Raw genomic sequence first — 230686 nt, forward strand, 5'->3', positions numbered from 1 at the left:
TACAACCCTGTCAACCCGAAGGTCTTTGCACTTACCTGCAAGCCGCTATCACCAGCAGCCCGCTCTTTTCAGCGCAGCCTTGAATTATATACCGGGTTTTACCCCGTCACATCCAAAACCGAAGCTTTTTGCAAATCTTCTTGCCTCACCAGCCAGGGCATCCACAAGGGACGCCTCTGAGTAGCGAAGTCTACTACTATAGCATGGAAACCAGGAGAAAGTCTGGCCCTGTCGGCGCAATCTTCGCTCAAACCTTCCACTTCTCCAGCAACTTGTCCGGTCCCAGACTGTCGTAACCCTCAAACGGCTGGTGAATCCACGGATTTGTAGGCAAAAACTCCACCGAGTAGTCCGGCGTGAACGTTGACAACCCCTTGGTCCAGATTACGGCGCTGCGCAATTCCGTGATGGGAGCGTAGCTCGTCTTCAACATGTCGATTACCGCATGCAAAGTGTGGCCGGAGTCCGCCAGGTCATCCACCAACAAGACACGCCCAGCAATTTCACCTTTGGGCGTTGTGATGAAGCGCGCGATATCCAAGTGCCCCTGCACCGTTCCGGCTTCTGCCCGATAGGAACTCGTCGACATGATTGCCAAAGGCTTGTCAAAGATGCGGCTCAGGATATCCCCTGGACGCAATCCACCGCGGGCCAGACAGAGAATGGTGTCGAACGCCCATCCCGACTGATACACCTTCAGCGCCAGCTTCTCGATAAGACTGTGGTATTCGTCATAACTCACATAAAGGTGTTTGCCGTCTTCGGTCAACATGTTCGCTCCTGATTTGATAGCTGCTAGCGCTTTGAAATTGAGGGCCCAGAGGGTTTATGCCACGTAAGGATGGCGCATCAGGATGGTGTGATCACGATCCGGGCTTGTCGAAATCATGGCGATCGGCACGCCCGTGACTTCAGCAATGCGTTCCAAGTATTGCCGTGCGGCAAGAGGCAGCTTGGCATAGTCCGTGACGCCGACGGTGGAATCGCTCCAGCCGGGCAGCGTTTCATAGATGGGTTGGCAACGGGCAATGTCGTCAGCCCCCATTGGCAGCAGATCAATCAACTCTCCGTCGAGCTTGTAACCGGTGCACAGCTTCAACTCCTCCAGGCCATCGAGGACATCCAGCTTCGTAATGCACAACCCTGACAGGCCATTGACCTGTGCGCTGCGCTTGAGCAAAGCCGCATCAAACCATCCACAGCGTCGACTGCGACCCGTCGTCACGCCCTTTTCAGCCCCCACCGTGCTCATGTGATAGCCGGGCGTGCCCGGTTTTTCCCAATCCAGCTCGGTAGGAAAGGGGCCACCGCCCACGCGCGTGCAGTAGGCCTTGGTAATGCCAAGGATGTAATGCAGCATACCGGGGCCGACGCCCGAACCCGCCGCAGCATTGCCTGCGACGCAATTGCTGGACGTGACATAAGGGTAGGTGCCATGGTCCACATCCAGCAGGGTGCCTTGCGCACCTTCGAACAGCAGGTTGTCACCCGCCTGGTGTGCTTCGTTGAGCTCCCGCGAGACATCCGCCATCATGGGCTTGAGCAACTCTGCGTGGCGCATGGCCTCTGTGTAGACCGCATCGAACTGCACTTCACCATCACGGATATAAGGCGTAAGAGCGTCACCAAAAATGAACTTGGCAGATCCCAGAAAGGTTGTCAGCACGTGATTGTGCAAAGCAAGGAGTTCGCGCAATTTCGCGGCAAAACGCTCCGGATACTTGAGGTCTTGGACCCGCAGGGCACGGCGCGCAATTTTGTCTTCATAGGCGGGGCCAATCCCCCGACCAGTGGTGCCAATCTTTTCCGTACCACCTTGTTCACGTGCCGCTTCCCGGGCCACGTCCAGCGCCGCATGAAATGGAAGGATCAACGGGCACGCCTCGCTGATGCGCAGGCGTGAACGCACTTCCACACCGGCCTTCTCAAGTCCTTCAATTTCCTCGAAAAGCTTGGCCGCAGACAACACTACCCCGTTGCCGATGTAACACTTCACACCCGGTCGCATGATGCCACTCGGGATCAGATGCAGCGCGGTCTTCACGCCATTGATCACCAGAGTGTGACCTGCGTTGTGGCCGCCCTGAAAACGGACAACGCCTTGCGCGCTTTCCGTTAACCAATCCACCAGTTTGCCTTTGCCCTCGTCACCCCACTGGGTGCCGACCACGACCACATTGCGACCTTTGGTAACTTTCATCACAGACCCAATTCAATTGTCAGTTGCTTCAATAGCTTGCACGACCCACTGACCGGAGACGGAAACCAGCTCTCGGTCACAATGGAACTCATCAACTTCACTTTCATGACCCGGCAGTACGCAGACCACTGTTTCGCCGCGGCTGCGCAAAGCTGCAATCGCAGCGTGTACATCACCCGAGTCGCCCCAGGGCGCACGGATGGCGGCCTTGAGCGCACGCGGCGACACGACGCTGACAACCTGCTTGATGTCAAGACTGAAACCAGCTGCAGGCCGGTTGCGGCCAAACACAGCGCCCACCTCGTCATAGCGACCGCCACGCACCAAAGCGTCACTGGCTCCGGGCGCATAGATGGCAAAGCGTGCTCCGCTGTAATAAGCGTAGCCCCGCAGATCAGCCAGATCGAAACTGACGCGGACACCCTCGAGTCGGGACGCCAACCACTTCAAATTCAATAGCACCTCGCGCACGCCGTCCGTGCGCTTGAGGGCTTTTTCGGCCTCAACCAGAACGCCGTCATCGCCATAGAGCTGTAACAGTGCGAGCAACCCCTCGCGCGATGCCACGGGAAAATCACGGGCCAAAAACGACAGTTCGCCGGAATCCTTGGTTGCCAAGGCTGCATGGATGGCCTGAAGCAACGGGGCATCCACGGCAACACCAGCGAGCAAGCTGCGAACAATGCGCACATCGGCAAGGTCCACGCTGGCATCTTGCACATTCGCCACGCGCAAGCAATCGAGGGCCAGCAGTGTCGCCTCAAGGTCTGCCTCCAGCCCCGCATGGCCATAAATTTCTGCACCAAACTGCAAAGGTTCACGCGTCGCATGGGGACGATCGGGGCGTGTATGCACCACCGGGCCGCAGTAGCACAGGCGGGTAACGCCCTTGCGGTTGAGAAGGTGTGCATCAATGCGGGCCACCTGGGGTGTGGTGTCGGCACGCAGCCCCAAGGATCGGCCAGAGAGCTGGTCCACCAACTTGAACGTCTGCAGGCCAAGCGCCTCTCCGGTTCCCGTCAGCAGCGACTCGAGGTGCTCCAGCAACGGCGGCATGACAAGCTCATAGCCATAGCAGCGGGCCGTATCAAGCAGCCCGCGACGCAATTCTTCGATGTGCCGCGCTTCGGACGGCAAGACATCGGCAATGTGATCCGGCAGGACCCAAGCAGACATGGAAAAATGGGAAGGCTGTTAAAAACGTGATTCTACCGGCAGGGACGAAGCCCCCTGAAACTCCGCTCGAAGTTGGGGGGAGACGCCAGGCAGAATCAGACAAGCAGCATCGCGATGCCAGAAACAATGCACAGCAGTGCAAAAAAACGGATCTGACCGTCGCGCAACTGCACCATCTGCGTAAAGACACGGCGCCAGCCGGAAGGTGACACGAATGGCAGCAGCCCCTCGATCACCAACACCAAAGCCAGCGCCGTCCAGAGGCTATCGTTCAATTCCACGTGGCACGGCCGGGTCGTTATTTGCGCGCCGGCTGAGCGGCAGGGGCAGCCGAGCCACCCCGGAAAACCTTGAAGAAATCCGACGACGAAGGATCCAGCACCATGACATCGCTCTTCTTGCTGAAACTTGCCTTGTACGCCTCCAGGCTGCGATAGAACTGCGCAAATTGAGGGTCGCGACCAAAAGATTCGGCATAAATGCGCGCGGCCTCCGCATCCCCTTCACCCTTGACTTTTTGTGCATCGCGGTAGGCATTGGCAACGGTGATCTCGCGCTGACGATCGGCGTCGGCGCGGATCTTCTCCCCTTCCGCGCCCCCCGTAGAACGCAGCTCATTGGCCACGCGCTTACGCTCTGCCTCCATCCGGCGATAAACGGACTCCGTAATCGCCTCAACATAGTCAACCCGGGTGATACGCACATCCACCACATCCACTCCCCAAGGCTTGGCGCCGCGGACGGTTTCCAGCACCTCACGTTTCACGTCGGCCATCAAGTCCTCGCGCTTCAGTGACAACAGTTCCTTGACGGTTCGCTTGTTGACCTCTTCCTGGAACGCATTACGGACCACGCGATTGAGCTGCATTGCACCCGCATTCTCATCCAGACCGACATTGCGGATGTATTCAGTGGGCTCGGAGATGCGCCAGCGCACATACCAGTCAATGACAACACGCTGCTTTTCAGCGGTCAGCATGGGTTCGGTGTCGGTGCTGTCGAGCGTCAACAATCGCTTGTCGATATAAGACACATTCTGAAAAGGCGGTGGCAGCTTGAAGTTCAGCCCCGGTTCCGTGATGACTTCCTTGATCTGCCCCAAGGCATACAAGACGCCAAACTGGCGCTGGTCCACGACGAAGAGCATCGAGCTCATCAATGCGAGCACTACCAAAACGGTAGAAGCAATAAATCCAACTCTATTCACAAAATGCTCCTAGCGGGTTTCGCGGTCACGTGTACGACTGCTGTCACGCGCACGGGAATCGTTCGACAAACTACCTGTCGGCGCCGATGGCGGCACGACCACCGCGCTGCCACTGGCGGGCGACTCGACGGTTCCAGCCGACTGCGCGACACCCTGCATGATCTTGTCCAGCGGCAGATAGAGCAGGTTTGAACCCTGCCGAGACTCCACCAGTACCTTGGTTACGTTGCCGTAAATCTGCTGCATGGATTCGAGATACATGCGGTCACGCGTAACCTGGGGGGCTTTCTGGTATTCCGCCAGAACAGACGAAAACCGCTGCGCATCGCCCTGGGCCTGGGCCACGATTCGCGCCTTGTAAGCGGCCGCCTCCTCCTTCAGCCGGGACGCGGAACCGACTGCACGGGGAATGACATCATTGGCGTAAGCCTCGGCTTCATTTTTTGCCCGCTCCCTCTCCTGCCCGGCCTTTAATACATCGTCAAACGACGCTTGCACCTGCTCCGGTGGACGCACACCCCCTTGTTGCAGATTGATGCCGACCACCTCCACCCCCACCTTGTAACGGTCGAGAATAGTCTGCATCAATGCGCGTACCCGCGGGGCAATCTGGTCACGTTCCTCGGCCAGGGCGGTGTCCATGCGCATCTTGCCAACCACTTCGCGCACGGCGGTTTCTGCCGCCTGCACCACCGCATCTGCCGGATTCTTGCTTTCGAAAAGCCACGCCCGAGCGTCGCTCAGGCGGTACTGAACGGCAAACTTGATTTCGACAATGTTTTCATCTTCGGTCAACATGGCTGACTCGCGCAGCCCCGTGCTCTTGATCACATTGTCCCGCCCTACGTCGGCCGATCGGATCTGGGTCACAAAGACGAGTTCATGGCGTTCGATCGGATAAGGAAGACGCCAATTGAAACCAGCCCCTTTGGTGCTTTGGTACTTGCCAAACCGCGTAATGACGGCCTGCTGGCCTTCCTGAACGATGAAAATACCGGTTCCCATCCAGATCACAAACACAATCCCGGCGATGAGTCCAATGCCCATGCCCGCGCTCTTCATGTCTGGCTGAAAGCCACCGCCATTGCCGCCACCGGGGCCACGCGACCCACCGCTCTTGTTGCCGAACAGCCCTCCCAGCTTGCGATTGAGGTCGCGCCACAATTCGTCCAGATCAGGCGGCTGCCCTGCAGACCCTTTATCACGCCCACGACCGCCCGGAGACTGCGCAGGCGGGCGTTCCGGCTCGGGGCGGTTGCCATCCTCGGGCTTATCCTCGCCGCGCCCCCATCGTGGATCGTTCAAGTTGAACATCCCCCGGATGCGTTCTGGCAGCATGGCCCAGCGGGGGTTACGGTCTTGGAAATTCATGCGCAAAGTCTCTGGTTCTCTGGTGACATTGATTCAACCAGCATTGTGCCCAATCAAGGCGCCTGGATCGGCAATTCAGTGAGATCGCCTGGGGTCATGTCGGCTTGGGCCACAAGCACGGTCTGCGCCAATTTTTGGCGCAGCGCATCCAGACCCTCCCCTGTCCGCGCACTGACAAACAAACGGTCCACCGGTCGCCCATCCAGTTCGTACATGTCCTGCAACGTAGCGGGTCGCTGCTCCGGTGAAACCGCATCGAGCTTGTTGAAGACCAACAACTGCGCGATATCGGCAGCACCGATTTCATGCAGCACGCGTTGAACTTGATCGATCTGCTCGGGAAAGTTGGGGTTGGACGCATCCACGACATGCAGCAGCAAATCGGCATCCACCGCCTCTTGCAGCGTGGCCTGGAAAGCGTCCACCAATCCGTGCGGCAAGTCGCGAATAAAACCGACCGTGTCTGACAGCGACACGGATCGGCCAGCTTCGCCCAGGTACAACTGACGCGTCGTAGTGTCCAGGGTGGCAAACAGTTGGTCGGCAGCATACGCCCTGGCCTTCACCAAGGCGTTGAACAAGGTAGATTTGCCGGCGTTGGTGTAGCCCACCAAAGAGATATTGAAAGTATCCCGCCGCTCACGCTGGCGCCGTTGTGTTGAGCGTTGGCGCTTGACCTTCACCAAGCGCTCCTTGGTCCGCTTGACAGCGTCATTGATCATGCGCCGATCCAACTCAATCTGGGTTTCCCCCGGCCCCCCGCGCGCACCAATGCCACCGCGCTGACGCTCCAGGTGCGACCATCGGCGGACGAGGCGTGTGCTCAGGTATTGCAGACGCGCCAATTCCACCTGCAGCTTGCCTTCGTGGCTTCGGGCTCGCTGGGCAAAAATTTCCAGAATCAGCAGCGTGCGGTCGTTGACCGGCAACTCCAGATGGCGCTCAAGATTACGTTGCTGTGCCGGGCTCAAGGACTGATCAAAAAGCACCTCTACCGCACCGTGCATCTGCGCAAGCGTGCGGATTTCATCCGCTTTGCCCGAACCAACAAACAGTGCAGCGTCTGGCGCCTTGCGCTTGCACGTCAGGCGTGCAACGGGCTCCAGACCCGCGGTCTGCGCCAGCAGCCCCAATTCTTCGAGATCGGAATCGAAATGAGGAAGGCCGAAATCGACTCCCACCAGAAGAACTGGAGCGCGGGGAGCATTGATCGAATCAGAGGAACTCAAATGAACCGGCCCATCTTCGTGGCCAGCCGTTGCTGGCCAGCCGTGCAGTGCCGCCGCAATTTAGGCGCCGCTATTGTCAGCATCCGGGGTGTCAGCGGTTGAGAAATTGACCGCACGCCCCGGCACAATGGTGGAAATTGCGTGTTTGTAGACCATCTGGGTCACCGTATTGCGAAGCAGCACGACATACTGGTCAAATGATTCAATTTGTCCCTGCAGCTTGATGCCATTTACCAGGTAAATGGAGACCGGCACATGCTCTTTGCGCAGGGCGTTAAGGAAGGGGTCTTGCAGAAGTTGGCCTTTATTGCTCACGATATTCTCCGTGTTCAAGTGTTGTTGTAAACCAGCACCTTACCACAGCGTGCGGCGCTGTTAGGCGCCCCCCGCCAAATCCCTCCGGATCTCACGCTCTTGATTCAACTGTCGTCTTTGTCGGCGAAGGGGTTGTGAGATGTCTTCATTTCGATGCGCAGCGGCGTTCCTACCAGATCGAATTCTTTGCGGAAACGCCCTTCCAAAAACCGCTTGTAGGCATCCGTCACGTGCTCCAGAGAATTGCCATGGATCACGATGACAGGGGGATTCATCCCTCCCTGGTGGGCGTATCGCATCTTGGGACGGAACATGCCTGCGCGCTTCGGCGCCTGAAACTGCACCGCCTCCAGCAATACGCGCGTGAGGACCGGCGTAGACATCTTGCAGGTTGCAGCCTTGTGCGCCTGGGCGATCGAGGCCCAAAGTGGTCCCAGTCCTTGCCTCTTTTTTGCGGAAATGAAATGCATTGCGGCAAACTTCAAGAATGCCAGCCGTGTTTCAATAGACCGCTCAAGCAATTGGCGCTGGTAATCATCAACAGCATCCCACTTGTTGACTGCAAGCACCACCGCGCGCCCACTCTCAAGGATGTATCCGGCAATGTGCGCGTCCTGGTCTGTAACACCCTGGGTGGCATCCAGCAACAGCAAGACAACATTGGCCGACTCGATGGCCTGCAGGGTCTTGACCACGGAGAACTTCTCGATGGCCTCAAACACCTTCCCCTTGCGACGCAAGCCGGCCGTGTCGACCAACTCAAATCGCTGCCCATTGCGCTCAAAGGGCACGGTAATGGCATCACGGGTCGTTCCCGGCATGTCGAATGCCACCAGACGCTCTTCACCCAGCCAGGTGTTGATCAGCGTTGATTTGCCCACATTGGGACGACCGGCCACTGCCAGCTTGATCACGCCCTTGTCGACGTCCTGCTCGGTATCCTCGGGCTCTGGCAGATGAAGCGGCTCCAGGGCAAGATCGACCAGCCCGCGGATTCCCTGCCCGTGGGCTGCTGAAACGGGGTAGACGTCACCCAGGCCCAGTTCGTAGAACTCAGCCAGCTGGATGCCTTGAAGCATGCCCTCTGCCTTGTTCGCGACCAGGACACAGGGCTTGCCAAGCCGGCGCAGATAGTTCGCAATATCGTGATCCTGCGCCGAAACACCCGCACGGGCGTCCACCACAAAAATCACCACATCGGCTTCCGCAACAGCTTGTTGGGTTTGCTTGGCCATCTCACGGTAGATGCCGCTGGACGCATCCGGCTCGAACCCCCCTGTGTCGATCACGATGTACTCGTGCTTGCCTTGCTTGCCGTTGCCGTAATGCCTGTCGCGCGTCAACCCGGCAAAGTCGGCCACGATGGCATCTCTTGACTTTGTGAGACGGTTGAACAACGTGGATTTCCCGACGTTCGGACGCCCCACGAGAGCGATAACTGGCTTCATTGAAAACAACCCATCAATCAGGACGGAAGCCGTATATCCCGCCATTGCGGGTGACAGCCACCAAAGTATCTGCAGCGACAACCGGCGCGGCGGCGATGCCGGAGGCATCTGTGGTCAAACGATTCAGAGGGCTGCCATCGTCGCGAGACAGCAGATGCACGAGCCCGGTCTCATCCCCCACGACAACAGAGCGCCCCAAGACCAAAGGTGCCGTCAGCTTTCGAAATTTGAGCCGATCCGATGTCCATGCACGCGTGCCATCAGCCCGGCGCCAGGCAAGCAGCGCACCATTGCTCTCCGTGCCGAAGATGAGCTCACCATCTCCGTGTATGCCCTCAGTTCCCGCAGCAAGCTGTGTCCACGCCACCGTGCCACGCGCCGTATTCACGCATCCCACTGCAGCCTGAAACGAGCGCGCACAGACACTGTCACCCACACGCGAAACACGGCCCACCAGCTCCACCAGCCGCTCCACATCATTCGTACCCCGGGCGCTGGCCAGAGGGGCTTCCCACCGAACACTGCCATTGTCAGGATTGAAACCCACCAATCGGCCGGCCAACCCGACCACCAGCGTATCGCCAACCGCCAAGAGCACACCGGACTGACGCAACACCAAAGGCTCACCTGGGCGGGACTGAATCCACAAACGCCGCCCCGTCGCCGCATCGTAGGCAGAAACCGACCGGTCAGCTGACAACACAAAAATGCGGTTTCCTGCAACCAGCGGGGCGGTGAAGGTTTGCGTCTGCAACGGCTTGCGCCACAGCTCACGCCCGGCCTCCAGAGCCACCAGAAAATTGCTGCGTGAAACCACAGCGGTCCACTTGCCGTCGCTGCCAACACCTGCCGACAAAGGCTCACCCAGCGCTGTGCGCCAGAGATCCGCCCCCGAGCGTGCATCCAGAGCGGCCACCACGCCGTCAGCCGAGGCGAGTGTCACGACGTGGCCCGAGGCGTGAATATCCAGCGGCAGCCCAGCAACGCTTCCGATACGCGCCGCCCAAACCTGGCGGACGCCGAGAACGGCGACATTGGGCCCAAGATCCGCAGGCACTGGCTTGGAACTCCCGCCCCAGAGAGAGCAGCCACTCAGAACAGTCCCAACCAAAAGTGCGGACGCCAAACACTTGGCACGCGATACCCACGGCAGGGAAAACGGGGTTAGGACGAATCTCATTTCTTGACCTCATCGGATGCAGCGACAGCCATGGCAGCACCTTGTGGATGCACTCCCAGAGCGTTGAGCTTGACTTCCACCAACCGGCGATACTCCACACGCTCATCGAACGCATTGAATGCGCGCTTGTACTCAGCGACGGCTTGGTCCTGCTTCCCCTGCAGCATCAAGATGTCGCCCTTGCGATCAGCGACCACCGCCTCAAACTCTGTGGGAAATGATCCCGAGACCAGCTTGAGCGCTTCATCAAGCTCTTTCAAATCCATCAGCACACTGGACAGCCGCAAGCTGGCAAGCGCCTTGTAGCCATCGTCATTGGCCTTTTCAGCAACCCAGGCCAATGCTTCCCTGGCACCCTTGATATTGCCGGCGTCGAGCATGGTTTTGGCAAGAATCAGCCCAGCTTGGGCTGTCTGGGTCGTTCCCGAATATTTGGACCGAAGGTCACCAAATGCCTGTTCCATGCGCGCCTGATCACCACTGTTGGAAGCCACATCCACGGCATCAAAAAGTGCCGCAGCCTGCGTTGCCTGGCGATTCTGCCAATACTGGTAGCCATTCCACGCGGCGACTGAACCAAACACCAGCAGCGCCAAGCTACTGATCAACGTGCCCCAGGTATTCCAGAAATGCTTGAGTTGATCAAGCTGCTCTTGTTCTTCGAGATCGAGATGATTGGCCATGAATATGCGTCGGATTAACGGGAAATTTGGAGGGCGCTGGCCCACTTGGAAACATTATCAAGGCGGTGCTCGGTCTGCGAGCCACTGCCATCTCGCAACGATTTGCACAAGACCATGCCACGCGCTAGCTCATCCGCCCCAAAAATAAGCGCATGCCGGGCACCACTGGCGTCCGCTTTTTTGAACTGGGATTTCATGCTGCCCATGCCTTCACCCGAAGCGGGGGCCCCATGCATCTGGGCACTGACACCATGCGCCCGCAACCTCTCCAGTGTTGCAATAGCCACAGGCAACGTGGTCACATCGGGGATGACGGCATAAACATCTGGGGATATCGGGGGAATGGCGCTGCCCTGCTCTTTCAAAAGCTCCAGCACTCGTTCCACCCCGAGCGCCCAGCCAACGGCAGGCGCTGCCTTGCCACCAATCTGCTCGATAAGGTAGTCATACCGCCCACCGCCGCAAATGGTGCCCTGGGAGCCCAACTGGTCGGTGACAAACTCAAACACTGTGAGATTGTAGTAATCCATACCACGCACTAACCGTGGATTGACCTGCCAGGAAACTCCGTTGGCATCCAGAATGGCCTTCACCACATTGAAGTGGCTCAAGGACGCTTCCCCAAGAAAATCGATCAATCGCGGCGCCGCTTCGACAATCGACTGCATCGCCGGATTCTTGGTGTCCAAAATCCGCAGGGGATTGGTGTGCAAGCGCCGACGCGCCTCCTCGTCAAGGGCATCCACATGGCGCTCCAGATAGTCAATCAAGGCGGCGCGGTGCGCCTTGCGTTCATCTGGTTGCCCCAGACTGTTGAGTTCGAGACGCACGTTATGAAGGCCCAGTTCTTTCCACAACGCATTGGCCAACAAAATCAATTCCGCATCCAGTTCCGCACCTGGAAACCCGAGTGCCTCCGCACCGATCTGGTGGAACTGACGGTACCGCCCACGCTGCGGACGCTCATGGCGAAACATGGGTCCCATGTAATACAAACGTTTGCCACCGTCGTACAGCATGGAGTGTTCAGCAACCGCGCGAACCACGCCCGCCGTCGCCTCCGGCCGCAAGGTCAGTTGCTCGCCATTCAGGCGGTCTTCAAAGGAATACATCTCCTTCTCGACAATGTCCGTAACCTCCCCCAGACCACGCACAAACAGCGGCGTCGGCTCGACGATCGGAGTGCGAATATTGCGATAGGCATACCGCTCCATGAGCGTGCGCACCTTGCCCTCCAGCCACTCCCACCGGGCGGAGTCGGGCGGCAGGATGTCGTTCATGCCTTTCACAGCGGTCAGCTTTTCAAGCTTCGACACAGGGGATCCTTTTTCAGTACTCACTGCGATATTTTTCTTTGTGGAGAGGGAGATAAGTTACCGGACACGCACATGACCGGCAGGTCAGCCCTGCCGAGATCGTGACGCCAGCTATGCAGCCGAAGGCACAGCCCCAAACCGCTTTTCGATGTAGTTTTCGACGATCTGGTGGAATTCATTGGCAATGTTGTCACCCCGCAGGGTCAGGACTTTTTCACCATCAATGAACACCGGGGCAGCGGGCGCTTCGCCGGTTCCGGGAAGACTGATTCCGACATCAGCGTGCTTGCTTTCACCAGGGCCATTCACGATGCAACCCATGACCGCAATCTTGAGGTTTTCCACACCGGGATAGCGAACGCGCCACACGGGCATCTGTGCGCGAAGAAAGTCGTCAATCTGTTTGGCGAGATCCTGAAAGGTGTTGCTGGTAGTGCGGCCACAACCTGGGCAAGCCGTCACGCTGGGCACAAAAATACGCAACCCCAGCGACTGCAGGATCTCCGACGCCACCACCACCTCCTGCGTCCGCGCTTCACCCGGCTGGGGCGTGAGCGACACGCGAATGGTGTCGCCGATACCCTCTTGCAGCAAGATCGACAACGCGGTGGCAGATGCAACGGTTCCCTTGGTTCCCATGCCCGCTTCCGTGAGGCCCAGATGCAGCGCGTAATCGCATCGGCGCGCCAACTCACGGTAAACCGAAATCAGGTCCTGAACACCACTGACCTTGCACGACAGGATGATCTGATTGCCGTCCAGACCCATGTCTTCGGCACGACGCGCGGACTCCACCGCTGAAGTGATCAGCGCCTCATACATCACCTGGCGCGCGTCCCAGGGAAGCGAACGTCGGCTATTGGCGTCCATGAGGCTTGCCAGCAGCTCTTGATCAAGGCTTCCCCAATTGACACCGATGCGAACCGGCTTGCTCCACCGCATTGCAGCTTCAATCATTTGGCCAAACTGGCGATCACGCTTGTCGCCCTTACCGACGTTGCCCGGATTGATGCGGTATTTCGACAATGCCTGCGCACAATCCGGAAAATCCGTCAGGAGTCGATGTCCGTTGTAATGAAAATCGCCGACCAGGGGGACACTTTCCCCCATCCGATCCAGTTGCTCCCGTATATACGGAACCGCCGCCGCCGCCTCTGGTGTGTTGACGGTGATGCGGACAAACTCCGACCCCGCCTGGGCAAGTTCCTTCACCTGGATGGCCGTACCGATCGCGTCCACGGTGTCCGTATTGGTCATGGACTGGACGCGCACCGGCGCATCTCCACCCACAGTGACAATGCGAGACCCCCACACTACCTGTGCCTGCCTGGAGCGGCGAGGTGCCGGCGTTGCCACGTTGATCGGAGCAGTATCGCTGACCTTGTTTTCCACTATTTCACCTCGAAGCGAGCGACGTTTTCACGGGACACGGGGCCGAGCTCATAGGGCTTGCCGCGCACAAAAACCTCGGTAGCATCCGCCCGGCCAATCACCACTGCCAGCGGCAGAGCGCCGGAAACAGAAACCGACTCATCGGGGGCCAGATTGCGCTGCAATACCACTGCACCTGTCGCATCACGAACCTGTATCCAGGATTCGCTGCGTGCCTTGAAAGCGAGAACACCGGCAAGCATATCGGCAGTCGGCAGGCCGGCGGCCGATGCTGCGGCGGACGGTGAAGCGCTAGCGGGTGCAGCGCCTCCCACCGGCTCAGTCGACTCACTGGCAAAAACCGCGACCTCCGCACCTGAGGCAGAAGCGGCGCTCGCCGGCGCTGGAGCCACTGCTGCAGGACGATCCTGCGCCCCATCTGCAACGGGTGTTGAAATCGTTGTGCTTGTCCATGCTTGCTTGAACCAGGCTGACAAATCGTCATCCAGGCTGCGAGGTAGGAAAATCAGCAGCGCAGCACCGATCAGGAGCAGGCCAACCGCCCACAGCAAGGGGCGCGGCCCTGGCGCGGCAAACGGCGTAGAGGACGACTTACCCGTGAATCCCTTGACGGGCGCACTCAGGCTCGTATCACCAACGGAAAGCCTCGGACCTTCTCCCTGGGGAAGAAGCGTCAAAACGGGCTGAGGGTCCATCTTCAGGGTGCGGCAGACACTGGAAGCCAGCGCGCGGACAAAGACGATGTCCGGCAGTGCAGAAAACTCGTCCGCCTCCAAGGCTTCGAGCTTGCCCACAGGAACCTTCAGGGCAGCAGCCAGTGCGGCAATGTGCAACCCTGCAGCCTCACGGGCATCTCGCAACAAAGCGCCCGCTGTCACCCCTTTCACAAATTGGTCGGGCGATTCAGCCACCAACTGCGCAGCCATCGCCTCATTCATTGAATGCCCCGCGTTCAAAAGCACCCCATTCCCGCGAATCCGGGAACCGCTTGCGCAACTGATCGGCAAGCTGCCTTGAAGCCACGATGTCGCCCAAGGCACGCTCCACCTTGATCCCCAGCCACAGGGATTCTGAGTTGGCATATTCGCTGTTATTGATGCGCCGAATGTAAAACTGCGCACGACTCAATTCATTGCGGCGCAACAGCAGCGCCGACAGGTGATAACCCACCACGGGATTTGCGGCGTCGAGTTCATAGGCCTTGATCAGGGACTGCTCTGCTTCTGCATACTGTCCAGCGCCTACTTGACAAAGCCCCCTCGCCATCAAGGTCTTACTGCGGGCAACGTAACCGGGATTGGTCAGCGCACGGAGAAACTGCTGATCAGCTTCTACGTACTTTTTCTGCTGACATAAAAGCCAGCCAAAGTTGTGCAGCAAACTGGAGTCGCCAGGGCGCAATGCCTGTGCCCGGCGAAAGCTCTCTTCCGCCTGTGCAAAGTCATTGAGGCGCAAATAAATAAGGCCACGCAGGTTGTAGGCGTCGGCGTAGCTCGAATCAGCGGCAAGCGACTGCTTGACCTCGTCCAGGGCCACGGCAGTTTGCCCCATCTCGAAATAGTTGGAGGCCAACTCCAGGCGGATTCGCGCACGGCGCCGTGCATCGGGCTCATCGGACGGGGTCACCAGATCGGCAGTGGACTCCGAAGCGGACGCCCCCCCGTTTGCCGCACAGCCTCCAAGACCAAGAAAAAAAGCCAGGGCACCACAGGCCATGAGCGTCCAGCGGCAATATTGCTGCCAGCGTCCAATCGATCCCACCATGTAGCGCTTCCTCGTTAAGTGGCGACCTAAGTCACCTGTTTGAGCACGATTGTGCGTTGCTTTGCCATCCGCTCAAGCGCACGTGTGCGGTCTTTCACGTCGCCCGCCAACTGACCGCAGGCGGCATCGATATCATCTCCGCGCGTCTTGCGCACGGTCGTGACAATTCCCGCCTCACTCAGCACTTTTGCAAATGCTGCCACCTGTGCCTGGGAAGAGCGCGTAAGACCCGACGCGGGAAATGGATTGAACGGAATCAGATTAAATTTGCAGCGGATCTGGCTACCGCGTGCTGGCTTGACCAGTTCAATCAGCTGATGGGCGTGCTCGATCTGGTCGTTCACGCCGTCCAACATGCAGTATTCGAATGTGATGAAATCCCGCGGTGCATGCTCCAGATAGCGGTGGCAGGCATCCAGCAACTCCCGGATCGGATATTTGCGGTTCAGCGGAACCAGATAATCGCGCAATGCGTCATTGGGCGCATGCAAGGAAACAGCCAACGCCACCGGACAGTCCTGTGCCAGCCGGTCCATCATGGGGACAACACCTGAAGTGGACACAGTGACGCGCCTGCGCGACAGGCCGTACCCATGGTCATCCAGCATGACCTTGAGCGCCGGCACAAGGGCGGAATAGTTTTGCAGCGGCTCGCCCATCCCCATCATCACCACATTGGAGATGATGCGGGACGCCCCGCCAAGACGCTTGCGCAATGCGTGCTCGGCAAACCACAACTGCGCCACAATTTCACCCGTGGTGAGGTTGCGGCTGAAGCCCTGGTGACCCGTTGAGCAAAAACGGCATCCTACCGCGCAGCCCGCCTGAGACGATACACAGAGGGTTCCCCGGTCATCTTCGGGGATAAAAACCGACTCGACGGCGTTGCCGCCACCCACATCAAACAACCATTTGACGGTGCCATCGGCCGATACATGCTCACTGATGACGGGCAGGGCCTGCACATGCGCACAGCCCGCCAGCTTACTTCGCAACGCGACGGCCAAATCGCTCATGTCGTCAAAATCGCTGGCTCCCCGTTGGTGAATCCAGCGAAAAAGCTGCGTGGCACGAAACCGTTTTTCTCCGAGCTGCCCACAAAATTCGGCCAGCCCGTCGAGATCAAAATCAAGAAGATTGGTTTTCATGATTGCCGCGTCCAGAGTCGGTCGCGGCTGTCCCCAGCACTTGCTTTCTCCAAGGAAATTGGAACGAGCGTGGGGACGGTCATGTCAGCGCGAGAAAACGTTCATGCCCGCGAAGAAGAAGGCGATTTCCACTGCAGCGGTTTCAGGTGCGTCGGAGCCGTGCACGGCATTGGCATCAATGCTGTCTGCAAAATCAGCGCGGATGGTGCCGGCCTCGGCCTTCTTTGGATCCGTTGCGCCCATCAGTTCGCGATTCTTCAAGATTGCGTTTTCGCCTTCCAATGCCTGAATCATGACGGGGCCGGAGATCATGAAATCCACCAGATCCTTGAAGAATGGGCGCGCCTTGTGCACAGCATAGAACTGCTCTGCTTCCAGACGGGAAAGGTGCGCCATACGGGCAGCGACAACCTTGAGGCCAGCAGCTTCAAAGCGGGCATAAATCTGGCCAATGACATTCTTGGCCACTGCGTCGGGCTTGATGATGGAGAGAGTACGTTCGATTGCCATGTTGATTTCCTGGTGTGATGTTGCTGTAATTTTTTGCCCGTCGGGCAAAGCTATTGATTCTAACCGGGCACGCAATTCACGGCGGCCTCAGCGACTTCCCCCGCGCCGCGACCCGCCACCCCCGCGCGCCCACCACCCCCTGTGCGGCGCTGATCCTGGCGGTGGCGCGACAAACTGTCGACGCCAATGTAGCCCACCGATGTCTTCATCGGATCAGGCTGTGCACTCCCGCGCGGGCGGTCCGGATTGCCACTTCGCGCACCCAAATCGTCGGATCGGCGCGATGCCTGCCCACGCGGCCCACCCAAACCACTATTGGCGCCGGGCGGACGCTTGCGGCCATCCCCCATGCGCTGACCACCGCGCCCGCGATTTCGATTGCCCCGATCTCCGCTGACAGAACCGTCCTCGCCGCGTGTTTCTGCGGCTTCCGGGCGTCCGGCCCCTGCGGCTTGCACCAGCGCGCGGATATCGCCCTCATCGAGCTCCAGCCAAGCCCCGCGCTTCAGCCCGCGGGGCAAAACCATTGCCCCGTACCGGATCCGGATCAGACGACTGACGGCGTGACCCACCGCCTCCAGCATGCGCCGGACCTCGCGATTGCGCCCCTCAGAGATGGTGACGCGGTACCAGCAGTTGGAGCCTTCCCCACCGCCATCCTCGATCGAGCCAAACGCAGCCATACCGTCGTCCAGCCGGACACCGTCCAGCAACTGCTGTTTTTCTTCGTTGCTCAATGCGCCCAAGACTCGAACCGCATATTCCCGCTCCAGCCCAAAACGGGGATGCATCAGCTTGTTGGCCAGTTCGCCCGAACTGGTGAACAGCAGCAAGCCCTCGGTGTTCAGATCCAGTCGCCCGACCGATTGCCATTTGCCCTGCTGCAGACGAGGCAGTTTGCGAAACACCGTTGGACGGTTTTGCGGGTCATCATGGGAAACCACCTCACCGACCGGCTTGTGGTAAGCGATGACCCGTGCCGGGGGGGGATCAATACGGTAACGAATCGGCTTGCCGTTCACTTTCACCTGATCGCCAAACTGCACGCGCTGACCGATATGTGCAGGTTCGTTGTTCACCGAGATTCGGCCTTCGAGAATCAACTGCTCCATCTCCAGACGAGAGCCCAGCCCTGCCTGCGCAAGCACCTTGTGAAGCTTGGGAGTTTCCACCTGAGGCAAGAGTACGCGCTTGGGTGTCACTGGTTCGCGGCTGACCTCATCGGCATCGAAACGGCCTGAGATCACGTCTTCGAATCGGTAGCCACCTGCTGCAGCGGGCGTGGATCGCTTGCCACGCCCGCCACCCCCGGCAGACTGTGACTTTGACTGCGGCCTGGCACCCATCTCGCCCGAGCCATCCACCGGTTGCGGCTGAGCATCGACCGCCTCCGCCGCGGGTTCGGCGCCATTCAACGGGGCCGAAGACGCCACGACAGGCTTGGAAACCACTGGCGTATCAGCTAGAGGAACCACGGCATCGACCACTCCGGAAACTGCAGCCAGATCGTCACTCACGACTTTCCCGGCTGTGCCAGCCATTGGCTCGGCTTTCTTGCGCGGGGTTTTGCGTGCCGCGGTTTTTTTCAGAGGTACTGCGGCCCCGGAAGTCTCCGTCTCGTGCGGCATGTTCTCAGGTTCGGATGTGGAATCGTTCATAAATTATTTCCCGGAACACCCCCTGGGGCATCCTCTTGTTCATCACGGAGATCCGTCTCCGCACTTTGCTGGACCTGCATGTCCTGCTGCGTTTCCTGGAGCGCCAGCCCCGGCAATTCAACGTTCAACGACGAAAGCAGCTTCGGAATTTCGCCATCCATCTCCAACGTGCCCTGCACGCTCACAGCCGAGGCCATGGCGTCCAGCACCGTCGCACTGCCTGAGGGGTCCTCCAGCACCGGGAGCTGGTCCAGAGACTGCAACCCCAGATCGTCCAGAAACTGGCGGGTAGTGGCAAACAGCGCAGGCCGGCCCACTGTTTCACGGTGCCCAATGACTTCCACCCAACCCCGGTCCTCCAACTGCTTGACGATCAGGCTATTGACCGTGACACCCCGGATGTCTTCAATATCACCACGCGTCACCGGTTGACGATAGGCAATGATGGCCAATGTTTCCAGCGTGGCACGGGAATAGCGTGGGGGCTTCTCCGGGTGAAGCCTGTCAAGGAACTCCCGCATTTCGGGGCGGCTTTGAAATCGCCACCCGGAAGCCACCTGGACCAGTTCGACGCCCCGCAAGGCCCAGTCTTGCTGGAGTTCCTGCAAAAGGACTTTCAGCGTGTCCGTCCCCAGCGCATCATCAAAAAGTACACGCAGCTCCCGCACAGCCATGGGCTGCGCAGCGCAGATCAGGGCGGTTTCGAGGACCCGTTTGGCATCCACCGTATTCATGGTTCAGCGATTCCGGGAAAAATTGGGCCACGCGTCGATTGCGGGCACTACACCAACTGCAGGAGTCAATCCAAGGCGCACCAGGAAGACACTCCGGAGCGACGCACCATTTGGCGGGAGACCACCTTCGGGCGAACACGGTCTGGCAGACCGTCAGAGCGGATTGTAGCCCAGGCCCCACTCCGACAGCGCTTGCCTCATATCGTCTGGCACTGGCGCATGAAACTCAAGTGCCTGCCCCGAGACCGGGTGCGCAAAAGACAGCCGGTAGGCGTGAAGCGCCTGACGCTCCATTCCAGCGGCGGCAGCCCCCCGTAAAGGACATCGGCCACCAGCGGATGTCCCAGGGAGGCCATGTGCACGCGAATCTGATGGGTGCGTCCCGTGTGCAATGTGCACTCCACCCAGCAACCGAGATCGTTGCCCGCGAGCCATTGCACATCCGTGCGCGCGGGCTTGCCGGCATGGCTATCCAGATTGACCACGGCCATGCGCAAGCGGTTGCGCGGATCGCGCCCGATGGGCGCCTGAACCGTGCGATTGCGAGGCCCGTCCAAGGCCGATGCGCCAGCGCCAGGTATTGCCGGTGCACGGATCGCTCGGCGATCATGCGTACGAGTGTGTCCATCGTGGCCCGGTCCCGGGCGACCACCATCAGGCCACTGGTGTCCTTGTCCAAGCGGTGCACAATGCCAGCGCGGGGCACCAAATGCGCCTTCGCGTCGCGGGCCAGCAGCCCGTTCAACAGCGTTCCGCCCCAGTTGCCGGGGGCGGGATGAACCACCAGGCCCGCCGGCTTGTTGATCACCAGCAGATGTTCGTCCTCATACACCACGTTGATGGGCAAAGACTCCGGGCGAAATGCCTGGCTTTGTAGCGTCGGGCGCATCTCGACCACCAACACATCGCCGGCCTTCACACGAACAGATGCCTTGGTTGCTGGGCGACCGTTCAGACAGACAAGCCCCTGCAACAAAAGCTGCTGCAGATAGCTGCGGGAAAATTCGGGCACGAGTTCGACCAGTGCGCGGTCCAGCCGGGCGCCATGCTGGGCTACACCCACCTCCACTTGCCGCAGTTCGGATTCCGCCTCGGCCAGGCCACTAAATTCGTCCGGCAGACCCAAGTCGTCAATAACATCCGCTGAACCTGCCCCCTGCCCTGCATCGCGTGCTGGTTCTTCGTCGGGATGGCCTTTATGGGAAGCATCAGGCACGGTGGGCAGTACGGCAGCGGGCACACTCAACGCGCTGGCAGGTAGCGGACAGGATCAACGGGTTTGCCTTGGCGGCGAATCTCAAAATGAAGCTTTACGCGATCCGCGTCCGTGCTGCCCATTTCCGCGATCTTCTGCCCGCGCCGCACAGTCTGGTCTTCCTTGACCAGCAACGCCTGGTTGTGTGCGTAGGCGGTCAAGAAGGTGTTGTTGTGCTTCAGGATGACCAGATTGCCGTAGCCCCGCAAACCTGCGCCTGCATAAACCACCCGCCCATCGGCGGCCGCAAGAACCGGGTCACCAGCCTTGCCTGCAATGTCGTAACCCTTGTTGCGGGCCTCGTCAAACCCCGCCAGCAAGGTGCCGGAAGCAGGCCAGATGAAGGGAACATCATCTTCCGACGAAGCAGCTGCTGGAGCGGGCGTAGGGGCTGGAATTGGCGCCGGCACAGGCGCCGCAGCCGCCGCGCTGGCGGCCGGTTTGGGCGCACTGGCGGCCGACGAAGGGCTGACAGCCGAAGAAGCGACAGGACGCGTGACCACGCCCGTTTCGGCGGCGGGCGCTGCGGCACTGGCCGCGGGTGGAACAACGCGCAGCACCTGCCCGACTTCGATCAGGTTGGCATTGTCGAGATTGTTCCAGCGCGCAATGTCCTTCCAGGCCTGGCCATTTTCCAGGCCGATGCGAATTAGCGTATCTCCGGCCTTGACCGTGTAGTAACCCGGCTTTCCGGCATTCTCGGCGCCCGGCAGCGGCTTGATGGGTGTAACAACCACCCCTGGAGCAGATGAAGACGCCGACGAGGTTCCACGGTCCTCCACAGGAGCCTTCGTCATCCGGGTTCCGCAGCCGGCCAGCACCAGCGCCGTCAACGCTACGGAAATCCCAACAACAAGACTACGCGATACCAACATAAGCATTCCCTTCAGGCAATCCCCGATTTTAGAGGGACAAAATGAACCGGCTCGAGAACGCTTTGTTTCAATCCGTGCGCGGTTTTGTCGATTACAAGCAACACTTGTTGTCCACCCGCGAGCGCCATGGGCGCCACGAGTCGCCCCCCGGGAGCCAGCTGATCGCACCAGGCCTGCGGCACGGCTTCGCCACCGGCGGCTGCAATGATGGCGGCATACGGAGCGCCCTTGGCGTAGCCTTGCATGCCATCGCCGAACAGCAAGTGCACATTGGCCAGCCGCAGATGGCGCAGGTTGTCGCGGGCCTTTTCGTGCAGGCCGCGCAGACGCTCGACCGAATACACCTCGCGTGCAATATGACTGAGCACCGCGGCCTGGTAGCCGCAACCGGTGCCGATTTCGAGCACCCGGCCCAGTCCCGCAGCGCGCGAGCCTTCGGCACCCAGCAGCAACTCGCACATGCGCGCCACCACGCTCGGCTTGGAAATGGTCTGCGCCAGTCCAATGGGCAAGCTCGTGTCTTCGTACGCCTGGTTTACCAGCGCGCTGTCAACAAAGCGGTGCCGCTCCACCGCCGCCATGGCGTGCAGCACCGCCGGCGAGGAAATCCCCCCCGCAGCCAGCTTTTGCACCATGCGGGCGCGCACCGCCGCCGAATCCAGCCCGACCCCCTGCGGGGCTGCAGGCACAACCACCGGGCGAACGGACAGTTGAGCCACCCTGGAGGTGGCGCCTGCCGGGCCATCCAGACGGGCAGGAAAACCGGGTCTGCGCTGCATCACCGCTGCGCGGACACAGAACCTGTGACCACCAGGCGGGACGCGGTCTGTGCCCAATAGCCGAGGTTGTCGTGGTCCGTCAGGTCCACCTTCAAGGGGGTGACAGACACATGCCCCTGGGCCGTGGCGTGAAAATCGGTGCCTTCTGCATCGTCCTTGGCTGCACCGGCTCCGCCAATCCAGTACATCACCTCACCACGCGGGCTTTCCTGCACGATCACACGTTCGGCAGCATGGCGTCGTCCCAGGCGGCACAGCTTCAGCGGGCGCAACGCGTCCAGCGGCATGTTCGGGATGTTGATGTTAAGCAGCCAGGGCGCTTCGCTCACCAGGTTCTGCGCCATCATCTGCGCAACGATTTCGCGGGTCTTGAGCGCTGCGGCCTCGATTTCGCCCCAGCCTTTGTCCACCTGGGATACCGCCATGGCCGGAATACCGAAAAGATACCCCTCCATGGCGGCACCCACCGTGCCCGAATAGATGGTGTCGTCACCCATGTTGGCGCCGTTGTTGATGCCCGACACCACCAGATCGGGGCGGTATCCGAGCAGCCCCGTGAGGGCGATGTGCACGCAGTCGGCCGGCGTGCCATTGACGTAGCGAAAGCCGTTGGCGGCCTGGTGCACATAAAGCGGCGAATGCAGGGTCAGGGCGTTCGACTTGGCACTGTTGTTGTGCTCGGGCGCAACCACCTCCACATCGGCGATGGTCTTGAGCGCTTCGTATACGGCCACGATGCCCGGGGCCTGGTAGCCGTCGTCGTTGGATAGAAGGATCTTCATGGTCACTGTGCGGATTGCAACGGATTGTAGGGGCCCGCCGGCCGCAACAGGTCCGTCGCTCGTGGGACATCGGGCGCCCCGTGGCCACCCCTATCATGCAGGCCACTATTGACAGGAGACACCCCATGCACGCTTGGCTTTGCACCAACCCCACCGGCGTTGACGCACTCACCTGGACCGAACTGCCCACGCCCACGCCCAAAGCGGGCGAAGTGCTCATCGAGATCAAGGCCGCAAGTCTGAATTTTCCTGATCTGCTGATCGTGCAGAACAAGTACCAGATGAAGCCCCCGCTACCGTTTGTGCCCGGCTCGGAATACGCGGGCGTGGTGCAGGCGGTGGGCGAAGGCGTCACGCACCTCCAGGTGGGCCAGCGCGTGGCCTGCCTCTCCGGCACCGGCGGCTTTGCCACCCACACCATTGCCCCGGCGGCCTTGTGCATGCCGCTGCCCGAGGGATTCTCGTTCGTGGATGCGGCGGCATTCATCATGATCTACGCCACATCCCACCACGCGCTGGTAGACCGCGCCCAGCTCAAGGCCGGCGAGACCGTGCTGGTGCTCGGCGCCGCCGGCGGTGTGGGCACGGCAGCCATCCAGATCGCCAAGGCCATGGGGGCGCGGGTGATTGCAGCCGCCTCCAGCGACGAGAAATGCGCGCTGTGCACCTCCATTGGCGCCGACGCCACCATCAACTACAGCAAGGAAAACCTGCGCGAGGCCATCAAGGCCCTGACCAATGGCAAAGGACCGGACGTGATCTACGACCCCGTGGGCGGGGATTTTGCCGAGCCGGCCTTCCGCTCCATCGCCTGGCGCGGCCGCTATCTGGTGGTGGGTTTTGCCTCGGGGCCCATCCCGGCGCTGCCGTTCAACCTGGCGCTGCTCAAGGGCGCCTCCATCGTGGGCGTGTTCTGGGGCGACTTCGCCAAGCGTGAGCCCAAGGCCAATGCCGCCATGATGACCGAGCTGGCCCACTGGTATGGCCAGGGCAAGGTCAAGCCCGTGATCGACCGCACCATGCCCATGGCGCAACTGCACGCAGCCTACGCCCACATGGGCTCGCGCGGCGTGATGGGCAAGCTGGTCATGGTCAACTGAAATCGCACCACCAAGGCGGGCGGCTTGGCCGCGAAGCCGCGGCCCTGTGTCAAACTCGCGCACCCCAGACCCCTGACACGGATGCTCGCACATGGCGGACCGACAACCCTCTGAAATTGCCCGTGAAACGCTCAAGCAATTGGCCGTCCGCCGACTTGCTCCCACGCCCGACAACTATCTGGCACTGTATGACGAAATCGCCGGCGTCCGCACCCCGCCGGTTTTCCCGGATGGGCCGCTGCAGCACATTCTGCGAGTGCTGCCGGGCCAGACTCCGGCACAAAAACGGCTTTTGGGCCAGCTGGGGCGGGCCGTGGAAAACAAGGACTGGTCCGCCCTGCAAAGCGTGATGGTGGGCTACGCCAATCTGGGGCTGAACCCGGCCACCGCCGAACCCGTGGTGGCCCAAGCCACTGCGTTGACCATCCTGCCCGAAGACCTGGCAGAGCTGCTGGCCCGCCTGATCGACAACACCCTGCCGGCGCTGGGCGAAGACGATGCCCGCGTGCATGAAATGGCCCAGCAGCTGACAACGTTGCTGCGCGAACCCGCCCCGCCCGTGTCCACCGTGCAGCTGATGCTGGGCAACTTCACCTACCGCCTGTCGTTTGCCACCGAAGACCAGGCCGCCATCCGCGCCAGCCTGCTCGAGCTGCTGCACATGGTGTTCGAGAACATCGCCGCGCTGAGCGTGGAAGACCGCTGGCTCAACGGCCAGGCCGAGGCACTGATGGCCGCCTCCACGCCGCCGCTCACACTGCGCCGGCTGGACGATGTGCAGCGGCGCCTGAAGGACGTGATCTTCAAGCAGACCGAAGCCCACACCCGCACCGTGGAGGCCCAGGAGCAGATGAAGGACATGCTGTCCACCTTCATCGAGCGCCTGGCAAAGATCACCGACTCCAGCTCCACCTACCAGGGCACGATGGAGCGCTGCGCCGATCTCATTGGCAAGGCCACCACCCTGGAGGAAATTGCCCCTGTTTTGCAGGAAGTGATGCATGCCACCCGCTCCATGGCCCTGGACAGCCGGACGGCCCACGACGAGCTTCGGGAACTGCGCGAGCGCACCGAGCTCAAGCGCGCCCAAGTGGCACAGCTGCAGCAAGAACTCGACCGCGCCAGCGCCCAGGCACGCCACGACCCGCTCACCGGCTCGCTTAACCGCAAGGGGCTCGACGAGGCCATGGAGCGCGAACTGGCCCGTGCAGGCCGCACGGGTGCGCCGCTGTGCGTGGCTTTGCTCGATATCGACAACTTCAAGACCATCAACGACCGGCTTGGCCACAATGCCGGCGATGCGGCGCTGCTGCACCTGACCCAGGTCACCCGCGAAGTCATGCGCCCCCAGGACCTGCTGGCCCGCTATGGCGGCGAAGAGTTCGTGCTGATCTTGCCCGACACCACCGTTGCCAACGGCGTCGCCGCCATGACGCGCCTGCAGCGCGAGCTGACCACCCGCTTCTTTTTGCAAGGCACCGAAAAAGTGCTGATCACCTTCAGCGCCGGCGTGGCCCAGCTGGGCGAGGGCGAGACCAGCACCGAGGCCATTCGCCGGGCCGACAAGGGCATGTACCTGGCCAAGCGTTCGGGCAAGAACCGCGTCATGGCGGCATGACAATAGGCCCCCCTGTGTCGCCTGCGGCGCCTTCCCCCGCAGGGGACGCCGCCAGCGCGGCGGGCGGCCCTTGCGCGGCGGCCGCTGGCCTGGGCCGCTTCAGTTTTCAGCGCAGCGCACTGAAGAGCACCCTGTAATGCCCCCAGAGCAAAGACGGTCCTTTCTGCGGCACGCGGCTTGGGCTGCCGCTGCCGCCACACTGCCCCGCTGGGCGTGGAGCAACCCGCTATCGCTGCAATCCAACCCTTTCGCACTCGGCGTGGCCAGTGGAGACCCCGCACCGGACGGCGTGGTGCTGTGGACGCGACTGGTGCTGGCCAACCCGGCGCAGATGCAGACCGCCCACACCGTGCGCTGGGAGGTGGCGCACGATGCACGTTTTGCGCAGATCGTGCAAAAAGGCGAAGCCGCCGCGCTGCCGAACCTGGGCCACAGCGTACATGTGGAGCTGACCGGGCTGGCCCCGGCCCGCTGGTACCACTACCGCTTCATGCTGGGCGATGCCGTCAGCGCCACGGGCCGCACCCGCACCGCGCCCGAGGCCGATGCCATGGACGCCCATCTGCGCATCGCCTTTGCCTCTTGCCAGCGCTGGGAGCACGGCCACTATGCCGCGTGGCGCCACCTGCGCGCCGACCAGCCCGACCTGGTGCTGTTTCTGGGCGACTACATCTACGAATACGCATCGCCGCAAAGCACCACGGGCCTGGCGCGCGTGCACGCGCTGCGGCACGCCAGCACCCTGGCCGACTTCCGCGACCGCTATGCGCTGCACAAGAGCGACCCCGCCCTGCAGGCCGCCCATGCCGCCTGCCCCTGGGCCGTCACCTGGGACGACCATGAGGTGCAAAACGACTATGCCGGCGCACAGGGCAAAGGCAGCCAGGGCGATCCGGGGGCTTTCCTGGCCCTGCGCAGCGCGGCCTGGCAGGCGTTTTACGAAAACATGCCCCTGCGCGCCGCCAGCCTGTTGGCGCCCGACTTTGGCGCCTTGCAGGTGTACCGGCGCCTGCGCTGGGGCCGCCTGGCCCAAATGCACCTGCTCGACAGCCGCCAGCACCGCCAATGGCAGGCCTGCCGCCCGGCCGACGCGGGCGGTGCATCGGCCGTGCGCCCGCAAGACTGCGCCGCCCTGGCCGACCCACAACGCACCTTGCTGGGCGCTGCCCAGGAGCACTGGCTCGATGCGGGCCTGGCCGCCGATGCGCAGCATGACCGCACCCGCTGGAGCGTGATCGCGCAGCAAACCCTGTTCTCGCCCCGCCGCTACCCCTCGGGCGTGGTTTCTACCGACAGCTGGGACGGCTACCCTGGCGCCCGCGCGCGCCTGCTGCAGTCACTGGCCCGCCACTCACCGCGCAACAGCGTGCTGCTCGGCGGCGACATCCACCAGAACTATGTTTGCAAGGTGCTCGCCGATGCCGGGGCAGACGGCCAGCAGCCTGCCGGGCCGGTGATCGCCAGCGAGTTCTGCGGCACCTCGATCAGTTCGCGCGCGGGCACCACGCAGGACAAGGTCGATGCCATCGCCCGCCACAACCCGCATGTGCTGCTGGCGCGCTGCGATTTGCGCGGCTACGGCCTGGCCGACATCACGCCACAGCGCTGGACCACCACCTTGCGGGGGGTAGACGACCCCTTGCTGGCAAACAGTGGCGCATCCACCCTGGCGCGCTTCGTGGTGGAAGACGGGCAAGCGGCCCCGTGCCGGCGTGAGATGATTTGCTCTCTAATTGATAGCAACTAGCGCTTACCTGTAAAGCGCCAGAGGCAAAAAACAGCACAAAGCCAAGGCGCTGTTCCGCAATGTAACAACTGCCAGCGCCCAGCCGCCCGCCCGCTACCATGGGTTCCCGCCCACCCCATGGAGAACGCAGGATGCCCAAGACCACCCCCCTTCGCATTGCGCTGATCGCTGCCGCCGCGCTGCTGGCCGGTTGCAACAGCGCTCCGCCGCTGGCCTACACCGTGCCCAGCCAGCCCGAGGGCTCTTCGGGCTATACGGAAAAACCGGGCTGGGCTGCCGAGAAATTTGCCGTGGCCGCGGCCAACCCGCTGGCCACCGATGCCGGCTACCAGGTGCTCAAGGCCGGCGGCTCGGCCATCGATGCGGCCATCGCCGTGCAGATGGTGCTGACGCTGGTGGAACCGCAATCCAGCGGCATTGGCGGCGGCGCCTTTTTGCTGCATGCCGCGGGCGGCCGGGTCGAGGCCTATGACGGGCGCGAGACCGCGCCCGCAGCCGCTACCGACAAGCTTTTCATCGGCGCAGACGGCAAGCCCCTGCCTTTCAACGATGCCGTGGTGGGTGGCCGCTCGGTGGGCGTACCGGGCACGGTGCGCATGCTGGAGCTGGCCCACAAAGAGCACGGCAAGCTGGCCTGGGCGCAGCTGTTCCAGCCCGCCATCCAACTGGCCGAGGGCGGGTTCAAGGTCAGCGCCCGGCTCAACACCCTGCTGGCCAATGACAAGTTTCTGGCGCAAGACCCCGTGGCTGCCGCCTACTTCTTTGACGCCGCTGGCAAGCCCTGGCCCGTGGGCCATGTGCTGAAGAACCCCGAACTGGCCGCCGTGCTGCGGGCCATCGCCCGGCAAGGCTCGAAGGCGCTGCTGGAGGGCGACGTGGCCCAGGCCATCGTGGCCAAGGTGCGCACCCACCCCACCAACCCGGGCCAGCTCAGCCTGGCCGATCTGGCGGGCTACCAGCCCAAAAAGCGCGACGCCCTGTGCACCAACTACCAAGTCGCGCCCCACGCCTTTCGCGTGTGCGGCTTTCCGCCACCCAGCTCGGGCGCCATCGCCATCGGCCAGATCCTGGGCATCCTCCAAAACACCAACGCGGCCACCATGCCGCTACAGGACGGCCTGCGCGGCCCTGCGCCCGGCGCCGACTGGCTGCACCTATACACCGAAGCCGCGCGCCTGGCCTTTGCCGACCGCGCGCTCTACGTGGCCGACCCCGATTTCGTGCAGCCCCCCGCCGGCAGCTGGATGAGCCTGCTGGAGCCCGCCTATCTGGCCAGCCGCGCCCAGCTGATCGGTGCGCAAAGCATGAAGGTGGCGCAACCGGGCACGCCGGGCGCCATGCGCACCAGCTTGGCCCCCATGCCCGACCAGCCCGAGTACGGCACCAGCCACATCAGCATCGTGGACGCCTTCGGCAACGCGGTGGCCATGACCACCACCATCGAAGACCAGTTCGGTTCGCGCCAGATGGTGACCACCAACGCCGCGCGCAGCGGTGGCTTTCTGCTCAACAACGAGCTCACCGACTTCAGCTTTGCCCCCACCGACGCGCAGGGCCAGCCCATTGCCAACCGCGTGCAGCCGGGCAAGCGCCCGCGCTCGTCGATGGCGCCCACGCTGGTGTTCAACCAGGCCAGCGGCGAGCTGCTGATGAGCGGCGGCAGCCCCGGCGGCGCCGCCATCATCCACTACACGGCCAAGACGCTGTATGGCGTGCTCAACTGGGGCCTGATGCCCCAGCAGGCCATCAACCTGCCCAACTTCGGCTCCATGAACGGCCCCACGCTGCTGGAAGAAAACCGCTTTCCGCCCGCCACGGTGGAAGCCCTGCGCGCACGCGGCGCCGAGGTGCGCGAAATGAACATGACCAGCGGCCTGCAGGCCATCACCCGTGGCCAGGCCCATGGCAAGAAGATCTGGCTGGGCGGGGCCGACCCGCGGCGCGAAGGCGTGGTGATGGGCGACTGAGCCGAACCTTCAAGGCAAATAGGGCGCCAGCGCTTTCAGAACCAGCGCTAGCAGCTATTAACAAAATAGCAAAAAAATCCGCAACCACACCCAACAAAATCACCGGAGCGCGCTGGGGGCGACAACCCCCGTACCCCTATGTGGCTTGCAGCAACGCCAGCGCCTGCGGCAGATGGGCGGCAATGGCCGCAGGATGGGGTTCTGGCAGGCGGGGCACATGGCCCAGGCAAGGGGCTTGCAGGCCGGCTTCCAGCGCAGCCAGGTTGTCGGCCACATGGGGCATGGCAGCGTCCACGGTGTTGGCCACCCAGCCCGCCAGCCGCAGGCCGCGCGCACGCACGGCTTCGGCCGTGAGCAGCGCATGGTTGATGCAGCCCAGGCGCAGGCCCACCACCAGCACCACCGGCAAACCCAGGTCCACAGCCAGGTCGGCGGTGTCCCAGCCCGGAATGAGCGGCACACGAAAGCCACCCACGCCTTCGACAAAGGCGATGTCGGCCCGCGCCGCCACGCCGCGCACGGCGGTCAGCAATGCCTCGCGCGAAATGGCGCGCCCCTCCAGCCGTGCGGCAATGTGCGGTGCGCACGGCGTGCGCAGCTGCAGCGGGCCCACCTCGTCATCACGCAGGCCCATGTTGCTGGCCGCGCGAAGGCGCAGTACGTCTTCGTTGACCCAGCAGCCGTCCACGCAGTCCTGCCCCGCCGCCAGCGGCTTGATGGCCGCGGCGCGCAGGCCCGACTGCGCCGCCAGGTGCGTGAACGCGGCGGTGATGGCGGTCTTGCCGATCTCGGTGTCGGTGCCGGTGATGAAAAATGCCCCCACGCTCCGCCGCTTCGCGGGTCGCTGCCCCCCGAGGGGGCTGCTTTTCATCTTGGGGCGGCCCGGCGCTGAAAAATCCGCGCGTCATGCCAGCTCCTGCGCCGCATCGGCCAGCGCCGCCAGCAGGCGGTCGATATCGGCCGCGGTATGCGTGCCGCACAGCGTGATGCGCAGGCGCGCCGTGCCTGGTGCCACGGTGGGCGGGCGGATGGCGGGCACGCGCAGGCCGGCGCGGTCGAGGATGGCGGCCACCCGCAGCGCGGCGGCGTTCTCACCGATGACCAGCGGCTGGATGGGCGTGTCCGACGCCACCAACCGCCAGCCCAGGCCCGGACGGCGCGCCAGAATGGCGCCCACGCCGGTCCGCAGCTGCGCCTGCAGGCGCACGAGGTTGGCGCGGCGCTGTTCGCCCTCGTCGCCCGCCATCAGCGCCAGGCTTTGCAGCAGCGCGTGGGCCACGGCGGGCGGCGCGGCGGTGGTGAAGATGTAGGCCCGCGCAGCCTGAATCAGGTACTGGATGACGGTGGGGTGCGCCGCCACAAAGGCACCGGCCACGCCGGCCGCCTTGCCCAGCGTGCCCACCATGATCAACCGCTCGCTGCGCAGGCCAAAGTGCGCCAGCGTGCCGCGCCCCTGCGGCCCCAGCACGCCAAAGCCATGGGCATCGTCCACCACCAGCCAGGCGTCGTGCCGTTCGGCCTGCGCCAGCAGGGCATCGAGCGGGGCCACATCGCCATCCATGCTGAACACCGCATCGGTGACGATCAGCTTGATGCGGGCCGTGCAGGCGCCCAGCAGCGCGTCGAGCTGCGCCACGTCGCAGTGGGCATAGCGCTGCACCGGCGCCTTGGCCAGGCGCGCGCCGTCGATCAGCGAGGCATGGTTGAGCTCTTCCGAGAAGATCACCGCATCGGCATCGCCCAGGGCCGTCAGCACCGCCAGGTTGGCCATGAAGCCGGTGCAGAAAAACAGCGCCTCGGCGTTGGGAATGGCGGGCGCCACCGTGGCCGCCAGGGCGCGCTCCAGCGCAGCGTGCGCGCTCGAATGCCCGCTGATGAGGTGCGACGAGCCCGAGCCAGCACCGTACAGGCGCGCGCCCTCGGCCAGCGCGTCAGCCAGCGCGGGATGGGCGGCCAGGCCCAGGTAGTCGTTGCTGCAGAACATCAGCAGCTCGCGCGATTGCCCGTCGGCACCGCGCACACGCTGCAGCGGCGCGGTGGCGCTTTCGGCCTCGCGCAGCACGCGCGTCAGATCCCTGGCCGCGATGGCCTGCAGTTTCTGGTTCAGGTGGTCAAGCAGCATCCAGCACCTCCGTGAGCGTGGCCATCACCGCCTGAAAAAGGAACTGCGCCGTGGGCGCATCGATGAGGTAGGGCGGCATCAGGTACACCGTGGCGCCGATGGGGCGGATCAGCAGCTCGTGCGCACGGGCCGCCAGGTGAAAGCGCTCGGCAAAACGCTCGCCAGGCTCGCGCACATCGAACGCCAGGATCATGCCGCGCTGGCGCAGGTGGTGCACGCGCGGGTCAGTGGCCAGCGGCGCAAAGGCCTCGGCCAGCATCCGGGCCTGCACACGGTTTTTCTCCAGCACCCGGTCGGCAGCAAAGCGGTCGAGCACGGCATTGGCCGCCGCGCAGGCCAGGGCATTGCCGGTGTAGGAATGCGAATGCAGAAAGCCGCGCCCCACCTGCTCGCTCCAGAAGCTCTGGTACACAGTTTCGGTGGTCAGCACCAGCGACAGTGGCAACGTGCCACCGCTGATGCCCTTGGAAAGCGTGATGAAGTCGGGCCAGCCGCACTCGCCCTGCTCAAAGGCAAAAAAAGTGCCGGTGCGCCCGCAGCCCACCGCGATCTCGTCGGCGATGAGGTGGATGCCGAACTCGTCACACAGGGCCCGCACGGAGCGCAGGTACGAGGGCTCGTGCATCGCCATGCCGGCGGCGCACTGCACCAGTGGCTCGATGATGAGGGCGGCCACATGGCCGCGCCGCTCGGCCAGCACGCGGCGCAGGTCGGCCAGTGCGCGGGCCTCGCTGCCGAGGCCCTGGCGCGCATCGGGCGAATCGACGATGTGGGCGCGCATCAGCAGCGGGTCGTAGGCATCGCGGAACACCGCCACGTCGGTCACGGCCAGCGCGCCAATGGTTTCGCCGTGGTAGCCGTTGCGCAGGCAGACGAATTCGCGCTTGTCCGCCTGGCCCCGGTTGCACCACGAATGAAAGCTCATCTTCAGCGCGATCTCGACGGCCGAGGCGCCGTCGCTGGCAAAGAAGGCGTGGCCCAGGGCGCCACCGGTCAGGGCCGAGAGCTTTTCTGCCAGCTCGACCGCGGGCGCATGGGTGCAGCCGGCCAGCATGACGTGGGGTAGGGTTTCAAGCTGCTGCGTGATGGCGGCGCGGATACCGGCATCCGAGTGCCCGAACAGGTTGACCCACCAGGAACTGTTGGCGTCGAAATAGCGCCGGCCTTCCAGATCGAAAAGCCAGGGCCCTCGCCCCGGGCGATGGCCAGCGGTGGGGTAACGGCGGCGCGCGCCATCTGGGTGCAAGGGTGCCAGACCGCAGCCAGGCTGCGGGCGGCCAGATCGGGGGAGTTCAGGGACTTCAATCAGCAACTCACTTGCCCGGGAAACCAGGCACGAACGAAGGACCGGAGCAAGGCACAGACACGACCTCGCGCGGGTGGAGACGAAAAACCGCGGCAAGTATCGCACCCGGTCTTCACGGTCATTTCCCAGCATGACCTGGGCAAACAGGCAGTCTGGGCGAAACTTGAACGAAATATGGTCCTAGCCCTTATGAATAAAGCGCTAACAGCTATATAAAAGAGAGCTTTCGGCGGTGGTGTTTGCGTCTCTGGCCGCGCTGACTTGGTCAGACGTTGATCGCCGTGGCCGAGCCCGCCTGCTTGCGCAGCTCGAACTTCTGGATCTTGCCCGTGGCGGTTTTGGGGATTTCGCCAAACACCACGGCGCGCGGCACCTTGAAGCCGGCCAGGTGCTTCTTGCAGTGCTGCACGATGTCATCGGCCGTGGTCTGCGCGCCGGCTTTCAGCTCCACGAAGGCGCAAGGGGTTTCGCCCCACTTCGCGTCGGGCTTGGCCACCACGGCGGCGGCCAGCACGTCGGGATGGCGGTAGAGCACGTCTTCGACCTCGATGGACGAGATGTTCTCGCCGCCCGAGATGATGATGTCCTTGCTGCGGTCCTTGATCTTGATGTAGCCGTCGGGGTATTGCACGGCCAGATCACCGCTGTGGAACCAGCCGCCGGCAAAGGCCTCCTCCGTCGCCTTCGGGTTCTTGAGGTACCCCTTCATGGCGATGTTGCCCTTGAACATGATCTCGCCCATGGTTTCGCCGTCCCAGGGCACGGGTTGCAGGGTTTCGGGGTCGAGCACCTGCACATCGCGCTGCAGGTGGTAGCGCACGCCCTGGCGGGCGTTGAGGCGGGCGCGCTCGCCGATGTCCAGCGCGTCCCACGCCTCGTGCTTGGCGCACACCGTGGCCGGGCCGTACACCTCGGTGAGGCCATAGACATGGGTCAGATCGAACCCCATCTTCTCCATGCCCTCGATCATCGACGCGGGCGGCGCGGCGCCGGCTACCATGGCTTTCACGCCCGAGGGCAGGCCCACTTTCAGGGCGTCGGGCGCGTTGACCAGCAGGCCGTGCACGATGGGCGCGCCGCAATAGTGGGTAACGCCGTGGTTGCGGATGGCATCAAAGATCGCCTGCGCCTCCACCCGGCGCAGGCACACGTTGACACCCGCGCGCGCCGCCACCGTCCACGGAAAGCACCAGCCGTTGCAGTGGAACATGGGCAGCGTCCACAGATAGACCGCGTGCTTGGGCATGTCCCACTCGAGTACGTTGCTGATGGCGTTGGTGGCCGCGCCCCGGTGGTGGTAGACCACGCCCTTGGGGTTGCCGGTGGTGCCCGACGTGTAGTTGAGGGCAATGGCGTCCCATTCGTCGGCGGGCAGCTTCCAGTCAAATTGCGGGTCGCCGCCTGCCAGAAATTCTTCATACGTGCGCTGGCCCAAGCGCTGGCTGGCGGGGCCATACAGCGCGTCTTCCACATCAATCAGCAGCAGCGGCTCCTGGCTCTGGCGCAGCGCCAGGGCCTTGGCCATGGTGCCCGCGAACTCGGGGTCCACGATCACGGCCTTGGCCTCGCCGTGGTCGAGCATGAAGGCGATGGCCTCAGGGTCGAGTCGGGTGTTCAACGCGTTGAGCACGGCCCCGCCATGGGCACGCCAAAGTGCGCCTCCACCATGGGCGGGGTGTTGGGCAGCATCACGGCCACGGTGTCGTTCTTGCCAATGCCCGAGCGTGCCAGCGCGCTGGCCAGCTGGCGGCAGCGCGCGTAGGTCTGGGCCCAGGTCTGGCGCAGATCGCCATGCACGATGGCCAGGCGGTCGGGGTAGACCTCGGCGGTGCGCTCGATGAAGCCCAGGGGCGACAGGGCCGCGAAATTGGCCTCCGTGCGGGGCAGGTGCTGGTCGTAGATGCTGGTCATGATGGGCTCTCCGATTCGGAACCCTCGAACTGTATCCGCCCTCTGATCGGCCGGCGCTGGGGAAGACCTCGAGACCAAGGATATGGACGCTATCGTGCGCGTGCGCCGCCGCAGACCTTGCGACTGAGGCGCGCGGGCCGGATCGTTCAAAATACACGGGTGTCCATCCCCCAATCTTTCATCCAGGAACTGCTCGCGCGCGTCGACGTGGTGGACATCGTGGGCCGCTATGTGCAGCTCAAGAAGGGTGGCGCCAATTTCATGGGGCTGTGCCCCTTTCATGGCGAAAAATCGCCTTCATTCAGCGTCAGCCCCGCCAAGCAGTTCTATCACTGCTTTGGCTGTGGCAAGAACGGCAACGCCATCAGCTTTCTGATGGAGCATGCCGGCATGGGCTTCGTCGAGGCCGTGCAGGATCTGGCCCAGCAGGTGGGCCTGCAGGTGCCCGACGATGACATTTCCCCCAGGAAAAAGAGCGCGCCGCCGCCGCCCGGCAAAAGCAGGCCACGCTGACCGATGTGCTCGAAAAGGCCGCCGAGGCCTATCGCCAGCAACTGCGCATATCACCCCGCGCCGTAGCGTATTTCAAGGGCCGGGGCGTGTCGGGTGCGGTGGCCAAGCGCTATGGGTTGGGCTATGCCCCCGAGGGCTGGCGCAGCCTGGCCAGCGTTTTTCCGCACTACGACGACCCGCTGCTGGAAGAAAGCGGGCTGGTCATCGTCAATGACGAGGACGGCGGCAAACGCTACGACCGTTTCCGCGACCGGGTGATGTTTCCCATACGCAACGTCAAGGGCGAGTGCATCGGCTTTGGCGGCCGGGTGCTGGGCGATGACAAACCCAAATACCTCAACTCGCCCGAAACCCCGGTGTTCCACAAGGGCCGCGAGCTCTATGGCCTGTTCGAGGCCCGCACCGCCATCCGCGAGCAGGGCTTTGCGCTGGTCACCGAGGGCTACATGGACGTGGTGGCGTTGGCCCAACTGGGTTTCCCGAACGCGGTGGCCACGCTGGGCACGGCCTGCACACCCGAACATGTGCAAAAGCTGCTGCGCTTCACCGAATCGGTAGTGTTCAGCTTTGATGGCGATGCCGCGGGCCGCCGGGCAGCGCGCAAGGCGCTCGATGGCGCCCTGCCCCATGCCAGCGACACGCGCAGCATCAAATTTCTGTTTTTGCCGCCCGAGCACGACCCTGACAGCTTTGTGCGCGCCCATGGCTCCGATGCCTTTGCACGCCACATTGGCGATGCCGTTCCCCTGAGCCGCTTCCTGATCGAAGCCGCCAGCGAAGGATGCGACCTGGGCACGGCGGAAGGCCGCGCCCACATGGCGAGCAATGCCCGGCCCTGTGGAGCGCCCTGCCCGACGGGGTGCTGCGGCGCCAGGTGCTCGCCGAACTGGCCCAGCAGGCCCAACTGGACGCCCACGAGCTGTCCGACCTCTGGAGCAAGACCGCCGCCCAGGAGGCAGCGCGCCACCCCGGCGCGAGCGCCTCGCACCGTCCTGCTGCCACACCCGCCGATGAGCCCCCGTGGGGCATGCCTGCCGATCCCGGCTGGCAAACACCCGGCGGCGGTAGCGCATACGGTTCATCCCAGAAACCGCCTTATCGCAAGGGCGGCGACTGGAAAGGGGGCAGCTGGAAAAAGAAGGACGCCGCCCCCTGGCCACCCCAGCCACGCCTGCCGCGCACGCCCACCGCCAGCCGCGCAGACCATGCCGCACGGCTGCTGTTGTCGCACATGGCGTTTCTGGAAGACCTGACGCACGACGACCACGCCGCGCTGTGCGCCCAGCCCGCCCCGCATGGCCCGCTGTTCAGCTGGCTGGAGGAGCAACTCCACGAGCATGGCCCGCTGGCCTGGGCCCTGCTGCGGGAAAGCCTGCGGGGCCACCCCTGTGAAGCACTGGCGGTGAAGGTGATGACCGGCTCGCACGCGCAGACCGAGGGTGATCTGCACGAGTTGCGGCTGGAGCTGCGCGATCTTCTGAACCGCATGCTGATCGAGGACATCAACGCCCAGCAAAAAGCCCTGATCCTGCAGGCAGCGCAAGACCCCACGGCGCTGGAACGCTACCGCGCCCTCGAACAGCGGCGCAATGCACTGCAAGGCATATTGCCGCGCACCGCTTGAAATTTCGTGCAGTCGGTATAATGTAGGGTTTTTCGGCAAGAGCGACAGCAGCACCTCCGAGCCGGGCCACCGTGACAAACGCGCACATATGCGCTGATGGGCCCACTTATCGCAAGGACTGCACACCAAATGTTCGCCCAGACATCTTGCCCCTGAGGATCACTCCTCCAACTGCATCAGCTGTGCTTTTGCAGTGCCACCCGCGCCGGGATCTGAGGCGCTTGCGTTTTCTTTGTGTCCGTTTTTGACTCTGAGGTTGTTCCATGCCTGCTCAAAAGTCCGCGAAGCCACTCAAGTCTGCCCCAGGCACTGCCGCAAAGGCTGTCTCCAAAACCGCTGCCAAAGCACCGGCCAAAGCCGCGCCTGCGAAGGCCGTTGCTGCCGCCCCTGCTCCGGCTGCCAAGAAAGTGAATACTGTGCCTGTGAAAAGTTCTGCCGAGCTGACCAAAGCTGCCGATGAATTGCTGAAAAAGAAACCTGCCCGCGCTGCGGCGGCCCCGTCTGACGGCGACGAAGCCCCCAAAAAACGCCCTGGCCGCCCGCCAAGGCCGCTGGCGCCGCCGAGGCCAAGGCAGCCCCTGCCAAGCGTGGCCGCAAGCCCAAGGCCGCGGCCGGCGAAGTGGGTGGCGATGACGCAGACCTGTCCGATATCGAAGCCGACCTCGAAGGCGAAGTCGAGCCAGAAGCGGAAGCCGCCCCCACGGCCGAGAAGGTCAAGCCCCTGCGCATGAAGATCAGCAAGGCGAAAGAACGCGCCTTGATGAAGGAATTCGGCCTGGACGAAACCGTCCTGTCGGAAGAAGACATGGCCAAGCGCCGTGCACGCCTGAAGACCCTGATCAAGCTGGGCAAGACGCGCGGCTACCTCACGCACGTTGAAATCTCCGACCACTTGCCCGACAAGCTGGTCGATGCCGAAACCCTCGAAGCCGTCATCACCACGCTGAACGACCTGGGCGTGGCCGTGTACGAGCAGACGCCCGATGCCGAAGCGCTGATCATCACCGACAACGCCCCCGCGGGCGCCACCGAGGAAGAAGCCGAAGAAGCCGCCGAAGCCGCCCTGTCCACCGTGGACAGCGAGTTCGGCCGCACCACCGACCCCGTGCGCATGTACATGCGCGAAATGGGCACGGTGGAGCTGCTCACGCGCGAAGGCGAAATCGAAATCGCCAAGCGCATCGAAGGCGGCCTGATGGCCATGATGGAGGCGATCAGCGCATCGCCCGCCACCATTGCCGAAATCCTGAACATGGGCGAGGACATCCGCGAAGGCAAGGTCGTCATCTCGACCATCGTGGACGGATTTTCCAACCCCAACGAGGCCGACGACTATGTGGCCGAAGAAGACTTCGACGAATTCGACGAAGCCGACGATGACGACGGCAAGGGCGGCAGCAAGGCCCTGACCAAAAAGCTTGAAGAGCTCAAGAAGCAGGCGCTGGAGCGCTTTGACAAGCTGCGCGAGCTGTTCGAGAAGGTCCACAAGATCTACGACAAGGAAGGCTATGGCACGCCCGCCTACGTGAAGGCCCAGGCAGCCCTGTCGGAAGAGCTGATGACCATCCGCTTCACGGCGAAGACCATCGAAAAGCTGTGCGACATGGTGCGCGGTCAGGTCGATGATGTGCGCAAGAAAGAGCGCGAGCTGCGCCGCATCATCGTGGACAAGTGCGGCATGCCCCAGGAAACCTTCATCAAGGAATTTCCGCCCAACCTGCTCAACCTCAAGTGGGTGGAAAAGCAGGCCACGGCCGGCAAGCCCTGGTCGGCCATCATGGCGCGCAACATTCCGCCCATCCAGGATCTGCAGCAAAAGCTGACCGACCTGCAGTCGCGCGTGGTTGTGCCGCTGGCCGAACTCAAGGGCATCAACAAGCGCATGAACGAGGGTGAGTCGACCTCGCGCGATGCCAAGAAGGAAATGATCGAGGCCAACCTGCGCCTCGTGATCTCGATTGCCAAGAAGTACACGAACCGCGGCCTGCAATTCCTCGACCTGATCCAGGAAGGCAACATCGGCCTGATGAAGGCGGTGGACAAGTTCGAATACCGCCGCGGTTACAAGTTCTCGACCTATGCAACGTGGTGGATCCGCCAGGCCATCACAAGGAGCATTGCCGACCAGGCGCGCACCATCCGCATCCCGGTGCACATGATCGAAACGATCAACAAGATGAACCGCATCAGCCGCCAGCACCTGCAGGAGTTTGGCTTTGAGCCCGATGCGTCCATCCTCGCGGCCAAGATGGAGATCCCCGAGGACAAGATCCGTAAAATCATGAAGATCGCCAAAGAGCCGATCTCCATGGAAACGCCGATCGGCGACGACGACGACAGCCACCTGGGCGATTTCATCGAGGACGGTGCCAACACCGCGCCTATCGAAGCCGCCATGCAGGCCGGCCTGCGCGATGTGGTCAAGGACATTCTCGATGGCCTGACCCCCGCGAAGCCAAGGTGCTGCGCATGCGCTTCGGTATCGAAATGACCAGCGACCACACGTTGGAAGAAGTGGGCAAGCAGTTTGACGTGACGCGCGAACGCATCCGCCAGATCGAAGCCAAGGCCTTGCGCAAGCTCAAGCACCCAGCCGCTCGGACAAGCTGCGCAGCTTTATCGATTCGCTGTAAACCGTATCGCTTGCGCCCCTGTTAACAGGGTCTGCCTCACGCGCCCCAGACACCACCGTGGTGCTGGGGCGTCGTGCTTTGGGGGCGACGCAACGGTGCGCTGGCCCCGTCAAAAAACTTGAACGAAAAATGCCTGAAGCGCTTTATTGATAAGCGCTTGCAGCTACATAAATAATAGCATTCAGTCCAGCTTGAGCCCTGACTGCTTCACCAGCCTGGCCATGCGGTTGACCTCGCTGCGAAAGAATGCAGCGGTGGCATCGGGCGGCGGGCTTTGCAACTGATAGCCCTGCGCCAGCAAGGCGTCGCGCACCTCCGGCGCTGCCACCGCGCTGCGCACGCCCTGGTAGGCACGCTCCACCTCGGCCTTGGGCAAGCCGGCAGGCCCGACCACCGCCACCCAGCCATCGAGTGCGTACTGGGGCAGACCCTGTTCGGCAATGGTTGGCAGGTCGGGCAGCAGGGGCGAGCGGGTGGTGGACGACAAGCCAATGGCCCGCAGCGCGCCCGCCTTCACATGGGGCGCGGCCACCGCAATGGCAATGAACGCCAGCTGGATCTGCCCGCCCAGCACATCGGCCGTCAGCGGCCCCATGCCCCGGTAGGGGATGTGCTTGATGTCCACCTGGGCTTCGTGCACGAACATCTCGGCGGCCAGGTGCAGGATGGTGCCGTTGCCCGACGAACCATAGTTCAGCACGCCCGGCTGGGCCTTGGCCAGGGCGACGAGTTCACGCACGTTTTTTGCGGCCACCGAAGGGTGGGCCACCAGCACGAACGGCGTGGCGCCGATCAGGGTGATGGGCGTGATGTCGTCCACGGCGTCGTAGGGAATGTTCTTGAACACGCTGGGGTTGACCACATGGTTGTTGGACACCATGCCCAGCACCGAGCCATCCTTGGGCGCCTTGACGATCACCGAGGTGCCCGTGATGCCGCCCGCGCCGGGAAAGTTTTCCACCACTACGGGGCGCGCCAGCGCCTTGCCCAGGCTGGGGCCCAACACGCGGGCGACGCCATCCACGCCCGAGCCCGCACTGACGGGCAGCACCAGGCGCAGCGGCTTGTCAGGCCCCTGGGCCCAGGTCAGCGCGGGAGCCAAAGCAGCGGCCCCAGCAGCCGCCAGCAGGGCGCGCCGCGCCATGCCGAGCAGAGGCGGTGGAGGAAGGTGGTTGCGAGCCGGGTTGTATGTCATGGGTTGTCTCCATCGTTGTCATTGATCATTGTTCTAGGGGCGCCGTGCGAAGCCCCAAGACCCGAGCGCTCAGGCTACCGCCCCCTGCGCCTGCAGGGCCTGCACCTGTGCGCTGGTGTAGCCCAGCTGCTCCATCAGTTCCGCAGTGTGCTGCCCCAGCACCGGGGGCTGCAGGCGCACGCCCAGCCGCTGGCCGTCCATGCGCAAGGGGAACAGCGTGGTGCGTGCGGTCTGCCCGGCCCGCTCACCGTCGGGCAAGGTGATGTCGGCCAGGCCACCGGTGGCGTTGAGGTGCGGATCGTCGAACAGCTGCTCGGGCCGCAGGATGGGCGCAAAGGGCAGGCCGTTGTGCTCGAAGACGGCCGTCAGCTCGGCAGCGCTGTGACTGGCCAGGCGCTGGCGCAGTTCGGGCAGCAGCGTGGAGCGCGCGCGCACGCGGTCGTTGTTGGTGGCAAGTTGCGGGTCGGCCTTGAGGTCGGTGTAGCCCATGGCATCGCAAAAGGTGATCCATTGCGCATCGCTCACGGCCGCCAGGAAAATCTGTTCGCCATCCTTCACGCTGAACACGTCGTACAGGGCCCAGGACGAGATGCGATCCGGCATGGGCGCGGCGGGCTGGCCGGTGACGGCGTACTGCATCATGTGCTGGCCCACGAGGAACACGTTGTTCTCGAACAGGGCCGAGTCCACCTCTTGCCCGCGCCCGGTGATGCCGCGCTGCATTAGCGCCGCCATGGCGCCGATGGCGCCAAACATGCCGCCCATGATGTCGTTGACGCTGGTGCCGGCGCGCAGCGGGTCCCCGGGGCGGCCGGTCATATAGGCCAGGCCACCCATCATCTGCACCACTTCATCGAGTGCGGTACGGTGCTCGTAAGGGCCGGGCAGAAAGCCGGTGTGGTTCACATAGATCAGGCGCGGGTTGAGCTGGCTGAGCGCGGCGTAGTCGAGGCCGTATTTGCCCATCACGCCGGGCTTGAAGTTCTGCGCCACCACGTCGGCCGAGGCCGCCAGCTTGCGCGCCACCTCCAGACCCTCGGGGCTGCGCAGGTCGAGCGCAATGCTCTTCTTGTTGCGGTTGAACATGGGGAAAAAGCCCGCGCCCGCGCCCAGCAGGTGGCGCGTGCGGTCGCCATCCACGGGCTCGACCTTGATGACTTCGGCACCCAGATCGGCCAGCACCATGCCGCAGGTGGGGCCCATGACCATGTGGGTGAACTCCACCACGCGCAGGCCCGCCAGGGGCAAGGGGCGCGATGCGGGATCGGAAGATGGAGCAGCAGCAGCAGACGGTGAAGAGGCAGAAGTCATGGGGCTCACGATAAAGGATTCAGAGGGGCTGCCCAGCCAGGGCAGCCGGCGCGCTGGCAGCAGCGGCCGCCTGCACCTTGGGCAAGCCGGCTTGCCACAGCGTGCCGTGCAGGGTTTCGCCGGCCAGCCAGCCGGCCACGCGCTGGCGCAGGGCCAGCAGCGCGGGCAGATCCAGGCCCGTGCTTACGCCCATGCTCTCCAGCATGAAGGCCAGGTCTTCGGTGGCCACGTTGCCGCTGGCGCCGGGGGCATGCGGGCAGCCCCCGATGCCGGCCAGACAGGCATCGAAGCGCTCAATGCCGGTCTGCCACGCCGCATAGGCATTGGCCAGCCCCATGCCACGGGTGTCGTGAAAATGCGCGCACCACAGGCGGTCGCCCACCAGGGCGCGGGCCTTTTCAAACAGGCGCTGCACGCTGGCCGGGTCGGCATAGCCCACGGTGTCGGCCAGGCTGACGCGGTCGGCGCCGGCATCGAGCAGGGCCTGCATCAGGCGCAATACCTCGCCCTCGGCCACTTCGCCCTGCAGCGTGCAGCCAAAGGCGGTGCCCACGCCGCCCTCGATCAGGGTCTTGCGGCCCGTGGAGTCGCGCAGGGCGCGGATGCGCGCCACCTCGGTCACCACCTCATCGGGCGTCTTGCGCAGGTTGGCCAGGCTGTGGGCATGGCTGGCGGACAGCGGCACGATCATCCGATCGGCCCCGCACTCCAGCGCGCGCTCGGCCCCCTTGAAATTGGGCACCAGCACCGAGGCGAACAGCCCCGGCAGGGTTCTGGCATGGGCCAGCACCTCGGCCGTGTCGGCCAGTTGCGGCAGCAGGCGCGCGGGCACGAACGAGCCCACCTCGATCTCGCGCTGGCCGGCGGCATAGGCGGCGTCGATCCATTCGAGCTTGCGCGCCGTGGGCAGCACGGTGGCAATGCTCTGCAGGCCGTCGCGCAGGCCGACCTCGCGGACAACCGCCCGGGCGGGTCCACGGGCATGGGGCGATGGCGATAGCGGGGAGTGGTTCACGGGACGGCTCCAAGGGTGCAATCAGTCCATTCTAGAAATTCCTACCGGTATCAGAAAATACATTTTGGAATCTGTAAGATTCCCGAACGGAATATCACACGACACATCTCCATGCGCGACCTCGACCTTCTGACCCTGCGGCTGTTTGCCGCTGTCTGCGAGCAGCGCAGCATTGCCCGAGTGGCCGAGCAGGAGTCCATCGTCGGCTCGGCCATCAGCAAGCGCCTGGCGCAACTGGAACATGCCGTGGGCACGCCGCTGCTGGTGCGCCGGCGCCGCGGCGTGGCGCCCACCCCGGCGGGCGAGACGCTGCTGGAACATGCCCGCACCATGCTGGCCAGCGTCGGCCAGATCGAGCGCGACATGGCGGCGTATGCCACCGGCATCCGGGGGCATGTGCGCATGCTGGTCACGGCCTCGGTGATGGCCGAGTCCCTGGCCGACGACGTGGCGGCCTTTTTGCAGATCCCGGCACACCGCGACATCCAGGTCAGCATGGAGGAGCGCGTCAGCCCGGATGTGGTGCAAGGCATCCGCGAGGGCAGCGCGTCCATCGGCATCTGCTGGGATGCGGCCGACCTCACCGGCCTGGAAACCTGCGCCTACCGCAGCGACCACCTGGCCATCGTGGCCCACGCCGCGCACCCCGTGGCCCGCTTGGCATCGGTGCGCTTTGCCGATGTGCTCGGGCACGAATTCGTCAGCATGCCAGCGCTCAGCGCCGTCCAGGTGCTGCTGGCCCGCGCCGCAGCCGTGGAAGGCAAGACCCTGGCGCACCGGGTGCTGGTGTCAAACTTTGATGCCGCACTGCGCGTGGTGGGCGCCAATCTGGCGATCAGCGTGGTGCCGCGCGAAGTGGCCGAGCCCTTTGCCCGCACGGCTCCGGTGCGCATCATTCCCCTGAGCGATTCCTGGGCCCAGCGGCGTTTTGCCGTGTGTTACCGCAGCAGCCAGGCGCTGCCTGCCTGCGCCCGGTTGCTGGTGGAGCACCTGGCGCGCGTCGGCCTGCCTGCTGCCGCCTGAGCAGCGACAGCCTCCGCAGGAGCAGCCCTGGAAAACCCGGACAAACATCTCTTGCAGGCACTGCAGGAGGCGTTGAAAGTGCCCGTGCCGACCCCCTTCGCGTTCGTGGCCCGCATGCAACACTTTGAATTGATTTGGGGCTTTTTAAGAGGCAGGCGCATGTGCACCGTGCCTTAAGAGCTACCAAACTTGTAGCAAAACAGGTTCCGCGCTATAGTCGCAGCGCCCCTCGGACTTGGTGCCTGTGGCGCCACCCCGAACTTTGACCCAACACTCGCGCGAGGAGAAGCATCCATGAGCTCCAAAGAAAATGCCGCCATCAACCAGCTGTTTGAACGGCTCGAATGCCGTTACGCACTGCGCGTGCTCTGGGCCCTGCGCGATGGCCACCCCCAGACCTTCCGGCTGCTGCAAGACAGCGTCGGCGGCATCACGCCCAACACGCTGAACACCCGCATCAAGGAATTGCGCGAGGCGGGCTTTGTGGACCATGGCAGCGACGGCTACACGGTCACCCCCTCGGGTTCCGACCTGCTCAAGCGCCTGAGTGACGTGCAAGCCTTCGCCACACGCTGGGTAGCGGGCCGCGCCAAGAAATAAGAAAAGAAGCAAGACGCGGCACGCCGCGCCTGCACGGCTCCGCCCTGGATGCCGGATAAAATCGTTATCTAGATAGCTTCTAGCGCGCTACTACAAAGCCACAGAAGCTATATTTTTAATAGCAATCAAGGAATCCCCATGGCATTGACCACCACCGCATCCGGCCTGCAATACGAAGACTCCACCGTGGGCGATGGCGCGGAAGCCACCAAGGGCAGCCAGGTAACGGTGCATTACACCGGCTGGCTTTACAACGGCGGCGAACAGGGCGCCAAGTTCGACTCCAGCCGCGACCGCAACGACCCCTTCGCCTTCTCGCTGGGCGCTGGCATGGTCATCAAGGGCTGGGACGAGGGCGTGCAGGGCATGAAGATCGGCGGCCAGCGCACCCTGATCATCCCGGCCGCATTGGGCTATGGCGCACGCGGCGCCGGTGGCGTGATTCCCCCGAACGCCACGCTGAAGTTCGATGTGGAACTGCTGGGCGTGCGCTAAAAGGCGCCCCACCCTTTCCTTTCAGCAAGCGGCCCGCAAGGCAAGCCCCTCGCTTAACCTGTTGAAAAGTAGGGCCTGATTCGGCATACTGCCCCGTAAGTTCAACGACTTACGGGGCAGTTTTCTTGGTATCTCCAATCACGCCTCCAGCACCCCCGAAGGCACGGATTCCGGAGGACTCGGAATATGCGTTCTTTGGCGGTGCCAAGCGGCCGCTGCAAGTCAACTTCTGCAAGAACCCGCGCTGCGCCAATTACGGCGTGCCTCCGGCGGTTGCGGTGAAGTACGCGCGGCGGGCCAAGGCAGGCGCTGCTCCTGGCGTCGACTACCGGCTCGGCGCGTTCGGGGCGGGGCTGCCGAACTTGCATTGCCTCCTGTGCAAGGAGTCCATCCCTCTCAAGAGCAACCTTGGCGTAGTCGAGGAACTGACCCGCCTCTTGGCGCCTTTCGTCGACCGGGCGCCCTTGTGCTGCCCGCGGCCTGGCTGTTCGAATGGCGCCGTGTCGGCGCCGAACCCAGCAGCGTACTACCGGTTCGGCAAGACTGAGGGTGGGTCGGCACGCTATCGGTGCCGAACCTGCAAGAAGACGTTTTCTGAGCCCCTTCGGGCCACGCTGCGCCAGCGTGAGCCGCGCAAGAACGTCCCGGTGCTCACCTCGTTGATGAACAAGATGCCCCTGACGCGCATCACGGAGGCACACGGCATCAGCCCCCAGACGGTCTACGACAAGCTGGACTTCTTCGCCAAGCAGGCGGAGGCCTTCGCGGCCAAGCACGAGCGCAGGTTGCCCGAGGTGGTCCGAGGGACCAAGCGATACCTAGCCATAGACCGCCAGGAGTACGCGGTCAACTGGACGCACCGCAAGGACAGGCGCAACGTGGTTATCCGCGCCCTGGGCACCGCGGACCTGGAGACCGGCTTCGTCTACGGCATGCACATCAACTTCGATGGCAGTTTGAGCGCCGATACCGTCGAGGCGGACGCCGCGAGCTGCGGCGACTACACGGCTGCCGCACCTTTCCGCCGGTACGCCAGGCTGTGGCTCAGGCCGGACTACACGAAGGCTGTGGCCGATTCCGCCACCCGGGTTGCGAAGCGGATACGCAGCGGGCTGACCCTCGAAGAAGACATTCTCAAGACCTATCAAGAGGCCGAGATTCGCGGCGACGTGGAATCGCCCGAGATGGTCGGAGCGCACCAGCGCTTCCCAGCGACGGGCATGCAGGTGCACGCGGAGTACACCATGTACGCGCACTTCTATTACCTGCACGGGCTGCTGTCGTCCGCAGAGAAGCTGCGCTTCTACATGGACCAGGAGTCGGGCATCCGGGCGGCCTGCCTGGCCGCGTTCGAGGACGAAATCCGTGACCGCCGAGCCGACGCGTTCTTCGTCCGACTGGGCAAGGAGCTGTCGGTTGACGCCAAGCGCAAGGTCATCCGCCGCTCGAAAGACGCGTTCGCGGCCGAGTGCGATGCGAACCCGGAGCTCGATGAGCACCAGGTCAAGGTGCTCATGATGAAGCGGGAGCTCGCCGCGGCGGCCACGATTGGCAAGTGGTCGGACCGCTGGGCGGCGCACCCGTTTCCGAATCAGGCCGAACCCGAGAAGGCAGTCTGCTACCTCACCGACTTCGGGGACCTGGACGAGGACCACAAGGCCCGGTTGCACCTGAAGGCCAGCCTGCACGCAATCGACCGATTCTTCATGTCTGTGCGCCGGCGCCTGAACATGCTGGAGCGGCCAGTCGCGACCTCCAGCAAGGCTGGGCGGACTTGGTACGGCTACAGCGCCTACCAGCCGGAGAACATCGGCAAGCTGCTGACCGTCTTCAGGGCCTACTACAACTACTGCCTCGCTGGCCGCGACGGCATGACACCAGCCATGCGCCTGGGTCTGACCAGCGCGCCAATCAGCCCGTCTGAACTCCTCGGCCAATGAAAAAGGCCCCATCCGATGGAGGGGGCCCTTGGAAGGGACGTTTCCGGCCCCCTCGTTTCAACAAGTTAAGCGAGGGGCTTGCCCGCAAGGCCGCTTTTTTGTTTCTTGATTCCGCCTGATGGAAACGGGACCCGCGGACCAGCCAAGGAATGCAGCGTCAGCTGAACAAGGCCTTTTCCAGCCGGGCAAATTTGGCATCGCCCACAGCCTCGCGAATCTTCGGGGCCAACGCCGCAAGGTCGTCAAAACTGCCCGCACCCTCCAGGGCCAGATTCAGGCGAAAGCCGCGCAGCCCCAAGCCGGAGGTCAGTTCGGTGGCAACGAGATAGGCCGCCTGATAACGCTCCATATCCGAGCGGCCACTGACCTCGTCCGACAACTCGAATGACGGCGTGGCGCCACCCGCGCTCGCGGACCACGAAGCCGCCGCCGCCTGCCCTGCGGCAGGCTCCAACAGGCCCTGTGTCAACATCGCCTGCACGTCGTCCTGGGTGATCCCCATTGCAGCAGTGGCTGCAAGCACATCGGCGGTTGTGCGTTTGCCATCAAACAGAATGAATGCCGTGCGCTGGCGAGACGTCAACCCGCCTTGCCGGTCTTTCATCGCCTCCTGCCCGGCTTGCGTTTTGATCAGTAACATGTTCCTCCTTCGACGTGGAAACTGCGCGGCACCGGCGATGCGTGCAAATTCTTGAAACAGCTTCGCAGGTTTACCGTGCTTTGGGTATCCGGGGTTTCCATAAATCAGGGCGCCCCGCCCCGCAGTAGTGGCCGCCAGCCGTACATTCGCCTGCACAAGGTCCCGGCACTTACATCTCGGAGCGCACGAGGGGCAGCGCTGGTGCCGGTCGCGTGACACGGCTCACCACAAAAGCGACGATCAGCCCCAGCGGCACCCCAAACACCCCTGCAGAAATCGGCTGAATGCCGAACCACAGACCATCCGCCAGCAGCCAACCCGCCCAAGTGCGCAACATGGGCACATGGGAAAGCATGTAATACACGGCAATTCCCAGCCCCGCCAGCATGCCCGCCACCGCGCCCTGGCGCGTGGTTCCGCGCCAGAAGATTCCCAACACCATCACCGGCACAAAAGCCGACGCCGCCAGGGAAAAAGACGCCGAAACGAGCGGCAGAATCTCGGACGGTTTGAGCGCTGCCACGAATGCCGCAGCCAACGCGACGGCCAGCAAGGTGAACTTGGTCAGAATAACGCGTTGCTCCGGAGACGCGTCCCGCGGGCCCCCGCGGTAATAGAGATCGCGCACCAGTGCATTGCTGATGGTCAGCAGGAGCCCGTCGGCAGTAGACAAGGCCGCCGCCAGCCCACCCGCGGCCACCAGGCCCGATACCACATAGGGCAGCCCCCCCAGCTCCGGCGTGGCCAGCATGATGAGATCGGCACCCAGCCGGATCTCCCCAAACTGCACCAGACCGTCGCCATTCACATCCTCCACTGACAACAGCGATGCATCCACCCGCGCCCACTGCGCCATCCAGCTGGGCAAGGTGTCGAAACTGCTACCCACCAGGTTCTGCATGACCTCGAACTTCACCAGCACCGCAAGCGCCGGCGCGCTAAGGTACAGCAGGGCAATAAAAAACAGCGACCACGCCACCGAAGACCTTGCCGCAGCCACGGAGGGCGCGGTGTAGTAGCGGGTCAGCAGATGCGGCAGCCCCGCAGTGCCCACCATCAGGCAAAACATGAGCGCCAGAAAGTTGCGCCGCGCCAGCTCGTACTCCTGCCGCTCGTGCGGCGAACCTTCGGGGTTGCCGGCAAAGGCCTGGCTGTGCAGCGGCAGGCCTCCCAGGGGCTTGGCTCGCTCGTAGTTTTCGCGCATCTCGCGTGTCCAGCGTTCCCGTGCCGATGCTGCATCCCGCGGCAGCGCGACCAGTTCGCGGCTGGCCGAGACAATCAGGCCCACTTCGGCATTCTGGTCGCGCAGGGCCCGGATGCGTTCACGCCCCTTTTCGCGCTCGCGTTCCAGCGCCCCTTCCACATCCTGCAGGCGCGCCTCGTAGTCCTGGGCGCGCCGCAGGTAGGCCACCACCACTTCGTGCTCTGCCGGGGAATCGATCAAGTGCTCTTCCAGATCGGCAATCTTGCCCAGCTGTGCGCCGTAGACCAGGGGCGCCAGTGGATTGCCCAATTGCTTGTAGGCCAGCCACGACACCGGAATCAGGAACGCCAGCAGCAGCACCACATACTGTGCCACCTGCGTCCAGGTGATCGCGCGCATGCCGCCCAGGAACGAGCACAGCAGCACACCACCCAGCCCCAGCATGATGCCGATCTCGAACTGCACGCCCGTCAGGCGCGATGCAATGAGGCCCACACCGTAGATCTGGGCCACCACATACGTGAAGGAGCACAGCACCGCCGCCAATGCGGCAATGATGCGCGGCCAGCGTCCGCCAAAACGCACATGAAAGAAGTCCGGCACCGTGTAAAGGCCCATGGCACGCAGATGGGGCGCGATCAACATGGCCACCAGGCAAAAACCACCGGTCCAGCCGAGCAGGTAGGCCAGCCCCCCCGCTTGGTCGCGTGTGCCAGAGAACCCCTGCAGATACAGGGCCCCCGACAGGCTGATGAACGAAGCCGCGCTCATCCAGTCGGCCGCTGCCGCCATGCCGTTGTACACAGGCGGAATGCGGCGCCCCGCCACGTAATACTCTTCCGGATCGGAGGTGCGGCCATACACGCCGATACCGGCATAGACCATCACCGTGAGAAACAGGAAGATCGGGCCGATCCAATGCCTGGAAAGCCCCTGCTGCTCCGCCCAGGCCATCAGGGCCAGAAACGCCACCACCCCCACCACATAAAGGGCAAAGATGCGGTGCAAACGCCAAAGGTAGGCCTTGTCCTCCCCCCCCTGCCCGGCCCCCACCGGCTCAGCCATGGGGTTTGCCCTGTTCGACGGTCAGGGCAGCCACCCGCGCGGCGTCCTGGCGCTCAAACCGGTTCATGGCCCAGCAGTAGGCCACCACGATGGCAATGAACATCAACACCGCCCCCTGGGCGGCGATCCAGTAGCCCAGTGGCCAGCCTCCCGCGGCGAGGGACTGCAAGTCGCGGGCAAAGTACGCTGCCCCGAAAGACACCAGCCCCCAGACGAAAATCAGTCCCCCCTTGAGCCGGAGGTGGCGCACGTCGTGCAGGTCTGGCGGGAAGGGGCCCGCCAGTTCAGGTTCGTGGATTTTTTTCAAGGGCTGCATCCAGGGTGTGCTCACTACCGTGGGTTGGACAAGGGCAGCCCCTGCGCACTCAGCGTGCCAGTTGCTGCCAGGTGGCGATCACGCTGTCAGGGTTCAGCGAGATAGACGAGATGCCTTCCTTAGCCAGCCACTGCGCAAAATCAGGGTGATCGCTAGGGCCCTGGCCGCAGATGCCGATGTACTTGCCCTGTGCCAGGCAGGCCTTGATGGCCTGGTGAATCAGTGCTTCCACAGCCGGATCGCGCTCGTCAAAGTCCTGCGCCAGCAGTTCCAGGCCCGAGTCGCGGTCCAGGCCCAGGGTGAGCTGTGTCAGGTCGTTGGAGCCAATGGAGAAACCATCGAAGAACTCCAGGAAGCGCTCGGCCAGGATGGCGTTGCTGGGCACCTCGCACATCATGATGACCTTGAGGTCGTCCTTGCCACGCGAGAGGCCGTGCTGGGCCAGCAGCTTGGTCACGCGCTCGGCCTGGCCCAGCGTGCGCACAAAAGGCACCATCACCTGCACGTTCGTCAGGCCCATCTCGTTGCGCACGCGCTTCAAAGCCTCGCACTCCATGGCAAAGGCCTCGCCGAACTCGGCGCTGATGTAGCGCGCCGCACCGCGAAAGCCCAGCATCGGGTTTTCTTCCTCGGGCTCGTAGCGGCTGCCGCCAATCAGCTTGCGGTATTCATTGCTCTTGAAGTCCGACAGGCGCACGATGACGGGCTTGGGCCAGAAGGCGGCCGCAATGGTGGCCACACCTTCGGCCACCTTGTCCACATAGAAGGCACGGGGGCTGGCGTGGCCTCGGGCCACCGATTCCACGGCCTTTTTCAGGTCGTTGTCGATATTCGGATAATCGAGGATGGCCTTGGGGTGCACACCAATGTTGTTGTTGATGATGAACTCCAGCCGCGCCAACCCGACGCCCTCGTTGGGCAGCTGGGCAAAGTCAAACGCCAGTTGCGGGTTGCCCACGTTCATCATGATCTTGGTCTGGATGGCCGGCATCTCGCCGCGCTGCACTTCGGTGATCTCGGTCTCAAGCAGGCCGTCATAGATGCGGCCGGTGTCACCTTCCGAGCAGCTCACCGTGACCAGCGTGCCGTCTTTCAGGCGCTCGGTCGCGTCACCGCAACCCACGACGGCAGGAATGCCCAGCTCGCGCGCAATGATGGCGGCGTGGCAGGTGCGGCCACCGCGGTTGGTGACGATGGCGCTGGCGCGCTTCATCACGGGTTCCCAGTTGGGGTCGGTCATGTCGGTCACCAGCACGTCGCCGGGCTGCACCTTGTCCATTTCGCTGATGTTGTGCACGATGCGGACCGGGCCGGTGCCGATCTTCTGGCCAATGGCACGGCCTTCGGCCAGCACGGCGCCATGGCCCTTGAGCTTGTAGCGCAACTCGGCTTGGCCCTTGGCCTGGCTCTTCACCGTTTCAGGACGCGCCTGCAGGATGTAAAGCTGGCCGTCGGTGCCGTCCTTGCCCCACTCGATGTCCATGGGGCGGCCATAGTGCTGCTCGATGACCACGGCATAGTGCGCCAGCAGCTCCACATCGGCATCGGTGAGCGAGTATCGGTTGCGCTGCTCGGTAGGCACGTCGATGGTCTTGATGAGCTTGCCGGTCTGGGCCTTTTCCTCGGGCGTGGCAAACACCATCTGGATCAGCTTGGAGCCCAGGTTGCGGCGGATCACCGCCTTCTTGCCCGCCTTGAGCATGGGCTTGTGCACATAGAACTCGTCAGGGTTGACGGCGCCCTGCACCACCGTCTCGCCCAGGCCGTAGCTGCTGGTGATGAACACCACGTCTTCAAAACCCGATTCGGTGTCGATGGTGAACATCACGCCCGCCGCGCCCAGGTCGGAGCGCACCATGCGCTGCACGCCGGCCGACAGGGCCACCACATCGTGCGCAAAACCCTTGTGCACGCGGTAGCTGATGGCGCGGTCGTTGTAGAGACTGGCGAACACCTCCTTCATCTTGTGCAGCACCTCGTCGATGCCATGCACGTTCAAAAAGGTTTCCTGCTGGCCGGCAAAGGATGCGTCGGGCAAGTCCTCGGCCGTGGCGGACGAACGCACGGCAAAGCTGGCTTCGGGGTTGCCCTCGGACAGGGTGGCAAATGCCTCGGCAATGGCCTTTTGCAGGTCGGCCGGGAAAGGCTGGGCCTCGACCATGGCGCGGATTTCGGCGCCCACGGCGGCCAGGGCACGCACGTCTTCGGTGTCGAGCGCGGCCAGCTTGGCGCTGATCCGGTCGGCCAGGCCCTCAAAGGCCAAAAACTCGCGGAACGCGTGGGCCGTGGTGGCAAAGCCCGTGGGCACCCGCACGCCGTGCGGCAGCTGCGAGATCATCTCGCCGAGGGAGGCGTTTTTGCCGCCGACCGCCTCGACGTCGGTCATTCTCAGGTTTTCAAACGGAACGACCAGGGCGGTCGGGCTGAAAAGTGCAGACATGGGAAAGCTCCAGAAGTTAAAACCGGGTCTGCGCGCCCGCCCATAAGGAGCAAGGGGCGAGCGGCCATGCACGGGCTGCAGCTTTGTGGTTGTGGTTGTCGGCCGACCGGGTGCATGGTGAGAATTGGATAATTGACACAATTGTAGGCTTGCCGCTGTGGCGACAGGCACACGCTCTTGAAAAGGCCCCCATGCACTCGCGCACCGTATTCTTTGTGTCAGACGGCACCGGCATCACCGCCGAAACATTCGGCAACGCCATCCTGGCCCAGTTCGAACTGGCACCGCGCCGCGTGCGCCTGCCGTTCGTGGACACCGAGGACAAGGCCCACCAGGCCGTGCGCCAGATCAACCACACCGCCGAGCTGGAGGGTAAAAAACCCATCGTTTTCACCACGCTGGTGAACATGGAAGTGCTCAAGGTCATCCAGGAAGGCTGCAAAGGCATGCTGCTGGACATGTTCGGCACCTTCGTGCACCCGCTCGAAGAAGAGCTTGGCGTCAAGTCGCACCACCGGGTGGGTCGTTTCAGCGACGTGAGCCGCAGCAAGGAATACACCGACCGCATCGAGGCCATCAACTTCAGCCTGGCGCACGACGATGGCCAGAGCCACCGCGACCTGGCCGGTGCCGACGTGATCTTGGTGGGCGTAAGCCGCAGCGGCAAAACCCCCACCAGCCTGTACCTGGCCATGCAGCATGGCCTGAAAGCCGCCAACTACCCGCTGATCCCCGAAGACTTTGACCGCCGCCAGTTGCCGCCGGCACTGATGGAGTTTCGCAAAAAGATCTTTGGCCTGACGATCAGCCCCGAGCGGCTGTCCGAGATCCGCACCGAGCGCCGACCCGACTCGCGCTACGCCAGCCTGCAGAACTGCCGCCACGAAGTGGCCGAAGCCGAGGCCATGATGCGCCGCGCGGGAATCCGCTGGCTGTCCACCACCACCAAATCCATCGAAGAGATCGCCACCACCATCCTGCAGGAGCTGCAGCCGGACCGGCTGGTGTATTGAGGTGGCCGCGCCCGCGAGGGGCGCTGGTTGACCAAGGGCGATGTTCGCGAGAGCACGAGAGCGCGTGCTGCGCGTGTGCGGCATCCCCCGTGCACATTGGGGAAATTTGAGAACAAATTCGGTCGTAGGCCACACCCATCAAGCGCTAAAAGCTATCAATAGAGGAGCGTTTTTACAACTTCCGTGCCCGCTCATGAAGGGGCCAATTCAATCCGGTTGCGCCCAGCGGCTTTGCCACGGTAAAGGGCGGCGTCGGCTTCTCGCATGGCGTCCTCCAAGACATGTGCATTGGCAAAGTGGCGTGAAACCCCAACCGTGATCGTGCAGTGCAGTGGATGGTCGGAGCCTGTGACCTGGATTGCCTGATTCTCGATGGCTGCACGCAAGCGCTCAGCCAAGTGCATGACTCCCAGAACGTCGGTGTCCAGGCAGATGACAACAAACTCTTCGCCACCAAAACGGCCCGCCAAGTCGCCACCGCGCACAGTGGTACGAAGCACCTCCGCCACATGGCACAGGACGGCGTCTCCAATTGGGTGGCCATAGGTATCGTTGATGCGTTTGAAGTGGTCGATGTCAACCATCAGCAAGTGCGCAGGCACTGCCTTGCGGGAGTTGAAATACCGTTGCAGCGCTTCTGTGAGCCCGCGGCGGTTGAGCAACTGCGTCAGGGGGTCGCGCGCAGCCAGATTGCGCAGGTCATCGGTCAAGCGGCGCAGTACCAGCCAAACGATCGATGGCGGCAATACCGTGGCCAGCGATGACATGTAGATGTAGAACACCAGCTGGAAATTGCGGTCCATCTGCAGCGCATCCAGGCCGCCATCCAGAAGCTTCATGAACTTGAGTGCATTGAGCACGCAAATGCCGCTGATCAGGGCGGCAAAAAATAACATCTCCCCATACAAATCTTTGGCAAATGTGCGCACACCATAGATCACGGTAATGACCATGACCAGGAACAGCAGGGCAGACATGCCCGACAGCATGGCGTAGCGGGCCACCGGGCCCAGGCTCCACTGCACCAGCACCTGCGCGGCGCTGTAGGTCACGGCGACTGCAAGCAGTGGACGCCACAAAGGGACGGAGTGCCCAAAAAAACGCATGGCACCCAGCCAGTAAGCCACGGGGAAGCGAGTGTGAACGTGTGGTTGACAACACTCATCAGGCTCCAAGCGGGGCCTCCTTCAGCCAATTGCAGCACATAGGCACAACCCAGCAGGAGGTTGCCCATCGCAAAAAAGTCCATCCCCATCTTTTGGCCGTGCAGGCGTTTGCTGATGAGCAAAAACATCACCGAAAAGCACAGCAGGTGTGCGCACAGCATGCCGACGAGAATGTTTGCAACCATGTTGATGTTGGGAGGTGGGAGCAGACGGTGCGGGCAAAAACCTGCGCCACAACACTTCGTAAAGACGGCTCAAGAACGATGCGTTTTGCAGGCAGTGTAACTATCGGTAATAACGAAGGGCGGTGCGAGTTGAAGGATCTGCATGCGGCTTCTTCGTCTTTTGGCTACGAAATCGGCTCACAGGCACACAGAGAGGGTGAATTTCGGCCAGATGCCGCAAGGCGCTTGCACCGGTCACCCCAAAATCACGGATCGGCGGCTCCGGGCCGAAACCTGGTCTTTTCTGAATACAAAACAAAAGCGGCGGAACTGCACCCCACAGCCCCGCCGCTTTTAATTTGATAGCTGCTAGCGCTTAACCCATAAGCGCTAGAGCCCTATTTGGCTTAAAAAATCAAGCCGTTACGCCGCTGCGGATCAAATGGTCGAACGCGCTCAGCGCGGCCGTGGCACCGGCGCCGGCGGCAATCACGATCTGCTTGTAGGGCACGGTGGTGCAGTCGCCGGCAGCAAACACGCCGGGCACGTTGGTGTGGCCCTTGGCGTCGATCTCGATCTCGCCAAACCTGCTCAACTCGACCGTGCCCTTGAGCCAGTCGGTGTTGGGCACCAGGCCGATCTGCACGAACACGCCTTCCAGGGGCACCAGGTGCTCTTCGTTCGTGGCGCGGTCCTTGAACTTCATGCCGTTCACCTTGCCGTCGGCACCGGTGATTTCGGTGGTCTGCGCGTTGGTATGGATGGTGACATTGGGCAGGCTCTTGAGCTTGCTCACCAGCACGGCGTCGGCCTTGAGCTGGTCGGCAAACTCCACCAGCGTGACATGCTGCACCACACCGGCCAGGTCAATAGCGGCCTCGACACCCGAGTTGCCGCCGCCGATGACCGACACGCGCTTGCCCTTGAACAGCGGGCCGTCGCAGTGCGGGCAGTAGGCCACGCCTTTGTTCTTGTACTCGGCTTCGCCGGGCACATTCACATTGCGCCAGCGCGCGCCGGTGGAGAGGATCACGGTCTTGGACCTGAGCGAGCCGCCGTTGCCCAGCTTCACCTCGATCAGGCCGCCGGGTTCGGTGGCGGGAATCAGCGCTTCAGCGCGCTGCAGGTTCATGATGTCTACGTCGTAGGCGCGGGTGTGGGCTTCGAGGGCGGCGGCAAACTTGGGGCCGTCGGTCTCCAGCACCGAGATGTAGTTTTCGATGCCCAGTGTGTCATTCACCTGGCCACCAAAGCGTTCGGCGGCCACGCCGGTGCGGATGCCTTTGCGGGCGGCGTACACGGCGGCTGCAGCGCCTGCGGGGCCACCGCCGATGATGAGTACGTCAAAGGCTTCTTTGGCGCTGAGCTTGGCGGCCTCTTTCGCGGCCGCGCCGGTGTCGAGCTTGGCGACGATTTCTTCGAGCAGCATGCGGCCCGAGCCGAACACTTCGCCGTTCAGGAACACCATGGGCACGGCCATGACTTCGCGGCGGTTGACTTCTTCCTGGAAGGCGCCGCCTTCGATCACCGTGGTCTTGATGCGCGGGTTGCGGATGGCCATGAGGCTCAGCGCCTGCACCACGTCGGGGCAGTTGTGGCAGCTCAGGCTCATGTAGACCTCGAAGTTGAAATCGCCTTCGAGCGCGTCGATCTGGTCCAGAACGTCCTGTTCGGCCTTGGGCGGATGGCCGCCCGTCCAGAGCAGTGCCAGCACCAGCGATGTGAACTCATGGCCCAGCGGCAGGCCGGCAAAGCGCAGCTGGCTGGTACTGCCCACGCGCTGCAGCGTGAACGAGGGCTTGCGCGCGTCGTTGCCATCGGTGCGCAGGGTGATCTTGTCGCTGCGCAGCGACTGGATGGTTTGCAACAGGTCCAGCATTTCGCGGGCGGTGTCGCTGTCGTCCAGGGATGCCACCAGCTCGAACGGCTGCTGCACGCGTTCCAGGTATGCCGAAAGTTGGGTCTTGAGTTGTTCGTCGAGCATGGTGGTGTCCTTGTAGATTCGAGTTGTGTGGGATGCGTGCTGTGGGCGCTTTTGGCGCCGTCAACACAAATAAAGCAGGCGTAAAAAAGCCGGACGGCATGGCGCGGGCGCCACAGCGTGGTCCGGCTTGGGAGCGCCTGGAGGGCGCTCCGCCGTATGACGGCTTTGCGGCTTAGATCTTGCCGACCAGGTCCAGCGATGGAGCGATGGTCTTGGCGCCTTCGTTCCACTTGGCAGGGCACACTTCGCCAGGATGCGCTGCGGTGTACTGGGCAGCCTTGAGCTTGCGCAGGGTTTCCTTCACGTCACGGGCGATTTCGTTGGAATGCACTTCCATGGTCTTGATCACGCCATCGGGGTTGATGATGAAGGTGCCGCGCAGTGCAAGGCCTTCTTCGTCGATGTGCACGTCAAAAGCGCGGGTCAGCTGGTGCGTTGGGTCGCCCACCAGGGGGAACTTGGCCTTGCCCACGGCAGGAGACGTTTCGTGCCAGACCTTGTGCGAGAAATGCGTGTCGGTGGTAACGATGTACACCTCGGTGCCGGCCTTCTGGAACTCGGCGTAGTGTTCAGCGGCGTCTTCCACTTCGGTGGGACAGTTGAAGGTGAAGGCGGCGGGCATGAAGATCACGACCGACCACTTGCCTTTGAGTGACTGTTCTGTCACTTCGATGAACTTGCCGTTGTGGAAAGCCTGGGTCTTGAAAGGCTGAACTTGCGTGTTGATCAGGGACATTGCTGTTTCCTTAGTGGTTGGTTGACTGAACAGGACTGAAGTTTAGGCTTTCCAAACCAATCAATCCAATTAATTGAATTCATTGAATCAATTGAGTATTGCTATTTTATGACAAGACCACAGACTGCATCCCGGCTGGCGCCCCCCGCAGGGGCTTGTGTTGCGCGAGCGGTGTGGGGCCACGACAATCACAGCCGAACCAACGCAACAAGGAAACACCATGAAGGGTGACGCACAAGTCATTGGCCATCTGCAGGCCCAGCTCAAGAACGAACTCACGGCCATCAACCAGTATTTTCTGCACTACCGCATGCTCAAGCACTGGGGCTTCGACAAGCTGGCCAAGAAGGAATATTCCGAATCCATCGGCGAAATGAAGCACGCCGACTGGTTGATGGACCGCATCTTCATGCTCGACGGCCTGCCCAACCTGCAGGACCTGGCCAAGATCCAGGTGGGTGAAGACGTGCCCGAGATCCTGGCCTGCGACCTGCGCGCCGAACAAGGCGCCCAGGCCACCATCAAGGACGGCATTGCCCATTGCGAAACCGTGCGCGACTATGTCTCGCGCGATCTGCTGCAGAAAATTCTGGACGACACCGAGGAGCACATCGACTTCCTCGAAACCCAGATCGACCTGATCGACAAAGTGGGCCTGCCCAACTACCTGCAATCGCAGATGGGCGAAGTGGAGTGACGCGCCGGCGCCGGCATTGCTGATGCGGCGCGCCATTTTTCAAGGGTTTTAGGCCTGCAGCGCTTGCGCATCCAGCGCAAGCAGCTATTAAAACAAGAGCATTCCAAAGGTAGGGCGCCGGCCGCGTGGCGCCGGATCTGCGCGCCCTGTGCCCCCGCGCCCGCCCGCAAGCCAGTCACCCACGCTCGCGCAGTGCCCGCTCGATGCGGTTGCGTTGCACGGTGGTCTTGGGCACCTTGAAGGGGAACCAGCTGCGCACGTCTTCTTCGAGCCCGATGCCGTGCATGTAGTTGTAGATGGCTTTCTTGAGCGCGCCGCCCAATGCGTCGTGGTCCACGCCCGTGGGGTCGTGAAAGCCGATGTCGTTCTTGGCAAAGCTCACCGGCGGCAGGGGCTGCAGGGTGACACCGTATTCCTCGGGATGCTGGCCCACGGGCGAATGCACCGTGCAGGCAAAGCGGTGAAAAAAACCGCTCTGGATGCAGCCATTGGCGAACAGCTGGCGCACGTATTCGAGCGCATCCACGGTGTCCTGCACCGTCTGGGTGGGAAAGCCATACATCAGGTAGGCGTGCACCAAAATGCCCGCGTCGGTGAAGGCCCGCGTCACGCGCGCCACCTGGTCCACCGATACACCCTTTTTCATGAGCTGAAGCAGCCGGTCCGAAGCGACTTCGAGCCCGCCCGAAATGGCAATGCAGCCGCTGTCAGCCAGCAGATTGCACAGCTCGGGGTTGAAGGTTTTCTCAAAGCGGATGTTGCCCCACCACGATATGCCGGCGTTGCGCGCGATCAGCTCGGTGGCCAACGCCTTCAGGGCCTTGGGTGGCGCGGCTTCATCGACAAAGTGAAACCCGGTCTGCCCGGTTTCACGCACGATGGATTCGATGCGGTCGGCCAGCACGGTGGCCGACGCGCCTTCGTAGCGGCCGATGTAATCCAGGCTCACATCGCAAAAACTGCACTTCTTCCAGTAGCAGCCATGGGCCACCGTGAGCTTGTTCCAGCGCCCGTCGCTCCACAGCCGGTGCATGGGGTTGAGCATGTCGAGCAGCGACAAGTATTGGTCGAGCGGCAGGCCATCCCAGGTGGGCGTGCCCACCTCGGCAAAGGCGATGTCGGCCTCCATCATGTTGATGTACTGCACGGTGCCCGCGCCACCACCACCTTCAGCGCCACCTTCAGCGCCACCTTCAGCGCGCACAAAGGTGCGCACCAGCCGCTGGCGGCCGCGTTGGCCCTGCAGGTGCTCCAGCAGCGCCAGTAAAGGGCGCTCGCCCGCATCCAGCGTCACGTAGTCGAAATAGTCAAACACGCGCGGCTCGGTCAGTTCGCGCAGCTCGGTGTTGACAAAGCCACCGCCCAGCACCGTGGCGATGTGCGGGTGGTGCGCCTTGATGGTTTGCGCAATGCGAAACGCCGCATAGGCAGAGCCGGGGAACGGCACCGACAGCAGCACCACCGTGGGCGCATGGCGCTCGACAGCAGCCAGGGTCAGATCGCGCAGCGTGTCGTCCACCAGATTCGGCGCCGCAGCCAGCGCCTGGGCCAGCGGCTCGAACGTGGGCTGGCTGCCCGCCAGCGATTCGGCGTAGCGCACAAATTCAAAGCGCGGGTCCACCGCATCGCGCAGCACATCGGCCAGGTCGTTCAGGTACAGCGTGGCCAGGTGCTTGGCGCGGTCGTGCAGGCCCAGGGCGCCAAAGGCCCAGCCCAGCGGGTCGCCGCCTTCGTCATCCACATAGACATCGAGCGAGGCAAAACGCGGACCCTCGGGCAAGAAATTGCGGCCGACGATGCGATGCGCCAGGGTGGAATCGCGCCCCTGCAAAAAGGCAATGGCGGGCGCAATGGTGGCCAGGTAGCGATCCTGCTGCGCCGCAAAGCTTTGCACTGCAGGGCTGTGCTTTTTGGCGGGCAATGCATGCACCTGGGCCGCCACCGCGCGCAGGCCTTCGGGCGACAGCAGTTGCAGCACCAGCGCCAGCGCCAGGTCTTCCTGCACCGCCGCCACCCCGCGCGAACGCAGAAACCCCGTGAGGTACGCGGTGGACGGATACGGGGTGTTGAGCTGCGTCATCGGCGGGATGACGGACAGGACGCGAAGTGGAGGCTGGGCGGGCATGGGAAATGGACAGGATGACCGCCAGTGCAGGGCGGGTGCTGACGGGTAGTGATTATGGGCGCCCTCACCCGACGCCGCTGCAGGGGCCCGCAATCGCCTTATGCTTGCGGCCATGAACGCCCAAGAGCCCCGCCCCATCCCGGACCCCGACAAGCCTGCAGCCCAGGACGACAAGGCGCCCCCCGCTGCCCGCCCCGCGCAACCCCACAACCCCTTGCATGGCGTGACGCTGGAAGCCATGGTGGTGGCCTTGGCCGACTATTTTGGCTGGCAGGGGCTGGGCGAGCGCATTCCGGTGCGCTGCTTTCAAAGCGACCCCAGCGTGTCTTCCAGCCTGAAGTTCCTGCGCAAGACGCCCTGGGCACGCGAAAAGGTCGAGAGCCTCTATCTTTTCATGCTGCGCGACCAGCGGCGCAACGCACAGGATTCCCACTGAGGCCCACTGACGCGAGCGCCCGCACCCGGGTGCGGAAAACCGGATGCGTCAGTCGCCCGCAGCCACCAGGAAGTCGCGGCTGATGCCCCCGCCCAGGTCGTTCACCCGGTCCAGAAACTGCGTCAGATACGCGTGCAGCCCCGTGGCCAGGATTTCGTCGATGCGGCCATATTGCAGATCCGCAAGCAGCCGCCCGGCGCAGCGTTGCGTTTCGGCCGACTGCTCGTTGGCCACCACGGCCAGGTTATCCACCACCTCCCGCAGGCTGGCGTGCAGCGAGCGCGGCATGTCTCGGCGCAGGATCAGCAGGTCGGCAACCCGCCCCGGCGTGATGACGTCGCGGTAGACCTTGCGGTACACCTCGAACGCTGAAACGCTGCGCAAGATGGCGCTCCAGTGGTAGAAGTCGTTCTCCTGGTTGCGCTCGCTGGCACGGCCGAAGAAGTCGTTGTTCACGGCGTGGAACTTCACATCCAGCAGGCGGGCCGTGTTGTCACTGCGCTCCAGAAAAGTGCCCAGCCGCAGGAAATGAAAGGCCTCGTCCTGCAGCATGGTGCCCAGCGTGACACCGCGCGACAGGTGCGAGCGGTATTTGACCCATTCAAAAAACTGGCCAGGATCGCGCTCGAAGATGCCACCATGGAGTTGCCGCGCCAGTTCCAGCCAGGTCTGGTTCTGGGTTTCCCAGACTTCGGTGGTGAGCGCACCGCGCACCGCCCGCGCGTTCTCCCGCGCAGCGCGCAGGCAAGACAGGATGGAGGACGGATTGTCGCCATCGCGCACCATGAATTCGAGCACCTTGGCAGGGGTGACCTCCCCGTGCTTTTCGGTGTAGGCCGGAATCAGCTCGCTGATCGACAACAGCCCCAGCCAGCCTTCCTGAGCCACGGCGGCCGACTGCGGCAGCAGCGATGTCTCGTAACTCACGTTGAGCATGCGGGCGGTGTTCTCTGCCCTTTCGGTGTATCTCGACATCCAGAACAGATGATCGGCAGTGCGGCTCAGCATGTTTCCTCCCCGGGCAGAGAACCCCGCACGCGCTGCGCGCGCAGGCCGTGTTGTGGTGAAAGACTGCCTGCGGCAGCCTTTTGGTGGACGCATAACAAGTGCTTCGCACAGTTGTTAGCGCCCCCCCTGTTTACTGGCGTAAACAGAGCGGCCCGCTCGGTATAGCGTGACATCCAGAACAGATGATCGGCAGTGCGGCTCAGCATGGTTCACCCCCTTCTTGTCCCAGCACCCAGGTGTCCTTGGTGCCACCGCCCTGCGACGAATTGACGACCAGGGAGCCGTCCTGCAAGGCCACGCGCGTGAGGCCACCCGCCACCATCTGCACCTCCCGGCCGCTGAGCACGAAGGGGCGCAGGTCAATATGGCGGGGGGCGATGCCGCTGTCTACAAAGGTCGGGCAGGTGGACAGGCTGAGCGTGGGCTGGGCGATGTAGCCGGCCGGATTGGCCAGCAGGGCGCGGCGGAAGTCTTCGATTTCTGATTGCGTGGCGGCCGGGCCGATGAGCATGCCGTAGCCGCCGGCACCGTGCACTTCCTTCACCACCAGTTCAGACAGATGCGCCAGCACATACTGCAGGTCGCCCTGCTTGCGGCACATCCAGGTGGGCACGTTTTTCAGGATGGGTTCTTCGCCGAGGTAGAAGCGGATCATCTCGGGCACATAGGGGTACACCGATTTGTCATCGGCCACGCCGGTCCCCACGGCGTTGCAGATGCCCACGTTGCCCGCGCGGTAGGCATCCATCAGGCCCGCGCAGCCCAGCGTGGACGTGCGGCGAAACACCTGCGGATCCAGATAATCATCGTCCACCCGCCGGTAGATCACATGCACCCGCTGCAGGCCGCGCGTGGTGCGCATGTACACAAACCGGTCCTTGACCACCAGGTCCTGCCCCTCCACCAGCTCCACCCCCATCTGCTGCGCGAGAAAAGCATGCTCGAAATAGGCGCTGTTGTGCATGCCAGGGGTTAGCACCACCACCGTGGGCTCGGCCACCGTGGCCGGGGCACTGGCGCGCAGGGTTTCGAGCAGCAGGTCGGGGTAATGGGCCACGGGGGCCACCGCATGCGCGCTGAAAAGCTCGGGGAAAAGCCGCATCATCATCTTGCGGTTTTCGAGCATGTAGGAAACTCCCGAGGGCACGCGCAGGTTGTCTTCGAGCACGTAGTACACGCCCTCCCCCTGGGCGTTTGCGGCCCGCACGATGTCGATGCCGGCAATGTGCGCATAGATGTCCCGGGGCACCTGCACGCCGGCCATCTCGGGGCGGTATTGCGCGTTGTTCAGCACCAGGTCGGACGGAACAATGCCCGCACGCAAAATGTCCTGCCCGTGATAGACATCCCGGATGAAGCGGTTGAGCGCCGTGACCCGCTGCACCAGGCCGCGCTGCATCTGCGCCCACTCATGGCCAGGGATGATGCGGGGAATCAGGTCGAACGGAATGAGCCGCTCGCTGCCCGCGCCGTCTTCGTCCTTGGCCCCATAGACCGCAAACGTGATGCCCACGCGCCGGAAGATCAGCTCGGCCTGGGCCCGCCGGGCCTGCATCGCATCGGCGGGCTGGCGTGAAAGCCAATGGCCGTAGCGCTTGTAGTGCTCGCGCACATCGCTGCCATCAAAGGGCAGCATGGCGTACATCTCGTCGAATTTTTGCATGGGCGGGCCTCCTGTAATCAGGATAGCAAGTTGCGCGCCCACCGCCGGTGTTCCATGACAGGCATGGCATCCGGCCACCCACGCCAGCAACTGCTATGGCGCCATGTGGTGCTGCCAGTAACGCTGCCCGGCGTCCCGCTCGCAACGCACCTGCAGGGGCTGCACCGAGCGCCAGGTGGCCGCGCCGCAGCGCGCGGACTCCACCACCCGGATCTGCCGCTGCTGGTAACGCCCCAGCACCTCGGGCGCAGGATGACCAAAACGGTTGCGGTACCCGGCCTGCACCAATGCAGTGCGCGGCTGGACGGCATCCAGAAACGGCGCGCTCGATGAGGTCTTGCTACCATGGTGCGGCACCAGCAGCAGATCGGCCGCAAGCCGCGCGGCGCCCGCCACCAGGGCCTGCTCCTGAGCCTGCTCGATATCCCCCACCAGCAAGGCCACCGCGGGCTCGGGCCCCTGCGTTGCGATGCGCAAGACGCAGCTGGAGGCATTGGTGTCTCCGGCCCGTGCGCCCTCGCTCGCCGCCGGGTGCAGCACCTCGAAGGTGACGCCATCCCAATCCCAGCGCTGCCCCGCCACACAGGGCGTTGCCGGACGCAGCGCCTGCAATCCGTGCTCGGCTTCGATCGATCCCGTCAAGGCCGCCAGGGGTTGCTGTGCCAGCACGGCAGCCGCGCCGCCCGTGTGGTCGGAATCCCGGTGGCTCAGCATGAGCAGGTCCACCCGCTCGCCCAATGCGCGCAACAGGGGCACCAGCACCCGGTGGCCCGCATCGCTTTCGCGGCTGAACCGTGGGCCGGCGTCGTACAGCAGTGCATGCGTGGCCGTGCGCACCAGCACGGCATTGCCCTGGCCGATGTCGGCCGCCAGCAACTCGAACTGGCCCGCCGCAGGCCGCGCCGGTTGCCACCACAGCGCGGGCAGCAGCAAGGGCAACGCCAGCGCACGCACCGCCCAGGGCACGCGCATGGCCAGCAGGGAGCCCCCTGCCACCGCCGCCACACCGGCCCACAGCGGCGCTATCGGAACAAACGCCACCGCCAGGGGCCAGGCCGCAAGCCATTGCAGAAAAACGGCCAGGGGCTGCACGGCCCATGCGGCCAGGCTCCACAGCGGCGCCCACAGAACACCCGCCAGCGCCAGCGGAGTCACCACCAGCGTGACCCACGGAATCGCCAACAGATTGGCCGCAAAACCCACCAGCGAAACCTGCCCAAACAGCAGCAAGGTGAGCGGCGTCAGCGCCAGGGTGACCACCCACTGCTCTCTCAAAAGCGCATAAAAACGGGCTCTAGCGCTTATTCCATAAGCGCTATTAGCTATGTTATTAGTAGCAAACAACACCGCCACAGCCACAAAACTCAACCAGAACCCCGCCTGCCACAGCGCCCACGGGTCCACCGCAACCACCACCGCGCAGGCCAGCAGCCACACTTGCGGCCAGGGCCAGCGGCGCCCGCTGAGCTGCAGTGCGGCGATGGTTGCCAGCATCAGCACGGTGCGCTGCGCGGGCACGCCCCAGCCACTGAAAAGCGCATACACGCCCGCCAGCAAGACGCCTGCCACCAGCGCCGCATTGGGCGCCGGAATCACAAGGCACAACCGCGGCGAACGGCACCACAGCCGCCGAACCACCAGCGCGGCCAGCCAGGCAAACAGGGTGATGTGCAGGCCCGAGATGCTCATGAGGTGTGCCACGCCGGTGGCGCGGAACACGTCCCAGTCGGCACGGTCAATCGCACGTTGGTCGCCTGTGACCAGGGCTGCCACCACGCCGGCAACACGCGCCGGGCCCGCATCCCCGGCCGCGGTATTGCCGGCGAGGCGGGCCACGATGGCGTCCCGCACCGCCTGGCGCGCACGCTCGACAGGGTGGCGCCAGGTGCTGCCAAGCCGCAGCGGGGGTGCGTCGTTGGCGCCGGTGCGCACATAGCCCGTGGCCTGCACGCCCTGCTCCCACATCCAGAGTTCGAAATCGAAGCCATGGGGGTTGCGCGCACCATGGGGGGCCTTGAGGCGCACCGTCATTTCCCAGCGCTCGCCGGCCCGCAGCGTGGGTGGTTGCCGCGATGCGTCGGCCGGCTGGGCCAGGTCGAGCGCCGCATCGCCGTACCACGACACATCCACCAAGGGGGGCAACGTCACCGCAGTGCCTTGCCACAACGCAGACTCGATCTCCATTCGCAGGCGCACGCCCGCTTCGTTCACCTGCGGCATGGAGGCGACCACGCCGGTCACGCGCAGGTCGCGCCCCTCCAGCCCCGGCGCCAGCGCATGGGACGCATAGGCACCGGCACGCAGCCCGCACAAGGCAAACAAGGCCAATGCCCCGGCGCAGACGGCAAGGCCCAGTGCCGCCACATGGCGCCAGCGTGGCCCGGCGGCCAGGGAGCGATGTCCCGCCCAGGCCCGGCACCAGCCGCTGGCCAGCCAGGCCACGCCCCCCAAGGCCAGCAGCACTCCATAAACGGGCCAAGACCACAGCACGGGCTGCTGCAACTGCAGCGCCGCACCCACCAGGGTTCCCGACAACCACGCCGGCATGCGCCATGCGCCCCGCACGGCCCGCTCCTCCTGCGGGTAAGACGCGACAGAGTGGAATGCGCTGGAGGCTATGGGCGGCATGGGCACATGCTAAACCCACCTTACGATGCCGAAATGGGCAGCTCGCGCGCCTTCATGTGTAACACTGGCGCCCTTTGCACCGGCACCTGCGCGCTGCGCATGCATCTGCAGCTGACCGGAAATCCCCTCTCCCCATTCGAGGAAACCATGAGCGTTTACGACAAGCTGAAAGAACTGAACATCACCCTGCCCCCCGTGTCCGTGCCGGCCGCCGCCTATGTGCCGTATGTGCAGACTGGCAACCTGGTGTTCCTGAGCGGTCACATCGCACGCAAGGACGGCAAGCCCTGGGCCGCCCAGTTTGGCCGCGACATCACCACCGAAGAAGGAAAGGCCGCCGCCCGCGCCGTGGCCATCGACCTGATGGGCACGCTGCACGCAGCCAGCGGTGGCGACCTGAACCGCGTCAAGCGCATCGTCAAGGTGATGAGTCTCGTCAATTCCACCGGCGACTTCACCGAGCAACACCTGGTGACCAATGGCGCCAGCGAGCTGCTGGGTCAGGTATTCGGTGAAAAAGGCGTGCACGCACGCAGCGCCTTCGGCGTGGCGCAGATTCCCATGGGCGCGTGCGTGGAAATCGAATTGATCGCAGAACTGGCCTGAAGGCCGACCAGAAACAGCTTCTTAAAAAGTTTCCCAGTCGTCATCCCCGCCCTGCGCCACGGCCGCCGCACGGCTCGCCGGCGCTGGCGCTGGCGCAGGTGCGGATGACTTGCGCGGCGGCTGCTGTGGGGCAGACGGCGCTGCGGAACCGGGCTTGGTTCCCGCCCCCGCCAGCCGCTGGGCCGCAGGTGGGCTGACCGCCACAGGGCGCTGCACCCGGGCTGTGGTTGCCGCAACGCTGGCAACCGGAGCCGCCACCGCGCGCGCCACGGGCGCCTGTGCGCCATAAGCGGCCGCGTTGACCGTGAACACCGACACCATCTGCGCCAGCTGCTCGGCCTGCTCGCGCAGGCTTTGCGCGGCAGCGGCGCTTTCTTCGACCAGCGCGGCGTTTTGCTGCGTCATCTGATCCAGGTTGCCCACCGCCTGGTTGACCTGGGCCACGCCCACACTTTGCTCGGTGGATGCGGCCGTGATCTCACCAATCATGTCGGTCACGCGCTGCACCGATTGCACGATGTCGGCCATGGTGCCGCCGGCATCGGCCACGAGCCGGGAGCCGGTGTCGACCTTTTCCACCGACGCGTTGATCAGTTGCTTGATCTCCTTGGCGGCCTCGGCGCTGCGCTGCGCCAGGCTGCGCACTTCGCTGGCCACCACGGCAAAGCCGCGCCCCTGCTCACCGGCCCGCGCCGCTTCGACGGCAGCATTGAGTGCAAGGATGTTGGTCTGAAAGGCAATGCCATCGATCACACCGATGATGTCGGCAATTTTCTTGCTGCTGTGGTTGATCTCGTCCATGGTGGCAACTACTTGCGTCACCACCTCACCGCCTCGGCGCGCCACGCCGGTGGCGCCCACTGCCAGACTGCTGGCCTGCTGGGCGCTGCTGGCACTTTGCTGGATGGTGCTGGTGAACTGCTCCATGGCGGCTGCGGTTTCCTGCAGGTTGCTCGACGTCTGTTCGGTCCGGGCAGAAAGGTCGTGGTTGCCGGTGGCGATTTCGGCGCTGGCCGTGGCAATGCTGTCGGTGCTCTGGCGCACTTGGTGCACTACACGGCCCAGGGCGTCGCTCATGGCGTATTGCGACCGCAGCAGGTCGCCGAATTCATCGCCGCGCGTGATGGTGGCCTGCATGCTCAGGTCGCCCGCGGCAATGCGCGAGGCCAGGTCGTTGGCCTGGGCCAGGGGCTGCTGAATGCTGCGGATCAGAAAATGGGCCCCGCCGATGATGGCCAGCAACAAGGCGGCCACCGCCACGGCGACGATCTGCACGGTCAACATGCGAGAGGCCGCCATATCAGCCAGGTTCGTCTGCGCTGTCTGCTGCTGCATCTGCACAAAGTCGCGCAAGGTCTGCAGATAGGCGGTGACAGCAGGGTTGTAGGTTTGCTTGACCAACGCCACCGCCTGCTCAGCCTGCCCGTCGGCCTTGAGTTGCCGGGCCTGCACCCGCAGGTCGATCATGGTTTTTCGCGCCGCCGCAATCTTGGCCATTTGCGCCCTGTCCTGCTCGGCCAAGGACATGGCTTCCAAAGATTTCTGCACTTCGCTGATCTGCGCCGACGTGGCAGAGATGACGTCCTTGAACTCCAATTCCACGGCCGGATCGCTGCTGACGATCAGCGCCTGCGTGCGTGCGGCATTGGTCTCGGTGAGGCCCGCCCAGCGTATCGCCGAAGAAACCCTGGCTTCCATCTCCTTCGCCACCGCGTCGGCCTGCGCCTGCACCTTGGCGGACCGATACCCCGAAAAACCCACCACCGCGATCAGCATGACCACGATAAGGACGACCGCTAGCCACAGCTTGTGGGCAATGCGAAGTTGGTTCAGCATTATTTGTCTCCTGCACTCTGATTGTTAGTAACCGATGGTGCGTGATATTTCATTTTTCTACAAACCCCGAGGATTACCCTGGGACGTCCTGGCTGCGCCGAAAATGCCGGCAAACCCCAGCGCGGATGCCGGCACCGCGACTATTCAACGCGCGTCACGGATGCCGGTTTAAACCCCAGGTCTGCAAGCTTGCCCTTGCGGCCTCGGGCTGCGCGGGCATTGTTGAGCGAGCGGATTTCCAGCGTCTCTTCGCGCAGCTTGCCGCCCCGACCCACGCCCTCGATGCGGATGCTGCGCGTGTAAGCGGCGGCACCAGCGAGCTGGTCCTTGGGCTCCAGGTCGATCAGCACGAGGCCGCGGCCACCGTTGGCCATGGTCTTGAGTTCACTGATCTCGAACGTCAGGATGCGACCGCCCGTGGAGGCACAGGCCACATGCGTGGCGGCAGGCAGTGGCTGCCCGCCGGTACTGCCCGCCGCATGGGAGGGCGGGCACACCGTCTCGCCATCGCCCAGGGACAGGAAGGACTTGCCGCCCTTCTGGCGCGACACCAGGTTGTCCACGCTGGCCAAAAAGCCATAGCCCCCCGAATTCGACAGCAGCAAGGTGGCGCTGGCCGGGCCGGCGAAGTAGTGCAGCAGCTGCGTGCCCGATTCCAGCTCGATCAACGTGGTCACCGGCTGGCCGTCACCGCGCCCGCCGGGTAGCAGCGCGACCGGCACCGAATAGACACGCCCGTTGCTGCCAAAGGCGATGAGCTGGTCCACGGTGCGGCATTCAAACGTGGCATACAGCCCGTCGCCGGCCTTGAAGGCAAAGCTGGCCGCCTCGTGGCCATGGCCATTGCGGGCACGCACCCAGCCTTTTTGCGAGACCACCACCGTGACGGGCTCGTCCACCACCTTGACCTCGGCCACGGCTTTTTTCTCGGCCTGGATGAGCGTGCGGCGTGCGTCGGCAAAGGTCTTGGCATCTGCCTCGATCTCCTTGACCATGGTGCGGCGCAGCGAACCGGGGTTGTTCAGGATGTCTTCGAGCTTACCCTGGCTTTCGCGCAGCTCTTTCAGCTCCTGCTCGATCTTGATGGCTTCAAGCCGCGCCAATTGACGCAGGCGGATTTCCAGGATGTCTTCGGCCTGGCGGTCACTCAAGGCAAAGCGGGCGATCAGCGCGGCCTTGGGCTCGTCGGCCTGGCGGATGATGGCGATCACCTCGTCGATGTTGAGCAGCACGATCTGCCGCCCTTCGAGGATGTGCACGCGATCGAGCACCTTGGCCAGCCGGTGCTGCGTGCGGCGGGTGATGGTGCCCTGGCGGAAGGCGATCCACTCTTCCAGCATCAGCCGCATGGATTTCTGCACCGGCTTGCCATCGAGCCCCACCATGGTGAGGTTGATCGGCGCCGAGGTTTCGAGGCTGGTATGCGCCAGCAGCGCGGTGATCAGCTCCTGCTGAGGCGTCTTGCCCGTCTTGGGCTCGAACACCAGGCGCACGGGGGCATCCTTGCTCGACTCGTCGCGCACCACATCGAGCACGGCCAGCACGCTGGCCTTCAGTTGGGTCTGGTCCTGGCTCAGCGCCTTCTTGCCGGCCTTGACCTTGGGGTTGGTGATTTCCTCGATTTCTTCAAGCACGCGCTGCGTGCTCACGCCGGGCGGCAGCTCGTTGACCACCAGTTGCCACTGGCCACGCGCCAGTTCCTCGATCTTCCAGCGCGCGCGCACCTTGAGGCTGCCCCGGCCCGTGCGGTAGGCATCGGCAATGTCGCCCGCGCCGCTGATGATCTGGCCGCCACCGGGGTAGTCAGGCCCTGGCACCAGCGCGAGCAACTCCTCCTGGCTCAGCGAAGGCGTTTTGATCAGCGCGATGCAGGCATCGGCAATCTCGCGCAGGTTGTGGCTGGGGATTTCAGTGGCCAGGCCCACTGCAATGCCACTGGCGCCGTTGAGCAGTGCAAACGGCAGGCGCGCGGGCAGCTGGCGCGGCTCCTCCGTGCTGCCGTCGTAGTTGGGCATGAAATCGACCGTGCCTTCGTCAATTTCGTCGAGCAGCAGGCTGGTGATGCGCGACAGGCGCGCCTCGGTGTAGCGCATGGCGGCGGCACCGTCACCGTCGCGGCTGCCGAAGTTGCCCTGGCCGTCAATCAGCGGGTAGCGCTGGGCAAAATCCTGCGCCATGCGCACCAGCGCGTCGTAGGCCGACTGGTCGCCGTGCGGGTGAAACCGGCCCAGCACATCGCCCACCACGCGGGCGCTCTTGACGGGCTTGGCCGCCGTGCTGCGCGTGGGGCCGCTGTAACCCAGGCCCATGCGGTCCATCGAATACAAAATGCGCCGCTGCACGGGCTTGAGGCCATCGCACACATCGGGCAGCGCACGGCCCTTGACGACCGACAGCGCGTATTCGAGGTAGGCGCGTTGGGCATAACCGGCCAGATCCAGGGAGTCGCCCCCGTCGCCAGCAGTGGTGAAATCGAGAGTGGGTTGATCGCTCATTCGTTGGGGTTCGGTTCAGTCACGTTCTGGGGCGGTGCGACGCGCGCTGCGGGCAGATTGCCCCTGTTCAGGGCGCTGCCCGAGAGCTCCATGCGCACGCGGCCGGGGGCGGCACGCTGGGCCAACGCAGGCGCTGGCGGCTTGAGCTGGGCGTACAGGCCGAGCACGGTTCGCACGTAGTTCTGGGTTTCCTTGTAGGCCGGAATCCGGTTGCCCGCCCGTTGCACTGCGCCCTCGCCCGCGTTGTAGGCAGCCAGGGCCAGGTCCAGGCGGCCCGGAAACAAATCCAGCAGATAGCGCAGGTAACGGGTGCCGGCAGACACATTCACGGCCGGGTCCACCAGCTTCTGCGCCACCGTGCGGCGGGCATCTGCCGCCACGCCAAAGCGTCCCGCCGTGGCCGGCATCACCTGCATCAGCCCGATGGCCCCTTTGGGTGACACGGCACCGGCATCAAACCCTGACTCGGTCGCAATCAGGGCCTGCAGCAATTCATAGTCCACGCCCTGGTGACTGGCCGATGCGCGCAGGTGGTGCTTGACGCGCTTGTAGTCGGGCGAAATGTCGAAAAAAGCCAGCAAGCGCGGGCCGGCCGCCGGCAGCGCCCCCGGCGAGCGCGATACGCCCTGCGACCCATCGCGCGACGAATCAAACTGCGTGCCGCGAAAGAACAGCTGGTAGCGCGCATCCGTCTGCTCTGCAGCGAAGTGGGTCACGCCGCGCTCGTCCACAAAGGCCCACAGGTCGGCATGCGCTGACTGCTGCGCTATCAATAGCAGCAGAGGCATAGCCAGTAAGCGCAAACGGCCTAAAAAGCGATAAATGGAGGGCATGGCAAGCACCAGCAATGGGCGGTCAGATACAGGCGGTCAGATGTCCACTTCCACCGCGTCACCATGCAGCTCCATCAGCTCGCGCCGCGAAGCGGCCTCGCCCTTGCCCATGAGCTTGGTGATGAGACCCTCGGTGGCGGCAAAGTCGGTGTCACCCAGTTGCACGGGCAGCAGGCGGCGCGTGTCGGGGTTGAGCGTGGTCTCCCACAGCTGCTCGGCGTTCATTTCGCCCAGGCCCTTGAAGCGGCTGATCTGGCACTTCTCGCGGGCCACGCCGTCTTTGGCGCATTTGTCGAGGATGGCGGTGAGCTCGCCTTCGTCCAGCGCATACATTTTGGCCGCGGGCTTCTTGCCGCGCGCGGGCACGTCCACCCGGAACAACGGCGGGCGCGCCACATAGATGTGCCCCGTCTCGATGAGCTTGGGGAAATGCCGGAAGAACAGCGTGAGCAGCAGCACCTGGATGTGGGAGCCGTCCACGTCCGCATCACTCAAGATGCAAACCTTGCCGTAGCGCAGGCCCGACAGGTCGGGCGAGTCGTTGGGGCCGTGCGGGTCCACCCCCATGGCCACCGAGATGTCGTGGATTTCGTTGTTGGCAAACAGCCGGTCGCGGTCCACCTCCCAGGTGTTGAGCACCTTGCCGCGCAGCGGCAGCACGGCCTGGTTTTCCTTGTCGCGGCCCATCTTGGCGCTGCCGCCGGCCGAATCGCCCTCGACGAGGAACACTTCGTTGTAGGCGATGTCGCGGCTTTCGCAATCGGTGAGCTTGCCAGGCAACACGGCCACGCCCGAGCCCTTGCGCTTTTCCACCTTCTGCCCGGCCTTCTGGCGCGTCTGGGCGGCCTTGATGGCCAGTTCGGCCAGCTTCTTGCCGTAGTCCACATGCTGGTTGAGCCAGAGCTCGAGCGCCGGGCGCACAAAGCCGCTTACCAGCCGCACCGCGTCGCGCGAGTTCAGACGCTCCTTGATCTGGCCCTGGAATTGCGGGTCGAGCACCTTGGCACTGAGCACATAGCTGGCGCGCGCAAAGACGTCTTCGGGCATCAGCTTCACGCCCTTGGGCAACAGGCTGTGCAGCTCGATGAAGCTCTTGACGGCGTTGAACAATCCATCGCGCAGGCCGCTCTCGTGCGTGCCCCCGGCGCTGGTGGGAATCAGGTTGACATAGCTTTCGCGCACGGGCTGGCCGTCTTCGGTGAAGGCCACACACCACGAGGCGCCCTCGCCCTCGGCAAAGTTGTCGTTGCCACTGTCGGCAAAGCCCTCGCCCTCGAACAGCGGAATCACCGGGTCGCCATTGAGAGTCTGCTGCAGGTAGTCGCGCAGGCCGCCCTTGTATTGCCAGGTTTGCGTGTCGCGCGTCTTTTCGTTGACCAGCGAGACCTGCACACCGGGCATCAGCACCGCCTTGCTGCGCAGCAGGTGGGTGAGCTCGCCCAGCGGCAAGGTGCTCGATTCAAAGTATTTGGCGTCGGGCCACACGCGCACCGTGGTGCCCTGCTTGCGCTCGCCAGCCTCCAGGGCGCGGGTCACCAGGGGCTCGACCACGTCGCCGCCAGAGAACACCAGGCGCGCCACCTGGCCTTCGCGGTGGCTGCTGGCCTCCAGCCGCGTGGCCAGGGCATTGGTCACGCTCACGCCCACGCCGTGCAGGCCGCCCGAGAAGCTGTAGGCGCCACCTTTGCCCTTGTCAAACTTGCCGCCCGCGTGCAGGCGGGTGAAGACCAGCTCGATCACCGGGGCCTGTTCTTCGGGGTGCATGCCGAACGGAATGCCGCGTCCGTCGTCTTCGATACCCACCGAGCCGTCGGCGTGCAGCGTGACCTTGATCTTTTTGCCGTAGCCGGCCAGCGCCTCGTCGGCGGCGTTGTCGAGCACTTCCTGGATGATGTGCAGCGGGTTGTCGGTGCGGGTGTACATGCCCGGGCGTTGCTTGACGGGCTCCAGCCCCTTGAGCACACGGATCGAACCCTCGGAATAATCGCTGGCGGACACAGAAGACGGTTTGGCAGACATGGGGCGGATTGTAGTGCCGCAGCGCGACATGAACTGGATAAATACCCAGCCATCTTCCCTTGCGCCACCCCGGGTCATGCAGGCGTCAGGCAACGGGGTGCGGGATTGGCTACATTTCCCGCATGCCTACGAATCCTCCCAAACTGTCGATGTTCCAGGTGCTGGCGTGCGGTGCCGCCATCGTCACGCTGTCCATGGGCATTCGCCATGGCTTCGGCCTGTGGCTGCAACCCATCACCCAGGAAATGGGCTGGACGCGGCAGTCGTTTGCGCTGGCGATTGCGATCCAGAACCTCTCGTGGGGAATCATCGGCATCTTTGCGGGCATGGCCGCAGACCGGTTTGGCGCCTTTCGCGTGCTGATGGGCGGTGCGGTGCTGTATGGACTGGGCCTGGCCGGCATGGCACTGTCGCCGACGCCCACCGTATTTGCCCTCACCGCAGGCGTGCTGATTGGCGCGGCCCAGGCCGGCACCACCTATGCCGTGATTTACGGGGTGCTGGGCCGCCAGATTGCACCCGAAAGGCGCTCGTGGGCCATGGGCGTGGCAGCGGCGGCCGGCTCGTTTGGCCAGTTTCTGATGGTGCCGGTGGAGGGCTGGCTGATTGCCGGGCTGGGCTGGCAGCAGGCGCTGCTGGCGCTGGCGCTGATGGTGCTGCTCATCATTCCCCTGGCTTTTGGCCTGCGCGAGCCCGGTTTTCACGGATCGGCTCCCATGAAACGCGACCAGTCGATTGCGCAGGCGCTGGGTGAAGCGTTTCGCTACCCCAGTTTCCTGCTGCTGACGGCGGGGTATTTTGTCTGCGGCTTTCAGGTGGTGTTCATTGGCGTGCACTTGCCCAGCTACCTGCGCGACCATGGGCTCTCGCCCCAGGTGGCCAGTTATGCGCTGGCGCTGATCGGGCTGTTCAACGTGTTTGGCACCTACATTGCGGGCACGCTGGGCCAGCGTATCCCCAAGCGCAACATATTGGCTTTTATCTACTTTGCACGGGCCGTTGTCATTGCCGTTTTTCTGCTGGTGCCGCTGTCGCCGCTGTCGGTGTATGTGTTTTCCGCCGTGATGGGCGCGCTGTGGCTGTCCACGGTGCCGCCCACCAATGCCACGATTGCGCAGATCTTTGGCGTGCAGCATCTGTCGATGCTGGGCGGCTTTGTCTTCTTCAGCCACCAGGTTGGCAGCTTCATGGGGGTGTGGCTGGGTGGCTATCTGTATGACCGCACAGGCAGCTACGATGTGGTGTGGTACATCGCGATCGGGCTGGGAATTTTCGCCGGGCTGGTGAATCTGCCCATCAAGGAAGCGCCTATCCAGCGCGCCGCGCCGCAGCCCGCCTGACAGCCATCACCACCCTTTCCGCAACGACCATGCACAACCCCACTGCGCGTTTCACATCCCGCCCTGCCCGGCTGCTGGGCTGGGTGGCCGCCGTGCTGATCTTGCTGGCGGTGTTTGCGATGTACACCGCGCCAGGCTTCATGGTCATGCTGGCGGACCAGCTGTGGGCATGTTTCTGAGAGTTTCAAGCCTTTTTGGCCGCTAGCGCTTGGCGGCCTCAATTCCGAAGTGCAACACCGAGAATTGAGGTCAAGATGACAAAGAAGAATTACCAGCAGTTGAGCGAGAGCGAACGCCATGCGATCGCCTTGGGGCTTCAGCAAAAGCAAAGCCTCAGCGCCATAGCGCGGGCCTTGGGGCGCTGCAAGAGCACCATCAGCCGGGAATGCCAACGCAATGCGGGCGCCAAGGCCTACACCTCCAAGTTCGCCCAGCAACGCAGCGACAGGCGCAGATGCTTTGCCCGTCCCCAGCCCAAACTGCACCGCGATGGACCTTTGTTCAAGATCGTTCGCGACTATCTGCTCCGGCACTGGTCTCCCCAGCAAATCGCTGGGCAGTTGAAGAAACTGCACCCTGACAACAAGCGCAAACAAGTGTCCCACGAGAGCATCTACACCTGCATCTACGCCCAGCCCCGCGGAGAGCTCAAGAAGGAGCTGGTGGCCTGCTTGCGCATGGCCCGCGCCAAGCGCTGGCCGCGCTCCAAAGGCGAGGATCGGCGTGGGCAAATCACCGACCTGCTGAGCATCCATGTGCGCCCACCCGAGATTGAGGATCGTCAGTTGCCCGGGCACTGGGAGGGCGACCTCATCAAAGGCAAAGGCAATGCCAGTGCCATTGGCACGCTGCTCGAGCGCACGACCCGCCTGGTGGTGCTGGTCAAGCTGCCGCACCCCAACCCGGCGACAGCGGCACATGTACTGCAGGCCTTCAGCGACAAGCTCAATGGCATTGCCAGCCCGATGCGCCAGAGCCTGACCTATGACCGTGGCAGTGAGATGGCAGAGCATGCCAAGCTCACCGAGAACACGGGCATGAAGGTGTACTTCTGTGACCCCTACAGCCCCTGGCAGCGGGGCTCCAACGAAAACACCAATGGATTGCTGCGGCAGTACTTCCCCAAGGGGACTGATCTGAGCGGCTATAGCCAGGAGTATCTGGATGCCGTAGCCGATGAGCTCAATGGGCGCCCCAGGATGACTCTGGGGTGGAGCAAGCCCATTGAGGTTTATGCCGAACATTTGGCCCGGCTGACACAACAGCCTGATTCAGTGCATTAATGAATATTTGTTGCACTTGGACTTGAATCCGCCCTTATACATAAAGCGCAAGCAGCTCTTAATTAAATAGCAGAAAACTCCATGCACGGCACTGAAGCACCTTCAGACTGGGTTCGCCGCTGGTCTGTCCTGGCACCTCCGGGCAGCACGGTGCTGGATGTGGCCTGTGGCGCGGGCCGCCACCTGCGCTGGATGCACGCGCACGGCCACCCCACCGTGGGCGTGGACCGCTCCGCCGACGCCGTGGCGGCCTGCGCCGCCTGGGGCGACATCCACTGCGCCGACATCGAAGAGGGTTCCTGGCCCTTTGCCGGCCGCCAGTTTGGCGCAGTGATCGTCACCAACTACCTCTGGCGCCCGCTGCTTCCCACCTTGGTCAACAGTGTGGCACCCGGCGGCGTGCTGATCTACGAAACCTTCGCCCGTGGCAACGAAACCGTCGGACGCCCCGCGCGAGCCGACTTTCTGCTTGAACCGGGTGAACTGCTCACCGCCTGCGCTGCATTGCGCACTGTTGCCTATGAAGACGGGTTTCTGGACTCGCCCGCACGGTTTGTGCAGCGTATTGCCGCCGTGCGCGAAACCACCGAACCAAGCCAGCCCGCTCGATACCGTCTGGACCTTGCGGTCTAGTTAGAATGCCCTTTTACCGTTTACCACTGCGGACATGACCTCTTCTCCCGTGCCCCTTACCGGCAGCATCGTCGCCCTTGTCACCCCCATGCACGAGGACGGTAGCGTGGACTATCCCACCCTGCGCAAACTGATCGACTGGCACATCGCCGAGGGCACCGACTGCATCGGCGTCGTGGGCACCACGGGCGAGTCGCCCACAGTCAATGTTGAAGAGCATTGCGAGATCATTCGCGTGTCCGTGGAGCAGGCGGCCAAGCGCGTGCCCATCATGGCCGGCTGCGGCGCCAACTCCACGGCAGAGGCCATTGAACTCGCGAAGTTTGCCAAGAACGTGGGCGCCGACAGCCAGTTGCAGGTGGTGCCCTATTACAACAAGCCCACGCAAGAAGGCCAGTACCAGCACTTCAAGGCGATTGCCGAAGCCACGGGCGACCTGCCCATCGTGCTGTACAACGTGCCTGGCCGCTCGGTGGCAGACATGCTGCACGACACCGTGCTGCGCCTGGCGCAGGTGCCCGGCATCATCGGTATCAAGGAAGCCACGGGCAACATCGAGCGCGCCCAATGGCTGATCCGCGACGTGCCCAAGGGCTTCGCCGTGTATTCGGGCGACGACCCCACCGCCGTGGCCCTGATGCTGTGCGGTGGCCATGGCAACATCAGCGTGACCGCCAATGTGGCGCCCCGCCTGATGCATGAACTGTGCGTGGCCGCGCTCGCAGGCAATGCGCGGCGCGCCATGGAAATCCAGTTTCAGCTGATGCCGGTGCACAAGAACCTGTTCATCGAAGCCAACCCCATTCCCGTCAAATGGGCCATGGCCCGCATGGGCCTGTGCACAGGCACCATGCGCTTGCCCATGACGCCCCTGAGCCCGGGCCATGAAGCAACCGTTGAAGCCGCCCTGCGCGCCAGCGGCCTGCTGTAAGCCGACCGCCCCGTCACACTCCTAGACACTCTGAGGATTTCCGCGTGAATCACACTGCACGATTGGGCCTGCTGGGCCTTGCCATGGCGCTGTCCGCCTGCTCCGTTCTGGAAAGCGACAAGATCGACTACAAGAGCGCTACCCAGGGGGCCACGCTGGAAGTGCCCCCCGACCTGACGCAACTGTCGCGAGACAATCGCTATGCAGTGCCCGGCACCGCAGTGTCTGCCGCAGCCTTCCAGGCGGGCCAGAACACGAAAACCTCCACCACCTCCAGCGCGGCAGCCAGCAAAATCGGTGATGTTCGCATCGAACGCAACGGCAACCAGCGCTGGCTGGTGATCGACCGGCCGGCAGACCAGCTGTGGGAGCCCGTGCGGGAGTACTGGCTGGAGAACGGCTTCAACCTGGCTATCGATCAGCCTGATCTGGGCATCCTGGAGACCGACTGGGCGGAAAATCGCGCCAAGCTGCCCCAGGACATCATCCGCTCCACCATTGGCAAGGTGTTTGAATCGCTGTATTCCACTGGCGAGCGCGACAAGTTCCGCACACGCCTGGAGCGCAATGCTGCGGGCGGCACCGAAATCTATATCACCCACCGCGGCATGGTCGAGGTCTACACCAGCACCGCCAAGGACAACACCATCTGGCAACCCCGCGCCGCCGACCCCGAACTCGAAACCGAATTCCTGCGCCGGCTGATGGTAAAGCTGGGTGTGAGCCAGGAGCAATCGAAGGCCGTTGCAGCAGCGCCGGCCTTGAAGGCCGCCACGGTGCGCCTGGCCTCGGTGAACAATGTGCCCGTGGTGCAGATGGATGAGGGTTTTGATCGCGCATGGCGCCGCGTGGGCCTAGCCCTGGACCGCACCGGCTTCACCGTGGAAGACCGCAACCGCAATGACGGCCTGTATTTTGTGCGCTACGTTGCGCCAGGAACCGACAAGAAGGAGCACGGCTTCTTCAGCAAGCTGCTGGGCGGCGGATCTGCCGCCACACCGCCACTGAAGTACCGCGTGATGGTGCGCAGCCAGGGTGAAACCACCACGGTGTCCGTGCTGAATGAAGGCGGCACCCCCGAATCGTCTGCCAACGCCGAACGCATCCTGCGCGTGCTGGCAGACGACCTGAAATAAGTCCGACTGCCGATGCTGCGCTTTCGCAGCTTGGGCAGCGGCAGCTCAGGCAATGCCACCGTGGTGGAGGCTGGCGACGGATTGCATGTCCGTCGCCTGCTGGTGGACTGCGGCTTCGGCATCCGGCAACTGGCCACCCGGCTTGGTGCGGCGGGATTGGGCATTGACCAGATCGATGCCATTTTCATCACCCACGAACATTCCGACCATGTCGGCTGCGCAACCACCGTGGCATTGCGGCACCAGATTCCCGTGTGGATGAGTCACGGCACCCATACGGCACTGGGTGCACCGGATCTGGATGGGCTGCTGCGGGTGGCCCATGACATGGAGCCGATCGATCTCGGCACTTTGTGCGCCTTGCCCTTCACGGTGCCCCATGATGCGCGAGAACCACTGCAATTGCGTTGCACCGATGGCGCATCCCACCTGGGCCTGCTCACCGACCTGGGCCATGCCAGCAGCCATGTGCTGCAGCAACTGCAAGGCTGCCACGCGCTATTGCTGGAAGCCAACCATGATCCGGACATGCTTGCGGCATCGGGCTATCCCGCTTTTCTGAAGCGACGCATTGCGGGCGAGCATGGACATCTCGCCAACCATGCCGCAGCGGGCATCCTGGCGACCGTCCGGCACCCAGGACTGAACCGCGTGGTGGCGGCCCACCTCAGCGCGCAGAACAATCAGCCCCGGCTGGCCCAGGAGGCGCTTGCACAAGCGCTGGAATGGCCCTCTCACGGCGTGGACATTGCCTCGGCCACCAGTGGCACAGACTGGATCAACGTGGCACGGTCGCTGTAGCCGCCGCCACATGCGGATGCTGGCGTCGCCAACAAAAAAGCCCCGCACCTGCGACAGGTCGGGGCTTTCAAACATCAGGAACTCCAGCAAGGCTGGCAACCCCTGAAATTCGTGCGTGCTTTACTTGGCAGCGGAAGCAGCGTTGGTTGCAGCGGTGGCAGCAGCGTCCACAGCAGCCTTTGCGTCGGTTGCGGCAGTGGCAGCAGCGTCGACAGCGGTCTGGGCGCCCGTTGCTGCGGTGGCAGCGGCGTCGGCAGCAGACTTGGCAGAGTCAGCGGCAGAAGCAGCTGCGTCAGCGGCAGGTGCAGCAGCTGCAGGCGCTTCTACGGGAGCGGGTGCGGGAGCAGCAACGGGCTCTTCCTTCTTGCCACAAGCGGCGAGGGCGGCAGCAGCGATCAGGGTAGCCAGAACGAGGGATTTCTTCATTTCAATTTTCCTAGTTGGACAGACAAAAAACCGGAATTGCCACCACGACCAGCTTCTGCAGCCATTGACGCGTTGGCGGAATGCATTTGCATGCGTTTCAGCGCAGTCAGCAATTATATTGGGATTTCGTCAATCCTGACTAACGCTGACTTGTCGCAAGTAATGCATTTCATTTTTCATGCATTGAGCCCTATTAACGTTACAAACCCAAAGTGGTTGACGGAAAACCCGGCGAACTTTTGCTTCGCAACCATTCATTGAGCGATTCCCGCAGCAGAACGCGCCGCTCCGGCTCAACGCCGGAAACCCCCGCGCAGCGCAGGGGATCAAGGCGGTGCATGACCCAGGCGGGAGACCACAACGCACTGGGCAGGTCCAGAGGGTCTGCCGATGGGCTGCGTCGGCACGTGATGATGTGATCCCAGGTGCCACGCCAGCGCACAAAGCGCGCATGCCGTCGAATTACTTCGTCAAAGGTGCAGGCCAGCATGGTGAATCGCCGGCCACTGTGCGCCCACTGCTGCAACGACTCGATCACGGCGAGTTCACCCAGCGGCCAGTCATGAAAATTGGCGTCACTCACCACAATCTCTGACCAGCCATCACGGGCCGCTGCAGCCAGGCCATCGCGCACCAGTTGCATGAACGCCTCCCGGCCACTGAACCGCCCAGAAGGCAAATCGGGCAGCGGTTGCGCTGCGGGCGGTGCATTGGTCATGGCGTTTCCTGAGAGTCCTTGCGAGAATGGGCCCAGCCCGCGTCGCACCAGGAAGACAGCAACTCCAGGGCATCGTCACTGGCGCGCGCCAGGTCGCGGGTGGGCAGCCAACGTTGATCCGCCAGGCGCCGCATCAGTGTCGCATCGCGGCCTGCCGCGCGATAGCTTTCGCCATTGATGAACACATGGTGCGCGTCGTACATCATGCGGGTGCGCCGATCCAGTTCCACCCCCTCCAGCATCACGCCCGCGCCATGGGGCTCAAACCACACACTGGGCTTGGGCTCGGTCAGGTACTCACCCAGCGCCCGCTCTAGCACCAGCGGCTCACTCAATGCGCGTTGCAATGCCTCGCGGGCAAAGTCGTGCAGCCGCTGCGGGATGGCTGCGGGCTGCTCCACGGCGTCTTGGCCCGCGTCACGGTAGAGAACGGGTGTACCGTCCTCGCCGGCATCTTCAGCCACCCGCATCAGGAGCTCCTGCGCCAGCTCTGCCCGCGCCGGTGCACGGAACCCGATCGAATAGGTCATGCACTCCCCTTCGGCCACGCCATCGTGGGCGTAGCGCGGCGGAAGGTACAACATGTCACCAGGCTCCAGCACGAACTCCTCTTCGGGCTCAAACTGGGCCAGCACCTTCAGCGGAATATCGTCCCGCAGGCTCAGGTCTTTTTGACGACCGATGCGCCAGCGGCGGCGCCCATGGGCCTGCAGCAAAAACACATCGTAGCTGTCAAAATGCGGCCCCACGCCCCCGCCGTCACTGGCATAGCTGATCATCAGGTCATCCAGCCGCGCCTCGGGAACAAAACGAAATTGCTGCATGAGGGCGTGCACCTGGTCGTTGTGCAGATCGACGCCCTGCACCAGCAAAGTCCAGTCGGGCTGCTGCAGCGCTGGCAACGCACGGCGCGTAAATGGTCCGTGGCGCAGCTTCCAGACATCCTTGACCTGCTGCACCAGCCGGGACTCCACGCCCTCCTGGGCAGCCAGCGCAAACAGCCCGGCGCGCGACACCGGTGGCGTGAACTGGGGGATGGCCTGGCGCACCAGCAAGGGCTTTTTCTGCCAGTGCCGACGCATGAACTGCGCAGGGGTCAGGCCGCCGAGCAGGGAGAGTGGTTGCTGGATATCCATGAAAACCTGTCCGCCCCATGACAGGGCCATTGATCAAACTGCGACAATTCTCCTATGGAAATTACCCAACAATGTGTGGTCGCACTGACCTGGACCCTGAAAGACACTCTTGGCGAAGAGTTGGATGTGCTCGACGACCCGGTGGAATTCCTCGTGGGCGGCGACGACCTGCTGCACCGCATCGAGGAAGCCCTGCAAGGCCACGGCCCGGGCGCCACGCTGGCCCTGCACCTTGAGCCCGAGGATGCCTTTGGCGACTTCAACGACCAATTGCTGTTTCTGGAGCCGCGCAACCTCTTCCCGCCCGAAATCGAGGAAGGCATGACGTTCGACGGGAGCGCACTGCCCGAGGGCGTCAACCCCTCGGCGCCCCGCACCGGGCTTTATACCGTCACGGAAATCTATCCTGAGCACCTGGTGCTGGACGGAAACCATCCGCTTGCCGGCATTGCCTTGCGACTGCAACTGACAGTACAGGGCGTGCGCGAAGCCACCGAGGAAGAGATTGGCAAAGGCACGGCCGGCACCGGCTTCTTTCGCATTCAACCGCAGGCACCCGGCAACTCGCTGCTGCATTGAAACGGCGGCCCCTGCGGGCCGCCCGTTTGTGCGATCGGGTTACTGACGGGAAATCTGCCCGTTGTACACACGCACCCGATCGCCTGGGCGCAGGTCACCCGGATTGCTGACGTCGTAGGAACGGTAGCCACCCTGGTCGAGCTGAATCGAGATGCGATACCCCTGCACCTCGCCGCCGGTGTTGTTGCTGTTACGACCCTCGATGGCATTACCTGCCAATGCGCCACCGATCACGCCCACCGCTGTCGCGGCGGTGCGGCCTGACCCCCCACCCACCTGGTTGCCCAGAACGCCACCCACTACGGCACCGAGCACGGCGCCGGCACCGGTCGTTTGTCCCTGATTGCTGCGCCCCTGCAGCACCTCGATGTTGGCAACGCGGCCATATTCGGTGCCCATGGGATTGTTCGAATAAACCGGCGCATTGCTTTGGTAACCACCCGAGGAATATCCGCCCGACGGGTTCTGCGTTGGGTACTGCGACGGGTAAGGCTGCTGTGGCGCGCAGGCAGCGAGCGCTCCCAGCACAAAGACAGAGCCAACCAGGGTGGCGGAACGTGTGATCTGGCGCATATCAGTTCTCCTTGAAATTTCTTGGTGAGGGCGGTGCCATGGCGAAGTAGCTCAATGCAACGCCCACCGGGTTGATTGAAGCATAGGCGCCTGACTCCCCGGGACGGCGAAGCACGACCACACAGGTCGGCTTGGGGCTCTGTGCCACGTAGGACAGCGCTCACACCGCGGTGCAAATTCAGCTGTGCGGACAGCAAAACCAGCCTAAGCCTTGCCCGTGGAGCCGTAACCACCTTCTCCACGCTCGGTACCCTCAAACTCGGACACCACATTGAACTGCGCCTGCATCACGGGAACAATCACCAGCTGGGCCAGCCGCTCCAGGGGTTCGAGCGTGAAAGGCACCGTGCTGCGATTCCAGGCGCTGACCATGAGCTGCCCCTGGTAATCGCTGTCGATGAGGCCCACCAGGTTGCCCAGCACGATGCCGTGCTTGTGCCCCAGCCCCGAGCGGGGCAGGATGAGCGCAGCGTAGCCGGGGTTCTTGATGAAAACGGCAATGCCCGTGGGCACCAGGTGCCATGCATTGGGCGCCAGCACCAACGGCGCGTCGATGCAGGCCCGCAGGTCCAGGCCAGCACTGCCTGGCGTGGCATAGGTCGGTAACTGATCCGCCATGCGCGGATCAAGAATCTTGACGTCAATCTTCACTTCTTGCTTTCTGCTTTGCGTTGCGGGGACCGTCGCCCCAAGCGCTCCTGCCAGGGCACTGCGCCCTGCTTTTCGGCGTCGCGTTGAAGTTCCAGAAGGCCAGGAAAATACTGCACTGCCCGGCCCAACCCCCACCACAACACCCCCATGAACACCAGAACCGGGAGCGAGCCCCAGCCAAATCCCAGCCAGGCGATGGCGTGCACTCCGATCACGAGCAGCAGCGCGATCCGGGCGCCCGGCAACCAGACTCCAATCTGCCTGGCTATCTCGGCCAGATCGGGGGGCAGTTCCTGCCCGGGCAGGGGCTGCGCACTCCCGGCAAGCCGGGGCGCTTCCCGCGTACGAGGGGATTTGGCCGCAGCGTCCACCTTTGCAGCTGGCGGGTGCACCGCAGCGGACGTAGGCGCAGACGCAGACGCAGACGCAGGTATCGAACCAGACGCAGACAATCTTTCCACGTAACTGGCGAAATCTCCATCAGGGGGAGTATCCCAGTCCGGGCGGATAGGTGGCATCAAGTCCGTGGCCCGTTCGCATCAGGTCCGCAGGGCGGGCAAACGCCGCGCGATCTCGGCGATCAGTTGCTGGGCCAGCACGCGCTTGGAGGCCCGGGGCAGCTCACGATGCCCCTGCGCATCCACCAGCAACAGGGCGTTGTCGTCCTGCCCGAAAGTGGCGGGGCCAATATTGCCCACCAGCAGCGGCACCCCCTTGCGCTGACGCTTGGCCGTAGCATGGGTCAGCAGATCGTGGCTTTCCGCTGCGAACCCGACGCAGTACAGGTCCCCCACCAACGCATGCGGCGACTGGGCCACCGTGGCCAGGATGTCGGTGTTTTCGACAAAACCCAGCACCGGCATCTGACCAGAGCCGTCCTTCTTGATCTTCTGGGTGGATGGAGCGGCAGGCCGCCAATCGGCCACTGCGGCTGTCGCTATGAAAACAGAAGCTGTCTGCGCACGCTGCTCAACCGCTGCAAGCATTTCCTGCGCCGATTGCACATTCACACGATGCACACCACGGGGCGTTGGCAGATGCACCGGCCCAGCCACCAGGGTAACCTCGGCGCCGGCCTCGCGGGCCGCGCGCGCAATGGCAAAGCCCATCTTGCCGCTGGACAGGTTGGTGATGCCGCGCACCGGATCGATTGCTTCAAAGGTCGGGCCGGCCGTGATCAGCACCTTGCGGCCGGACAGCAGCTTGGCTGCAAAGAAAGCCACCAGTTCTTCCAGCAACTCCAGCGGTTCGAGCATGCGCCCGTCGCCCGTCTCGCCGCAGGCCTGGTCGCCGTTGCCCACGCCCAGCACGACGGCGCCATCCTGGGCCACCTGGGCCAGGTTGCGCTGCGTGGCCGGGTGGGCCCACATCTCGCGGTTCATGGCGGGCGCCAGCAGCAAGGGCACGCGCCCGGTGGGCCGCGCCAGGCACAGCAGGCTCAGCAATTCATCGGCCCGCCCCTGCGCCAGCCGCGCCACAAAGTCGGCGCTGCAGGGCGCGATCAAAATGGCGTCAGCCTCGCGGCTCAGGTTGATGTGGGGCATATTGTTGGGCTCGCGCGCGTCCCATTGCGAGCCATGCACTGGCCGACCCGACAGCGCCTGCATGGTGACCGGCGTGATGAACTGCGCGGCCGCCTCGGTCATCACCACCTGCACGGTGGCGCCCTCCTTGATGAGCTGGCGGCAAAGATCGGCCGCCTTGTAGCACGCCACGCCCCCACTCAGACCCAGAACAATGTGTTTGCCAGCAAGCTCATTCATGGGCGCGAATTTAGCAGACGGGAGGATGCCCCGCTGCCGGCGCTTGCCGGGGCGGCATCTATAATCCCAATTTCCCACCACCAGGGGGCCTCTCGAAACCCGTAGCACCCGCAGGCGCTGCGGATCGGGACGGGCTGCTAGGCGCAAACCACAGCAATGGCCCCGCCATTGCGAGGATTTGCAACGCCGCAGACCGCACGAGTCCGTAGATGCTTGCGTCGCTACAGGTTCCGAGAGGCCCCCTTCAGACATGACCAAATTTGTCTTCGTCACCGGCGGTGTGGTGTCTTCCCTCGGTAAGGGAATCGCCTCAGCCTCCCTTGCCGCGATTCTCGAATCGCGGGGACTCAAAGTCACCCTCATCAAGCTTGACCCCTACATCAATGTAGATCCGGGCACCATGTCGCCGTTCCAGCACGGCGAGGTTTTCGTGACCGACGACGGCGCAGAGACCGACCTGGATCTGGGCCACTATGAGCGTTTCATTGAAACGCGCATGAAGAAAACCAACAACTTCACCACGGGCAAGATTTACCAGTCCGTGCTGGAGAAAGAGCGCCGCGGCGACTACCTGGGCAAGACCGTGCAGGTCATCCCCCATGTCACCAACGAAATCCAGGAATTCATCAAACGCGGCGCCGGCATCGGCACGCCCGATGCCGTGGACGTGGCCATTGTCGAAATCGGCGGCACGGTGGGTGACATCGAATCACTGCCCTTCCTGGAAGCCGTGCGCCAGATGAGCCTGCGCATGGGCCCGAACAACACGGCATTTGTGCACCTGACCTACGTGCCCTGGATTGCTGCAGCGGGCGAGCTCAAGACCAAGCCCACCCAGCACACCGTACAAAAGCTGCGCGAAATTGGCATCCAGGCCGACGCCTTGCTGTGCCGCGCCGACCGCCGCATTCCGGATGAAGAGCGCGCCAAGATTTCGCTGTTCACCAACGTACCCGAGTGGGGCGTGATCAGCATGTGGGACGTGGACACCATCTACAAAGTGCCACGCATGCTGCACGAACAGGGGCTCGACGGTCTGATCTGCGACAAGCTGCGCCTGAACACGCCGCCCACCAACCTCAAGCGCTGGGACGACCTGGTGTACGAGACCGAGCACCCCAAGGGCGAAGTACGCATCGCCATGGTGGGCAAGTACGTGGAGCTGTCCGACAGCTACAAGTCTGTCAACGAGGCCCTGCGCCACGCCGGCATGCGCAACCATGTGCGTGTGCGCATCGACCACCTCGACTCCGAATCCATCGAAGGCCAGGAAGCCGAAAAACTGGCCCCGTACGACGCCATCCTGGTGCCCGGAGGTTTCGGCTCGCGCGGCGTGGAAGGCAAGATCTGCACCGCCAAGTACGCCCGCGTGCACAAGGTGCCCTACCTGGGCATTTGTCTGGGCATGCAGGTCGCCACCATCGAGTACGCCCGCCATGTGGCTGGCCTGCCCGGCGCCAACTCCACTGAATTCGATCCATCCTGCAAGCACCCGGTGATTGCGCTGATCACCGAGTGGAAGGATGCCGATGGCACCATCAAGACGCGCGACGCAAACTCTGACCTGGGCGGCACCATGCGTCTGGGCGCGCAAAGCTCGGATGTGGCACCCGGCACGCTGGCACACAGCATCTATGGCGACGTCGTCACCGAACGCCACCGCCACCGTTACGAGGCCAACGTGAACTACCTCGACCAGCTGCGCAAGGCCGGCCTGGTGATCTCTGCGTTGACGCAGCGCGAGCACCTGACGGAAATCGTAGAGCTGCCACACAGCGTGCACCCTTGGTATATCGGCGTGCAGTTCCACCCCGAATTCAAGTCCACGCCCTGGAACGGTCACCCGCTGTTCAACGCCTTCATCAAGGCGGCCGTGGAACACCAGAAGGCCGCCAAGGCCGCAGCGTAAGCAAGGAGCACCGCCATGAAACTCTGCGGCTTCGACGTCGGCCTCAACCAGCGCTTCTTCCTGATAGCGGGCACCTGCTCCATTGAAGGCCTGCAGATGTCACTGGACGTCGCAGGCCAACTCAAGGAAACCTGCACTGCACTGGGCATTCCCCTGATCTACAAGGGCTCGTTCGACAAGGCCAACCGCTCGTCTGGCACCAGCCAGCGTGGCGTGGGGCTGGATGCGGGACTGAAGATCCTGGACGAGGTGCGCCGCCAGCTGCAGCTGCCCATCCTGACCGACGTGCATGAAGCGTCCCAGGTGGCCGAGGTGGCCAGCGTGGTCGATGTACTGCAGACCCCCGCCTTTCTGTGCCGCCAGACCGACTTCATCCGCGCCGTGGCGCAGAGCGGCAAGCCGGTGAACATCAAGAAGGGCCAGTTCCTGGCGCCCTGGGACATGAAGAACGTCATCGACAAGGCCCGCGCTGCCGCGAAGGAAGCCGGCCTGTCGGAAGACCGCTTCCTGGCCTGCGAGCGCGGCGTGAGCTTTGGCTACAACAACCTCGTGGCCGACATGACCAGCCTGGCCGAGATGCGCAACTCCGGCGCGCCGGTGGTGTTCGACGTGACCCACTCGGTGCAAAAGCCCGGCGGCCTGGGTTCCGTGAGCGGCGGCGCGCGCGACATGGTGCCGGTGCTGGCCCGTGCTGGCGTGGCCGTCGGCGTGGCCGGCCTGTTCATGGAAACCCATCCCAAGCCCGCCGAGGCCTGGTCGGACGGGCCCAACGCCGTGCCACTCAAGCACATGAAGGCGCTGCTGGAAACCCTGGTGGCGCTCGATGACGTCACCAAGAAAAGCGGGTTCCTGGAAAACAGCTTCAGCGCCTGACGCGCGGTATATTTTTGATAGCTAGCAGCGCTTACTCCATAAGCGCTACAGGCCAAAATGGCTTGAAAGATTTAAAACTTCCCATCAAAGGAAAACCATGAGTGCCATTGTTGACATCGTAGGCCGTGAAGTGCTGGACAGCCGCGGCAACCCCACCGTCGAGTGCGACGTGCTGCTCGAGTCGGGCGTGATGGGCCGTGCGGCCGTGCCCTCGGGCGCGTCCACTGGCAGCCGCGAAGCCATTGAAATGCGCGACGGCGACAAGTCCCGCTACCTGGGCAAAGGCGTGCTCAAGGCCGTGGAACACATCAACACCGAAATCTCCGAAGCCGTGCTGGGCCTCGATGCCTCGGAACAGGGTTTTCTGGACAAGACCCTGATCGACCTGGATGGCACCGAAAACAAGAGCCGCCTGGGCGCCAACGCCATGCTGGCCGTGTCGATGGCCGTGGCGCGCGCGGCTGCCGAAGAATCGGGCCTGCCCCTGTACCGCTACCTGGGCGGCATGGGCAGCGTGCAGTTGCCCGTGCCCATGATGAACGTCATCAACGGCGGCGCGCACGCCAACAACAGCCTGGATCTGCAAGAGTTCATGATCATCCCCGTGGGCGCGCCGAGCTTTCGCGAAGCCGTGCGCTGGGGCGCCGAGGTGTTCCATGCGCTCAAAAAAATCATCCACGACAAGGGTATGAGCACGGCCGTGGGCGACGAAGGCGGCTTTGCGCCCAGCGTCGAGAACCACGAAGCCGCCATCCAGCTCATCCTGCAGGCCATTGAAGCCGCCGGCTACACGGCGGGAGAGCAGATCGCCCTGGGCCTGGACTGCGCGGCCAGCGAGTTCTACAAAGATGGTATGTATGTGCTCGAAGGCGAAGGCGGCCTCAAGCTCAACGCCCAGCAATGGACCGACATGCTGGCATCGTGGTGCGACAAATACCCCATCATCAGCATCGAAGACGGCATGCACGAAGGTGACTGGGACGGCTGGAAGATTCTGACCGAGCGCCTGGGCCAAAACGTGCAGCTGGTGGGCGACGACCTGTTCGTCACCAACACCAAGATCCTGAAGGAAGGCATCGACAAGGGCATCGCCAATTCGATCCTCATCAAGATCAACCAGATCGGCACGCTGACCGAAACCTTCGCCGCCATCGAGATGGCCAAGCGCGCCGGGTACACCGCCGTGATCTCGCACCGCTCGGGCGAAACCGAAGACAGCACCATCGCCGATATCGCCGTCGGCACCAATGCCGGCCAGATCAAGACCGGTTCGCTGAGCCGCTCGGACCGCATCGCCAAGTACAACCAGCTGCTGCGCATCGAGGAAGACCTGGGCGAAATCGCGCACTACCCGGGCCGGGCCGCGTTCTACAACCTGCGCTGAGCCACATGCCATCGACCTGGCTTTGCTGCGCTTTCCTCAGGCCTCCCCGGCGGCGTGGGGTGGCGCGCCAGCGGCCGGGCGGAGCGCAAAACGCGCTTGCGTCTTGCAGGCGCAGCCGTACCATTTAGCCATGGCGTCCCGACTTGTGCCCGTTGTCCTGCTGGTTTTGCTGGCAGCCCTGCACGCCCAGCTCTGGCTGGGCCGGGGCAGCATTCCCCGCGTGCAGGAGATGCAGCGCCAGCTGGCCGCGCAAACGGCGGCCAACGACCAGGCCCGCCAGGCCAATGAACGCCTGAACTCCGAGGTGCACGACCTCAAGGAGGGGCTGGACATGGTGGAAGAAAAGGCACGCAGCGAGCTGGGCATGGTCAAGCCCAACGAGGTTTACGTGCAGTTCACGCCGCGCTGACCCACCGGGCCACCGTTGTGCCAGCACAGCAGCAGACCATTGCCGTGCTGGGAGCCCCCGGCACCGGCGCCGCAGAACTGGCCGAGGCCATCAACTGCCGCCTCACCGACTCCTCGATGACGGCACAGGCCATTGCCGTGGCAGACGACGCGCAGCTGCCGGCCCCAATACGCCACACCCTGCACAGCGCAGCCATCACTTTGCTGATGGGCCTGGATACGCCCTGCCCCGCACCCGAACAGGCCCGGCGCGAGGCCTTCGACGCACAACTGCGCACCATGCTGGCAAATGCCAGCGTTCGCTATCTGGTGGTGTACGGTCAGGGCGCCAGACGGATCGAAAACGGCTTGAAAGCTATTGAATCAATAGCAATAAATGCTTTAACGACAAGCGCATCCGACCTGCTGGAGCAAAAACCCATGCGCCTGCGCGCCTGGGATTGCGAGAAATGCAGCGACCCCGAATGCGAGCATCGCCTGTTCAGCGCCCTCACCGGCCGGGCGCGGAAAGCGGGGCCGGGCGGCTTACTGGATGACAGGGGGCACTGGTGGCTGGCTGACAGTGGGCGCGACAAAAATCTGCGCCGCGTCCACCGCGTCAAAGTGGTATTGCTGCCCACAGAACTCGCAGCCCACCTCGATGTCATCGCGCTCAGCCAGGATGCTTTCGATTTCGTCCCGGCCCAGGCTGCGCAGCATGTTGCCCACGCGCTCGCGGCTGCAGCTGCACGCGAAGTGCGGGCCGGTGGCGCCCTGCTGCGGCTCGAAGCGCAGCAGCTTTTCTTCCCAGAAGAGGCGCCGCAGGATAGTGTCCACATCCAGGGTCAGCAATTCCTCGCGGGTCAGGCTCGATGCCAGGTGGGCGATGCGGTTGTAGTCCTCGTTGCGGCCGATCTGGTCTTCGTTCTCGCGGTGCGTCATGCCCGCAGCCAGGTTGCCCTCGCCCTTGAGGGGCATGCGCTGGATCAGCAGGCCGGCCGCCACGGTGTCGTTGGCAGCCAGCACCAGCACCGTGTCGAGCTGCTCGGACTGCAGCATGTAGTGCTGCAGCACGTCCGACAGGCGCTCGAGCTTTTCATGGTGGTCGCCATGCAGCGGCACCACGCCCTGGTAGGGTTGCTGGCCCGGGTGCCGGTCCTTGGGGTCGAGCGTGATGGCGCAGCGCCCGCCGCCGCCCACATTGAGCATCTGGCTCAGGCGCGCATCGTCGGCCACAGGGCCGTTCACCGTGGCGGTGGCACGCAGGCTCAGGTCGGACTGCACCTCGGCCACGGCCAGCTTGACCGGGCCGTCGCCAAACACCTGCAGCACCAGTGCACCATTGAACTTGATGTTCGACTGCATCAGCACGCCCGCAGCGGCCATCTCGCCGAGCAGTTCGCTCACGGGGGCGGGATAGGCGCCGGTGGCCGAGTTGCTGGCGCGCACGCGCAGGATTTCTGTCCAGGCATCGGTCAGGCGCACAAGCATGCCGCGCACGGGCATACCATCGAAAAGAAACTTGTGGAGTTCAGACACGCAAAAAATTCCCAGAAAATTACCGGTACTCAGGAGATGCCATCCATCGCCCTGCGCACCGCCAGCAGCCCACGAAACCGGCGCGGCCAGGCCGGTGCACCCGTGGAACTGGCTTTGCCAGGCCACCGGGTGCGTCCCCCTCCCGCACCGCGCAGCGGAGCGAGAGAGGGGGAAGACGCGAAGCGGCTCAGGAGGTGCTTCAATTCCTTCAGCCGATTTTGCGCAGGCCGGATTTGAAGCGGCGTGCGTTGTCGATGTAATGCTGCGCGCTTTGGCGCAGGCCCTCGATCTGCTCGGCGCTGAGTTCGCGCACGGCCTTGGCGGGGCTGCCGATGATCATGGAGCCATCAGGAAACTCCTTGCCCTCGGTCACCAGCGCGCCCGCGCCCACCAGGCAGTTCTTGCCGATCTTGGCGCCGTTGAGCACGATGGCGCCAATGCCGATCAGCGTTTCGTCGCCAATGGTGCAGCCGTGCAGCATGACCTGATGGCCCACGGTTACGCGCTCGCCCACCACCAGCGGCTTGCCGAAATCGGCATGCAGCACGCTGGCGTCCTGGATGTTCGAGCCCGCACCGATGGTGATGGCCTCCGTATCACCGCGCACCACGGTGCCAAACCACACGCTGGCGTCCTCGCCCAGCACCACGTTGCCGATCACCTGCGCGCTGTCGGCCACCCAGGCCGAGGCCGCCATACGCGGGGCCGCGCCATCGAGTTCGTAAATCGCCATGCACCACACTCCGTAAAAAATGGATCTGCCTGTTGGTTACAAAGCATCTGCTCTGGCCCTCCAACCAACTCCAGGCAGGGCCTAGAATTGTAAGGATGGAGCTTCGCCAACGTGCACTGCAGGTCTTGTGCCTTTCAGACCCAGAACAAAAAGCGGCTGCAGCGCTTGACCTTCAAGCGCAAGCAGCTACGCTTTCAATAGCAGAACAAGCCCCCTCAGCACTGGCGGATGCCAGCGTCCTGCCCGGCCATCCCGAGCGCCCCGCCCTGCTCCGCCACACCGAGGTGGCCCGCCGTTCCCCGGCCACGGCCGAAGGCCGTGCCATCCTCGTCCATGCCATCGCGCACATTGAATTCAACGCCATCAACCTGGCCCTCGATGCAGTCTGGCGGTTTGACGGGATGCCGCGCGCCTATTACCTTGACTGGCTGCGCGTGGCGGCCGAAGAGGCCCAGCACTTTGGGCTGCTGCGCGAGCATCTGCGCCGCCAGGGCCATGACTACGGCGATTTCCCGGCCCACCAGGGTTTGTGGACCATGTGCGAGAAAACGCAGCACGACATCGTGGCCCGCATGGCCTGGTGCCGCGCACCATGGAAGCGCGCGGACTGGACGCCACGCCGCAGATACAGCGCAAGCTGCGCCAGGTGGGCGCGCCCGATGCGCTGGCGGCCGCAAACATCCTGGACACCATCCTGCATGACGAGGTGGGCCATGTGGCCATTGGCAACCACTGGTACCGCTGGCTGTGTGCACGCCAGGGGCTGGACCCCGAAGCCCTTTACGGTCAGCTGGTGCGCCAGCACGAAGCGCCGCGGCTCAAGCCCCCGTTCAACGAGGCCGCCCGCCGCAGTGCAGGCTTTACCGAAGCCGAATTGCTGTGGCTGCAGCAGGGCTGATCCTGGCACCCGCATTGCTGAATTTTTCTACAATGCACCCACGCCGTGCACGGCTTATTTTCTTGGCACGCTGTCACCAATACCCCCATGTCCACACACCCTGCCAGCGGCGCTTCCTCGCCCCTCCGCCCCATAGCCAGTCGTCCGTCGCCATGATTGCCCGTCAGGCGATCGTGAATGCGCAGAACGTGGTGGTGGGCTATGAGCTGTTCAACCGGTCGCGCAGTGGCGCTGGGCACACGGCCGCCACCGATGTGATTCTGGTGTTCACTGCACTCTCGCACGCGGGCACCGAAGAGCTGGTGGGCAAAAAGCTCATCTTCGTCAATTGCACCCACGAAAGCCTGACGGGCGGGCACCTCGAGCTGGTGGACCCCGACAAGGTCGTGCTCGAAATTCCGCCGCTCGGCCACACCGCTGGCACCGAGGTGGTGGCCCGCCTGCCCATACTGGCGGCGCTGCGCGAGCGCGGCTTTCACCTGGCGTTCAACCACACGGTGCTGGAATCGGCCTACGCCCCCTGGCTGCCGCTGGCCGACTACATCAAGCTCGATCTGTCGGTGCTCGCCCCCGACCAGCTGGCCGTGCTGATCAGCTATGCCGGCCGCCACTCACAGGCCGAACTGATTGCCGAGAAGGTCGAAACCGCGCAGCAATACGACATGGTGTCCAGCCAGGGCATCGACCTGTTCCAGGGTTACTGGTTCGCCCGCCCCGCGCTCATCGAGGCCAAGTTGCTCCCGGCCTCGCAGGCCAGCATCGTTCAGCTCATCAATCTGGTGCGCAAGCAGGCCGCTACCTCCGACATCGAGGAAGTTCTCAAGAAAGACGCGGGGCTGGCATTCAACCTCATGCGGCTCATCAACTCGTCGGGCTTTGGCCTGAACCGCGAGATCACCTCCTTTCGCCAGGCCGTGATGCTCATGGGACTGAAGAAGCTTTTCCGCTGGGCGGCCCTGCTGCTGACCGCATCACGCACCAGCGGCACACCGTCATCGGTGGGCCACACGGCCGTGGTGCGCGGGCGGCTGATGGAACTGCTGGCCCTGGAAACCCTGCCCCCCGAAGAGGCGGACCTGGCCTTCGTGGCGGGCATTTTCTCGTTGCTGGACGTGATGCTGAACATGCCCATGGAGTCGGCGCTCGGCCTGCTGAGCGTGCCCGCCGAGGTCTCGGAAGCCCTGCTGCGCCGAAAAGGGTTTCTGGGTGACCTGCTCACGCTCGCCGAGGCATGTGAATCGAGCGACGATGCCGTGTTTGACCGCACAGCGGGCACCCTGCACCTGTCCAGCCAGCAAATCAACTTCGCCCATCTGCAGGCACTGGCCTGGGCTGACCAGCTCACGGACTGAACTCCCGAGCTGAGGCACGGGCCTAAAATGACCCGGAGCATCCCCCCGAAACACACTTACCAGCGTACCCATGTCGAGCACACCAGAACAAGACAGCCCGGAAGCCGCAGTCGCTGCCCCCGAGGGCACCGAAAACGACAATCTGGCCATCATCGCCCGCCAGGCCATCGTGGATGCCAACCGGGCCGTCTATGGCTATGAACTGTTCGACCGCTCCACGGCATCGAACTCCCACACGGCCGCCAGCGATGCCGCGCTGCTGTTCAATGCCCTGTCGTATGCCGGCACCGAAGCCCTTGTGGGCAAGAAGACTGTGTTCATCAACTGCACGCATGAAAGCCTGGCGGGCGGTCACCTGGAGCTCATTCACCCCGACAAGGTGGTGCTCGAAGTGCCTCCGCTGGCCGACGGCGCCACGGTCGAAGACATCGAAGCGCGGGTGGCAACGCTGGACGCATTGCGCACCCGGGGTTTCCGGCTGGCATTCGACCAGAACGTACTCAAGCGCAGCTACGTGTCGTGGTTGCCGCTGGCAGGTTTCATCAAGCTCGACATGCAGGCCTTCAAGCCCGAACTGGCGGGCCCGCTGGTCAAATTTGCCGGCACCCACAGCCAGGCGACGCTGATTGCAGAAAAGGTGGAAACCCCCGAGCAGTATCAGTTGATGGCGGACCTCGGGGTCAAGCTGTTCCAGGGCTACTGGTTCGCCAAGCCCGCACTGGTCAAGGCCACCACCATCCGCCCGTCGCAGGCCACCATCATCCAGTTGATCAACCTGGTGCGCAAACAGGCCAGCACGGCCGAGATCGAAGAGTTGCTCAAGAAAGACCCCACGCTGTCTTTCAACCTGCTGCGCTTCATTAACTCCTCGGGCTTTGGTCTGTCGTGCGAGGTCACGTCGTTCCGCCATGCGGTGATGATCCTGGGCCTGAAAAAGCTGTTCCGCTGGGCGGCGCTGCTGATGACCACCTCGCGTGCCGGCGGTCCACCACCGGCCGTGGGCCAGACCGCCGTGGTGCGCGGTCGCCTGATGGAGCTGCTGGCCGCCGAGCTGCTGCCGCCTGAAGAATGCGACAACGCTTTTGTGGTGGGCGTGTTCTCGCTGCTGGACACGATGCTGGGCGTGCCGCTGGAAAAAGCTCTGGATTCGGTGGCCCTGCCCGAGCCCGTGATGGACGCCCTGCTGCGTGGCACCGGTGTATTTGCCCCGTTCCTGGAGCTGGCCAAGGCCTGCGAAAGCGGCGACGAAGTGGCCTTTGCCAAGAATGCCGAGGCGCTGCACCTGTCCAACCGCCAGGTGAACTGGGCCCACCTGCAGGCGTTGACCTGGGCAGAAAGCCTGAACGAAGACTAGCCTCCGTTCTTCACCACCACGCGCCCCGCCCACAGGCCCTGCTTTTGCCGGGCCTGTGGTGTTTCTGGGGCACCAAACCCGATCAGTTGCCCTGGATTCCCGCCGCCCGGATGATGCGGGCGTTGTTTTCCGATTCCAGCGCAATCTGGCGCGCAAACTCGGCCGCCGTCCCACCCGTGGGCACGTTGTCCGTGGCATCGAGCTTGCTGCGGATGTCAGGCAGCGCCAGCGCCTTGTTCAACTCGGCATTGAGCCGGGCCAAGATCGCGGCAGGGGTCTGTGCCGGCGCATAAATGCCAAAGAGCGACGACATGTTGGCGGCAGGCAAGCCCAGTTCCGCCAGAGTAGGCACGTCGGACAGGCTGTCCAGCCGTGCAGGCGCGCCCACCGCCAGGGCCTTGAGCTTGCCCGACTTGACGTGCTGCAGCACCGCGGGGCCGGCGTTGGTGGAAAGCACCTCGAATTGCCCGCCGAGCGCATCGTTCATCTGCTGGCCGCCTCCCTTGTAGGGCACATGGGTGATCTGCACCTGGGCGCTGGCCATGATCTGCTCGAGCATGATGTGGCCCAGCGACGCGGGCCCCGAGGTGGTCCAGCGGATCTCCCCCGGCCTGGCCCGTGCGGTGGCCAGCAGATCGCGAAAATCCTTCGCCTTGCTGGCGGGGGTGCCCAGCAGCAGCACCGGGGAATACATCACGCTGATCACGGGCGCGATGTCTTTTTGCGGATCAAAGGGCGACTTGCCCAGATGGGGATTGAGGGCCAGCGGGCTGATGGCGGCAAAGCCCAGCGTGTAGCCATCAGGGGCGGCCTTGGCCACCGCATCCACACCAATGCTGCCACTGGCGCCGGCCTTGTTTTCAATGACCACCGGTGTGCCCAGCTGCACCGCGAGCTTGTCGGCCAGCGCGCGCGCCACCGTGTCGCTCACCCCTCCCGCGGGGTAAGCCACCACGATGCGAACGGGCTTGGCCGGCCAAGGGGCGGCGGCTGGGGATTGGGCATGGACCAGGGGCGCCAGGGCGCTCAGGCACAGGGTGGCCAAGAGGCGGCGACGGTGTTGGATTGGCATTGCAGGGCTTTCAGGCAGCAAGGAAAGCTGGCGATTTTCGCTTAGATCGCGCGCGGCCCTGCCCGGCCCCTCAACCCCGCGGATGGTGGCGAGCGTGCAGCGCCTTCAGGCGCTCGCGCGCCACATGCGTGTAGATGGTGGTGGTGGAAATATCCACATGGCCCAGCAGCAGCTGCACCACTCGCAGGTCGGCCCCGTGGTTGAGCAGGTGGGTGGCAAAGGCATGGCGCAGCGTGTGCGGCGACAGGGGCGCCGTGATGCCCGCCACCGCCGCCCACTTCTTGACGATCATCCAGAACATCACGCGCGTCATGCCGACGCCGCGCTGCGTGACAAACAGGTCATCGGTCTGCTGGCCACCCAGGATCACGCCACGCGAATCCTGCAGATAGCGCTCTATCCAAAGCCTGGCTTCCTCGCCAAACGGCACCAGACGCTCCTTGCTGCCCTTGCCCATCACGCGCAGCACGCCTTCATTGAGACCGAGCTGAAAGGTCTTGAGCGTGACCAGCTCGGTCACCCGCAGGCCGCTGGCATACATCAGCTCCAGCATGGCGCGGTCGCGCAGGCCCAGCGGCGTGCCCACGTCCGGGGCCTTCAGCAGGGTCTCCACCTGCGCCTGCGACAGCGTTTTGGGCACGCGCATCGGCTGGCGTGCCGCCTCCAGCCGCACCGTGGGATCGGCGCTGATGCGCCGCTCGCGCAGCGCCCAGTGAAAGTAGCGCCGCAGCACCGTCAGGCGCCGGTTGGCCGACGTGGCCCGCGTCTGGGCATGGCGCTCGGCAAAATAGGCCTGCAGGTGGTGCTCGGCCGTGTCATCCAGTGCCAGCGCCGGCTGCTGGCCGGCGAGCCAGGTGGCATACAGCGTGAGGTCGCGCCGGTAGGCCGCCAGCGTGTTGCGTGCCAGGCCATCCTCCAGCCACAGGGCATCCACAAAGTTATCGATGGTGGTCAGGCTGGCAGCAAGCATTTAAAAACGATAGCACGTAAAAAAGCCGCCCGGATTGTGCGGACGGCTGGCGTGGCAAGGCGCGTGGGCGATGCCGAATAAGTCAACGCGATGGCGCGCGCCCTGGTTTGGGATGGGATGCAAGGCGCAAAGCGCAGCAATAGCCGCAGCTATTGCGAGCATTTGCAACGCGACAGACCGCCCAAAACAGGGATGCGCGGCACGCGAGGACTTGTTCGGCGTTGCCCTTTCATTCCAGCGTCAGCTTCTGCTTGGCCACCACATCCTTGTACACCGCGTACTCGGCCTTGATCTGCGCGGCGAACTGCTCAGGGGTATTACCCACGATGAGCGCACCTGTTTCTTCGATGCGCTTTTTCACGGCCGGATCTTCCAGGGCCTTGCGCACGGCGGCGTTGATCTTGTCGACGATGTCCTTGGGCAAGCCCTTGGGGCCGACGATGCCGTAATAGGCCATGCGGTTCACCGGCTCCAGGCCCAGTTCCTTGAAGGTCGGCACATTGGGCAAGGCAGCCACGCGCTGCGGCGCGGCCACCACGATGGGCACCAAGCGGTTTTCCTTGATGAAAGGCAGCGCCGAAGGCAGGTTGTCAAAGATCATGGGCACCTGGCCGGCCACGGTGTCGTTCAGGGCGGGGCCTGCACCACGGTAGGGGATGTGGGTCACGAAGGTGCCCGAGAGATTCTTGTACAGCTCCATCTGCAGGTGGCCAATGCCGCCCGTGCCGGACGATGCATACGAATACTTGCCGGGGGCCTTCTTGACTTCGGCCACGAAGGACTTGTAGTCCTTGGCCGGGAAGCTGGGGTGCACCGCAATGATGTTGGGCGTGGCCGCGATGTTGATGATGGGCGTGAAATCGGTCAGCGGGTTGTACGGCGTCTTGGGGTTGATGGCCGGATTGGCCGCCGTGGTGGACACCGTGGCCACGCCGAGCGTGTAGCCGTCGGGTGCCGACTTGGCCGTTTCGTTGGCGCCCACGATGCCGCCGCCACCCGACTTGTTTTCCACGATCACGCTCTGGCCCAGCGCGCGACCCAGCGGGTCGGCAATGACGCGAGCGATGATGTCGGTGGTGCCACCGGGCGCAAATGGCACTTGCAGCTTGATGATCTTGTTGGGATAGCCCTGGGCTGCGGCGGTGCCCGCTGCGGCCGCAAGGGTGAGAGCGAGCCATTGACGACGGTGCATTCAGTTCTCCTTTGTGAGGGTTACAACCCTGCCATGTTATGCGCATTCAACGACCGTCCTGCCCATGGATTCCCCATAGGGGCTAACCCGCAGACAACCGCCCCATCAGGTATTCTCGGCGCCGTGAATTACGCCCAGCTCCTTCTCCCCGACTTCACCCTCATCCTCTTCGGCTACCTGGTCTGTCGCTACACTGCCCTCAACCGCTCCGTCTGGCAGCCCGTGGAGAGCCTGGTGTACTACCTGCTGTTTCCCGTGCTGCTATTCCAGTCCATCGTCAGAAGCCCGGTGGACATCGGCGCCGCGTCGGGCCTGATTGGCGCAGGTCTGCTGTCCGGCATGGCTGGCATTGCACTGGCCTACAGCCTGCCGCACTGGCCCTGGCTGGGCAAACGGATTGACGCCCGCGACCACGCAGCCAGTGCCCAGGTGGCGTTTCGCTTCAACTCCTTCATCGGCCTGGCGCTGGCCGAGCGGCTGGCCGGCGCGCAGGGCCTGCTGATGATTGCCGTGCTGATCGGTGTGTGCGTGCCCCTGTTCAACGTGGCCGCCGTGTGGCCCATGGCGCGCCACGGCCAGCACGGCTTTGCGCGCGAACTGCTGCGCAACCCCCTCATCGTTGCCACCGCCTCGGGGCTGGTGGCCAACCTGCTGGGTTTTCGCATTCCCGATTGGCTGGAGCCCACCGTGGGCCGCATCAGCGCGGCGTCGCTGGCACTGGGACTGATGGCGGCGGGCGCGGGCATGCAATTCGGCCTGCTCACGCGCAGCAAGACGCTGAGCACCACCGTGCTGTCCATCCGCCACCTGGTACAGCCGCTCATTGCCTTTGGCATGGCCCATGTGTTCGCGCTCAATTCTGTGCAGACCACCGTGCTGCTGGCGTTTTCAGCGCTGCCCACGGCCTCCACCTGCTATGTGCTGGCGGCGCGCATGGGCTACAACGGGCCGTATGTGGCCGGGCTGGTCACACTGTCCACGCTGCTGGGCGTGGTGAGCCTGCCTTTTGCGCTGGGTTTTTTGCGATGAAGGCACGCCAGCCAGATCCATCCGGCACACGCGGCCCCAGCCGCCCCGCGCGCCGGCGCGTGCTGGTGGCAGCCATGCTGGCACCGCTTGCCGCCTGTGGCCGCAAAACACCGCATGCCCGGGCCGTTGCACCCGATGCTACGGTGCTGGCCCTGGGCGATTCGCTGACCTCGGGCGTGGGCGCTGCATCACCCGACGCCGCTTACCCCGCCGTGCTGCAGCGCCGGACAGGCTGGAAGGTCATCAATGGCGGCGTGTCGGGCGACACCTCGGCGCAGGCGCTGGAGCGGCTGCCCGCGTTGCTGCAAACGCACAACCCCGCGCTGGTGATCGTGAGCATTGGCGGCAACGACTTCTTGCGCCGCCTGAACGCTTCGGTCACACGCAACCAGGTGCGCCAGATCTGCGAGCAGGCCCGCGCCAGCGGCGCCCAGGTGCTGCTGGTGGCCGTGCCCGAGCTGTCGCTGATGGCGGCGGCGGGCCGCTTGAGCGATCACGCCATGTACGAGGACATCGCCAGCGAACTGAAGATTCCGCTGCACAGCAAGGGCTGGGCGGATGTGCTGGCCAACGCGCAACTGCGGGCCGACAGCGTGCATGCCAATGCGGCGGGCTATGCACAGTTTGTGGATGGGCTGGTGGGCACGCTCCAAGCCACCGGGCTGCTGGCAAGGGGCTGAACACTCCTGTTTTGATAGCTATTAGCGCTTATCCATAAAGCGCCAGCGGCACTTTTCATTCAAATTCAAGCGCCCAGGCCACATGCTCGCGCACCAGCGCGCTGGGGTCTTCCGCCCGTGACTGCAGCGCCGCGCGCACTGCCTCGTCACCCGTGGCACGCAGCGCGTTGCCCAGCGCCACCGCCACATTGCGCAGCCAGCGCTCGTGGCCAATGCGGCGGATGGGGCCACCCTCGGTCATGCGCAAAAAGGTGGCCTCGTCCCAGGCAAACAGATGCACCAGCTGCTGGCCCGCCAGGCCCTTGCGCTCGTCAAAATCCGGCAGGCGGCTGACCTGCGCAAACTTGTTCCAGGGGCAGATCAGCTGGCAATCGTCGCAGCCATAGATGCGGTTGCCCATCAGCGGGCGCAGCTCCAGCGGAATCGGCCCCGCGTGCTCGATGGTGAGGTACGAGATGCAGCGGCGCGCATCCAGCCGGTGCGGCGCAATGATGGCCCGTGTGGGGCACACGTCGATGCAGGCGCTGCAACTGCCGCAGTGCGCAGTAACGGGCTCGCTGGGCAGCAGCGCCATGTCCACGTAGATCTCGCCCAGGAAAAACATCGAGCCGGCCTCGCGGTTGAGCACCAGCGTGTGCTTGCCGCGCCAGCCCTGGCCACTGCGCGCGGCCAGCTCGGCCTCAAGCACGGGCGCCGAGTCGGTGAACACGCGGTGGCCAAAAGGCCCCACGGCCTCGCCAATGCGGTCGCTGAGCTTTTGCAGGCGTGCGCGCAGCACCTTGTGGTAATCACGCCCACGGGCATACATCGACACAATGCCTTCCAACGGGCGCGATAGGCGCGCAAACTCGACGGCCTGCCAGCCTTGTGGCGCGTCCATGGCGGTGTCGCGCGGCAGGTAGTCCATGCGCGCGGTGATCACGCTCACGGTGCCCGGCACCAGCTCGGCCGGGCGGGCGCGCTTGAGGCCATGCGCGGCCATGTAATGCATGTCGCCATGGAAACCTTGCGCCAGCCACTGCATCAACCCCGGCTCGGATGCAGACAAATCCACACCCGCCACGCCAATTTGGGAAAATCCCAGCTCACGGGCCCACTCCCGCATTTGAGGAACGAGTTGACTGTTGCACCACATATCGGCCGGATTGTAGAAACCTCCGCCCCACAAGCCCCTGCCGACGGCGCCCGCGTGCTGACCTGGCACAGCGAAGACGACACGGCGGCATGGGCCCGCGCGCTGGCCGCACAGCCCCTGCTGGCCAATGCCTTCGTCACGCTGCATGGCGATCTGGGCGCCGGCAAGACCACGCTGGTGCGCCACCTGCTGCGCGCACTGGGCGTGCAGGGCCGCATCAAAAGCCCCACCTATGCCGTGGCCGAGCCACACGAGGCGCCGGGCCTCGCCCCTCACGCCACGACGGTGTGGCACTTCGACTTCTACCGTTTTGACGACCCGCGCGAATGGGAAGACGCGGGTTTCAGGGACATTTTTGCCAGCCCGGGCCTCAAGGTGGCAGAATGGCCAGAAAAGGCTGCGGCGCTTACCCCGCTTGCCGACCTTGCTATACACATTGAAGCAACTGACGAAACCGAAAGGAAGGTCACGCTGCATGCCCACACGCCCCTGGGCCGCAGCCTGCTGCAAGGAATGACCGCATGACACCCAACCCCGGCCCGCTGCAACCGCCCATGCCGTCCGCCCCATCGCGCCGCACGCTGCTGCAGGCTGGCAGCCTGGTGCTGCTGCTGGGCACACAGCAGATTGCACGGGGCGCCACCATTTTGGCGGTGCGCGTGTGGCCTGCGCCCGAGTATTCGCGCGTCACCATCGAATCCGACGGGCAGCTCACCACCAAGCAGCTGTTCGTCACCACCCCGCCCCGCCTGGCGGTGGACATCGAAGGCATCGACCTCAGCCCCGAGCTGCGCGAGCTGGTGGCCAAGGTCAAGGCCGACGACCCCAACATTGCAGGCATCCGCGTGGGCCAGAACACGCCCGGGGTGGTGCGCCTGGTGATTGATCTCAAGCAGGCCGCGCAGCCCCAGGTTTTCACGCTACCGCCCGTGGCCGCCTATGGCCACCGGCTGGTGCTGGACCTGTACCCCGCAGACCCGGTGGACCCGCTCGAAGCCCTGATTGCCGAGCGCCTGCGCGCAGCGCCCGCGGCGGGGATCGCAGCCACCGCCCACGCCGCCCCACCGCCGCACACACCGCAGTCCGTCACAGCCACGCGCCCGCCAGAGAAAGACCCGCTGGGCGAGCTGATGGCCCAGCGCGCCACGCGCGCGCTGCCGCCCGAAGAACCGCAGATCGTGCCCGCCGCAGCCACAGTGGCCACCGCCGCCGCCCCGGCACAGCCCTCGGCACGCAGCCCGGGCGGCCCCCGGGCCAGCGCCACGCAGACCGACCGCATCATCATCGTGGCGCTGGACCCCGGCCATGGCGGCGAAGACCCCGGCGCGATCGGCCCCGGTGGCACCCGCGAAAAAGACGTGGTGCTGCGCGTGGCGCACCTGCTGCGCGACCGCATCAACGCCACCACCGTGGGCGGCAACCCCATGCGCGCTTACCTCACGCGCGATGGTGATTTCTTCGTGCCGCTGGGCACCCGCGTCGAGAAGGCGCGCCGTGTGCAGGCCGACCTGTTTGTCAGCATCCATGCCGACGCTTTCACCACACCCGCCGCCCGCGGCGCCAGCGTGTTTGCGCTGAGCCAGGGCGGCGCCTCCAGCACGGCGGCGCGCTGGCTGGCCAACAAGGAAAACCAGGCCGATCTGGTGGGGGGCATCAACGTGCAGTCGAAAGACCGGCATGTGCAGCGCGCCCTGCTCGACATGAGCACCACGGCGCAGATCAACGACAGCCTCAAGCTCGGCACGGTGCTGCTGGGCGAGATCGGCAATGTGGGCAAGCTGCACAAGCCCCGGGTAGAGCAGGCGGGCTTTGCCGTGCTCAAGGCCCCGACATTCCGAGCGTGCTGGTCGAGACCGCCTTCATCAGCAACCCCGAGGAAGAAGCGCGCCTGCGCAGCACCGCCTACCAGGTGCAACTGGCGGATGCGCTGATGCGCGGCATCACGCGCTATTTCGCCAAGAACCCGCCGCTGGCGCGCAGCCGGTCAGTGTAGGGATGATCCGTTGACACGGCTGCACAGGGAGACCCCCATGGCACTCACCCACACCCCTTCTGGCCAGGTCGTCAGTGTGCTTCCACTGGGCGATGGCCTTGCACAGGCCACCTCCAGCGCCATCCTCAAGGCGGGCCAGCTGGAAGTCATGCGCGTGGTGCTGCGCGCCGGCAAGAGCATGCGCGAGCACCACACCCCCGGTGAAGTGACCGTGCAGTGCATTGAAGGCGCCGTGGAGTTCAAGGCCGGCAGCACCACGCACATGCTGCGTGCGGGCGATCTGGTGCACCTGCAGCCGCGGGCCCTGCACGCCCTGACGGCCGTGGAGGACGCCTCGCTGCTGGTCACCATCTGCCTGGCCCCGGGCTGACGAACCAGCGCGCCCCAATGGGCACACTGGGCTCCGGGCCGCGCTCACCGTCCCCTTGTCCTACACCGGCTGGCCGGTGCTTCCTACAGCGCCAGATTCGATGGCGCGCGATAGTGGGCTTGTGCCCCGTGGCGGCTCTGACTGCGATGTCAGCCCCCCGGTTGTGCCACACATCAACAAAGCCAAAGGATCCCTCAATGAACGTCCGTCTTACCGTTATCGCTTCTGTCGTTTGCGCTGCCACCCTCGCCCTGGGCGGCTGCGCCTCCAATCCTTCCAGTGCCCAGATCGGCACCGGCGTCGGCGCCGTCGTGGGCGGGGTTGCCGGCAATGCCGTGCTTGGCGGAACGCTGGGCACCGTGGGCGGTGCCGCAGCCGGCGCCCTCATCGGCAATGAAATCGGCAAAGACCGCGATCAAAGCCAGCCCCGCCGTTAATCCATCGGCCTGACAAGAAAAAGTGCCTGGCGCGGAATGATTCCGCGCCAGGCACTTTTTTTTGTCTGTCAGGCCGCGTTGGGTTTGCGGCCGGCGCGCCAGGCGCCAAAGATCGCGATCAGCCCGGGAACAAGAATCAGGGCCCAGATGATCTTGTCCAGGTTTTCCTTCACCCAGGCAAAGTTGCCAAAGAAATACCCGGCAGAGCAGATCCCCAGCACCCACAGCAGGGCTCCGCCCACGTTGAAGGCCGTGAACTTGCCGCGCCCCATCTGCGCCACGCCGGCCACGAACGGGGCAAAGGTGCGAATGAACGGCATGAAGCGCGCAATCACGATGGTGATGCCGCCATAGCGCTCGTAAAAATCATGGGCCTGGTTGAACGCCCGACGGTTGAACCAGCGCGAGTCTTCCCACTGGAACACCTTGGGGCCGAAATACCGGCCAATCGAGTAGTTGCACTGGTCGCCCAGGATCGCCGCCGCAATCAGCACGGCGCAGGCCAGCGGAAAACTCATCATCCCCGCCCCGCACAGCGCGCCCACGATGAACAACAGCGAGTCGCCTGGCAAAAAGGGCATGACCACCAGCCCGGTTTCCACAAACACGATCAGAAACAGCAGGGCATACACCCAGGCCCCATAACTGGCGACAAAGGCTTCGAGGTATTTGTCGACATGCAGGATGAAGTCGATCAGAAAAGACACAAATTCCATGGGGGTTCCGGCAAAACGAGGCAGCGCGCATTATCCCCACCGCCCGGCGCCGCCCGCCCGATGCCCCTGCAAGGCCCCGCCCTAAAATCGCCCGGTGAACGACACCTTGCCCTCCCCAAAGCCCCGCCGCCCCATCCGCGACCTGCCCGACGAGCTCATCAGCCAGATCGCCGCTGGCGAGGTGGTGGAGCGCCCGGCCTCCGTGGTGCGTGAACTGGTGGACAACGCGCTCGACTCGGGCGCCACGCAGGTCACCGTGCGCCTGCTGGCCGGTGGCGTGCGGCTGATCGCCGTGGAAGACGACGGCTGCGGCATTCCGCACGACGAGCTGCCCATTGCCCTGCGCCGCCACGCCACCAGCAAGATCACCAGCCTGAGCGATCTGGAAACCGTGGCCACCATGGGTTTTCGGGGCGAAGCGCTGGCGGCCATCGGCTCGGTGTCGGAGATGGCGCTGCTATCGCGCCCCGCGCACCAGCCGGGCGCCTTTTTGCTCGATGCCCGCAGCGGCGAGCTGCGCCCGGTGGCACGCGGCACCGGCACCACGGTGGAGGTGAAAGAGCTGTTTTTCTCCACCCCCGCGCGCCGCAAGTTCTTGAAGACCGACGCCACCGAGCTGGCCCACTGCATCGAATCGGTGCGCCGCCACGCGCTGGCGCGGCCCGATGTGGGCTTTGCCATCTGGCACGAGGGCAAGCTGGTGGAGCAGTGGCGCGCCACCTTCGTGCCCGGCGACGCCCACCTGCAGGACGCCTTGGCGCGCCGCCTGGCCGACGTGCTGGGCGAAGACTTCGTGGCGCAGTCGGTGGCCGTGCAGCACCGCGCCGGCCCCGTCACCGTCACGGGCCGCGCAGGCCTGCCCGACGCCGCCCGCTCGCGCGCCGACCAGCAATACTGCTATGTCAACGGCCGCTTCGTGCGCGACAAGGTGCTCACGCACGCGGCGCGCAGCGCCTACGAAGACGTGCTGCATGGCCACAAGCAGCCGGTGTATGCGCTGTATGTGGAGATCGACCCGGCCCGTGTGGACGTGAACGTGCACCCCACCAAGATCGAGGTGCGCTTTCGTGACAGCCGCGAGGTGCACCAGGCCGTGCGCCACGCGGTCGAAAACGCGCTGGCCGCCCCGCGCGCCGCAGCGCTCGCCGCCGGGACCGCTGCCGCCCCCGAAACAGATACCGCCCCCGGTGGCGCCGACGATTTCAAGCCAAAACAGCCGCTAGCGCATATTTGGCAAGCGCAAGCAGCTATCAAATTTGAAGAACGGGGCCACCATGTGGCTGACCTGCAGGCCCTATGGGGGCCCAGGAAAGAAACGGTTCCTGCTGGCAATGCAGGCGTTGCCTTCATCAACCCGGGCCCGGTGGCGCCAGGCACGGGCCCGGGCGCGGCGAGCGGCACAGCGCAGCCCGCCTATCGCGCACCGACAGCGGCGGATGCGGCTGGGTCTGCGGGCCGCGATAGCGACGAAGCCACCTGGCCGCTGGGCCGCGCGGTGGCCCAGCTCCACGGCGTGTACATCCTGGCCGAGAACGCAAAGGGCCTGGTGGTGGTGGACATGCACGCCGCCCACGAACGCATCGTCTATGAGCGCCTGAAGGCCCAGGTGGACAGCGGCGCCCGCATAGCCAGCCAGCCGCTGCTGATTCCTGCCACCTTTGCCGCCACGCCCGAAGAAGTAGCTACCGCCGAAGCGTCGGCCGAGGTGCTGGCCACGCTGGGCCTGGAGGTGGTGCCCTTCTCGCCCAAGACCTTGGCCGTGCGCGCCGTGCCCACCACGCTGGCCACAACATCAGGTTTTGGTGACCCCGTAGAGCTGGCCCGCAGCGTGCTGGCCGAACTGGCCGCCCATGACGCCAGCACGGTGGTGCAGCGCGCGCGCAATGAAATCCTGGGCACCATGGCCTGCCACGGCGCCGTGCGGGCCAACCGCAAGCTCACCCTGGACGAAATGAACGCCCTGCTGCGGCAGATGGAAACCACCGACCGCTCAGACCAGTGCAACCATGGCCGCCCCACTTGGCGACAGCTGAGCATGAAGGAGCTGGACGCGCTGTTCTTGCGCGGGCGCTAATTCGCCAACGGATAAAAAGAAAGGCCCGCAACTGCGCAAGCCCCTCGCTTAACCTGTTGAAAAGTAGGGCCTGATTCGGCATACTGCCCCGTAAGTTCAACGACTTACGGGGCAGTTTTCTTGGTATCTCCAATCACGCCTCCAGCACCCCCGAAGGCACGGATTCCGGAGGACTCGGAATATGCGTTCTTTGGCGGTGCCAAGCGGCCGCTGCAAGTCAACTTCTGCAAGAACCCGCGCTGCGCCAATTACGGCGTGCCTCCGGCGGTTGCGGTGAAGTACGCGCGGCGGGCCAAGGCAGGCGCTGCTCCTGGCGTCGACTACCGGCTCGGCGCGTTCGGGGCGGGGCTGCCGAACTTGCATTGCCTCCTGTGCAAGGAGTCCATCCCTCTCAAGAGCAACCTTGGCGTAGTCGAGGAACTGACCCGCCTCTTGGCGCCTTTCGTCGACCGGGCGCCCTTGTGCTGCCCGCGGCCTGGCTGTTCGAATGGCGCCGTGTCGGCGCCGAACCCAGCAGCGTACTACCGGTTCGGCAAGACTGAGGGTGGGTCGGCACGCTATCGGTGCCGAACCTGCAAGAAGACGTTTTCTGAGCCCCTTCGGGCCACGCTGCGCCAGCGTGAGCCGCGCAAGAACGTCCCGGTGCTCACCTCGTTGATGAACAAGATGCCCCTGACGCGCATCACGGAGGCACACGGCATCAGCCCCCAGACGGTCTACGACAAGCTGGACTTCTTCGCCAAGCAGGCGGAGGCCTTCGCGGCCAAGCACGAGCGCAGGTTGCCCGAGGTGGTCCGAGGGACCAAGCGATACCTAGCCATAGACCGCCAGGAGTACGCGGTCAACTGGACGCACCGCAAGGACAGGCGCAACGTGGTTATCCGCGCCCTGGGCACCGCGGACCTGGAGACCGGCTTCGTCTACGGCATGCACATCAACTTCGATGGCAGTTTGAGCGCCGATACCGTCGAGGCGGACGCCGCGAGCTGCGGCGACTACACGGCTGCCGCACCTTTCCGCCGGTACGCCAGGCTGTGGCTCAGGCCGGACTACACGAAGGCTGTGGCCGATTCCGCCACCCGGGTTGCGAAGCGGATACGCAGCGGGCTGACCCTCGAAGAAGACATTCTCAAGACCTATCAAGAGGCCGAGATTCGCGGCGACGTGGAATCGCCCGAGATGGTCGGAGCGCACCAGCGCTTCCCAGCGACGGGCATGCAGGTGCACGCGGAGTACACCATGTACGCGCACTTCTATTACCTGCACGGGCTGCTGTCGTCCGCAGAGAAGCTGCGCTTCTACATGGACCAGGAGTCGGGCATCCGGGCGGCCTGCCTGGCCGCGTTCGAGGACGAAATCCGTGACCGCCGAGCCGACGCGTTCTTCGTCCGACTGGGCAAGGAGCTGTCGGTTGACGCCAAGCGCAAGGTCATCCGCCGCTCGAAAGACGCGTTCGCGGCCGAGTGCGATGCGAACCCGGAGCTCGATGAGCACCAGGTCAAGGTGCTCATGATGAAGCGGGAGCTCGCCGCGGCGGCCACGATTGGCAAGTGGTCGGACCGCTGGGCGGCGCACCCGTTTCCGAATCAGGCCGAACCCGAGAAGGCAGTCTGCTACCTCACCGACTTCGGGGACCTGGACGAGGACCACAAGGCCCGGTTGCACCTGAAGGCCAGCCTGCACGCAATCGACCGATTCTTCATGTCTGTGCGCCGGCGCCTGAACATGCTGGAGCGGCCAGTCGCGACCTCCAGCAAGGCTGGGCGGACTTGGTACGGCTACAGCGCCTACCAGCCGGAGAACATCGGCAAGCTGCTGACCGTCTTCAGGGCCTACTACAACTACTGCCTCGCTGGCCGCGACGGCATGACACCAGCCATGCGCCTGGGTCTGACCAGCGCGCCAATCAGCCCGTCTGAACTCCTCGGCCAATGAAAAAGGCCCCATCCGATGGAGGGGGCCCTTGGAAGGGACGTTTCCGGCCCCCTCGTTTCAACAAGTTAAGCGAGGGGCTTGGCAACTGCGGGCCTTTCTTTTGTCTGCAACCGAAAGAACAGCTCAGTTGTCGCGCGCTGCCTTGGCGTTGTCCGGGAAATCGCTGAACACGCCATCCACGCCCAGGTTGAAGAACAGCTTGTATTCGGCCTTGGGGTCACCCTTGAAGTCCGACGCCAGACGCTTGGCCTCGCTGCGGAAGGTGTAGGCATGCACAAACAAGCCTGCGGCGTGCGCGTCCTTGACCACGTTGGTGGGTGCCATCATCACGCGGTCACGGTCATCGATCTTGCCATCGCCGTTGAGGTCGTCGGCCTTGCCGTCGTTGTTGGCATCCACTTGTTTGGAGGAAATCAGATACGGCTTCCACGGGCCCACGCCGTCGGCATAGGTTTTCACCTCTTTCAGGCCTTCGGGGGTGAGCAGGCTGGCAAAGGTGCGCTTGTCATCGGCCACGGCAAAGTCGTACGGCTTGTCGTAGGGTGCCGTCAGGTCCATGCTGCCATCGGCGTTGATATCGTTGGCATCCACCAGTTGCACCAGGCGGATCTGCGTCTTGGTGCGCAGGTATTTGAGGTTGGACACCTCGAACGACTGCACGATCACGGGCGAGGCCTTGGTGGTGTAGCCGTACTTGGCGAGCGTGGCAAGCAGGCGGTCTTCGAGTTTGAGGCCCAGGTTGGCGTGGTAGGTGGGGTGCTTGGTTTCGGGGTACACGCCCACGGTGCGGCCGGCTTTGGCGCCTTCGCTCTTGGCCAAATCCAGTACTTCATCGAGCGTGGGGATCTGGTACTTGCCGTTGTAGCTCTGGTCGCGGTCGGCCATGGGCTGAATGGCGCGCAGGGTCTTGATTTCGGTCAGCGTGAAATCCGACGCGAACCAGCCTTCTTCTTCCACGCCATCGACCACTTTCTTGGTCTTGCGGCTGGCAAATTCGGCCCGGGTGGACACGTCGGTGGTGCCGGTGATGTTGGGCTCGTGGCGGGCGATGAGCGCGCCGTCCTTCGTGGCCACCAGATCGGGCTCGATGAAATCGGCACCCAACTCGATCGCCTTCTTGTAGCCCTCGAGGGTGTGGTCTGGCAGGTAGCCTGACGCCCCGCGGTGCCCGATCACCAGCGGCCGATCACCCGCGAGCGTGGGGTAGCTCACACCATCGCTGCCACCGCACGCCACCAGCGCAGCGGCCACAGTCAGACCCAGAACCCCGGCTTTTGCCGCTTGTTGTTTGCGCATCTCGTCCGCCCCTGTAGTGTGAAGTTGAAGCGGCCCACTGTGGGGACAGACCATGTCAGGTGCATGACACGCGCACGCACCAAAACCGAGCACCCGTGCGCACCAAAAACTGGCAGCGCCCACGAACAATGCCCCACCACCGTGCGCAGTTATGCATGAGCACATGTCTTTTTGACATAATCCGGGGCCGCAACGCCGCATTCATCGTTTTTTTGCACAGAAAGTCTCTTTTCCATGAAGTACGAGTCCGTAGACAGCTTCCTCGCGCAGGTCGCACAGCGCAACCCTGGCCAACCTGAATTTCTGCAGGCTGTCACAGAAGTCATGGAAAGCCTGTGGCCCTTCATCGAAAAGCATCCCCGCTACGCCGAGCACGGCCTGCTGGAGCGCTTGGTTGAGCCGGAGCGCATCGTGATGTTCCGCGTGTCGTGGGTGGACGACCACGGCAGCGTGCAAGTCAACCGCGGCTACCGCATCCAGCACAGCATGGCCATCGGCCCCTACAAGGGCGGCCTGCGCTTTCACCCCTCGGTGAACCTGTCGGTGCTCAAGTTCCTGGCATTCGAGCAGACCTTCAAGAACGCGCTGACCACGCTGCCCATGGGCGGCGGCAAGGGTGGCTCCGATTTCGACCCCAAGGGCAAGAGCCCCGGCGAAGTGATGCGTTTTTGCCAGGCCTTTGTGTCGGAACTGTTCCGCCATGTCGGCGCCGACACCGATGTGCCGGCCGGTGACATCGGCGTGGGTGGCCGCGAGGTGGGATACATGGCCGGCATGTACAAGAAGCTCAGCAACCGTGCCGACTGCGTGTTCACGGGCAAGGGCCTGTCGTTTGGCGGCTCGCTGATCCGCCCCGAGGCCACCGGCTACGGCACCGTTTACTTTGCGCAAGAGATGCTCAAGACCCGTGGCCAGTCGTTTGACGGCAAAACAGTGTCGGTGTCCGGATCGGGCAACGTGGCGCAGTACGCCGTGGAAAAGGCCATGGCCCTGGGTGCCAAGGTGGTGTCGGTGTCCGACTCGAGCGGCACGGTGTACGACAAGGACGGTTTCACGCCCGAAAAGCTGGCCATCCTGATGGAAGTGAAGAACCACAAATACGGCCGCGTCAACGACTACGCCCAGCTGGTGGGCGCCGAGTTCCAGGCCGGCAAGACGCCATGGCACATCCCCGTGGACGTGGCCCTGCCCTGCGCCACGCAAAACGAGCTCAACGCTGCCGATGCCGCCACCCTGATCAAGAACGGCGTGCTGTGCGTGGCCGAAGGCGCCAACATGCCTTCCACCATCGAAGCCGCCAAGGCGTTTGAAGCCGCTGGCGTGCTGTATGCACCGGGCAAGGCCTCGAATGCCGGTGGCGTGGCCACCTCGGGCCTGGAAATGAGCCAGAACGCGGCCCGCCTGTGCTGGCCCGCCGAAGAAGTGGACGCCCGCCTGCTGCAGATCATGCAAGGCATCCATGCCGCCTGCCTGAAGTACGGGCAACGTGCCGACGGCACGGTCAGCTACATCGACGGCGCCAACATCGCCGGCTTTGTGAAGGTGGCCGACGCCATGCTGGCACAGGGCGTGGTGTAAGCCACCCACGCGCATTCGCGCACCCAACCCAAGGGGCTTCGGCCCCTTTTTTATTGCTCGGGGGTGATGGCAGGCTATGCTCCCATTCGATACAAATTGCCACGAATCACGGGACTCACAGTGGAAATATTCAGCTTTCTGAACGCCATGGTCGAAAAGGGCGGTTCCGACCTGTTCTTCAGCGTGGGTGCGCCCGTCAACCTCAAGATTGAGGGCGTCACGCATCCGCTGAAAATGCCTGCGCTGCACCCCGGGCAGGTCAAGCAGCTGGCCTATTCGGTCATGAACGAAAAGCAGATCAGCGAGTTCGAGGCCAGGATGGAGATGAACCTCTCCATCTCGGCCGAAAACCTGGGGCGCTTTCGGGTGAATGTGTTTGTACAGCGTGGCGAAACCGGCATGGTGATTCGCTACATCAAGAACAAGATTCCGCCGCTGGCCGCGCTGGGCCTGCCGCCGATCCTTGAAAAACTCGTGCTGCGCAAGCGCGGGCTGGTGCTGGTAACCGGGGCCACGGGCTCGGGCAAGTCCACCACGCTGGCCTCGATGATCAACTACCGCAATGAAAACGTGACGGGGCACATTCTCACCATCGAGGACCCGCTGGAGTTTCTGCATGCCCACAAGCGCTCGGTGGTGAATCAGCGGGAAGTCGGCATCGACACTCTGTCGTACGAAGAGGCGCTCAAGAACGCGCTACGCGAAGCACCCGATGTGATCATGATCGGCGAAATCCGCGACCGCAACACCATGAAACAGGCCATTGCCTATGCGGAAACCGGCCACCTGTGCCTGTCCACGCTGCACGCCAACAACGCCAACCAGGCGATGGAACGGGTCATCAATTTCTTCCCCGAAGACGCCCACCGCCAGCTGCTCATCGACCTGAGCCTGAACCTGGCCGGCGTGGTGTCGCAGCGGCTGATTCCGGGCCTGCACGAAAAGCTGGTGCCGGCGGTCGAAGTGATGCTCAACTCGCCCTACATCGCCGATTTGATCGCCAAGGGAGAGTTCTCGGGCATCAAGGAGACCATGGGGCGCAGCACCGAAATCGGCATGTGCGCCTTCGACCAGGCGTTGTACGCGCTCTACACGGACGGACGGATTTCGCTGGAGGAGGCGCTGCACAATGCCGATTCGCGCACCGATCTTGCGCTGCGCGTGCGCCTCTCGGCGGGCATCAGCACCGCAGATGCCGGGGATCTTTCCATCGACACATCGTCTCCCATGCAATCGGCATCCCGCCTCTCATGAGTTACCCATCGCGCATGCAGCACTGGCCGTTTCCGCCGTTTTTCCGCGACGGCCGGCCCGCAGACGCGATCACGCAGGCCGAGGCCATTCTTTTCACCACCCATGGTGAAACGCGGCATGGTGTGCTGGAGCGGTTCGAGCCGGATGCGCAACGCGCCACCCTGGCCCTCAACAATGGGCAAGGCACTCTTGATCTGCACTTTTCCACCATCAAGAGCATCCAGCTGATGCCCCCAATTGCGCTGACGGCCGACGAGGAGCTCACTGCAAGCTACCGGACGGCTGGTGGCCACGAGGTCAACACGGCATCGCGCCCCTTCACCGTTCATTTTGCGGATGGAGAGCACTTGCGCGGCGACACCAAGGGCTTTGTGAAGACCCGTCACGGCCTTTTCTTCTTTCTGATCACAGACTCCGGCCATTGCGTACGGATCTTCATCCCCGCCACGGCACTGCAGAGCTACCAGGTAGGCGGTCTGCTGGGCCAGCACCTGATCCGCTCCCAATTGGTCAGTGCGGCCACGGTGCAACAGGCGCTGACCGAACAGGAGCGACGGCGCAACGAAGCACAACCGGGCACAGCGGCGGCAGCAGGCCCCATCCGGGATCCGCAGCAGCTCACCGAACAGGTCGCGAAAATCGGCAGCTTCGTGCCGATGCGGCTGGGCGATCTCCTGATCAACCAGGGCATGGTGAACGACAACCAAATGCGCGAAGCCCTGGGACTAATGAAGCGGAACAAGCGGCACCTGCTGGGCAACATTCTGGTCGAGATGGGAGTGTTGAGCCGAGCCCAGCTGACCGATGCGGTGGCCGAACAGTTCAGCATTCCCCAGGTGGCGCTCGACGGGTTTGTGATCCCGCCTGAGGTTCTGCGCCTGGTGCCCAAGGAATACGCGGTAGAGCACCAGGTGCTCCCCCTCCTGGTGAGTGACAAGAGCCTCGTGGTGGCCGTGGAGAGCCCGGTGGACGCAGACTACCTCGACGAACTGCGCTTTTCGGCACAAAAGCAGGTGGTCCCGGTCATTGCGAACCCTGAGGAGCTGTCCAAGCGCATCACGTTCGAGTATTCGAAGGTCGACATGGACGGCCCCGATCTGTCCATCGAAGAAGAGTTGCGACAACTTTCCCAGCGGCTCAGTGCCAATGACACGGCCCCCGGCCGTGGGGATCTGCAAAGGCAGGTGTCAGACAACGACAGTCTCGTGGTCCGCCTGGTCAACAAGACCATCTTGGACGCGCAGGCGCGCGGGGCCTCCGACATCCACATCGAAGCCTACCCCGAAGAACAGCCTACGCTGATCCGTTTGCGCGTGGACGGTGATCTGATGGAGTACATGCGCATACCGTTCGTGCTGCGTGCTGCCTTGCTGTCGCGCATCAAGATCATGGCCAACCTCGATATTTCCGAGCACCGCCTGCCGCAGGACGGAAAGATCGACTTTTCGCGCTTCGGCCACAGCAAGCTGGAATTGCGGGTGGCCGTGCTGCCCACCACCAACGGGCTGGAAGACATCATGATGCGCCTGCTGGCATCGTCCAAGCCCATTGCTCTGGACAAGCTGGGCATGGATGGACAGCTGGTCGAGCAGCTGCAAAAGATGGTGCATCGCAGCTACGGGCTCATTTTGGTGTGCGGCCCCACGGGCTCGGGCAAGACCACCACCCTGCACTCGCTCATGGCCGAGGTGAACCACCCGGACACCAAGATCTGGACAGCCGAGGACCCCATTGAAATCACGCACCAGGGACTGCGCCAGATCCAGATGCACCCGCGCATCGGGCTCACCTTTGCGGCCGCCATGCGGGCCTTTCTGCGGGCTGATCCGGATGTGATAATGGTGGGCGAAATGCGCGACAGCGAAACCGCGCATATCGCCATTGAAGCATCGCTCACCGGCCACATGGTGATGTCCACCCTGCACACCAACAGCGCCCCGGAAAGCGTGATCCGCATGCTGGACATGGGGCTCGATCCTTTCAATTTTGCCGACGCCCTGGTGGGCGTGCTGAGCCAGCGCCTGGCACGCCGCCTGTGCCCTGCCTGCAAACAGCCCTACACCCCCACATGCGAGGAGTTGAAGCAGCTGGCCCGCGACTATGCCTCAGGAACCCGACTCGATCCCGAGCGGGTGCTCGGCGACTGGCAACAACGCTTCGTGCCCTCGGGCCAGTCGGACTGGGTGTTGTACAAGGCGCAGGGGTGCAGCCATTGCGACCACACCGGCTACAAGGGCCGCGTAGGCATTTACGAGCTGATGGCTGCATCGCCCGAGATCAAAAAGCTCATCCAGACACGCGCCCCCGTGGACCAGTTATTCGAGGCCGCCACTGCGCAGGGCATGTTGCGCCTGCTCCAGTATGGATTTCTCAAGGTGCTGGAGGGCGTGACCGACCAGCGCAGCGTTCGCGGCGCTTGCTCCTGATGCCCATGTCTGCCACCTCCAACACCGCAGCGCCAACGGCTGCCCCCATCCACCCCGGCCTGGCCGTACTTGTGCTGGCGCTGCTGCTGGGCCTGCAGCCGGTCACCACCGACCTGTATCTGCCCGCGCTGCCAACCATCAAGGCGCAACTGCAGGCCAGCATGGCGCAATCGCAGCTCACACTCACGGCGTTGCTGCTGGCGTTTGGCTGCTCGCAACTGGTGTGGGGGCCGCTGTCGGACCGCTGGGGGCGCCGCCCCATCCTGCTGACAGGGCTGGTGGCCTACGTGCTGGCCGCGCTGGGCTGCGCGCTGGCGCAATCGATGGAAGCGCTGATCTTCTGGCGCACCGTGCAGGGCGCCGCCATGGGCGCCGGCGTGATGGGCGCGCGCGCCGTGGTGCGCGACCTGTATGCCCCGGTGGAAGGGGCGCACGCCATGTCGCGCGCCCTCACGGGCCTGGGCATCATTGCCTGCCTGAGCCCGCCGCTGGGCGGTCTGCTGGCGGGCCACCTGGGCTGGCGCGCCACGATGGCAGCGCTGGGCTGTTTTGGCGGCTTGGCGCTGCTGCTGATCCTGCTGCGTTTTGAAGAAACCCTGGCCCGCCCCAACCCGCTGGCGCTGCACCCCACACACTTGCTGCGCACCTGGGTGCAGATCCTGCGCCACCCCACGTTTCTGGCTTTTTCGGCCACCACCACGTTCACCTATGCAGGCCTGTTCACCTACCTGGCAGCCTCGTCGTTCACCTTCATCCAGGTGCTGGGCTGGAGCCCCACGGCCTATGGCCTGCTGCTGTCGTGCAACGCGGCGATGTACATCACCGGCACGGTGCTTTGCCGACGCCTGCTGGTGCGCTGGGGGCTGCGCCGCAGCATGGCGCTGGCCGGACTGCTGAGCGCCACGGGCGGCACGCTGATGGGCGTGGCTGCCCTGGCAGGCGTGCAAAGCGGCTGGGCCTATGCCCTGCCCTTTCTGCTGTACCAGATCGCGCATGGCATCCACATGCCCTGCAGCCAGAGCGGCGCCGTGGGCCCCTTTCCAAAAGCCGCCGGCACAGCCGCCGCGCTGAACGGCTTTGTCATGATGCTGGTGGCGTTTGGCATGGGCCACTGGCTGGGCCAGCGCATGGACGGCACGGTGCTGCCGCTTGCCCTGGGCGTGTGGTTCTGGAGCCTGTGCCTCGCGCTCGCCGCCTGGACGCTGGTGCAGCAATTCGGGGAGCCGGCCAAGGCATGAACACACCGCTGCCCACCATCGCCATCGCGGGGCCCACGGCCTCGGGCAAGACGGCCGGCGCCCTGGCATTGGCCGCCGTGCTGGCGCCGCGCCTGCCGGTCGAGATCATCAGCGTGGATTCGGCCCTGGTCTACCGGGGCATGGACATTGGCACCGCCAAGCCCACGCGCGCCGAGCTGGCCGCCGTGCCCCACCACCTGATCGACATCCGCGACCCGTTGCAGGCCTATAGCGCGGCCGAGTTCGTGCAGGACGCCCAGCGGCTCATCGGCGAGATCCGCGCGCGCGGCGCCCTGCCCCTGCTGGTGGGCGGCACCATGCTGTATTTCAAGGCCTTGTTCGATGGCATTGACGACATGCCCCCCGCCGACCCTGCCGTGCGCGCGCGGCTGGAGGCCCAGGCCGCGGAACAAGGCTGGCCTGCCCTGCACGCCGAACTGGCCCGCGTGGACCCCGCTACCGCCGCCCGCCTGGCGCCCGCCGACAGCCAGCGCATCCAGCGCGCGCTGGAGGTGTCGCATGTCTCCGGTCAGCCCATCTCGCACTTTCACACTACAAAAAAGAGAGCTACTAGCGCAGACCCCATAAGCGCTACGGCCATTTTTTCCCTTGAACCCGACCACCGCGCCTGGCTGCACGAGCGCATCGCCCTGCGCTTTGACGCCATGCTGGCGCAAGGCTTTGTAGACGAAGTGCGCCAGTTGCGCGCCCGCGGCGACCTGCACCCCGACCTGCCCTCCATGCGTTGCGTGGGCTACCGCCAGGCCTGGGAGGCACTGGACGCCCAGGCCGCTGCCGGCCCCGCATCGCCGCTCGACCTGGCCGGCCTGCGCGAGCGTGGCATTGCCGCCACCCGCCAGTTGGCCAAACGCCAGATCACCTGGCTGCGCAGCATGCCACAGCGCCACGCCATTGCCTGCGACCAGCCCGATGCCACCGGCCGCCTGGTGCAGGCCATGCTGCAGCGCCTGGAGCGCACGGAGCACGCCGCACCATGAGCAGCGTTCTACACGTCGAGGCCCTGGCCAAGCATTACGGCGGCACGCCGGTGTTTGCCAACGTGCAGTTCACCGTGCAGTCGGGCGAGTTTGTGGCCATCGTGGGCGATTCGGGCGTGGGCAAATCCACCCTGCTCAACTGCCTGGCGGGGCTAGACCGGTGGGACGCGGGGCGCATCAAGCACGGCGGCACCGACCTGGCGCCGCTGGATGAAACGCAACGCGCCCTCTGGCGGCGCGCCCATGTGGGGTTTGTGTTCCAAGCCTTTCATGTGCTGCCGCATCTCGATGTGGCGCAGAACGTGGCCTTGCCGCTGATGCTGCTGGGCCGCACCGAGCCCGATCGGGTGCAGCACATGCTGGCGGCCGTGGGCCTGGCCGGCCTGGGCGAACGCCTGCCGCAGCAACTGAGCGGTGGCCAACTGCAGCGCGTGGCCATTGCCCGCGCGCTGGTGCACCGCCCCGCCCTGCTGCTGGCCGACGAGCCCACGGGCAACCTCGACCCCACCACCGCCGCGCGCGTGATGGACCTGCTGCTCGCTCAGACGCGCGAGCATGGCGCCTCGTTGGTGCTGGTCACGCACTCGGACACCGCCGCCGCGCGCGCCGACCGGCGGCTGCGCCTCACCGCCGACGGCATCGCCGGCTGAGCAGCCCGCCAGCCGCCGCCCAGCGCTTATTCGATCGAAAGCCGCTGCGCGCTGCCGCCCTGCTTCTTGGGCAGCGTGAGCGTCAGCACGCCGTTGTCGTATTTGGCCTTGGCCTGGGCGGCATCCACATCCACAGGCAACTGAAAGCTGCGCGCCACCGAGCCGAAATAGCGCTCGGAGCGCAGCACCTTCTCGCCCTCGGTCTTCTGGTCATGCTGGCGCACCTCGGCGCGCAGGCTGACCACATTGCCGTCGATCGAGACCTGAATGTCTTCCTTGGGCACGCCCGGCACCTCGGCCTGCACGGTGTAGCCGCCATCGGTTTCCTTCACGTCCACCTTGATCTGCGTGGGCGATGGCACGCCTTCGCCATGCAGTGGGCGCACATAAAAGCCGGGGGCGATGTCCTTGAAGAAGTCATCGAACAAACTGCCACGGGTAACCAGAGAATTCATGGTGAAGCTCCTGAACGTGAGGGTTGGACAACCGGGCCGGCAAGGAAGCGCTGGCCCCGTTCCCAAAATACGCGCTGCCTTGCCTTATTTCAAGAGCCAGACCGGCAGGGTTTGATCTGCATCAACAGCCTGCCTTGCCGACGCTGCGCCGTCACAATCGGGTCATGCTTGCTCTGCTTCGCACCTTCTCCTGGCAGGAGCTGCGCCACCACCCCTGGCGCAGCGCCGCAGCGGTGGCTGCCGTGATGCTGGGCGTTGCGCTGGCGTTTGCCGTGCATGTGATCAACAGCTCGGCCCTGGACGAGTTCTCGCAGGCCGTGCGCGCGGTGAACGGCCAGCCCGATCTGGAGCTGCGTGCCATGCAGGGCCCGCTGCCCGAAGCACTGTATGGGCAGCTGGCCAACCACCCGCAGGTGCTGCGCGCCAGCCCATGGCTGGAGCTTTCCACGCTGGCCCAGGCGAACCCATCGGAAGCGACACCGCAGGGCACCTCACCCGCCCCGGCGCGCGTGGTGCTGCGGGTGGTGGGCGCGGATGCGCTGCTGCTGCCTGCCGTGGCGCCGGCGCTCATGCCGCGCGCCTTCGCAGGCAGCGAACGGCTGGCCATGCTGGCGCCGGCCACGGTGTTTCTCAACGCGGCGGCCTTGCAGGCGCTGGGCTTGGCGACGAACGGCAGTGGCGCGGCAACGCTGCGGCTGCACACGGGCCTGCCAACTTCAACGTCGTACACGGTGCGCGTGGCCGGCACCGTGGCTGCGGGCGGTGCGCCGCTGGCCGTGATGGACATCGGCGCCGCGCAAGACCTGTGGGGCCAGGCAGGGCGCCTGACCCGCATCGACCTGCAACTGCAACCGGGCACCGACCGCGCCGCGTTCCAGCAGGCGCTGCGGTCAATGCCCGGCTGGCCGGCCAACACCATGCTGGCCGAGCCTGGCGATGCAGTGCAGCGCATTGGCAACCTGTCGCGCGCCTACCGCGTCAACCTCACCGTGCTGGCGCTGGTGGCCCTGTTCACGGGGGCGTTTCTGGTGTTTTCGGTGCTGGCCCTCAGCGTGGCGCAGCGCGCGCCCCAGTTTGCGTTGCTGGCGGTGCTGGGCGCCACGCCACGCCAGCGTCTGGCGCTGGTGCTGGCCGAGTCGGCCCTGCTGGGGCTGGTGGGCAGTGTCGCCGGCATTGCGCTGGGCACGGCACTGGCGGCCACCGCGCTGCAACTGCTGGGGGGCGACCTGGGGGGTGGCTACTTTGCCGGCGTGCAGCCATCGCTGCAATGGAGTACCCCGGCAGCGCTGCTCTATGGCACGCTGGGCGTGGCCGCCGCGCTGGTGGGCGGCTGGTGGCCCGCCCAGTCGGCCCGCCATTTGCCGCCCGCGCAAACGCTCAAGGGCCTGGGCGCCGCAGCCGGTCGGGGCTCTGGTGCCACGGTCGGTATTATTTTGATAGCTGGTGGCGCTTTACTGGCAAGCGCTCCACCCATTTTTGGCATTGCACTGGCCGCTTACTTCGCCATTGGTCTGCTGCTGGTGGGCGGCATTGCCTTGCTGCCGTGGGGCATGGCCTGGCTGCTGCAGCGCCTGCGCCCGCTGGTGGCCGGCCGTCTGATGCTGGTGCTGCCCCTGGAGCGCGCGCGCCGCATGCGGGGCACGGCTGCCATCGCCGTGGGCGGCGTGGTGGCCAGCCTGAGCCTGGCCGTGGCACTGACGGTGATGGTGGCCAGCTTTCGCGGTTCGGTCACCGAGTGGCTCGATGCGGTGCTGCCGTCCCCGCTGTATGTGCGCTCGGCCCTGAGCGCGGCGGGGGGCGAGGCAGCCTTGTTGCCCCCCGGGTTCGACGAGGCCGTGGCGCAGCTGCCCGGTGTGGCCCGCGTGCAGCCCCTGCGCGCCAGCCCGCTGCAGCTGGACGCCAAGCGCCCCGCCCTCACGCTGCTGAGCCGCCCGCTGGCCGGCGACCCGGCCCGCTGGCTACCCCTGGTGGGCGCGGCGCTGCCGGTGCCCGCAGGCCGCACGGGCGTCTACATCAGCGAAGCGGTGGTAGACCTGTATGGCCTGAAGCCCGGCATGGAGTGGCCTGCACTTTCAAGGTCTTTCAGCCCTCTGGCGCAAGAAGGACAATCGCAAGCAGCTATATTTTTCATAGCAGGCGTATGGCGCGACTATGTTCGCCAGTCGGGCGCCGTGGCCATGGACCGCACCGACTACCTGCGCCTGACGGGCGATGCGCGTGCCAGCGACCTGGCGCTGTGGCCGCGCGATGGCACTGACCTGGCGCAGTTGCAGCAGGCGATTCGTGCGCTGGCCGCGCCTGGTGCTGCAACAGAGGCAGAAATGGGTGCGGGCGCAGCAGGGCTGGAGTTCGTCTCGTCCGGCGACATCCGCGAGCGCTCGTTGCGCATCTTCGACCGCAGCTTCGCCGTCACCTACTGGCTGCAGGCCGTGGCCATTGGCATCGGCCTGTTTGGCGTGGCGGCCAGCTTCAGCGCGCAGGTGCTGGCGCGGCGCAAAGAGTTCGGCCTGCTGGCCCACCTGGGCCTCACCCGCCGGCAGATCCTGGCCGTGGTGGCCGGTGAAGGCGCGGCATGGACCGGCGTGGGCGCGGCCGTGGGCGTGCTGCTGGGCCTGGCCGTGGCGTTGGTGCTGGTGCATGTGGTCAACCCGCAAAGCTTTCACTGGACCATGGAGCTGCGCGTGCCCGCTGCCCGCCTGCTGGCACTGTGCGCCGCCGTGGTGGCTTCGGGCACCCTCACCGCCTGGCTGGCGGGCCGGGCGGCAGCGGGACAGGATGCGGTGCTGGCGGTAAAGGAAGACTGGTAGCGCCAGCCAGGCGCCCCCCCGTCAGCCCGGTGCATCGGCGGCGCAGCCATTGGGCCACAATCGACACCATGCCTGCGCAGTCCCACACGTTCGACACCATCGGGTTGACCCGCTCTGGGGGCTATTGCACCGCCACCGGCCAGCGCCTGGATGCCCGGCAACCCTGACGCGCCCACCGCACCTGCCATGTCCTTCCCATCGCCTCCATCACTGTGCACCCGCCGCCAATGGCTTGCGCTGACCTTGGGAGCGGGTCCAGCGATTGCGCATGCGCTGCCAGCCCGGGCGCTCAACTTTCCGCGCGACCATGGCAGCCACCCCGATCTGCACACCGAATGGTGGTACCTCACGGGCCATGCGCAGGCGGCAGGCCGGTTGTGGGGGTTTCAGGTGACGTTCTTTCGCTCGCGCGTGGACACCACGCAAGGCCTGCAGTCGGCCTTTGCCGCCAAGCAGCTGCTGTTTGCCCACGCGGCCCTGACCGACGTGAAAGGCCAGCGCCTGCACCACGACCAGCGTATCGCCCGCGCTGGCTTTGGCGTGGCGCAGGCCAGCGAGGCCGACACGGCCGTCCGGTTGCGCGACTGGTCACTTGCCCGAGCCGCACTGCCCTCCAATAACTCCTCTGCCGGCAGCCGGTACACGGCGCGGGTCGAGGGCGAAGGTTTCGGGCTGGACCTGCAATGCGATACCGCACAGCCACCGCTGCTGCAGGGCCGCCAGGGCCTGTCGCGCAAAGGCCCCGAAACCAGCCAGGCCAGCTACTACTACAGCCAGCCGCAACTGGCGGTGAGCGGCGCCATCGTGCTGAATGGACGGCGCATGGGCATTGAAGGCGACACCACCAACAGCAACCCATTTGCCAACCGCGCCTGGCTGGACCATGAATGGAGCGATGCGCTGATGCACCCCGAGGCCGTGGGCTGGGACTGGATCGGCATGAACCTGCACGATGGCAGCGCGCTCACCGCGTTTCGGCTGCGGCGTGCCGACGGCTCTGCGCTGTGGGCTGGCGGCTCGTTTCGCCCGGCCGGGCGGCCAACCCAGGTGTTTGCCGACAACACCGTGGCGTTTGTCGCGCAACGCCACTGGACCAGCCCCTCGAGCGGCGCCCGCTACCCGGTGCAATGGCGGGTGGAAACCCCCGCCGGCCAGTTTGGCGTGCAAGCCTTGGTGGACAACCAGGAGCTCGACAGCAGCGGCTCCACCGGGGCGATTTACTGGGAAGGCCTGTCAGAGTTGCGCAATGGGGCGGGCGCGGTGATCGGCCGGGGCTATCTGGAGATGACGGGATACAAAAAGCCGCTGCGCTTGTGAGGCGCAGCAGCTTCTATCAAACCGGCCAAAAAAGGCGACTCAGCGAAACTCAGCCCTTGCTGCCTTCCTTGCGACGAACCAGCCAGGCAATGATCTCGCCCATGATGCCGCGGCGGAATGCCAGCACGCAGATCACAAAAATCAGGCCCGTCACCATGGTGACCGACTCACCCAGCGTGTTGAACCACTCGACGCTGGTCAGCGTGGCCAGGAATTGGCCGATCTCGCCGAGCTTGTTCTCCAGCAACACCACCACGGCCGAGCCCACCAGCGGCCCCGACAGGGTGCCCAAACCGCCCACGAGCGTCATGAGCACCACGTGGCCCGATGCCGTCCAGTGCACATCGCTCAGTGTGGCAAAGCCCAGCACCAGGGTTTTGAGCGAGCCGGCCAGCCCCGACAGCGCAGCAGAAAGCACAAACGCCAGCAGCTTGAAGCGGTTGGTGTCGTAGCCCAGCGAAATGGCGCGTGGCTCGTTTTCCTTGATGGCCTTGAGCACCTGGCCGTAGGGCGAGTGCACGGTGCGCACGATCAGCAAGAACGCAGCCACCACAACCACCAGCACCACGTAATACATGGTCATGTCATTTTGCAGGTCGATCAGGCCAAACAGCTTGCCGCGCGGCACGCCTTGCAGACCGTCCTCACCACCGGTGAAGGGCATCTGCAGGCAGATGAAGAACAGCATCTGCGCCAGCGCCAGCGTAATCATCGTGGAGTAGATGCCTACGCGGCGAATGGCGAAGAAGCCAACGACCAAGCCCAGCAGCGCACCGCTGACCGTGCCCAGCAACAGGCCGACTTCGGGAGTAAATCCCCACACCTTCATGGACTGGCCCGCCACATAGGCCGAGCCGCCCAAAAAGGCCGCATGGCCGAAGGACAACATGCCGGTGTAGCCGAGCAGCAGGTTGAAGGCCGAGGCAAACAGTGCAAAGCACATCAGCTTCATCACGAACACCGGGTAGGCGCCGAGCAACGGGGCCACCAGCAGGCCGATGAACAACAGGCCGTAGCCGATAGCGGAAAGGTTCTTGGAATTCATGTGGGCAGCCCCTTATTTTTCTTTGCCGAACAGGCCGGCGGGGCGAATCAGGAGAACGATGACCATGATGACGAACACCACGGTTGACGAGGCTTCGGGATAGAACACCTTGGTGAACCCTTCGACGATGCCAAGGCCCAGACCGGTCAGGATGGAGCCCATGATGGAGCCCATGCCGCCGATCACCACCACGGCAAACACCACGATGATGAGGTTCTGCCCCATTAGCGGCGACACCTGGTACACCGGCGCGGCCAGCACACCGGCAAAGGCGGCCAGTGCAGCACCAAACGCATAGGTCAGCGTGATCATCAGCGGCACGTTGACGCCGAATGCTTCCACCAGGCGCGGGTTCTCGGTGCCGGCGCGCAGGTAGGCGCCCAGCTTGGTCTTCTCGATCACGTACCAGGTGGCAATGCACACCGTGATGGAAGCCACGACCACCCAGGCGCGGTAGTTGGGCATGATCATGAAGCCAAGATTCGTGGCGCCTTCAAGCAACTCAGGCGTGTCGTAGCCCAGGCCCGAGACCCCATAGACCGAGCGAAAGACGCCCTCGATCAACAGCGTCAGGCCCAGTGTGAGCAGCAGGCCATAGAGATGGTCCAGCTTGTAGATCCAGCGCAGCAGCAGCCGCTCGATCACGACCCCGAATACCCCCACCACCAGCGGTGCCAGCACCAGCATCAACCAGTAGTTGATGCCGAAGTAGTTCATGGCCATCCAGGTAATCACGGCCCCCATCATGAACAGCGCACCGTGCGCAAAGTTGATGACGTTGAGCAGGCCGAAGATCACGGCCAGCCCGAGGCTGAGGATTGCGTAAAACGAGCCATTGACCAGCCCCAACAGGAGCTGACTCAATAGACCCGGCAATGAGACACCAAAAATTTCCATGGCAGACGGCAGGTGGGGAGAGTTCAGGTTAAAGGGTTATTTCCAGAGCGCGCACTTGGTGTCGGCCTTGGTGGTGAACACCTGGTCACCCGGGATCTTCTTGACGATCTTCAGGTAGTCCCAAGGCTTTTTAGAGTCGGCCAGAGACTTCACCTGCACCAGATACATCTCGTGAACCATGCGGCCATCGGGGCGAATCACACCGCCTTTGGCAAAGAAGTCGTTGATGGGCGTCTTCTTCAGGTATTCCATGACCTTGTCGGCGTCCGTGCTCTTGACGGCTGCGACGGCCTTCAGGTAGGTGGTGGTGGCAGAGTAGTCAGCGGCCTGGACGTCGGTGGGCATGCGCTTCATCTTGGCAAAGTACCGGTCAGCGAACTTGCGCGACTCTTCATCCTTGTCCCAGTACCAGCTCGTGGTGTGCAGCAGACCTTCGGTGTTCTTCAGACCCAAGCTGTGGATGTCGCTCAGGAAAACCAGCAGACCGGCGGTCTTCATGGTCTTGTTGATACCGAATTCCTTGGCAGCCTTGATGGAATTGATGGTGTCACCACCCGCATTGGCAAGCCCCAGGATCTGGGCCTTGGAGTTTTGCGCCTGCAGCAGGAACGAAGAGAAGTCGGAAGCATTCAGGGGATGGCGCACTGCACCTGCAATGGTGCCGCCCTTGGCCTTGACAACAGCCGAGGTGTCGTTTTCCAGCGAATGGCCGAACGCGTAGTCAGCCGTCAGAAAGAACCAGCTCTTGCCGCCACTGTCCACCACCGCACCGCCCGTACCCTTGGCCAGCGCCACGGTGTCGTAGGCGTAGTGCACTGTGTAAGGGGTGCATTGCTCGTTGGTCAATGCAGAGCTGCCGGCGCCGTTGTTGAAGTAAACGCGTTTTTTCTCCTGAGCCACCTTGGCAGTGGCCAGGGCGGTTCCGGAGTTGGTGCCGCCGAAGACCATGGTGACACCTTGCGTGTCGATCCACTCACGGGCTTTGGAGGCGGCGATGTCGGCCTTGTTCTGGTGGTCGGCGGTGAGCAGCTCGATCGGCTGGCCCAGCACCTTGCCGCCGAAGTCGTCAATGGCCATCTGGATGGCGGTTGCGCCGCCCTTGCCTTCAACGTCCGAATACAGGCTGGACATATCGGTGATGAAACCGATCTTGACTTTTTCCTGCGCCTGGACGGCCGAAGTGGCCAGGCCGGCGGCGCCCAGCATCAGTGCCAGTGCTTTGAGTTTGTTGCTCATGAATGTCTCCTGTGAGTTTGCGTTTGACTAAAAACTGGGCTGTCGCCTTGCTGAACGGAACCTTCAGTCCTCAGACATCAAGACCCCGCCCCTGCGAAGAGCCGCCGGTCCCGGCAGCCCGCACCGGGGTTTACTTCCAGAGAGCGCACTTGCTCTCTGCCTTGGTGGTGTAAACCTGATCACCAGGTAACTTTTTCACGACCTTGTAATAGTCCCAAGGCTCCTTGGATTCGGCCGGTGACTTGACCTGCACCAGATACATGTCGTGCACAAAGCGTCCATCCGCACGGATGCTGCCCTTGGCATAGAAATCGTCGATGGGCGTCGATTTCAGTTTTGCCATCACCTGGTCTGCGTCCACGGTCTTTACCGCCTGCACAGCCTTGAGATAGGTCATCGTGGCCGAATAGTCCGCCGCCTGGATGTCCGTGGGCATGCGTTTGGTCTTGGCAAAGAACTTGCGGCCAAAAGCGCGGGTCTGGTCGTTCAGGTTCCAGTCCCAGCTGGTGGTGAGCAGCAAACCCTCGGTATTTTTCAGCCCCAGGCTATGGATATCGGTCACGAATACCAGCAAGCCGGCCATCTTCATGGTCTTGTTGATGCCGAATTCCTTGGCGGCCTTGATGGCATTGATGGTGTCGCCGCCAGCGTTGGCCAGGCCCAGGATCTGGGCTTTGGAGTTTTGCGCCTGCAGAAGAAAGGAGGAGAAGTCGGACGCATTGAGCGGGTGGCGCACGCCGCCCACGACCGTGCCGCCATTTTCTTTCACGACCTTGGACGTATCGGCTTCGAGCGATGCACCGAAAGCATAGTCGGCGGTCAGGAAGTACCAGCTCTTTCCGCCCTGCTCGACAATGGCGCCGCCGGTTCCCTTGGCCAGCGCAACGGTGTCGTAGGCATAGTGCACGGTGTAGGGACTGCACTGCTCGTTGGTCAATGCCGAGGCACCCGCGCCATTGACGAAATACACGCGCTTCTTCTCTTGTGCCACCTTGGCCAGCGCCAGACCAACGCCCGAATTGGTGCCACCGAACAGCATGGTCAGCCCCTGGGTATCGATCCATTCACGCGCCTTGGTGGCTGCAATATCAGGCTTGTGCTGATGGTCCAGTGTGAGCAACTCAATCGGCATGCCGTTGACCTTGCCACCGAAGTCGTCGATGGCCATCTGAATGGCGAGCGCGCCATTCTTGCCCTCCACATCGGCATAGTTGCTCGACATGTCGGTGATGAACCCAATCCTGACCTTGTCTTGCGCATGCACCGCAGAGGCTGCCAGGCCAGCGGCACCCAGCCACAGAACCAGGGTCTTCAACGTTTTTTTCATGCTTTGTCCTCGGAAAATGGCGTTCGATGTAAAGACTGCAAATCGACCCCGGGGGGTCAGACGCCGAGAAGATCAGTGAGCACGGGCATCTTTCCTTCCAGTTCGCTGGCACCGAACTTCTCGACGATGCGGCCGTGTTCCATCACATAAAAGCGGTCGGCCAGCGGCGCAGCAAAGCGGAAGTTCTGCTCGACCATGACCACCGTATAGCCGCGCTCGCGCAGCATGATGATCATGCGGGCCAGCGCCTGCACGATGACAGGGGCCAGGCCTTCCGAGATTTCATCGAGCAGTAGCAGCTTGGCACCGGTGCGCAGGATGCGCGCCACGGCCAGCATCTGCTGCTCGCCGCCTGACAGGCGCGTGCCCTGGCTGTTGCGCCGCTCCGCCAGGTTGGGGAACATGGCGTAAATTTCGTCGATAGACATGCCCTGCGTGTCGGTCTTGAGGACCGGCGGGAGCAGCAGGTTTTCTTCGCACGACAGACTGGAGAAAATGCCCCGCTCTTCCGGGCAATAGCCCACGCCCAGGTGGGCGATGCGGTGCGTTGGCATGTGGATGGTTTCCACACCGTTGATCTTCACGGAGCCCTTGCGTGCGCCCGTGAGGCCCATGACGGCGCGCATCGTGGTCGTGCGGCCGGCGCCATTGCGCCCGAGCAGGGTCACCACTTCGCCGGGCTGCACCACGATGTCCACGCCGTGCAGCACATGCGACTCGCCATACCAGGCTTCGAGGTTGCGGATTTCGAGTGCGGGGGTATTGGAGGCAGTGGTCGCCATGTCAGTGGGCTCCCTGCAGTTGGCCGTCGGTCGTGCCCATGTAGGCTTCCATCACTTGGGGGTTGTTCGATACTTCGGCGTAAGGCCCTTCTGCCAGCACGGCACCACGCTGCAGCACGGTGATGCAATCGGCAATGGTGGACACCACTTTCATGTTGTGCTCCACCATCAGGATGGTGCGGCCGGCCGACACTTTCTTGATGAGCTGCGTGACACGGTCCACATCCTCGTGGCCCATGCCCTGCGTGGGCTCGTCGAGCAGCATGAGCTCGGGCTCCATGGCCAGCGTAGTGGCGATTTCCAGGGCGCGCTTGCGGCCATAGGGCAGATTCACCGTGAGCTCGTCGGCCAGGTCTTCCAGGCCCACTTCGGTGAGCAACTCCATGGCCCGGGCATCGAGCTGGCGCAGGCTGCGCTCGCTGCGCCAGAAGTGAAAGGCCGTGCCCAGCTTGCGCTGCAACCCGATGCGCACGTTCTCCAGCAGCGTCAGGTGCGGGAACACCGCCGAAATCTGGAACGAGCGGATCACACCGCGTCGTGCGATTTCAGCGGGCTTCTCGCGGGTGATGTCCTGGCCGTTGAAACGGATCGACCCCGAGGTCGGCTCCAGAAACTTGGTCAGCAAGTTGAAGCAGGTGGTTTTGCCAGCGCCATTGGGCCCGATCAGGGCGTGGATAGAGCCGCGGCGCACCGACAGGGTCACGTTGCTGACCGCGGTGAAGCCTTTGAACTCTTTGGTCAGGCTTTGGGTTTCAAGAATGACGTCGCTCATTGCGCCTTGATCGCTCCATGGGGATGCTGAGGAAAGAGCCTTGCCACAAGGTCTCGGGGTGCGTTTTGTTGCATTGCATCGTAAGTCGCGACATGGGGGCTCAGGTACTGGGACAAATGCCTATGTATAAATGCCTACGTAAGAACGCCCCCTCCCTGCGGCCAGCACAAAGCGGCCACGGGTACGACCGGACCGATTGCTGGGACACCCTGGCGACGGGCCGGCAACTGCGTCGCCGCATGGAGCGCGATTCAATGCCCTTGCGTGCCTGCCGCCTACACTGCCCCCATGGCAAACCCATCACCCCTGCGTGCGCCGGGCACTCCGCGCTCCCTGTCTGGCCTGCTACCATTTCTACGGCCCTACCGGGCTCGTATCGGGCTGGCACTCGTGTTTCTGGTGCTGGCAGCGTGCGCCACCCTGGCTTTCCCGCTGGCATTGCGCAACCTGATCGACGCGGGCCTGCTGGCATCGGATCACGGCAGCCAGACGATGGCGTTGCGCGGGCATTTTCAGGCCCTGTTTGCCGTTGCCATCGCCCTGGGCATTTTTTCAGCGGCACGCTTTTACATGGTGAGCTGGCTGGGCGAACGGGTCACCGCCGACCTGCGCAATGCCGTATACAGCCATGTGTTGCAGCAAAGTCCGCAATTTTTTGAAACCACGCAGACCGGCGAAGTGCTGTCAAGGCTGACGGCAGACACAACCCTGGTGCAGACGGTGGTCGGTTCATCACTGTCCATGGGGTTGCGCAATGCGGTCATGGGCATCGGCGCACTGGCCATGCTGGTGTGGACCAACCCCTACGTCATGGCGGTGGTGCTGCTTGCCGTGGTACTGGTGGTGGTGCCCACGATGTGGATTGGACGGCGCGTGCGGCGCCTCTCGCGCGACAGCCAGGACCGCGTAGCCGACTCCAGCGCCATCGCCGCCGAGGTGCTGAATGCCGTTCCTGTGGTGCAGAGCTACACGGCCGAGACGCGTGAATCCCTGCGCTATTCCCAGGCCACCGAAAACGCTTTTCAGACCGCCGTGCGCCGCACGCGAGCGCGCGCTTTTCTCGTTGCATTCATCATCATTGCCAATGCCGGTCTGCTGCTGTGGGGCCTTTACCGGGGCACGCAGGCGGTTCTGGCGGGACAAATGACGGCAGGCCACCTGGGCCAGACCGTGGTGTATGTCATCTTGCTGGCTGGCGCAGTTGCGGTGCTGGGAGAGGTCTACGGCGACCTGCTGCGCGCCGCGGGCGCCACAGAACGGTTGATGGAACTGATCGCGGGCGAATCCCCCGTAACGGATCCTGAGCGACCGCAGCCGCTGCCAACGGGCGATCGGGGCCTGAAGGTGGATTTTGAAGGGGTGAATTTTCATTACCCCTCCAGACCCGATCATCCGGCACTGCACGACTTCACGCTCCACCTCGAACCCGGCGAAACGGTCGCGCTGGTGGGCGCCAGCGGAGCGGGAAAGACCACCGTGTTCCAGTTGCTCCAGCGCTTTTATGACATCGATCAGCGTTCCGGTGATGCATCCACCGGGCGCATAGCGCTCAATGGCGTGGACATACGGCAACTGGCGCTCGGAGAATTGCGCGCCAACATTGGCACCGTGCCGCAGGATGCCGTGATCTTCTCGGCATCGGCCTTGGACAATATCCGGTATGGCCGCCCCGATGCCTCTGCCGACGAGGTGATCGCCGCAGCCCGTGCAGCATTTGCCCATGACTTCATTGAGGCGCTGCCCCAGGGATATTCGACCTTTCTGGGAGAGCGGGGCGTTCGCCTGTCTGGCGGGCAGCGCCAACGCATCTCGATTGCTCGCGCAATGCTGAAAAATCCGCCCTTGTTGCTACTGGACGAAGCCACGAGTGCACTCGATGCGGAAAGCGAGCGCATGGTGCAAGCCGCACTGGAGATGGCCATGCAGCGCCACACCGGCCGCAGGACCACCCTGGTCATTGCGCATCGTCTGGCCACAGTGCAGAACGCAGACCGGATCGTGGTGCTGGAAAACGGACGTATCGTCGAACAGGGAACCCATGCCATGCTGCTCACCCAGGGTGGCGTCTATGCCCGCCTGGCAGCACTGCAATTCACGGCATGACCGCTGCTGCGCAACGCCTGCCGCGCAGTCCACGCCACCTGAGCGGTGAGTCCGGCCAAGCACATTGCTTACTGCAAGGTTTCTTTGGCCGCTTCGGGCAACAGAAGTGGCAACACCGCAATGCCTTCATCGAGCAACTGCATGGTCTCTTCAGGCGACGCCAGCCCCCGTATGGCCCGCTGCTCTGCCTCGCCGTGGTGGATGCGCCTGGCTTCCTGTGCAAACTGTGGGCCCACGTCCTCTGTGTTGGCCAACACCTTGCGCGCCAATGACAACCACGCTGCCTGAAGATCCACACCCGACACGTCCGTAGCACTGCTGGCCACAGGCAACGGCGCAGCCGGTTCAGACAAATCGGAGGTGGGTTGCCGGGCGCCCAGATTCAACCGTGGCGCACTCAGTCTTTTAGAGATGTGGGTGTCTGCGCACAGTGGGCATTGCACCAGCGAATCGCGCAGCTGCCCCTGAAAATCGTCTTCCGAGGAGAACCAACCCTCAAATACATGGCCGTTCCGGCAATTCAGGTCAAGCACCTTCATCACGGCACCCTCGGCAACACCACATCAACCGTGGCGACGCAGCAGATAGCGGTAGACAAACCCCGGAAAAGCCAGCGTGAGAAACAAGGTGCCCGTGACGGCATAGAACTCCCAACCCTGAGGAGCAATTTGCCCGGCACGCCGCTCCAGCAGGAGGGCCATGCCCCCCACCAGCAAGTACAGCGCCACCAGCTCCACCAGCCGAACCACCAGAGCCTTCTTTGGCTGGGCCAACGGACCAATGACCATAAGCCGATGGTTCAGGAAGGGAAGATTGGCCGCGATGAACGCGGCCACGATGACAAGCCAGATCGAGCCAGTTTGAGACACAGAAATATTTGGATTGGGTTCAGGTAGCCAGGGCACGCACGATGGCATCTGCGCACAGTGCCATCAAACCACCGGGCAACAGACCGAGCACCAGCACGAGCGCACCATTGACGGTCAACACCACCCGGACGTCCAGGGGCGCAGACACGCTGGTTGCCGTCAGGGGTGCATCAAAATACATCACCTTCACAACGCGAAGATAGTAGAACGCACCAATCAGGGACATGACGACAGCAAACACGGCCAGTGCAATGTAAAGCCCCTGTCCCGATGCCACCAATGCCTGCAAAACCGACAACTTGGCATAAAAACCCACCAAGGGTGGAATGCCTGCCATCGAAAAGAGGCAGACAGCCATCACGCCCGCATACAGGGGGCTGCGCTGATTGAGGCCTGCCAGATCAGCGATCTCTTCGCTTTCAAAGCCTTCGCGGGCCAGCAGCAGGATCACACCGAAGGCGGCCAGGGTTGTGAGGACATAGCTCACCACATAGAACATGGCAGAGCTGTAGGCGCTCTCCACCGCAGCGGCGTCCACATTGCCGTTGATGACACCCGACAAGAGGCCCAGCAAGACAAAGCCCATTTGAGAAATGGTGGAGTAAGCCAGCATACGCTTGAGATTGGTCTGCGCAATGGCGGCCAGGTTACCCACCAGCAGCGAGCCGATGGCCAGAACCCCCAGCATTTGCTGCCAGTCGATCGCCAGCGGCAACAAGCCATCCACCAGCAGACGAATGGTGATTGCAAATGCGGCGAGCTTAGGGGCTCCACCGATCATCAGCGTGACGGCTGTGGGCGCACCTTGGTAAACATCGGGAATCCACATGTGAAACGGCACCACGCCCAGCTTGAATGCCAGACCAGCGACCACAAAGACCAACCCGAACACCAGCACCTGGTGCCGGATCTGGCCCGAATTGACGGCCTTGAAGACTTGCCCGATATCGAGGGACCCCGTGGCACCGTACAGCATCGACAAACCGTAAAGCAAAAAACCGCTCGCCATCGCACCCAGCACAAAATACTTCATGGCCGCTTCCGTGGCTGTCGCGTTGTCGCGACGCAATGCCACCAGTGTGTAGCTGGACAGAGTCAGCAATTCCAGGCCCAGGTAGAGCACCAGAAAGTTGTTGCCCGAGATCATGATGAACATGCCCAGCAACGCCAGCATCGACAGCGTGAACAGCTCACCACCCCGCAACATGCCACGATCAGCGGCATAAGGGCGTCCGTAAACCAGCGTAACCATCACGGCCACGGTGGCGAAACATTTGAGCCAGTTGCCCATGGCATCACTGACCACCATGTTGCCAAAACCGTAGAACGTGTTTCCGCTACTGGCATACACACCCTGCAGGACAGCAACCACGGCCAAGGTGAGCATGGTCAGGACGTAGGTTGCGGTACGGCGTGGACTGTGGACCCCCAGGTCCACCAGCATGATCACGCAGGCCATGGCCAACAGCACGATCTCGGGGTAAATGGCAAGCCAGCTGATGTTGTCAATCATCTCGAATCTCTCAGTTCAGTCTGGTCAGTTCAGCTTGGACAGGGCCACATGCTTGAGCAACTCCGCCACAGAGGTGTCCATCACGTCAGTGAAGGGGCGTGGATAAAGACCCATGGCCAGCACGGCAATCGCCAGAAGCGACATCACGAGGAACTCACGGCTGTTGATGTCGGTCAGCTCCTTGACGTGGTCATTGGCAACGGGCCCCAGATAGACACGCTTGAACATCCAGAGGGTATAGGCGGCACCGAAAATCAGTGCCGTGGCAGCTGCCCCACCGATCCAGAAGTTGGCCTTCACAGCGCCCAGGATCACCATCCACTCGCCCACGAATCCGGCGGTTCCGGGAAGCCCGCAATTGGCCATCGCAAACAGCAGGGCAAATGCCGTGAAATTCGGCATGGTGTTGACCACGCCGCCATAGGCGGCAATTTCGCGGGAATGCACCCGGTCGTAGAGAACACCAATCGAAAGGAACATGGCACCCGAAACAAAGCCATGCGCAATCATTTGCACCAGTCCGCCCGAAACGCCCAGATCGTTGAAGATGAAGAAACCGAGCGTCACAAAACCCATGTGCGCAACCGAGGAGTAAGCCACCAGCTTTTTCATGTCCTTCTGGACCATGGCCACCAACCCCACGTAAATCACGGCCACCAGCGACAACGCGATCATGAGCCAGGCCCACTCACGCGCAGCGTCGGGCGCAATCGGCATGGAAAAACGCAGGAAACCATAGGCCCCCAGTTTCAGCATGATGGCCGCCAGAACAGCGGAGCCGCCTGTGGGCGCTTCGACGTGCACGTCAGGCAACCAGGTGTGGACGGGCCACATGGGAACCTTGACGGCAAACGCCGCAAAGAACGCAAAGAACAGCAGCGTCTGCGCTGTGGCGCTAAGCGGCAACTGGTGCCATGCAGCGATATCGAAACTGCCGCCGGACTGGTTGTACAGGAAGATGAGCGCAACCAGCATCAGCAACGAGCCGAGCAGCGTATAGAGGAAGAACTTGAACGCTGCGTAGATCTTGTTCGGCCCCCCCCAGATACCGATGATCAGGTACATCGGAATCAGGGTAGCCTCAAAGAACACATAGAACAGCAGACCGTCGAGGGCGCAGAACACACCGATCATCAATCCCGACAGGATCAGAAAGGCGCCCATGTACTGGTTAACGCGCTCCGTGATCGACTCCCACGACGCAATCACCACAATGACCGTGATGAACGCGGTGAGCGGCACAAACCAGAAGGACAAGCCGTCCACCCCCAGGTGGTAGTGCACATTGAAGCGCTCGATCCAGGCGGCTTTCTCGACAAACTGCATGGCTGCAGTACCCAGCTTGAAGCCGTCGTACAAAGGCAGCGTTACCAGCAGGCCGATGACGGCGCCAATCAGAGCGATCCAGCGGACTGCGCGGGCATGCTCATCCCGCCCCACCGCCAGCAGCAGAACACCAAAGACGATCGGCGTCCAGATTGCAAGACTCAACAGACCCATTTTGTTCTTTTCCTTATTTGATGAGCTGCAGGAAATAGTCGCGCCAGACAAACCAGGTCATCAGCGCAAACACACCCAGAATCATCACCAGGGCATAGTGGAAGATGAAACCTGTCTGCATCCAGCGCACGACGCCGGACACCCAGCGCACCAGTTTCCACGATCCGTTGACCACGGCACCGTCAATGATGGCCTGGTCTCCCACTTTCCACAGACCGGTGCCAAGCGCCCGGGCACCACGCGCCAGGATGTTTTCGTTGATCCAGTCCAGGTAGTACTTGTTATCCAGCAACGCATGGAGCGGTTGCAGGCGCGCCTTGATGGCCCTTGGCAACGCGGGATTGACCATGTACATGTAGTAGGACAGCGCAACCCCCGCCAGCGCCAGCCAGAACGGCGCCGTCTGCAGCCCATGCAGGGCCATGCCCATGGGACCGTGGAAGATCTCGGCCAGCTTGGCCATGGCGGGATGTTTGACTGCATCCACAAAGATCACGTCCTTGAAGAAGTCACCAAACAGCATCGGCTGAATAAACATGAAGCCGACCACCACCGAAGGAATGGCAAGCAGCACCAGAGGCACCGTCACCACCCAGGGAGACTCATGCGGCTTGGCATCGTGGCCATGGTGGTCATCATGCGCTTGATGGTGATCGCCATGGTGTGCATCCGGATTCTGGTCATAACGTTCCTTGCCGTGGAACACCAGAAAATACATGCGGAAGGAATAGAACGCCGTGACGAACACCCCCGCCAACACGGCGAAGTGGGCAAACCCTGCAGCAGGCAAGTGACTGAAGTGGACGGCCTCGATGATGCTGTCCTTGGAGTAGAAACCCGAGAACAGGGGCGTGCCAATCAGTGCCAGTGAACCGAGCAGCGAGGTGATCCAGGTGATGGGCATGTACTTGCGCACGCCACCCATCCAGCGGATGTCCTGGTTGTGGTGCATGCCCATGATGACCGAGCCAGCACCGAGGAACAGCAAGGCCTTGAAGAAAGCATGCGTCATCAGATGGAACACGGCCACCGAGTAAGCCGACGCACCCAGCGCCACCGTCATGTAGCCGAGCTGCGACAAGGTGGAATAGGCCACCACGCGCTTGATGTCATTCTGGATGATGCCCAGGAAGCCCATGAACAGGGCGGTGATAGCGCCAATCACCAGGATGAAGTTCAGCGCGGTGTCGCTCAGCTCGAACAACGGCGACATGCGGGCCACCATGAAGATGCCGGCCGTCACCATCGTGGCCGCGTGAATCAGCGCCGAGATGGGGGTTGGGCCTTCCATCGAATCGGGTAGCCACACATGCAGCGGGAACTGGGCCGACTTACCCATGGCGCCGATAAACAGGCAAATGCAGATGACCGTGATGAGCATCCAGTCGGTACCCGGGAACACCAGCCCGCCCAGATCGGCCGTTTTGCCAAACACTTCGCCGTAATTGAGGGTTCCGGTGTATGCCGCAATCAGGCCGATGCCCAGGATGAAACCGAAGTCACCCACGCGATTGACCAGGAAGGCCTTCATGTTGGCGAAGATGGCCGACGGCTTGTTGAACCAGAAGCCGATCAGCAGATACGAAACCAGCCCCACCGCTTCCCAGCCAAAGAAAAGCTGCAGCAGGTTGTTGCTCATGACCAGCATGAGCATGGAGAACGTGAACAGCGAAATGTAGGCAAAGAAACGGTTGTAGCCGTCATCCTCTTCCATATAGCCAATGGTGTAGATGTGCACCATGAGCGACACGAAGGTAACCACGACCATCATCATGGCAGTGAGGCTGTCGATCAGGAAGCCGACTTCCATCTTCAGCCCACCCACCACCATCCAGGTGTAGAGCGTCTCGTTAAAGCGCGCGCCATCCAGCGCCACGCTCTTGAGCGTCATGGCCGAAAGGATGAATGCGACCAGCACACCCAGGATGGTCAGCGTGTGGCTGAGGCGACGACCAATCCAGTTGCCGCCAAACGTGGTACCGAAGATACCGGCCAGCAAGGCGCCCGCCAGCGGCGCCAACGGAACCGCCAGAAGCGTTGAAGCAGAGAGGGTTTGACTCATTCTTGAGAACCTTGGGATTACGGGCGACTCAACCCTTGAGGGTGTTGAGTTCGTCCGCGTTGATGCTGGACTTGTTGCGGAACAACAGCACCAGAATGGCCAGACCGATGGCCGACTCGGCCGCCGCCACTGTCAGGATGAAAAACACGAACACCTGGCCGTGCATGTCGCCCAGATAGTGGGAGAACGCCACGAAATTCATGTTGACCGCAAGCAGCATCAACTCGATCGCCATCAGCAGAACGATCAGATTCTTGCGGTTGAGGAAAATACCGATCACGGCAAGGGCGAACAACATGGCGCCCAGAGAAAGAAAGTGGCCCAGCGTCAATGTCATGCTTTTTTCTCCTCGCCCGCGGGCTCGCTGGCAACCTCGGGGCCAGGCTTCTGGGTTGCCGCAAGCTTCACGACCTGCAGACGATCGCGGGCCCGCACCCTGACCTGCGTCGAGGGGTCGATCGCCTTGGTGTCCTTGCGCTGGCGCAGGGTCAGTGCAATGGCGGCAATCATGGCCACGAGCAAAATGACGGCAGCAATCTCCACGGGGTACAGATATTCCGTGTAGAGCAACTTACCCAGCGCCTTGGCGTTGGAATAGGGAACTACCTGGCCGGCCACATCCAGTACCACCGCTGCCGCCTTGGGTTCATCCATGCCCCGGAATCCGCCGATGAGCACCGCCGCCATTTCCAGGGCAATCATGGCGCCGACGAAGGCGGCCAGCGGGAAATGCTTCCAGAACCCCTTGCGGATCGTGTCGATGTGGATGTCCAGCATCATCACCACGAACAGGAACAGCACCATGACCGCGCCCAGATACACAAGCACCAGCACGATGGCCAGAAACTCCGCCTTCAGCAACAACCAGATCGCCGCAGCCTGAGAGAAAGCCAGGATGAGGTGCAGTACCGCATGCACCGGATTGCGCGCGGTAATCACCCGGAAGGCTGCAAACAGCAGCACGACCGAGAAGAGATAGAAAAAACCAGTCTTGGCGTCCATGAATCGGTTCTTTGTAGAAAGTCTGGCCTAGGGAATTCGCAGCAAAACCGCGTTAGCGGTACTTGGCGTCAGCGGCCTTGGCCGCGGCGATTTCACCTTCATAGCGATCACCCACCGCCAACAGCATGTCTTTGGTGAAATACAGGTCGCCGCGCTTTTCCCCGTGGTATTCGAGGATATGCGTCTCGACGATCGAGTCGACCGGGCAACTCTCTTCGCAAAAGCCGCAAAAGATGCATTTGGTCAGATCAATGTCGTAGCGCGTGGTACGGCGAGACCCGTCCTCACGCACATCCGATTCGATGGTGATGGCCATCGCCGGACAAACCGCCTCGCACAGCTTGCAGGCAATGCAACGCTCTTCACCGTTGTCATAGCGTCGCAAAGCGTGCAGCCCCCGAAAACGCGGCGACAAGGGCGTCTTCTCTTCGGGGAACTGCACGGTCACCTTGCGGCGAAAGGCATAACGGCCGGTCAGGGCCATGCCCTTGAGCAGCTCCACGAGCATGAAGCTCTTGAAAAAGTCTTTGAACGAGAAAGGTGCAGCAGCAGCAACAGCAGTCATTTGTGTCCCCGCTTATTTCCAGATATTCCAAGGCGAGAGCAACCACCCGCCAACGATCAGCAGCCACACCAGCGTGACTGGAATAAAGATCTTCCAGCCCAGACGCATGATCTGGTCATAACGAAAACGGGGGAAAGTCGCCCGGATCCAGATGAACATCGACACCACCAAAAATGTCTTCAGACCCAGCCAGATCCAGCCAGGAATCCAGTTGAACAGTGCGCTGTCGATTGGCGAGAGCCAGCCACCCAGGAACATCAGCGCAGCAAGGATGGACACCAGCCACATGCTGGCGTATTCGGCCAGGAAGAAGATGGCGAAGCCCATGCCCGAATATTCGACCATGTGACCGGCCACGATTTCCGCTTCGCCCTCGACCACGTCAAAGGGATGGCGGTTGGTTTCAGCCACGCCGGAAATCAGATAGACAAGGAAAATCGGCAGCAGTGGCAACCAGTTCCATGACAGGAAAACCAAGCCCTTGTCCGCCGCCATGCCGCGCCCCTGCCCCATCACGATCTCGGTCAGGTTCATGCTGCCCGACACCATGATCACCACCAGGAAGCAGAACCCCATGGCAATTTCATAGCTGACCATCTGTGCAGAAGCACGCAGCGCACCCAGAAAGGCGTACTTGGAGTTGGAAGCCCAACCTGCAATGATCACGCCATAGACTTCGATGGACGTGATGGCCATCACCAGCAGCAAGCCCGCGTTCACATTGGCGAGGGCAACGTCCGGACCGAAGGGGATCGCAACCCAGGCCGCCAGCGCAGGCATGATCGCCATGACAGGACCCAACACAAACAACCCCTTGCTGGCGGCGGTCGGCTGGATGATTTCCTTGGTCAGGAGTTTGAGCGCATCCGCAATGGGTTGCAGCAAGCCCATCGGGCCGACACGGTTGGGACCGTGGCGCACCTGCATGAAGCCCAGCAGCTTGCGCTCCCACAGCGTCAAGTAGGCGACCGCCCCCATCAACGGCGCCAGGATCACCACAATCTTCAAAAGAATCCAGAGAACCGGCCAGACGATGCCGGTCCACCAACCATAGCCCAACAGGTTCAGACCTGCGTTGTGGATTGCATCAATCATGCCGCGGCTCCTTCCTGTGCACGACGGGCATCTGCCGTCAGTTGCAACGAAGTGGCCCGGCGCACCAGCCCATCGAGCTGGTAGATGGATGCCACGACCGGCTCTCCCACCACATGCCCTTCAGCCTGTGGCAGCAAGGCCTGCGCATTGCTCAACAACGAGGACGGAACCACCGCGGTGCCACCGGCTGCAGTGTTGCTAGCCCGTGCCAGCACTTCCTGGGACGTCTCGAAATCGAAACCCGGAACGTTCAGCAGATTGGCCAACACCCGCAGCACTTTCCAGCCGGGCCGGGTTTCACCCAACGGCCGAACGACCGCATGGAAACTCTGCAAGCGACCTTCTGCGTTCACAAAGCTGCCCGACGTTTCGGTAAACGGAGCGATCGGCAGCAGCACATCGCTGAAAGCCATGTTGGCCTTGAACGGGCTCAGCGTGACCACCATGTCGATGTTGGCCAGCGCCTGGCAGGCAGCTTCACCACCGGCCGCATCAAAGGCGGGTTCTGTGTTCAAAAGGATGGCGGCTTTCAGGCTGCCACCGAGCATCTGGCCAGCATTCAGGCCGCCATGCCCGGGCATCGCACCCGCAACTTGCGCACCCACCGTGTTGGCTGCCTCGGTGAGGTAGCCTACCGTGGCACCCGTCTGCTCTCCGATCCATTGCGCCAACGCCAGCAAGCGGCTGGCATGCGCATGGTGCGCGGCAGCGTTCCCCAGCAAGATGGCCTTTCGCTCGCCGCCCAGCAGGGAGCGGGCGATAGCCAGCGCGGAATCACCCGCCTGGACCGAGCCAACGGGGGCCTGCACGCCTTTTTCCTGTGCAATCGCGGCAGCGACGCCAGCCAGCGCCTGCTCCCAAGCGCCGGACGGTAGCACCAGCGTGTGCGCCACGGGCATGGCCCAGTCGCGGACTTCAGAATCGATAGCACTCACCGTACAGCCATGGCGGGCTGCCTGGCGAATCCGCTGGGCAAACAGCGGATGGTCCTTGCGCAGGTTCGAGCCCACCACCAGCACGCGCTGCAAGGTGGACAAGGAGGCAATGGAGGTCCCCAGCCAGCGAATGCCCGATGGCGCGGGGAATTCGGCGTTGCGCAAACGGTAGTCGATGTTCTCGCTGTCCAGACCACGAACCAGCGCACCGGCCAGAAACAGCTCTTCCAGCGTGCTGTGCGGGCTGACCAGGGCACCAATGGCACCAGCGCCATGGTCATTCTTGATGTTCTTGAGGCCGTTTGCGACGTATTCCAGCGCGGTCTGCCAGTCGACTTCCTTCCAGACACCGCCCTGCTTGAGCATGGGCCGGGTCAGGCGTTCGTCGCTGTTGAGCGCTTCGTACGAAAAGCGGTCACGGTCCGCAATCCAGCATTCATTGACCTCTTCGTTCTCGAAGGGCACGACACGCATGACCTTGTGATTCTTCACCTGAACGATGAGATTCGCCCCGGTGGAGTCATGGGGGCTGACCGACTTGCGGCGAGACAACTCCCAGGTGCGGGCGCTGTAGCGGAACGGCTTGCTCGTCAACGCCCCCACCGGGCAGATGTCAATCATGTTGCCCGAGAGTTCGGAGTCGATCGTGTCGCCCGTCACGGTGGTGATCTCGGAGTGCTCGCCCCGATGGATCATGCCCAGCTCCATGACGCCAGCCACTTCCTGGCCGAAGCGCACACAGCGGGTGCAGTGGATGCAACGGCTCATCTCCTCCATGGAGATCAGCGGGCCCACGTCCTTGTGGAAGACCACGCGCTTTTCTTCCTCGTAGCGCGAGGAGGAAGCGCCATAACCCACAGCCAGATCCTGCAACTGGCACTCGCCGCCCTGGTCGCAGATGGGGCAATCCAGCGGGTGGTTGATGAGCAGGAACTCCATGACCGACTTTTGCGCCTGAATGGCCTTGTCGGTCTTGGTGCGCACGATCATGCCTTGCGTGACCGGCGTGGCACATGCGGGCATCGGCTTGGGCGCCTTCTCGACGTCTACCAGGCACATGCGGCAATTGGCCGCAATCGAGAGCTTCTTGTGGTAGCAGAAGTGAGGAATGTAGGTGCCGGCCTTTTCGGCTGCATGCATCACCATGGAACCCTCGGTGACTTCTACCTTCTGACCGTCCAGTTCAATTTCAACCATATGCTTTTCTCGCGATCAGGCAGAGGGCGCAGCCTGAGGGGTCTTGTTCCGGATCAACGCTTCAAACTCGGGACGGAAGTGCTTGATCATGGCGCGCACGGGCATTGCGGCGGCATCGCCCAGCGCGCAGATCGTGCGGCCCATGATGTTGCTGGCCACGGAGTCGAGCACATCCATGTCGGCAGGACGCCCTTCGCCACGGTGGATGCGGTCCACCAGGCGCCACAGCCAGCCAGTGCCTTCGCGGCACGGAGTGCATTGTCCGCACGACTCATGCATGTAGAAATAAGACAGGCGCTTGAGCGACTCGACCATGCAGCGCGAATCATCCATGACGATCACAGCACCCGAACCCAGCATGGAGCCAGCTTTGGCAATGGAGTCATAGTCCATGGTGCATTCCATAATGATGGATGCCGGCAACACGGGTGACGACGAGCCACCCGGAATCACCGCCTTGAGCTGGCGCCCGGTGCGCACACCGCCGGCCAATTCGAGCAACTTGGAAAACGGCGTGCCCATCGGCACCTCGTAGTTGCCGGGCCGCTCCACATCACCACTGACCGAAAAAATCTTGGTTCCACCGTTGTTTGGCTTGCCGCAGGCCAGATAGGCAGCACCACCATTGCGGATGATCCACGGCACCGCAGCAAACGTTTCGGTGTTGTTGATGGTAGTGGGCTTGCCATAAAGGCCAAAGCTGGCCGGAAATGGCGGCTTGAAGCGGGGCTGGCCCTTCTTGCCCTCCAGCGATTCGAGCAAGGCCGTTTCCTCGCCACAGATGTAGGCACCAAATCCATGGTGCGCATGCAGCTGGAAGCTGAAGCCACTGCCCAAGATGCCGTCACCCAGGTAGCCCGCAGCACGCGCCTCTTCCAGCGCGGCTTCAAAGCGCTCGTAGACCTGGAAGATTTCGCCGTGAATGTAGTTGTAGCCCACGCTGATACCCATCGCGTAGGCAGCAATGATCATGCCCTCGATGACGATGTGCGGGTTGTACATCAGGATGTCGCGGTCCTTGCATGTACCCGGCTCGCCCTCGTCCGAGTTGCACACCAGATACTTCTGGCCGGGGAACTGGCGCGGCATGAAGCTCCACTTCAGACCCGTGGGAAAGCCCGCACCGCCACGGCCCCGCAGGCCGGACTCCTTGACGGTCGCAATCACCTGGTCCTGCGTGAGACCTTCGCCACCATCCTTGCCCAGGATGGTGCGCAGCGCCTGGTAGCCGCCACGCGCTACATAGTCCTTGATGCTCCAGTTGGAGCCATTCAGGCCCGCGTAGATCTGGGGCGTGATGTGGCGGTCGTGGAAGCAGGTCTCTACACCTGCCGCCTGAAATTGTGCGAGCACCTGGGCTGCCGTAGTCATTGCTTGGCCTCCGCTGCACGCAGGCTGTCCACCAGCTGATCAAGCTTGTCGTTGCCCATGAAGCTGCACATGTTGCGGTCGTTCACCAGCATCACGGGCGCATCGGCGCAGGCACCGAGGCACTCGCATTGCTGCAGGGTGAACATGCCGTCCGGCGTGGTTTCGCCCATGGAAATACCCAGCTTGTGCTCCAGATGCTCCAGCGCCTTGCCACCATCACGCAACAGGCATGGCAGGTTGGTGCAGACGTTGAGCTTGTATTTGCCCACCGCTTGCTGGTTGTACATGTTGTAGAAGGTGGTGACTTCGTGCACGGCAATCTGCGGCATGCCCAGATACTCGGCAATGCCGGCCTCACTGGCTTCGCTCACGAAGCCCTGTTCCTGCTGCACGATGGACAGGCAGGCCATCACGGCCGACTGCTTCTGCTCCGCCGGGTACTTGGCCACTTCACGCGCGAATCGCGCTTTGGTCGCTTCGGTAATCATCGATCAATCTCTCCGAACACGATATCCATGGTCCCAATGATGGCCACGGCATCCGCAATCATGTGGCCCCGGGCCATTTCATCCAGCGTGGCCAGATGCGCAAAACCGGGAGCGCGGATCTTCAGGCGATACGGCTTGTTGGCACCGTCGCTGACCAGGTAGATGCCAAACTCTCCCTTGGGATGCTCGACCGCCGCATAGGCCTCACCCTCGGGAACGTGAAACCCTTCAGTGAACAGCTTGAAATGGTGGATCAGCTCTTCCATGTTGGACTTCATGGATTCGCGATCGGGCGGGGCGATCTTGTGGTTGTCCGTGATCACCGGGCCGGGATTGTCGCGCAGCCAGTCGACGCACTGCTTGATGATGCGGTTGGACTCACGCATTTCCTGCATGCGGACCAGATAGCGGTCGTAGCAGTCACCTGTTTTACCAACCGGCACATCGAAATCCACGCGGTCGTACACGTCGTAGGGTTGCGTCTTGCGCAGATCCCACGCAATGCCAGAGCCCCGCAGCATGGGACCGGTCATGCCCAGATTCAGCGCGCGCTCGGGCGGCACCACACCAATGCCCACGGTGCGCTGTTTCCAGATGCGGTTGTCGGTGAGCAGGGTCTCATACTCATCCATGCAGCCAGGAAAGCGCCGCGTGAAGTCGTCGATGAAGTCCAGCAAGGAACCCTTGCGGTTCTGGTTCATGGCCTCCAGCGCCTTGGCATTCTTGATCTTGCTGACCTTGTACTGCGGCATGCTGTCAGGCAGATCGCGGTACACACCACCTGGACGGAAGTAGGCCGCATGCATGCGCGCGCCGGAGACGGCTTCGTACATGTCAAAAAGGTCTTCGCGCTCGCGGAAGGTGTAGATCAGGATGGTAGAGCTGCCGCAATCGTTGCCGTGCGAACCGAGCCACATCAGGTGATTCAGCAACCGCGTAATTTCTGCAAACATCACGCGGATGTATTGCGCCCGCAGCGGCACCTCGATGCCCAGCAGCTTTTCAATCGCCAGGCAGTAGGCGTGCTCGTTGCACATCATCGAGACGTAATCGAGCCGGTCCATGTAGGGCAGCGACTGGATGTAGGTCTTGTGCTCGGCCAGCTTTTCGGTAGCGCGGTGCAGCAGACCAATGTGCGGGTCGGCGCGTTGCACCACTTCGCCGTCCAGCTCCAGCACCAGACGCAGCACACCGTGCGCGGCCGGGTGCTGCGGACCAAAGTTCAGGGAATAGTTCTTGATTTCCGCCATGATGGATCACATGAGACGCCCAGCGGCTCAGTGCAGGCCTCCGTACTTGTCTTCGCGAATGATGCGGGGCGTGATTTCGCGCGGCTCGATGGACACGGGCTCGTACACCACGCGCCGTTGCTCGGTGTCGTAGCGCATTTCCACATGACCGGACAGCGGGAAATCCTTGCGGAAGGGGTGACCGATGAACCCGTAGTCGGTCAGGATGCGGCGCAGGTCGTTGTGGCCATCAAACACGATGCCGAACAGGTCGAAGGCCTCGCGCTCATACCAGTTGGCCGAATTCCACAAGTCGGAGACCGAAGCCACGACCGGGAAATCATCGTCCGGGCAGAACACCTTGACGCGCACGCGCTGGTTCAGGCTGACGGACAACAGATGCGACACCACGCAATAGCGGGCGCCTTCGTTCACGGCGTCGGCATACGCAGAATAGTCAACGCCGCACAGGTCGATGAGCTGTTCGAAGCGGCAACCATCGGCATCGCGCAGCATGCGCATGGCATCCAGGTAGTCGGCGGCGGCAACCACCACGGTAACTTCATCCAAAGCCACCGTGATCTGGCGCAGCTTGGCGCCCAGTGCCGCAGCAATGTTGTCTTTGAGTTTTTCAGGCCGAATGGCAACAGCAGTCATTGTCAAACCTTCAGACACGAGCAATGGTGTTGGTGCGGCGAATCTTCTGCTGCAGCTGGATGATGCCGTAGATCAGCGCTTCAGCCGTGGGCGGACAGCCAGGCACATACACATCGACCGGCACAATGCGATCGCAGCCGCGCACAACGGAATAGCTGTAGTGGTAATAACCACCGCCATTGGCGCACGAGCCCATCGACAAAACCCAGCGGGGCTCCGACATCTGGTCATACACCTTGCGCAGCGCCGGCGCCATCTTGTTACACAGGGTGCCCGCCACGATCATCAGATCGGACTGGCGCGGACTGGCACGAAACACCTCGGCACCGAAGCGCCCGATGTCGTAGCGCGCAGCGGCGGCATGCATCATTTCGACCGCGCAGCACGCCAGACCGAAGGTCATGGGCCACAGGGATCCGGTCTTGGCCCAATTCACCACGGAGTCGTAACTCGTGGTGATGAAGCCTTCCTTCATCACGCCTTCAATCATTGCATCAGTCCTTGTTGAAGCCCGCTCATTCCCAATTCAGGGCGCCTTTTTTCCACTCGTAGGCGAACCCCACGACGAGGATGGCCAGGAAGATCACCACGGCCACAAAGCCGGTCAATCCCACATCCTGCAGCGTGACAGCCCAAGGAAAGAGGAAGGCAATTTCGAGATCGAACAGAATGAAAAGAATGGCCACGAGGTAGTAGCGCACATCGAACTTCATGCGCGCATCTTCGAAGGCTTCGAAGCCACATTCGTAAGGGGAGTTTTTGGCGGCGTCCGGGCGGTTGGGACCCAGCACATACCCCAGAGCCAAGGGGACGACACCTACGGCGATGCCGACCAAAATAAACAAAAGGACGGGGAGGTACTGATCGAGGTTCATCTGGAGGATGTGCTCACCGCTGTGGCCTTACCTGCGATAACCCTGACCGGGTCATGCAGGCAGGCCTTTGTTTTGGTGCCGTCGGCGAGACTCGAACTCGCACAGCTTTCGCCACTACCCCCTCAAGATAGCGTGTCTACCAATTTCACCACGACGGCTGATTTTTTATCTGGATGGCATGAGGAACCTTGCGGTTTTGGCTTCCCAGACAATCCGGAATTCTACTCCGGAAAAACCCTGCTCCGGAGACAGAAAACCAATTTACTGCGGTTTATTTCGTCGGAATCTGCCCTGCACCCGAGGCAGCAGCCGCAGGCGCGGGAATCGCTGCGTTCGAACCCGCAGCCGCAGGCGCGTCCACCGAAGCAGCCGGAGCCACAGCGGCCGGCGTTTCCAGCACGCTGCCCGAACCGGCTGGACGCACGTTGCCAAAATAGGCCAGCGCCAACGTGGCCACAAAGAACACCGTGGCAAGCACGCCCGTGGTGCGCGAGAGGAAGTTGGCACTGCCGCTGGCGCCAAACAGGCTGCCCGAACTGCCGCTACCAAAAGCGGCACCCATGTCTGCACCCTTGCCATGCTGGACCAGGATCAGGCCGATCATGCCCAGAGCCGTCAGCATCTGCACACCCAAAATCACATTCACAAGCACGTTCATTCTCAATTCACTCCTGATTTAATAGCTTGAAGCGCAAGCCCTTATTGGGCTGCAGCAATAATTTGCAAAAAGTCTTGGGCTTTCAGTGCCGCGCCACCCACCAGGCCACCGTCGATGTCGGGCTGCGCCAGCAACTGCGCTGCGTTGGCGGCGTTCATGCTGCCGCCATACAGCAGGCGAATCCGGTCTGCGTGCTCACTGGCTGCAGCCAATTGCGCACGCAGCACGGCATGCACCTGCTGGGCCTGCTCCGGCGAGGCCGTGCGTCCCGTGCCAATGGCCCAGACGGGCTCATAGGCAACCACGATTTCGCTGATGCAATGGCCATTGAGATGGATCACGGCCGCCAGCTGGCGCTTCACGACCACCTCGGTCTCTCCGGCCTCCCGTTCGGCCAGCGTTTCGCCCACACACACAATGGGCGTGATGCCTGCCGCCAGCGCCCGTTGCGCCTTGACGGCCACCACGGTGTCGCTCTCGCCGTGGTACTGGCGGCGCTCGGAGTGCCCCACCAGCACATACCGCACGCCAAAGTCCTTGAGCATGGCCGCCGATGTTTCGCCGGTGTAGGCGCCCGCTTCATGCACCGAGACATCCTGCGCGGCCAGCGCCAGCGCCGAACCCGCCGCAATGCCCGCCACCTGCGCCAGATAGGGCGCCGGCACAGCCACCGCCACGTCACAAGCGGGCTGCCCCATGCCGTTGATCAGGGCACGCACCAGCGCCTCGTTGGCAGCCAGGCTGCCATTCATCTTCCAGTTGCCTGCGATGAGTTTCTTTTTCATGATGACCACGTCAAAACAATCTTGCCGGTGTGCTGGTTGGATTCCATCAGCGCATGGGCCTGCGCCGCATCCGCGGCGGCGAAAGTGCGGTAGATGACCGGGCGCACCGTGCCTGCAGCAATCAGGGGCCAGACATGCTCACGCAGCGCGCGCGCTATGGCCCCCTTGAACGCCACCGGGCGCGGCCGCAAGGTCGAGCCCGTGATGGTCAACCGGCGGCGCAGCACCAGCCCCGCATTGAAGGCACTCTTGACCCCGCCCTGCACGGCGATGATGACCAGGCGGCCATCCTCGGCCAGACACTCCACCTCGCGCGCCACATAGTCACCCGCGACCATGTCGAGCACCACATCCACGCCCTTGCCTGCGGTGATGCGCTTGGTTTCCTCGACAAAGTCCTGCGTCTTGTAGTTGATGGCATGGTGCGCGCCCAGCGCCAGACAGGCAGCGCATTTTTCGTCGCTGCCGGCCGTCACGATCACCGTGGCACCCCACGCGCGCGCCAGCTGGATCGCCGTGACGCCAATGCCGCTGGTGCCACCCTGCACCAGCAGGGTTTCGCCCGCTTGCAGACGGCCCCGGTCGAACACATTGCTCCACACCGTGAAGAAGGTTTCAGGCAACGACGCTGCCTCGATGTCGGTCAGCCCCGCCGGCACCGGCAGGCATTGCTCGACCGGCGCCACGCACCACTCGGCATAGCCGCCACCGGCGACCAACGCGCAAACGCGGTCGCCCACCTTCAACCCGGCTCGGGACAGGGCAGCAGCATCGCCGCTTTCGACGATACCCGCCACCTCCAGCCCCGGCAGATCCGAAGTGCCCGGAGGCGGTGCGTAATGACCCAGCCGCTGCAACACATCAGGCCGGTTGATGCCGCTCGCGCTGACACGGATCAGCAACTCGCCCTCCCCCGCCTGGGGCTTGGGCCGCTCACCCAGGCGCAACACGTCCGGTGCGCCAAAGGCAGTGATTTCTACAGCGCGCATACAGGAACCCTTCGCTCGTCAATCTGAATGATTTCGGCCGCTAGCGCTTTATGGACAAGCGCCAGCAGCTCTTATATCAATAGCAGATCGATCAACCGTTCAGCTGGCCTGCGCTGCCTTCGGAAGGCACGGACTGCTGCTGTTGTTGCTGCTGATCGGCGGCCTGGCGATCACGACCGCCATCACGGCGCTCGCCACCGCGCTCACCGCCACGGTCACCACGCTCGGCCGGGGCCGGACGATCGCTGCCGCCGGCTGGGCGTTCTGCCAGGGCCTTCATGGACAGCTTGACGCGGCCCTTTTCGTCGGTTTCCATGACCTTGACCTTGACGATCTGGCCTTCCGTCAGGTAGTCGCCGACACGCTCGACGCGCTCGTGCGCAATCTGGCTGATGTGCAGCAGGCCGTCCTTGCCAGGCAGCAGGTTGATCAGTGCGCCGAAGTCCAGGATCTTGGTGACCGGGCCTTCGTAGATCTTGCCGATTTCAACTTCGGCCGTGATCTGCTCGATGCGGCGCTTGGCTTCATCGGCCTTGGCGTTGTCGGTGGCGGCGATGGTGATGGTGCCGTCTTCCTCGATGTTGATCTGGCAGCCGGTTTCTTCGGTCAGCGCACGAATCACGGCGCCGCCCTTGCCGATCACGTCACGGATCTTCTCGGGGTTGATCTTCATGGTGTACAGCTTGGGCGCGAAGTTGCTCACTTCGGTCTTGGCTTCGCCCATGGCTTCCTGCATCTTGCCCAGGATGTGGATGCGCGCTTCCTTGGCCTGGGCCAGGGCGACCTGCATGATTTCCTTGGTAATGCCCTGGATCTTGATGTCCATCTGCAGCGCGGTGATGCCGGCGGTGGTGCCAGCCACCTTGAAGTCCATGTCGCCCAGGTGATCTTCATCGCCCAGGATGTCGGTCAGCACGGCAAAACGGTTGTCTTCCTTGATCAGGCCCATGGCGATGCCGGCCACATGCGCCTTCATGGGCACGCCGGCGTCCATCATCGACAGGCAGCCGCCGCAGACCGAAGCCATCGACGATGAACCATTGGACTCGGTGATTTCCGACACCACGCGCATGGTGTAGGGGAATTCTTCCTTGGTCGGCAACACCGCCACCAGCGCACGCTTGGCCAGCCGGCCGTGGCCGATTTCGCGGCGCTTGGTGCTGCCCATGCGGCCCACTTCGCCCGTGGCAAAGGGAGGCATGTTGTAGTGCATCATGAAGCGGTCTTCGTACTCGCCGGCCAGCGCGTCGATGCGCTGCGCATCGCGCTCGGTGCCCAGCGTGGTCACCACCAGCGCCTGGGTTTCGCCACGCGTGAACAGCGACGAACCGTGCGCGCGGGGCAGCACGCTGCTGCGGATTTCGATGGGGCGCACGGTGCGCGTGTCGCGGCCGTCGATGCGCGGCTCGCCCGCCAGGATCTGGCTGCGCACGATGCGTGCCTCGATGTCAAACAGCATGCCTTCGACCTTGACGCTGTCGAAGGCAACGCCTTCTTCCTTCAGGTCGGCCATGACCACGGCATAGGCCTCGCGGCACGCGTGCGTGCGGGCCTGCTTGTTGCGGATCTGGTAGGCAGCGCGCAGCTTGCCTTCGGCCAGGGCGGTCACCTTGGCGATGAGCGGCTCATCCTTGGCGGGCGCCTTCCAGTCCCACATGGGCTTGCCGGCTTCGCGCACCAGCTCGTGGATGGCGTTGATGGCCACATTGCCCTGCTGGTGACCAAACACCACGGCACCCAGCATGATTTCTTCGGACAGTTGCTGCGCTTCGGATTCGACCATCAGCACGGCCGCTTCGGTGCCAGCCACCACCAGGTCCATCTGCGAGCTCTTGCGCGCCGTCTGGCCGGGGTTGAGCACGTATTCACCGTTGATGTAGCCCACGCGTGCAGCGCCAATCGGGCCATTGAACGGAATGCCCGAGATGGCCAGCGCTGCGCTGGTAGCGATCAGGGCGGCAATGTCGGCGTCCACTTCAGGGTTCAGCGACACCGTGTGGATGACCACATGCACGTCGTTGAAGAAGCCTTCAGGGAACAGCGGGCGGATCGGGCGGTCGATCAGGCGGCTGGTCAGGGTTTCGTGCTCGCTGGGCTTGGCTTCGCGCTTGAAGAAGCTGCCGGGAATCTTGCCCGCAGCGTAGGTCTTCTCGATGTAATCCACCGTCAGCGGGAAAAAGTCTTGCCCCGCCTTGGCCACCTTGGAGGCCACCACGGTGGCCAGCACCACGGTGTCGTCAATGTTCACCAGCACGGCGCCGCCGGCCTGGCGGGCGATTTCGCCGGTTTCCATGATGACGGTCTTGTCACCCCATTGGAAAGTCTTGGTGATCTTGTTGAAAATGCTCATGTTCAGCTCCTGTTTTAATAGCTGGCAGCGCTCTGCCAGATTAGCTTGGAGAGCAATTCAGAACACGATGCCATTCCAGTGAACCTGCCTGCTACCTGCGCGGGATCAAGGCCATTGGAATGACACAGCTTCGCTCTGTTTTGCGGCTCCGAAGTAAAAAAACGCCTGAGCTAGCGGACTAACCCAGGCGTTTTGACATGCAAATCAGATTACTTGCGCAGACCCAGCTTGGCGATCAGCGCGGTGTAACGGTCAGCGTCCTTGGCCTTGAGGTAGTCCAGCAGCTTGCGACGACGGCTCACCATGCGCAGCAGGCCACGGCGACCATGGTGGTCCTTGGCGTGCGTCTTGAAGTGAGGCATCAGTTCGTTGATGCGGGCGGTGAGCAGGGCCACTTGCACTTCTGGGCTACCCGTGTCGTTGGCAGCGCGTGCATTGGCCTTGACAACTTCGGCCTTGATGGAGGATGCGATCATTGATTTTTCCTTGATGGAGACCCGCAGCGAAGCCACAGATCATTAGTTTTTACTTGCGCCAGCGGCTGGAACGGCCATAGGCGTGCGTCTTGCACCGTGCAAAACCTGCGGATTATAACCCGAGCCATTTTTTGAGCCGCTCCACCCCCTGCACCAGGCGCTGCGGGTCCTTGGAGGCAAAACACCAGCGCAGCCAGCCTTGCGCCTCCTCGCCAAAGGCATTGCCGGGCGCCAGGCCCAGCCCCGCCTCGGCCACCAGGCGTTTGGCGGTGGCCAGCGAATCATCGTGACCCGGCAGGCGAAAGAACGCATACATCCCGCCGCGCGCACTGGCCACCTCCACGCCGGGCAGCGCCTGCAACAGCGGCACCAGCGTGTCACGGCACTGCTTAAGGTGCGCCACCACACGCGGCGTGATCTCGTCCGCATGCTGCAGTGCGGCAATGCCGGCCCGTTGCGTGAACACACTGGCGCACGAGGTATTGAACTCCACCAGCTTGCCCATGTGGTGCGTCATCGACGGCGGCATCACCAGCCAGCCCAGGCGCCAACCCGTCATCAAAAAGCTCTTGGAAAAGCTGTGCACCACCACCAGGCGGTCTTCGGGCTCGGCAATGTCCAAAAAACTGGGGGCGCAGCCATTGGCGGTGGGCTCGTAATACAGGCGTTCATACACCTCATCGGCCAAGATCCAGGTGCCTGTGGCGCGGCAATGCGCCAGGATGGCTTGCTGCTCCTGCGCCGTCAGGGTCCAGCCCGTGGGGTTGTTGGGCGCGTTCACCACCAGCAGCTTGGTGGTCGGCGTGATGGCAGCCAGCAACTCGACCATGTCCAGCGCCCAGGCGCCACCCGACTGGGGGCGCAGCGACACGCAGCGCAAATCCGCCCCCATGATCAAGGGCTGCGCAGTCAGGTTGGGCCACACGGGCGTGATGGCAACCACCTCGTCCCCCGCATCCACCAGCGCCTGCACCGCCAGCATCAGCGCATTGACGCCGCCCGATGTGATGGCAATGCGGTCGGCGCCCACAGGCCGGTGCAGCCGGCTGGTGTAAGTCGCCACTTCGGCGCGCAGCGCCGGCAAGCCAAGGTTGTGCGCATAAAACGTTTCACCGCGTAACAACGAATCCATCGCCGCCTGGCGCACCACATCGGGCGTGCCCTCGTCGCTCTCGCCAAACCAGAAGGCCAGCACATCGCTGCGCCCCATGCCGGCGTTGGCGACTTCACGGATACGGGATTCTTCGAGGTTCAGCAGGGCTTGGCGCATGGCAGGATGGGCGTGGACAATGACAACGCCGCATCGTAAAGGATGCCGGCACCAGACCGCCCGACCAACCAGTCAGCCACCGCGCCATGGAGCACTCATGCATATAACCAATTGCAACAAAATCCTGCACAACCCTCGCTCTCAAGGTGCAGGCGCCGCCGCCATCCTGTGCATGTGCATGGCACTGGGCTTGCTTGCCTTCTCCCACAACGCGCAGGCCGCATCACAGAAGAACGCCGCTGAAAAATCCGCCAGCGCACCCACTAAAAAGAAGGGTTCCGTCAAAGTGAAGCACCAGCGCAGCGCATCAGAAGAAAGCACTGCAGAGCGTGACCGGCGCCTGTATAGGGAATGCAAGGGGTTGCCCAATGCGGGGGCGTGCCTGGGTTACACGCGACGCTGAATTGGCTCACAAACCACAGCCGCCCGACCACTGGTCGGGTCACCCGCGCCACTCGTCCGCGCGCGCTGGTCTGCAAGCATGCACTCATTACCATGGGTTACATGCCTTTCTTTTTGTCTGACCAAAGCGCCACGCGACTGCCGCCTCGCCAACCTACCCACCGGCGGGCGCGTGGTTTTACGCTACTTGAAGTCATGGTGGTGGTGGCCATCATTGCCGTGCTGGCGGCAATAGCGGCGCCCAGCTTCACCCCCCTGATCGAGCGCTGGCGTGTGCGGCAAGCCGTGGAAGGACTGCAATCCACACTGTACTTCGCGCGCTCTGAAGCCATCAAACGTGGGGGCAACATCACCATACGCAAAGAACCCACAGGTTCCAACGGTTGCGCGCTGGCATCCGGCAGCAACAGCTGGGACTGCGGCTGGTTTGTCTTTGTGGATACAAACGGCAATGGCGCACAAGACTCGGGCGAAGAACTTCTCCAGCGTTTCGCCACACCACCGAATGTCGAAGTCACGCGCACCAGCGGTGGCGTCAGCATCAAGCTCAACCGCTGGGGCTTGGTCGATGGCGCCTGGCTGGGCTTCAGCCTGATACCGCTGGACAAAAACATCTCCCATCCTGGCGCACGCGGCGTCTGCATGAGTTCCGGGGGGCGTATCAAAGTCATTACCGATCCTCCATGCACTTCCGGCTAAAAGACATGCAGAACACATCCAACCCAAGCCAACGCGGCATCACGCTGATCGAATCACTGGTCGCCATCGTCATTGCCGCACTGGGCATTCTGGGCGTTTTGGGCGTGCAGATGCGCACACTGACGGATACCCAAACCTCCGTGCGTCGCGCACAGGCCATCCGTCTCATTGAGGATCTGAGTGAACGCATGAAGGTTAGCCCCAACGCGCTGCTGAGCCTCAAAGACTACGAGTCTGGATACAACGAAATCGGGAGCAGCCTGACCGCCGCCAGCTGCGACAGCACGACCTGCGCCCCGGCAGAGCAGGCGAAGTACGACCTGAAACAATGGAAAACAACGGTGCAGCAAACCCTTCCGGGAGGGCAAGCGAGCATCTTTCTCGCTCCGGGCGAAACCGCTGAGACCAACCGCCGCCAGCTCGGCGTGATCATCGCCTGGCGGGAAAACGAGCGCGAAGGCACCAAAACCGACGATATCGACGCCAGCAAAATCCGCGCTGCCGATGGCACCTTTACCGCCGGAACCGACACCACCAACGCCTGCCCCACCGACAAAACCTGCCACTTGCAGTACATCCCTGTCGCTGCCCGCTGTGCACCCTATGACAACGGCAGCGGCACCAAGATGCTCTATTGCTCTTAATGAAGGCCACCCCTTGCTCTCAAAATCCATAGCATCCAGCGCTTATCCGGCGAGCTATACCTCATGAAAACCCTTCAAACACCCCACCGGCAACACGGCGTAACGCTGATCGAGCTGATGGTCGGCTTGTCCATCGGTCTCCTGGTCGTCGCGGTAGCCATGGGCGCACTAATGGTTTCGCGCGGCATATCTGGCTCCGTCAGTGACGCCAGCGGCATACAGCAACAGGGTGCCTACATACTGCGGGTCATTGGCCAGCAACTGCGCCAAACCGGCTCGCTGTACCTGAACCCCGACCCGGCTGGAGGCACCAGCACCGACGTGCTGAGCCCCGTGGCATTTGAAATCAAGGCGAACGCAGTAGGCAGCGGAAACAGCTTCGAGCAGGAAAACACCCTCGCGGGCGCCAGCGACACCGTGACCACCGGATTCAGGCGCTATGCGGACAACGTTTTCATGGTCGCAGGCACAGAAGCCGCAGCCTCCACCCCTGCCACATTCGGCACGGACTATCTGGCCCGCAACTGTATCGGCGCCCCGGGCAATAGCAGCACCGATCAGCGGGTAGAAAGCAACTTCGCTTTTGACAGTGCCAAAAACGAACTGCGATGCGGCGGCAACGGTGCCGCGGCCCAAGCAATCGCGCAAAACGTCGCGCAATTCCAGGTTATCTACATGGTGCAAACCACCGACGCCGCCGGGACCAAGGTGCAATACACCAAGGGCAGCGACATGCCGTCCGCTGCTACCGACCCCAAATGGCGCCGCGTGCAGGGCGTGCAGGTTTGCCTGGTGCTCTACGGCAGCGAGCCCATCGACATGCCCGCAGGCAGCAGCTACACCGACTGCGATGGCAACAGCGTGAACATGACAACCCTCACCGGCGGCCGCAAGAACCGTATGCACCTGCTGTTTCGCAACACGTTCCAGTTGCGCAGCCAAGGGCTGATCTGATGCGCACGCCCCGAGAACACTGCAAATCTGCCACCATGCCACACAGTCCGCGCCCCGACGCCCTCCGCCCCAACGCCAATTGCGGCCACGGGCAACCCCTGCCAGCAGTTCCCGCGCGCCAACGTGGCGTGGCATTGTTTGTCGTCATCGTCTTCGTCATGCTCTCGATGCTGCTGGCACTGTGGGCGTCCCGCACCTCGCTGTTCAACGAAATGGTGGTGGGCAATGACGCAGACTACCAACGCGCCTTCGAGGCGGCCCAGGCATTGCTGCAAGACGCCGAACTCGACATCCGCGGTGAAATGGCCGATGGCAGCTTATGCAGCGGCCCCCCTTGCCGTGCCTACTCGAGCGCGCTGCAGTTTCCAGGCGACACCAACGAAATCAACCCACTGATTACCGTGCTGGAATCCAAGGCCACGCGCTGCCAAGATGGCCTGTGCGCACGGCGCGTGGGGCGACAGGACTTCTGGAACTACGAAAAAGCAGACACGCCCGTCAAGCCTGCCGCCAACACGGCCCTGGGCGAAGTGCCGCTTTTCGGCACATCCGGTCTCGAAACCGTGGGCGCCCGCTACGGCCAGTACACCGGTGCGGCCAATACCACCACCGCCGGCCCGCTCAACCCAATCCTGACTGACACCGCGGCTGGGCGGGGCGGTTGGTACTGGATCGAAATCATGCGCTACAGCGACACAGCCAAAAGCGCCAATGTGATTGTGGACTCCACCACCAGCCAATTGCCGCTGAACCTCGATGTTTACGTTGTCTTCCGCATCACGGCCCTGGCCATCGGGCGCAAGGCTGGCACCACCGTCGTGCTGCAGGAAACCTATGCCCGGCAACGCACAAAGGATTGAAATCCTGCGCTGATTTACTATGAATTTTATAGCTTTTAACGCATATCCAACAAGCGTTTCAGGTCATTTTTACTTCTTTTTCTGAATTCCCCCTGAAGGAGCACGCCATGCCCCGCACCAACCGCATCCCCTTCCAGAAGAACCTGCTGGCTATTGCCATGGGCGCCGCACTGTCCCCCGCCTGGGCGCTGGAGCTGGTACAGGAGCCACCACTGCCCACATCCAAATCGGCTTTTGTGGCGCCCAATGTGATTATCTCGGTCGACGATTCAGGGAGTATGAATTTCGGCGTTAAAACCGACACCACTGGTTCAACCGCTACCGGCCCAGGCTATACAGAACCTGATAGCACCGGAAAATGGATGAATGACGCCCGGCGCATCAAGGTTCTGCAATATGCATTGAAAAAAGTTTTCAATGACAAAGGCCTTATACCAGAGAATAAATTGCGGATTGCCTGGCAATCCATGAACAACGGCACCCAAAAAAATGTCAACGCGGCCGGTATGGTCACCAACTCCATGCGCCCCATTGACGCGGTCGTAGGCACCAGCAAGGTACACCGCGACAATTTTCTGGCTTTCGTCGATGGTTTGGCGCCAGGCAGTGGCACCCCATTGCACCGGCTTCCCAGCCAAGCAGATGCCTACATGCGCCGCACCCTCAACAGCAGCAGCCCATGGTCCACGGACCCCGGTGGAACCGGCAGCAAGGCCACCGAATACCTGGGGTGCCGCCGCAATTACCACATCCTGATGACCGATGGCCGCTGGAACGGTGCGGTGTCCGGGGGCACCCAGGATGGTACGAACTGGCCCTCTCTGGGCGACCGGCTGGCGTACAGCACCACATCCGACCAGACCAAAATCTATTACGACAACTATTCCGATACGATTTCTGATTGGGCATTCAAAAGCTGGATGGACCCATTGCAGACTGCATCGAGTCTGAAAGATTCAGACAAAATTAAACCCTCGAAAATTTATGATGAAGCCCCAGCCACGGAATTTTTTACCAAAACCATAAACAAATTCAAAATTGTGACAGTCTCCGGGAGTAACAGCGCCAAGAGAAAAACCGCATGCGAGGCTATTTCCGGAGAATATCTCAGCGGCACAAGTGATAATTGTAAAGTGCCAGATGGCACCGAAACCAAATCAGTAGATTTACAGAAATATTGGAATCCAAAATATAATCCCGCAACGTGGCCGCATATGGTTACGTACACGATTGGATTCAGCGATGACGCCACAACCTGGCCGGGCGCCAGCGACATCATTGGGCCATCGAACAAAGTCCCTTTTGGCTACGACAATAGCTTTGTCGATCTTGTAACCGGCCTCCAAACCTGGCCGGCGATGGATACCGAAGACAAGCGTGCACTCGACTTATGGCATTCCGCTATCAACGGGCGTGGTCGTTTTTATTCGGTATCGGAGGCCGAAGACCTCGCCAAAGCCTTTACCGAAATCATCGGCAAAATCAACGAAGAAAGCGCCCCCCTGCCCGACGAAATTGCCGGTGGTGGCAGCACCAGCGGCTACAACGTTTCGCAAAGCAATGCGGGCATATTTGCCTCAATCTACAGCCCCAAAAGAGGCTGGAGTGGTTCGATCACCGCCACAAGAGCCCTTGAACCGGAAGAATATGCGTGCCCAACAAAAGCTGACCCCAGCCTTAAGTGCGTCCGCTTTCCTGACACCATTGCCGGCTGGCAAGGCAAGTCCACAGCAGACCGGCTGGACGAGCTGACCTCGGTGGACAACCGGCTGGTGCTGAGCTGGAGTGACGACACCAGCAAAGGCATTCCGTTCAAATGGGACAGCACATCCGGCATTGGCTACAGCACTGCCCAGAAGCTGGCGTTGCTTAATGTGACTTCGGGCGACACGAGCCTGGACCCGCTGAAGACCCAGGGAATCAACATCGTCAACTACATCCGTGGCGACCGCACGTTGGAAGGCACCACCACAGCCAAACCGCTGCGCGTGCGCTACAGCCGGCAGGGCGACGTGGTCAACTCTGAAATCTGGTACACCGGCCGCCCGTCTGGCAACCATGCGATGGGTTATTCGACCTTCGTGACGGCCCAGAAAAACCGCACACCCATTTTGTATGTAGGCGGCAACGACGGCATGCTGCACGGGTTCTCAGCGACCGACGGCAAGGAGTTGTTGGCCTATGTGCCGCGTGGCGTGGTCAGCGGGCTGAAGGCCCTGACCGACAAGGACTACCAGCACCGCTACTACGTTGATGGATCGCCCATGACCGGCGACATCAAGGACGGCACCAACTGGAAGACCCTGCTGGTGGGCACATTGGGTGCTGGCGGCAAAGGCTACTTTGTGCTGAACGTGACCGACCCCGCTGGCTTTGGCACCGCCGCTGCCGCCGATCTGGTGGTGCTTGACCGCACCCGCGCCAAAGACGAGGCTGCCCCCAATTGCAGCGCGCTTTCGGGCGCGGCACAAATCGCGTGCAACACTGCCGTGGATGAAAACAAAGACATCGGCAACATCGTTGCCCAGCCGGGGCGCAACCCCGCCAACCTACAAGAGGCCACGCAGATCACGCGCATGAACAACGGCCGCTGGGCGGTGGTGATGGGCAATGGCTACAACAGCACCAACCAACGCCCGGTGCTGCTGGTGCAATACCTCGATGGCACTGACAAAAAGCTCATGCGCATCCAGGCCACCACCGATGCCATGGGCAGCGGCAACGCCAAGGACAACGGACTGGCATCGCCCGCGCTGGTGGACCTGGATGGTGATGGCAAGACTGACGTGGTCTATGCAGGCGACAACCTGGGCAACGTCTGGAAGTTCGACCTGACCAGCACCGATGAGACCCAATGGGCGGTGGCCTTCGGCAACAACAAGCCACTATTTACCACGCTCGGCCCTGTTGCTCTGGGCGGCACGCGCGACAAGGTGCAACCGATCACGGCCCCGCCCATCGTGCGCCCCAACGACCGCACGATGACCGTGGGCACGGGAGCCAGTGCAAAAACCATTCCCTTGGGTGGCATGATGGTTGCCTTTGGCACGGGCCGCAACCTCACTGCCAACGACCGCCGCACCGACATCACACAAAACGTGCAAACGCTGTATTCGGTGCTGGACAACACGCGCTATCGCATGAGGTCCGACAAGACTGCACTCGAAGTTCACCCAGGCACAGGCGATTGCACCAGCGCGCCCGCCACCTGCGTGCCCACGCCCGCGCCCGTGGGCACCCTGGCCAGCGACGGCAAGCCTTTGGCCAAGCAAAGCATCACCACCGTATCTGGTGACTTCGCCACCGTGACAGCGACCCAAGAGTTGAAGAAAGAAACCTGGAAGGACTACAAGGGGTGGTATCTGGACTTGCCGTTTACGGGCGAGCGCCTGCTAAAACCCATGCAATTCTTTGATGGCAGCAATATTCTCGCGGTCTATACCGAATCGCCCTCGGGCACCAAGAACAGCGAGAGCGACAACATCAACGAAAGCTGCGTGCCAGTGAAGGTGGACACCAGTGCCGGCAGCCAGTTCCGCACGCTGGTCAACATCATGGATGGCAAGCTCCCCACGGTCCAGCTGGTGGACTACGACAACAATGGCATCTACAACATCGACGACAAGAAAGTAGCCCGTGCGCCGGTGAAGACCGGTACCCCGGTACTGATCACGAAACGCGATCGCATCGTGGATCTGACCGGAGGTGGCGGTGCCCGGGACACCCTGAACCGCATGCCCGAGCAATCCATGCGCCCCAGCTGGCGTCAACTGCGCTAGTTTCACACTGGCAGGAGCACATCCTTATATGAAACGACAACACCAGGGCTTCACGCTCATCGAGGTCATGATCGTGGTGGCCATCGTCGGGATTCTCTCGGCGATTGCCTACCCCAGCTACACCGAGTACATACAGCGCGGGCACCGGGCCGATGCCCGTGCTGGGCTGTTGCAGGCGCAGCAATGGCTGGAGCGGGCTTCCACGGCCACGGGCGTCTATCCGATCGCCCTGCCCGCTACGCTAACGTGGGCGACCGACCCCACCAAGCGCTACACGATTGGTTTCGCAGACGGCAATACCAACGCTGCATACACCCTGGTAGCCACACGCAAATCTGGGGGGCCACAAGCCAACGACAAGTGTGGAAATTTCACACTCACCCACACTGGAGTGCGCGGAGCCTTGAATTACGCCAGCAGTACATCGGCTACCGAATGCTGGAATAAATAGCCCCTGCGCTACCATCCCCGGCGCAATGACTAAAACCGCACCCTTCATGAACCAAGCGCTTGGGCTCGCCGCTCAGGCGCTTTTTCTTTCCAACCCCAACCCGCGCGTGGGCTGCGTGATTGCAGCGGCTGACGGGCGCATCCTGGGCCAGGGCTTTACCCAGCAAGCCGGCGGCCCGCACGCCGAAGTGGTGGCGCTGCGCGATGCGGCGGCTGCGGGGCACGATGTGCGCGGCGCCACGGCCTATGTCACGCTGGAGCCCTGTGCGCACCAGGGGCGAACAGGGCCTTGCTGCGATGCGCTGGTGGCGGCGGGTATTGGCAAGGTGGTGGCGTCCATTGCCGACCCCAACCCGCTGGTGGGTGGCCAGGGCTTTGCCCGGCTGCGCGCGGCGGGAGTCGAAGTAGAAGTTGGCCCAGGCGCTGCGCAGGCGCGTGAACTCAACATCGGGTTTTTCAGCCGCATGGTGCGCGGCACGCCCTGGGTGCGCCTCAAGACGGCGGCATCGCTGGACGGAACCACGGCGCTAGCTAACGGAGCTAGCCAGTGGATTACCTCGCCCGCCGCGCGCGCCGATGGCCACGCCTGGCGCGCGCGCGCCTGCGCGGTGCTGACCGGCATTGGCACGGTGCTGGACGACAACCCGCGCCTGGATGTGCGCGAAGTGCCCACCCCGCGCCAGCCGCATGTGGTGGTGGTGGACAGCCAGCTGCAAACCCCGCTGGATGCTCGTCTTTTTATAGCTGGTCGCGCTTGTTACATCTACTCTGCAGCCCAAAATGATGCCAAACAGGCAGCGCTGGAGGCGCGTGGCGCTACCGTGATTTATTTGCCCAACCCGCAGGGCAAGGTGGACTTGCCTGCCATGCTGCGCGACCTGGCCCGGCGCGGTGTGAACGAATTGCATGTGGAAGCCGGCAACAAGCTCAATGGCTCGTTCGTGCGCGAGGGGCTGGTCGACGAGATGCTGGTGTATCTGGCGCCGACGCTATTGGGGCCGGGACTTGGCATGGCAAATATTGGCCCCCTTGAAACGCTTACCCAAGGGCTGGCGCTGAACTTCACGGCGGTGGACCGGGTCGGGCCAGACATCCGCCTCGTGGCGCGGGTGCGCGGGCGCGACGTTTTTTAATGCATGGCGGCAGCACAGGGCCTGTGCCGCACACCCGGCTCACCGGCAAACCAGCTGGCTACCCTGCCCTTGCACCCGCGCCTGCATGCCGCCGATGGCGGCAGCCGCCGCAAAGCCGGCCTGTTGAAAGGCGTCCAGCACGCTCACCAGCGCATCGGGGCTGCAACTGACCAGCAGGCCACCGCTGGTCTGGGGGTCGGTCAGCAGGTGGCGCTGCCATTCGGGCGCACCGGGGGCCCAGGCCACGTCGGCGCCGTAGGCGGCCCAGTTGCGGGCCGAAGCACCCGTGACCACGCCCTCGGCCGCAAACTTTGCTGCAACTTCAATGACTGGCACCTGGGCCAAATTCACCTGGGCCGAGAGCCCCGAGCCCCGGCACACCTCCAGCAGGTGGCCGGCCAGGCCAAAACCGGTGACGTCGGTCATGGCATGCACGCCTTCCAGCGCGCCCAGGGCAATGCCCACGCGATTGAGTTGTGTTGTGTAACGCAGCATGTCGGCATAGCCGGCGGCGTCCAGAATGCCTTTTTTGAGTGCTGCCGAAAGAATGCCCACCCCCAGCGGCTTGCCCAGCACCAGCACATCGCCGGCCTGCGCGTCGGCATTGCGGCGCACGCGCTGCGGGTGCACCAGGCCCAGGCCGACCAGGCCGTAGATGGGCTCCAGCACGTCGATCGAATGCCCGCCCGCGATGGGGATGCCAGCGTCGCGGCACACGGCAGCGCCGCCTTCGAGCACGCGGCCAATCACTTCTGGCGACAGTTGGGCAATGGGCATGCCCACCAGCGCCAGCGCCATGATGGGTGTGCCGCCCATGGCGTAGATGTCGGACAGCGCATTGGTGGCGGCAATGCGGCCAAAATCGTAGGGATCGTCCACGATGGGGGTGAAGAAATCGGTGGTGGCCACCAGCGCCTGGCTGTCGTTGAGGCGGTAAACCGCCGCGTCGTCGCTGGTTTCGGTGCCCACCAGCAGCTCGGGCGGCACGATGCCCTGCGGTGCGCGTGCCAAAATCTCTTGCAGCAGGCCCGGCGCTATCTTGCAACCGCAACCGCCGCCGTGCGAGAACTGGGTAAGACGAATGGGTTTTGAATCAACAGTCATGGTGCACGCGATTGTGCCAGCCGGCCACCGGGCAGCGCGGGGCAAGGGCCTGACCCCATGAGCCACCGCGGCCCTGTGCGCGTGGCGGATCGCCATGCGTTTCACACCCTGATCGATGCGCGCTCGCCCGCCGAATACGCACTGGACCACATTCCCGGCGCCATCAACTGCCCGGTGCTCGACGATGAAGAGCGCCGCATTGTTGGCACCATCTACAAGCAGCAAGGTGCCTTTGAGGCGCGGCGCGTGGGCGGCGCCATGGTGGCAGCCAACCTGGCGCGGCATTTGCGCACGCAGTTTGCCGACCAGCCCGCCAGCTGGAAACCCCTGGTGTACTGCTGGCGCGGCGGCATGCGCAGCGGCTCCATGGTGACCTGGCTGCGCCTGGTGGGCTGGGACGCCCAGCAACTGGCCGGCGGTTACAAGGCGTGGCGCCGCCACGTCATCGACCGGCTGGCCGAACTGGCACCACAACTGCCCCTGCGCGTGATTTGCGGCCCCACCGGCAGCGCCAAAACGCGCGTGCTGCAGGCCCTGGCGGCGCGCGGCGCGCAGGTGCTCGACCTGGAGGCCTGCGCCCGCCACCGGGGATCGGTGCTGGGTGCCTGGCCGGGGGTGGAGCAACCCTCGCAAACCGCCTTTGAAACCGCCCTGCTGCATGCGCTGGAGCCCCTGGATCTGCAACGCACCATCTACGTTGAAGCCGAGAGCAGCAAGATCGGCCGCCTGGCGGTGTCCCAGCCCCTGGTGCAACGGCTGCGCGCCAGCCCCTGCATCGAGATCGCGGCCAGCGTGCCGGCGCGGCTGGATTTTTTGCTGCGCGACTATGCCAACCTGGGCGACGACCCGGCCCTGCTGGCCCGGCAACTGGGCGTGCTCAAGGAACTGCACGGCAAGCAGGTGATTGCGCGCTGGCAAGAATGGGCCCAGGCTGGTGCGCTGGCCCCACTGTTTGCCGAGCTGGTGGCCTTGCACTACGACCCGCTCTATGCCCGCTCGCAAAGCACGCACCTGCACCAGTGGGCCACGCGTCGCACACTGGCCAGCGACGACCTTTCTGCGGCGGGCATCGATGCCCTGGCTGCCCAGGTGCTGGCGCTGGAGGATGCCCTGCGTCGGGCAGCGCCAAGGCCTGAAAAACATCAAAAAAGATAGCTACCTGCGCTTATTGGTAAAGCGCTAGAGACATTTTTATCACTATTTTTTGGCCGCATTTGAAGGCAGCGCCCCATGATGGGGCAAGCTGGTCGTGCACCACGATTGCTTTTCGTGGCCCGAATTTTGCTTAATTTTGGTGCAGATCTGGCGCCTGCGTCCGGATTGCACCAGAACAGATCAATTCAGAGCCAGGGGAAGTTATGAATGCACACCAACAGGGCGGCGATGCCTTGTTCATTTTGCTGGGCGCCATCATGGTCCTGGCCATGCACGCCGGTTTTGCGTTTCTGGAGGTGGGCACCGTCCGCAAAAAGAACCAGGTCAACGCCCTGGTCAAGATACTGGTGGATTTTTCGGTCTCCACGGTGGTGTATTTCTTGGTGGGCTACGGCGTGGCCTATGGCACGCATTTCTTGGTGGGCGCGGAGACGCTGGCCCAGCACAACGGCTTTGCACTGGTGAAGTTCTTCTTTCTGCTCACCTTCGCGGCGGCGATTCCCGCCATTGTGTCGGGCGGCATTGCAGAGCGCGCCAAGTTCTGGCCCCAACTGTTGGCAACAGCCGTCATCGTCGGCTTTGTCTATCCCTTTTTTGAAGGCATCGCCTGGAACGGGCATTTCGGCATACAGGCCGGGATCGCAGCCCTTACCGGCGCCGCCTTCCACGACTTCGCCGGCTCGGTGGTGGTGCACGCCGTGGGCGGCTGGATTGCGCTGCCCGCCGTGCTGCTGCTGGGCTCGCGCTCCAACCGCTATCGCAAGGATGGCGCCATCTCGGCCCATCCACCCTCCAACATCCCTTTCCTGGCGCTGGGTGCGTGGGTGTTGGTGGTGGGCTGGTTTGGCTTCAATGTGATGAGCGCGCAAACGCTGGACAAACTCTCGGGGCTGGTGGCGGTCAACTCCCTGATGGCCATGGTGGGCGGCACACTCGCGGCGCTGGTGCTGGGCAAGAACGACCCCGGCTTTGTGCACAACGGCCCGCTGGCAGGCCTGGTGGCTGTCTGCGCGGGTTCTGACCTGATGCATCCGCTGGGAGCGCTGGTGGTGGGCGCCGTGGCCGGCAGCATCTTTGTGGTGATGTTCACCCTCACCCAGAACCGCTGGAAGATCGACGACGTGCTGGGCGTATGGCCCCTGCACGGGCTGTGCGGCACCTGGGGCGGCATTGCCGCAGGCATTTTCGGCAGCAAGGCCTTCGGTGGGCTGGGCGGTGTCAGCCTGTGGGCACAACTCATCGGCACGGCCATGGGCGTGATGTGGGCGCTGCTGGGCGGTGCCCTGGTGTATGGCGTGCTCAAGGCCACGCTGGGCCTGCGCTTGTCGCAGGAAGAAGAGTTCGACGGTGCGGATTTGTCGATCCACAAGATCAGCGCAACGCCGGACCGCGAAGTGAGCTGGTAAGCCTGCGGCCGCCCTGGCCCCGATGCGCCGTGCCCCGAACGGCTGCTTTCGCCGCCTTGAAACGACGGCGCCACGTCTGACAGCCACCCGCCGCGCGGCCCGCTACGCTGTGGCACATGATGGGCAAGACTGGCCGCACACTTGCGCCGGCGTTCCCATCCCACTGGCAGTGCCCGCCACCGATTCACGCCGCTACGCCCGCCCATGACCCTCGCCTTTGTTTTTGGTTTTCTTCCCGCGCTGCTGCGCCGGCACCTGGCGCTGCTGTGCGCGGCGCTGCTCATTCCCCTGCTGGGGGCTTGCGCCGAATTGCCCAGGAACGTGCAGCGCCCCGTTTCAACGGCGCTGGAAACCGTTGTCGGCACACCGCTGGCCGCGCTGGTGGACGAGCGCCGGGCGGCAGCAAATGCGCGTTTTGATTCCGGTTTTTTGTTGCTGGCCGGCCCCCAGGCGGCCTATGGCAGCCGCCTGGCCTTGGTGGAGGCGGCGCAGAAAACGCTGGATCTGCAGTACTACGCCATCCACGCCGATGCCAGCGCCGAGCGCCTGCTGCTCAGCGTGGTGGCCGCCGCCCGGCGCGGCGTGCGCGTGCGCGTGCTGCTGGACGACTTTCATAGCGCGGGCAAAGACGCGCAGGTGATGCGCCTGGCCTTTGAGCCCAACATCGAAATGCGCATGTTCAACCCGGTGGCGGGCGCCCGCAGCTCGGCCTTCTGGCGCATGGTCAGCGCGCTCAGCGATTTCTCGCGCGTGCAGCAGCGCATGCACAACAAGCTGTTCATCGCCGACAACGCCATGGGCATTGCCGGCGGGCGCAACCTGGGCGACGCCTATTTTGGCCACGACACATCGGGCAACTTTGTCGATCTGGACGTGCTGGCGGTCGGCCCCATCGTGCAGGACCTGTCGCGCAGCTTTGACAGCTACTGGAACAACGAGCGCGCCTACCCGGTGCAGTCGCTGATCACGCAAGAAGAGCTGCAGGCCCAGCGCACCGCGCTTGCCGCCACCGCCACCACCGAAGATGCGCAAGAAGGCGCGCGCACCGAGCCTTCGTCTGCGCCCACGGCCGCGCCTGGCCCTGCGGCAGCAGCATCCACCCCGATGGCGGCGCCAGACGCCAACGCGGCCCAGCGCAGCCTGGTGTGGGACCGCAAGCCGCTCGATCTGAAAACCGCCCGCTTTGTGTGGGCGCCCGCCGTGGTGCTGGTGGACAAGCCCGCCAAGATTCCGGCGGAATCCTCTGCCACCACCGAGGCGCTGCCACCCCAGCCCGGCACGCCCTCGCCGCGTGCGGCCGTGGCGGCGCAACAGCGCAACGCCAAAGCGCCCCCACCCGCACCACCAAGCCCAAGCGCCGCGGGCAAGGCGGCATCCCTAACCACCGCCGCTGCCACCGGCGATGCTGCGGGCGAGGTGCAAGATGCACAGACGGTCGATCTGGAGGACAAGGAAGACACCGTGGTGGATGGCCTGCTGCAGCTGATGGGCCAGGCGCGGCGCGATCTGCTCATCGTCTCGCCCTATTTCGTGCCGGGGCGCGAGATCACCGCGGCCTTTGCCGAAGCGCGTGCGCGCGGCGTGCGGGTGCGGGTGCTGACCAATTCGCTGGCGTCGAATGACGCCCCCATTGCCCACGCCGGCTACGCACGCCACCGCAAGGCGCTGCTGGGCATGGGCGTCGATCTGTACGAAATGCACAGCGAGGCCACCGGCGTGCGCCGGGCCTTCAGCGCCACGGGCAGCAGCGGCGCCACCGGGTCCTCGCGTGCCATGCTGCACTCCAAGCTGGTGATCATGGACCACCGGCTGCTGGCTGTGGGCTCGATGAACCTGGACATGCGCTCGCAAAAGCAGAACACCGAGATCGCGCTGCTGATCCGCAGCACCGCCCTGGCACGCCGGGCCGGCAGCAGCATCGAGCAGGCTCTGCGCGACGCGGCCTGGCATGTGGAACTGCAAAGCGGGGCGGCCTGATCTGGCGGGCGCCGCTGGGCAGCAACCTGCAGGATGCCACCAGCGAGCCCGGCGCCAGCGTGCCCCTGCGATTGCTATTGCTGCTGCTGGGCCCGCTGGCGCCCGATCATCTGCTGTAACCCCACCGCCGGGCTTTACGGCTGCAAGGCAGCCACCCAGGCCGTGATGGCGCGCTGGTCGGTCATGGTGCGCACATGCTGATAGGCCAGCTCGGCCTCTGGATAACGGCGACGCAGCAGGTTGAGCCATTGCTTGAGCCGGCCGGCCCGCTGGCGCGGTTCCAGGTCGTCGCATACCAGCTGCCAGAACGCTGCCAGCTGCGGCAGCAACGCGGGCCATTCCACCGGGTCTGCGCCAGGCCGGCCATCATCGGCCGCGCGGATGGCGCGGGCTAGCCCGGGGTCGGCCACCATGCCGCGGCCCAGCATGAGGGCGTCGCAGCCCGACTCCGCACGGCAGCGCTGCGCGTCGGCCACGGTCCAGATCTCGCCATTGGCCACCACGGGGATGCGCACGGCCGCGCGGATTGCCGGAATCTGCTCCCAATAGGCCGGCGGGCGGTAGCCGTCGGCCTTGGTGCGCGCGTGCACCACCAGCTCGCTGGCGCCGCCCGCTTCCATGGCCTGCGCGCACTCGCGCGCCAGGCTCGCGTCGTTGAAGCCCAGACGCATCTTGGCCGACACGGGCAGGTGGGCCGGCACGGCGCGACGCACGGCGGCCACCAGCGTGGCAATGCGTTCGGGCTCCTGCAGCAGCGCCGCCCCCCGCCGTGGCGGTTGACCACCTTGGCCGGGCAGCCAAAGTTCAGGTCGATGCCCTCGGGGCCCAGCGCCGCCAGGGCGGCCGCGTTCTCGGCCATGCACACCGGGTCGGAGCCCAGCAGCTGCGCACGCACCGGCACGCCCGACAGCGTGCGCCCGCCATGGCGCAGCTCGGGCAGGTAGCGCAGGAACACCTTGTCGGGCAGCACGGTGCCAGTGACGCGGATGAACTCGGACACGCAGCGGTCCACGCCGCCCACGCGGGTCAGCACATCACGCAGCACAAAATCCAGAAGCCCCTCCATCGGGGCGAGCAGCAAGGTCATGGTGTGGTCCACCCGCCCGGCGCGGCGGTGGATGTCGAGAAAAAATTCACATAAAAACAGGTTAAAGCGCTTATTCAGCGAGCGCTAGCAGCTACAAAACAAATAGCAAATTAGAACCTGCTCCGCTGCCACCGGCAGCGCCCGCCATTGTGCGGCAGCCTGGCGGATGGGCTTCCGTGCCGGCGCTGGCTGACTGGCTGCACGGCGGTGCGCCGCGCAGGTCATCACAGCGTCATCGCGCGGTGCTGCAATGCGGGCCATTCCCTTCCGTGATCCGTGCGTCCATGTTGCTCCAACGAACCGAAAAAGCCCGCCGTGAACTCTCACCAGGCGTTCGCACCCTGAGCCTGCGCGAACGCTCGCTGCTGCTGCTGGCAGACGGCAAGCCCCTGTCCGAACTGCAGGCCATGTACAACGGCATCGGCGCCCAGATGGTGGAGCAGCTCTTGCGCGACGGCTATCTCGCTGGCCTGGCCACCACGCAGCCCGTTGAGCCCCCCGCCCCGGCGCCCGAAACACCCCCCGAACCCACCGAGGCCCTGCGCTCATTGGCGGGCACCCGCATGTACCTGTTCGACCTGTCCGAGCGCCTGTTTGCCCGCCGAGACCCGGATCTGGCACGCAGCTACCACGCGGCCCTGCGCGAGGCGCGCGACCGCCAGAGCATGCTGGCGGTGGGTGAAGCCCTGATGGCCGAGGTGGCCAAGGTGGCCGGGGATGAACGCGCACAGAGCATTCGCGAACGCCTGGAGCAGCTGCAGCCGCCCGACCGCGCGCTGTCTGCAGCCATGATCGACTGAGCGGCGCAACGCCCTCAAGGCACTCACTGCCCCCCGCCCTACCGGGCGCTACCGAATCAGGCCGCAGCCAGGCGCCACAACGAAGTGACTTCCGCCGCACGGGCCGCGTGCAGCGCATCGCCCGCATCGGCCGCCTTGGCGTGGCGCGGGCGAATATCTGCGCGGCCCAGCACCTTGAGGCCCGCGTCGGCAATCCAGCCCATGAGCTGCTCGCGGGTGCGCAGACCCAGGTGCTCGGCCAGGTCCGACAAGATGAGCCAGCCCTCGCCGCCCGGTTCCAGGTGATCGGCGAGCCCCGCCAGAAAGCCCGCAACATGCGGCTGCCTTCGTCATACACCGCGTGCTCGATCGGCGAGCTGGGGCGGGCTGGCAACCAGGGCGGATTGCACACCACCAGCGGCGCACGCCCGGCGGGAAACAGGTCCACCGACTGCAGTTCCACCTGCGCCAGCACGCCCAGGCGCTGCAGGTTGTCACGGGCGCAGGCCAGCGCGCGCGGGTTCTGCTCGGTAGCCACCACGCGCTGCACGCCGCGGCGCACCAGCAGGGCCGACAGCACGCCCGTGCCCGTGCCGATGTCAAAGGCCAGCGCCTTCGATGGCAGGTCGGCCGAAGCCACCAGGTCCACATATTCGCCGCGCACGGGCGAGAAAACGCCGTAATACGGATGGATGCGGTTGTTGGGGGCGGCGCCCAGGGCAGGTACTTCCACACCCTTCTTGCGCCACTCGTGCGCGCCCACCAGGCCCAGCAGCTCGCGCAGCGAAGCCACCGAGCGCTCGCCCGTGGCGGGGCCCCAGGCTTCGGTGCAGGCCTGGCGCAGGTCGGGGGCGCGGCGCAGGTCAATGCCGTAATCGCCTTCCAAAGGAATCAGCAGGGCCGACAGCACGCGGGCGCGCTGCGCCTGCGCCTGGCGGTGCAGGTGAAACGCCTCGGCCGGCGTGGCTGCCGCCATTTTTTCTGCAGCCTTGGCCGCTGCCTTGGCGGGCTTGCGGTCGACACGGCGCATGAGGGCCTGCAGCAGCATGCGGGCATTCTGGAAGTCGCCCTGCCACAGCAGACCCGTGCCTTCGCAGGCGAGCCGGTAGGCGGTGTCGGCAGACAGCGTGTCATCGGCCACCACGACACGGCGCGGCGCGACGGCCCCGCTTTCGGAGCGCCAGCGGGCGTTGCGTACCTCGCCCTGTTCGTTCCATTCAATCATGGGAGCCTTTTAAGTGTTCTATGGTGCTGCGTGCCGCTTGACGCTGGCGCTGCATAGGCCAGCGCCCCCCGCGCAAGGGCCGCCCCGCCGCGCTGGGGGCGTCCGCCTGCCCGTAGCGCGCAGCGATACGAGAGCGGGGGGAAGGAGCGCAGCGACATAGGGGGGTGTTTCTTAATTCAATGGGCGTTTGAGGCGCACTTCTTCGATCTTGACGCCACCCACCACGGCCGTCTTGGCGGTGGCGAGCTCGCGCTTGAAGCCGGCCATTTCGTGGAAGCGGATGGCGCGCTCGTTGCGCAAGGGCACCCACGCGGTCACGTTGGTGCAGCCTTCTTCGTGCAGGCCGTCGCGTGCGGCGTCCCACAGGGCCAGGCCTACGCCCTGGTTCCAATGGGTGGGCGCGGCATAGATGGCCCAGATTTCACCGGTGGTGGGGCGGGACTTTTCATCGCGCGAGCGGTCATAGCCGACGAAGCCGACAATTTTTTCGCCATCAACGGCGACCTGCACCTGCGGCTCGCAATATTCGATGGCCTCGCGCCAGTAGGCCTGGCGCTTTTCGACCGACATGGATTTCAACTGCTCGTCTGGCACCAGACCTTTGTAAGCCTCTTGGGCGGAAACGGTATGGATCTGGGCAATGGCTTTGGCATCGCGAAGCGTGGCGGGACGAACCTGGATACTGGACATGGAAAAACCGAACGAAAACAGGGGTGAAAAAACAAAAAGGACCGGCATTGTCGCCGCAAACGCTTTTTCACCCTGCGCCGTTGGTTAATCGGCGGGCCTGCCACGGCCCCTGATGCTGCCGTCAGGCCATTGCCACCGCAGCCTTTTCGCCGCCCGTTGCCGCGCCCAGCGCGCGGGCGCGCTTGTTGCGCGGACGGGGCACCTTCACCGCTGGCGGCACCCCATTGATGGCACCCAGGCCCAGCACCAGCGTGACGCTGCACGATGCTTCCTCGCGCTCATCGGGCGCGTAGGGGCGATAGCTGCCGTTGCAGCTGCCATGGCTGCGCTGCACGGCATGGAGCACCACGCGCGCACCGTCGCGGCTGGCGCCCGTGCACAGCACGCGCAAACGCGCGTCGCGATCAAGCGCCAGGCCCATGTGGCCGGGCCGGTTGATGAGGTCGGTGCGAATGGCGCGCCAGGTTTGCCCGTCGTCCAGCGAAAACTGCCAGGTGCCCGCCTGCGTATCCAGATATTCAATCACCACGCCGGCCGAGGCCCGCAGTTCGGCGCAGTTTTCCTGCAGCAGATGGGCCACGGTGTTGCCCCCCACGCCAGCCCCCGCGCCATTGGCCACGGTGGGACGCGGATCGGCAGTGCGTGGACGGTGGGCGGAAAATCCGGCGGCAGAATGGAAAGCACTGGCACTCATGAGGAAACCTCTTTGTGGATAACCAAGACAGGATCGGTTGCGCAATGCGGTCTGACCACAGACCATCACAACGCCTGGAACAAAGTCTAGGAAGCGCACGCCCGCGCGTCCATCGCACAAATGGACTAGACCCACAGCCGGGCGTTGTGCGCAATACTCGCTCCATGCCCGCCAGCCTGCTGCTTGTAGACGACCACACCCTGTTTCGCACCGGGCTGCGCCTGATCGTGCAGGACCACCCGGCGGTGGACTCCATTTCCGAGGCCGGCACCGTGGCCGAAGCCTGTGCGCTGCAGCTGGACGCAGTGGATCTGGTGCTGCTGGACATCCAGATGCCCGGCATGAGCGGCCTGGACGGCCTGCGCCTCTTGCGCCAGGCCTGCCCCCGGGCGCGCATCGTGCTGGTGTCTGCCAGCGTGGCGCCCGACGCTGTTTACGAGGCGCGCATGCGCGGTGCCGACGGTTTCCTGCCCAAGTCGGCCAGTGGCGAGGATATTCTGGAGGCGATCACCTGCGCGCTGTCGGGCGCGCCCTGCTTTCCCGTCAACAGCGGCAACACCGCCACCACGCGCGGACCGGCCGCGCCCTCGCTGACGGCACGCCAGCTCGACGTGCTCTCGCTGCTGTGCACCGGCAAGCCCAACAAGGTGATTGCGCGCGATCTGGGGCTGAGCGAGAACACCGTGCGCGTTCATGTCGCCGCCATCTTTGCGCAGCTGGGTGTCAACAGCCGCAGCGCTGCCTTGCTGGCGGCCCAGCGGCTGGGCCTGTCGCTGCCGCCGCTGCATGATGCCGCCTGACACGCCGGAGGCCGCTGCGGGCTGGCCCTGGCCGTCGCTGCGCTGGGAGCGCGACGAGGTGCTGCGCGAGCAGGTCGCACTGCTGCGCCAGAACTTTCCCATGACCCTGGTGGCCTCCCTGGCCACGGCACTGGGCACGATGTGGGTGATGGACGGCGCGGTCGACCCGCAGGCGCTGACGGCCTGGCTGATCTCGCATGTGCTGGTCGTGATGGGGGTCTATCTCTCGCTGCGCAGCATGGACCCGACGACCGATCCCGCCCGCTGGTCGGCCTATAAGCTGATGGCCTGCATGGCCGGCATGGGCCTGAGTTGGGGCGGCCTGGGCCTGGTGGTGATGCACTGGGGCAACGCCAGCAGCGTGGTCTATGCCATTGGCATCGTCAGCACGGTGTCGTCCGGCGCCCTGGGGCTGGGAGCACCGCTGTACCGCGCCTACCTTGTCTACCTGAGCTGCGCCATTGGCAGCGTGCTGCTGGCCATTGCCCTGGCAGGTGGGCCGGTGCTGTGGCCCGCGCTGTTCCTCGTGCTGGTGTATTTCAGCCTGACCTGCATGCAGGCCAGCACGGCCGATACAGCCACCCGCCGCAGCATTGCCCTGAAACTGGAAAACCAGCGCCTGGTGGGAGAGCTGCGCGCCGAGTCCCAGCGCGCCCAGGCGGCGCAGCAGATCGCCGAAAAAGCCGATCGCGACAAGTCGCGTTTCCTGGCGGCGGCCAGCCACGACCTGCGCCAGCCGCTGCACGCCATGGGGCTGTTTCTGGAGAGCCTGCAGCGCAGCCCGCTGAACGAGCGCCAGCAGACGGTGCTGAACCATGCGTACGCCGCATCCAGCGCCGCAGCCGAAATGCTCACCACCTTGCTGGATTACTCGCGGCTGGAGGCCGGCGTGGTCAAGGTGCGCCCGTCGGCATTTGCCGTGCAGCCCCTGCTCACGGCCCTGGAGCAGGAGTTTGGCGTGCAGGCCGACAATGCCCGCCTTGTGTATCGCACCCGCGAGACCTCACTGGCCGCGCATGCCGACCGATCACTGGTGGGCCTGGTGATGCGCAACTTCATCTCCAATGCGCTGCGCTACACCACCCGGGGCGGCGTGCTGATTGCGTGCCGTCGGCGCGGCCAACGGGTGGCACTGGAGGTGTGGGACACCGGAATCGGCATTCCCCAGCACCAGTGGGACGACATTTTTCAGGAGTTCCTGCAGCTCGACAACCCGGAGCGCGACCGGCGCAAGGGCCTGGGCCTGGGCCTGGCCATCGTGCACCGGCTGGTGAACGAGATGGGGGGCACAACTGTCGAGTTGCGCTCGCGACCGGGCCGGGGCTCGGTGTTTCGCCTCTGGATGGATGCATGGGACGGCGCGCTGCAGGACGAAGCCACGCCGCTCCCCGAAGACCGCAGCCTGGAGGGCCTGCATGTGCTGGCCATTGACGACGACGAGGCGGTGCTTCTTGGAATGCAGTCGCTGCTGCAAAGCTGGGGTTGCCACTGCACCGTGGCCGGCTCGGGCGCCGAAGCACTGAAGCACCTGGGCGACGACACCCCCGATCTCATCATCACCGACTTCCGGCTGCGCCATGAGGAAACCGGCAAGCAGGTGCTGCAGGCACTGCGCACGCACCTGGGCACTGCAGTGCCGGCCATCATCATGACGGGGGACACCTCGCCCCAGCGCCTGCGCGATGCGCAAAGCACATCGGCCCTGCTGCTGCACAAGCCGGTTTCCACCGGCCAGCTGCGCGAAGCCATGGTGCAGCTCATCACCCAGCCGCAGCCCACCAACGCGGCCGGCTCCGCGATGCAGCCGGTTGACGACAACTCGGCTACAACCAGCGGCGCAGCAGGCCCATGATCTTGTCGAAGCGCGCGCCGTAAGGCGGGTAGAACAGCGAGCCCATGGCCCAGCGCGACTGCACCAGCACCGCCTTCTGGTGGCAAAAGCGCAGAAAACCCTGCTCGCCGTGGTAGGCGCCCCAGCCGCTTTCGCCCACACCGCCAAAGGGCAGGTTGTCGTGGGCGATGTGCATCAGCGTGTCGTTCACCGTGACGCCACCGCTCACGGTGCGGCGCAGCACATCGTCACGCACCGCATCGCTGCGGCCAAACCAGTACAGCGCCAGCGGGCGGGCCCCGCGTTGATGTGGGCCACGGCATCGTCCAGCCGCTCGTACGAAATCACGGGCAGGATGGGGCCAAAAATCTCCTCCTGCATCAGCGCCATGGCGGGCGTGGCGCCAAACACCAGCGAGGGCAGCATCTGGCGGCTGGCCCCGTCGCCCAGCGTGCCCACGGTGGCCGCCACGGGCTTGCCGCTGGCGGGGTCGATGGTGTGCACCTCGGCACCTTGCGTCTGGGCCTGCTGCAGCATGGTGCGCAGCCGCGCATAGTGGCGCGGGGTGATGATGGAGGCGTAATCGGGGTTGCCCTCGATGCTGGGAAACAACCGCGCCACCGCGGCCTGGTAGGCCTGGGAGAACTCGGCCTCGCGCCCGCGCGGCAGCAGCACGTAGTCGGGGGCAATGCAGGTCTGGCCCGCATTGAGCAGCTTGCCGTGGGCAATCTTGAGCGCGGCGTCCTGCATGTCGCAATCGGCATCCACAATGCACGGCGACTTGCCCCCCAGCTCCAGCGTGGTGGGCGTGAGGTGCTGCGCCGCTGCCTGCGCCACCTTGCGCCCCACTGCGGTGGAGCCGGTGAACACCAGGTGGTCGAACGGCAGCGAGGCCACCAGCGCTGCCGTGGCCGCATCGCCCTGCACCACGCAAAATTCATCCGCCGCAAAGAACTGCGCCACCAGCAGGGCCAGCTGCGCCGAGGTGTGGGGCGTGAGTTCGCTGGGCTTGAGCATGACGCGGTTGCCCGCCGCCAGTGCCGTGATGGCGGGGGCCAGCGCCAGTTGCACGGGGTAGTTCCACGGCGAAATCACGCCCACCACGCCCAGGGGCTGGCGCGCGATCCAGCCCGCGAGGGTTGCAAAAAGAGCGGCGTGCGCACCTTCTGCGGCTTCATCCAGCGCGCCAGATGGCGCAAAGTGTGCGACAGCAGCGTACGCAACACAAAAAAATCGGCCACCTCGGTCAAACGCGGCGAGCGCATGCCGAAATCGGCCTGCACGGCAGCGGCCAGCACGGGCCCATGCTCATCAAGCATCTTTTGCACGCGCAGCAGGCGCTCGCGGCGCACCAGCAGGGGCACGTCGGTGTGCTCGCGGCTGGCCTGGCGCTGAAGATTGAATTGGGCGCGGATGTCGTCAGGTGTCATGGCGGTCATCATAGAAGACAGCCCGCTGCCTGAAACGTAAGACCTGTTCCCGACTCGCCTGTTGCGGCTTCAGTGCAGCCCGCGCGTGTCACCCGATCCACCCGGCCCACCGGGCTCGCGCGGCTCCACATCCACCACCTCGTCGGCGCCGGGCAGCACGCCCGCGCGGCGCGTGGGCGTTTCGGAGGCGGGCGCGCGGCGCGTGGGCGTTTCGGCAGCGGGCGCGGTGCGCGCGGCCGACCACCGCCCGCTGGAGCGGTACACCGTGCTCCAGCCCGTGCGCGGATCGACCCGCATGGTCCAGGGCACCACGGGCCGGCCGGTGAGGCGCGCCCACAGCGCGCGCAGCGCCCAAGCCAGCGCGAGCACCAAGACGGCCGCCAGCAAACTCAGAAACATCACCAGTCCGGCCGCCACCAGCACGGCCCGGATGAGCCAGCGGGTCAGGCCGCCAAAAATTCGTTCAAACAACCTCCTCAGGCTTCAACCACTTTGACAAATCGGCGGTGGGCGCCCTGGCAACCAGCCCACCGCATTCCGGCAGATTCCACATTGCTTTAAACAAAAAAGGCTGCCAGCGCTTACACAGAAAGCGCTGGCAGCTATCACTTTTGAACTACCGCGACGCCCTGCCGCCCTGCCCTTTACGCCGCCGACGCCGTGCCGAAGTGGAACACGCCGGGCTCCTGCACCGGATCGACACCAACCGGGATCACGCTCTTGGGCGGGAAACGGCCTTCCAGCAGCAGCTTGGACAGCGGGTTTTCGATGCGCTGCTGGATCGCCCGCTTGAGCGGCCGCGCACCAAACACCGGGTCGAACCCCACCTTGGCCAGCTCCGCCAGGGCAGCGTCGGACACCTGCAGCTCCAGGTCCATCTTGGCCAGCCGGGTTTGCAGCAGCTGCAGCTGGATCTTGGCGATCTTGGCGATGTGCTGTGCGTCGAGCGCGTGGAACACCACCGTTTCATCGATGCGGTTCAAAAACTCGGGCCGGAAATGGTTCTTGAGCTCACCCCACACCGCTTCCTTGATGTCCTCGCTGTCCTGCCCCACCATGGCCTGGATCAGGTGCGAGCCAATGTTGCTCGTCATCACGATCACGGTGTTTTTGAAGTCCACGGTGCGACCCTGGCCGTCGGTCAGGCGGCCGTCGTCAAGCACCTGCAGCAGCACGTTGAACACGTCGGGGTGGGCCTTTTCCACTTCGTCGAGCAGCAGCACGCTGTAGGGCTTGCGGCGCACGGCCTCGGTGAGATAGCCGCCCTCTTCGTAGCCCACATAGCCGGGCGGTGCGCCAATCAGGCGGGCCACCGAGTGCTTCTCCATGAACTCGCTCATGTCGATGCGGATCAGGTGATCTTCGCTGTCAAACAAAAAGCCTGCCAGCGCCTTGCACAGCTCGGTCTTGCCCACGCCCGTGGGGCCGAGGAACAGGAAACTGCCCGTGGGCCGGTTCGGGTCACTCAGGCCCGAGCGCGAGCGCCGGATGGCGTTGGCCACGGCGGCAATCGCCTCGTTCTGGCCCACCACGCGCTCGTGCAGCTTGGTTTCCATCTGCAAGAGCTTGTCTTTTTCGCCCTGCATCATCTTGGCCACTGGGATGCCGGTTGCACGGCTCACCACCTCGGCGATTTCCTCGGCACCCACCTGGGTGCGCAGCAGGCGGTTGCCCTGGGCCGCACCGTCCTTGCCTTCTTCCTTGGCCTGGGCTTCCTTGAGCTGCTTTTCCAGATCGGGCAGCTTGCCATATTGCAGTTCGGCCACCTTGTTGAAGTCGCCCTTGCGCTTGAGTTCTTCGATCTGCAGCTTGACCTGCTCGACCTGCTCGCGCACATGCTGGCTGCCCTGGGCCTGGGCTTTTTCGGCCTGCCAGATCTCGTCGAGGTCGGCGATTTCTTTTTGCAGCGACTCGATTTCTTCCTCGATCAGGCCAAAGCGCTTTTGCGAGGCTTCGTCCTTCTCGCGGCGCACGGCCTCGCGCTCGATCTGCAGCTGGATCAGTCGGCGGTCGAGCTTGTCCATGACCTCGGGTTTGGAGTCGATCTCGATCTTGATCTTGGACGCAGCCTCGTCGATCAGGTCAATCGCCTTGTCGGGCAGGAAGCGGTCGGTGATGTAGCGGTGCGAGAGCTCGGCGGCGGCCACGATGGCCGGGTCGGTGATCTCCACGCCGTGGTGTACCTCGTATTTTTCCTGCAGGCCGCGCAGGATGGCAATGGTCGCCTCCACGGTGGGTTCGCCCACCAGGATCTTCTGGAAGCGGCGCTCCAGTGCGGCGTCCTTCTCGATGTACTTGCGGTATTCGTCGAGCGTGGTGGCACCCACGCAGTGCAGCTCGCCACGCGCCAGCGCAGGTTTCAGCATGTTGCCGGCGTCCATGGCGCCCTCGGCCTTGCCGGCGCCCACCATGGTATGCAACTCGTCGATGAAAACGATGGTCTGGCCTTCGTCCTGCGCCAGTTCCTTGAGCACGGTTTTCAGGCGCTCCTCGAACTCGCCGCGGTATTTGGCGCCGGCCAGCAGCGCCGCCATGTCAAGGCTCAACACCCGCTTGCCCTTGAGCGACTCGGGCACCTCGCCAGCCACGATGCGCTGGGCCAGGCCTTCCACGATGGCGGTCTTGCCCACGCCGGGCTCGCCGATCAGCACCGGGTTGTTCTTGGTGCGCCGTTGCAGCACCTGGATGGCGCGGCGGATCTCGTCGTCGCGGCCGATCACCGGGTCGAGCTTGCCCATGCGCGCGCGCTCGGTCAGGTCGATGCAGTATTTTTTCAGCGCCTCGCGCTGGCCTTCGGCCTCGGCGCTGTCCATCTTCTGGCCGCCACGCACGGCGTCAATGGCGGCTTCCAGGCTCTTGCGCGTGAGGCCGTTTTCCTTGGCGATCTTTGCGGCATCACCCTTGCTGTCGATCACGGCCAGCAAAAACAGCTCGCTGGCGATGAACTGGTCGCCGCGCTTGATGGCCTCTTTCTCGGTGGCCTGCAGCACGCGGCCCAGCTCGGGCCCGCCCTGCACCTGGTCCTGGCCCTGCACGGAAGGCAGGCGCTTGACGGCGGCTTCGGCCGCAGCCAGCAGGCCGGGCACATTGGCGCCCGCGCGCTGCAGCAGCGCCCTGGGGCCGTCATCCTGCTTGAGCATGGCCACGAGCATGTGCACGGGCTCGATGTAGGCGTTGTCATTGCCCAGCGCAATGCTCTGGGCATCGCTCAGGGCTTCCTGGAACTTGGTGGTGAATTTGTCGAGACGCATGGTCCATATCCTCCGAATTGCAGAGCACTTGGGGCGCTGCGTGCCTGATTTCAAGACAGTGCTGCGGCGGCAGGATTGACCTGCGTCAGTGAATCGCCCAAGCGCCATCGCCTGCGAAAATACTTTTTTGATAGCTACCAGCGCTTTACCAACAAGCGCTAGCGGCCAATTTCATCCAATTTATTCAGGGCAAGGCAGCAACAGCCCCTTCAGGCATTGCGGGCCGTGATGCCCCAGCGCGCCAGCGCGGCGTCGTCGCTCACGCGCGCATCCACCCAGCGGGCGCCCTGCGCCGTCTGCTCCTTCTTCCAGAACGGCGCCTGCGTCTTGAGGTAGTCCATCAAAAATTCACAGGCCTGAAAGCTCTGGCCGCGGTGGGCGCTGGTCACCGCGACCAGCACGATCTGGTCGAGTGGCTGCAGCAACCCCACGCGGTGGATCACGCGGGCACCAAAGATGTCAAAGCGCCGGAAAGCCTCATCCACCATGGCTTCGATGGATTTTTCGGTCATGCCGGGGTAGTGCTCCAGCTCCATCGAAGCCACGGCATCGCCTTCGTTGCGGTCGCGCACCGTGCCCACAAAGCTGCAAACCGCGCCCACGCCCTTGTCACCACGCCGCAGGGCGTCGAGTTCGGCGGACACATCAAAGTCTTGCGTCTGGATAGATACACGGGGCAGGTTCATGGCAGGCTCAACAACGGGCGAAATCAAGGGCTGGACGATCGCATCAGCCATCACGGCGAGCGGTGCAGGCGCGGTGCGGCCAGCAGCGCACGCTCTTCCTCCACCACCTGCTGCAGCTGCTGCAGCGCGGGCGATGGCGGCAGCTGGGCCAACAGCCCCTGCAGGCGCGTAACGTCGCCCACGCTGGGCGCCACCTTGATCTGCGCCGACGCCGCCGCCAGGTTGCCGCTGCGCACCAGCGCCATCACCTTGGCGGGCCATTCACTCTTGGTTCGTGCCATGGGAAGGTTTTTTGAAGGGGAAAGGGATTGTCTGTAGCATTCGCCCGCACTGTAACCCCAACCTGCCCATGGCCACGCAAACCATCACCACCGCCAGCTACAAGCTGTTTCCATCACCCCGCAACCAGCACCGCAACGCCGTCTTCGAGCACGAAGTGTTTGTGCCCCACCCCTATGCGCTGATCGATCTGCCCAGCATGCACCTGGCCGGCAAATACACCCTGTTTGCAGCCTGCCGGCTGTCGGACATGAAGATGGGGCAACTGGTGACATTCGAGCTGGCGGCCGATGGAGCAAAGTTCGAGCGGCTGTTCACCCCCGACTGAGCGATGCCCATGGACGACGACAACCAGATCCACGTTCCGCCCTCGTTCATAGCGGTGTACTCCGACGCGCGCGGGCGGCTCACCGAAAAGTCCGATGCGGTGCGCACCCGCTACGAGCTGTGCGAAGACCTCGCGGGCCACCTGGTGGAGCACGCGCAGACGCTGTACCACGTGCAGGCGCCGTCCGAGTCCGAGATTTTGCGGCGCATCCATGCCGGTTTGTGCACGGCCGAATCGGGCGTTTCGGTAGCCGAGGCCACCTGGATCGTCACGCGGCTGGCCGAACTGCTGGTGTGGCAATGCCCCGAACTTGCCCCCGCGAAGGACGCAACGGCGAGTGACTGACGGATTGCGCTGCCACTCCATTGCAGCCTCCAGGTATCTGCGCGCAGCGATCAGAGCGACAGAATCCATTTCACGAGCTGTTTGGCCTCGTCTTCACTGACCAAGGGCCGCTCGGAATCGTCGGGCATCTTGGCGATACCCCAATGCCGGCCACCCCCATCGACACTGCCCTTGCGAATGGTGGCCACCAAGGTTTTCTCGGCGCTCGGATCACCTTTCCACCGAATCGCAATCTTCTGGAATGCAGGGCCCGCTCCATCCTTGGTTACCGAGTGACATTGCATGCATTGTTTTTCGTCCGCGAGCTGGGGGTTGGCCCATGCAGAAAAGCCCATACCCAGCAAACCTGCTACGACGATGAGGTGGAGCGTCTTCATAAATTTCCCCTTGCGGCTTGGCGACATGCCACAAGCAAGATATTCCTGACGCAATCGCACGTCAATTGACCCGCGACCAAATGCAATCGCAGTATCGACATGCGTCAACGCAACACGGGGAGATACGCAGGCCGACTTTCGGGGGCTGCAGCAGTGCGGGAGCGCACATCAGACTCCAGGCCATGGTGCACCTGGATACCACCGGCACTATTCAACGGTGGCACAGTGCCGAGACACAGCCGGTCGGGCCGATCCGGCTCCCCCAACTATCCCCCCGTCACGGGCGGGAAAAAAGCCACCTCGGCTCCATCGGCCAAAAGCGCCGACTCTTCGCTCAAGGTCTGGTTGAGCGCCATGCGCACCGCACGGCCACGTGCGAGGCTGGTGGCATGGGCACCACCGCGGGCAATGAGCTCGTCGCGCAAGGCGCCCAGCGTGGCGGCACTGGTTTGCACCGGCTCTTGTCCCGCGCCGATGGCCTCGCGGATAGAAGCGAAATAGCGCACCGTGATCTTCATGACAACAGCTCCGAAAACGCGATGAACTGCACGGTATCACCCGGTGCAATGGTTTTGCCGGCCGGGTTGTCCACCACGCCATCGCCCCAGGCGGCCGAGGTGAGCACGCCCGAGCTCTGGTTGTCGAACAGGTCCAGTCCACCCGTGGCGTTGTGCCGCACCCGCAAGAACTCACGGCGTTTGTCGGCCTTGGGCCAAGTGAAATCGGCGCGAGCAGCTATGGATTGAGGAGCAACACTCTGCACACCCTGCAGCCGCAGCACAAACGGCCGCACCAGCAGCGCAAAGGTCAGGAAGCTCGACACCGGGTTGCCCGGCAAGCCCATGAAATGCGCGCGGCCGTTGTCGCGCGGAATCTGGCCATAGGCAAACGGCTTGCCCGGCTTCATGGCGATCTGCCACAAATCGAGCGACCCGAGCGACTCCACGGCCGGCTTGATGTGGTCTTCCTCGCCCACGCTCACGCCGCCGCTGGTCAGGATCAGGTCGTGCACGCCGCTGGCAGCGCGCAGGGCGTCGATGGTGGCGTCGCGGCGGTCGGGCACGATGCCGAAGTCGGTGACCTCGCAGCCCAGGCGCAGCAGCATGGCGCGCAAAAAGAAACGGTTGCTGTTGTAGATGGCGCCGGGGCGCATCTGCTCGGGCGGCACATCGCCAGGCATGACCAGTTCGTCGCCGGTGGAGAACAGCGCCACGCGCGGGCGGCGCGCCACCTGCAATTGCGCCAGCCCGATGCTTGCGGCCAGGCCCAGCTCGGCGGGCGTCAGGCGCGTGCCGGCCCGCAGCACCACTGCGCCGCGCGTGATGTCCTCGCCGGCACGGCGAATCCACTGGCCCGGCCGCGGCACGGCGTTGATGCGCACGCGGCCATCTTCCAACGCCTCGCAGTCTTCCTGCATCAGGATGGCATTGGCGCCCTCAGGCACGGGAGCGCCGGTGAAGATGCGCGCCGCCGTGCCGGGCTGCAGGGGCTCGCCCGCGCTGCCCGCTGCAATGCGCTGTGACACGGGCAGTTCAGCCCCCACGGCCGCCACATCGGCGCAGCGCACGGCGTAGCCATCCATCGAGCTGTTGTCCTGCGGCGGCACATGCAGCATCGAGGTGCAGTCCTGCGCCAGCACGCGGCCGTCGGCATCGAAGGTGGTGACCGTGTCGGCGCCTGCCAGGGGCGTGGCATGGCCGAGCAGCTCGGCCAGTGCGTCATCGAGCGGTTTGAGAGGCTTCATCGGGGGGCGCATGGCGACAGGTCTCCGTGCAGGTCCCATTGGTAGTCAAAGCGGTCGGCATGCTGCAAGAGCCAGTCGACCACCTGGGCGGGCGCGTTGAGGTCGAGCACGGGCCGCTGGGTGGGCACGGGCAACTGCTGGGGTGCGTCGGTGGCGACAGCCACGATGAAATCGTCGTGGGGATAGCGAACCGGCCGCGCCACCTGGCCAGGCTCGGGGGCACGCCAGACCTCGATCTTGGGCAGATCGCTTTCCTTGAAACCCTCGACCAGCACCCAGTCAACGCCCTGGTACAGCTCGGCCAGCAACTGGTGCACGCTGAGCTGGGCGGGTTGCTCGAACTCACGGATCAGGGCCAGGCGCCGGTCTGATGCTGCCACCACCTCGAAGGCGCCCGCCTCACGGTGGCGGTACGTGTCTTTGCCCGGATGGTCGATGTCGAAACTGTGGTGCGCATGCTTGACCACCGACACCCGCAGCCCGCGCAGCCGCAGCTCGGGGATGACCTGCTCGACCAGCGTGGTCTTGCCGCTGCCGGAGAAACCGGCAAAGCCTACAACCTTCATCCAATGCTCCTCTGAATAGCTATGCTATTTATAGCTGCCAGCGCTTAACAGACAAGCGCTAGGGGCATTTTTCGTGCAAAACAGTTGTGACCGCTGCACGCACGGCCGCCGCTTACTGGCAGTGCCGTTCGATATACGCCTTGACCAGCAGCACATCGGCCGGCATGACCTGCACACGCTTGGGCAAGGCCTCGATGCCGGCGAACTTTTCGGGCCGCTCGGGCGCATGGCCCAGCGCCTCCTCAATGGTTTCGGCAAACTTGATGGGCAAAGCCGTTTCCAGCACGATCATCGGCACCGCCGGGTTGCCCCGGTGCTCGCGGGCCACCTTCACGCCATCGGCGGTGTGGGTGTCGATGGTCACGCCAAAGCGGTTGTAGGTGTCGCGGATGGTGGCCAGGCGGTCGGCATGGGTGCTCTTGCCGCTTTCAAAGCCGTATTTCGCCGCAGCGTCGGCAAAGAGCGGGTCGGCGCTCAGGTCAAAGCGGCCATAGGTTTGCAAGGCGGCGCTGAACAAGGCCTTGGTGCGCTGGCCATTGCGCCCCAGCAGGTCAAAAATGAACCGCTCGAAGTTGCTGGCCTTGCTGATGTCCATCGAGGGGCTCGATGTCTCGTGCGTATCGGCGCTGCTGCGCACGCGGTACACACCGGTGCGAAAGAACTCGTCGAGCACGTCGTTCTCGTTCGTCGCCACCACCAGCTTGGCGATGGGCAGGCCCATCATGCGCGCCACATGGCCGGCGCAGATGTTGCCGAAGTTGCCGCTGGGCACGGTGAAGCTGACCTTCTGGTCGTTCGTTTCCGTTGCCTGCACGTAGCCCGCGAAGTAGTACACCACCTGCGCCAAAAGGCGCGCCCAGTTGATGGAATTGACGGTGCCGATCTTGTACTTGCGCTTGAACTCGAGATCGTTGCTGACGGCCTTGACGATGTCCTGGCAGTCGTCGAACACGCCTTCGATGGCGATGTTGTGGATGTTCTCGTCCTGCAGGCTGAACATCTGCGCCTGCTGAAAGGCGCTCATGCGGCCGTGCGGGCTGGTCATGAAGACGCGCACGCCCTCTTTGCCGCGCATGGCGTATTCGGCGGCGCTGCCGGTGTCGCCACTGGTGGCGCCCAGGATGTTGAGCTGCTCCCCACGGCGCTTGAGCTCGTACTCGAACAGGTTGCCCAATAGCTGCATGGCCATGTCCTTGAAGGCCAGCGTGGGGCCGTTGGACAGGGCTTCGAGCCACAGGCCGTCTTCCAGGTGGCGCAACGGCACGATCTCGCCGGTGCCAAACACCTCGGCGGTGTAGGTCTTGGCGCACAGGGCGCGCAGGTCGGCGGCAGGAATGTCGTCGATGTAGAGCGACAGGATCTGGAACGCCAGCTCGGCGTAGCCCTGCTCGTGGTAAGCCTTGCGCAGGCGGGTGAGGGCTGCGTCGTCGATCTGCGGGTAATGCTCGGGCAGGTACAGCCCGCCATCGGGCGCCAGGCCTTCGAGCAGGATGTCGCAGAAATGCTTGCGATCAGGATGACCGCGTGTGGAGAGGTACAGCATGGCGTTCGTTGTGCGTGTTGTGCTTGCGGCGCTCAGTTCAGCTCTTCCTTGCGGATGCGCGTGATGGGGGCCAGCACCGTGGGAAGCTGCTGCATCTGGGCGATGGCGTCGTTCATGGTGCCTTCGCGCGTGTCGTGCGTGAGGATGATGAGGTCGGTTTGCGTGGAACCTTCGCCGCCCACTTCGTCGGCCTCGCGCTGCAGCACGGCGTCGATGCTGATGCCGGCGTCGGCCAGGATGCCCGTCACCTTGGCCAGCACGCCGGCCTGGTCTGCCACGCGCAGGCGCAGGTAGTAGCTGGTGACCACTTCGCTCATGGGCAGCACGGGCAGCTCGCTCATGGCTTGGTCCAGGGTGTGTGGCTGGAAGGCCAGGTGCGGCACGCGGTTGAGCGGGTCCACAGTGTGCAGGCGCGTGATGTCCACCAGGTCGGCAATCACGGCGCTGGCCGTGGGCTCGGAGCCCGCGCCCTTGCCGTAGTACAGCGTGGCGCCCACGGCGTCGCCCTGCACCACCACGGCATTCATGGCGCCCTCCACGTTGGCGATCAGGCGCTTGGATGGCACCAGGCTGGGGTGCACGCGCAGCTCGATGCCCTTGTCCACGCGCTTGGTGATGCCCAGGAGCTTGATGCGATAGCCCAGTTGCTCGGCGTATTTGATGTCGGTGGCGCTGAGCTGGGTGATGCCTTCAACATAGGCCTTGTCGAACTGCACCGGGATGCCAAAGGCGATGGCGCTCATGATGGTGGCCTTGTGGGCGGCGTCCACGCCTTCAATGTCGAAGGTTGGGTCGGCTTCGGCATAGCCCAGGCGCTGCGCATCTTTCAGGGCGGCATCAAAGTCCAGGCCCTTGTCGCGCATTTCGGAGAGGATGAAGTTGGTGGTGCCGTTGATGATGCCGGCCAGCCACTGGATGCGGTTGGCCGTGAGGCCCTCGCGCAGCGCCTTGATGATGGGGATGCCCCCCGCCACGGCGGCTTCAAACGCCACCATCACGCCCTTGGCCGACGCAGCGGCAAAAATCTCGGTGCCGTGCACGGCCAGCAGCGCCTTGTTGGCCGTGACCACATGCTTGCCGGCGGCGATGGCTTCGAGCACCAGCGCCTTGGCAATGCCGTAGCCGCCAATCAGCTCGATGACGATGTCGATCTCGGGGTTGGCGATGACGGCGCGCGCGTCGCTCACCACCTGTACGCCCTCGCCCACCACTTTCCTGGCGCGCTCCACGTCAAGGTCGGCCACCATGGTGATCTCGATGCCCCGGCCCGCGCGGCGGCGGATTTCTTCCTGGTTGCGTTGCAGCACGTTGAAGACGCCGCTGCCGACGGTGCCAATGCCCAGCAGGCCTACTTGGATCGGTTTCATGGAAAAGTTACCAGTCAAAATGTGCCGCACCGCTTTATCTATAAGCGCAAGCAGCTATCAAAAAAAGAGTATCAGTCGGTACCGAAGCGCTTGCGGTACTGCTCGAGAAAGCGCGCCACGCGGCCAATGGCCTCGCGCAGGTCGTCCTCATGGGGCAGGAACACGATGCGGAAATGGTCGGGCCAGGCCCAGTTGAAGCCCGTGCCCTGGACCAGCATGACCTTGGTTTCCTGCAGCAGCTCCAGAAAGAACTGCTGGTCGTCCTTGATCGGATAAATCACCGGATCAAGGCGCGGAAACATGTACAGCGCCGCCTGGGGCTTCACGCAGGTCACCCCGGGAATGGCAGTGATGAGCTGGTAGGCCAGGTCACGCTGCTTGCGCAGGCGGCCGCCCTCGCCCACCAGTTCGTTGATGCTCTGATAACCGCCCAGGGCCGTCTGCACGGCCCACTGGCCGGGCACGTTGGCGCACAGGCGCATGTTCGAGAGCATGTTCAGGCCCTCGATGTAGTCGCGGGCAGGCTTCTTGTCGCCCGACACCACCAGCCAGCCAGCGCGGTAACCGCAGGAGCGGTAGCTCTTGGACAGCGAGTTGAAGGTGAGTGTGAGCACGTCCTCACTCAGGCTGCCCAGCGCGGTGTGGCGCGCGCCGTCGTACAGCACCTTGTCGTACACCTCGTCGGCAAAGATGACCAGGCCATGTTCGCGGGCGATGGCGACGATGCCCCTGAGCAGCTCGTCCGAATACAGCGCGCCGGTGGGGTTGTTGGGATTGATGACCACGATGCCCTTGGTGCGGGGCGTGACCTTGGAGCGGATGTCATCGAGGTCGGGCATCCAGCCATTGGCTTCGTCACACAGGTAATGCACGGGCGTGCCGCCCGACAGGCTGGCCGCCGCCGTCCACAGCGGGTAGTCGGGCGAGGGCAGCAGCAACTCGTCGCCGGTGTCGAGCAGCGCATTGGTGGCCATCACGATGAGCTCGCTGGCGCCGTTGCCCAGATAAATGTCGTCCAGCGTGACGCCCTTGACGCCCTGTTTTTGCGTCTCGTGCATCACGGCCTTGCGCGCCGCAAAAATGCCCTTGCTGTCCGAGTACCCGGCCGAGTTGGGCAGGTTGCGGATCATGTCCTGCTGAATCTCTTCGGGGGCATCAAAACCAAACACCGCCAGGTTGCCGATGTTGAGCTTGATGATCTTGTGGCCGTCTTCCTCCATCTGCCGGGCCGCGTCCATGATGGGGCCCCGGATGTCGTAGCAGACGTTGGCGAGCTTGGCGGATTTATGGACGGTTTTCATGGGCTGACGTGGGAGTGCGGTGGGGTCAGAGACCTGCCAGCGCCCGGGGCGCCTTGGCGAAACCTATAATTTGACCACAGATCGACCGCGCCCCAGAGGCCACCGCGCCCCGCAAAGCCCCACTCTGCGGTCCGCCGCAACCCAACCCAGCCCTCGCATGAAATTTCAGCCCGAACCGTCCACAGCGCAGACCATCCGTGCCTACGGCCCCGGCTGGATTGGTATGGATGCGGACAAGATCACCACCAGCATCATCCTGGGTTCGGGCGGCCTGCGCATGGCCTGGCCGTGCACCCGCTTCGAAGACCTGACGCCCGATCATTTCGCCCAGCTGGCCACCCTGGAGGCCGAACTGATCATCTTTGGCAGCGGCGTGCGCAACCGTTTTCCGCCGCCAGCGTGGCTGCAGCCGCTGATGGCCCGGCGCCTGGGCCTCGAAACCATGGACACCCCCGCCGCCTGCCGCACCTACAACATCCTCGCCAGCGAAGGCCGCAACGTGGTGGCAGCGCTCATCCTCGAAGCGCCAGGGCCTTAAGGTCAGCAGATTGGCCCCAGGGTGATTTCAGGGTAAAATCGCCGGTTGCGGTCGGGGGCACCACCAAGAGCAATAACACCCCAGCTCCCCCGGCTTTTCAACGACTACATCCTGAGAGATAGAAGTGCCATGGCGATCGTTGTCAACAAACCCCTCCCTGAATTTGAAGCCAACGCGACTGGTGGAATCAAGGTTTCCAACACCTCCCACCTGGGCCAGATTGTGATTCTGTACTTCTATCCCAAGGACAACACGCCCGGTTGCACCACGGAAGCCATGCAGTTCCGCGACAGGTACAAGGACTTTGCCAAGGCGGGCGCGGCGGTTTTCGGCGTCTCGCGCGACAACATGAAGTCGCACGACGAGTTCAAGGAAAAGCTGGAACTGCCCTTCGAACTTATCGCCGACACCGAAGAAAAAATGTGCCACATGTTCGGCGTGGTCAAGAACAAGATCATGTACGGCAAGAAGGTCAAGGGTATCGAGCGCAGCACCTTCCTGATCGGGCCCGATGGCATTCTCCACAATGAGTGGCGCGGCCTCAAGGTGCCAGGCCATGTGGACGAAGTGCTCAAGGCGGTCAAGACCATCAAGGCCCTGAAAAAGGCCGCCTGAAGCCCACCGTTGCATGCACCCCACACGGATCGCGGACGCCTTCCGCAATCCGACATGGTGCATGGGCATAATGGTTCGATGCTTCTGAAAACAGCAACGCGTTTTTTCTCCCCCAAAGCCGCCTTGGTCTCCAGGCGGCTTTTTGCTTTCTGAACACCCCACTGCCCGAGGCTCTGCCACCATGCCCCTGCCCCCAGCCCCCAGCCGGCGCGCTGCCCTGCTTGCTCCTGAAGACTACGACGCCGTCGCACGCCCCCGTCACACCCAAGATCTGCTCCCCGACGTTGCACTGAAGGCAGAACCGGCCAGCCGGGGCGGCCGCAAAAGCGAGCGCAGCCAGGCCGCCGTCGTCGAACTCGCTGCTCCGGCCCTCATCCAGGTCGAGACCAAGTCGCGCACGCCTGCCCCCACTCCCGCGCCGGCCGTGGCCCCCGCACCCGCCGCGCGCCGCTCCACCAGCACGCGCAGCAATGGCGCTGGCAAAACCGCTGCCACCGGCGTGGTCACGACACCCGTTGCATCGTCACGCAGCAAAAAATCGGCACCACAAGGGCCGGCCAAGTTGTTTGTGCTGGACACCAACGTGCTGCTGCACGACCCGACCAGCCTGTTCCGCTTTGAGGAACACGACATCTTCCTGCCGATGATCGTGCTGGAAGAGCTCGACGGCCACAAGAAGGGCATGACCGAAGTGGCGCGCAACGGCCGCCAGGCCAGCCGCACGCTCGACGCCCTGGCCGCCGCTCCAGGCGCCGACATGGCCAAGGGCCTCAAGCTCGATTCCACGGGCCAGCGCGCCGCCGGCGGCCACCTGTTCTTCCAGACGGTGCCGCTCGACTACAGCCTGCCCACCAGCCTGCCGCAAGGCAAGGCCGACAACCAGATCCTGGGCGTGGTGGAAGCGCTGCGCAAGCTGCATGCCCCGCGCGAAGTGGTGCTGGTGTCCAAGGACATCAACATGCGTGTCAAGGCGCGTGCCCTGGGCCTGAACGCCGAGGACTACCAGAACGACAAGACGCTGGAAGATGGCGACCTGCTCTACTCTGGCGTGCTGGCGCTGCCCGCCGATTTCTGGGTGAAAAGCGGCAAGAACGTGGAGAGCTGGCAAAGCGGCGCGCACACCTACTACCGCATCGGTGGTCCCATCGTGCCGCAACTGCTGATCAACCAGTTCGTTTACTTTGAGGCACCGGGCGAGCCCAGCCTGTTTGCCCGGGTCAGTGAGATCCGTGAGAAGACAGCGGTGCTGCAGACGCTCAAGGACTATGGCTCGGCCAAGCATGCCGTGTGGGGCGTGACCACACGCAACCGCGAGCAGAACTACGCCATGAACCTGCTCATGGACCCCGAGGTCGATTTCGTCACGCTGACCGGCACGGCCGGCACCGGTAAGACCCTGCTGGCGCTGGCGGCCGGTCTCACGCAGGTGCTGGATGACCGCCGTTACACCGAAATCATCATGACCCGCGCCACCGTGAGCGTGGGCGAGGACATCGGCTTTCTGCCCGGCACCGAAGAGGAAAAGATGGGCCCCTGGATGGGCGCGCTGGACGACAACCTGGAGTTCCTGGCCAAGGGCGACGGTGGCAACGCCGGCGAATGGGGCCGTGCGGCGACCAATGAGTTGATCCGCAGCCGCATCAAGATCAAGAGCATGAACTTCATGCGCGGCCGCACCTTCCTGAACAAGTACGTGATCATCGACGAGGCGCAAAACCTCACGCCCAAGCAGATGAAGACACTGATCACGCGCGCCGGCCCCGGAACCAAGATCATCTGCATGGGCAACCTCGCGCAGATCGACACACCCTACCTCACCGAAGGCTCGTCCGGCCTGACCTACGCGGTGGACCGCTTCAAGGGCTGGCCGCACAGCGGCCACATCACGCTGGCGCGCGGCGAGCGCTCACGCCTGGCAGACTTCGCCAGCGAGGTGCTGTAAAGATGGCCGTGGGCTGGGTTGCGGCCCTCAAGCTGGTGCCCTGGGGCGACGTCCTGGAGGCGACGCCCCAGATTTTGCAGGCGGCCAAAAAGCTGCTGGGCAGCACGCGGCAGGGCACTGCGGATGCCGCTGCCGGCACGCTGGCGGGTGCGGGCGACGCAGCCACGCCCCCGGTCGCCCTGCAACTGCAGCAATTGCGCGAGCGTGTGGCACGCCTGGAGCAGGAGCAGCAGGAGTCAGCCATCCTTATCCAGTCCCTGGCCGAACAGAATGCCCAGGTGGTCCAGGCGGTGGAAGTGCTACGCCTTCGCAACCAGCGCCTCACTGCGGCCATCGCGGTGCTGGGGGCGGTGTGCGCGGGGCTACTGGTGTGGGCACTGCGGCAGTAGCGCAGGTGGGCGTCGTAAAACGCTTCTATTTTGATAGCTTCTCGCGCTTATCCATCAAGGGCGGATTCAAGTCCAAGTGCAACAAATATTCATTAATGCACTGAATCAGGCTGTTGTGTCAGCCGGGCCAAATGTTCGGCATAAACCTCAATGGGCTTGCTCCACCCCAGAGTCATCCTGGGGCGCCCATTGAGCTCATCGGCTACGGCATCCAGATACTGCTGGCTATAGCCGCTCAGATCAGTCCCCTTGGGGAAGTACTGCCGCAGCAATCCATTGGTGTTTTCGTTGGAGCCCCGCTGCCAGGGGCTGTAGGGGTCACAGAAGTACACCTTCATGCCCGTGTTCTCGGTGAGCTTGGCATGCTCTGCCATCTCACTGCCACGGTCATAGGTCAGGCTCTGGCGCATCGGGCTGGCAATGCCATTGAGCTTGTCGCTGAAGGCCTGCAGTACATGTGCCGCTGTCGCCGGGTTGGGGTGCGGCAGCTTGACCAGCACCACCAGGCGGGTCGTGCGCTCGAGCAGCGTGCCAATGGCACTGGCATTGCCTTTGCCCTTGATGAGGTCGCCCTCCCAGTGCCCGGGCAACTGACGATCCTCAATCTCGGGTGGGCGCACATGGATGCTCAGCAGGTCGGTGATTTGCCCACGCCGATCCTCGCCTTTGGAGCGCGGCCAGCGCTTGGCGCGGGCCATGCGCAAGCAGGCCACCAGCTCCTTCTTGAGCTCTCCGCGGGGCTGGGCGTAGATGCAGGTGTAGATGCTCTCGTGGGACACTTGTTTGCGCTTGTTGTCAGGGTGCAGTTTCTTCAACTGCCCAGCGATTTGCTGGGGAGACCAGTGCCGGAGCAGATAGTCGCGAACGATCTTGAACAAAGGTCCATCGCGGTGCAGTTTGGGCTGGGGACGGGCAAAGCATCTGCGCCTGTCGCTGCGTTGCTGGGCGAACTTGGAGGTGTAGGCCTTGGCGCCCGCATTACGTTGGCATTCCCGGCTGATGGTGCTCTTGCAGCGCCCCAAGGCCCGCGCTATGGCGCTGAGGCTTTGCTTTTGCTGAAGCCCCAAGGCGATCGCATGGCGCTCGCTCTCGCTCAACTGCTGGTAATTCTTCTTTGTCATCTTGACCTCAATTCTCGGTGTTGCACTTCGGAATTGAGGCCGCCAAGCGCTAGCGGCCATTTTTATCAGAAATCGTCGCCCGACCCCATCGCCAGGCTCTCAAAGCGCGTCTGCGACTTCTGGAAGAACAGCTTCACGGTGCCGGTAGGGCCGTTACGCTGTTTGCCGATGATGACCTCGGCCACGTTCGGCTCTTTGCTGTCCTTGTTGTAGTAGTCGTCGCGGTAGATGAACATGATGATGTCGGCATCCTGCTCGATGGCGCCCGATTCGCGCAGGTCACTCATCATGGGGCGCTTGTCGGTGCGCTGCTCTACCGAGCGGTTGAGCTGCGACAGCGCAATCACCGGACACTGCAGCTCCTTGGCCAGCATCTTCAGGCCCCGCGAAATTTCACCCAGCTCGGTGGCCCGGTTTTCGCCCTGAGAACCGCTAGAGCCACTCATCAGCTGCAAATAGTCCACCACGATCAGGCCCAGCTTGCCGCACTGGCGCGCCAGGCGCCGCGCATTGGCGCGCAGCTCACTGGGCGTAAGACCCGGTGTTTCGTCGATGTGCAGCGACACCGTGCGCAACTTTTCGATGGCTTCGGTCAGGCGCGGCCATTCTTCATCACTGAGCTTGCCGGTGCGCAGGTTGCCCTGGTTGATGCGGCCAATCGAGCCGACGATACGCACGGCCAACTGGGCAGCGCCCATTTCCATCGAGAAGATAGCCACGGGCAGGCCTTCGTTCAGCGCCACATGCTCGGCAATGTTCACCGCAAACGCCGTTTTACCCATGGACGGGCGCGCAGCCAGCACCACCATGTCGCCGGCCTGCAGGCCCGAGGTCATGCGGTCCAGGTCGACAAACCCCGTGGGCACGCCGGTGATGTCATTGGGGTTGTCCGCCATCTCCTGCACGCGGTCGAGCAGGTCCACCACCAGGGTGTCCATGGCCTGAAAGCCCTGCTTCATGCGCGAGCCTTCTTCACCGATGTTGAAGATTTTTTGCTCGGCCTCGTCGAGGATCTTGTCCACCGGCTTGCCCTGCGGGTTGAAGGCGTTGGTGGCGATTTCGTCGCTGGCCGTGACCAGCTTGCGCAGAATGGCCCGCTCGCGCACGATCTCGGCGTAGCGGCGGATGTTGCTGGCGCTGGGCACATATTGCGCCAGGTTGTTCAGGTACCCCAAGCCACCGATTTCCTCGGCCTTTCCCAGCCCCTGCAGCTGCTCATACACCGTGATCACATCGGCCGGCTTGCTGCCATTGATCAGGCCGCCAATGGCGGCATAGATCAGCTTGTGCTCGTAGCGGTAGAAGTCGCCATCCTTGAGCAGATCGCCCACACGGTCCCAGGCATTGTTATCGAGCAGCAGCCCGCCGAGCACACTCGACTCCGCCTCGATCGAGTGCGGAGGCACGCGCAGCTGGGCAATCTCGCGGTCCGGCATGGATGGAGCGAAACCATGGTCATCGAGCGGGGGGAAAACAGCGGACATGGGGTTCCTTGGGACAAGCCTTCGATGCTAGCGCAGAGCAGCCTGACGGGATGGGGACAAGCCTGTGAATAACCAGGGGGCAGACTGTGGGTGGCCCTGTATGAACACGGCGCGCCAAAAGCAAAAGCCGCCCGAAGGCGGCTTTTGCGGCAGGTCACGAATGACGATCAGGCGGTTTCGCCATAGACCGACACGTTGACTTCCACGACCACATCAGTGTGCAGAGCCACGCTGACAGCAGTTTCGCTGACAACCTTGATGGGACCGTTGGGCAGGCGGATCTGGGCCTTGGCGACCTTGTAGCCTTGCTTGTTCAGCTCTTCGGCGATGTCATGGTTGGTCACGGAACCAAACAGACGGCCGTCCACGCCAGCCTTTTGCGTCAGCTTGACGGTCGTGCCGGCGAGCTTCTCGCCTTGGGCCTGGGCTTCTGCCAGCTTGGCGGCAGCAGCCTTTTCGAGTTCGACGCGCTTGGCTTCAAACTCAGCCTTGTTGGCTTCGGTGGCGCGACGGGCACGGCCCGAAGGAATCAGGAAGTTGCGGGCGTAGCCGTCCTTGACCTTGACGATTTCGCCGAGGTTGCCGAGGTTCACAACCTTGTCGAGCAGGATGATTTGCATGGGTTGTGCTCCTTAGATCTTGTGCTGGTCGCTGTAAGGCACCAGGGCCAGGAAGCGGGCGCGCTTGATGGCGGTGTTCAGCTGACGCTGGAAGATGGCGCGCGTGCCGGTCAGGCGTGCGGGGATGATCTTGCCGTTTTCGGCGATGAAATCGCGCAGCGTGTCGACATCCTTGTAGTCGATTTCTTCAACGCCCGTCACCGTGAAGCGGCAAAAGCGCTTGCGCTTGAACAGCAGGGACTGGGTGTTGCGCTTTGGGCGCTTGTCTTTGTTGAACTTCTTGAACGTGGCCATTGCGGACCCCTTGCAAATTAATTTTGTTGAATATCCTGGATGTGGAGCACTGCGTTCTTGCCATTGCGTGGTGTGGCCAGAAATCCACTGAAAGTCCAGAGACTTCCGATGTTCTGTCTTGCCAGACGCTCGGCCATTGCACCAAAGGCAACGGCTTTCATGGCGGCCTTGACGTCCCGGGGCTGACCTGCTTCAGACTGGCTTGACTCGTGTTCAAGTCGCAGCGCAATGGCAGGCAATCCGGCGGGCGTGTAGCGCAAGGCCTCGGCCTCGGCGATACAGGCGGTCAAGACAACGCGGTTTTCCACTCCTCAGGCGGAACTGTCAATCAGCGATCAGCAGAACGCTCGGCGCGGTCGCCACGATCACCACCGCGTTCGCCCGCAGCGGCGTATTCGGCTTGGCTGACCTTGCGGGCTTCTTCGCGCTCGACGGTCTTCATCATCGAAGACGGGCCGGTGTCAGCCTTCTTCTTCTGAACCGTCAGGTGGCGCAACACGGCGTCGTTGAACTTGAAGGCGTGCTCCAGTTCAGCCATCACGGCCTGGTCGGCTTCGATGTTCACGCACAGATAGTGGGCCTTGGCCAGCTTGTTGATCAGGTACGCCAGTTGACGGCGGCCCCAGTCTTCCACGCGGTGCACCTTGCCACCGCCAGCGGTGATCATGCCCTTGTAGCGCTCCAGCATGGCTGGAACTTGTTCGCTTTGATCCGGATGGATCAACAAAATGATTTCGTAATGACGCATGCATACTCCTTCTGGGTAAGACCACCCGTTGCGTCCCAATCCTTTGTGGATTGTGCGGTGTGGCAAGGCAAAGCCGGTGATTATAGCCCGCATCCTGGCGCTTGTACACTCACGCCCTCACCGACGCGTTTTTGCGGTGTCATTTCGCCCGACCAAAGCGGCGTTGCGCCAACGCAGACCTTGAAATACAGGCCGCCCGCCCCATTCTTGTCGCGTATCCGTTCGTTTCAAAAAATCCCGATATGTCCGATAACAGCCAGCAATCCCCCCTTCAAAGCACTCCCGCCCCTGAAGAAGTCGAAGCCGCCATGGCCGCCAACGCTTCTGACGAAATGGCCCGCCTGCAGGGCGAACTGGCCGAAATCAAGGCCAAAAGCGCTGAACTGGCCGACCAGTTCCTGCGCGCCAAGGCCGAGGCGGAAAACGCCCGCCGCCGCGCGGAAGACGAAGTATCCAAGGCCCGCAAGTTCGGCATCGAAAGCTTTGCCGAAAGCCTGCTGCCCGTGGCAGACAGCCTGGACGCGGCGCTGGCCATCCAGAACGCCACGGCCCAGCAACTGCGCGAAGGCTCCGACGCCACCCTGCGCCAGCTGACCTCGGCCCTGGAGCGCAACAAGGTGCTGGCCATCAACCCGGCAGCTGGCGACAAATTCGACCCGCACCAGCACCAGGCCATCAGCGTGGTGCCTGCCGAACAAGAAGCGAACACCGTGGTGGCCGTGCTGCAAAAAGGCTACGTGATCGCCGAGCGCGTGCTGCGCCCCGCCCTGGTGACCGTGGCAGCCCCCAAATAATTTCCGGAAAACAGCTTGAACCCCTTCAAGTTATCCACAAGTTACTAGTCATCCAACCATTCCAACATTGCGGAGAAGAACATGGGAAAAATCATCGGTATCGATCTGGGCACCACCAACAGCTGCGTGTCCGTCATGGAAGGCAACACCACCCGCGTGATCGAAAACTCGGAAGGTGCCCGCACCACGCCGTCGATCGTTGCGTACCAGGAAGATGGTGAAGTGCTCGTCGGTGCCTCGGCCAAGCGCCAGGCCGTGACCAATCCCAAGAACACGCTGTACGCGATCAAGCGCCTGATCGGTCGCAAGTTCACCGAAAAAGAAGTGCAAAAGGACATCGACCTGATGCCCTACAAGATCACGGCCGCCGACAACGGCGACGCGTGGGTGGAAGTGCGCGGCACCAAGATCTCGGCCCAGCAGGTCAGCGCCGACATCCTGCGCAAGATGAAGAAGACCGCCGAAGATTACCTGGGCGAGCCCGTCACCGAAGCCGTGATTACCGTGCCCGCCTACTTCAACGACGCCCAGCGCCAAGCCACCAAGGACGCTGGCCGCATTGCCGGCCTGGAAGTCAAGCGCATCATCAACGAGCCCACCGCAGCGGCCCTGGCTTTTGGCCTGGACAAGCAGGAAAAGGGCGACCGCAAGATTGCCGTGTATGACCTGGGTGGTGGCACGTTCGACGTGTCCATCATCGAAATCGCCGATGTGGATGGCGAAAAGCAGTTTGAAGTGCTCTCCACCAACGGCGACACCTTCCTGGGCGGCGAAGACTTCGACCAGCGCATCATCGACTACATCATTGCCGAGTTCAAGAAAGAGCAAGGCGTTGATCTGTCCAAGGACGTGCTGGCCCTGCAGCGCCTCAAGGAAGCGGCTGAAAAAGCCAAGATCGAGCTGTCCAACAGCGCGCAGACCGACATCAACCTGCCCTACATCACGGCCGATGCCTCGGGCCCCAAGCACCTGAACATCAAGCTTACGCGCGCCAAGCTCGAAGCGCTGGTGGAAGAGCTCATCGAGCGCACCATCGCCCCCTGCCGCACGGCAATCAAGGACGCGGGCATCAGCGTGTCCGACATCAACGATGTGATCCTGGTCGGCGGCATGACCCGCATGCCCAAGGTGCAGGACAAGGTCAAGGAATTCTTCGGCAAGGAACCCCGCAAGGACGTGAACCCCGACGAAGCCGTGGCTGTGGGCGCGGCCATCCAGGGCCAGGTGCTGTCGGGCGACCGCAAGGACGTGCTGCTGCTGGACGTGACGCCATTGAGCCTGGGCATTGAGACCCTGGGCGGCGTGATGACCAAGATGATCACCAAGAACACGACCATCCCGACGAAGTTCGCGCAGACCTTCTCGACGGCCGATGACAACCAGCCTGCCGTGACCATCAAGGTCTACCAGGGCGAGCGTGAGATGGCTTCGGGCAACAAGCTGCTGGGCGAATTCAACCTGGAAGGCATTCCACCCGCATCGCGCGGCACGCCGCAGATCGAGGTGTCGTTCGACATCGACGCCAACGGCATCCTGCATGTGGGCGCCAAGGACAAGGGCACCGGCAAGGAAAACAAGATCACCATCAAGGCCAACTCGGGCCTGTCGGAAGAAGAAATCCAGCAGATGGTGAAAGACGCCGAGCTCAATGCCGCCGACGACAAGAAAAAGCTCGAGCTGATCCAGGCCCGCAACCAGGGCGAGGCCGCAGTGCACAGCGTGAACAAGAGCCTGGCCGAGCATGGCGACAAGCTGGATGCCGGCGAAAAGGACGCGATCACCGCTGCGGTCAAGGCACTGGAAGAAGTGCTCAAGGGTGAAGACAAGGACGCCATCGACGCCAAGACCACCGAACTGATGACCGCCAGCCAGAAGCTGGGCGAGAAGATGTACGCCGAATCCCAGGCTGCGCAGGCAGCCCAGGCAGCCGGCGGCGCGGATGCTGCAAGTGCATCGGCTTCTTCCGCCAAGCCCGCGGACGACGACAACGTGGTCGATGCTGAAGTGAAGGAAGTCAAGAAGGGCTGACCAAGCCCCCATTGACCCCAGCCGCCGCGCGGGGCCCGAAGGACCTTTCAACAGGGGTTCCAAGGCCTGCGCGGCGTTCCTGTTCCAACCGGGTGCAGAAAGACCATGTCGAAAAGAGACTATTACGAAATCCTGGGTGTTCCCAAGAACGCCTCGGAAGAAGACATCAAGAAGGCCTATCGCAAGCTGGCGATGAAGCACCACCCTGACCGCAACCAGGGGGATACGGCCAAGGGCGCCGAAGAGAAGTTCAAGGAGGCCAAAGAGGCCTACGAGATGCTGTCGGATGCCCAAAAGCGCGCTGCCTACGACCAGTACGGCCACGCCGGCGTGGACCCGAATATGCGCGGCCCCGGCGGGCCCGGTGCGGAAGGGTTTGGCGGCTTTGCCGAGGCCTTTGGCGACATTTTTGGAGACATGTTCGGCCAACAGGGTGGGCGTGGGCGTGGCGCGGGGGGCCGTCAGGTGTACCGCGGCAGCGACCTCAGCTACGCCATGGAAATCACCCTCGAAGAAGCCGCGCGCGGCAAGGATGCGCAGATCCGCATTCCGTCGTGGGAAAGCTGCGACACCTGCCATGGCAGTGGCGCCAAGCCCGGCACCAGCGCCAAGACCTGCACCACCTGCACGGGCAGCGGCACGGTGCAGATGCGCCAGGGCTTTTTCAGCGTGCAGCAAACCTGCCCGCACTGCCGCGGCACCGGCAAGATCATTCCCGAGCCCTGCACCACCTGCCATGGCCAGGGCAAGCTCAAGAAGCAAAAGACGCTGGAAGTGAAGATTCCGGCCGGCATCGACGACGGCATGCGCATCCGCAGCACCGGCAACGGCGAGCCTGGCACCAACGGCGGCCCGCCGGGCGACCTGTACATCGAGATCCGCCTGAAGAAGCACGACATCTTCGAGCGCGACGGCGACGACCTGCACTGCCAGGTGCCCGTGAGCTTCATCACGGCGGCGCTGGGCGGCGAGATCGAGGTGCCCACGCTCGCCGGCAAGGCAGCCATCGACATCCCCGAAGGCACGCAGGCCGGCAAGCAGTTTCGCCTGCGCGGCAAGGGCATCAAGGGCGTGCGCGCCAGCTATCCTGGCGACCTGTATTGCCACATCGCGGTGGAAACGCCCGTCAAGCTCACCGAGCACCAGCGCAAGCTGCTGCGCGAACTGGAGGAGTCACTGAAGAAGGGTGGCGGCCGCCACTCGCCCAGCGGCGAAAGCTGGACCGACCGACTGAAGAACTTCTTCAGCTGAGCACCGGGCGCCGCGCAAGGCGCCCTGCGTTTCACACCAGGCTGCCCCGCACCACGCAGGGCGGCCTTTTTTTCTTGTCCCCGCGCGCGCTCCTTTCCCGCATTCTTTGCCATCGCGCCTTGGCCTGAATCAGATAGCGCCCCGCTCCGCCCCGAGCGGACGGGCAGCGCAGGCCGCTACGATGGCAACCATAGACACGCATGGAGAATCACAATGGACGTCAACATCACTTTTCTGGGCGGCGCGGGCACCGTCACCGGCTCCAAATACCTGGTGCGCCACAACGGCCACAGCATGCTGGTCGATTGCGGCCTGTTTCAGGGCTACAAGCTGCTGCGCCAGCGCAACTGGCAGCCCCTGCCCGTCACGCCGCACCAGATTGACGCCGTGGTGCTGACCCATGCGCACCTCGACCACAGCGGCTACCTGCCGCTGCTGGCACGCGACGGCTACACCAAGCCCATTCACTGCACCCCCGGCACGCGCGACCTGTGCGCCATCCTGCTGCCCGACAGCGGCCACCTGCAGGAAGAAGACGCCGCCTTTTTGAACCGCCACCAGCTCTCGCAGCACGCACCGGCGCTGCCGCTTTACACCCGGCTGGATGCGCAGCACTGCATGAAGCAGTTCCGCACCCATGCGTACCACAAGGCGTTTGAGCCGATTCCCGGCTGGCGCGTGACCTTCACACCCGCCGGGCACATCCTGGGCGCGGCCAGCATGCTGCTGGAAGTGGGCGGGCGGCGCATCCTGTTTTCGGGCGACCTGGGACGGCCCGACGACCTGATCATGAACCCGCCCGAAGCCCCCCCCCAGGCCGACACGGTGCTGGTCGAATCCACCTACGGCGACCGCCAGCACACGCAGGAAAACATCCTGCAAGAGCTGGCCCCCGCCCTGCAACGCCTGTCCCAGCGCGGCGGCGTGGCCGTGGTGCCGGTGTTTGCCGTGGGCCGGGCGCAGACCGTGCTGCATGCCATCAACCTGCTCAAGAAGCAGGGCGCCATCGCCCGCTCGCTGCCGGTGTTTCTGGACAGCCCCATGGCCGTGAGCACCACAGGGCTGTTTGCCCACCACGCGGGCGAGCACCGGCTGACGGCGCACGAGGCAGACGCCCTCTCGCACAGTGCCACCATGGTGCAGACCACCGACGAATCGAAGGCCCTGGCGCGCCGCCACGGCCCCATGGTGATCCTGTCGGCCAGCGGCATGGCCACGGGCGGGCGCGTGCTGCACCACCTGGCGCTGTATGCGGGCGACCACCGCAACATGGTCATCATCACCGGCTACCAGGCGCCAGGCACGCGCGGCGCGCGCATCGCCAGCGGCGAAAAGACCACCCGCATCCACGGGCAGGACGTCGAGGTGCGCGCCGAAGTGGTGCAGCTCACCTCCGCCTCGGCCCACGCCGACGCCAACCAGACTCTGGCCTGGCTGCGAAGCATGGGGCATGCGCCCGACCGCGTTTTTGTGGTGCACGGCGAAATGGGCGCGGCCGACATGCTGCGCCAGCGCATCGAGCATGAACTGCGCTGGCGCGCCGCAGTGCCCGAGCACGGCAGCACCCTGACCGCCTGACGGCGCTCAGTGGAGAACCCTGCCGGCGTCACAGTTCAAAAAATGAGCGCCTGGCGCTCGTCTTTATTGGCTTTCAGCCATAAAAGACCCTGAAGCGCATTGAAATCAAGCGCCAACAGCTCACTTTTTTGATGAACTAACCCTTTGCACGACGAATGCCATCGCGTTCAGCGATGACAAACGCAAAAAATTGGGTGGAAAATAGAAAGTCTTCTCGAAACAAGAAGACTACACCCCATCCATGAAAAGCTCCGAGCGCAGTTTTGCGCGCCGCATTGACCTCACTTCACTGCAACTCTTTGTGGCGGTGTGCGAGCTCGGCAGCATCGGCCGCGCGGCGGAGCGCGAGTTCATTGCGGCATCGGCCGTGAGCAAGCGGCTTTCCGACCTGGAAACCGCCGTGGACACCGCCCTGCTCTACCGCCACAGCCGGGGCGTCACGCTCACGCCGGCGGGCGAAAGCCTGCTGCACCATGCGCGCACGGTGCTGTTTGGCCTGGAGCGCATGCAGGGCGAACTCAGTGAATACGCCGAGGGCGTGCGCGGCCATGTGCGCATGCACGCCAACATTTCGGCCATCGTGCAGTTTCTGCCCGAGGACCTGGGCGCTTTTGCGCGCGCGCACAGCCAGGTCAAGATCGACCTGCAGGAACACCTGAGCAGCGATGTGCTGCACGCGGTGCAGGAAGGCGCGGCCGATCTGGGCATCTGCAATACCGGCGGGCCCGCTGCCGCCGACCTGCAAAGCCGCCCGTACCGCACCGATCGTTTGGTGCTGGTTGTGCCTGCAGCGCACGCCCTGTCAGCGCAAGCAGCTATTAATTTTGAAGAAGTGCTGGACTGGGACATTGTCGGCCTGCATGCCAACAGCAGCATCAGCCTGGCCATGCGCGCCGCAGCTGCTGCCGCCGGCCGCCCCCTGCGCCAGCGCATCCAGGTCACCGGGCTTGATGCCATGTGCCGCATGATCGACAACGGCCTGGGCGTGGGCCTGCTGCCCGACCGGGCCTTTGCCCTCATGCACGGTGTGGGCCGCCTGCAAGCCATCCCCCTCACCGACGCTTGGGCCCAGCGCGAGTTGCGCGTGGTGGCCCGCGACTTCGAAGCCCTGCCCGTCACGGCCCGGCTGCTGGTGGAGCACCTGATCCACCCGTCGCCCGGCACTTTCACGCCCGCCTAAAATCCAATTCACCCACACCCACGAAAAGAGACCGCCATGGGACGCACCCTGTACGACAAGATCTGGGACGAGCACGTCGTCCACACCGAAGAGGACGGCACCTCCATCCTCTACATCGACCGCCATCTGGTGCACGAAGTCACCAGCCCCCAGGCGTTTGAAGGCCTGCGAGAGGCGGCCGCAAGGTGTGGCGCATGAGCTCCATCGTGGGCACGGCCGACCACAACACGCCCACCACGGGCTGGGAAAACGGCTACGACGGCATCGCCGACCCGATCAGCAAGGAACAGATCACCACACTGAACGACAACATGGCGCAAATCACGCCGGCCGCATTCTTCCCGTTCATGCACAAGCGCCAAGGCATCGTGCACGTGATCGGCCCAGAAAACGGCGCCACGCTGCCCGGCATGACCGTGGTGTGCGGCGACAGCCACACCAGCACGCACGGCGCGTTTGGCGCACTGGCCCACGGCATCGGCACCAGCGAGGTCGAGCATGTGATGGCCACGCAGACCCTGCTGGCCAAGAAGGCCAAGAACATGCTGGTGCAGGTGGACGGCCAGCTCGCCAAAGGCGTGACCCCCAAGGACGTGGTGCTGGCCATCATCGGCAAGATCGGCACGGCAGGCGGCACGGGCTACACCATCGAGTTTGCCGGTTCGGTGTTCCGCGCCATGAGCATGGAAGGCCGCATGACCGTGTGCAACATGGCCATCGAAGGCGGTGCGCGCGCCGGCCTGGTGGCCGTGGACGACAAGACGATTGAATACGTCAAGGGCCGCCCGCTCTCGCCCACCGGCGTGGAATGGGACCAGGCCGTGGCGTACTGGAAGACGCTGCACTCCGACCCCGACGCGAAGTTCGACACCGTCGTCAAGCTCGACGCGGCAGACATCGTGCCGCAGGTCACCTGGGGCACTTCGCCCGAGATGGTGCTGGGCGTGGACGCGCGCGTGCCCGACCCCGACAAGGAAAAGGACGCCAACAAACGCGGCGCCATCGAGCGGGCCCTGACCTACATGGGCCTGCAACCCGGCAAGGCCATCAACGACATCACCATCGACAAGGTGTTCATCGGTTCGTGCACCAACAGCCGCATCGAAGACATGCGAGAAGCCGCCGCCGTGGTGAAGAACCTGGGCCGCAAGGTGGCCAGCAACGTCAAGCTGGCCATGGTCGTACCGGGCTCGGGCCTGGTCAAGGAACAGGCCGAGCGCGAAGGACTGGACAAGATCTTTGTGGCCGCAGGCTTTGAGTGGCGCGAGCCCGGCTGCTCCATGTGTCTGGCCATGAACGCCGACCGCCTGGAGCCCGGCGAGCGCTGCGCCAGCACCAGCAACCGCAACTTTGAAGGCCGCCAGGGCGCCGGCGGCCGCACCCACCTGGTCAGCCCCGCCATGGCCGCCGCCGCCGCCGTGCACGGCCATTTTGTAGACATTCGCCAATTCGCCTGAAGGAGACCGCCATGAAGAAGATTGCCACCATCCTCGCCCTGTCCGCTGCTTTTGTGCTGGCCGGATGCAACACCGTCAAGGGCGTGGGCCAGGACATCGAACGCGCAGGCAGCGCCATCGAGCGCGCCGCCAAGTAACAAAGAACACCATGCAGAAATTCACCAAGCTCCAGGGGCTGGTCGCCCCCATGGACCGCGAGAACGTCGATACCGACGCCATCATCCCCAAGCAATTCCTCAAGTCGATCAAGAAGACCGGCTTCGGCGTGAACCTGTTTGACGAATGGCGCTACCTGGACCACGGCGAGCCCGGCCAGGACCCCGCCAGCCGCAAGCCCAACCCCGACTTCGTGCTGAACCAGCCGCGCTATGCAGGCGCCTCCATCCTGCTGGCGCGCAAGAATTTCGGCTGCGGCTCCAGCCGCGAGCATGCCCCCTGGGCGTTGGACCAGTTCGGCTTTCGCGCCGTGATCGCGCCCAGCTTTGCCGACATCTTCTTCAACAACTGCTTCAAGAACGGCCTGCTGCCCATCGTGCTGCCCGAGGCTACCGTGGCCCAGCTGTTTGATGAAGTGCTGGCCTTCCCCGGCTACCAGCTCACCATCGACCTGGAGCGCCAGGTGATTGTTCGCCCGCAAGGTGAAGAGATCCCGTTCGAGGTGCAGGCCTTCCGCAAATACTGCCTGCTCAACGGCTTTGACGACATCGGCCTGACCCTGCGCCAGTCGGACAAGATCAAGGCTTTTGAGGCACAGCGCCTGGCGACCAAGCCGTGGCTGGCGCACACCATGGTGTCGTGAAATGAAACACCCCCCTGAGCGGCTTTGCCGCTTCCCCCCGCTCTCGCAGCGCTGCGCGCTGCGGGCAGGGAGACGCAGCCCTCGCTGCGGGGCGGCCCTTGCTTGGCTGCCCTGGCTTGGGCCGCGCCAGTTTCGTGGGACGCTGGTGGTGCAGCGAAAAATTCAAACGAAATGAGCGGTCCGTCCGTTGGATGGCCGGGGTCGCAGCGCCGCCCGGCCATCAAAATAGCAGTCAAATTGGCCTTTAGCGCTTACTGTTAAAGCGCTAGTAGCTATCAATAGAGAAGCAAATAATGAAAATCGCAGTTCTGCCGGGTGACGGCATTGGCACCGAAATCGTGGCCGAGGCCGTCAAGGTGCTCCAGGCACTCGACCTGAAGTTCGAGATGGAATCGGCCCTGGTCGGCGGCGCCGCTTACGACGCCCACGGCCACCCGCTGCCCGAATCGACCCTCAAGCTCGCCAAGGAAGCCGACGCCATCCTGTTCGGCGCCGTGGGTGACTGGAAGTACGACAAGCTCGACCGGCCCCTGCGCCCCGAGCAGGCCATCCTGGGCCTGCGCAAGAACCTGGGCCTGTTCGCCAACTTCCGCCCCGCCATCTGCTACGAGCAGCTCGTCGGAGCGTCGAGCCTCAAGCCCGAGCTGATTGCGGGCCTTGACATCCTCATCATCCGCGAGTTGACGGGCGACATCTACTTCGGCCAGCCGCGCGGCCGCCGCGTGGCCACCGACGGCCACTTCCCCGGTGCAGAGGAAGCGTTTGACACCATGCGCTACAGCCGCCCAGAGATCGAGCGCATCGCCCATGTCGCCTTCCAGGCCGCGCGCAAGCGCAGCAAGAAGGTCACCAGCGTGGACAAGGCCAACGTACTCGAAACCTTCCAGTTCTGGAAGGACGTGATGACCGAAGTGGGCCAGCAGTACCCCGACGTGGAACTGCAGCACATGTACGTGGACAACGCAGCCATGCAGCTCGTGAAGGCGCCCAAGGCGTTTGACGTGGTGGTCACGGGCAACATGTTCGGCGACATCCTCTCGGACGAAGCGTCCATGCTCACCGGCTCCATCGGCATGCTGCCCTCGGCCAGCCTGAACAGCAGCAACCAGGGTCTGTACGAACCCAGCCACGGCAGCGCGCCGGATATCGCGGGCAAGGGGATCGCCAACCCGCTGGCCACCATCCTGAGCGCCGCGATGATGCTGCGCTTCAGCCTGAACCAGGAAGCCGCCGCCCAGCGCATCGAAGCCGCTGTGCAAAAGGTGCTGGCCCAGGGCCTGCGCACAGGCGATATCTACAGCGAAGGCACCACCAAGGTGGGCACGGCGCAGATGGGCGATGCGGTGGTGAAGGCGCTGGGCTGAGGTTCTTTCACCCCCCCAAGCGCACCTTCACCATAAAGAGGCAGTCCGAAAGGACTGCTTTTTTTATGGCCATGGAACCCAATGGCTGAACGTCAACTGGAATGCGACGATTGGGCGTCACTTTGGAGCCGCCGGGACCAGCCCGTACTTTGTCATTACGGAAACCAGGGCAGCTTTGTCTGGCGGACCTCCGGCGTTGACCACGGCAGCGACATCCCTGAAGTATTGGGCCCCGATGTCCGGAGACTGGACGATCAAGGCTCGGGCATTTTCGCCAAATGGATTCGAGAAGGCATGCACCACACCTTTCGGCGTGCTCATGCTCTGGCCCGGACCAAGGTCGCGCGTCTCCGTTCCGACCGTATACCGAAGGGTTCCCCCCAGAACGTAAACGCATTCTTCATTGTTGGAGTGGCTGTGTGGCGGCGGCACGTTGGAGCCGGGTGGCACAGTGAGCTCAAACATGCCAAGGCTCGCGGTGTGCGAGCCGTCAACGAGGTAGTTGATGCCAAGTTGACCGACTTTGATTTCAGCAGAAGTCATGGTGATCCTCCTTCAAGGAATGAGGGTGGGACAGCTGCCTGAGAAGACTAACATTCAAGCCACTGCGCTGACAATCCCTTCAGAACAGCGATCCAGTACAATCTGCACCCATGTTTGCCGCCCACCCGTTCGCCATGAACACAACATCCGCCACCTTGGCCGGTGTTGCTGCGCGCGCAATCACCACCAAAACCACGACCATTAAGGGCTGATCCAGCTCCGGTATCGTCGTGCGCCCACCCTGGCCAGACGAGCCGGGGCAAACAGGCTGGTCTGGCACTGTTTTATTTGAAAGGGCGTTGAAATGAGCAACAAGTTGGTAGGTTTGGTCGGCTGGCGCGGCATGGTCGGCTCGGTGTTGATGGATCGCATGATCGAAGAAAAAGACTTCGATCTGATCGAGCCATTGTTCTTCTCCACGTCCAACGCGGGTGGCAAGGCTCCCGCCCAGGCCAGGAACGAAACCACGCTGCAAGACGCCTTCAACATCGATGCCCTGAAGCGCTGCGAAATCATCATCACGGCCCAGGGCGGCGACTACACCAATGAGGTGTATCCCAAGCTGCGCGCCGCAGGCTGGACGGGCCACTGGATCGACGCCGCGTCTTCCCTGCGCATGGAAAAGAACGCCGTCATCGTGCTCGACCCGGTCAACATGCCGGTCATCAAGAACGCCCTCGCCAATGGCGGCAAGGACTGGATCGGCGGCAACTGCACGGTGAGCTGCATGCTAATGGGTGTGGGCGCGCTGTACAAGGCAGGCCTGGTTGAGTGGATGAGCACCCAAACCTACCAGGCCGCGTCGGGCGGCGGTGCGCAGCACATGCGCGAACTGCTGACCCAGTACGGCACGCTGAATGGTGAAGTGAAGGCCCTGCTCGATGACCCCAAGAGCGCCATCCTGGAAATCGACCGCAAGGTCATCGCCAAGCAGCGTGCGCTGACCAGCGCTGAAACCGCCAATTTTGGTGTGCCGCTGGGCGGCAGCCTGATACCCTGGATCGACAAGGATCTGGGCAATGGCATGTCCAAGGAAGAGTGGAAGGGCATGGCCGAAACCAACAAGATCCTCGGCATGGGCGAAGGCTTCAACGCCGCCGCCATTCCGGTTGATGGCTTTTGCGTGCGCGTGGGCGCCATGCGCTGCCACAGCCAGGCACTGACCTTCAAGCTGAAGAAGGATGTGCCCGTGGCCGACATCGAAGCCATGATTGCCGCCGACAACCCATGGGCCAAGGTGGTGCCCAACACGCGCGAAGCGACCATCAAGGATCTGACGCCCGTGGCTGTGACCGGCACCATGAACATCCCCGTGGGTCGTATCCGCAAGCTGGCGATGGGCCCCGAGTATGTGGGCGCTTTCACCATCGGTGACCAGCTGCTGTGGGGCGCTGCCGAGCCCCTGCGCCGCATGCTGCGCATTCTGCTGGACGCCTGACACGAGCCTGCCCTTAGCGCGCGCACTCTGTTGCGCGCGCTTTTTTGTGCCCCGCGCTCGGACACACCCAGTTACGCCACGTTGGCAATTGGCAACATTTAAATACCGCAAAACAGGCGTCGACACCTCGCTCAAAGCTTCGGCGCCGCCTCAGCTTGTCAGTGCAAAACATTGATGCTATGGTGCTTTTTACATATTTTCACGCGCCGGGGCGGGGATCAGACCATGAGAAGTACAACGCCGCTCGACCGAGTCGCACAACCACCACATTTGATGGCACACATGCATCGTTGGAAATTTTCTGTCCTGGCGGCTGCGGCCGTCGCATTGACCGGTTTTTGTGCCGACGATGCTTCTGCCCTCGCTCTGGGCCGCATTACGGTGCAATCCGCCCTTGGGGAGCCATTGCGCGCCGAAATCGATCTGCCCCAGATCACCCCGGAAGAGGCTGACACCCTGCGTGCCACCACCGCCTCGCCCGAAGTCTTTCGCGCCCAGGGCCTGGAATTCAACCCGGCAGTGAACAATCTGCGGGTGCAACTGCAGCGGCGGGCCAACGGCACGGCTGTGCTGCGCCTGTCCAGCGACCGCCCTGTCAACGATCCTTTCGTGGACCTGGTGCTGGATGCTTCCTGGAGAAGCGGCCACATCGTGCGCAGCTACACCATGTTGTTCGATCCGCCAGCCTCGCGCCGCGCAGCGCCCGCAGTTACCGCGGCACCGCAGGTTTCAGCCCCCGTGGCGCAGGCCCAGGCGCAAGCAGGTTCTGCACCGATCTCCCCGCGTGTTGCGGCGCCTTCCGCCCGCGCGCGCCCCGCAGCACTGCGGTCGCCACCCCACGCCCAGCGCCAGCCGATGCCGTTACTGTTCGGGCGGGCGACACGGCCGGTCGCCTGGCCAACAACTACCGCCCTGCCAGCGTATCGCTGGACCAGATGCTGGTGGCGCTGATGCGCGCCAACCCGGACGCCTTCATCCAGGGCAACGTCAACAGGATCAAGGCCGGTGCCGTGCTGCAAATGCCGGATGAGGCCACCGCACTGGCCACGCCACCGGCCGAAGCCCGCCAGGTTCTGGCGGCACAAAGCCGGGATTTCAACGCATTCCGCCGCAAACTCGCTGCGGCAGCCCCCACCGCCGAAGTGGCAGCCGCAGAGCGCTCTGCCAGCGGCACAGTGCAAGCACGGGTCGAAGACAAGAAGCCCGCAACCGCCGCGCCCGACAAGCTGACGCTGTCCAAGGGCGCCATCACGGGCCAGAAGGCTGCAGAAGACCAGCTGGCCAAGGACAAGCAAGCCAGCGAATCCTCGGCCCGTATGGCCGAACTGTCCAAAAACATCAACGAGCTGAACCAGCTCAGCGCGGCGTCTGCGCCGGTCGGTGCGCCTGCAACTGCAGCCTCCAGCGCGCTTGGCGCGGTGGCTGTCGCCACGCCGGCTGCAGTGTCCACTCAGCCGACAGCCTCCGAGCCAGCAGCCCTGGCGACATCTGCCGCGGCCAGCGTATCTGCCGCGGCCAGCGTGCCAGTGGCCGCCGAGGCGGCGGCCAGTGATCCAGCAGCAGTGGCGGCGCAAGCCGCGGCGCCAGCATCCGCCCCTGCGCCAGCACCTGTGCCCAAGCCCGCCTCCATGCCAGCGCCTGTCCCCGAGCCGAGCTTCCTGTCAGGTCTGATGGATGACCCCCTGGTACCTGCCGGAGGACTTCTCGCACTGATCGCCCTGGGCGGCTACGGTGCCTACCGCGTGGTGCAACGGCGTCGCGCCAACGCCGGTGTGGACAGTTCATTCCTCGAAAGCCGCCTGCAACCCGACTCCTTTTTTGGCGCCAGCGGCGGCCAGCAAGTGGACACGGCCAACAGCCAGATGACGACCGGCTCATCCATGGCCTACTCCCCCAGCCAGCTTGATGCCGGCGGTGACGTGGACCCCGTTGCCGAAGCCGACGTGTATCTGGCATATGGCCGCGACCTTCAGGCAGAAGAAATCCTCAAGGAAGCGATTCGCCACAATCCAGCCCGCGTATCGGTGCACGTCAAGCTGGCCGAGATTTACGCCAAGCGGCAGGATCGCAAGGCCCTTGAAGCAGTGGCCGGTGACGTGTTCAAGCTGACGCAAGGCGAAGGCTCGGACTGGGCCCGTGTGACCGAACTGGGCCGCGATCTGGACCAGGAAAACCCGTTGTACCAACCTGGGGGCCGTCCCGGCGCAACCCCTGGCATTGCCACCGCCTCGGCCTCGCCTGCCAGCGTCGCGAGCACCGCGATGGCCGCTGCGCCCGCAGCAGCAGCTGCTGCACTCCCACCTGACCTGGATCTCGACCTCGACCTGGATTTGCCCGAAGACGCGCTGACCGAGGCGCCAGCCGCCGCGGGTGGCTTTGCCGCCGCAGCGGCCGCGGCAACCGCTACCGATGAAGGCGACACCGAATCGGCAGCACTTCCGCAACTGGACCTGCCCACATCGCTGTCTGCCATGCAGCCCGCATTGGCGCCTGCCGCTGCGATCGCACCACCGCCGATGGCGGACCTCGATTTCCCGGCCACCGACGATCTCACCATGCTCCCTTCTGGCGCCATGCCACTGATGGCCAGCGCCAAGGCAGACACCCCTGACACGGCGCCCATGGAGTTTGACCTGGGCGACCTGACGCTGGACCTGGGCGCGCCGTCCAAACCTGCCACGCCCCCCGAAGCAGCAACAGCGCCAGCCGCCGCAGCAGACGACGGGGTCGATGCAGCCGCCGATGACCCATTGGCCACCAAGCTGGCGCTGGCGCAGGAGTTCAATGCCATCGGCGATATTGACGGGGCCCGCACCCTGGTCGAAGAAGTGGTCGCCGAATCCTCGGGGGCGCTAAAGGCCCGCGCCCAGCGGCTGCTGTCCGACCTGGGCTGATGCGCCCGGTCGATTCAGGCATCCCGCAAGACACGGCCCCAGGCCACCTTTCCAGGGTGGCCATGGGGGTGGCCTACAGCGGCCAGCGTTACAACGGCTGGCAAAGCCAGTTGTCGGGCAACACCATCCAGGATCATCTCGAAGCGGCCTTGGGCCGCTTCGCTACGCACCGGGTCAGCACCTTGTGCGCAGGCCGCACCGATGCGGGGGTGCATGGCCTCATGCAGGTCGTTCACTTTGATACGCCACTGCACCGCCCGGCGTCTTCATGGGTGCGCGGCACCAATACCTTTTTGCCGCCGGACATTGCGGTGCAATGGGCCCAGCCAGTACCCGACGGTTTTCACGCACGTGCAAGCGCCATCGCACGGCGCTATGCCTATGTGCTGTTGCAGTCGCCCGTGCGCCCCAGCGTCGATGCAGGCCGCGTCGGCTGGGTTTTCTACCCGCTCGACCACGCCGCCATGTCGCAGGCCGCGCAACAGTTGCTGGGTGAACACGACTTCACGTCGTTCCGTGCGTCGGCTTGCCAGGCCAAGTCGCCCATCAAGACCTTGCAGCGCATTGACATCACCCGCACCCCGGCCACCGAGGCAGAGCCGTCAGAAGGCTTTGCCCCATGCTACTGGCGTTTCGAGTTCGAGGCCAACGCCTTCCTGCACCACATGATTCGCAACATCATGGGTTGCCTGATTGCGGTGGGCCAGGGGAAAAAGCCCCCCGAATGGGTCAGCGAGGTGCTGGCTGCACGCTCCCGCGACGTGGCGGCACCCACCTTTTCGCCCGATGGCCTTTATTTTCAAGGCCCTGTTTACGAACCTCGCTGGGGCCTGCCCAGCCGCACGGCTGCGTATGATTGGCTGCCATGAGCAGCCTGCCCCCAGAAAAACCACTCCCCTCCTCCTGCATTCGCACCCGTATCAAGGTTTGCGGCCTGACACGCGAGCAGGACGTGGACGCCGCAGTCGCAGCCGGCGTGGATGCCATCGGCTTCGTGCTGTATGCCGCGAGCCCCCGGGCCGTCTCGCCACAAAGGGCGGCCGCGCTGGCCTCCCGCCTGCCGCCGTTTGTTACACCGGTGCTGTTGTTTGTCAACGAGACTGCTTCAAATATCATAGCTGCCAGCGCTTTATTGGCGGGCGCTACGATTCAATTTCATGGAGATGAGTCTCCCGCCGAATGTCTGGCTGGCACCTTGGGAGGCACCCGGCCATTTTTGCGTGCAGCCCGCATTCCCCTCGGCGACGGTGCGGCACGGTTCGACCTCGTAAAATACGCCCATGATTACTCCAGAGCCCAGGCCATCCTGCTCGACGCGCATGTCGACGGTTTTGGCGGCGGCGGCAAGGCTTTCAATTGGTCACTCCTTCCACCAAGCGTAGCCTCTCATCTCGTTTTGTCTGGTGGACTCACGCCTGCAAACGTGACCGATGGCATTGTGCAAGTGCGCCCGCGAGGCTTCTCGCTGGCCGTTGATGTGAGCTCCGGCGTCGAAGCCGATGGCCCCGATGGCAAGCCCATCAAAGGCATCAAGGACGCCGACAAAATTCAACGCTTCGTAGCCGCCGTCCGTGCGGCCGATGCACAACTTGCAAAGAACCCCCCATGAATTCCTACCAGCAACCTGATCCCTCGGGCCATTTCGGTCCTTACGGCGGCAGCTTTGTCAGCGAAACCCTGACCCACGCCATCCAGGAACTGCGCGAGACCTACGCGCGCTACCAGCACGACCCCGAGTTCCTGGCCGAGTTCCACTATGAACTCAAGCACTTCGTGGGCCGCCCCTCGCCCGTGTACCACGCAGCGCGCACCAGCCGAGAAATGGGAGGCGCGCAGATCTATCTCAAGCGCGAAGACCTCAACCACACCGGCGCCCACAAGATCAACAACGTGATCGGCCAGGCCATGCTCGCCAAGCGCATGGGCAAGCCGCGCATCATTGCCGAGACTGGCGCCGGCCAGCACGGCGTGGCCACGGCCACCATCTGCGCCCGCTATGGGCTCGAATGCGTGGTGTACATGGGTGCGGAAGACGTCAAGCGCCAAAGCCCCAACGTGTACCGCATGAAGCTGCTGGGCGCCACCGTGGTGCCCGTCGAGTCGGGCAGCAAGACGCTGAAAGACGCGCTCAACGAGGCGATGCGCGACTGGGTTGCCAATGTGGACAACACCTTCTACATCATCGGCACGGTGGCGGGCCCCCACCCCTATCCCATGATGGTGCGCGACTTCCAGAGCGTGATCGGCAAGGAATGCATCGAGCAGATGCCCGAGATGCTGGCGGCCCAGAAGGCGGCCACCACGCAGCCCGATGTGGTGGTGGCTTGCGTGGGCGGCGGCAGCAACGCCATGGGCATCTTCCACCCCTATATTCCGTTTGAAAAAACCCGCCTCATTGGCGTGGAGGCGGCGGGCGAAGGGCTGGAATCGGGCAGGCACTCGGCATCGCTGCAAAAGGGCAGCGCGGGCGTGCTGCACGGCAACCGCACTTTCATCCTGCAAGATGACAACGGCCAGATCACCGAGACCCACAGCATCAGCGCGGGCCTGGACTACCCCGGCGTAGGCCCAGAACACGCCTGGCTGCAGGAAATCGGCCGTGCCGAATATGTGGGCATCACCGACCAGGAAGCGCTCGACGCCTTCCATTACCTGTGCCGCACCGAGGGCATCATCCCCGCGCTCGAATCCAGCCACGCTGTAGCCTACGCCATGAAGCTGGCCAAGACCATGCGCACTGACCAGTCCATCCTGGTCAATCTGTCGGGCCGTGGCGACAAGGACATCGGCACCGTGGCCGACCTCAGCGGTGCCGATTTTTACTGCCGCCCCAGCTGCCAGGGGCAGTCCGTCAAGGGCGGCGAGCAACCCATCAAGGTGGTGAAATAAATGAGCCGCATCGCATCCACCTTCTCCGCCCTGCAAGCGCAGGGCCGCAAGGCGCTGATTCCCTATGTCACCGCCGGTTTTCCGTTTGCCGACATCACGCCCGCACTCATGCACGGCATGGTCGAGGCCGGGGCCGACGTGATCGAACTGGGCGTGCCCTTTTCCGATCCCATGGCCGACGGCCCCGTCATCCAGAAGGCGGGCGAAAAAGCCCTCGGTCTGGGCATTGGCATGGTGCAGGTGCTGGACCATGTACGTGAATTCCGCAAGCGCAACAGCACCACACCCGTGGTGCTGATGGGTTACGCCAACCCTGTGGAACGCTACGACCAAAAGCATGGCACCGGTGCGTTCGTGCGTGACTCTGCCGCTGCCGGCGTTGATGGTGTGCTCATCGTGGACTACCCGCCCGAGGAGTGCGAGGCCTTTGCCGCCAGCCTGCGCGAGCACGGCATGGACCTGATCTTCCTTCTGGCCCCCACCAGCACCGACGAGCGCATGGCCCAGGTGGCCCGTGTGGCGAGTGGCTATGTGTACTACGTGTCGCTCAAGGGCGTGACCGGCTCTGGTGCGCTGGATACATCTGCCGTGGAGCAGATGCTGCCCCGCATCCGCCAGCATGTGCAGATCCCCGTAGGCGTGGGCTTTGGCATTCGCGACGCCGCAACAGCCCAGGCGATCGGCAAGGTGGCCGATGCGGTGGTGATTGGCAGCCGCATCATCCAGCTGATCGAAGACCAGGAACACGCCAAGGTGGTTCCGATCACGATCGACTTCCTGCGCGGCATCCGAAAAGCGCTCGACGCATAATCCAGCCCGGCGCGCCCTCGGGGCGCCTGCCGACAGATTCACACCCGGCTTGCCCGGCGAATGCCCACAGGCTTCGCCAAAGGCCGTGCCATTGAAGAGGAAAACACCATGTCCTGGCTCGAAAAACTTCTACCCGCCAAAATCCAGCAAACCGACCCCACCGAGCGCCGCCAGGTGCCCGAGGGCCTGTGGATCAAGTGCCCGAGCTGCGAAACGGTGCTCTACAAGGCCGATCTGGAGCAGAACCAGAACGTCTGCCCTCACTGCAGCCACCACCACCGCATCGGTGCACGAGCCCGGTTGAACGCGTTCCTGGACCCCGAAGGCCGTTACGAAATCGGCCAGGAAGTCCTGCCCGTGGATGCCCTCAAGTTCAAGGACAGCCGCAAGTACCCCGAGCGCCTGAAAGAAGCGCTGGAAAACACCGGCGAAACCGATGCCCTCATCGTCATGGGCGGGGCGGTCAAGAGCATCAACCTGGTGGTCGCCTGCTTCGAATTCGACTTCATGGGCGGCTCGATGGGGTCGGTGGTGGGCGAACGGTTTGTGCGTGGCGTGGAAGCCGCCATCGAGCAGAAGGTGCCCTTCCTCTGCTTTACCGCCACCGGTGGTGCCCGCATGCAGGAAGGCCTGCTGTCACTCATGCAGATGGCCAAGACCAATGCGGCCCTGACTCGCCTGGCCAAGAAAGGCCTGCCCTACATCAGCGTGCTGACCGATCCGACCATGGGCGGCGTGAGCGCCGGTTTTGCCTTTGTGGGCGACATCGTGATTGCCGAACCCAAGGCCCTGATCGGCTTTGCCGGCCCGCGCGTGATCGAATCCACCGTGCGCGTGACGCTGCCCGAGGGCTTTCAGCGCGCCGAGTTCCTGCAGACCAAGGGCGCCGTGGATTTCATCTGCGACCGCCGCGAGCTGCGCAACACCGTGGCCAGCAGCCTGGCCATGCTGCAACGCCTTCCTGCCGACGCTGTCATGTAAATCAGCGCGACGGCAGCTTGCAGTGGGACTATGAAATTAATAGCGTGTAGCGCTTATTCCATGAGCACTACACGCCAATATGGCACATCAAACAGCCATCACCCCTGCAAGACTCCCGCCTGCAAGTGCCCCAGCACGATCATTGCCACCTGCAGCAGCACCAGCACGGCCAGCGGCGACAAATCCACCCCCCCGACCAGCGGAATGATGCGCTGAAACGGCCGCAGCACCGGCGTACACAAGCGCGCCACCACATCTGCAAGCGGCGAGCGGGCCTGCATCCATGACATCACCGCATAAACAATCAGCAAGCCGATCAGCCCCGAGATGGCCACACGCACCAGGCCGAAAAGCGCCAGCCAGGGCAACCAGGCCCAGGCAGCCCCGGCACCCAGAATCAGCCACAGCAGGAAGTACTGGACCAGTTGCAGCAGTGCGGCGGCGACCAGGCTCGAGAGGTCCCAGCGCCCCACCGGTGCAATCACACGCCGCAGCGGCATGATCAGCCAGTCGGTAAGGGCAAACACCAGGCCGCCGATCGGGTTCGAGAAAGCAACACGTTGCCACTGCATGTACAAACGCAACAGACAAGCCCCAGTCAGCAGGCCACCAATTACGTCGAGCAGGAAAGAGGCGATCTGGTAGAGCATGGATGAGACAAATTGGAGTGGACCGGGTACGAAAGCAGACTGCGCCATGGGATGATAGCGACCGCAGAGCTTCGCCCATGACACAACCCCTCACCCTGTCATCCCTTCCGCTGTTTCCGCTCAATTCCGTGCTGTTTCCTGGCGGAGTGCTGGCGCTGCGCGTGTTCGAAGTTCGCTACCTCGACATGGTGCGCAAATGCCACCATGCGGGCGCCCCGTTTGGCATCGTTGCACTCACGCAGGGCAACGAGGTGCGACACGCTGGTGCGCCTGATGAGCGATTCCACGACACCGGAACCCTGGCCGTGATCGAAAAAATCGACAACCCGCAGCCCGGGCTGATCACCCTGCTGTGCCGCGGCAGCCAGCGTTTTCGCATCACCCAGCGCAGCCATTTGCCGCACGGCCTGTGGGTTGCCGATGTGGAGCAACTGGCCGCTGACCTGTCCGTACCGATTCCCGAGGATCTTCTCCCCACCGCCACCACCCTCTCCCAGGTGCTGGCATCCCTGCGCGAACGGGATACCGACGCTGCCACAACCATCACGCCCACCCCCGCTCAACTGGCCGACTGCGGCTGGGTTGCCAACCGCTGGTGCGAGCTGCTGCCCATTCCGCTGAAACTCAAGCAGCAGCTGATGGAACTTGACAACCCTCTGGTCCGGCTGGAACTGGTAGGGGATGTGCTGGAACGCACCGGCATTGCGCCTCCCTAGACGAATGCCCCAAGACCGGTATTTATTGCGCAACGTGCTGGAATGGCCGCGCTCTGCCAAACGGCTGTTTGTGGTGGCCATGGACGTCTGCATGGGGATTCTGGCCATGTGGCTGGCATTCAGTTTGCGGCTGGAAACCCTGCATTGGCCCGAGGGTCTGCAATGGCTGGTTTATGCCATGGCTCCTGTACTTGCCTTCCCTATTCTGGTTAACCAGGGGCTATACCGCGCAATATTTCGCTACACAGGCATCAGTGCACTGATCACGACCGGCAAGGCGGTAGCCATTTATGGCACCGTTCTCTTCGCCATCCTGCTCAGCGCGAAATGGGAGGGCGTCCCCCGAAGCGTTGGCATTTTGCAACCGTTGATCTTTTTGCTGATGGTCGGCACCAGCCGTGCCATGGGTTGGCACTGGCTCAAGGGGCGCCCAGCCGCAGCACCCAGCCGGTTGCTGATTTACGGTGCTGGAAACGCTGGCGCGCAGACGGCGGCCGGACTTGGGGGTACTCATCAGTACCTGTTGCAAGGTTTTGTGGATGACGACGCTGCCAAGGCCGGGCGCAGCATCAACGGCACCCGCGTCTATGCACCCCACGACTTGCCCCACATCATTGATCGCCTGGGCGTCACCGACATCTTGCTGGCGGTGCCCAGCGCCACGCGCCACCGCCGCCGCCAGATCATTGAAAGCCTGCGCGAATTACCCTTGCGTATTCGCACCCTGCCCGGGCTGACCGACCTGGCCAGCGGCCGGGTCACCATCACCGATTTTCAGGACCTGGACATTGAAGACCTGCTCGGCCGCGAACCTGTGGCGGCCAACCCTGAACTGCTAAGACGCAACCTGGCGGGCCAGGTGATCATGGTCACAGGTGCGGGCGGCAGCATCGGCAGCGAGCTGTGCCGCCAGATTGTGCAGGCGGCCCCGGCGCGGCTGCTGCTGGTGGACCACAGCGAATACGCGCTCTACGCCATCCACCACGAACTACAGGCTTTGCGCGACCAGGGCGTGCACGCCTGCGAACTCGTGCCGCTGCTGGCCAACGTGGTCGAGCCACGGCGCATGGCTGACATCTGCCGCGCACACAGCCCCGGCTCCATCTACCACGCCGCCGCCTACAAGCATGTGCCCATGGTCGAGGCCAACGCGGGCGAAGGCGTGCTCAACAATGTGTTCGGCACGCTCAACATGGTGCGCATGGCGCTGGAATATGGAGCGCAGCATTTCGTGCTCGTCTCCACCGACAAGGCGGTACGCCCCACCAACATCATGGGCGCCAGCAAGCGTATGGCCGAGCTGGTGCTGCAGGCCATCGCGGCGAGCCGCCAGCCGCCATTCGGCGCACCTGCTGCCGCCCCATGGACCTGCCCTACGCGTTTTTCCATGGTGCGTTTCGGCAACGTACTGGGGTCGAGTGGCAGCGTGATCCCGCTGTTCCGACGCCAGATCGCCGCAGGCGGCCCCGTCACGGTCACGCACCCGGAGGTCACGCGCTATTTCATGACCATCCCCGAGGCGGCCCAGCTCGTGCTGCAGGCCGGCGCCATGGCCGAAGGGGGCGACCTGTTTCTGCTCGACATGGGCGAACCCATCCGCATCGTTCAGCTGGCCCGACGCATGGTGGCGCTGTCGGGGCTGACCGTACGCGACGCGCAGCACCCGGGCGGCGATATCGCCATCGAGTTCACCGGCCTGCGCCCCGGCGAGAAGCTCTACGAAGAACTGCTGATCGGCGACCACCCCCTGCCCACCGCGCATCCGCGCATCCTGCGGGCACGCGAGGAACATGCCGCCTGGGAAAGCATGCAGGCCACGCTGGAGGCCCTGCGCAAAGCCGCCGTGGCAGACGACACCCCGACCATCAAGGCAATGCTGCGCCAGCTGGTGCCTGGCTACCAGCCCACCAGCACCGACGGCACATGACGGCCGGCCTGCTGCGCGCCACGCTCACGCTGCTCACCGGCAGCGTGCTGGCCCATGCCCTGCCGCTGCTGCTCGGACCGTTGATCACGCGGCTGTATGCGCCCAGCGATTTCGGGCAGTACGCGCTGCTGTGGGCCGTGGCCACCAACCTGGCCGTGGTGGGCTGCGCGCGCTACGAATTCGCCCTGCCGCTCGAAAAGAAACCCCAGAGCGCCGCGCTGCTGATGGCCCTGTGCGCGCGCCTGCTGCTGGCGGTCACTGCGGCCTCCACCCTCCTTGCCGTGGTACTCCACGTCTGGCAGGGCATGGCCCTCGCCTGGTGGTTGCCTGCGGGCGTGCTGGCCATCGGCGCCACCCAGTGGCTGACTCTCTGGGCCACGCGGTCGCAGCGCTTCGGACTGCTGTCGGCGGCACGCCTGGTGCAGCAGGGAGGTAGCGCCGTACTGCAGGTCCTGCTGGGCCTGTTCAAAGCAGGCCCAGTGGGCCTGCTGGCCGGCCCCATCGTGGCCGGCCTGGGCGCCGCCTGGCTGCTGGCACGCCCGGCCCCGCAAGGCGGCTGGCGGCGGCTGGGAAGCCAGCCGCTGCCGCGCCTGAAGGCCATGGCCGCGCGCCACCGCGACTTCCCGCTCTACAACACGCCACACGCCTTCATCGGCGCGCTGCAGGACACCCTGACCCTGCTGCTCATCGCCGCCTGGGCCGGAGACGCAGGCGCGGGCTTCTGGGCCTTGGCGCTGCGCTACCTCAAGGCCCCGGCCACCTTGCTGGGCGGTGCGCTGTCGCAGGCGCTCTACCCGCAGTTGCTGCAGGCGCGCAGCGGGGCCGAGGCACGCTCCCTGGTACGCCGCACCATGCTAGCTCTGGCACTGCTTGCCGCGCCCCTGACCGCCGTGCTGCTGCTGTGGGGCCCCGGCCTGTTCACATGGATCTTTGGCGCACAGTGGAGTGGTGCCGGAACGCTCGCGCGCGGCCTGGGCCTGTATATCGGCTTACACTTCATTGCCTCGCCACTGTCCGTGGTCACACTGGCCTGGCGCGCCCAGCCCTGGGCGCTTCAGCTTTCGCTCATCGGGCAGGGGGTGTTCTTCGCCGGACTCGGGCTGGGCCTCTACTGGGGGGGGCTGGAAGGCGCAGCCTGGGGCGTCTCGGCGGCGATGGCGATGTACTTTGTCTACTATTTCCAGGCCCTGGCACACTGGAGCAACATTCCCCATGAGAGCCTTGCTTAACCGCTGGCGCCGCTGGCTCTGGCGGCAGCTTTTCTTTCGCATGGTGTTCGGCGAGCAAGGCCGTGCGGGCCAGCCCCTGGCACACACCCGCATCGCGCCCAGCACCTGCATCGAGGGCGAGGCCGGTTTGGAACTGGCCGACCATGTGTTCATCGGCCAGTTCAACTTCCTCGACGCCACGGCCGGGCTGCGCATTGGCGAGGGCGTGCAGATCACCAACTTCGTGAGCATCGTCACGCACAGCTCGCACCGCAGCATCCGTCTGCTTGGGCGCGCCTACACCAGCCACGCAGGCGATGTGCCTGGCTACGTTCGTGCGCCCATCGAGATCGGTGCATACAGCTTCATCGGCCCGCACAGCGTGGTCCAGGCGGGCAGCCGCATCGGCAAGGGCGTGGTGGTCTGCGCCCACTCCCGCGTGCGTGGCGACGTGCCGGATTTCGCCATCGTGGCGGGCTCTCCAGCGCGCACCGTGGGCGATGTGCGCACCCAGGACGCCCGCCTGCTGGAACAGCACCCGGAGCTGGCCGTGCACTATGCCGCCTGGGCCAATGAACTGCCCCGAACGCCACAGAAGCCCCGCTGACATGGCCCCCCACCTGTGCCTGCTGGGCGACGCCAACAGCCCCCACACCCGGCGTTGGGCGCTGGAGATGCGCGCGCGCGGCTGGCGCGTCTCGCTCGTCACCGCGCGGCCCGAGCCGCTCGATGGCGTGCAGCAGCGCGTCCTGCCGCCGGTGCGGCGCTCCATCGACTGGCTGTGGCGCGCGGGCGCGGCGCGGTGCCATGTGCACGAACTGGCCCCGGACATCGTGCATGCGCACTATGTCACCTCGTACGGCTACCTGGCCGCGCGCTGCGATCGCCACCCGCTGGTGATGACGGCCTGGGGTAGCGACCTGCTCGTCACCCCGCACACCCGCCCCTGGATGCGCTGGCTCACCGGCTGGATCCTGCGCCGCGCCGATCTCATCACGGGCGACTCTGCCAGCCTCGTCGAGGCTGCGCGTCAATACGCTCTGCGCGCACCCGTGTACGAGATCCACTGGGGCGTGGACCGCGCGCGCTTCGCCCCCGTGCCCTGGGCGCACAAGGACGGCGTACAGATCGTGAGCCTGCGTGCCTGGGAACCGAATTACCAGATAGACACGCTGATCGACGCCCTCGCCCTGCTGCGCCAGCAACTACCCGGCATGCCACTCCAGCTCCACCTGCTCGGCGGCGGCTCGCTCGAAGCACAACTGCGCACCCAGGTGCAGGCACAGGGACTGGACCAGAGCGTTCGCTTCCACGGCCGCCTGGACGACGCGGGCATGGCCGCCGTGCTGGCGCGCTGCAAAATCTCGGTCAGCGTGCCCGCGAGCGACGCGACCTCCGTGGCCATGCTGGAAAGCATGGCCTGCGGTCTGGCCGTGGTGGCGAGCGATCTGCCGGCCAACCGCCAGTGGATCCACCCCGAGCTGCTGGTGCCCGCAGGCGATGCACAGGCGCTTGCACAGGTGCTGCAGCGGCTTGCCAGCGACGACGTGCATGCGCGGCAGGTCGGCGAGCGCAATGTCGAGCGCATCGCGCTGGACGGCGACCGCAAGGCGCAGATGGACCATATCGATCGCCTGTACCGGGAACTCCTGCCATGACGCCCCCCTCCCCCCGCCTGCTCAGCGTGATCGCCCCCTGCCGCAACGAAGCTGCCTTCATCGACAGCTTCTGTGACTCGGTGCTGCGCCAGCAGCTCCCGGCCAACTGGCGCATGGAGGTGCTGATCGCCGACGGCATGAGCGACGACGGCACGCGCGAGCGCCTGCAGGAGCGCTGCGCGCACGACGCGCGGCTGTTGCTGGTGGACAACCCGGGCCGCATCGTCTCCACCGGGCTCAACGCCTGCATCGCGCGCGCCCAGGGCGAGGTGATTGCCCGGCTCGACATCCACACCCAGTTCGCACCGGATTACCTGGCCTGCTGCATCCAAGCCCTGGAGCGCAGCGGCGCCGACAACGTGGGCGGCCCCTGGGTCGCGCAAGGCACCGGCCCCATGGGCGAGGCCATCGCGGCGGCGTTCCAGTGCCGCTGGGTGGTGGGCGGCGCGCGCTCGCGCGACCGGGGCTACGAAGGCGCGGTCGACACCGTGTACCTGGGCTGCTGGCGGCGCGAGGCGTTCGCGCGATTCGGTCTGTTCGACGAGGCGCTGGTACGCAACCAGGACGACGAGCACAACCTGCGCCTGCGCCTGGGCGGCGGCCGCATCTGGCAGAGCGGATCGATCCGTTCGGTCTACCATCCACGCGGCTCGCTGCGGCACCTCTACGCCCAGCAGCAGCAGTACGGCTACTGGCGGCCCTTCGTGGTACGCAAGCATGGCCAGCCGGGTTCGCTGCGCCAGCTGGTACCCGCGCTATTCGTCGCTGCACTCCTCTTGAGCGCCCTGCTGCTACCCTGGTCGGCCTGGCCCGCCGCTGCTCTGCTGGCGCTCTATGGCGGCTACCTGGCGCTGGCGAGCATGGCGGCGGCGGGGCCGCCGGGTCCTGGCGCCGGCTGCCACGCCTGCCTGCGGTGATCGCAGCCTTTCACCTTGGCTATGGCTGGGGCACCTGGCATGGCCTGTGGGATGTGCTGCGCAAACGCCAGCCAAAGCAACGCTTCGCGAGGATCACGCGATGAGCACGCCCGAAACCCGGGCCGTGCAGGCGCGCTATGCTCGGCGCGACGGCGCAGCGGACGCGCAGCGCTACAGCCTGCACGCCAATGCGGCCGCGCTGCAAGCTCAGCAGGAGCGCCTGCGCGCCATGGCGCGCCTGTGGCGCGCACATGGCTGGATGGATCTAGCGGGCCGCCCCCTGCTCGAAGTGGGTTGTGGCAGTGGCGGCAATCTGCTGGACCTGCTGCGCCTGGGCGCCACGCCCAAGCAGTTGACCGGGATCGAGTTGCTGCCTGAGCGTGCTGCCGCAGCACGTGCTGTGCTGCCGGACGCCGTTCGGCTCGTCGAGGGAGACGCCTGCGCGGCACCCATCACGGACGCCAGCCAGCAGGCCGTGCTGGCTTTCACCGTCTTCAGCTCCTTGCTCGACCCCGTCTACCGGCAGCAGTTCGCACGTACGTTGTGGCGCTGGGTGGCGCCGGGCGGCGGTGTGCTAGTTTATGACTTTGTGGTGGACAACCCGCGCAATCCAGATGTGCGCAAGCTGACTCTGGCCGAACTGCAGGCCCTGTTTCCCCAGGCGCGGCTTCACTCTTGCAAGGTCACGCTGGCGCCCCCACTCGCGCGGCGACTGCCGGCGGCGCTGATAGGCACGGCATCTCTGCTGTCCCCACTGCGTACCCACCGCCTGACCTGGGCGGTCAAACCCACATGACCATCCCTAAAGCCGCCCTCCCCTTCCTCCCCTTCGCCCGCCCCGACATCGGCGACGCCGAGATCGCCGCCGTCACCGAGACCCTGCGCTCGGGCTGGGTCACCACCGGCCCGAAGGCCCGCGCCTTCGAGCAGGCTTTTACCGACTACCTGGGCGGCAACGGGTTGCAGAGCATCGCCGTCAACTCCGCCACCGCCGGCCTGCACCTGGCGCTGGAGGCGCTGGGCATCGGCCCGGGCGACGAGGTGATCGCGCCCACGCTGACCTTCACCGCCACCGTGGAGGTGGTGCGCTACCTGGGCGCCGACCCGGTGCTGGTAGACGTGGACCCGGTGACGCTGAACATCGACCCCGAGGCCATCCGCGCCGCCATCACCCCGCGCACCAAAGCCATCATGCCGGTGCACTACGGGGGCCTGGCCTGCGATATGGGCGCCATTCTGGCCATCGCGCGCGAACATGGCCTGAAAGTGGTGGAAGACGCCGCGCACGCCCTGCCCACCACCTGGAAGGGCCGGCTCGTGGGGCAGCTCGATTCCGAGGTGACGGTGTTCAGCTTCTACGCCAACAAGACCATCACCACGGGCGAAGGCGGCATGGCCGTGACGCGCGACCCGAAGCTGGCCGAGCGCATGCGCGTGATGCGCCTGCACGGCATGAGCCGCGACGCCTTCGACCGCTTCACGTCCAAGACACCGGCGTGGTACTACGAGGTGGTGGCACCCGGCTTCAAGTACAACCTGACCGACACCGCCGCCGCGCTGGGCATGGTGCAACTACAGCGCCTGCCGCAGTTCGTGCAGCGGCGCGCGCTTTTGGCACAGCGCTACCAGGCGCAGCTGGCCCACCTTCCCCTGGTGCTGCCCGCCGACGCCCCGGCAGGCGACGTGCACGCCTGGCACCTCTACGTCGTGCGGCTGGCACCGGGCGCACGCATGGGCCGCGACGATCTCATCCAGGCCCTGTCAGACCGGGGCATCGGCACCAGCGTGCACTATGTACCGCTGCACCGCCACCCCTACTGGCGCGACCGCTATGGGCTCACGCCAGAGCAGTTTCCGCAGGCCGACGCGGCCTACCAGGCCATGCTCAGCCTGCCGCTGTTCACCGCCATGCAGGACGCCGACCAGGACCGCGTGATTGCCGCGCTGCACGCGCTGCTGGGCTGAACCCTTCATGTCCAAGCGCCTGTTCGACATCGCCTTTGCCGCTTTGGCCCTGCTGCTGCTGTGCCCGCTGCTGCTGGCCGTGGCGCTGTGGGTGCGGCTGGATTCGCCTGGGCCGGTGTTCTTCCGCCAGCAGCGCGTGGGACGTGGCGGCCATTTGTTCGATATCTACAAGTTCCGCACCATGCACACCGGCGCCGAGGCCATGGGCCCGCAGATCACCGTGGGCAAGGATGCCCGCATCACGCGTGCCGGGGCTTGGCTGCGCCGCGCCAAGGTGGACGAGCTGCCGCAGTTCCTCAATGTGCTGCGCGGCGACATGAGCGTGGTCGGCCCCCGCCCCGAGGTACCGCGCTACGTGGCGCGATACCCCGCCGATGTGCGCCAGGCCGTGCTGTCCGTGCGCCCCGGCATCACCGATCTGGCCTCCATCGAGTTCCGCGACGAGAACGCGCTGCTGGCCCGCAGCCCAGACCCCGAGCGTACCTATGTGGAACAGATCCTGCCCGCCAAACTCCGCCATGCCCAAAAGTACGTGCGCACGCGTTCACTGTGGCTGGACCTGCGGATCATTGCCCGCACCGTGCTGGCCGTGCTGGGCCTGCGCACCGCGCCGCACCCGAACAGCGCCGATAACCCATAAAATCAATGGTTTGACTGGCAACAGCCCCCCTTTTTCTGCCCCGCAGCCTCGGCCCCTATGTCTGAACAGAACCACGCCCCCGCCCCCCACGACGAAAACCAGCTCATCGCCGAGCGCCGCGACAAGCTGCGCGCCCTGCGCGAGGCCCATGCCGGGGGTGCAGGCGTCACCTTCCCCAACGATTTCAAACCGGCCCACCACGCTGCCACGCTGCAGGAGCAGCACGCCAGCAAGGATGCTGCAGCGCTGGAGACCCACGCCGTGCATGTGAGCGTGGCCGGGCGCATGATGCTCAAGCGCGTGATGGGCAAGGCCAGTTTTGCCACCGTGCAGGATGGATCGCTGGGCGAAACCGGGGGGCGTATCCAGCTCTACATCACGCGCGATGCGCTGGGCGAAGAGCTGTACGCCGCCTTCAAGCACTGGGATCTGGGCGACATCATTGGCGCCGAGGGCACGCTGATGAAAACCAAGACCGGCGAGCTGTCGGTCAAGGTGACCACGCTGCGGCTGCTGACCAAAAGCCTGCGCCCCATGCCCGACAAGTTCCACGGCGTGGCCGATCAGGAGGTCAAATACCGCCAGCGCTATGTCGACCTGATGACCGACGAAGCCGCGCGCAAGCGCTTCGTGGCGCGCAGCCGGGCTGTCAGTGGCATCCGCGATTTCATGGTGCAGCACGGCTTTCTTGAAGTCGAAACGCCCATGCTGCATCCGATTCCGGGTGGTGCCAATGCCAAGCCCTTCGTGACGCACCACAACGCGCTCGAACAGGAGATGTACCTGCGCATCGCACCCGAATTGTTCCTCAAGCGCCTGCTGGTGGGCGGGTTTGAGCGGGTGTTTGAGATCAACCGCAACTTCCGCAACGAAGGCATCTCGGTGCGCCACAACCCCGAGTTCACGATGATGGAGTTCTATGCGGCCTATTGGAACTACCAGGACCTCATGGGCTTTACCGAGCAGCTCGTGCGTGATGCCGCCCAGAAGGCCGCCGGCACGCTGCAGCTGTCGTACCAGGGGCGCGAGGTGGACCTGAGCCAGCCGTTTGCCCGCCTGACCATCCGCGAAGCCATCTTCCAGCACACCGAAGCCGGCGCGCATGTCGACGATGCGGCCTGGCTCATCAGCGCCCTGAAAAAGCTGGGCATGTCGGAAGAAAAGAACCAGCTGTCCGGGCGCACCCTGGCCAGCCTGCAGGTGCTCTATTTCGAGGAGACGGTGGAAGACAAGCTGTGGCAGCCCACCTTCATCATGGAGCACCCGACCGAGATCTCGCCGCTGGCCCGCGCCAACGACCAGCGCCCCGAAGTCACCGAGCGCTTTGAGCTGTACATCACCGGGCGCGAGTTCGGCAATGGTTTCAGCGAGCTCAACGATGCGGAAGACCAGGCCGCGCGCTTTCATGCCCAGGTGGCCGCCAAGGACAGCGGCGACGACGAGGCCATGTACTACGACCACGATTTCGTGCGCGCCCTTGAATACGGCATGCCCCCTGCGGGCGGCTGCGGCATCGGCATCGACCGCCTGATGATGCTGCTGACCGACAGCCCCAGCATCCGCGACGTGATCCTGTTTCCGGCGCTGCGACGCGAGTCCTGAACCGTTGCCATTCAGGCATGGGCGCCTGCACGCATCCCAGCGGATGCCGGCAGGCCACCCTGAGGTGCAAAAAGGCCTGCGAGACAATCCGGGCCACAAGGAAACACAGTGACAGCCCCCACGCCCCTCCCTCGCCCCGCCCCTGCAGCCGCGCCGATCGGGGCTGCCCTGTCGGACCACCCGTTTTCAGTGCTGGTCGTCGAAGACATGGACGCGGTGCGTGCCGCCCTGGTTGCCGAGTTGCGCCAGGCGGGTGTGGCCGATGTTCTGGAAGCTCCCGAGGGCGCACGGGCCCTGCACCTGATCAAGACCCGGCGCCCCGACCTCGTGCTGCTGGACATCAAGCTCCCGGGCAAGGACGGCTACTGGGTGGCGCAGCAGATGCGCGAGGCCGAACCCGGCGACTGGACTCCCATCATCTTTCTGTCGGGCCTCGACAGCGACCTGGACGTTTGGCGCGGCATCGAGGTGGGCGGCGACGACTATCTGGTCAAGCCGGTCAAGCCCATCGTGCTGATGGCCAAGCTACGCGCCATGCGCCGTCTGCTGGACATGCGCCGCCGGCTGGTTTCGGTGTCGGCCGAGCTGCACCAGGCCAACCAGCGCCTCAATGAAATGGTGGAGATCGATGCGCTCACCGGCCTCGTCAACCGGCGCGGGTTTGACCGCATCCTGCACAACGAGATCCTGGCGGCCCGGCGCGATGGCACGCCACTCACGCTGATGCTCTGCGACCTGGACCATTTCAAGCGCTACAACGACGCCAGCGGCCATGTGCAGGGCGATGCCTGCCTCAAGGAAGTGGGCCGCGTGCTGCGCGAGGTGTGCGTGCGGCCAAGGGATGTGGCCTCGCGCTATGGCGGCGAAGAATTCGCGCTGATCCTGCCCCACACCCCGCGCTCGGGGCCATGACCTTTGCGCGTGCGCTGGGGCAGCTGCTCAAGGTGCGCGCCCTTGCGCACGCCGACTCGCCACTGGGCAGCACGCTGACGCTGTCGGGCGGCATCACCACCTGCGTGCCCGACGACAGCACCAACGCCGAGAGCATGATCATGCGGGCCGACCAGGCGCTCTACGCCGCCAAGGCCCAGGGCCGCAACCGCTTCTTCAGCTTCGAGATGCAGATGGACACGGTGGAGCAGTTGCACGGCTGAGCGCTCCTTTGTCGATCTTCTCCTTTTTTTGACGCCACACGGCGCACGCCCATGGCCATTTCCCGAATGCAACTCCTGAAAGCCCGCCTGCCCGAATGGGTGCAGGACTGGCTTGACGTCATCATCCCCGGCTCGCAGATCGTGCTGATCCTGATGGCTGCCTGGCTGCTGCAACGCACGCTGCGCCGCCTGGTGCGCCGCGCCAGTGCGCACTACCAGTTTCCCGACGAACTGCTGGTGCCCATCAATGGCCTGATCCGGTGGCTCATCATTGCCAGCGCGCTGCTGCTGGTGCTCGAACGCATGGGCGTTTCGGCCACGGTGCTGTGGACGGCGTTCACCGGGTTTGCCACCGTGGGTGCCGTGGCGTTCTTTGCCGCCTGGAGCGTTTTGTCCAACCTGTTCTGTGCGCTGCTCATCTTCACGGTGCGGCCGTTTCGCATTGGCGACCACATCGAGGTGCTGGACACCGCCGAAAAGCCCGGCGCCAAGGGCCGGGTGGTGGACATCAACCTGCTCTATACCACCCTGGAAGACCATGGCGCAGCAGCCGGCCACACGGCCTGGCTGCAGATTCCAAACGCCTTGATCTTCCAGCGCGTGGTGCGCCGTTTTCAAGACTCCCCGCCACCGGCCGAGCCCCCGGTGGAGCCGTCGGCCCCGGCTGCACCGATGCAAGCCGTGGGGACCATCAGCCCGACCGCAGCCTTGCCCTCCAGCGCCGCACCGGCGCCGTAGTCAAGGCAGCAGATCCAGCGCCTGCAAATAGGCCGGCTGGTACATCAGGTCGTCCCAGGCCTGTGGCAGGGTTTCGGGCAGCAGGGCCAGGCGGCGCGATTCGCTGTCTACACTGGGCTGCCAGCGGCCTTGGGCACGCGCCTGGTCCAGACCATCGATCAGTTCATCCACCGCCTTGCCATCGCCCACGCTCTGGTTGCACAGCAACACGAGGTCGCAGCCGGCGGCGAGGGCCGCAATGGCCGCATCGGTGTAGCTGACCACCTGGCCATCGAGGCGCCGCGCGCCTTCCATGCTGAGGTCGTCGCTGAAGATCGCGCCGTCAAAGCGCATCTGGCGGCGCAGGATGTCTTGCAGCCAGCGCTGCGAGAACCCTGCGGGGCGGCTGTCCACCTTGGGGTAGATCACATGGGCCGGCATCACGCTGGTGAGCGTGCTGCTGAGCCAGGGGTACGGTGCGGCGTCGTCGGCCAGGATGGCCTTGAGGCTGCGCTTGTCCACCGGCACCTCGGTGTGCGAATCGGCCTTCACAAAGCCATGGCCGGGGAAATGCTTGCCGCAGTTGGCCATGCCCGCCTGCAGC

At 63.9% G+C, this 230686-nt stretch carries 196 protein-coding genes, 1 tRNA gene and 16 pseudogenes (1 of these 213 only partly in view); 96 read left to right on the plus strand and 117 right to left on the minus strand.

Annotation, left to right across the window (positions count from 1 at the left end):
• Positions 1 to 247: 247 nt before the first annotated feature.
• The 23 genes and pseudogenes from CBP34_RS13320 to surE all read right to left on the minus strand — a co-directional run bounded on the left by CBP34_RS13320 (position 248) and on the right by surE (position 23022).
• Positions 248 to 772 carry a phosphoribosyltransferase gene (locus CBP34_RS13320; protein WP_094098313.1) on the minus strand — a complete coding sequence of 175 codons (525 nt, stop codon included), beginning with the start codon at positions 770 to 772 and terminating at the stop codon, positions 248 to 250.
• Between the two features lie 54 nt (positions 773 to 826).
• Positions 827 to 2200: an adenylosuccinate synthase gene (locus CBP34_RS13325; protein WP_086927748.1), complete on the minus strand. Its 1374-nt coding sequence runs from the start codon at positions 2198 to 2200 to the stop codon at positions 827 to 829.
• A gap of 12 nt (positions 2201 to 2212) precedes the next feature.
• A complete protein-coding gene (locus CBP34_RS13330; RefSeq protein ID WP_094098314.1) occupies positions 2213 to 3376 on the minus strand; it encodes an ATP phosphoribosyltransferase regulatory subunit in 1164 nt (387 codons plus the stop codon).
• A 95-nt stretch (positions 3377 to 3471) separates the two neighbouring features.
• On the minus strand, positions 3472 to 3657 hold the full coding sequence (locus CBP34_RS13335; RefSeq protein ID WP_086912875.1) for a DUF2065 domain-containing protein: 186 nt from the start codon (positions 3655 to 3657) through the stop codon (positions 3472 to 3474).
• A 17-nt stretch (positions 3658 to 3674) separates the two neighbouring features.
• A complete protein-coding gene (gene hflC / locus CBP34_RS13340; RefSeq protein WP_094098315.1) occupies positions 3675 to 4583 on the minus strand; it encodes a protease modulator HflC in 909 nt (302 codons plus the stop codon).
• Between the two features lie 9 nt (positions 4584 to 4592).
• On the minus strand, positions 4593 to 5954 hold the full coding sequence (gene hflK / locus CBP34_RS13345) for an FtsH protease activity modulator HflK (protein ID WP_094098316.1): 1362 nt from the start codon (positions 5952 to 5954) through the stop codon (positions 4593 to 4595).
• 53 nt (positions 5955 to 6007) lie between these two features.
• A complete protein-coding gene (gene hflX, locus CBP34_RS13350; protein WP_094098317.1) occupies positions 6008 to 7183 on the minus strand; it encodes a GTPase HflX in 1176 nt (391 codons plus the stop codon).
• Between the two features lie 60 nt (positions 7184 to 7243).
• Positions 7244 to 7498: an RNA chaperone Hfq gene (gene hfq / locus CBP34_RS13355; RefSeq protein WP_086928773.1), complete on the minus strand. Its 255-nt coding sequence runs from the start codon at positions 7496 to 7498 to the stop codon at positions 7244 to 7246.
• A gap of 104 nt (positions 7499 to 7602) precedes the next feature.
• Positions 7603 to 8946 (minus strand): ribosome biogenesis GTPase Der, encoded by a 1344-nt coding sequence (der, locus tag CBP34_RS13360; RefSeq protein ID WP_094098318.1) that lies wholly within the window; start codon positions 8944 to 8946, stop codon positions 7603 to 7605.
• A gap of 13 nt (positions 8947 to 8959) precedes the next feature.
• Positions 8960 to 10126: an outer membrane protein assembly factor BamB gene (gene bamB, locus CBP34_RS13365; RefSeq protein ID WP_094098319.1), complete on the minus strand. Its 1167-nt coding sequence runs from the start codon at positions 10124 to 10126 to the stop codon at positions 8960 to 8962.
• Positions 10123 to 10809 (minus strand): YfgM family protein, encoded by a 687-nt coding sequence (locus tag CBP34_RS13370; protein WP_094098320.1) that lies wholly within the window; start codon positions 10807 to 10809, stop codon positions 10123 to 10125. The genes bamB and CBP34_RS13370 overlap by 4 nt, the downstream gene beginning before the upstream one ends.
• Positions 10810 to 10823: 14 nt before the next feature.
• Positions 10824 to 12089 carry a histidine--tRNA ligase gene (hisS, locus tag CBP34_RS13375; RefSeq protein WP_236748584.1) on the minus strand — a complete coding sequence of 422 codons (1266 nt, stop codon included), beginning with the start codon at positions 12087 to 12089 and terminating at the stop codon, positions 10824 to 10826.
• Between the two features lie 147 nt (positions 12090 to 12236).
• Positions 12237 to 13517, minus strand: a complete 1281-nt coding sequence (gene ispG, locus CBP34_RS13380; RefSeq protein WP_094098322.1) for a flavodoxin-dependent (E)-4-hydroxy-3-methylbut-2-enyl-diphosphate synthase — start codon at positions 13515 to 13517, stop codon at positions 12237 to 12239.
• A complete protein-coding gene (locus CBP34_RS13385) occupies positions 13517 to 14455 on the minus strand; it encodes a helix-turn-helix domain-containing protein (protein WP_094098323.1) in 939 nt (312 codons plus the stop codon). Before CBP34_RS13385 ends, ispG begins: the two co-directional genes overlap by 1 nt.
• Complete coding sequence (gene pilW / locus CBP34_RS13390; RefSeq protein ID WP_094098324.1) at positions 14448 to 15281, minus strand: type IV pilus biogenesis/stability protein PilW; 834 nt, start codon at positions 15279 to 15281, stop codon at positions 14448 to 14450. The genes CBP34_RS13385 and pilW overlap by 8 nt, the downstream gene beginning before the upstream one ends.
• Before the next feature lie 26 nt (positions 15282 to 15307).
• Complete coding sequence (gene rlmN / locus CBP34_RS13395; RefSeq protein ID WP_094098325.1) at positions 15308 to 16429, minus strand: dual-specificity RNA methyltransferase RlmN; 1122 nt, start codon at positions 16427 to 16429, stop codon at positions 15308 to 15310.
• Between the two features lie 84 nt (positions 16430 to 16513).
• Positions 16514 to 16939 carry a nucleoside-diphosphate kinase gene (gene ndk, locus CBP34_RS13400; protein WP_086927758.1) on the minus strand — a complete coding sequence of 142 codons (426 nt, stop codon included), beginning with the start codon at positions 16937 to 16939 and terminating at the stop codon, positions 16514 to 16516.
• Between the two features lie 59 nt (positions 16940 to 16998).
• Positions 16999 to 18597: a pseudouridine synthase gene (locus CBP34_RS13405; RefSeq protein WP_157896479.1), complete on the minus strand. Its 1599-nt coding sequence runs from the start codon at positions 18595 to 18597 to the stop codon at positions 16999 to 17001.
• The gene (gene scpB, locus CBP34_RS13410) at positions 18594 to 19331 is read right to left on the minus strand and encodes an SMC-Scp complex subunit ScpB (RefSeq protein ID WP_094098326.1); all 738 of its coding nucleotides are present in this window, start codon (positions 19329 to 19331) and stop codon (positions 18594 to 18596) included. The genes CBP34_RS13405 and scpB overlap by 4 nt, the downstream gene beginning before the upstream one ends.
• 153 nt (positions 19332 to 19484) lie before the next feature.
• Positions 19485 to 20466, minus strand: a pseudogene (locus CBP34_RS13415) (RluA family pseudouridine synthase).
• Positions 20467 to 20573: 107 nt separating this feature from the next.
• On the minus strand, positions 20574 to 21461 hold the full coding sequence (locus CBP34_RS13420; protein WP_086927760.1) for a peptidoglycan DD-metalloendopeptidase family protein: 888 nt from the start codon (positions 21459 to 21461) through the stop codon (positions 20574 to 20576).
• Positions 21462 to 21472: 11 nt separating this feature from the next.
• The gene (locus CBP34_RS13425) at positions 21473 to 22240 is read right to left on the minus strand and encodes a protein-L-isoaspartate(D-aspartate) O-methyltransferase (protein WP_086927761.1); all 768 of its coding nucleotides are present in this window, start codon (positions 22238 to 22240) and stop codon (positions 21473 to 21475) included.
• Entirely contained in the window at positions 22240 to 23022 is a 783-nt protein-coding gene (surE, locus tag CBP34_RS13430) for a 5'/3'-nucleotidase SurE (protein ID WP_086927762.1), read from the minus strand. The genes CBP34_RS13425 and surE overlap by 1 nt, the downstream gene beginning before the upstream one ends.
• A gap of 125 nt (positions 23023 to 23147) precedes the next feature.
• Here surE and CBP34_RS13435 point away from each other — a divergent pair, with 125 nt between their 5' ends.
• The 4 genes from CBP34_RS13435 to CBP34_RS13450 all read left to right on the plus strand — a co-directional run bounded on the left by CBP34_RS13435 (position 23148) and on the right by CBP34_RS13450 (position 29454).
• Positions 23148 to 24122 carry an NADPH:quinone oxidoreductase family protein gene (locus CBP34_RS13435; RefSeq protein ID WP_094098327.1) on the plus strand — a complete coding sequence of 325 codons (975 nt, stop codon included), beginning with the start codon at positions 23148 to 23150 and terminating at the stop codon, positions 24120 to 24122.
• A gap of 91 nt (positions 24123 to 24213) precedes the next feature.
• A complete protein-coding gene (locus CBP34_RS13440) occupies positions 24214 to 25740 on the plus strand; it encodes a diguanylate cyclase (protein ID WP_086927764.1) in 1527 nt (508 codons plus the stop codon).
• Positions 25741 to 25876: 136 nt separating this feature from the next.
• Positions 25877 to 27487 (plus strand): alkaline phosphatase D family protein, encoded by a 1611-nt coding sequence (locus tag CBP34_RS13445; RefSeq protein WP_094098328.1) that lies wholly within the window; start codon positions 25877 to 25879, stop codon positions 27485 to 27487.
• A 131-nt stretch (positions 27488 to 27618) separates the two neighbouring features.
• A complete protein-coding gene (locus CBP34_RS13450) occupies positions 27619 to 29454 on the plus strand; it encodes a gamma-glutamyltransferase family protein (RefSeq protein ID WP_094098329.1) in 1836 nt (611 codons plus the stop codon).
• A gap of 136 nt (positions 29455 to 29590) precedes the next feature.
• Here CBP34_RS13450 and bioD read toward each other — a convergent pair whose 3' ends face one another.
• From bioD to CBP34_RS13470, 4 genes and pseudogenes are all read right to left on the minus strand, one after another.
• Entirely contained in the window at positions 29591 to 30277 is a 687-nt protein-coding gene (gene bioD, locus CBP34_RS13455; protein ID WP_236748424.1) for a dethiobiotin synthase, read from the minus strand.
• Between the two features lie 81 nt (positions 30278 to 30358).
• A complete protein-coding gene (bioF, locus tag CBP34_RS13460) occupies positions 30359 to 31576 on the minus strand; it encodes an 8-amino-7-oxononanoate synthase (protein ID WP_094098331.1) in 1218 nt (405 codons plus the stop codon).
• A pseudogene (gene bioA / locus CBP34_RS13465) lies at positions 31566 to 32812 on the minus strand (adenosylmethionine--8-amino-7-oxononanoate transaminase). Before bioA ends, bioF begins: the two are co-directional and overlap by 11 nt.
• A gap of 335 nt (positions 32813 to 33147) precedes the next feature.
• Positions 33148 to 34793, minus strand: a pseudogene (locus tag CBP34_RS13470) (acyl-CoA synthetase).
• Positions 34794 to 34952: 159 nt separating this feature from the next.
• Here CBP34_RS13470 and dnaG point away from each other — a divergent pair.
• A pseudogene (gene dnaG, locus CBP34_RS13475) lies at positions 34953 to 36930 on the plus strand (DNA primase).
• Between the two features lie 263 nt (positions 36931 to 37193).
• Positions 37194 to 39563: pseudogene (gene rpoD / locus CBP34_RS13480) on the plus strand (RNA polymerase sigma factor RpoD).
• A gap of 181 nt (positions 39564 to 39744) precedes the next feature.
• Here the strand turns inward: rpoD and CBP34_RS13485 are convergent.
• The 3 genes from CBP34_RS13485 to CBP34_RS13495 all read right to left on the minus strand — a co-directional run bounded on the left by CBP34_RS13485 (position 39745) and on the right by CBP34_RS13495 (position 43084).
• Positions 39745 to 40758 (minus strand): tripartite tricarboxylate transporter substrate binding protein, encoded by a 1014-nt coding sequence (locus CBP34_RS13485; RefSeq protein WP_094098332.1) that lies wholly within the window; start codon positions 40756 to 40758, stop codon positions 39745 to 39747.
• Between the two features lie 69 nt (positions 40759 to 40827).
• Positions 40828 to 42069, minus strand: coding sequence for a CaiB/BaiF CoA transferase family protein (locus CBP34_RS13490; protein WP_094098333.1), 1242 nt, complete (start codon positions 42067 to 42069; stop codon positions 40828 to 40830).
• A gap of 19 nt (positions 42070 to 42088) precedes the next feature.
• Positions 42089 to 43084: a hydroxymethylglutaryl-CoA lyase gene (locus CBP34_RS13495; RefSeq protein WP_094098334.1), complete on the minus strand. Its 996-nt coding sequence runs from the start codon at positions 43082 to 43084 to the stop codon at positions 42089 to 42091.
• 111 nt (positions 43085 to 43195) lie between these two features.
• Between CBP34_RS13495 and CBP34_RS13500 the strand changes: the two genes are divergently transcribed.
• From CBP34_RS13500 to CBP34_RS13515, 4 genes are all read left to right on the plus strand, one after another.
• The gene (locus tag CBP34_RS13500) at positions 43196 to 44107 is read left to right on the plus strand and encodes a LysR family transcriptional regulator (RefSeq protein WP_094098335.1); all 912 of its coding nucleotides are present in this window, start codon (positions 43196 to 43198) and stop codon (positions 44105 to 44107) included.
• A gap of 294 nt (positions 44108 to 44401) precedes the next feature.
• The gene (locus tag CBP34_RS13505) at positions 44402 to 44707 is read left to right on the plus strand and encodes a winged helix-turn-helix transcriptional regulator (protein WP_005796313.1); all 306 of its coding nucleotides are present in this window, start codon (positions 44402 to 44404) and stop codon (positions 44705 to 44707) included.
• 138 nt (positions 44708 to 44845) lie between these two features.
• Positions 44846 to 45202, plus strand: a complete 357-nt coding sequence (locus tag CBP34_RS13510; protein ID WP_086927772.1) for an FKBP-type peptidyl-prolyl cis-trans isomerase — start codon at positions 44846 to 44848, stop codon at positions 45200 to 45202.
• Positions 45203 to 45327: 125 nt separating this feature from the next.
• Positions 45328 to 47142, plus strand: a complete 1815-nt coding sequence (locus tag CBP34_RS13515) for an IS1 family transposase (protein ID WP_208616336.1) — start codon at positions 45328 to 45330, stop codon at positions 47140 to 47142.
• A 157-nt stretch (positions 47143 to 47299) separates the two neighbouring features.
• Here the strand turns inward: CBP34_RS13515 and CBP34_RS13520 are convergent, their stop codons facing one another.
• The 4 genes from CBP34_RS13520 to ppsA all read right to left on the minus strand — a co-directional run bounded on the left by CBP34_RS13520 (position 47300) and on the right by ppsA (position 52807).
• On the minus strand, positions 47300 to 47782 hold the full coding sequence (locus CBP34_RS13520; protein ID WP_094098336.1) for a hypothetical protein: 483 nt from the start codon (positions 47780 to 47782) through the stop codon (positions 47300 to 47302).
• Between the two features lie 169 nt (positions 47783 to 47951).
• Positions 47952 to 50051, minus strand: coding sequence for a VC_2705 family sodium/solute symporter (locus CBP34_RS13525; RefSeq protein ID WP_086912905.1), 2100 nt, complete (start codon positions 50049 to 50051; stop codon positions 47952 to 47954).
• Entirely contained in the window at positions 50044 to 50367 is a 324-nt protein-coding gene (locus CBP34_RS13530; protein ID WP_094098337.1) for a DUF4212 domain-containing protein, read from the minus strand. The genes CBP34_RS13525 and CBP34_RS13530 overlap by 8 nt, the downstream gene beginning before the upstream one ends.
• A 49-nt stretch (positions 50368 to 50416) precedes the next feature.
• Positions 50417 to 52807 (minus strand): phosphoenolpyruvate synthase, encoded by a 2391-nt coding sequence (gene ppsA, locus CBP34_RS13535; protein WP_094098338.1) that lies wholly within the window; start codon positions 52805 to 52807, stop codon positions 50417 to 50419.
• Between the two features lie 191 nt (positions 52808 to 52998).
• Here ppsA and ppsR point away from each other — a divergent pair, with 191 nt between their 5' ends.
• On the plus strand, positions 52999 to 53820 hold the full coding sequence (gene ppsR / locus CBP34_RS13540) for a posphoenolpyruvate synthetase regulatory kinase/phosphorylase PpsR (protein WP_086912908.1): 822 nt from the start codon (positions 52999 to 53001) through the stop codon (positions 53818 to 53820).
• A gap of 191 nt (positions 53821 to 54011) precedes the next feature.
• Here ppsR and CBP34_RS13545 read toward each other — a convergent pair.
• Positions 54012 to 55069, minus strand: a pseudogene (locus CBP34_RS13545) (GGDEF domain-containing protein).
• Here CBP34_RS13545 and CBP34_RS19480 point away from each other — a divergent pair.
• Positions 54968 to 55513, plus strand: coding sequence for a hypothetical protein (locus CBP34_RS19480; protein WP_157896480.1), 546 nt, complete (start codon positions 54968 to 54970; stop codon positions 55511 to 55513). The pseudogene CBP34_RS13545 and the gene CBP34_RS19480 overlap by 102 nt on opposite strands.
• 52 nt (positions 55514 to 55565) lie before the next feature.
• On the opposite strand, the gene ahpF is transcribed toward CBP34_RS19480, so the two are convergent.
• On the minus strand, positions 55566 to 57134 hold the full coding sequence (ahpF, locus tag CBP34_RS13550; protein ID WP_094098339.1) for an alkyl hydroperoxide reductase subunit F: 1569 nt from the start codon (positions 57132 to 57134) through the stop codon (positions 55566 to 55568).
• A 172-nt stretch (positions 57135 to 57306) separates the two neighbouring features.
• Entirely contained in the window at positions 57307 to 57870 is a 564-nt protein-coding gene (gene ahpC / locus CBP34_RS13555; protein ID WP_094098340.1) for an alkyl hydroperoxide reductase subunit C, read from the minus strand.
• A 220-nt stretch (positions 57871 to 58090) separates the two neighbouring features.
• Here ahpC and bfr point away from each other — a divergent pair, with 220 nt between their 5' ends.
• Entirely contained in the window at positions 58091 to 58567 is a 477-nt protein-coding gene (bfr, locus tag CBP34_RS13560; protein WP_086927777.1) for a bacterioferritin, read from the plus strand.
• 175 nt (positions 58568 to 58742) lie between these two features.
• On the opposite strand, the gene CBP34_RS13565 is transcribed toward bfr, so the two are convergent.
• Positions 58743 to 60647 carry a B12-binding domain-containing radical SAM protein gene (locus CBP34_RS13565; protein WP_094098341.1) on the minus strand — a complete coding sequence of 635 codons (1905 nt, stop codon included), beginning with the start codon at positions 60645 to 60647 and terminating at the stop codon, positions 58743 to 58745.
• 157 nt (positions 60648 to 60804) lie between these two features.
• Here CBP34_RS13565 and CBP34_RS13570 point away from each other — a divergent pair, with 157 nt between their 5' ends.
• Positions 60805 to 61128, plus strand: a complete 324-nt coding sequence (locus CBP34_RS13570) for a VF530 family protein (RefSeq protein WP_086914135.1) — start codon at positions 60805 to 60807, stop codon at positions 61126 to 61128.
• 48 nt (positions 61129 to 61176) lie between these two features.
• On the opposite strand, the gene CBP34_RS13575 is transcribed toward CBP34_RS13570, so the two are convergent.
• The 4 genes from CBP34_RS13575 to CBP34_RS13590 all read right to left on the minus strand — a co-directional run bounded on the left by CBP34_RS13575 (position 61177) and on the right by CBP34_RS13590 (position 66346).
• On the minus strand, positions 61177 to 62136 hold the full coding sequence (locus CBP34_RS13575) for an alpha-E domain-containing protein (RefSeq protein WP_094098342.1): 960 nt from the start codon (positions 62134 to 62136) through the stop codon (positions 61177 to 61179).
• Entirely contained in the window at positions 62130 to 62342 is a 213-nt protein-coding gene (locus CBP34_RS13580; protein ID WP_086927781.1) for an alpha-E domain-containing protein, read from the minus strand. The genes CBP34_RS13575 and CBP34_RS13580 overlap by 7 nt, the downstream gene beginning before the upstream one ends.
• Complete coding sequence (locus tag CBP34_RS13585) at positions 62336 to 63799, minus strand: circularly permuted type 2 ATP-grasp protein (protein WP_086927782.1); 1464 nt, start codon at positions 63797 to 63799, stop codon at positions 62336 to 62338. Before CBP34_RS13585 ends, CBP34_RS13580 begins: the two co-directional genes overlap by 7 nt.
• A gap of 93 nt (positions 63800 to 63892) precedes the next feature.
• Complete coding sequence (locus CBP34_RS13590) at positions 63893 to 66346, minus strand: DNA internalization-related competence protein ComEC/Rec2 (protein ID WP_236748585.1); 2454 nt, start codon at positions 66344 to 66346, stop codon at positions 63893 to 63895.
• Positions 66347 to 66574: 228 nt separating this feature from the next.
• Between CBP34_RS13590 and CBP34_RS13595 the strand changes: the two genes are divergently transcribed.
• On the plus strand, positions 66575 to 67033 hold the full coding sequence (locus CBP34_RS13595) for a RidA family protein (protein WP_086912917.1): 459 nt from the start codon (positions 66575 to 66577) through the stop codon (positions 67031 to 67033).
• Positions 67034 to 67054: 21 nt separating this feature from the next.
• Here the strand turns inward: CBP34_RS13595 and CBP34_RS13600 are convergent, their stop codons facing one another.
• From CBP34_RS13600 to CBP34_RS13615, 4 genes are all read right to left on the minus strand, one after another.
• Entirely contained in the window at positions 67055 to 68869 is a 1815-nt protein-coding gene (locus tag CBP34_RS13600; protein WP_269466775.1) for a methyl-accepting chemotaxis protein, read from the minus strand.
• Positions 68870 to 69009: 140 nt separating this feature from the next.
• The gene (parC, locus tag CBP34_RS13605) at positions 69010 to 71364 is read right to left on the minus strand and encodes a DNA topoisomerase IV subunit A (RefSeq protein WP_094098343.1); all 2355 of its coding nucleotides are present in this window, start codon (positions 71362 to 71364) and stop codon (positions 69010 to 69012) included.
• The gene (locus tag CBP34_RS13610; protein ID WP_094099182.1) at positions 71361 to 72197 is read right to left on the minus strand and encodes a lytic transglycosylase domain-containing protein; all 837 of its coding nucleotides are present in this window, start codon (positions 72195 to 72197) and stop codon (positions 71361 to 71363) included. Before CBP34_RS13610 ends, parC begins: the two co-directional genes overlap by 4 nt.
• 36 nt (positions 72198 to 72233) lie before the next feature.
• Positions 72234 to 74216 (minus strand): DNA topoisomerase IV subunit B, encoded by a 1983-nt coding sequence (locus CBP34_RS13615; protein ID WP_094098344.1) that lies wholly within the window; start codon positions 74214 to 74216, stop codon positions 72234 to 72236.
• Between the two features lie 122 nt (positions 74217 to 74338).
• Here CBP34_RS13615 and CBP34_RS13620 point away from each other — a divergent pair, with 122 nt between their 5' ends.
• The 7 genes from CBP34_RS13620 (at position 74339) to CBP34_RS13645 (ending at position 80340) form a co-directional block, all read left to right on the plus strand.
• Positions 74339 to 75556 carry an MFS transporter gene (locus tag CBP34_RS13620; RefSeq protein WP_086927786.1) on the plus strand — a complete coding sequence of 406 codons (1218 nt, stop codon included), beginning with the start codon at positions 74339 to 74341 and terminating at the stop codon, positions 75554 to 75556.
• 29 nt (positions 75557 to 75585) lie between these two features.
• Entirely contained in the window at positions 75586 to 75735 is a 150-nt protein-coding gene (locus CBP34_RS19680) for a hypothetical protein (protein ID WP_167372734.1), read from the plus strand.
• A gap of 75 nt (positions 75736 to 75810) precedes the next feature.
• On the plus strand, positions 75811 to 76839 hold the full coding sequence (locus CBP34_RS13625) for an IS30 family transposase (protein WP_094098345.1): 1029 nt from the start codon (positions 75811 to 75813) through the stop codon (positions 76837 to 76839).
• 81 nt (positions 76840 to 76920) lie between these two features.
• Positions 76921 to 77472, plus strand: coding sequence for a class I SAM-dependent methyltransferase (locus CBP34_RS13630; RefSeq protein WP_094098346.1), 552 nt, complete (start codon positions 76921 to 76923; stop codon positions 77470 to 77472).
• Positions 77473 to 77506: 34 nt separating this feature from the next.
• Complete coding sequence (gene dapA, locus CBP34_RS13635) at positions 77507 to 78403, plus strand: 4-hydroxy-tetrahydrodipicolinate synthase (protein ID WP_086912922.1); 897 nt, start codon at positions 77507 to 77509, stop codon at positions 78401 to 78403.
• A 44-nt stretch (positions 78404 to 78447) separates the two neighbouring features.
• Positions 78448 to 79539, plus strand: a complete 1092-nt coding sequence (bamC, locus tag CBP34_RS13640; protein ID WP_094098347.1) for an outer membrane protein assembly factor BamC — start codon at positions 78448 to 78450, stop codon at positions 79537 to 79539.
• A gap of 12 nt (positions 79540 to 79551) precedes the next feature.
• On the plus strand, positions 79552 to 80340 hold the full coding sequence (locus tag CBP34_RS13645; protein WP_094098348.1) for an MBL fold metallo-hydrolase: 789 nt from the start codon (positions 79552 to 79554) through the stop codon (positions 80338 to 80340).
• A gap of 120 nt (positions 80341 to 80460) precedes the next feature.
• Here CBP34_RS13645 and CBP34_RS13650 read toward each other — a convergent pair whose 3' ends face one another.
• From CBP34_RS13650 to CBP34_RS13660, 3 genes are all read right to left on the minus strand, one after another.
• Positions 80461 to 80766 (minus strand): hypothetical protein, encoded by a 306-nt coding sequence (locus CBP34_RS13650; RefSeq protein ID WP_086912925.1) that lies wholly within the window; start codon positions 80764 to 80766, stop codon positions 80461 to 80463.
• 199 nt (positions 80767 to 80965) lie between these two features.
• Positions 80966 to 81484 (minus strand): hypothetical protein, encoded by a 519-nt coding sequence (locus CBP34_RS13655; protein WP_094098349.1) that lies wholly within the window; start codon positions 81482 to 81484, stop codon positions 80966 to 80968.
• Positions 81481 to 82620, minus strand: a complete 1140-nt coding sequence (locus CBP34_RS13660; protein WP_094099183.1) for a cupin domain-containing protein — start codon at positions 82618 to 82620, stop codon at positions 81481 to 81483. Before CBP34_RS13660 ends, CBP34_RS13655 begins: the two co-directional genes overlap by 4 nt.
• A gap of 54 nt (positions 82621 to 82674) precedes the next feature.
• On the opposite strand from CBP34_RS13660, the gene CBP34_RS13665 reads away from it, so the two are divergent.
• Positions 82675 to 83199: an FKBP-type peptidyl-prolyl cis-trans isomerase gene (locus tag CBP34_RS13665; protein ID WP_086927790.1), complete on the plus strand. Its 525-nt coding sequence runs from the start codon at positions 82675 to 82677 to the stop codon at positions 83197 to 83199.
• 39 nt (positions 83200 to 83238) lie between these two features.
• Here CBP34_RS13665 and CBP34_RS13670 read toward each other — a convergent pair whose 3' ends face one another.
• From CBP34_RS13670 to coaBC, 4 genes are all read right to left on the minus strand, one after another.
• Positions 83239 to 83772 (minus strand): outer membrane lipoprotein, encoded by a 534-nt coding sequence (locus CBP34_RS13670; RefSeq protein ID WP_086912928.1) that lies wholly within the window; start codon positions 83770 to 83772, stop codon positions 83239 to 83241.
• Between the two features lie 204 nt (positions 83773 to 83976).
• A complete protein-coding gene (gene dut, locus CBP34_RS13675) occupies positions 83977 to 84423 on the minus strand; it encodes a dUTP diphosphatase (RefSeq protein ID WP_094098350.1) in 447 nt (148 codons plus the stop codon).
• Entirely contained in the window at positions 84420 to 84794 is a 375-nt protein-coding gene (locus CBP34_RS13680) for a hypothetical protein (protein ID WP_157896481.1), read from the minus strand. Before CBP34_RS13680 ends, dut begins: the two co-directional genes overlap by 4 nt.
• 168 nt (positions 84795 to 84962) lie before the next feature.
• Positions 84963 to 86186 (minus strand): bifunctional phosphopantothenoylcysteine decarboxylase/phosphopantothenate--cysteine ligase CoaBC, encoded by a 1224-nt coding sequence (coaBC, locus tag CBP34_RS13685; protein ID WP_094098352.1) that lies wholly within the window; start codon positions 86184 to 86186, stop codon positions 84963 to 84965.
• A 250-nt stretch (positions 86187 to 86436) separates the two neighbouring features.
• On the opposite strand from coaBC, the gene CBP34_RS13690 reads away from it, so the two are divergent.
• The 4 genes from CBP34_RS13690 to ftsB all read left to right on the plus strand — a co-directional run bounded on the left by CBP34_RS13690 (position 86437) and on the right by ftsB (position 90761).
• Complete coding sequence (locus CBP34_RS13690) at positions 86437 to 88095, plus strand: CTP synthase (RefSeq protein WP_094098353.1); 1659 nt, start codon at positions 86437 to 86439, stop codon at positions 88093 to 88095.
• Positions 88096 to 88110: 15 nt separating this feature from the next.
• Entirely contained in the window at positions 88111 to 88968 is an 858-nt protein-coding gene (gene kdsA / locus CBP34_RS13695; RefSeq protein ID WP_094098354.1) for a 3-deoxy-8-phosphooctulonate synthase, read from the plus strand.
• 97 nt (positions 88969 to 89065) lie between these two features.
• Positions 89066 to 90352 carry a phosphopyruvate hydratase gene (gene eno, locus CBP34_RS13700; RefSeq protein ID WP_094098355.1) on the plus strand — a complete coding sequence of 429 codons (1287 nt, stop codon included), beginning with the start codon at positions 89066 to 89068 and terminating at the stop codon, positions 90350 to 90352.
• A 130-nt stretch (positions 90353 to 90482) separates the two neighbouring features.
• Positions 90483 to 90761: a cell division protein FtsB gene (ftsB, locus tag CBP34_RS13705; protein WP_086912935.1), complete on the plus strand. Its 279-nt coding sequence runs from the start codon at positions 90483 to 90485 to the stop codon at positions 90759 to 90761.
• A 524-nt stretch (positions 90762 to 91285) separates the two neighbouring features.
• Here the strand turns inward: ftsB and hslO are convergent.
• Together hslO and CBP34_RS13715 are read right to left on the minus strand one after the other, a co-directional pair.
• On the minus strand, positions 91286 to 92278 hold the full coding sequence (hslO, locus tag CBP34_RS13710; protein ID WP_094098356.1) for an Hsp33 family molecular chaperone HslO: 993 nt from the start codon (positions 92276 to 92278) through the stop codon (positions 91286 to 91288).
• A gap of 208 nt (positions 92279 to 92486) precedes the next feature.
• Positions 92487 to 93011, minus strand: coding sequence for a gamma carbonic anhydrase family protein (locus CBP34_RS13715; RefSeq protein WP_094098357.1), 525 nt, complete (start codon positions 93009 to 93011; stop codon positions 92487 to 92489).
• Positions 93012 to 93106: 95 nt separating this feature from the next.
• On the opposite strand from CBP34_RS13715, the pseudogene CBP34_RS13720 reads away from it, so the two are divergent.
• From CBP34_RS13720 to CBP34_RS13730, 3 genes and pseudogenes are all read left to right on the plus strand, one after another.
• Positions 93107 to 93909, plus strand: a pseudogene (locus CBP34_RS13720) (ferritin-like domain-containing protein).
• Between the two features lie 152 nt (positions 93910 to 94061).
• On the plus strand, positions 94062 to 95261 hold the full coding sequence (locus tag CBP34_RS13725; protein ID WP_094098358.1) for an EAL and HDOD domain-containing protein: 1200 nt from the start codon (positions 94062 to 94064) through the stop codon (positions 95259 to 95261).
• Between the two features lie 70 nt (positions 95262 to 95331).
• Positions 95332 to 96615 (plus strand): EAL and HDOD domain-containing protein, encoded by a 1284-nt coding sequence (locus CBP34_RS13730; protein ID WP_094098359.1) that lies wholly within the window; start codon positions 95332 to 95334, stop codon positions 96613 to 96615.
• An 82-nt stretch (positions 96616 to 96697) separates the two neighbouring features.
• Here the strand turns inward: CBP34_RS13730 and CBP34_RS13735 are convergent, their stop codons facing one another.
• The 3 genes from CBP34_RS13735 to CBP34_RS13745 form a co-directional block, all read right to left on the minus strand.
• Positions 96698 to 97687 carry a Bug family tripartite tricarboxylate transporter substrate binding protein gene (locus tag CBP34_RS13735; RefSeq protein WP_094098360.1) on the minus strand — a complete coding sequence of 330 codons (990 nt, stop codon included), beginning with the start codon at positions 97685 to 97687 and terminating at the stop codon, positions 96698 to 96700.
• A gap of 70 nt (positions 97688 to 97757) precedes the next feature.
• Positions 97758 to 98657, minus strand: a complete 900-nt coding sequence (gene xerD, locus CBP34_RS13740; RefSeq protein WP_094098361.1) for a site-specific tyrosine recombinase XerD — start codon at positions 98655 to 98657, stop codon at positions 97758 to 97760.
• Between the two features lie 229 nt (positions 98658 to 98886).
• Positions 98887 to 99849, minus strand: a complete 963-nt coding sequence (locus CBP34_RS13745) for a tripartite tricarboxylate transporter substrate binding protein BugE (RefSeq protein WP_094098362.1) — start codon at positions 99847 to 99849, stop codon at positions 98887 to 98889.
• A gap of 123 nt (positions 99850 to 99972) precedes the next feature.
• Between CBP34_RS13745 and CBP34_RS13750 the strand changes: the two genes are divergently transcribed.
• Positions 99973 to 100878, plus strand: a complete 906-nt coding sequence (locus CBP34_RS13750; protein ID WP_094098363.1) for an AEC family transporter — start codon at positions 99973 to 99975, stop codon at positions 100876 to 100878.
• A 74-nt stretch (positions 100879 to 100952) separates the two neighbouring features.
• A complete protein-coding gene (locus CBP34_RS13755) occupies positions 100953 to 101558 on the plus strand; it encodes a GDSL-type esterase/lipase family protein (RefSeq protein WP_208616337.1) in 606 nt (201 codons plus the stop codon).
• A 55-nt stretch (positions 101559 to 101613) separates the two neighbouring features.
• Here the strand turns inward: CBP34_RS13755 and queG are convergent, their stop codons facing one another.
• Positions 101614 to 102663 carry a tRNA epoxyqueuosine(34) reductase QueG gene (gene queG, locus CBP34_RS13760; protein WP_094098365.1) on the minus strand — a complete coding sequence of 350 codons (1050 nt, stop codon included), beginning with the start codon at positions 102661 to 102663 and terminating at the stop codon, positions 101614 to 101616.
• 12 nt (positions 102664 to 102675) lie between these two features.
• Between queG and tsaE the strand changes: the two genes are divergently transcribed.
• From tsaE to CBP34_RS13780, 4 genes and pseudogenes are all read left to right on the plus strand, one after another.
• Entirely contained in the window at positions 102676 to 103218 is a 543-nt protein-coding gene (tsaE, locus tag CBP34_RS13765; protein ID WP_157896482.1) for a tRNA (adenosine(37)-N6)-threonylcarbamoyltransferase complex ATPase subunit type 1 TsaE, read from the plus strand.
• 29 nt (positions 103219 to 103247) lie between these two features.
• Positions 103248 to 104686, plus strand: a pseudogene (locus CBP34_RS13770) (N-acetylmuramoyl-L-alanine amidase).
• A 37-nt stretch (positions 104687 to 104723) separates the two neighbouring features.
• Positions 104724 to 105056 carry a cupin domain-containing protein gene (locus CBP34_RS13775; RefSeq protein WP_094098366.1) on the plus strand — a complete coding sequence of 111 codons (333 nt, stop codon included), beginning with the start codon at positions 104724 to 104726 and terminating at the stop codon, positions 105054 to 105056.
• 197 nt (positions 105057 to 105253) lie between these two features.
• Complete coding sequence (locus CBP34_RS13780; RefSeq protein WP_094098367.1) at positions 105254 to 105493, plus strand: glycine zipper 2TM domain-containing protein; 240 nt, start codon at positions 105254 to 105256, stop codon at positions 105491 to 105493.
• A 68-nt stretch (positions 105494 to 105561) separates the two neighbouring features.
• Here the strand turns inward: CBP34_RS13780 and CBP34_RS13785 are convergent, their stop codons facing one another.
• On the minus strand, positions 105562 to 106209 hold the full coding sequence (locus tag CBP34_RS13785) for a DedA family protein (RefSeq protein WP_094098368.1): 648 nt from the start codon (positions 106207 to 106209) through the stop codon (positions 105562 to 105564).
• Between the two features lie 94 nt (positions 106210 to 106303).
• On the opposite strand from CBP34_RS13785, the gene mutL reads away from it, so the two are divergent.
• Together mutL and CBP34_RS13795 are read left to right on the plus strand one after the other, a co-directional pair.
• Complete coding sequence (gene mutL, locus CBP34_RS13790) at positions 106304 to 108283, plus strand: DNA mismatch repair endonuclease MutL (RefSeq protein WP_094098369.1); 1980 nt, start codon at positions 106304 to 106306, stop codon at positions 108281 to 108283.
• Between the two features lie 120 nt (positions 108284 to 108403).
• A complete protein-coding gene (locus tag CBP34_RS13795; RefSeq protein ID WP_208616336.1) occupies positions 108404 to 110218 on the plus strand; it encodes an IS1 family transposase in 1815 nt (604 codons plus the stop codon).
• A gap of 123 nt (positions 110219 to 110341) precedes the next feature.
• On the opposite strand, the gene CBP34_RS13800 is transcribed toward CBP34_RS13795, so the two are convergent.
• The gene (locus CBP34_RS13800; RefSeq protein ID WP_094098370.1) at positions 110342 to 111514 is read right to left on the minus strand and encodes a glycerophosphodiester phosphodiesterase; all 1173 of its coding nucleotides are present in this window, start codon (positions 111512 to 111514) and stop codon (positions 110342 to 110344) included.
• Between the two features lie 234 nt (positions 111515 to 111748).
• Here CBP34_RS13800 and gdhA point away from each other — a divergent pair, with 234 nt between their 5' ends.
• From gdhA to CBP34_RS13830, 6 genes are all read left to right on the plus strand, one after another.
• Complete coding sequence (gdhA, locus tag CBP34_RS13805) at positions 111749 to 113092, plus strand: NADP-specific glutamate dehydrogenase (RefSeq protein WP_094098371.1); 1344 nt, start codon at positions 111749 to 111751, stop codon at positions 113090 to 113092.
• Positions 113093 to 113212: 120 nt separating this feature from the next.
• On the plus strand, positions 113213 to 114346 hold the full coding sequence (locus CBP34_RS13810; RefSeq protein WP_157896483.1) for a PilT/PilU family type 4a pilus ATPase: 1134 nt from the start codon (positions 113213 to 113215) through the stop codon (positions 114344 to 114346).
• Positions 114343 to 116772 (plus strand): GspE/PulE family protein, encoded by a 2430-nt coding sequence (locus tag CBP34_RS13815; RefSeq protein WP_094098373.1) that lies wholly within the window; start codon positions 114343 to 114345, stop codon positions 116770 to 116772. Before CBP34_RS13810 ends, CBP34_RS13815 begins: the two co-directional genes overlap by 4 nt.
• A 5-nt stretch (positions 116773 to 116777) precedes the next feature.
• On the plus strand, positions 116778 to 118010 hold the full coding sequence (locus CBP34_RS13820) for a multidrug effflux MFS transporter (protein ID WP_094099185.1): 1233 nt from the start codon (positions 116778 to 116780) through the stop codon (positions 118008 to 118010).
• The gene (miaA, locus tag CBP34_RS13825) at positions 118007 to 119008 is read left to right on the plus strand and encodes a tRNA (adenosine(37)-N6)-dimethylallyltransferase MiaA (protein WP_094098374.1); all 1002 of its coding nucleotides are present in this window, start codon (positions 118007 to 118009) and stop codon (positions 119006 to 119008) included. Before CBP34_RS13820 ends, miaA begins: the two co-directional genes overlap by 4 nt.
• Complete coding sequence (locus CBP34_RS13830; protein ID WP_094098375.1) at positions 119005 to 119658, plus strand: ABC transporter ATP-binding protein; 654 nt, start codon at positions 119005 to 119007, stop codon at positions 119656 to 119658. The genes miaA and CBP34_RS13830 overlap by 4 nt, the downstream gene beginning before the upstream one ends.
• Positions 119659 to 119684: 26 nt before the next feature.
• On the opposite strand, the gene CBP34_RS13835 is transcribed toward CBP34_RS13830, so the two are convergent.
• Positions 119685 to 120113, minus strand: a complete 429-nt coding sequence (locus tag CBP34_RS13835) for an Hsp20/alpha crystallin family protein (RefSeq protein WP_086912959.1) — start codon at positions 120111 to 120113, stop codon at positions 119685 to 119687.
• Between the two features lie 164 nt (positions 120114 to 120277).
• On the opposite strand from CBP34_RS13835, the gene CBP34_RS13840 reads away from it, so the two are divergent.
• Together CBP34_RS13840 and CBP34_RS13845 are read left to right on the plus strand one after the other, a co-directional pair.
• Entirely contained in the window at positions 120278 to 122920 is a 2643-nt protein-coding gene (locus CBP34_RS13840; RefSeq protein WP_094098376.1) for an ABC transporter permease, read from the plus strand.
• A gap of 186 nt (positions 122921 to 123106) precedes the next feature.
• Positions 123107 to 124237, plus strand: a complete 1131-nt coding sequence (locus CBP34_RS13845; RefSeq protein ID WP_094099186.1) for a lipocalin-like domain-containing protein — start codon at positions 123107 to 123109, stop codon at positions 124235 to 124237.
• 49 nt (positions 124238 to 124286) lie between these two features.
• Here CBP34_RS13845 and CBP34_RS13850 read toward each other — a convergent pair whose 3' ends face one another.
• The 6 genes from CBP34_RS13850 to CBP34_RS13875 form a co-directional block, all read right to left on the minus strand.
• On the minus strand, positions 124287 to 125282 hold the full coding sequence (locus CBP34_RS13850; protein ID WP_094098377.1) for a branched-chain amino acid ABC transporter permease: 996 nt from the start codon (positions 125280 to 125282) through the stop codon (positions 124287 to 124289).
• 12 nt (positions 125283 to 125294) lie between these two features.
• Positions 125295 to 126179 (minus strand): branched-chain amino acid ABC transporter permease, encoded by an 885-nt coding sequence (locus CBP34_RS13855; protein ID WP_094098378.1) that lies wholly within the window; start codon positions 126177 to 126179, stop codon positions 125295 to 125297.
• Between the two features lie 36 nt (positions 126180 to 126215).
• A complete protein-coding gene (locus CBP34_RS13860; RefSeq protein WP_094098379.1) occupies positions 126216 to 127415 on the minus strand; it encodes an ABC transporter substrate-binding protein in 1200 nt (399 codons plus the stop codon).
• 130 nt (positions 127416 to 127545) lie between these two features.
• Positions 127546 to 128742: an ABC transporter substrate-binding protein gene (locus CBP34_RS13865; RefSeq protein ID WP_094098380.1), complete on the minus strand. Its 1197-nt coding sequence runs from the start codon at positions 128740 to 128742 to the stop codon at positions 127546 to 127548.
• A gap of 56 nt (positions 128743 to 128798) precedes the next feature.
• A complete protein-coding gene (locus tag CBP34_RS13870) occupies positions 128799 to 129524 on the minus strand; it encodes an ABC transporter ATP-binding protein (protein ID WP_094098381.1) in 726 nt (241 codons plus the stop codon).
• Between the two features lies 1 nt (position 129525).
• Complete coding sequence (locus CBP34_RS13875) at positions 129526 to 130296, minus strand: ABC transporter ATP-binding protein (protein ID WP_086912966.1); 771 nt, start codon at positions 130294 to 130296, stop codon at positions 129526 to 129528.
• A gap of 288 nt (positions 130297 to 130584) precedes the next feature.
• On the opposite strand from CBP34_RS13875, the gene CBP34_RS13880 reads away from it, so the two are divergent.
• Complete coding sequence (locus CBP34_RS13880; RefSeq protein ID WP_094098382.1) at positions 130585 to 132399, plus strand: ABC transporter transmembrane domain-containing protein; 1815 nt, start codon at positions 130585 to 130587, stop codon at positions 132397 to 132399.
• Positions 132400 to 132467: 68 nt separating this feature from the next.
• Here CBP34_RS13880 and CBP34_RS13885 read toward each other — a convergent pair whose 3' ends face one another.
• The 23 genes from CBP34_RS13885 to CBP34_RS13995 all read right to left on the minus strand — a co-directional run bounded on the left by CBP34_RS13885 (position 132468) and on the right by CBP34_RS13995 (position 154285).
• Positions 132468 to 132938 carry a DUF1178 family protein gene (locus CBP34_RS13885; RefSeq protein ID WP_086912968.1) on the minus strand — a complete coding sequence of 157 codons (471 nt, stop codon included), beginning with the start codon at positions 132936 to 132938 and terminating at the stop codon, positions 132468 to 132470.
• A 24-nt stretch (positions 132939 to 132962) separates the two neighbouring features.
• Entirely contained in the window at positions 132963 to 133268 is a 306-nt protein-coding gene (locus CBP34_RS13890; RefSeq protein WP_086912969.1) for a DUF2818 family protein, read from the minus strand.
• Between the two features lie 19 nt (positions 133269 to 133287).
• Positions 133288 to 134781 carry an NADH-quinone oxidoreductase subunit NuoN gene (nuoN, locus tag CBP34_RS13895; RefSeq protein ID WP_094098383.1) on the minus strand — a complete coding sequence of 498 codons (1494 nt, stop codon included), beginning with the start codon at positions 134779 to 134781 and terminating at the stop codon, positions 133288 to 133290.
• A gap of 24 nt (positions 134782 to 134805) precedes the next feature.
• Entirely contained in the window at positions 134806 to 136281 is a 1476-nt protein-coding gene (locus CBP34_RS13900; protein WP_094098384.1) for an NADH-quinone oxidoreductase subunit M, read from the minus strand.
• A 13-nt stretch (positions 136282 to 136294) separates the two neighbouring features.
• Entirely contained in the window at positions 136295 to 138343 is a 2049-nt protein-coding gene (gene nuoL, locus CBP34_RS13905) for an NADH-quinone oxidoreductase subunit L (RefSeq protein ID WP_094098385.1), read from the minus strand.
• A gap of 28 nt (positions 138344 to 138371) precedes the next feature.
• Positions 138372 to 138680: an NADH-quinone oxidoreductase subunit NuoK gene (gene nuoK, locus CBP34_RS13910; protein ID WP_086912973.1), complete on the minus strand. Its 309-nt coding sequence runs from the start codon at positions 138678 to 138680 to the stop codon at positions 138372 to 138374.
• Positions 138677 to 139345, minus strand: a complete 669-nt coding sequence (locus tag CBP34_RS13915) for an NADH-quinone oxidoreductase subunit J (RefSeq protein WP_094098386.1) — start codon at positions 139343 to 139345, stop codon at positions 138677 to 138679. Before CBP34_RS13915 ends, nuoK begins: the two co-directional genes overlap by 4 nt.
• A 52-nt stretch (positions 139346 to 139397) precedes the next feature.
• Positions 139398 to 139910, minus strand: coding sequence for an NADH-quinone oxidoreductase subunit NuoI (gene nuoI, locus CBP34_RS13920; protein WP_086912975.1), 513 nt, complete (start codon positions 139908 to 139910; stop codon positions 139398 to 139400).
• Between the two features lie 12 nt (positions 139911 to 139922).
• Positions 139923 to 141005, minus strand: a complete 1083-nt coding sequence (gene nuoH, locus CBP34_RS13925; protein ID WP_094098387.1) for an NADH-quinone oxidoreductase subunit NuoH — start codon at positions 141003 to 141005, stop codon at positions 139923 to 139925.
• Positions 141002 to 143137 carry an NADH-quinone oxidoreductase subunit NuoG gene (nuoG, locus tag CBP34_RS13930; protein ID WP_094098388.1) on the minus strand — a complete coding sequence of 712 codons (2136 nt, stop codon included), beginning with the start codon at positions 143135 to 143137 and terminating at the stop codon, positions 141002 to 141004. The genes nuoH and nuoG overlap by 4 nt, the downstream gene beginning before the upstream one ends.
• Positions 143138 to 143152: 15 nt before the next feature.
• The gene (gene nuoF / locus CBP34_RS13935; RefSeq protein ID WP_086912978.1) at positions 143153 to 144508 is read right to left on the minus strand and encodes an NADH-quinone oxidoreductase subunit NuoF; all 1356 of its coding nucleotides are present in this window, start codon (positions 144506 to 144508) and stop codon (positions 143153 to 143155) included.
• The gene (locus CBP34_RS13940; RefSeq protein WP_094098389.1) at positions 144505 to 144996 is read right to left on the minus strand and encodes an NADH-quinone oxidoreductase subunit NuoE family protein; all 492 of its coding nucleotides are present in this window, start codon (positions 144994 to 144996) and stop codon (positions 144505 to 144507) included. Before CBP34_RS13940 ends, nuoF begins: the two co-directional genes overlap by 4 nt.
• On the minus strand, positions 144993 to 146246 hold the full coding sequence (locus CBP34_RS13945; protein WP_086912980.1) for an NADH-quinone oxidoreductase subunit D: 1254 nt from the start codon (positions 146244 to 146246) through the stop codon (positions 144993 to 144995). The genes CBP34_RS13940 and CBP34_RS13945 overlap by 4 nt, the downstream gene beginning before the upstream one ends.
• 27 nt (positions 146247 to 146273) lie before the next feature.
• Positions 146274 to 146882 (minus strand): NADH-quinone oxidoreductase subunit C, encoded by a 609-nt coding sequence (locus CBP34_RS13950; RefSeq protein WP_094098390.1) that lies wholly within the window; start codon positions 146880 to 146882, stop codon positions 146274 to 146276.
• A gap of 10 nt (positions 146883 to 146892) precedes the next feature.
• Positions 146893 to 147372, minus strand: coding sequence for a NuoB/complex I 20 kDa subunit family protein (locus tag CBP34_RS13955; RefSeq protein ID WP_007849129.1), 480 nt, complete (start codon positions 147370 to 147372; stop codon positions 146893 to 146895).
• A gap of 25 nt (positions 147373 to 147397) precedes the next feature.
• Positions 147398 to 147757 carry an NADH-quinone oxidoreductase subunit A gene (locus CBP34_RS13960; protein WP_086912981.1) on the minus strand — a complete coding sequence of 120 codons (360 nt, stop codon included), beginning with the start codon at positions 147755 to 147757 and terminating at the stop codon, positions 147398 to 147400.
• A gap of 73 nt (positions 147758 to 147830) precedes the next feature.
• A tRNA-Leu gene (locus tag CBP34_RS13965) sits at positions 147831 to 147915 on the minus strand.
• Positions 147916 to 148028: 113 nt separating this feature from the next.
• Positions 148029 to 148415 (minus strand): preprotein translocase subunit SecG, encoded by a 387-nt coding sequence (gene secG, locus CBP34_RS13970; RefSeq protein WP_086912982.1) that lies wholly within the window; start codon positions 148413 to 148415, stop codon positions 148029 to 148031.
• A gap of 41 nt (positions 148416 to 148456) precedes the next feature.
• Positions 148457 to 149200 (minus strand): triose-phosphate isomerase, encoded by a 744-nt coding sequence (gene tpiA / locus CBP34_RS13975; protein ID WP_094098391.1) that lies wholly within the window; start codon positions 149198 to 149200, stop codon positions 148457 to 148459.
• Positions 149197 to 150189 carry an NAD(P)H-quinone oxidoreductase gene (locus CBP34_RS13980; RefSeq protein WP_094098392.1) on the minus strand — a complete coding sequence of 331 codons (993 nt, stop codon included), beginning with the start codon at positions 150187 to 150189 and terminating at the stop codon, positions 149197 to 149199. Before CBP34_RS13980 ends, tpiA begins: the two co-directional genes overlap by 4 nt.
• A gap of 91 nt (positions 150190 to 150280) precedes the next feature.
• Complete coding sequence (gene pnp, locus CBP34_RS13985) at positions 150281 to 152539, minus strand: polyribonucleotide nucleotidyltransferase (RefSeq protein ID WP_094098393.1); 2259 nt, start codon at positions 152537 to 152539, stop codon at positions 150281 to 150283.
• A gap of 209 nt (positions 152540 to 152748) precedes the next feature.
• Entirely contained in the window at positions 152749 to 153015 is a 267-nt protein-coding gene (gene rpsO / locus CBP34_RS13990) for a 30S ribosomal protein S15 (RefSeq protein ID WP_034712472.1), read from the minus strand.
• Positions 153016 to 153127: 112 nt separating this feature from the next.
• A complete protein-coding gene (locus tag CBP34_RS13995; protein ID WP_094098394.1) occupies positions 153128 to 154285 on the minus strand; it encodes a pyridoxal phosphate-dependent aminotransferase in 1158 nt (385 codons plus the stop codon).
• A 172-nt stretch (positions 154286 to 154457) separates the two neighbouring features.
• Between CBP34_RS13995 and CBP34_RS20105 the strand changes: the two genes are divergently transcribed.
• From CBP34_RS20105 to ribD, 8 genes are all read left to right on the plus strand, one after another.
• Complete coding sequence (locus CBP34_RS20105; RefSeq protein ID WP_236748425.1) at positions 154458 to 154688, plus strand: hypothetical protein; 231 nt, start codon at positions 154458 to 154460, stop codon at positions 154686 to 154688.
• A gap of 194 nt (positions 154689 to 154882) precedes the next feature.
• Positions 154883 to 155386: a GspH/FimT family protein gene (locus tag CBP34_RS14005; RefSeq protein ID WP_236748586.1), complete on the plus strand. Its 504-nt coding sequence runs from the start codon at positions 154883 to 154885 to the stop codon at positions 155384 to 155386.
• A gap of 5 nt (positions 155387 to 155391) precedes the next feature.
• Positions 155392 to 156030, plus strand: coding sequence for a type IV pilus modification protein PilV (gene pilV, locus CBP34_RS14010; RefSeq protein ID WP_094098395.1), 639 nt, complete (start codon positions 155392 to 155394; stop codon positions 156028 to 156030).
• Positions 156031 to 156093: 63 nt separating this feature from the next.
• Positions 156094 to 156984 carry a PilW family protein gene (locus CBP34_RS14015; protein ID WP_094098396.1) on the plus strand — a complete coding sequence of 297 codons (891 nt, stop codon included), beginning with the start codon at positions 156094 to 156096 and terminating at the stop codon, positions 156982 to 156984.
• 35 nt (positions 156985 to 157019) lie between these two features.
• Entirely contained in the window at positions 157020 to 157844 is an 825-nt protein-coding gene (locus tag CBP34_RS14020) for a pilus assembly PilX family protein (RefSeq protein WP_167372735.1), read from the plus strand.
• 107 nt (positions 157845 to 157951) lie between these two features.
• Positions 157952 to 161623 (plus strand): pilus assembly protein, encoded by a 3672-nt coding sequence (locus CBP34_RS14025; RefSeq protein ID WP_094098398.1) that lies wholly within the window; start codon positions 157952 to 157954, stop codon positions 161621 to 161623.
• A gap of 28 nt (positions 161624 to 161651) precedes the next feature.
• Positions 161652 to 162074 (plus strand): type IV pilin protein, encoded by a 423-nt coding sequence (locus CBP34_RS14030; RefSeq protein WP_094098399.1) that lies wholly within the window; start codon positions 161652 to 161654, stop codon positions 162072 to 162074.
• A 25-nt stretch (positions 162075 to 162099) separates the two neighbouring features.
• Positions 162100 to 163206, plus strand: a complete 1107-nt coding sequence (gene ribD, locus CBP34_RS14035; protein ID WP_094098400.1) for a bifunctional diaminohydroxyphosphoribosylaminopyrimidine deaminase/5-amino-6-(5-phosphoribosylamino)uracil reductase RibD — start codon at positions 162100 to 162102, stop codon at positions 163204 to 163206.
• A 39-nt stretch (positions 163207 to 163245) separates the two neighbouring features.
• On the opposite strand, the gene selD is transcribed toward ribD, so the two are convergent.
• Positions 163246 to 164322, minus strand: coding sequence for a selenide, water dikinase SelD (gene selD, locus CBP34_RS14040; protein WP_418134726.1), 1077 nt, complete (start codon positions 164320 to 164322; stop codon positions 163246 to 163248).
• 45 nt (positions 164323 to 164367) lie between these two features.
• Here selD and mnmH point away from each other — a divergent pair, with 45 nt between their 5' ends.
• The 3 genes and pseudogenes from mnmH to CBP34_RS14055 all read left to right on the plus strand — a co-directional run bounded on the left by mnmH (position 164368) and on the right by CBP34_RS14055 (position 168967).
• Positions 164368 to 165465 carry a tRNA 2-selenouridine(34) synthase MnmH gene (gene mnmH, locus CBP34_RS14045; RefSeq protein WP_094098402.1) on the plus strand — a complete coding sequence of 366 codons (1098 nt, stop codon included), beginning with the start codon at positions 164368 to 164370 and terminating at the stop codon, positions 165463 to 165465.
• Between the two features lie 203 nt (positions 165466 to 165668).
• The gene (locus CBP34_RS14050) at positions 165669 to 166871 is read left to right on the plus strand and encodes an ammonium transporter (RefSeq protein ID WP_094098403.1); all 1203 of its coding nucleotides are present in this window, start codon (positions 165669 to 165671) and stop codon (positions 166869 to 166871) included.
• A 204-nt stretch (positions 166872 to 167075) separates the two neighbouring features.
• Positions 167076 to 168967 (plus strand): annotated as a pseudogene (locus tag CBP34_RS14055) (phospholipase D family protein).
• A gap of 15 nt (positions 168968 to 168982) precedes the next feature.
• Here the strand turns inward: CBP34_RS14055 and CBP34_RS14060 are convergent.
• Positions 168983 to 169935 (minus strand): annotated as a pseudogene (locus CBP34_RS14060) (tRNA dihydrouridine synthase).
• A gap of 284 nt (positions 169936 to 170219) precedes the next feature.
• Here CBP34_RS14060 and CBP34_RS14065 point away from each other — a divergent pair.
• Positions 170220 to 170735 (plus strand): hypothetical protein, encoded by a 516-nt coding sequence (locus tag CBP34_RS14065; RefSeq protein ID WP_094098404.1) that lies wholly within the window; start codon positions 170220 to 170222, stop codon positions 170733 to 170735.
• A gap of 56 nt (positions 170736 to 170791) precedes the next feature.
• Here the strand turns inward: CBP34_RS14065 and CBP34_RS14070 are convergent.
• From CBP34_RS14070 to CBP34_RS14080, 3 genes and pseudogenes are all read right to left on the minus strand, one after another.
• Positions 170792 to 171939, minus strand: a pseudogene (locus CBP34_RS14070) (methyltransferase).
• A gap of 171 nt (positions 171940 to 172110) precedes the next feature.
• On the minus strand, positions 172111 to 172629 hold the full coding sequence (locus CBP34_RS14075; protein WP_086914144.1) for a GNAT family N-acetyltransferase: 519 nt from the start codon (positions 172627 to 172629) through the stop codon (positions 172111 to 172113).
• Positions 172630 to 172750: 121 nt separating this feature from the next.
• Complete coding sequence (locus CBP34_RS14080; protein ID WP_094098405.1) at positions 172751 to 173323, minus strand: hypothetical protein; 573 nt, start codon at positions 173321 to 173323, stop codon at positions 172751 to 172753.
• A gap of 164 nt (positions 173324 to 173487) precedes the next feature.
• Between CBP34_RS14080 and CBP34_RS14085 the strand changes: the two genes are divergently transcribed.
• On the plus strand, positions 173488 to 174123 hold the full coding sequence (locus tag CBP34_RS14085) for a response regulator (protein WP_086912999.1): 636 nt from the start codon (positions 173488 to 173490) through the stop codon (positions 174121 to 174123).
• Positions 174110 to 175975, plus strand: a complete 1866-nt coding sequence (locus CBP34_RS14090) for a hybrid sensor histidine kinase/response regulator (protein ID WP_094098406.1) — start codon at positions 174110 to 174112, stop codon at positions 175973 to 175975. Before CBP34_RS14085 ends, CBP34_RS14090 begins: the two co-directional genes overlap by 14 nt.
• Here CBP34_RS14090 and CBP34_RS14095 read toward each other — a convergent pair.
• From CBP34_RS14095 to CBP34_RS14115, 5 genes and pseudogenes are all read right to left on the minus strand, one after another.
• Positions 175947 to 177384, minus strand: a pseudogene (locus tag CBP34_RS14095) (coniferyl aldehyde dehydrogenase). The gene CBP34_RS14090 and the pseudogene CBP34_RS14095 overlap by 29 nt on opposite strands.
• A gap of 69 nt (positions 177385 to 177453) precedes the next feature.
• Positions 177454 to 177855 (minus strand): hypothetical protein, encoded by a 402-nt coding sequence (locus CBP34_RS19585; protein ID WP_418134677.1) that lies wholly within the window; start codon positions 177853 to 177855, stop codon positions 177454 to 177456.
• A gap of 173 nt (positions 177856 to 178028) precedes the next feature.
• Positions 178029 to 180635: an ATP-dependent chaperone ClpB gene (gene clpB / locus CBP34_RS14105; RefSeq protein WP_094098407.1), complete on the minus strand. Its 2607-nt coding sequence runs from the start codon at positions 180633 to 180635 to the stop codon at positions 178029 to 178031.
• A 209-nt stretch (positions 180636 to 180844) separates the two neighbouring features.
• Positions 180845 to 181321 (minus strand): molybdenum cofactor biosynthesis protein MoaE, encoded by a 477-nt coding sequence (locus tag CBP34_RS14110; protein ID WP_167372736.1) that lies wholly within the window; start codon positions 181319 to 181321, stop codon positions 180845 to 180847.
• Positions 181322 to 181371: 50 nt separating this feature from the next.
• On the minus strand, positions 181372 to 181602 hold the full coding sequence (locus CBP34_RS14115; protein ID WP_086913003.1) for a hypothetical protein: 231 nt from the start codon (positions 181600 to 181602) through the stop codon (positions 181372 to 181374).
• Positions 181603 to 181670: 68 nt separating this feature from the next.
• On the opposite strand from CBP34_RS14115, the gene CBP34_RS14120 reads away from it, so the two are divergent.
• Positions 181671 to 181928 carry a hypothetical protein gene (locus CBP34_RS14120; RefSeq protein ID WP_086927857.1) on the plus strand — a complete coding sequence of 86 codons (258 nt, stop codon included), beginning with the start codon at positions 181671 to 181673 and terminating at the stop codon, positions 181926 to 181928.
• 9 nt (positions 181929 to 181937) lie between these two features.
• A complete protein-coding gene (locus CBP34_RS14125) occupies positions 181938 to 182273 on the plus strand; it encodes a hypothetical protein (RefSeq protein WP_094099191.1) in 336 nt (111 codons plus the stop codon).
• A gap of 50 nt (positions 182274 to 182323) precedes the next feature.
• Here CBP34_RS14125 and CBP34_RS14130 read toward each other — a convergent pair whose 3' ends face one another.
• From CBP34_RS14130 to CBP34_RS14160, 7 genes are all read right to left on the minus strand, one after another.
• Positions 182324 to 182650: a c-type cytochrome gene (locus CBP34_RS14130; RefSeq protein WP_086928787.1), complete on the minus strand. Its 327-nt coding sequence runs from the start codon at positions 182648 to 182650 to the stop codon at positions 182324 to 182326.
• Positions 182651 to 182916: 266 nt separating this feature from the next.
• On the minus strand, positions 182917 to 183168 hold the full coding sequence (gene moaD, locus CBP34_RS14135) for a molybdopterin converting factor subunit 1 (protein WP_094098408.1): 252 nt from the start codon (positions 183166 to 183168) through the stop codon (positions 182917 to 182919).
• Positions 183165 to 184394 (minus strand): molybdopterin molybdotransferase MoeA, encoded by a 1230-nt coding sequence (locus CBP34_RS14140; RefSeq protein ID WP_418134678.1) that lies wholly within the window; start codon positions 184392 to 184394, stop codon positions 183165 to 183167. The genes moaD and CBP34_RS14140 overlap by 4 nt, the downstream gene beginning before the upstream one ends.
• The gene (mobB, locus tag CBP34_RS14145; RefSeq protein WP_094098410.1) at positions 184391 to 184960 is read right to left on the minus strand and encodes a molybdopterin-guanine dinucleotide biosynthesis protein B; all 570 of its coding nucleotides are present in this window, start codon (positions 184958 to 184960) and stop codon (positions 184391 to 184393) included. Before mobB ends, CBP34_RS14140 begins: the two co-directional genes overlap by 4 nt.
• A 112-nt stretch (positions 184961 to 185072) precedes the next feature.
• On the minus strand, positions 185073 to 186503 hold the full coding sequence (thrC, locus tag CBP34_RS14150) for a threonine synthase (protein ID WP_094098411.1): 1431 nt from the start codon (positions 186501 to 186503) through the stop codon (positions 185073 to 185075).
• 32 nt (positions 186504 to 186535) lie between these two features.
• Positions 186536 to 187870 (minus strand): homoserine dehydrogenase, encoded by a 1335-nt coding sequence (locus tag CBP34_RS14155; protein ID WP_094098412.1) that lies wholly within the window; start codon positions 187868 to 187870, stop codon positions 186536 to 186538.
• A 71-nt stretch (positions 187871 to 187941) separates the two neighbouring features.
• Positions 187942 to 189171 carry a pyridoxal phosphate-dependent aminotransferase gene (locus CBP34_RS14160; protein ID WP_086913012.1) on the minus strand — a complete coding sequence of 410 codons (1230 nt, stop codon included), beginning with the start codon at positions 189169 to 189171 and terminating at the stop codon, positions 187942 to 187944.
• 157 nt (positions 189172 to 189328) lie between these two features.
• Here CBP34_RS14160 and CBP34_RS14165 point away from each other — a divergent pair, with 157 nt between their 5' ends.
• The 4 genes from CBP34_RS14165 (at position 189329) to CBP34_RS14180 (ending at position 192655) form a co-directional block, all read left to right on the plus strand.
• Positions 189329 to 189709, plus strand: a complete 381-nt coding sequence (locus CBP34_RS14165) for an Mth938-like domain-containing protein (protein ID WP_086927864.1) — start codon at positions 189329 to 189331, stop codon at positions 189707 to 189709.
• A gap of 129 nt (positions 189710 to 189838) precedes the next feature.
• The gene (locus CBP34_RS14170) at positions 189839 to 190324 is read left to right on the plus strand and encodes a peroxiredoxin (protein ID WP_086913014.1); all 486 of its coding nucleotides are present in this window, start codon (positions 189839 to 189841) and stop codon (positions 190322 to 190324) included.
• Positions 190325 to 190505: 181 nt separating this feature from the next.
• The gene (locus CBP34_RS14175) at positions 190506 to 192266 is read left to right on the plus strand and encodes a PhoH family protein (RefSeq protein ID WP_094098413.1); all 1761 of its coding nucleotides are present in this window, start codon (positions 190506 to 190508) and stop codon (positions 192264 to 192266) included.
• Positions 192267 to 192268: 2 nt separating this feature from the next.
• Complete coding sequence (locus CBP34_RS14180) at positions 192269 to 192655, plus strand: hypothetical protein (RefSeq protein WP_094098414.1); 387 nt, start codon at positions 192269 to 192271, stop codon at positions 192653 to 192655.
• Between the two features lie 92 nt (positions 192656 to 192747).
• On the opposite strand, the gene CBP34_RS14185 is transcribed toward CBP34_RS14180, so the two are convergent.
• From CBP34_RS14185 to rpsF, 6 genes are all read right to left on the minus strand, one after another.
• Complete coding sequence (locus tag CBP34_RS14185) at positions 192748 to 193776, minus strand: IS30 family transposase (RefSeq protein ID WP_094098415.1); 1029 nt, start codon at positions 193774 to 193776, stop codon at positions 192748 to 192750.
• A 65-nt stretch (positions 193777 to 193841) separates the two neighbouring features.
• Positions 193842 to 195260 carry a replicative DNA helicase gene (gene dnaB / locus CBP34_RS14190; RefSeq protein ID WP_094098416.1) on the minus strand — a complete coding sequence of 473 codons (1419 nt, stop codon included), beginning with the start codon at positions 195258 to 195260 and terminating at the stop codon, positions 193842 to 193844.
• Between the two features lie 167 nt (positions 195261 to 195427).
• Positions 195428 to 195880 (minus strand): 50S ribosomal protein L9, encoded by a 453-nt coding sequence (gene rplI, locus CBP34_RS14195; RefSeq protein ID WP_094098417.1) that lies wholly within the window; start codon positions 195878 to 195880, stop codon positions 195428 to 195430.
• A 12-nt stretch (positions 195881 to 195892) separates the two neighbouring features.
• A complete protein-coding gene (gene rpsR / locus CBP34_RS14200) occupies positions 195893 to 196174 on the minus strand; it encodes a 30S ribosomal protein S18 (protein ID WP_005795932.1) in 282 nt (93 codons plus the stop codon).
• A 17-nt stretch (positions 196175 to 196191) separates the two neighbouring features.
• On the minus strand, positions 196192 to 196482 hold the full coding sequence (gene priB / locus CBP34_RS14205) for a primosomal replication protein N (RefSeq protein WP_087744402.1): 291 nt from the start codon (positions 196480 to 196482) through the stop codon (positions 196192 to 196194).
• Between the two features lie 20 nt (positions 196483 to 196502).
• Positions 196503 to 196922, minus strand: coding sequence for a 30S ribosomal protein S6 (rpsF, locus tag CBP34_RS14210; RefSeq protein ID WP_094098418.1), 420 nt, complete (start codon positions 196920 to 196922; stop codon positions 196503 to 196505).
• Between the two features lie 242 nt (positions 196923 to 197164).
• Here rpsF and grpE point away from each other — a divergent pair, with 242 nt between their 5' ends.
• The 9 genes and pseudogenes from grpE to leuB all read left to right on the plus strand — a co-directional run bounded on the left by grpE (position 197165) and on the right by leuB (position 207373).
• The gene (grpE, locus tag CBP34_RS14215) at positions 197165 to 197716 is read left to right on the plus strand and encodes a nucleotide exchange factor GrpE (protein WP_086913021.1); all 552 of its coding nucleotides are present in this window, start codon (positions 197165 to 197167) and stop codon (positions 197714 to 197716) included.
• Positions 197717 to 197797: 81 nt separating this feature from the next.
• A complete protein-coding gene (dnaK, locus tag CBP34_RS14220; protein ID WP_094098419.1) occupies positions 197798 to 199744 on the plus strand; it encodes a molecular chaperone DnaK in 1947 nt (648 codons plus the stop codon).
• Between the two features lie 105 nt (positions 199745 to 199849).
• Complete coding sequence (dnaJ, locus tag CBP34_RS14225) at positions 199850 to 200995, plus strand: molecular chaperone DnaJ (RefSeq protein WP_086913023.1); 1146 nt, start codon at positions 199850 to 199852, stop codon at positions 200993 to 200995.
• A gap of 213 nt (positions 200996 to 201208) precedes the next feature.
• On the plus strand, positions 201209 to 202573 hold the full coding sequence (locus tag CBP34_RS14230) for an MBL fold metallo-hydrolase (protein WP_086927869.1): 1365 nt from the start codon (positions 201209 to 201211) through the stop codon (positions 202571 to 202573).
• 241 nt (positions 202574 to 202814) lie between these two features.
• A complete protein-coding gene (locus CBP34_RS14235) occupies positions 202815 to 203753 on the plus strand; it encodes a LysR family transcriptional regulator (protein WP_094098420.1) in 939 nt (312 codons plus the stop codon).
• A gap of 36 nt (positions 203754 to 203789) precedes the next feature.
• Positions 203790 to 205210 (plus strand): annotated as a pseudogene (gene leuC / locus CBP34_RS14240) (3-isopropylmalate dehydratase large subunit).
• An 11-nt stretch (positions 205211 to 205221) separates the two neighbouring features.
• Positions 205222 to 205347 (plus strand): entericidin A/B family lipoprotein, encoded by a 126-nt coding sequence (locus CBP34_RS14245; RefSeq protein ID WP_086927872.1) that lies wholly within the window; start codon positions 205222 to 205224, stop codon positions 205345 to 205347.
• Between the two features lie 11 nt (positions 205348 to 205358).
• The gene (leuD, locus tag CBP34_RS14250; protein ID WP_086913028.1) at positions 205359 to 206009 is read left to right on the plus strand and encodes a 3-isopropylmalate dehydratase small subunit; all 651 of its coding nucleotides are present in this window, start codon (positions 205359 to 205361) and stop codon (positions 206007 to 206009) included.
• Between the two features lie 293 nt (positions 206010 to 206302).
• On the plus strand, positions 206303 to 207373 hold the full coding sequence (gene leuB / locus CBP34_RS14255; protein ID WP_086927873.1) for a 3-isopropylmalate dehydrogenase: 1071 nt from the start codon (positions 206303 to 206305) through the stop codon (positions 207371 to 207373).
• 117 nt (positions 207374 to 207490) lie between these two features.
• On the opposite strand, the gene CBP34_RS14260 is transcribed toward leuB, so the two are convergent.
• A complete protein-coding gene (locus CBP34_RS14260; RefSeq protein ID WP_086913030.1) occupies positions 207491 to 207916 on the minus strand; it encodes a cupin domain-containing protein in 426 nt (141 codons plus the stop codon).
• Positions 207917 to 208220: 304 nt separating this feature from the next.
• Between CBP34_RS14260 and asd the strand changes: the two genes are divergently transcribed.
• The 8 genes and pseudogenes from asd (at position 208221) to accD (ending at position 216928) form a co-directional block, all read left to right on the plus strand.
• Complete coding sequence (gene asd, locus CBP34_RS14265) at positions 208221 to 209354, plus strand: aspartate-semialdehyde dehydrogenase (protein WP_086927874.1); 1134 nt, start codon at positions 208221 to 208223, stop codon at positions 209352 to 209354.
• Between the two features lie 282 nt (positions 209355 to 209636).
• Positions 209637 to 210305, plus strand: a complete 669-nt coding sequence (locus CBP34_RS20445; protein ID WP_418134679.1) for a type IV pilus assembly protein FimV — start codon at positions 209637 to 209639, stop codon at positions 210303 to 210305.
• On the plus strand, positions 210290 to 212248 hold the full coding sequence (locus CBP34_RS14270; protein WP_418134680.1) for a motility hub landmark protein FimV: 1959 nt from the start codon (positions 210290 to 210292) through the stop codon (positions 212246 to 212248). The genes CBP34_RS20445 and CBP34_RS14270 overlap by 16 nt, the downstream gene beginning before the upstream one ends.
• 62 nt (positions 212249 to 212310) lie before the next feature.
• Positions 212311 to 213117, plus strand: coding sequence for a tRNA pseudouridine(38-40) synthase TruA (truA, locus tag CBP34_RS14275; RefSeq protein ID WP_236748426.1), 807 nt, complete (start codon positions 212311 to 212313; stop codon positions 213115 to 213117).
• Positions 213114 to 213876: pseudogene (locus tag CBP34_RS14280) on the plus strand (phosphoribosylanthranilate isomerase). Before truA ends, CBP34_RS14280 begins: the two are co-directional and overlap by 4 nt.
• Positions 213854 to 215137 (plus strand): tryptophan synthase subunit beta, encoded by a 1284-nt coding sequence (gene trpB / locus CBP34_RS14285; protein ID WP_086913035.1) that lies wholly within the window; start codon positions 213854 to 213856, stop codon positions 215135 to 215137. Before CBP34_RS14280 ends, trpB begins: the two are co-directional and overlap by 23 nt.
• Complete coding sequence (trpA, locus tag CBP34_RS14290; protein ID WP_094098421.1) at positions 215138 to 215947, plus strand: tryptophan synthase subunit alpha; 810 nt, start codon at positions 215138 to 215140, stop codon at positions 215945 to 215947.
• A gap of 108 nt (positions 215948 to 216055) precedes the next feature.
• Positions 216056 to 216928, plus strand: coding sequence for an acetyl-CoA carboxylase, carboxyltransferase subunit beta (gene accD, locus CBP34_RS14295; RefSeq protein ID WP_086914148.1), 873 nt, complete (start codon positions 216056 to 216058; stop codon positions 216926 to 216928).
• Positions 216929 to 217026: 98 nt separating this feature from the next.
• On the opposite strand, the gene CBP34_RS14300 is transcribed toward accD, so the two are convergent.
• Positions 217027 to 217578, minus strand: a complete 552-nt coding sequence (locus CBP34_RS14300; protein WP_094098422.1) for a YggT family protein — start codon at positions 217576 to 217578, stop codon at positions 217027 to 217029.
• 77 nt (positions 217579 to 217655) lie between these two features.
• Between CBP34_RS14300 and CBP34_RS14305 the strand changes: the two genes are divergently transcribed.
• The 12 genes and pseudogenes from CBP34_RS14305 (at position 217656) to CBP34_RS14360 (ending at position 230103) form a co-directional block, all read left to right on the plus strand.
• The gene (locus CBP34_RS14305) at positions 217656 to 218294 is read left to right on the plus strand and encodes an LON peptidase substrate-binding domain-containing protein (RefSeq protein WP_094098423.1); all 639 of its coding nucleotides are present in this window, start codon (positions 217656 to 217658) and stop codon (positions 218292 to 218294) included.
• Positions 218295 to 218298: 4 nt separating this feature from the next.
• Positions 218299 to 220221 (plus strand): polysaccharide biosynthesis protein, encoded by a 1923-nt coding sequence (locus CBP34_RS14310; RefSeq protein WP_094098424.1) that lies wholly within the window; start codon positions 218299 to 218301, stop codon positions 220219 to 220221.
• Complete coding sequence (locus CBP34_RS14315) at positions 220218 to 221450, plus strand: lipopolysaccharide biosynthesis protein (protein WP_094098425.1); 1233 nt, start codon at positions 220218 to 220220, stop codon at positions 221448 to 221450. Before CBP34_RS14310 ends, CBP34_RS14315 begins: the two co-directional genes overlap by 4 nt.
• Positions 221434 to 222036, plus strand: a complete 603-nt coding sequence (locus tag CBP34_RS14320; protein ID WP_094098426.1) for an acyltransferase — start codon at positions 221434 to 221436, stop codon at positions 222034 to 222036. The genes CBP34_RS14315 and CBP34_RS14320 overlap by 17 nt, the downstream gene beginning before the upstream one ends.
• Position 222037: 1 nt before the next feature.
• Entirely contained in the window at positions 222038 to 223087 is a 1050-nt protein-coding gene (locus CBP34_RS14325; RefSeq protein WP_094098427.1) for a glycosyltransferase, read from the plus strand.
• Positions 223084 to 224108 (plus strand): annotated as a pseudogene (locus tag CBP34_RS14330) (glycosyltransferase family 2 protein). The gene CBP34_RS14325 and the pseudogene CBP34_RS14330 overlap by 4 nt, the downstream one beginning before the upstream one ends.
• Positions 224105 to 224800 carry a class I SAM-dependent methyltransferase gene (locus tag CBP34_RS14335; RefSeq protein ID WP_094098428.1) on the plus strand — a complete coding sequence of 232 codons (696 nt, stop codon included), beginning with the start codon at positions 224105 to 224107 and terminating at the stop codon, positions 224798 to 224800. Before CBP34_RS14330 ends, CBP34_RS14335 begins: the two are co-directional and overlap by 4 nt.
• Entirely contained in the window at positions 224797 to 225969 is a 1173-nt protein-coding gene (locus CBP34_RS14340) for a DegT/DnrJ/EryC1/StrS family aminotransferase (RefSeq protein WP_094098429.1), read from the plus strand. Before CBP34_RS14335 ends, CBP34_RS14340 begins: the two co-directional genes overlap by 4 nt.
• A 7-nt stretch (positions 225970 to 225976) precedes the next feature.
• On the plus strand, positions 225977 to 226609 hold the full coding sequence (locus CBP34_RS14345) for a sugar transferase (RefSeq protein WP_094099192.1): 633 nt from the start codon (positions 225977 to 225979) through the stop codon (positions 226607 to 226609).
• 57 nt (positions 226610 to 226666) lie between these two features.
• Complete coding sequence (gene lysS / locus CBP34_RS14350) at positions 226667 to 228211, plus strand: lysine--tRNA ligase (RefSeq protein ID WP_094098430.1); 1545 nt, start codon at positions 226667 to 226669, stop codon at positions 228209 to 228211.
• 207 nt (positions 228212 to 228418) lie between these two features.
• A pseudogene (locus CBP34_RS14355) lies at positions 228419 to 229365 on the plus strand (GGDEF domain-containing response regulator).
• Positions 229366 to 229416: 51 nt separating this feature from the next.
• Positions 229417 to 230103 (plus strand): mechanosensitive ion channel family protein, encoded by a 687-nt coding sequence (locus tag CBP34_RS14360; RefSeq protein ID WP_236748428.1) that lies wholly within the window; start codon positions 229417 to 229419, stop codon positions 230101 to 230103.
• On the opposite strand, the gene nagZ is transcribed toward CBP34_RS14360, so the two are convergent.
• Positions 230104 to 230686: the 3' end of a beta-N-acetylhexosaminidase gene (gene nagZ / locus CBP34_RS14365; protein WP_094098432.1), read on the minus strand. It continues 587 nt past the right edge of the window; 583 of the gene's 1170 nt are visible here — the last part of the coding sequence; its start codon lies off the right edge, out of view; the stop codon is at positions 230104 to 230106. It lies immediately after the preceding gene.

This window comes from Acidovorax carolinensis (genome assembly GCF_002157145.1).
Classification (GTDB): Bacteria; Pseudomonadota; Gammaproteobacteria; order Burkholderiales; family Burkholderiaceae_C; genus Acidovorax; species Acidovorax carolinensis.

Coding starts and splice junctions, on each gene's coding strand:
- CBP34_RS13320 (WP_094098313.1), bottom strand. CDS start 772: ATGTTGACCGAAGACGGCAAACACCTTTATGTGAGTTATGACGAATAC.
- CBP34_RS13325 (WP_086927748.1), bottom strand. CDS start 2,200: ATGAAAGTTACCAAAGGTCGCAATGTGGTCGTGGTCGGCACCCAGTGG.
- CBP34_RS13330 (WP_094098314.1), bottom strand. CDS start 3,376: ATGTCTGCTTGGGTCCTGCCGGATCACATTGCCGATGTCTTGCCGTCC.
- hflK (WP_094098316.1), bottom strand. CDS start 5,954: ATGAATTTCCAAGACCGTAACCCCCGCTGGGCCATGCTGCCAGAACGC.
- der (WP_094098318.1), bottom strand. CDS start 8,946: ATGAAGCCAGTTATCGCTCTCGTGGGGCGTCCGAACGTCGGGAAATCC.
- bamB (WP_094098319.1), bottom strand. CDS start 10,126: ATGAGATTCGTCCTAACCCCGTTTTCCCTGCCGTGGGTATCGCGTGCC.
- CBP34_RS13370 (WP_094098320.1), bottom strand. CDS start 10,809: ATGGCCAATCATCTCGATCTCGAAGAACAAGAGCAGCTTGATCAACTC.
- hisS (WP_236748584.1), bottom strand. CDS start 12,089: ATGAACGACATCCTGCCGCCCGACTCCGCCCGGTGGGAGTGGCTGGAG.
- CBP34_RS13385 (WP_094098323.1), bottom strand. CDS start 14,455: ATGAATGAGGCGATGGCTGCGCAGTTGGTGGCTGAATCGCCCGACCAA.
- pilW (WP_094098324.1), bottom strand. CDS start 15,281: ATGGTGGGATCGATTGGACGCTGGCAGCAATATTGCCGCTGGACGCTC.
- rlmN (WP_094098325.1), bottom strand. CDS start 16,429: ATGAAAACCAATCTTCTTGATTTTGATCTCGACGGGCTGGCCGAATTT.
- ndk (WP_086927758.1), bottom strand. CDS start 16,939: ATGGCAATCGAACGTACTCTCTCCATCATCAAGCCCGACGCAGTGGCC.
- CBP34_RS13405 (WP_157896479.1), bottom strand. CDS start 18,597: ATGAACGATTCCACATCCGAACCTGAGAACATGCCGCACGAGACGGAG.
- scpB (WP_094098326.1), bottom strand. CDS start 19,331: ATGAATACGGTGGATGCCAAACGGGTCCTCGAAACCGCCCTGATCTGC.
- CBP34_RS13420 (WP_086927760.1), bottom strand. CDS start 21,461: ATGTTGGTATCGCGTAGTCTTGTTGTTGGGATTTCCGTAGCGTTGACG.
- CBP34_RS13425 (WP_086927761.1), bottom strand. CDS start 22,240: ATGCAGCGCAGACCCGGTTTTCCTGCCCGTCTGGATGGCCCGGCAGGC.
- surE (WP_086927762.1), bottom strand. CDS start 23,022: ATGAAGATCCTTCTATCCAACGACGACGGCTACCAGGCCCCGGGCATC.
- CBP34_RS13435 (WP_094098327.1), top strand. CDS start 23,148: ATGCACGCTTGGCTTTGCACCAACCCCACCGGCGTTGACGCACTCACC.
- CBP34_RS13440 (WP_086927764.1), top strand. CDS start 24,214: ATGGCGGACCGACAACCCTCTGAAATTGCCCGTGAAACGCTCAAGCAA.
- CBP34_RS13445 (WP_094098328.1), top strand. CDS start 25,877: ATGCCCCCAGAGCAAAGACGGTCCTTTCTGCGGCACGCGGCTTGGGCT.
- CBP34_RS13450 (WP_094098329.1), top strand. CDS start 27,619: ATGCCCAAGACCACCCCCCTTCGCATTGCGCTGATCGCTGCCGCCGCG.
- bioF (WP_094098331.1), bottom strand. CDS start 31,576: ATGCTGCTTGACCACCTGAACCAGAAACTGCAGGCCATCGCGGCCAGG.
- CBP34_RS13485 (WP_094098332.1), bottom strand. CDS start 40,758: ATGACATACAACCCGGCTCGCAACCACCTTCCTCCACCGCCTCTGCTC.
- CBP34_RS13490 (WP_094098333.1), bottom strand. CDS start 42,069: ATGACTTCTGCCTCTTCACCGTCTGCTGCTGCTGCTCCATCTTCCGAT.
- CBP34_RS13500 (WP_094098335.1), top strand. CDS start 43,196: ATGCGCGACCTCGACCTTCTGACCCTGCGGCTGTTTGCCGCTGTCTGC.
- CBP34_RS13505 (WP_005796313.1), top strand. CDS start 44,402: ATGAGCTCCAAAGAAAATGCCGCCATCAACCAGCTGTTTGAACGGCTC.
- CBP34_RS13510 (WP_086927772.1), top strand. CDS start 44,846: ATGGCATTGACCACCACCGCATCCGGCCTGCAATACGAAGACTCCACC.
- CBP34_RS13520 (WP_094098336.1), bottom strand. CDS start 47,782: ATGTTACTGATCAAAACGCAAGCCGGGCAGGAGGCGATGAAAGACCGG.
- CBP34_RS13525 (WP_086912905.1), bottom strand. CDS start 50,051: ATGGCTGAGCCGGTGGGGGCCGGGCAGGGGGGGGAGGACAAGGCCTAC.
- CBP34_RS13530 (WP_094098337.1), bottom strand. CDS start 50,367: ATGCAGCCCTTGAAAAAAATCCACGAACCTGAACTGGCGGGCCCCTTC.
- ppsA (WP_094098338.1), bottom strand. CDS start 52,807: ATGTCTGCACTTTTCAGCCCGACCGCCCTGGTCGTTCCGTTTGAAAAC.
- ppsR (WP_086912908.1), top strand. CDS start 52,999: ATGCACTCGCGCACCGTATTCTTTGTGTCAGACGGCACCGGCATCACC.
- ahpF (WP_094098339.1), bottom strand. CDS start 57,134: ATGCTCGACGAACAACTCAAGACCCAACTTTCGGCATACCTGGAACGC.
- ahpC (WP_094098340.1), bottom strand. CDS start 57,870: ATGTCCCTGATCAACACGCAAGTTCAGCCTTTCAAGACCCAGGCTTTC.
- bfr (WP_086927777.1), top strand. CDS start 58,091: ATGAAGGGTGACGCACAAGTCATTGGCCATCTGCAGGCCCAGCTCAAG.
- CBP34_RS13565 (WP_094098341.1), bottom strand. CDS start 60,647: ATGACGCAGCTCAACACCCCGTATCCGTCCACCGCGTACCTCACGGGG.
- CBP34_RS13570 (WP_086914135.1), top strand. CDS start 60,805: ATGAACGCCCAAGAGCCCCGCCCCATCCCGGACCCCGACAAGCCTGCA.
- CBP34_RS13575 (WP_094098342.1), bottom strand. CDS start 62,136: ATGCTGAGCCGCACTGCCGATCATCTGTTCTGGATGTCGAGATACACC.
- CBP34_RS13580 (WP_086927781.1), bottom strand. CDS start 62,342: ATGCTGAGCCGCACTGCCGATCATCTGTTCTGGATGTCACGCTATACC.
- CBP34_RS13585 (WP_086927782.1), bottom strand. CDS start 63,799: ATGCAAAAATTCGACGAGATGTACGCCATGCTGCCCTTTGATGGCAGC.
- CBP34_RS13590 (WP_236748585.1), bottom strand. CDS start 66,346: ATGCCGGCGTGGTTGTCGGGAACCCTGGTGGGTGCGGCGCTGCAGTTG.
- CBP34_RS13595 (WP_086912917.1), top strand. CDS start 66,575: ATGAGCGTTTACGACAAGCTGAAAGAACTGAACATCACCCTGCCCCCC.
- CBP34_RS13600 (WP_269466775.1), bottom strand. CDS start 68,869: ATGCTGAACCAACTTCGCATTGCCCACAAGCTGTGGCTAGCGGTCGTC.
- parC (WP_094098343.1), bottom strand. CDS start 71,364: ATGAGCGATCAACCCACTCTCGATTTCACCACTGCTGGCGACGGGGGC.
- CBP34_RS13610 (WP_094099182.1), bottom strand. CDS start 72,197: ATGCCCTCCATTTATCGCTTTTTAGGCCGTTTGCGCTTACTGGCTATG.
- CBP34_RS13615 (WP_094098344.1), bottom strand. CDS start 74,216: ATGTCTGCCAAACCGTCTTCTGTGTCCGCCAGCGATTATTCCGAGGGT.
- CBP34_RS13620 (WP_086927786.1), top strand. CDS start 74,339: ATGCCTACGAATCCTCCCAAACTGTCGATGTTCCAGGTGCTGGCGTGC.
- CBP34_RS19680 (WP_167372734.1), top strand. CDS start 75,586: ATGCACAACCCCACTGCGCGTTTCACATCCCGCCCTGCCCGGCTGCTG.
- CBP34_RS13625 (WP_094098345.1), top strand. CDS start 75,811: ATGACAAAGAAGAATTACCAGCAGTTGAGCGAGAGCGAACGCCATGCG.
- CBP34_RS13630 (WP_094098346.1), top strand. CDS start 76,921: ATGCACGGCACTGAAGCACCTTCAGACTGGGTTCGCCGCTGGTCTGTC.
- dapA (WP_086912922.1), top strand. CDS start 77,507: ATGACCTCTTCTCCCGTGCCCCTTACCGGCAGCATCGTCGCCCTTGTC.
- CBP34_RS13645 (WP_094098348.1), top strand. CDS start 79,552: ATGCTGCGCTTTCGCAGCTTGGGCAGCGGCAGCTCAGGCAATGCCACC.
- CBP34_RS13650 (WP_086912925.1), bottom strand. CDS start 80,766: ATGAAGAAATCCCTCGTTCTGGCTACCCTGATCGCTGCTGCCGCCCTC.
- CBP34_RS13655 (WP_094098349.1), bottom strand. CDS start 81,484: ATGACCAATGCACCGCCCGCAGCGCAACCGCTGCCCGATTTGCCTTCT.
- CBP34_RS13660 (WP_094099183.1), bottom strand. CDS start 82,620: ATGGATATCCAGCAACCACTCTCCCTGCTCGGCGGCCTGACCCCTGCG.
- CBP34_RS13665 (WP_086927790.1), top strand. CDS start 82,675: ATGGAAATTACCCAACAATGTGTGGTCGCACTGACCTGGACCCTGAAA.
- CBP34_RS13670 (WP_086912928.1), bottom strand. CDS start 83,772: ATGCGCCAGATCACACGTTCCGCCACCCTGGTTGGCTCTGTCTTTGTG.
- coaBC (WP_094098352.1), bottom strand. CDS start 86,186: ATGAATGAGCTTGCTGGCAAACACATTGTTCTGGGTCTGAGTGGGGGC.
- CBP34_RS13690 (WP_094098353.1), top strand. CDS start 86,437: ATGACCAAATTTGTCTTCGTCACCGGCGGTGTGGTGTCTTCCCTCGGT.
- kdsA (WP_094098354.1), top strand. CDS start 88,111: ATGAAACTCTGCGGCTTCGACGTCGGCCTCAACCAGCGCTTCTTCCTG.
- eno (WP_094098355.1), top strand. CDS start 89,066: ATGAGTGCCATTGTTGACATCGTAGGCCGTGAAGTGCTGGACAGCCGC.
- ftsB (WP_086912935.1), top strand. CDS start 90,483: ATGGCGTCCCGACTTGTGCCCGTTGTCCTGCTGGTTTTGCTGGCAGCC.
- CBP34_RS13715 (WP_094098357.1), bottom strand. CDS start 93,011: ATGGCGATTTACGAACTCGATGGCGCGGCCCCGCGTATGGCGGCCTCG.
- CBP34_RS13725 (WP_094098358.1), top strand. CDS start 94,062: ATGATTGCCCGTCAGGCGATCGTGAATGCGCAGAACGTGGTGGTGGGC.
- CBP34_RS13730 (WP_094098359.1), top strand. CDS start 95,332: ATGTCGAGCACACCAGAACAAGACAGCCCGGAAGCCGCAGTCGCTGCC.
- CBP34_RS13735 (WP_094098360.1), bottom strand. CDS start 97,687: ATGCCAATCCAACACCGTCGCCGCCTCTTGGCCACCCTGTGCCTGAGC.
- xerD (WP_094098361.1), bottom strand. CDS start 98,657: ATGCTTGCTGCCAGCCTGACCACCATCGATAACTTTGTGGATGCCCTG.
- CBP34_RS13745 (WP_094098362.1), bottom strand. CDS start 99,849: ATGCACCGTCGTCAATGGCTCGCTCTCACCCTTGCGGCCGCAGCGGGC.
- CBP34_RS13755 (WP_208616337.1), top strand. CDS start 100,953: ATGCTGGCACCGCTTGCCGCCTGTGGCCGCAAAACACCGCATGCCCGG.
- queG (WP_094098365.1), bottom strand. CDS start 102,663: ATGCGGGAGTGGGCCCGTGAGCTGGGATTTTCCCAAATTGGCGTGGCG.
- CBP34_RS13775 (WP_094098366.1), top strand. CDS start 104,724: ATGGCACTCACCCACACCCCTTCTGGCCAGGTCGTCAGTGTGCTTCCA.
- CBP34_RS13780 (WP_094098367.1), top strand. CDS start 105,254: ATGAACGTCCGTCTTACCGTTATCGCTTCTGTCGTTTGCGCTGCCACC.
- CBP34_RS13785 (WP_094098368.1), bottom strand. CDS start 106,209: ATGGAATTTGTGTCTTTTCTGATCGACTTCATCCTGCATGTCGACAAA.
- CBP34_RS13800 (WP_094098370.1), bottom strand. CDS start 111,514: ATGCGCAAACAACAAGCGGCAAAAGCCGGGGTTCTGGGTCTGACTGTG.
- gdhA (WP_094098371.1), top strand. CDS start 111,749: ATGAAGTACGAGTCCGTAGACAGCTTCCTCGCGCAGGTCGCACAGCGC.
- CBP34_RS13815 (WP_094098373.1), top strand. CDS start 114,343: ATGAGTTACCCATCGCGCATGCAGCACTGGCCGTTTCCGCCGTTTTTC.
- CBP34_RS13820 (WP_094099185.1), top strand. CDS start 116,778: ATGTCTGCCACCTCCAACACCGCAGCGCCAACGGCTGCCCCCATCCAC.
- miaA (WP_094098374.1), top strand. CDS start 118,007: ATGAACACACCGCTGCCCACCATCGCCATCGCGGGGCCCACGGCCTCG.
- CBP34_RS13830 (WP_094098375.1), top strand. CDS start 119,005: ATGAGCAGCGTTCTACACGTCGAGGCCCTGGCCAAGCATTACGGCGGC.
- CBP34_RS13835 (WP_086912959.1), bottom strand. CDS start 120,113: ATGAATTCTCTGGTTACCCGTGGCAGTTTGTTCGATGACTTCTTCAAG.
- CBP34_RS13840 (WP_094098376.1), top strand. CDS start 120,278: ATGCTTGCTCTGCTTCGCACCTTCTCCTGGCAGGAGCTGCGCCACCAC.
- CBP34_RS13845 (WP_094099186.1), top strand. CDS start 123,107: ATGTCCTTCCCATCGCCTCCATCACTGTGCACCCGCCGCCAATGGCTT.
- CBP34_RS13850 (WP_094098377.1), bottom strand. CDS start 125,282: ATGAATTCCAAGAACCTTTCCGCTATCGGCTACGGCCTGTTGTTCATC.
- CBP34_RS13855 (WP_094098378.1), bottom strand. CDS start 126,179: ATGGAAATTTTTGGTGTCTCATTGCCGGGTCTATTGAGTCAGCTCCTG.
- CBP34_RS13860 (WP_094098379.1), bottom strand. CDS start 127,415: ATGAGCAACAAACTCAAAGCACTGGCACTGATGCTGGGCGCCGCCGGC.
- CBP34_RS13865 (WP_094098380.1), bottom strand. CDS start 128,742: ATGAAAAAAACGTTGAAGACCCTGGTTCTGTGGCTGGGTGCCGCTGGC.
- CBP34_RS13870 (WP_094098381.1), bottom strand. CDS start 129,524: ATGGCGACCACTGCCTCCAATACCCCCGCACTCGAAATCCGCAACCTC.
- CBP34_RS13875 (WP_086912966.1), bottom strand. CDS start 130,296: ATGAGCGACGTCATTCTTGAAACCCAAAGCCTGACCAAAGAGTTCAAA.
- CBP34_RS13880 (WP_094098382.1), top strand. CDS start 130,585: ATGGCAAACCCATCACCCCTGCGTGCGCCGGGCACTCCGCGCTCCCTG.
- CBP34_RS13885 (WP_086912968.1), bottom strand. CDS start 132,938: ATGAAGGTGCTTGACCTGAATTGCCGGAACGGCCATGTATTTGAGGGT.
- nuoN (WP_094098383.1), bottom strand. CDS start 134,781: ATGATTGACAACATCAGCTGGCTTGCCATTTACCCCGAGATCGTGCTG.
- CBP34_RS13900 (WP_094098384.1), bottom strand. CDS start 136,281: ATGGGTCTGTTGAGTCTTGCAATCTGGACGCCGATCGTCTTTGGTGTT.
- nuoL (WP_094098385.1), bottom strand. CDS start 138,343: ATGAGTCAAACCCTCTCTGCTTCAACGCTTCTGGCGGTTCCGTTGGCG.
- nuoK (WP_086912973.1), bottom strand. CDS start 138,680: ATGACATTGACGCTGGGCCACTTTCTTTCTCTGGGCGCCATGTTGTTC.
- CBP34_RS13915 (WP_094098386.1), bottom strand. CDS start 139,345: ATGGACGCCAAGACTGGTTTTTTCTATCTCTTCTCGGTCGTGCTGCTG.
- nuoI (WP_086912975.1), bottom strand. CDS start 139,910: ATGACTGCTGTTGCTGCTGCTGCACCTTTCTCGTTCAAAGACTTTTTC.
- nuoH (WP_094098387.1), bottom strand. CDS start 141,005: ATGATTGATGCAATCCACAACGCAGGTCTGAACCTGTTGGGCTATGGT.
- nuoG (WP_094098388.1), bottom strand. CDS start 143,137: ATGGTTGAAATTGAACTGGACGGTCAGAAGGTAGAAGTCACCGAGGGT.
- nuoF (WP_086912978.1), bottom strand. CDS start 144,508: ATGACTACGGCAGCCCAGGTGCTCGCACAATTTCAGGCGGCAGGTGTA.
- CBP34_RS13940 (WP_094098389.1), bottom strand. CDS start 144,996: ATGATTACCGAAGCGACCAAAGCGCGATTCGCGCGTGAAGTGGCCAAG.
- CBP34_RS13945 (WP_086912980.1), bottom strand. CDS start 146,246: ATGGCGGAAATCAAGAACTATTCCCTGAACTTTGGTCCGCAGCACCCG.
- CBP34_RS13950 (WP_094098390.1), bottom strand. CDS start 146,882: ATGACTGCTGTTGCCATTCGGCCTGAAAAACTCAAAGACAACATTGCT.
- CBP34_RS13955 (WP_007849129.1), bottom strand. CDS start 147,372: ATGATTGAAGGCGTGATGAAGGAAGGCTTCATCACCACGAGTTACGAC.
- CBP34_RS13960 (WP_086912981.1), bottom strand. CDS start 147,757: ATGAACCTCGATCAGTACCTCCCCGTCCTTTTGTTTATTTTGGTCGGC.
- secG (WP_086912982.1), bottom strand. CDS start 148,415: ATGAACGTGCTTGTGAATGTGATTTTGGGTGTGCAGATGCTGACGGCT.
- tpiA (WP_094098391.1), bottom strand. CDS start 149,200: ATGAAAAAGAAACTCATCGCAGGCAACTGGAAGATGAATGGCAGCCTG.
- CBP34_RS13980 (WP_094098392.1), bottom strand. CDS start 150,189: ATGCGCGCTGTAGAAATCACTGCCTTTGGCGCACCGGACGTGTTGCGC.
- pnp (WP_094098393.1), bottom strand. CDS start 152,539: ATGAGCATTTTCAACAAGATCACCAAGACTTTCCAATGGGGTGACAAG.
- rpsO (WP_034712472.1), bottom strand. CDS start 153,015: ATGATCGCATCCTCCATCAAGGCCGAAGTTGTCAAGGCCAATGCACGC.
- CBP34_RS13995 (WP_094098394.1), bottom strand. CDS start 154,285: ATGCGCCAAGCCCTGCTGAACCTCGAAGAATCCCGTATCCGTGAAGTC.
- CBP34_RS20105 (WP_236748425.1), top strand. CDS start 154,458: ATGTGCATGGCACTGGGCTTGCTTGCCTTCTCCCACAACGCGCAGGCC.
- CBP34_RS14005 (WP_236748586.1), top strand. CDS start 154,883: ATGGTGGTGGTGGCCATCATTGCCGTGCTGGCGGCAATAGCGGCGCCC.
- pilV (WP_094098395.1), top strand. CDS start 155,392: ATGCAGAACACATCCAACCCAAGCCAACGCGGCATCACGCTGATCGAA.
- CBP34_RS14015 (WP_094098396.1), top strand. CDS start 156,094: ATGAAAACCCTTCAAACACCCCACCGGCAACACGGCGTAACGCTGATC.
- CBP34_RS14020 (WP_167372735.1), top strand. CDS start 157,020: ATGCCACACAGTCCGCGCCCCGACGCCCTCCGCCCCAACGCCAATTGC.
- CBP34_RS14025 (WP_094098398.1), top strand. CDS start 157,952: ATGCCCCGCACCAACCGCATCCCCTTCCAGAAGAACCTGCTGGCTATT.
- CBP34_RS14030 (WP_094098399.1), top strand. CDS start 161,652: ATGAAACGACAACACCAGGGCTTCACGCTCATCGAGGTCATGATCGTG.
- ribD (WP_094098400.1), top strand. CDS start 162,100: ATGACTAAAACCGCACCCTTCATGAACCAAGCGCTTGGGCTCGCCGCT.
- mnmH (WP_094098402.1), top strand. CDS start 164,368: ATGAGCCACCGCGGCCCTGTGCGCGTGGCGGATCGCCATGCGTTTCAC.
- CBP34_RS14050 (WP_094098403.1), top strand. CDS start 165,669: ATGAATGCACACCAACAGGGCGGCGATGCCTTGTTCATTTTGCTGGGC.
- CBP34_RS14065 (WP_094098404.1), top strand. CDS start 170,220: ATGTTGCTCCAACGAACCGAAAAAGCCCGCCGTGAACTCTCACCAGGC.
- CBP34_RS14075 (WP_086914144.1), bottom strand. CDS start 172,629: ATGTCCAGTATCCAGGTTCGTCCCGCCACGCTTCGCGATGCCAAAGCC.
- CBP34_RS14080 (WP_094098405.1), bottom strand. CDS start 173,323: ATGAGTGCCAGTGCTTTCCATTCTGCCGCCGGATTTTCCGCCCACCGT.
- CBP34_RS14085 (WP_086912999.1), top strand. CDS start 173,488: ATGCCCGCCAGCCTGCTGCTTGTAGACGACCACACCCTGTTTCGCACC.
- CBP34_RS14090 (WP_094098406.1), top strand. CDS start 174,110: ATGATGCCGCCTGACACGCCGGAGGCCGCTGCGGGCTGGCCCTGGCCG.
- clpB (WP_094098407.1), bottom strand. CDS start 180,635: ATGCGTCTCGACAAATTCACCACCAAGTTCCAGGAAGCCCTGAGCGAT.
- CBP34_RS14110 (WP_167372736.1), bottom strand. CDS start 181,321: ATGAACCTGCCCCGTGTATCTATCCAGACGCAAGACTTTGATGTGTCC.
- CBP34_RS14115 (WP_086913003.1), bottom strand. CDS start 181,602: ATGGCACGAACCAAGAGTGAATGGCCCGCCAAGGTGATGGCGCTGGTG.
- CBP34_RS14120 (WP_086927857.1), top strand. CDS start 181,671: ATGGCCACGCAAACCATCACCACCGCCAGCTACAAGCTGTTTCCATCA.
- CBP34_RS14125 (WP_094099191.1), top strand. CDS start 181,938: ATGGACGACGACAACCAGATCCACGTTCCGCCCTCGTTCATAGCGGTG.
- CBP34_RS14130 (WP_086928787.1), bottom strand. CDS start 182,650: ATGAAGACGCTCCACCTCATCGTCGTAGCAGGTTTGCTGGGTATGGGC.
- moaD (WP_094098408.1), bottom strand. CDS start 183,168: ATGAAGATCACGGTGCGCTATTTCGCTTCTATCCGCGAGGCCATCGGC.
- CBP34_RS14140 (WP_418134678.1), bottom strand. CDS start 184,394: ATGAAGCCTCTCAAACCGCTCGATGACGCACTGGCCGAGCTGCTCGGC.
- mobB (WP_094098410.1), bottom strand. CDS start 184,960: ATGAAGGTTGTAGGCTTTGCCGGTTTCTCCGGCAGCGGCAAGACCACG.
- thrC (WP_094098411.1), bottom strand. CDS start 186,503: ATGCTGTACCTCTCCACACGCGGTCATCCTGATCGCAAGCATTTCTGC.
- CBP34_RS14155 (WP_094098412.1), bottom strand. CDS start 187,870: ATGAAACCGATCCAAGTAGGCCTGCTGGGCATTGGCACCGTCGGCAGC.
- CBP34_RS14160 (WP_086913012.1), bottom strand. CDS start 189,171: ATGAAAACCGTCCATAAATCCGCCAAGCTCGCCAACGTCTGCTACGAC.
- CBP34_RS14165 (WP_086927864.1), top strand. CDS start 189,329: ATGAAATTTCAGCCCGAACCGTCCACAGCGCAGACCATCCGTGCCTAC.
- CBP34_RS14170 (WP_086913014.1), top strand. CDS start 189,839: ATGGCGATCGTTGTCAACAAACCCCTCCCTGAATTTGAAGCCAACGCG.
- CBP34_RS14175 (WP_094098413.1), top strand. CDS start 190,506: ATGCCCCTGCCCCCAGCCCCCAGCCGGCGCGCTGCCCTGCTTGCTCCT.
- CBP34_RS14180 (WP_094098414.1), top strand. CDS start 192,269: ATGGCCGTGGGCTGGGTTGCGGCCCTCAAGCTGGTGCCCTGGGGCGAC.
- CBP34_RS14185 (WP_094098415.1), bottom strand. CDS start 193,776: ATGACAAAGAAGAATTACCAGCAGTTGAGCGAGAGCGAGCGCCATGCG.
- dnaB (WP_094098416.1), bottom strand. CDS start 195,260: ATGTCCGCTGTTTTCCCCCCGCTCGATGACCATGGTTTCGCTCCATCC.
- rplI (WP_094098417.1), bottom strand. CDS start 195,880: ATGCAAATCATCCTGCTCGACAAGGTTGTGAACCTCGGCAACCTCGGC.
- rpsR (WP_005795932.1), bottom strand. CDS start 196,174: ATGGCCACGTTCAAGAAGTTCAACAAAGACAAGCGCCCAAAGCGCAAC.
- rpsF (WP_094098418.1), bottom strand. CDS start 196,922: ATGCGTCATTACGAAATCATTTTGTTGATCCATCCGGATCAAAGCGAA.
- grpE (WP_086913021.1), top strand. CDS start 197,165: ATGTCCGATAACAGCCAGCAATCCCCCCTTCAAAGCACTCCCGCCCCT.
- dnaK (WP_094098419.1), top strand. CDS start 197,798: ATGGGAAAAATCATCGGTATCGATCTGGGCACCACCAACAGCTGCGTG.
- dnaJ (WP_086913023.1), top strand. CDS start 199,850: ATGTCGAAAAGAGACTATTACGAAATCCTGGGTGTTCCCAAGAACGCC.
- CBP34_RS14230 (WP_086927869.1), top strand. CDS start 201,209: ATGGACGTCAACATCACTTTTCTGGGCGGCGCGGGCACCGTCACCGGC.
- CBP34_RS14235 (WP_094098420.1), top strand. CDS start 202,815: ATGAAAAGCTCCGAGCGCAGTTTTGCGCGCCGCATTGACCTCACTTCA.
- CBP34_RS14245 (WP_086927872.1), top strand. CDS start 205,222: ATGAAGAAGATTGCCACCATCCTCGCCCTGTCCGCTGCTTTTGTGCTG.
- leuD (WP_086913028.1), top strand. CDS start 205,359: ATGCAGAAATTCACCAAGCTCCAGGGGCTGGTCGCCCCCATGGACCGC.
- leuB (WP_086927873.1), top strand. CDS start 206,303: ATGAAAATCGCAGTTCTGCCGGGTGACGGCATTGGCACCGAAATCGTG.
- CBP34_RS14260 (WP_086913030.1), bottom strand. CDS start 207,916: ATGACTTCTGCTGAAATCAAAGTCGGTCAACTTGGCATCAACTACCTC.
- asd (WP_086927874.1), top strand. CDS start 208,221: ATGAGCAACAAGTTGGTAGGTTTGGTCGGCTGGCGCGGCATGGTCGGC.
- CBP34_RS20445 (WP_418134679.1), top strand. CDS start 209,637: ATGCATCGTTGGAAATTTTCTGTCCTGGCGGCTGCGGCCGTCGCATTG.
- CBP34_RS14270 (WP_418134680.1), top strand. CDS start 210,290: ATGCTGGTGGCGCTGATGCGCGCCAACCCGGACGCCTTCATCCAGGGC.
- truA (WP_236748426.1), top strand. CDS start 212,311: ATGGGGGTGGCCTACAGCGGCCAGCGTTACAACGGCTGGCAAAGCCAG.
- trpB (WP_086913035.1), top strand. CDS start 213,854: ATGAATTCCTACCAGCAACCTGATCCCTCGGGCCATTTCGGTCCTTAC.
- trpA (WP_094098421.1), top strand. CDS start 215,138: ATGAGCCGCATCGCATCCACCTTCTCCGCCCTGCAAGCGCAGGGCCGC.
- accD (WP_086914148.1), top strand. CDS start 216,056: ATGTCCTGGCTCGAAAAACTTCTACCCGCCAAAATCCAGCAAACCGAC.
- CBP34_RS14300 (WP_094098422.1), bottom strand. CDS start 217,578: ATGCTCTACCAGATCGCCTCTTTCCTGCTCGACGTAATTGGTGGCCTG.
- CBP34_RS14305 (WP_094098423.1), top strand. CDS start 217,656: ATGACACAACCCCTCACCCTGTCATCCCTTCCGCTGTTTCCGCTCAAT.
- CBP34_RS14310 (WP_094098424.1), top strand. CDS start 218,299: ATGCCCCAAGACCGGTATTTATTGCGCAACGTGCTGGAATGGCCGCGC.
- CBP34_RS14315 (WP_094098425.1), top strand. CDS start 220,218: ATGACGGCCGGCCTGCTGCGCGCCACGCTCACGCTGCTCACCGGCAGC.
- CBP34_RS14320 (WP_094098426.1), top strand. CDS start 221,434: ATGAGAGCCTTGCTTAACCGCTGGCGCCGCTGGCTCTGGCGGCAGCTT.
- CBP34_RS14325 (WP_094098427.1), top strand. CDS start 222,038: ATGGCCCCCCACCTGTGCCTGCTGGGCGACGCCAACAGCCCCCACACC.
- CBP34_RS14335 (WP_094098428.1), top strand. CDS start 224,105: ATGAGCACGCCCGAAACCCGGGCCGTGCAGGCGCGCTATGCTCGGCGC.
- CBP34_RS14340 (WP_094098429.1), top strand. CDS start 224,797: ATGACCATCCCTAAAGCCGCCCTCCCCTTCCTCCCCTTCGCCCGCCCC.
- CBP34_RS14345 (WP_094099192.1), top strand. CDS start 225,977: ATGTCCAAGCGCCTGTTCGACATCGCCTTTGCCGCTTTGGCCCTGCTG.
- lysS (WP_094098430.1), top strand. CDS start 226,667: ATGTCTGAACAGAACCACGCCCCCGCCCCCCACGACGAAAACCAGCTC.
- CBP34_RS14360 (WP_236748428.1), top strand. CDS start 229,417: ATGGCCATTTCCCGAATGCAACTCCTGAAAGCCCGCCTGCCCGAATGG.